218 protein-coding genes, 2 tRNA genes and 2 pseudogenes (1 of these 222 only partly in view) are annotated in these 228,633 nt (G+C 58.0%); 113 read left to right on the top strand and 109 right to left on the bottom strand.

Annotated elements, in window-relative coordinates; all coding sequences use genetic code 11:
* The 5 genes from BOA8489_RS06860 to BOA8489_RS06840 form a co-directional block, all read right to left on the bottom strand.
* Positions 1–193, bottom strand: the 5' end (the start) of a protein-coding gene (locus BOA8489_RS06860) for a F0F1 ATP synthase subunit B' (protein ID WP_093973262.1). 332 nt of this gene lie to the left of the window's left edge; 193 of the gene's 525 nt are visible here — the first part of the coding sequence; it begins with the start codon at positions 191–193; its stop codon lies beyond the left edge, outside the window.
* Between the two features lie 78 nt (positions 194–271).
* Positions 272–508, bottom strand: a complete 237-nt coding sequence (locus BOA8489_RS06855; RefSeq protein ID WP_093973261.1) for a F0F1 ATP synthase subunit C — start codon at positions 506–508, stop codon at positions 272–274.
* 45 nt (positions 509–553) lie between these two features.
* A complete protein-coding gene (locus BOA8489_RS06850; protein ID WP_093973260.1) occupies positions 554–1,342 on the bottom strand; it encodes a F0F1 ATP synthase subunit A in 789 nt (262 codons plus the stop codon).
* Entirely contained in the window at positions 1,311–1,652 is a 342-nt protein-coding gene (locus tag BOA8489_RS06845; protein WP_245813693.1) for an AtpZ/AtpI family protein, read from the bottom strand. The genes BOA8489_RS06850 and BOA8489_RS06845 overlap by 32 nt, the downstream gene beginning before the upstream one ends.
* 139 nt (positions 1,653–1,791) lie before the next feature.
* The gene (locus tag BOA8489_RS06840; protein ID WP_093973355.1) at positions 1,792–2,688 is read right to left on the bottom strand and encodes a DMT family transporter; all 897 of its coding nucleotides are present in this window, start codon (positions 2,686–2,688) and stop codon (positions 1,792–1,794) included.
* A 120-nt stretch (positions 2,689–2,808) separates the two neighbouring features.
* On the opposite strand from BOA8489_RS06840, the gene BOA8489_RS06835 reads away from it, so the two are divergent.
* Entirely contained in the window at positions 2,809–3,141 is a 333-nt protein-coding gene (locus BOA8489_RS06835) for an ArsR/SmtB family transcription factor (protein WP_093973258.1), read from the top strand.
* Here the strand turns inward: BOA8489_RS06835 and BOA8489_RS06830 are convergent.
* On the bottom strand, positions 3,138–4,046 hold the full coding sequence (locus BOA8489_RS06830) for a DMT family transporter (RefSeq protein WP_281256178.1): 909 nt from the start codon (positions 4,044–4,046) through the stop codon (positions 3,138–3,140). The genes BOA8489_RS06835 and BOA8489_RS06830 overlap by 4 nt on opposite strands.
* A complete protein-coding gene (locus tag BOA8489_RS06825) occupies positions 4,040–4,912 on the bottom strand; it encodes a LysR family transcriptional regulator (protein ID WP_093973353.1) in 873 nt (290 codons plus the stop codon). The genes BOA8489_RS06830 and BOA8489_RS06825 overlap by 7 nt, the downstream gene beginning before the upstream one ends.
* A gap of 174 nt (positions 4,913–5,086) precedes the next feature.
* Between BOA8489_RS06825 and BOA8489_RS06820 the strand changes: the two genes are divergently transcribed.
* Positions 5,087–5,683, top strand: coding sequence for an FMN-dependent NADH-azoreductase (locus BOA8489_RS06820; RefSeq protein WP_093973257.1), 597 nt, complete (start codon positions 5,087–5,089; stop codon positions 5,681–5,683).
* Positions 5,684–5,792: 109 nt separating this feature from the next.
* Here the strand turns inward: BOA8489_RS06820 and mnhG are convergent, their stop codons facing one another.
* From mnhG to BOA8489_RS06780, 8 genes are all read right to left on the bottom strand, one after another.
* Complete coding sequence (gene mnhG, locus BOA8489_RS06815) at positions 5,793–6,089, bottom strand: monovalent cation/H(+) antiporter subunit G (RefSeq protein WP_093973256.1); 297 nt, start codon at positions 6,087–6,089, stop codon at positions 5,793–5,795.
* Positions 6,086–6,391, bottom strand: coding sequence for an MrpF/PhaF family protein (locus BOA8489_RS06810; RefSeq protein WP_093973255.1), 306 nt, complete (start codon positions 6,389–6,391; stop codon positions 6,086–6,088). The genes mnhG and BOA8489_RS06810 overlap by 4 nt, the downstream gene beginning before the upstream one ends.
* Positions 6,388–6,867, bottom strand: coding sequence for a Na+/H+ antiporter subunit E (locus tag BOA8489_RS06805; RefSeq protein ID WP_093973254.1), 480 nt, complete (start codon positions 6,865–6,867; stop codon positions 6,388–6,390). The genes BOA8489_RS06810 and BOA8489_RS06805 overlap by 4 nt, the downstream gene beginning before the upstream one ends.
* Positions 6,864–8,363, bottom strand: coding sequence for a Na+/H+ antiporter subunit D (locus tag BOA8489_RS06800; RefSeq protein WP_093973253.1), 1,500 nt, complete (start codon positions 8,361–8,363; stop codon positions 6,864–6,866). Before BOA8489_RS06800 ends, BOA8489_RS06805 begins: the two co-directional genes overlap by 4 nt.
* The gene (locus BOA8489_RS06795) at positions 8,360–8,719 is read right to left on the bottom strand and encodes a Na+/H+ antiporter subunit C (protein WP_093973252.1); all 360 of its coding nucleotides are present in this window, start codon (positions 8,717–8,719) and stop codon (positions 8,360–8,362) included. The genes BOA8489_RS06800 and BOA8489_RS06795 overlap by 4 nt, the downstream gene beginning before the upstream one ends.
* A gap of 1 nt (position 8,720) precedes the next feature.
* Positions 8,721–9,140 (bottom strand): MnhB domain-containing protein, encoded by a 420-nt coding sequence (locus tag BOA8489_RS06790; protein WP_093973251.1) that lies wholly within the window; start codon positions 9,138–9,140, stop codon positions 8,721–8,723.
* Positions 9,137–11,410 carry a putative monovalent cation/H+ antiporter subunit A gene (locus BOA8489_RS06785; RefSeq protein WP_093973250.1) on the bottom strand — a complete coding sequence of 758 codons (2,274 nt, stop codon included), beginning with the start codon at positions 11,408–11,410 and terminating at the stop codon, positions 9,137–9,139. The genes BOA8489_RS06790 and BOA8489_RS06785 overlap by 4 nt, the downstream gene beginning before the upstream one ends.
* Before the next feature lie 222 nt (positions 11,411–11,632).
* Positions 11,633–12,322, bottom strand: coding sequence for a response regulator transcription factor (locus BOA8489_RS06780; protein WP_093973249.1), 690 nt, complete (start codon positions 12,320–12,322; stop codon positions 11,633–11,635).
* Positions 12,323–12,481: 159 nt separating this feature from the next.
* Between BOA8489_RS06780 and ribA the strand changes: the two genes are divergently transcribed.
* Together ribA and BOA8489_RS06770 are read left to right on the top strand one after the other, a co-directional pair.
* Positions 12,482–13,558, top strand: coding sequence for a GTP cyclohydrolase II (ribA, locus tag BOA8489_RS06775; protein WP_093973248.1), 1,077 nt, complete (start codon positions 12,482–12,484; stop codon positions 13,556–13,558).
* A gap of 78 nt (positions 13,559–13,636) precedes the next feature.
* Positions 13,637–14,143 (top strand): L,D-transpeptidase family protein, encoded by a 507-nt coding sequence (locus BOA8489_RS06770; protein WP_093973247.1) that lies wholly within the window; start codon positions 13,637–13,639, stop codon positions 14,141–14,143.
* Here BOA8489_RS06770 and BOA8489_RS06765 read toward each other — a convergent pair.
* Positions 14,134–14,787, bottom strand: coding sequence for a YggS family pyridoxal phosphate-dependent enzyme (locus BOA8489_RS06765; RefSeq protein WP_093973246.1), 654 nt, complete (start codon positions 14,785–14,787; stop codon positions 14,134–14,136). The two genes, BOA8489_RS06770 and BOA8489_RS06765, sit on opposite strands and share 10 nt — an antisense overlap.
* A 94-nt stretch (positions 14,788–14,881) precedes the next feature.
* Positions 14,882–15,751, bottom strand: coding sequence for a porin (locus BOA8489_RS06760; RefSeq protein ID WP_093973245.1), 870 nt, complete (start codon positions 15,749–15,751; stop codon positions 14,882–14,884).
* Between the two features lie 245 nt (positions 15,752–15,996).
* Here BOA8489_RS06760 and BOA8489_RS06755 point away from each other — a divergent pair, with 245 nt between their 5' ends.
* The 7 genes from BOA8489_RS06755 to BOA8489_RS06725 all read left to right on the top strand — a co-directional run bounded on the left by BOA8489_RS06755 (position 15,997) and on the right by BOA8489_RS06725 (position 22,578).
* Entirely contained in the window at positions 15,997–16,482 is a 486-nt protein-coding gene (locus BOA8489_RS06755; protein WP_093973244.1) for a DUF3576 domain-containing protein, read from the top strand.
* A 78-nt stretch (positions 16,483–16,560) separates the two neighbouring features.
* Positions 16,561–19,116, top strand: a complete 2,556-nt coding sequence (leuS, locus tag BOA8489_RS06750; RefSeq protein WP_093973243.1) for a leucine--tRNA ligase — start codon at positions 16,561–16,563, stop codon at positions 19,114–19,116.
* Entirely contained in the window at positions 19,103–19,579 is a 477-nt protein-coding gene (gene lptE, locus BOA8489_RS06745; RefSeq protein WP_093973242.1) for an LPS assembly lipoprotein LptE, read from the top strand. The genes leuS and lptE overlap by 14 nt, the downstream gene beginning before the upstream one ends.
* The gene (gene holA, locus BOA8489_RS06740) at positions 19,576–20,598 is read left to right on the top strand and encodes a DNA polymerase III subunit delta (RefSeq protein ID WP_093973241.1); all 1,023 of its coding nucleotides are present in this window, start codon (positions 19,576–19,578) and stop codon (positions 20,596–20,598) included. Before lptE ends, holA begins: the two co-directional genes overlap by 4 nt.
* On the top strand, positions 20,595–21,182 hold the full coding sequence (locus BOA8489_RS06735; RefSeq protein ID WP_176440222.1) for a glutathione S-transferase family protein: 588 nt from the start codon (positions 20,595–20,597) through the stop codon (positions 21,180–21,182). The genes holA and BOA8489_RS06735 overlap by 4 nt, the downstream gene beginning before the upstream one ends.
* 1 nt (position 21,183) lies before the next feature.
* On the top strand, positions 21,184–21,585 hold the full coding sequence (locus tag BOA8489_RS06730; protein WP_093973239.1) for a DUF6841 family protein: 402 nt from the start codon (positions 21,184–21,186) through the stop codon (positions 21,583–21,585).
* A 75-nt stretch (positions 21,586–21,660) separates the two neighbouring features.
* Positions 21,661–22,578 (top strand): glutathione S-transferase family protein, encoded by a 918-nt coding sequence (locus BOA8489_RS06725; RefSeq protein WP_093973238.1) that lies wholly within the window; start codon positions 21,661–21,663, stop codon positions 22,576–22,578.
* Here BOA8489_RS06725 and BOA8489_RS06720 read toward each other — a convergent pair.
* Positions 22,575–23,837 (bottom strand): TIGR03862 family flavoprotein, encoded by a 1,263-nt coding sequence (locus tag BOA8489_RS06720; protein WP_093973237.1) that lies wholly within the window; start codon positions 23,835–23,837, stop codon positions 22,575–22,577. The genes BOA8489_RS06725 and BOA8489_RS06720 overlap by 4 nt on opposite strands.
* Between BOA8489_RS06720 and BOA8489_RS06715 the strand changes: the two genes are divergently transcribed.
* A complete protein-coding gene (locus tag BOA8489_RS06715) occupies positions 23,836–24,132 on the top strand; it encodes an HNH endonuclease family protein (protein ID WP_093973236.1) in 297 nt (98 codons plus the stop codon). The genes BOA8489_RS06720 and BOA8489_RS06715 overlap by 2 nt on opposite strands.
* On the opposite strand, the gene BOA8489_RS06710 is transcribed toward BOA8489_RS06715, so the two are convergent.
* Both BOA8489_RS06710 and BOA8489_RS06705 read right to left on the bottom strand, forming a co-directional pair.
* The gene (locus BOA8489_RS06710; RefSeq protein WP_093973235.1) at positions 24,129–24,740 is read right to left on the bottom strand and encodes an enoyl-CoA hydratase/isomerase family protein; all 612 of its coding nucleotides are present in this window, start codon (positions 24,738–24,740) and stop codon (positions 24,129–24,131) included. The two genes, BOA8489_RS06715 and BOA8489_RS06710, sit on opposite strands and share 4 nt — an antisense overlap.
* On the bottom strand, positions 24,737–25,489 hold the full coding sequence (locus BOA8489_RS06705; protein ID WP_093973234.1) for an SDR family oxidoreductase: 753 nt from the start codon (positions 25,487–25,489) through the stop codon (positions 24,737–24,739). The genes BOA8489_RS06710 and BOA8489_RS06705 overlap by 4 nt, the downstream gene beginning before the upstream one ends.
* Before the next feature lie 144 nt (positions 25,490–25,633).
* Between BOA8489_RS06705 and BOA8489_RS06700 the strand changes: the two genes are divergently transcribed.
* From BOA8489_RS06700 to lpxK, 7 genes are all read left to right on the top strand, one after another.
* A complete protein-coding gene (locus BOA8489_RS06700; protein WP_093973233.1) occupies positions 25,634–27,133 on the top strand; it encodes a DUF2125 domain-containing protein in 1,500 nt (499 codons plus the stop codon).
* 128 nt (positions 27,134–27,261) lie between these two features.
* Positions 27,262–28,605, top strand: a complete 1,344-nt coding sequence (locus BOA8489_RS06695; protein ID WP_093973232.1) for a TldD/PmbA family protein — start codon at positions 27,262–27,264, stop codon at positions 28,603–28,605.
* A complete protein-coding gene (locus tag BOA8489_RS06690; protein ID WP_093973231.1) occupies positions 28,592–29,362 on the top strand; it encodes a 3'(2'),5'-bisphosphate nucleotidase CysQ in 771 nt (256 codons plus the stop codon). The genes BOA8489_RS06695 and BOA8489_RS06690 overlap by 14 nt, the downstream gene beginning before the upstream one ends.
* A 120-nt stretch (positions 29,363–29,482) precedes the next feature.
* Complete coding sequence (locus tag BOA8489_RS06685; RefSeq protein WP_093973230.1) at positions 29,483–31,300, top strand: DCC1-like thiol-disulfide oxidoreductase family protein; 1,818 nt, start codon at positions 29,483–29,485, stop codon at positions 31,298–31,300.
* 250 nt (positions 31,301–31,550) lie between these two features.
* Positions 31,551–31,796, top strand: a complete 246-nt coding sequence (locus BOA8489_RS06680) for a DUF4170 domain-containing protein (RefSeq protein ID WP_093973229.1) — start codon at positions 31,551–31,553, stop codon at positions 31,794–31,796.
* Positions 31,797–31,825: 29 nt separating this feature from the next.
* Positions 31,826–33,061: a 3-deoxy-D-manno-octulosonic acid transferase gene (locus BOA8489_RS06675; RefSeq protein ID WP_093973228.1), complete on the top strand. Its 1,236-nt coding sequence runs from the start codon at positions 31,826–31,828 to the stop codon at positions 33,059–33,061.
* A complete protein-coding gene (lpxK, locus tag BOA8489_RS06670; RefSeq protein WP_093973227.1) occupies positions 33,061–34,050 on the top strand; it encodes a tetraacyldisaccharide 4'-kinase in 990 nt (329 codons plus the stop codon). Before BOA8489_RS06675 ends, lpxK begins: the two co-directional genes overlap by 1 nt.
* On the opposite strand, the gene BOA8489_RS06665 is transcribed toward lpxK, so the two are convergent.
* Genes BOA8489_RS06665 through BOA8489_RS06655 form a run of 3 tightly spaced genes read right to left on the bottom strand, consistent with a single transcriptional unit; the run spans position 34,028 to position 36,316 of the window.
* Positions 34,028–35,164, bottom strand: a complete 1,137-nt coding sequence (locus tag BOA8489_RS06665; RefSeq protein ID WP_093973226.1) for a CaiB/BaiF CoA transferase family protein — start codon at positions 35,162–35,164, stop codon at positions 34,028–34,030. The genes lpxK and BOA8489_RS06665 overlap by 23 nt on opposite strands.
* Positions 35,164–35,805: a DsbA family protein gene (locus BOA8489_RS06660; protein ID WP_093973225.1), complete on the bottom strand. Its 642-nt coding sequence runs from the start codon at positions 35,803–35,805 to the stop codon at positions 35,164–35,166. Before BOA8489_RS06660 ends, BOA8489_RS06665 begins: the two co-directional genes overlap by 1 nt.
* Before the next feature lie 13 nt (positions 35,806–35,818).
* Positions 35,819–36,316, bottom strand: a complete 498-nt coding sequence (locus BOA8489_RS06655; RefSeq protein ID WP_093973352.1) for a DUF721 domain-containing protein — start codon at positions 36,314–36,316, stop codon at positions 35,819–35,821.
* An 86-nt stretch (positions 36,317–36,402) separates the two neighbouring features.
* On the opposite strand from BOA8489_RS06655, the gene mutY reads away from it, so the two are divergent.
* Both mutY and BOA8489_RS06645 read left to right on the top strand, forming a co-directional pair.
* Positions 36,403–37,464, top strand: coding sequence for an A/G-specific adenine glycosylase (gene mutY / locus BOA8489_RS06650; protein ID WP_093973224.1), 1,062 nt, complete (start codon positions 36,403–36,405; stop codon positions 37,462–37,464).
* Positions 37,465–37,513: 49 nt separating this feature from the next.
* Complete coding sequence (locus BOA8489_RS06645) at positions 37,514–38,647, top strand: alkane 1-monooxygenase (protein WP_093973223.1); 1,134 nt, start codon at positions 37,514–37,516, stop codon at positions 38,645–38,647.
* A gap of 89 nt (positions 38,648–38,736) precedes the next feature.
* Here BOA8489_RS06645 and BOA8489_RS06640 read toward each other — a convergent pair whose 3' ends face one another.
* Complete coding sequence (locus tag BOA8489_RS06640) at positions 38,737–41,235, bottom strand: GcvT family protein (protein ID WP_093973222.1); 2,499 nt, start codon at positions 41,233–41,235, stop codon at positions 38,737–38,739.
* A gap of 254 nt (positions 41,236–41,489) precedes the next feature.
* Here BOA8489_RS06640 and BOA8489_RS06635 point away from each other — a divergent pair, with 254 nt between their 5' ends.
* From BOA8489_RS06635 to rlmH, 6 genes are all read left to right on the top strand, one after another.
* Positions 41,490–41,966 (top strand): DM13 domain-containing protein, encoded by a 477-nt coding sequence (locus tag BOA8489_RS06635; RefSeq protein ID WP_093973221.1) that lies wholly within the window; start codon positions 41,490–41,492, stop codon positions 41,964–41,966.
* Positions 41,967–42,012: 46 nt separating this feature from the next.
* On the top strand, positions 42,013–43,332 hold the full coding sequence (locus tag BOA8489_RS06630) for a mechanosensitive ion channel family protein (RefSeq protein ID WP_370807161.1): 1,320 nt from the start codon (positions 42,013–42,015) through the stop codon (positions 43,330–43,332).
* A gap of 60 nt (positions 43,333–43,392) precedes the next feature.
* Complete coding sequence (locus tag BOA8489_RS06625; RefSeq protein ID WP_176440221.1) at positions 43,393–45,186, top strand: autotransporter assembly complex protein TamA; 1,794 nt, start codon at positions 43,393–43,395, stop codon at positions 45,184–45,186.
* Positions 45,186–49,487 (top strand): translocation/assembly module TamB domain-containing protein, encoded by a 4,302-nt coding sequence (locus BOA8489_RS06620; protein WP_093973219.1) that lies wholly within the window; start codon positions 45,186–45,188, stop codon positions 49,485–49,487. The genes BOA8489_RS06625 and BOA8489_RS06620 overlap by 1 nt, the downstream gene beginning before the upstream one ends.
* Positions 49,488–49,645: 158 nt before the next feature.
* Positions 49,646–50,017, top strand: a complete 372-nt coding sequence (gene rsfS, locus BOA8489_RS06615; RefSeq protein ID WP_093973218.1) for a ribosome silencing factor — start codon at positions 49,646–49,648, stop codon at positions 50,015–50,017.
* 11 nt (positions 50,018–50,028) lie between these two features.
* A complete protein-coding gene (gene rlmH / locus BOA8489_RS06610) occupies positions 50,029–50,496 on the top strand; it encodes a 23S rRNA (pseudouridine(1915)-N(3))-methyltransferase RlmH (RefSeq protein ID WP_093973217.1) in 468 nt (155 codons plus the stop codon).
* 177 nt (positions 50,497–50,673) lie between these two features.
* On the opposite strand, the gene BOA8489_RS06605 is transcribed toward rlmH, so the two are convergent.
* From BOA8489_RS06605 to glpD, 8 genes are all read right to left on the bottom strand, one after another.
* Positions 50,674–52,305, bottom strand: a complete 1,632-nt coding sequence (locus BOA8489_RS06605) for an alpha-D-glucose phosphate-specific phosphoglucomutase (protein ID WP_093973216.1) — start codon at positions 52,303–52,305, stop codon at positions 50,674–50,676.
* A gap of 16 nt (positions 52,306–52,321) precedes the next feature.
* Positions 52,322–54,400: a glycogen debranching protein GlgX gene (gene glgX / locus BOA8489_RS06600; protein ID WP_093973215.1), complete on the bottom strand. Its 2,079-nt coding sequence runs from the start codon at positions 54,398–54,400 to the stop codon at positions 52,322–52,324.
* Positions 54,397–55,824 carry a glycogen synthase GlgA gene (gene glgA / locus BOA8489_RS06595; RefSeq protein WP_093973214.1) on the bottom strand — a complete coding sequence of 476 codons (1,428 nt, stop codon included), beginning with the start codon at positions 55,822–55,824 and terminating at the stop codon, positions 54,397–54,399. The genes glgX and glgA overlap by 4 nt, the downstream gene beginning before the upstream one ends.
* On the bottom strand, positions 55,821–57,089 hold the full coding sequence (gene glgC, locus BOA8489_RS06590; protein ID WP_093973213.1) for a glucose-1-phosphate adenylyltransferase: 1,269 nt from the start codon (positions 57,087–57,089) through the stop codon (positions 55,821–55,823). Before glgC ends, glgA begins: the two co-directional genes overlap by 4 nt.
* A gap of 38 nt (positions 57,090–57,127) precedes the next feature.
* The gene (gene glgB, locus BOA8489_RS06585; RefSeq protein ID WP_093973212.1) at positions 57,128–59,338 is read right to left on the bottom strand and encodes a 1,4-alpha-glucan branching protein GlgB; all 2,211 of its coding nucleotides are present in this window, start codon (positions 59,336–59,338) and stop codon (positions 57,128–57,130) included.
* Between the two features lie 37 nt (positions 59,339–59,375).
* Complete coding sequence (locus BOA8489_RS06580; RefSeq protein ID WP_093973211.1) at positions 59,376–61,766, bottom strand: glycogen/starch/alpha-glucan phosphorylase; 2,391 nt, start codon at positions 61,764–61,766, stop codon at positions 59,376–59,378.
* A gap of 103 nt (positions 61,767–61,869) precedes the next feature.
* A complete protein-coding gene (gene glpK / locus BOA8489_RS06575) occupies positions 61,870–63,354 on the bottom strand; it encodes a glycerol kinase GlpK (protein ID WP_093973210.1) in 1,485 nt (494 codons plus the stop codon).
* Positions 63,355–63,384: 30 nt separating this feature from the next.
* Positions 63,385–64,965, bottom strand: coding sequence for a glycerol-3-phosphate dehydrogenase (gene glpD, locus BOA8489_RS06570; protein WP_093973209.1), 1,581 nt, complete (start codon positions 64,963–64,965; stop codon positions 63,385–63,387).
* Between the two features lie 316 nt (positions 64,966–65,281).
* On the opposite strand from glpD, the gene BOA8489_RS06565 reads away from it, so the two are divergent.
* The 4 genes from BOA8489_RS06565 (at position 65,282) to BOA8489_RS06550 (ending at position 68,349) form a co-directional block, all read left to right on the top strand.
* On the top strand, positions 65,282–65,479 hold the full coding sequence (locus tag BOA8489_RS06565) for a hypothetical protein (RefSeq protein WP_093973208.1): 198 nt from the start codon (positions 65,282–65,284) through the stop codon (positions 65,477–65,479).
* Entirely contained in the window at positions 65,466–65,954 is a 489-nt protein-coding gene (locus tag BOA8489_RS06560) for a VPLPA-CTERM sorting domain-containing protein (protein WP_093973207.1), read from the top strand. The genes BOA8489_RS06565 and BOA8489_RS06560 overlap by 14 nt, the downstream gene beginning before the upstream one ends.
* A 120-nt stretch (positions 65,955–66,074) precedes the next feature.
* Positions 66,075–66,908, top strand: a complete 834-nt coding sequence (locus tag BOA8489_RS06555; RefSeq protein WP_093973206.1) for an MBL fold metallo-hydrolase — start codon at positions 66,075–66,077, stop codon at positions 66,906–66,908.
* A gap of 31 nt (positions 66,909–66,939) precedes the next feature.
* Positions 66,940–68,349: an FAD-binding oxidoreductase gene (locus BOA8489_RS06550; protein ID WP_093973205.1), complete on the top strand. Its 1,410-nt coding sequence runs from the start codon at positions 66,940–66,942 to the stop codon at positions 68,347–68,349.
* 135 nt (positions 68,350–68,484) lie between these two features.
* Here the strand turns inward: BOA8489_RS06550 and BOA8489_RS06545 are convergent, their stop codons facing one another.
* Complete coding sequence (locus BOA8489_RS06545) at positions 68,485–69,027, bottom strand: adenine phosphoribosyltransferase (RefSeq protein ID WP_093973204.1); 543 nt, start codon at positions 69,025–69,027, stop codon at positions 68,485–68,487.
* A gap of 65 nt (positions 69,028–69,092) precedes the next feature.
* Here BOA8489_RS06545 and BOA8489_RS06540 point away from each other — a divergent pair, with 65 nt between their 5' ends.
* Positions 69,093–69,857, top strand: a complete 765-nt coding sequence (locus BOA8489_RS06540) for a DsbA family protein (protein ID WP_093973203.1) — start codon at positions 69,093–69,095, stop codon at positions 69,855–69,857.
* Here the strand turns inward: BOA8489_RS06540 and BOA8489_RS06535 are convergent.
* Positions 69,854–70,732, bottom strand: a complete 879-nt coding sequence (locus BOA8489_RS06535; RefSeq protein ID WP_093973202.1) for an S-methyl-5'-thioadenosine phosphorylase — start codon at positions 70,730–70,732, stop codon at positions 69,854–69,856. The two genes, BOA8489_RS06540 and BOA8489_RS06535, sit on opposite strands and share 4 nt — an antisense overlap.
* Before the next feature lie 354 nt (positions 70,733–71,086).
* Here BOA8489_RS06535 and BOA8489_RS06530 point away from each other — a divergent pair, with 354 nt between their 5' ends.
* Positions 71,087–71,434 (top strand): DUF2794 domain-containing protein, encoded by a 348-nt coding sequence (locus BOA8489_RS06530; protein ID WP_093973201.1) that lies wholly within the window; start codon positions 71,087–71,089, stop codon positions 71,432–71,434.
* Here the strand turns inward: BOA8489_RS06530 and BOA8489_RS06525 are convergent.
* The 3 genes from BOA8489_RS06525 to BOA8489_RS06515 all read right to left on the bottom strand — a co-directional run bounded on the left by BOA8489_RS06525 (position 71,431) and on the right by BOA8489_RS06515 (position 74,074).
* Positions 71,431–72,240: an NlpC/P60 family protein gene (locus tag BOA8489_RS06525; RefSeq protein ID WP_093973200.1), complete on the bottom strand. Its 810-nt coding sequence runs from the start codon at positions 72,238–72,240 to the stop codon at positions 71,431–71,433. The two genes, BOA8489_RS06530 and BOA8489_RS06525, sit on opposite strands and share 4 nt — an antisense overlap.
* Positions 72,237–73,613 carry a leucyl aminopeptidase family protein gene (locus BOA8489_RS06520; RefSeq protein WP_093973350.1) on the bottom strand — a complete coding sequence of 459 codons (1,377 nt, stop codon included), beginning with the start codon at positions 73,611–73,613 and terminating at the stop codon, positions 72,237–72,239. Before BOA8489_RS06520 ends, BOA8489_RS06525 begins: the two co-directional genes overlap by 4 nt.
* An 80-nt stretch (positions 73,614–73,693) precedes the next feature.
* Positions 73,694–74,074 carry a hypothetical protein gene (locus BOA8489_RS06515; RefSeq protein WP_093973199.1) on the bottom strand — a complete coding sequence of 127 codons (381 nt, stop codon included), beginning with the start codon at positions 74,072–74,074 and terminating at the stop codon, positions 73,694–73,696.
* A 136-nt stretch (positions 74,075–74,210) separates the two neighbouring features.
* Between BOA8489_RS06515 and BOA8489_RS06510 the strand changes: the two genes are divergently transcribed.
* Positions 74,211–74,861 carry a carbonic anhydrase gene (locus BOA8489_RS06510; RefSeq protein WP_093973198.1) on the top strand — a complete coding sequence of 217 codons (651 nt, stop codon included), beginning with the start codon at positions 74,211–74,213 and terminating at the stop codon, positions 74,859–74,861.
* A 4-nt stretch (positions 74,862–74,865) separates the two neighbouring features.
* Here BOA8489_RS06510 and BOA8489_RS06505 read toward each other — a convergent pair whose 3' ends face one another.
* From BOA8489_RS06505 to BOA8489_RS06495, 3 genes are all read right to left on the bottom strand, one after another.
* Complete coding sequence (locus BOA8489_RS06505) at positions 74,866–75,051, bottom strand: hypothetical protein (RefSeq protein WP_093973197.1); 186 nt, start codon at positions 75,049–75,051, stop codon at positions 74,866–74,868.
* A 59-nt stretch (positions 75,052–75,110) separates the two neighbouring features.
* A complete protein-coding gene (locus BOA8489_RS06500) occupies positions 75,111–75,392 on the bottom strand; it encodes a hypothetical protein (RefSeq protein ID WP_093973196.1) in 282 nt (93 codons plus the stop codon).
* A gap of 338 nt (positions 75,393–75,730) precedes the next feature.
* Positions 75,731–76,753 (bottom strand): aspartate-semialdehyde dehydrogenase, encoded by a 1,023-nt coding sequence (locus BOA8489_RS06495; protein WP_093973349.1) that lies wholly within the window; start codon positions 76,751–76,753, stop codon positions 75,731–75,733.
* A 278-nt stretch (positions 76,754–77,031) separates the two neighbouring features.
* On the opposite strand from BOA8489_RS06495, the gene BOA8489_RS06490 reads away from it, so the two are divergent.
* The 4 genes from BOA8489_RS06490 to BOA8489_RS06475 all read left to right on the top strand — a co-directional run bounded on the left by BOA8489_RS06490 (position 77,032) and on the right by BOA8489_RS06475 (position 82,810).
* On the top strand, positions 77,032–78,213 hold the full coding sequence (locus tag BOA8489_RS06490) for an acetate/propionate family kinase (RefSeq protein ID WP_093973195.1): 1,182 nt from the start codon (positions 77,032–77,034) through the stop codon (positions 78,211–78,213).
* Positions 78,214–78,291: 78 nt separating this feature from the next.
* Complete coding sequence (locus BOA8489_RS06485) at positions 78,292–78,771, top strand: RNA pyrophosphohydrolase (protein ID WP_093973194.1); 480 nt, start codon at positions 78,292–78,294, stop codon at positions 78,769–78,771.
* Complete coding sequence (locus BOA8489_RS06480) at positions 78,768–79,241, top strand: hypothetical protein (RefSeq protein WP_093973193.1); 474 nt, start codon at positions 78,768–78,770, stop codon at positions 79,239–79,241. The genes BOA8489_RS06485 and BOA8489_RS06480 overlap by 4 nt, the downstream gene beginning before the upstream one ends.
* 359 nt (positions 79,242–79,600) lie before the next feature.
* Positions 79,601–82,810: an error-prone DNA polymerase gene (locus tag BOA8489_RS06475; RefSeq protein WP_141138250.1), complete on the top strand. Its 3,210-nt coding sequence runs from the start codon at positions 79,601–79,603 to the stop codon at positions 82,808–82,810.
* Positions 82,811–82,816: 6 nt separating this feature from the next.
* On the opposite strand, the gene BOA8489_RS06470 is transcribed toward BOA8489_RS06475, so the two are convergent.
* Positions 82,817–83,215, bottom strand: coding sequence for an MAPEG family protein (locus tag BOA8489_RS06470; RefSeq protein ID WP_093973192.1), 399 nt, complete (start codon positions 83,213–83,215; stop codon positions 82,817–82,819).
* Positions 83,216–83,388: 173 nt separating this feature from the next.
* Entirely contained in the window at positions 83,389–84,720 is a 1,332-nt protein-coding gene (locus BOA8489_RS06465; RefSeq protein WP_093973347.1) for a GH1 family beta-glucosidase, read from the bottom strand.
* A gap of 138 nt (positions 84,721–84,858) precedes the next feature.
* Between BOA8489_RS06465 and BOA8489_RS06460 the strand changes: the two genes are divergently transcribed.
* Entirely contained in the window at positions 84,859–85,173 is a 315-nt protein-coding gene (locus tag BOA8489_RS06460) for a DUF3775 domain-containing protein (protein WP_093973191.1), read from the top strand.
* 81 nt (positions 85,174–85,254) lie between these two features.
* Entirely contained in the window at positions 85,255–85,980 is a 726-nt protein-coding gene (locus BOA8489_RS06455) for a DNA-3-methyladenine glycosylase I (protein WP_245813691.1), read from the top strand.
* Here the strand turns inward: BOA8489_RS06455 and BOA8489_RS06450 are convergent.
* The 5 genes from BOA8489_RS06450 to ileS form a co-directional block, all read right to left on the bottom strand.
* Complete coding sequence (locus BOA8489_RS06450) at positions 85,977–87,233, bottom strand: lytic murein transglycosylase (RefSeq protein WP_093973190.1); 1,257 nt, start codon at positions 87,231–87,233, stop codon at positions 85,977–85,979. The two genes, BOA8489_RS06455 and BOA8489_RS06450, sit on opposite strands and share 4 nt — an antisense overlap.
* A 100-nt stretch (positions 87,234–87,333) precedes the next feature.
* Positions 87,334–89,919 (bottom strand): TIGR02302 family protein, encoded by a 2,586-nt coding sequence (locus BOA8489_RS06445; protein ID WP_093973189.1) that lies wholly within the window; start codon positions 89,917–89,919, stop codon positions 87,334–87,336.
* Between the two features lie 28 nt (positions 89,920–89,947).
* Positions 89,948–91,225 carry a diaminopimelate decarboxylase gene (gene lysA, locus BOA8489_RS06440; protein ID WP_093973345.1) on the bottom strand — a complete coding sequence of 426 codons (1,278 nt, stop codon included), beginning with the start codon at positions 91,223–91,225 and terminating at the stop codon, positions 89,948–89,950.
* Between the two features lie 40 nt (positions 91,226–91,265).
* Positions 91,266–91,718, bottom strand: a complete 453-nt coding sequence (locus tag BOA8489_RS06435; protein WP_093973188.1) for a methylated-DNA--[protein]-cysteine S-methyltransferase — start codon at positions 91,716–91,718, stop codon at positions 91,266–91,268.
* Between the two features lie 125 nt (positions 91,719–91,843).
* The gene (gene ileS, locus BOA8489_RS06430; RefSeq protein ID WP_093973187.1) at positions 91,844–94,735 is read right to left on the bottom strand and encodes an isoleucine--tRNA ligase; all 2,892 of its coding nucleotides are present in this window, start codon (positions 94,733–94,735) and stop codon (positions 91,844–91,846) included.
* Between the two features lie 187 nt (positions 94,736–94,922).
* On the opposite strand from ileS, the gene BOA8489_RS06425 reads away from it, so the two are divergent.
* Complete coding sequence (locus BOA8489_RS06425) at positions 94,923–95,555, top strand: MSMEG_1061 family FMN-dependent PPOX-type flavoprotein (protein WP_093973186.1); 633 nt, start codon at positions 94,923–94,925, stop codon at positions 95,553–95,555.
* A 6-nt stretch (positions 95,556–95,561) separates the two neighbouring features.
* On the opposite strand, the gene BOA8489_RS06420 is transcribed toward BOA8489_RS06425, so the two are convergent.
* From BOA8489_RS06420 to BOA8489_RS06410, 3 genes are read right to left on the bottom strand one after another with little or no spacing between them, the layout of a single operon-like run.
* Positions 95,562–97,190: an FAD-dependent oxidoreductase gene (locus BOA8489_RS06420; protein WP_093973185.1), complete on the bottom strand. Its 1,629-nt coding sequence runs from the start codon at positions 97,188–97,190 to the stop codon at positions 95,562–95,564.
* An 8-nt stretch (positions 97,191–97,198) separates the two neighbouring features.
* Positions 97,199–98,200, bottom strand: a complete 1,002-nt coding sequence (locus BOA8489_RS06415) for a YcjF family protein (RefSeq protein ID WP_093973184.1) — start codon at positions 98,198–98,200, stop codon at positions 97,199–97,201.
* Positions 98,197–99,609 carry a YcjX family GTP-binding protein gene (locus tag BOA8489_RS06410; protein ID WP_093973183.1) on the bottom strand — a complete coding sequence of 471 codons (1,413 nt, stop codon included), beginning with the start codon at positions 99,607–99,609 and terminating at the stop codon, positions 98,197–98,199. Before BOA8489_RS06410 ends, BOA8489_RS06415 begins: the two co-directional genes overlap by 4 nt.
* A gap of 104 nt (positions 99,610–99,713) precedes the next feature.
* Here BOA8489_RS06410 and truA point away from each other — a divergent pair, with 104 nt between their 5' ends.
* Complete coding sequence (truA, locus tag BOA8489_RS06405; protein ID WP_093973182.1) at positions 99,714–100,481, top strand: tRNA pseudouridine(38-40) synthase TruA; 768 nt, start codon at positions 99,714–99,716, stop codon at positions 100,479–100,481.
* 253 nt (positions 100,482–100,734) lie between these two features.
* Here the strand turns inward: truA and BOA8489_RS06400 are convergent, their stop codons facing one another.
* Positions 100,735–101,547: a DUF4198 domain-containing protein gene (locus tag BOA8489_RS06400; protein WP_093973181.1), complete on the bottom strand. Its 813-nt coding sequence runs from the start codon at positions 101,545–101,547 to the stop codon at positions 100,735–100,737.
* Between BOA8489_RS06400 and BOA8489_RS06395 the strand changes: the two genes are divergently transcribed.
* From BOA8489_RS06395 to BOA8489_RS06385, 3 genes are all read left to right on the top strand, one after another.
* Positions 101,546–102,991 (top strand): HupE/UreJ family protein, encoded by a 1,446-nt coding sequence (locus BOA8489_RS06395; protein ID WP_245813689.1) that lies wholly within the window; start codon positions 101,546–101,548, stop codon positions 102,989–102,991. The two genes, BOA8489_RS06400 and BOA8489_RS06395, sit on opposite strands and share 2 nt — an antisense overlap.
* Positions 102,988–103,740 (top strand): SDR family NAD(P)-dependent oxidoreductase, encoded by a 753-nt coding sequence (locus BOA8489_RS06390; protein WP_093973180.1) that lies wholly within the window; start codon positions 102,988–102,990, stop codon positions 103,738–103,740. The genes BOA8489_RS06395 and BOA8489_RS06390 overlap by 4 nt, the downstream gene beginning before the upstream one ends.
* A gap of 105 nt (positions 103,741–103,845) precedes the next feature.
* Positions 103,846–105,057, top strand: a complete 1,212-nt coding sequence (locus BOA8489_RS06385; RefSeq protein WP_141138249.1) for a hypothetical protein — start codon at positions 103,846–103,848, stop codon at positions 105,055–105,057.
* Between the two features lie 13 nt (positions 105,058–105,070).
* On the opposite strand, the gene hemF is transcribed toward BOA8489_RS06385, so the two are convergent.
* The 4 genes from hemF to clpS form a co-directional block, all read right to left on the bottom strand.
* On the bottom strand, positions 105,071–105,964 hold the full coding sequence (hemF, locus tag BOA8489_RS06380) for an oxygen-dependent coproporphyrinogen oxidase (RefSeq protein ID WP_093973178.1): 894 nt from the start codon (positions 105,962–105,964) through the stop codon (positions 105,071–105,073).
* Positions 105,965–106,034: 70 nt separating this feature from the next.
* A complete protein-coding gene (locus tag BOA8489_RS06375) occupies positions 106,035–106,844 on the bottom strand; it encodes an SDR family NAD(P)-dependent oxidoreductase (protein ID WP_093973177.1) in 810 nt (269 codons plus the stop codon).
* A gap of 6 nt (positions 106,845–106,850) precedes the next feature.
* On the bottom strand, positions 106,851–107,861 hold the full coding sequence (locus BOA8489_RS06370; RefSeq protein WP_093973176.1) for a class I SAM-dependent methyltransferase: 1,011 nt from the start codon (positions 107,859–107,861) through the stop codon (positions 106,851–106,853).
* A 23-nt stretch (positions 107,862–107,884) separates the two neighbouring features.
* Positions 107,885–108,208, bottom strand: coding sequence for an ATP-dependent Clp protease adapter ClpS (gene clpS / locus BOA8489_RS06365; RefSeq protein WP_093973343.1), 324 nt, complete (start codon positions 108,206–108,208; stop codon positions 107,885–107,887).
* A 110-nt stretch (positions 108,209–108,318) separates the two neighbouring features.
* On the opposite strand from clpS, the gene BOA8489_RS06360 reads away from it, so the two are divergent.
* On the top strand, positions 108,319–109,020 hold the full coding sequence (locus tag BOA8489_RS06360) for an HAD family hydrolase (RefSeq protein ID WP_093973175.1): 702 nt from the start codon (positions 108,319–108,321) through the stop codon (positions 109,018–109,020).
* Positions 109,021–109,251: 231 nt separating this feature from the next.
* Positions 109,252–110,643, top strand: a complete 1,392-nt coding sequence (locus BOA8489_RS06355; RefSeq protein WP_093973174.1) for a D-alanyl-D-alanine carboxypeptidase family protein — start codon at positions 109,252–109,254, stop codon at positions 110,641–110,643.
* Between the two features lie 3 nt (positions 110,644–110,646).
* On the opposite strand, the gene BOA8489_RS06350 is transcribed toward BOA8489_RS06355, so the two are convergent.
* Positions 110,647–111,228, bottom strand: a complete 582-nt coding sequence (locus tag BOA8489_RS06350) for a YqgE/AlgH family protein (RefSeq protein ID WP_093973173.1) — start codon at positions 111,226–111,228, stop codon at positions 110,647–110,649.
* Positions 111,229–111,341: 113 nt separating this feature from the next.
* Between BOA8489_RS06350 and BOA8489_RS06345 the strand changes: the two genes are divergently transcribed.
* Positions 111,342–112,145, top strand: coding sequence for a protein-disulfide reductase DsbD domain-containing protein (locus BOA8489_RS06345; RefSeq protein WP_093973172.1), 804 nt, complete (start codon positions 111,342–111,344; stop codon positions 112,143–112,145).
* On the opposite strand, the gene BOA8489_RS06340 is transcribed toward BOA8489_RS06345, so the two are convergent.
* From BOA8489_RS06340 to BOA8489_RS06325, 4 genes are all read right to left on the bottom strand, one after another.
* Complete coding sequence (locus tag BOA8489_RS06340; RefSeq protein WP_093973171.1) at positions 112,142–115,525, bottom strand: efflux RND transporter permease subunit; 3,384 nt, start codon at positions 115,523–115,525, stop codon at positions 112,142–112,144. The two genes, BOA8489_RS06345 and BOA8489_RS06340, sit on opposite strands and share 4 nt — an antisense overlap.
* Positions 115,526–115,548: 23 nt before the next feature.
* On the bottom strand, positions 115,549–117,006 hold the full coding sequence (locus tag BOA8489_RS06335; RefSeq protein ID WP_093973170.1) for an efflux RND transporter periplasmic adaptor subunit: 1,458 nt from the start codon (positions 117,004–117,006) through the stop codon (positions 115,549–115,551).
* Between the two features lie 90 nt (positions 117,007–117,096).
* On the bottom strand, positions 117,097–117,639 hold the full coding sequence (moaB, locus tag BOA8489_RS06330; RefSeq protein WP_093973169.1) for a molybdenum cofactor biosynthesis protein B: 543 nt from the start codon (positions 117,637–117,639) through the stop codon (positions 117,097–117,099).
* The gene (locus tag BOA8489_RS06325; RefSeq protein ID WP_093973168.1) at positions 117,636–118,397 is read right to left on the bottom strand and encodes a uracil-DNA glycosylase; all 762 of its coding nucleotides are present in this window, start codon (positions 118,395–118,397) and stop codon (positions 117,636–117,638) included. The genes moaB and BOA8489_RS06325 overlap by 4 nt, the downstream gene beginning before the upstream one ends.
* 104 nt (positions 118,398–118,501) lie before the next feature.
* Here BOA8489_RS06325 and BOA8489_RS06320 point away from each other — a divergent pair, with 104 nt between their 5' ends.
* From BOA8489_RS06320 to BOA8489_RS20140, 9 genes are all read left to right on the top strand, one after another.
* Positions 118,502–119,461, top strand: coding sequence for an aspartate carbamoyltransferase catalytic subunit (locus tag BOA8489_RS06320; protein ID WP_093973167.1), 960 nt, complete (start codon positions 118,502–118,504; stop codon positions 119,459–119,461).
* 1 nt (position 119,462) lies between these two features.
* The gene (locus tag BOA8489_RS06315) at positions 119,463–119,999 is read left to right on the top strand and encodes a hypothetical protein (RefSeq protein ID WP_093973166.1); all 537 of its coding nucleotides are present in this window, start codon (positions 119,463–119,465) and stop codon (positions 119,997–119,999) included.
* Positions 120,000–120,014: 15 nt separating this feature from the next.
* Positions 120,015–121,280 carry a dihydroorotase gene (pyrC, locus tag BOA8489_RS06310; RefSeq protein ID WP_093973165.1) on the top strand — a complete coding sequence of 422 codons (1,266 nt, stop codon included), beginning with the start codon at positions 120,015–120,017 and terminating at the stop codon, positions 121,278–121,280.
* A 72-nt stretch (positions 121,281–121,352) separates the two neighbouring features.
* Complete coding sequence (gene plsY / locus BOA8489_RS06305; RefSeq protein ID WP_093973164.1) at positions 121,353–121,979, top strand: glycerol-3-phosphate 1-O-acyltransferase PlsY; 627 nt, start codon at positions 121,353–121,355, stop codon at positions 121,977–121,979.
* A complete protein-coding gene (locus BOA8489_RS06300) occupies positions 121,976–122,416 on the top strand; it encodes a DUF805 domain-containing protein (RefSeq protein WP_093973163.1) in 441 nt (146 codons plus the stop codon). The genes plsY and BOA8489_RS06300 overlap by 4 nt, the downstream gene beginning before the upstream one ends.
* Complete coding sequence (locus BOA8489_RS06295) at positions 122,413–122,673, top strand: hypothetical protein (protein WP_093973162.1); 261 nt, start codon at positions 122,413–122,415, stop codon at positions 122,671–122,673. Before BOA8489_RS06300 ends, BOA8489_RS06295 begins: the two co-directional genes overlap by 4 nt.
* 79 nt (positions 122,674–122,752) lie before the next feature.
* The gene (locus BOA8489_RS20145; protein WP_281256179.1) at positions 122,753–123,040 is read left to right on the top strand and encodes a GbsR/MarR family transcriptional regulator; all 288 of its coding nucleotides are present in this window, start codon (positions 122,753–122,755) and stop codon (positions 123,038–123,040) included.
* A complete protein-coding gene (locus tag BOA8489_RS20380; protein ID WP_093973161.1) occupies positions 122,941–123,216 on the top strand; it encodes a hypothetical protein in 276 nt (91 codons plus the stop codon). Before BOA8489_RS20145 ends, BOA8489_RS20380 begins: the two co-directional genes overlap by 100 nt.
* A gap of 155 nt (positions 123,217–123,371) precedes the next feature.
* Positions 123,372–123,596 carry a hypothetical protein gene (locus tag BOA8489_RS20140; protein WP_141138248.1) on the top strand — a complete coding sequence of 75 codons (225 nt, stop codon included), beginning with the start codon at positions 123,372–123,374 and terminating at the stop codon, positions 123,594–123,596.
* A 96-nt stretch (positions 123,597–123,692) separates the two neighbouring features.
* On the opposite strand, the gene BOA8489_RS06280 is transcribed toward BOA8489_RS20140, so the two are convergent.
* Genes BOA8489_RS06280 through BOA8489_RS06265 form a run of 4 tightly spaced genes read right to left on the bottom strand, consistent with a single transcriptional unit; the run spans position 123,693 to position 127,054 of the window.
* Positions 123,693–125,063, bottom strand: coding sequence for a glutamate--cysteine ligase (locus tag BOA8489_RS06280; protein ID WP_093973159.1), 1,371 nt, complete (start codon positions 125,061–125,063; stop codon positions 123,693–123,695).
* Positions 125,064–125,121: 58 nt separating this feature from the next.
* Positions 125,122–125,625 carry a hypothetical protein gene (locus BOA8489_RS06275; protein WP_093973158.1) on the bottom strand — a complete coding sequence of 168 codons (504 nt, stop codon included), beginning with the start codon at positions 125,623–125,625 and terminating at the stop codon, positions 125,122–125,124.
* Positions 125,622–126,335, bottom strand: coding sequence for a hypothetical protein (locus BOA8489_RS06270; protein WP_093973157.1), 714 nt, complete (start codon positions 126,333–126,335; stop codon positions 125,622–125,624). Before BOA8489_RS06270 ends, BOA8489_RS06275 begins: the two co-directional genes overlap by 4 nt.
* Positions 126,332–127,054, bottom strand: a complete 723-nt coding sequence (locus BOA8489_RS06265; RefSeq protein ID WP_093973156.1) for a 16S rRNA (uracil(1498)-N(3))-methyltransferase — start codon at positions 127,052–127,054, stop codon at positions 126,332–126,334. The genes BOA8489_RS06270 and BOA8489_RS06265 overlap by 4 nt, the downstream gene beginning before the upstream one ends.
* Before the next feature lie 13 nt (positions 127,055–127,067).
* On the opposite strand from BOA8489_RS06265, the gene ubiA reads away from it, so the two are divergent.
* The 3 genes from ubiA to BOA8489_RS06250 are packed head-to-tail and all read left to right on the top strand — an operon-like array spanning position 127,068 to position 130,290.
* Positions 127,068–128,042 (top strand): 4-hydroxybenzoate octaprenyltransferase, encoded by a 975-nt coding sequence (gene ubiA, locus BOA8489_RS06260; RefSeq protein WP_093973342.1) that lies wholly within the window; start codon positions 127,068–127,070, stop codon positions 128,040–128,042.
* Positions 128,043–128,077: 35 nt separating this feature from the next.
* Positions 128,078–129,964 carry an OmpA family protein gene (locus BOA8489_RS06255; protein WP_093973155.1) on the top strand — a complete coding sequence of 629 codons (1,887 nt, stop codon included), beginning with the start codon at positions 128,078–128,080 and terminating at the stop codon, positions 129,962–129,964.
* Positions 129,961–130,290, top strand: coding sequence for a hypothetical protein (locus BOA8489_RS06250; protein WP_093973154.1), 330 nt, complete (start codon positions 129,961–129,963; stop codon positions 130,288–130,290). Before BOA8489_RS06255 ends, BOA8489_RS06250 begins: the two co-directional genes overlap by 4 nt.
* Positions 130,291–130,293: 3 nt before the next feature.
* On the opposite strand, the gene BOA8489_RS06245 is transcribed toward BOA8489_RS06250, so the two are convergent.
* Positions 130,294–130,545 (bottom strand): Lrp/AsnC ligand binding domain-containing protein, encoded by a 252-nt coding sequence (locus tag BOA8489_RS06245; RefSeq protein WP_093973153.1) that lies wholly within the window; start codon positions 130,543–130,545, stop codon positions 130,294–130,296.
* A 183-nt stretch (positions 130,546–130,728) separates the two neighbouring features.
* On the opposite strand from BOA8489_RS06245, the gene BOA8489_RS06240 reads away from it, so the two are divergent.
* The 6 genes from BOA8489_RS06240 to gcvA all read left to right on the top strand — a co-directional run bounded on the left by BOA8489_RS06240 (position 130,729) and on the right by gcvA (position 138,534).
* Positions 130,729–133,536 (top strand): molybdopterin oxidoreductase family protein, encoded by a 2,808-nt coding sequence (locus BOA8489_RS06240; protein WP_093973152.1) that lies wholly within the window; start codon positions 130,729–130,731, stop codon positions 133,534–133,536.
* Positions 133,533–134,285, top strand: a complete 753-nt coding sequence (locus tag BOA8489_RS06235; protein WP_093973151.1) for a 4Fe-4S dicluster domain-containing protein — start codon at positions 133,533–133,535, stop codon at positions 134,283–134,285. The genes BOA8489_RS06240 and BOA8489_RS06235 overlap by 4 nt, the downstream gene beginning before the upstream one ends.
* Positions 134,285–135,154 carry a dimethyl sulfoxide reductase anchor subunit family protein gene (locus BOA8489_RS06230; protein WP_093973150.1) on the top strand — a complete coding sequence of 290 codons (870 nt, stop codon included), beginning with the start codon at positions 134,285–134,287 and terminating at the stop codon, positions 135,152–135,154. The genes BOA8489_RS06235 and BOA8489_RS06230 overlap by 1 nt, the downstream gene beginning before the upstream one ends.
* A 129-nt stretch (positions 135,155–135,283) precedes the next feature.
* Entirely contained in the window at positions 135,284–136,459 is a 1,176-nt protein-coding gene (locus BOA8489_RS06225) for an acetyl-CoA C-acetyltransferase (protein WP_093973149.1), read from the top strand.
* 92 nt (positions 136,460–136,551) lie between these two features.
* Positions 136,552–137,277: an acetoacetyl-CoA reductase gene (phbB, locus tag BOA8489_RS06220; protein WP_093973148.1), complete on the top strand. Its 726-nt coding sequence runs from the start codon at positions 136,552–136,554 to the stop codon at positions 137,275–137,277.
* 297 nt (positions 137,278–137,574) lie between these two features.
* Positions 137,575–138,534, top strand: a complete 960-nt coding sequence (gene gcvA, locus BOA8489_RS06215) for a transcriptional regulator GcvA (RefSeq protein ID WP_093973147.1) — start codon at positions 137,575–137,577, stop codon at positions 138,532–138,534.
* On the opposite strand, the gene BOA8489_RS06210 is transcribed toward gcvA, so the two are convergent.
* The 3 genes from BOA8489_RS06210 to BOA8489_RS06200 all read right to left on the bottom strand — a co-directional run bounded on the left by BOA8489_RS06210 (position 138,520) and on the right by BOA8489_RS06200 (position 139,775).
* Entirely contained in the window at positions 138,520–138,696 is a 177-nt protein-coding gene (locus BOA8489_RS06210; RefSeq protein ID WP_093973146.1) for a YdcH family protein, read from the bottom strand. The genes gcvA and BOA8489_RS06210 overlap by 15 nt on opposite strands.
* A gap of 103 nt (positions 138,697–138,799) precedes the next feature.
* Positions 138,800–139,564: a tRNA1(Val) (adenine(37)-N6)-methyltransferase gene (locus tag BOA8489_RS06205; RefSeq protein WP_093973145.1), complete on the bottom strand. Its 765-nt coding sequence runs from the start codon at positions 139,562–139,564 to the stop codon at positions 138,800–138,802.
* Entirely contained in the window at positions 139,557–139,775 is a 219-nt protein-coding gene (locus tag BOA8489_RS06200; RefSeq protein ID WP_093973144.1) for a putative signal transducing protein, read from the bottom strand. The genes BOA8489_RS06205 and BOA8489_RS06200 overlap by 8 nt, the downstream gene beginning before the upstream one ends.
* Positions 139,776–139,830: 55 nt before the next feature.
* On the opposite strand from BOA8489_RS06200, the gene BOA8489_RS06195 reads away from it, so the two are divergent.
* Positions 139,831–140,835, top strand: coding sequence for a polyprenyl synthetase family protein (locus BOA8489_RS06195; protein WP_093973143.1), 1,005 nt, complete (start codon positions 139,831–139,833; stop codon positions 140,833–140,835).
* A 42-nt stretch (positions 140,836–140,877) separates the two neighbouring features.
* Here the strand turns inward: BOA8489_RS06195 and BOA8489_RS06190 are convergent, their stop codons facing one another.
* From BOA8489_RS06190 to BOA8489_RS06175, 4 genes are all read right to left on the bottom strand, one after another.
* Positions 140,878–141,354, bottom strand: a complete 477-nt coding sequence (locus tag BOA8489_RS06190) for a VOC family protein (protein WP_141138247.1) — start codon at positions 141,352–141,354, stop codon at positions 140,878–140,880.
* A gap of 80 nt (positions 141,355–141,434) precedes the next feature.
* Entirely contained in the window at positions 141,435–142,532 is a 1,098-nt protein-coding gene (locus BOA8489_RS06185) for a site-specific DNA-methyltransferase (protein WP_093973141.1), read from the bottom strand.
* 115 nt (positions 142,533–142,647) lie between these two features.
* Positions 142,648–143,253 (bottom strand): ribonuclease HII, encoded by a 606-nt coding sequence (rnhB, locus tag BOA8489_RS06180; protein WP_093973341.1) that lies wholly within the window; start codon positions 143,251–143,253, stop codon positions 142,648–142,650.
* A gap of 202 nt (positions 143,254–143,455) precedes the next feature.
* Entirely contained in the window at positions 143,456–143,953 is a 498-nt protein-coding gene (locus BOA8489_RS06175; protein WP_093973140.1) for a hypothetical protein, read from the bottom strand.
* Positions 143,954–144,116: 163 nt separating this feature from the next.
* On the opposite strand from BOA8489_RS06175, the gene BOA8489_RS06170 reads away from it, so the two are divergent.
* Together BOA8489_RS06170 and BOA8489_RS06165 are read left to right on the top strand one after the other, a co-directional pair.
* Positions 144,117–144,413 (top strand): hypothetical protein, encoded by a 297-nt coding sequence (locus BOA8489_RS06170; protein ID WP_093973139.1) that lies wholly within the window; start codon positions 144,117–144,119, stop codon positions 144,411–144,413.
* Complete coding sequence (locus BOA8489_RS06165) at positions 144,385–145,089, top strand: winged helix-turn-helix domain-containing protein (RefSeq protein WP_093973138.1); 705 nt, start codon at positions 144,385–144,387, stop codon at positions 145,087–145,089. The genes BOA8489_RS06170 and BOA8489_RS06165 overlap by 29 nt, the downstream gene beginning before the upstream one ends.
* A 269-nt stretch (positions 145,090–145,358) precedes the next feature.
* Here the strand turns inward: BOA8489_RS06165 and BOA8489_RS06160 are convergent, their stop codons facing one another.
* Both BOA8489_RS06160 and BOA8489_RS06155 read right to left on the bottom strand, forming a co-directional pair.
* Complete coding sequence (locus tag BOA8489_RS06160; RefSeq protein WP_093973137.1) at positions 145,359–145,994, bottom strand: glutathione S-transferase; 636 nt, start codon at positions 145,992–145,994, stop codon at positions 145,359–145,361.
* Between the two features lie 66 nt (positions 145,995–146,060).
* A tRNA-Arg gene (locus BOA8489_RS06155) sits at positions 146,061–146,137 on the bottom strand.
* A 148-nt stretch (positions 146,138–146,285) separates the two neighbouring features.
* Between BOA8489_RS06155 and BOA8489_RS06150 the strand changes: the two genes are divergently transcribed.
* Both BOA8489_RS06150 and BOA8489_RS06140 read left to right on the top strand, forming a co-directional pair.
* Positions 146,286–147,350 (top strand): LacI family DNA-binding transcriptional regulator, encoded by a 1,065-nt coding sequence (locus BOA8489_RS06150; protein WP_281256172.1) that lies wholly within the window; start codon positions 146,286–146,288, stop codon positions 147,348–147,350.
* Between the two features lie 490 nt (positions 147,351–147,840).
* Positions 147,841–149,268 carry a M10 family metallopeptidase C-terminal domain-containing protein gene (locus tag BOA8489_RS06140; RefSeq protein WP_093973135.1) on the top strand — a complete coding sequence of 476 codons (1,428 nt, stop codon included), beginning with the start codon at positions 147,841–147,843 and terminating at the stop codon, positions 149,266–149,268.
* 20 nt (positions 149,269–149,288) lie between these two features.
* Here BOA8489_RS06140 and BOA8489_RS20715 read toward each other — a convergent pair.
* From BOA8489_RS20715 to BOA8489_RS06115, 6 genes and pseudogenes are all read right to left on the bottom strand, one after another.
* Positions 149,289–149,963 (bottom strand): annotated as a pseudogene (locus tag BOA8489_RS20715) (calcium-binding protein); the annotation flags it as partial.
* Positions 149,964–151,116: 1,153 nt separating this feature from the next.
* Positions 151,117–152,820, bottom strand: a complete 1,704-nt coding sequence (gene ade, locus BOA8489_RS06135; protein ID WP_093973134.1) for an adenine deaminase — start codon at positions 152,818–152,820, stop codon at positions 151,117–151,119.
* A 294-nt stretch (positions 152,821–153,114) separates the two neighbouring features.
* Positions 153,115–155,175 (bottom strand): ATP-binding protein, encoded by a 2,061-nt coding sequence (locus BOA8489_RS06130; RefSeq protein WP_093973133.1) that lies wholly within the window; start codon positions 155,173–155,175, stop codon positions 153,115–153,117.
* A 147-nt stretch (positions 155,176–155,322) separates the two neighbouring features.
* Positions 155,323–156,156: a cobalamin B12-binding domain-containing protein gene (locus BOA8489_RS06125; protein ID WP_141138245.1), complete on the bottom strand. Its 834-nt coding sequence runs from the start codon at positions 156,154–156,156 to the stop codon at positions 155,323–155,325.
* A 197-nt stretch (positions 156,157–156,353) separates the two neighbouring features.
* Positions 156,354–157,157, bottom strand: coding sequence for a crotonase/enoyl-CoA hydratase family protein (locus BOA8489_RS06120; protein WP_093973131.1), 804 nt, complete (start codon positions 157,155–157,157; stop codon positions 156,354–156,356).
* A 30-nt stretch (positions 157,158–157,187) separates the two neighbouring features.
* Complete coding sequence (locus tag BOA8489_RS06115) at positions 157,188–157,961, bottom strand: FadR/GntR family transcriptional regulator (protein ID WP_093973130.1); 774 nt, start codon at positions 157,959–157,961, stop codon at positions 157,188–157,190.
* A gap of 31 nt (positions 157,962–157,992) precedes the next feature.
* On the opposite strand from BOA8489_RS06115, the gene BOA8489_RS06110 reads away from it, so the two are divergent.
* The 4 genes from BOA8489_RS06110 to BOA8489_RS06095 are packed head-to-tail and all read left to right on the top strand — an operon-like array spanning position 157,993 to position 162,190.
* Complete coding sequence (locus BOA8489_RS06110) at positions 157,993–158,781, top strand: DUF2182 domain-containing protein (protein WP_245813686.1); 789 nt, start codon at positions 157,993–157,995, stop codon at positions 158,779–158,781.
* Positions 158,782–158,794: 13 nt separating this feature from the next.
* Positions 158,795–159,430, top strand: coding sequence for a DUF1326 domain-containing protein (locus BOA8489_RS06105; protein ID WP_093973129.1), 636 nt, complete (start codon positions 158,795–158,797; stop codon positions 159,428–159,430).
* A 27-nt stretch (positions 159,431–159,457) separates the two neighbouring features.
* Positions 159,458–161,083, top strand: coding sequence for an AMP-binding protein (locus tag BOA8489_RS06100; protein WP_093973128.1), 1,626 nt, complete (start codon positions 159,458–159,460; stop codon positions 161,081–161,083).
* Positions 161,084–162,190: a dimethylsulfoniopropionate demethylase gene (locus tag BOA8489_RS06095; protein WP_093973127.1), complete on the top strand. Its 1,107-nt coding sequence runs from the start codon at positions 161,084–161,086 to the stop codon at positions 162,188–162,190.
* 56 nt (positions 162,191–162,246) lie between these two features.
* Here BOA8489_RS06095 and BOA8489_RS06090 read toward each other — a convergent pair whose 3' ends face one another.
* The 4 genes from BOA8489_RS06090 to BOA8489_RS06075 form a co-directional block, all read right to left on the bottom strand.
* Positions 162,247–162,966, bottom strand: coding sequence for an alpha/beta fold hydrolase (locus BOA8489_RS06090; protein WP_093973126.1), 720 nt, complete (start codon positions 162,964–162,966; stop codon positions 162,247–162,249).
* The gene (locus BOA8489_RS06085; protein ID WP_093973125.1) at positions 162,963–164,504 is read right to left on the bottom strand and encodes an ABC transporter permease; all 1,542 of its coding nucleotides are present in this window, start codon (positions 164,502–164,504) and stop codon (positions 162,963–162,965) included. Before BOA8489_RS06085 ends, BOA8489_RS06090 begins: the two co-directional genes overlap by 4 nt.
* A complete protein-coding gene (locus BOA8489_RS06080) occupies positions 164,501–165,556 on the bottom strand; it encodes a quaternary amine ABC transporter ATP-binding protein (RefSeq protein WP_093973124.1) in 1,056 nt (351 codons plus the stop codon). The genes BOA8489_RS06085 and BOA8489_RS06080 overlap by 4 nt, the downstream gene beginning before the upstream one ends.
* Before the next feature lie 86 nt (positions 165,557–165,642).
* Positions 165,643–166,608: an ABC transporter substrate-binding protein gene (locus BOA8489_RS06075; protein ID WP_093973123.1), complete on the bottom strand. Its 966-nt coding sequence runs from the start codon at positions 166,606–166,608 to the stop codon at positions 165,643–165,645.
* 259 nt (positions 166,609–166,867) lie between these two features.
* On the opposite strand from BOA8489_RS06075, the gene BOA8489_RS06070 reads away from it, so the two are divergent.
* On the top strand, positions 166,868–167,752 hold the full coding sequence (locus tag BOA8489_RS06070; protein WP_093973338.1) for a LysR family transcriptional regulator: 885 nt from the start codon (positions 166,868–166,870) through the stop codon (positions 167,750–167,752).
* 21 nt (positions 167,753–167,773) lie between these two features.
* On the opposite strand, the gene cuyB is transcribed toward BOA8489_RS06070, so the two are convergent.
* On the bottom strand, positions 167,774–168,484 hold the full coding sequence (gene cuyB / locus BOA8489_RS06065; RefSeq protein ID WP_093973122.1) for a cysteate racemase: 711 nt from the start codon (positions 168,482–168,484) through the stop codon (positions 167,774–167,776).
* A 250-nt stretch (positions 168,485–168,734) separates the two neighbouring features.
* On the opposite strand from cuyB, the gene BOA8489_RS06060 reads away from it, so the two are divergent.
* Positions 168,735–169,295 carry an MOSC domain-containing protein gene (locus tag BOA8489_RS06060; protein ID WP_093973121.1) on the top strand — a complete coding sequence of 187 codons (561 nt, stop codon included), beginning with the start codon at positions 168,735–168,737 and terminating at the stop codon, positions 169,293–169,295.
* A gap of 163 nt (positions 169,296–169,458) precedes the next feature.
* Here BOA8489_RS06060 and BOA8489_RS06055 read toward each other — a convergent pair.
* Positions 169,459–169,534 (bottom strand) — tRNA-Lys (locus BOA8489_RS06055).
* Positions 169,535–169,679: 145 nt separating this feature from the next.
* On the opposite strand from BOA8489_RS06055, the gene BOA8489_RS06050 reads away from it, so the two are divergent.
* The 11 genes from BOA8489_RS06050 (at position 169,680) to BOA8489_RS06000 (ending at position 180,066) form a co-directional block, all read left to right on the top strand.
* A complete protein-coding gene (locus BOA8489_RS06050; protein ID WP_093973120.1) occupies positions 169,680–170,249 on the top strand; it encodes a COG3904 family protein in 570 nt (189 codons plus the stop codon).
* A gap of 45 nt (positions 170,250–170,294) precedes the next feature.
* Positions 170,295–171,131 carry a diaminopimelate epimerase gene (gene dapF, locus BOA8489_RS06045; RefSeq protein WP_093973119.1) on the top strand — a complete coding sequence of 279 codons (837 nt, stop codon included), beginning with the start codon at positions 170,295–170,297 and terminating at the stop codon, positions 171,129–171,131.
* A 1-nt stretch (position 171,132) separates the two neighbouring features.
* Positions 171,133–172,416 carry a tRNA (N(6)-L-threonylcarbamoyladenosine(37)-C(2))-methylthiotransferase MtaB gene (mtaB, locus tag BOA8489_RS06040; protein ID WP_093973118.1) on the top strand — a complete coding sequence of 428 codons (1,284 nt, stop codon included), beginning with the start codon at positions 171,133–171,135 and terminating at the stop codon, positions 172,414–172,416.
* Positions 172,417–172,465: 49 nt separating this feature from the next.
* Positions 172,466–172,873 carry a c-type cytochrome gene (locus BOA8489_RS06035; RefSeq protein ID WP_245813684.1) on the top strand — a complete coding sequence of 136 codons (408 nt, stop codon included), beginning with the start codon at positions 172,466–172,468 and terminating at the stop codon, positions 172,871–172,873.
* A 120-nt stretch (positions 172,874–172,993) separates the two neighbouring features.
* Complete coding sequence (locus tag BOA8489_RS06030) at positions 172,994–173,596, top strand: glutathione S-transferase (RefSeq protein ID WP_093973337.1); 603 nt, start codon at positions 172,994–172,996, stop codon at positions 173,594–173,596.
* A gap of 257 nt (positions 173,597–173,853) precedes the next feature.
* Positions 173,854–174,411, top strand: coding sequence for a ubiquinol-cytochrome c reductase iron-sulfur subunit (petA, locus tag BOA8489_RS06025; RefSeq protein WP_093973336.1), 558 nt, complete (start codon positions 173,854–173,856; stop codon positions 174,409–174,411).
* A gap of 11 nt (positions 174,412–174,422) precedes the next feature.
* Positions 174,423–175,769 carry a cytochrome b gene (petB, locus tag BOA8489_RS06020; protein ID WP_093973116.1) on the top strand — a complete coding sequence of 449 codons (1,347 nt, stop codon included), beginning with the start codon at positions 174,423–174,425 and terminating at the stop codon, positions 175,767–175,769.
* Positions 175,770–175,783: 14 nt separating this feature from the next.
* The gene (locus tag BOA8489_RS06015; RefSeq protein ID WP_093973335.1) at positions 175,784–176,584 is read left to right on the top strand and encodes a cytochrome c1; all 801 of its coding nucleotides are present in this window, start codon (positions 175,784–175,786) and stop codon (positions 176,582–176,584) included.
* A gap of 146 nt (positions 176,585–176,730) precedes the next feature.
* Positions 176,731–177,417 carry a type 1 glutamine amidotransferase gene (locus BOA8489_RS06010; RefSeq protein WP_093973115.1) on the top strand — a complete coding sequence of 229 codons (687 nt, stop codon included), beginning with the start codon at positions 176,731–176,733 and terminating at the stop codon, positions 177,415–177,417.
* Positions 177,410–178,768, top strand: a complete 1,359-nt coding sequence (locus tag BOA8489_RS06005) for a glutamine synthetase family protein (RefSeq protein WP_093973114.1) — start codon at positions 177,410–177,412, stop codon at positions 178,766–178,768. The genes BOA8489_RS06010 and BOA8489_RS06005 overlap by 8 nt, the downstream gene beginning before the upstream one ends.
* Positions 178,769–178,773: 5 nt before the next feature.
* Positions 178,774–180,066 (top strand): NAD(P)/FAD-dependent oxidoreductase, encoded by a 1,293-nt coding sequence (locus tag BOA8489_RS06000; RefSeq protein WP_093973113.1) that lies wholly within the window; start codon positions 178,774–178,776, stop codon positions 180,064–180,066.
* On the opposite strand, the gene BOA8489_RS05995 is transcribed toward BOA8489_RS06000, so the two are convergent.
* From BOA8489_RS05995 to BOA8489_RS05975, 5 genes are read right to left on the bottom strand one after another with little or no spacing between them, the layout of a single operon-like run.
* Positions 180,063–180,794, bottom strand: a complete 732-nt coding sequence (locus BOA8489_RS05995; protein WP_093973112.1) for an SDR family NAD(P)-dependent oxidoreductase — start codon at positions 180,792–180,794, stop codon at positions 180,063–180,065. The two genes, BOA8489_RS06000 and BOA8489_RS05995, sit on opposite strands and share 4 nt — an antisense overlap.
* Entirely contained in the window at positions 180,791–181,381 is a 591-nt protein-coding gene (locus tag BOA8489_RS05990) for a DUF3833 family protein (protein ID WP_093973111.1), read from the bottom strand. The genes BOA8489_RS05995 and BOA8489_RS05990 overlap by 4 nt, the downstream gene beginning before the upstream one ends.
* A gap of 3 nt (positions 181,382–181,384) precedes the next feature.
* Positions 181,385–182,650, bottom strand: a complete 1,266-nt coding sequence (locus BOA8489_RS05985) for an MFS transporter (protein WP_093973110.1) — start codon at positions 182,648–182,650, stop codon at positions 181,385–181,387.
* Complete coding sequence (locus BOA8489_RS05980) at positions 182,647–183,408, bottom strand: DUF1365 domain-containing protein (protein ID WP_093973109.1); 762 nt, start codon at positions 183,406–183,408, stop codon at positions 182,647–182,649. Before BOA8489_RS05980 ends, BOA8489_RS05985 begins: the two co-directional genes overlap by 4 nt.
* Positions 183,405–184,700: an NAD(P)/FAD-dependent oxidoreductase gene (locus BOA8489_RS05975; RefSeq protein ID WP_093973108.1), complete on the bottom strand. Its 1,296-nt coding sequence runs from the start codon at positions 184,698–184,700 to the stop codon at positions 183,405–183,407. Before BOA8489_RS05975 ends, BOA8489_RS05980 begins: the two co-directional genes overlap by 4 nt.
* Before the next feature lie 225 nt (positions 184,701–184,925).
* On the opposite strand from BOA8489_RS05975, the gene BOA8489_RS05970 reads away from it, so the two are divergent.
* A complete protein-coding gene (locus BOA8489_RS05970; RefSeq protein ID WP_176440226.1) occupies positions 184,926–185,468 on the top strand; it encodes a sigma-70 family RNA polymerase sigma factor in 543 nt (180 codons plus the stop codon).
* 8 nt (positions 185,469–185,476) lie between these two features.
* Positions 185,477–186,124, top strand: a complete 648-nt coding sequence (locus tag BOA8489_RS05965) for a ChrR family anti-sigma-E factor (protein WP_093973106.1) — start codon at positions 185,477–185,479, stop codon at positions 186,122–186,124.
* A gap of 39 nt (positions 186,125–186,163) precedes the next feature.
* Here the strand turns inward: BOA8489_RS05965 and BOA8489_RS05960 are convergent, their stop codons facing one another.
* On the bottom strand, positions 186,164–187,051 hold the full coding sequence (locus BOA8489_RS05960; protein WP_093973105.1) for a LysR substrate-binding domain-containing protein: 888 nt from the start codon (positions 187,049–187,051) through the stop codon (positions 186,164–186,166).
* A 114-nt stretch (positions 187,052–187,165) separates the two neighbouring features.
* Between BOA8489_RS05960 and BOA8489_RS05955 the strand changes: the two genes are divergently transcribed.
* The 4 genes from BOA8489_RS05955 to BOA8489_RS05940 all read left to right on the top strand — a co-directional run bounded on the left by BOA8489_RS05955 (position 187,166) and on the right by BOA8489_RS05940 (position 192,378).
* The gene (locus BOA8489_RS05955; RefSeq protein ID WP_093973104.1) at positions 187,166–187,429 is read left to right on the top strand and encodes a YjiS-like domain-containing protein; all 264 of its coding nucleotides are present in this window, start codon (positions 187,166–187,168) and stop codon (positions 187,427–187,429) included.
* A gap of 105 nt (positions 187,430–187,534) precedes the next feature.
* Positions 187,535–189,127: an ATP-dependent DNA ligase gene (locus tag BOA8489_RS05950; RefSeq protein ID WP_093973103.1), complete on the top strand. Its 1,593-nt coding sequence runs from the start codon at positions 187,535–187,537 to the stop codon at positions 189,125–189,127.
* Positions 189,128–189,289: 162 nt separating this feature from the next.
* Positions 189,290–191,107: a M3 family oligoendopeptidase gene (locus BOA8489_RS05945; protein WP_093973102.1), complete on the top strand. Its 1,818-nt coding sequence runs from the start codon at positions 189,290–189,292 to the stop codon at positions 191,105–191,107.
* A 434-nt stretch (positions 191,108–191,541) separates the two neighbouring features.
* Positions 191,542–192,378, top strand: a complete 837-nt coding sequence (locus tag BOA8489_RS05940; RefSeq protein WP_093973101.1) for a DUF481 domain-containing protein — start codon at positions 191,542–191,544, stop codon at positions 192,376–192,378.
* 148 nt (positions 192,379–192,526) lie between these two features.
* Here BOA8489_RS05940 and BOA8489_RS21055 read toward each other — a convergent pair.
* Positions 192,527–192,631 (bottom strand): annotated as a pseudogene (locus tag BOA8489_RS21055) (hypothetical protein); the annotation flags it as partial.
* Positions 192,632–192,905: 274 nt separating this feature from the next.
* Here BOA8489_RS21055 and BOA8489_RS05935 point away from each other — a divergent pair.
* Positions 192,906–194,495 carry a SulP family inorganic anion transporter gene (locus BOA8489_RS05935; RefSeq protein WP_245813708.1) on the top strand — a complete coding sequence of 530 codons (1,590 nt, stop codon included), beginning with the start codon at positions 192,906–192,908 and terminating at the stop codon, positions 194,493–194,495.
* Here the strand turns inward: BOA8489_RS05935 and pncA are convergent, their stop codons facing one another.
* Positions 194,496–195,101 (bottom strand): bifunctional nicotinamidase/pyrazinamidase, encoded by a 606-nt coding sequence (gene pncA / locus BOA8489_RS05930; protein ID WP_093973099.1) that lies wholly within the window; start codon positions 195,099–195,101, stop codon positions 194,496–194,498.
* A 99-nt stretch (positions 195,102–195,200) separates the two neighbouring features.
* Between pncA and trhO the strand changes: the two genes are divergently transcribed.
* Positions 195,201–196,109 carry an oxygen-dependent tRNA uridine(34) hydroxylase TrhO gene (trhO, locus tag BOA8489_RS05925; protein WP_093973098.1) on the top strand — a complete coding sequence of 303 codons (909 nt, stop codon included), beginning with the start codon at positions 195,201–195,203 and terminating at the stop codon, positions 196,107–196,109.
* Positions 196,110–196,237: 128 nt separating this feature from the next.
* Here the strand turns inward: trhO and gyrB are convergent, their stop codons facing one another.
* From gyrB to mutM, 9 genes are all read right to left on the bottom strand, one after another.
* The gene (gyrB, locus tag BOA8489_RS05920) at positions 196,238–198,655 is read right to left on the bottom strand and encodes a DNA topoisomerase (ATP-hydrolyzing) subunit B (RefSeq protein ID WP_093973097.1); all 2,418 of its coding nucleotides are present in this window, start codon (positions 198,653–198,655) and stop codon (positions 196,238–196,240) included.
* A 123-nt stretch (positions 198,656–198,778) separates the two neighbouring features.
* Positions 198,779–199,399 carry a LysE family translocator gene (locus BOA8489_RS05915; protein WP_093973096.1) on the bottom strand — a complete coding sequence of 207 codons (621 nt, stop codon included), beginning with the start codon at positions 199,397–199,399 and terminating at the stop codon, positions 198,779–198,781.
* Positions 199,396–200,496, bottom strand: a complete 1,101-nt coding sequence (gene recF, locus BOA8489_RS05910; protein ID WP_093973095.1) for a DNA replication/repair protein RecF — start codon at positions 200,494–200,496, stop codon at positions 199,396–199,398. The genes BOA8489_RS05915 and recF overlap by 4 nt, the downstream gene beginning before the upstream one ends.
* Before the next feature lie 63 nt (positions 200,497–200,559).
* Complete coding sequence (gene dnaN / locus BOA8489_RS05905; protein WP_093973094.1) at positions 200,560–201,678, bottom strand: DNA polymerase III subunit beta; 1,119 nt, start codon at positions 201,676–201,678, stop codon at positions 200,560–200,562.
* A gap of 180 nt (positions 201,679–201,858) precedes the next feature.
* Positions 201,859–203,208 carry a chromosomal replication initiator protein DnaA gene (gene dnaA / locus BOA8489_RS05900; protein WP_093973093.1) on the bottom strand — a complete coding sequence of 450 codons (1,350 nt, stop codon included), beginning with the start codon at positions 203,206–203,208 and terminating at the stop codon, positions 201,859–201,861.
* Between the two features lie 30 nt (positions 203,209–203,238).
* Positions 203,239–203,688, bottom strand: coding sequence for a rhodanese-like domain-containing protein (locus tag BOA8489_RS05895; RefSeq protein WP_093973092.1), 450 nt, complete (start codon positions 203,686–203,688; stop codon positions 203,239–203,241).
* Positions 203,689–203,899: 211 nt separating this feature from the next.
* Positions 203,900–204,163 carry a 30S ribosomal protein S20 gene (gene rpsT, locus BOA8489_RS05890; RefSeq protein ID WP_093973091.1) on the bottom strand — a complete coding sequence of 88 codons (264 nt, stop codon included), beginning with the start codon at positions 204,161–204,163 and terminating at the stop codon, positions 203,900–203,902.
* Between the two features lie 164 nt (positions 204,164–204,327).
* Positions 204,328–205,104 carry an enoyl-CoA hydratase gene (locus BOA8489_RS05885; RefSeq protein ID WP_093973090.1) on the bottom strand — a complete coding sequence of 259 codons (777 nt, stop codon included), beginning with the start codon at positions 205,102–205,104 and terminating at the stop codon, positions 204,328–204,330.
* A gap of 63 nt (positions 205,105–205,167) precedes the next feature.
* The gene (mutM, locus tag BOA8489_RS05880) at positions 205,168–206,019 is read right to left on the bottom strand and encodes a bifunctional DNA-formamidopyrimidine glycosylase/DNA-(apurinic or apyrimidinic site) lyase (protein ID WP_093973089.1); all 852 of its coding nucleotides are present in this window, start codon (positions 206,017–206,019) and stop codon (positions 205,168–205,170) included.
* A 208-nt stretch (positions 206,020–206,227) separates the two neighbouring features.
* Here mutM and ubiE point away from each other — a divergent pair, with 208 nt between their 5' ends.
* The gene (gene ubiE, locus BOA8489_RS05875) at positions 206,228–206,983 is read left to right on the top strand and encodes a bifunctional demethylmenaquinone methyltransferase/2-methoxy-6-polyprenyl-1,4-benzoquinol methylase UbiE (RefSeq protein WP_093973334.1); all 756 of its coding nucleotides are present in this window, start codon (positions 206,228–206,230) and stop codon (positions 206,981–206,983) included.
* A complete protein-coding gene (ubiB, locus tag BOA8489_RS05870; protein WP_093973088.1) occupies positions 206,984–208,513 on the top strand; it encodes a 2-polyprenylphenol 6-hydroxylase in 1,530 nt (509 codons plus the stop codon).
* Here the strand turns inward: ubiB and BOA8489_RS05865 are convergent.
* Positions 208,510–209,196 (bottom strand): flagellar hook capping FlgD N-terminal domain-containing protein, encoded by a 687-nt coding sequence (locus BOA8489_RS05865; RefSeq protein ID WP_093973087.1) that lies wholly within the window; start codon positions 209,194–209,196, stop codon positions 208,510–208,512. The genes ubiB and BOA8489_RS05865 overlap by 4 nt on opposite strands.
* Positions 209,197–209,211: 15 nt before the next feature.
* Positions 209,212–210,930 (bottom strand): flagellar hook-length control protein FliK, encoded by a 1,719-nt coding sequence (fliK, locus tag BOA8489_RS20710; protein ID WP_245813682.1) that lies wholly within the window; start codon positions 210,928–210,930, stop codon positions 209,212–209,214.
* A 10-nt stretch (positions 210,931–210,940) separates the two neighbouring features.
* Between fliK and BOA8489_RS20705 the strand changes: the two genes are divergently transcribed.
* The 3 genes from BOA8489_RS20705 (at position 210,941) to BOA8489_RS21050 (ending at position 212,111) form a co-directional block, all read left to right on the top strand.
* Positions 210,941–211,423: a rod-binding protein gene (locus tag BOA8489_RS20705; protein WP_245813680.1), complete on the top strand. Its 483-nt coding sequence runs from the start codon at positions 210,941–210,943 to the stop codon at positions 211,421–211,423.
* 1 nt (position 211,424) lies between these two features.
* Positions 211,425–211,760 (top strand): hypothetical protein, encoded by a 336-nt coding sequence (locus BOA8489_RS05850; protein WP_093973086.1) that lies wholly within the window; start codon positions 211,425–211,427, stop codon positions 211,758–211,760.
* A gap of 210 nt (positions 211,761–211,970) precedes the next feature.
* Positions 211,971–212,111 carry a flagellin N-terminal helical domain-containing protein gene (locus tag BOA8489_RS21050; protein ID WP_370807160.1) on the top strand — a complete coding sequence of 47 codons (141 nt, stop codon included), beginning with the start codon at positions 211,971–211,973 and terminating at the stop codon, positions 212,109–212,111.
* Here BOA8489_RS21050 and BOA8489_RS05845 read toward each other — a convergent pair.
* Together BOA8489_RS05845 and BOA8489_RS05840 are read right to left on the bottom strand one after the other, a co-directional pair.
* Complete coding sequence (locus BOA8489_RS05845) at positions 212,051–213,367, bottom strand: flagellar hook protein FlgE (RefSeq protein ID WP_093973085.1); 1,317 nt, start codon at positions 213,365–213,367, stop codon at positions 212,051–212,053. The two genes, BOA8489_RS21050 and BOA8489_RS05845, sit on opposite strands and share 61 nt — an antisense overlap.
* 98 nt (positions 213,368–213,465) lie before the next feature.
* Positions 213,466–214,305, bottom strand: a complete 840-nt coding sequence (locus BOA8489_RS05840; RefSeq protein ID WP_093973084.1) for a flagellar motor protein MotB — start codon at positions 214,303–214,305, stop codon at positions 213,466–213,468.
* A 213-nt stretch (positions 214,306–214,518) separates the two neighbouring features.
* On the opposite strand from BOA8489_RS05840, the gene BOA8489_RS05835 reads away from it, so the two are divergent.
* Entirely contained in the window at positions 214,519–216,246 is a 1,728-nt protein-coding gene (locus tag BOA8489_RS05835) for an IlvD/Edd family dehydratase (protein WP_370807162.1), read from the top strand.
* 30 nt (positions 216,247–216,276) lie between these two features.
* Here the strand turns inward: BOA8489_RS05835 and BOA8489_RS05830 are convergent, their stop codons facing one another.
* Positions 216,277–217,230: a dihydrodipicolinate synthase family protein gene (locus tag BOA8489_RS05830; RefSeq protein WP_093973082.1), complete on the bottom strand. Its 954-nt coding sequence runs from the start codon at positions 217,228–217,230 to the stop codon at positions 216,277–216,279.
* 90 nt (positions 217,231–217,320) lie between these two features.
* Here BOA8489_RS05830 and BOA8489_RS05825 point away from each other — a divergent pair, with 90 nt between their 5' ends.
* On the top strand, positions 217,321–218,094 hold the full coding sequence (locus tag BOA8489_RS05825; RefSeq protein WP_093973081.1) for an aspartate dehydrogenase: 774 nt from the start codon (positions 217,321–217,323) through the stop codon (positions 218,092–218,094).
* Positions 218,095–218,105: 11 nt separating this feature from the next.
* Here the strand turns inward: BOA8489_RS05825 and BOA8489_RS05820 are convergent, their stop codons facing one another.
* Positions 218,106–219,539: an NAD-dependent succinate-semialdehyde dehydrogenase gene (locus BOA8489_RS05820; RefSeq protein ID WP_093973080.1), complete on the bottom strand. Its 1,434-nt coding sequence runs from the start codon at positions 219,537–219,539 to the stop codon at positions 218,106–218,108.
* 135 nt (positions 219,540–219,674) lie between these two features.
* Here BOA8489_RS05820 and BOA8489_RS05815 point away from each other — a divergent pair, with 135 nt between their 5' ends.
* From BOA8489_RS05815 to BOA8489_RS05770, 10 genes are all read left to right on the top strand, one after another.
* Positions 219,675–220,217 (top strand): 3-hydroxyanthranilate 3,4-dioxygenase, encoded by a 543-nt coding sequence (locus tag BOA8489_RS05815; RefSeq protein ID WP_093973079.1) that lies wholly within the window; start codon positions 219,675–219,677, stop codon positions 220,215–220,217.
* Between the two features lie 103 nt (positions 220,218–220,320).
* Complete coding sequence (locus BOA8489_RS05810) at positions 220,321–221,487, top strand: ABC transporter substrate-binding protein (protein WP_093973078.1); 1,167 nt, start codon at positions 220,321–220,323, stop codon at positions 221,485–221,487.
* Between the two features lie 78 nt (positions 221,488–221,565).
* Positions 221,566–222,489, top strand: coding sequence for a branched-chain amino acid ABC transporter permease (locus tag BOA8489_RS05805; protein WP_093973077.1), 924 nt, complete (start codon positions 221,566–221,568; stop codon positions 222,487–222,489).
* Positions 222,489–223,490, top strand: coding sequence for a branched-chain amino acid ABC transporter permease (locus BOA8489_RS05800; RefSeq protein WP_093973076.1), 1,002 nt, complete (start codon positions 222,489–222,491; stop codon positions 223,488–223,490). Before BOA8489_RS05805 ends, BOA8489_RS05800 begins: the two co-directional genes overlap by 1 nt.
* Before the next feature lie 3 nt (positions 223,491–223,493).
* Positions 223,494–224,252 carry an ABC transporter ATP-binding protein gene (locus BOA8489_RS05795; protein ID WP_093973075.1) on the top strand — a complete coding sequence of 253 codons (759 nt, stop codon included), beginning with the start codon at positions 223,494–223,496 and terminating at the stop codon, positions 224,250–224,252.
* The gene (locus BOA8489_RS05790) at positions 224,252–224,953 is read left to right on the top strand and encodes an ABC transporter ATP-binding protein (RefSeq protein WP_093973074.1); all 702 of its coding nucleotides are present in this window, start codon (positions 224,252–224,254) and stop codon (positions 224,951–224,953) included. Before BOA8489_RS05795 ends, BOA8489_RS05790 begins: the two co-directional genes overlap by 1 nt.
* A gap of 3 nt (positions 224,954–224,956) precedes the next feature.
* Positions 224,957–225,787: an alpha/beta hydrolase gene (locus tag BOA8489_RS05785; RefSeq protein ID WP_093973073.1), complete on the top strand. Its 831-nt coding sequence runs from the start codon at positions 224,957–224,959 to the stop codon at positions 225,785–225,787.
* A gap of 163 nt (positions 225,788–225,950) precedes the next feature.
* Positions 225,951–227,141 (top strand): tyrosine-type recombinase/integrase, encoded by a 1,191-nt coding sequence (locus tag BOA8489_RS05780; RefSeq protein WP_093973072.1) that lies wholly within the window; start codon positions 225,951–225,953, stop codon positions 227,139–227,141.
* Positions 227,138–228,133, top strand: coding sequence for a hypothetical protein (locus tag BOA8489_RS05775; protein ID WP_093973071.1), 996 nt, complete (start codon positions 227,138–227,140; stop codon positions 228,131–228,133). Before BOA8489_RS05780 ends, BOA8489_RS05775 begins: the two co-directional genes overlap by 4 nt.
* 61 nt (positions 228,134–228,194) lie before the next feature.
* Positions 228,195–228,365: a helix-turn-helix transcriptional regulator gene (locus BOA8489_RS05770; RefSeq protein ID WP_093973070.1), complete on the top strand. Its 171-nt coding sequence runs from the start codon at positions 228,195–228,197 to the stop codon at positions 228,363–228,365.
* Positions 228,366–228,633: the final 268 nt, after the last annotated feature.

Below are 228,633 nucleotides of genomic sequence, written 5' to 3'. Positions count from 1 at the left end.
CGATGTCATTCGTGATCGTCCCCTGCCGTTCGGCAAGAACCGATGCGATCCGTGGCAACGCCACGCGCGAAAGCACCATGTAGATGACCACCAACGTGATAACGAGCCAGAAAATCTGGTTCGGAAACGTCGTGAAATCAAGTTGCGGCATACCTGGCGCTGCGCCAGCGGCCTCTGTTGTTTCTGTCGCCATAGCGACCTCCTCAAACCCGTGTCAGACAACCGGGGCCCGCGTCAGCGGACAACCGGCGTGTAAGGATCGCGAGGTGTCTTAGACAGCAAACATCAGCAGAAGCGCGACGAGGAACGAGAAGATCCCCAGAGCTTCCGCAAACGCGATGCCGATGAAGAGCGTTGCGGTCTGACCCGCAGCGGCCGATGGGTTACGCAGAGCGCCGGCGAGGAAGTTGCCAGCAACGTGGCCCACACCGATAGCAGCTGCACCGGAACCGATAGCGGCAAGGCCGGCACCGATGAATTGACCCATTTGAGCGATATTGCCTTCCATTAGACTGTCTCCTTACGATGGAATTGGCTGAATTGGAACCTGACCTTAGTGATGCGGATGCAACGCGTCTTTCAGATAGACACAGGTCAGAATGGTAAAGACGTAGGCCTGGATAGCGGACACCAGAACCTCAAGACCGTAGATTGCGACGACACCGAAGATGGCGATCGGCGCAACAGCGGCAACCTGAGCAAAACCGGCGAACACCTTCAGAACCGCGTGACCGGCCATCATGTTGCCGGCAAGTCGGATCGAATGGCTCACAGGCCGCACGAAGTAAGAGATAAGCTCGATCAGAGCCAGGATCGGACGCAGCGCCAAAGGCGCCGAGCTGACCCAGAACAGGCTGAGGAACGACGCACCGTTCTTCACAAAGCCCAGAATTGTCACGGCCAGGAATACCGCCATGGCCAGAATGGCCGTTACTGCGATGTGGCTGGTTGTGGTAAAGCTCATCGGGATCAACCCGAGGAAGTTCGAGAAAAGAATGAACAGAAACAGCGTCATGATGTAGGGGAAGTACTTCAGGCCATCCTTGCCAGCCACATCCTCAACCATCTTGTAAACAAAGCCGTACGCCAGTTCCGCAACCGACTGACTGCGTGTCGGCACAACCGCGCGACCGCGTGTGCCAAGGATCATAAGCGCGGCAATCGCCAGAATGGCCGCGGCCATCCAGAACGTCGCATTTGTGATTGTGAACATGCCCACAGTATCGCCTGCATCACCAAACAAAGGCTTGATGATGAACTGGTCCATCGGGTGAAACTCAAGCCCGCCGCCTTTAGCTTCTTCTGCCACGTCAGTCCCTCTTCGCTTCGTCCTCGGCCTCATCAGGCCTCGGACCACCGTTCAATTCCTTGGCCGTGCGCATCATCGTCTGGATGCCAGCCGCAAATCCCAGAAGCGTGAATATCACCATCAGGAACGGCTGTGTTCCAAAGGCAGCATCCAGCCCGTATCCCATGCCAAAGCCGATCCCCAGCCCTGCAACCAGTTCGATCACCATCCGCCAGGCTTGCTGCGCCTGAGAATAATGTTCGTCCATGTGGGGCTTTGGAGCGTATTCGGCACGCTTATCGGCCAGCTTACGCTCCAAGGCGTCAAGCCGGGCCTTCGGATCATCTTGATCGGTCTCGGCCACGGGCCATGCCCCCATGAGAAGTTACGCAGGGATTTACGTTAGCGGACCCCACGAGTCAATGACACCAGGAATACACTTAACTAACTGTTATTTATCAACTTTAATCAATCGAACCGAAGTGTCGCACCAGCACCCACGTTCAACCAGATGGTTGAGCTTTGCGCCTTACTCGCAGAATTCGCCCATCAATGCACAAAAGACCGACAAAAATAACAATCATCCCGATCCCTTGCACAAACAACACCTCTTCGTTCAGGAAAACGACACCAAGCCAGATCGACGAAATCGGCGCAATCAGTGTGATCGTGGAAGCCGAGGTTCCGCCCACGCGCGGGATCAGCCAAAAGATCAAAATAAACGCAACCGATGTCAGAACAAATCCAATAACCATCAGACTTGCCCAGGTCTCGGGGCGTACAATGATCGGCATCCCTTCCAGGCCAAGCGCCAGCGGTGCCAGAAGCAATGCGCCAAACAGCAAAGACCAGGCTGTCATCACGGTGCGTTTAACGTCTTCAAGATAGCGTATCATATTCACAGCGATACCGTAGCATAGCGGCGCGCTGATCGTGGCCAGCATAGCGCAGGGGTTAGACTCGCCCAAACCGCCAAATTCCGGCCAGATCACGATGACCATCCCAAGAAATCCCAGCGCAACACCAAGAGACTTTGTCCAAACGGCTTTTTCACCGCCTGGCCAAGCATGGCTAACCAACACAACCATAATCGGCGTCATTGCATTGACGATCCCCGCCGCGCTCGACGTGATAAACTGCTGAGCGTAGGGATAAATCGTCAAAGGCAGTGTGTACTGGAACAACCCGAACACCGCCAAAATCCCGGCAATCCGCAACGGCACCCTTGCCCGTTCGCGACGAAGCAAGACCCAAAGCCAACAACCCAGAGCGCCAAACGCAATCCGCCCAAGTGACGCGGTAAACGGCCCCAACTCGCGCAGAAGGATCTCGTTGAAAAAGAACGACGACCCCCAGCCAAATCCAAGTAGAAATATGATCGCCCAATAGCGGTATTGCATGAAGTTCCCCTCGTGGCGCCACCCTATCGCCAATCCTGCGCCCTGTGTCATTCCGATTCTTGATCAACTCCATCACCATCCGACTTGACCAACCGCCCATGCGCCCGCTACGGCCAAAGGGTGACTGACAGCAACCGCCTCGACACCGCATTCTCCGCACTCGCCGACCCTACACGTCGGCGCATCCTCGAGATGTTGCTGGAAGACGACATGGCCGTCACCGACGTGGCCGAACCCTTCGAGATGTCGCTTGCCGCGATCTCGAAACACCTCACAATCCTGACCCGCGCCGGGATCATCGCTCAGGAAAAGCGCGGTCGCGTGAAATGGTGCAAACTTAACCCCGACGCCCTGCGCGAGACATCCGTCTGGATGCAAAGCTTCGGCCAATTCGAAGCCGTAGACCTCGACGCTTTTGAGACCTTCCTCGAACACGAGCTAAAAGACGACTAGACGGCCCGCTCGCGCAGCAACATCACCAGCGCCAAAATCGTCAGCCCTACCCCCGGCAATATGACGACCGGCGGCACATCCCGCACCAAGACCAACTCCCAAAGGATCACCCAGCTTGGGATCAAATACGTGTAGGCCATCACCTTCGCCGCCTTCAGACGCATTGATGCGAACTGGATCAGGCTGATCGACGCTACCGAAGCAAAGACCACCAGATAGGCCAACACCGCCCAGACCAGCACGGGTAACGCCGCCCAATCCGTCGCAACAATCCGCGGCGCGCCCAAAGCAACCACCAAAACCGCACCCCCGACCATCGTGCCCAAAGCGAAGGCAAAAACCCCCTCGCCCCGGTTCAGCCGTGGCACCAGCGGGATATACAGCGCATGCGCCACGCAGCCGACGAAAAAGATCATTTCACCGATCCCCACGTCAAACGCCAAAAACGCCGCCAGATCGCCCCGGAAAATCACCCACAAAGCCCCAACCGCTCCAAACAAAAGCGCCAAGGCCATCCGCCGGTTCGTGACCTGCCCCATGATCAACCACCCGAACCCCGCCGCCATCACTGGCGTCAGCGTGAACACCGCCGCCGTCGAAACCGGATGCGCCGTCTTTAGCCCTTCGAACATCAAAACAAAGTAGGATCCGAACAAACCGCCCAGTAGAAAATAGCGCCACGACGCCCGCAAAGCCTCCCGCGTCAACTGCCCTGCAGATCCCGCGATCACACTCACGACCAAGGCCGCCAGTAAAAACCGCACCGCCGTCAAAGCCATCGGGTCGATCTCGTTGGCAATCCGTCCCCCAAAGGAAAACGACCCCGCCACAAGAGCCGAAAACGCCACCATCCCAAGGTGGCCCTTCAACTCCTCCGAACGCGCAACAACGCGCGGCGTCACCACGTCTTCGCTTCTGCCTTGAGAAACTTCAGGAACGTCTGAACCTTCGTCGTGCGGTGCAAATCCACATGAGTCACCAGCCACAATGGCGCCGCCCAGTCGTCCAGCGGTTCGAACAACCGCACAAGACCCGGATATCGCTCCGCGTCCCACGTCGAAACAAATCCGATCCCGACACCGGCAATCACCGCATCCCGCAACACACGGTTGTCCGTGCCACGGAAAACAAACCGATCCGACGGCACCTTCTCGCGCAGCCAGCGCGCAAAGGGCGCTCGACTTTCGGAACTGTCCAGCGTCACGAAATCATGCTCCCCAAGATCATCAATTCTCTCAGGCCGCCCCTTTCGTGCGATATATTCCTCGGATGCGTAAAGCGCTATCTCCTGAGGCACGAAAGGCTGCACAACATTATCCGGGTTGTCCGGCGCACGCCCGGCCCGCACCGCCACATGCGCCTCGCCATACTCGAGCCGCAAGACCGTATCCCCGGTGATATATCGCACGATCAAATCGGGATAGAGTGCCTGAAACCGCGCCAGGACCGGAGTCAGCCGGGGTGATACAGACGTCAAGGACGTGACCACCAACTCGCCAGACACCTCATCGCCCCGCCCGCGAATACGCCCGACCAACTGCGTAAACTGATCGTCCGTCGCCTGTGCGACCTGCAACAAATCCAAGCCCGCCTCGGTCGCTGTATACCCCCGCGCATGCCTCTGAAACAGCTTCACGCCCAGCCGCGCTTCCAGCGCATCAATGTGGCGAATGACAGTCGCATGATGGACACCCAAGGCGTCGGCAGCACCACTGACCGTCCCCATCCTCGCCACATGATAAGCCGTGCGAATTTCATCCCAAGTGCTGATCGACATACCAAAAACTCTCGTTGTTCGACAAAACCTTATCGTGCGAAAAATTAGACATCCATACCATTTTACGGAAATCCCGACAAAAATGCACAACACGCGTTCACATTCTCGGAATACTCCAAACGTCCCCAGCCTCCTACATCTCCCTCAACGACAAACAAGGAGGCTCCCATGCCCACAAACGTTCTGCGTATCGACGCATCCGCCCGCACAACCGGCTCGATTTCCCGCGATCTGAATGACCGCATCATCGAGCGCTTCGAAACCAACGGCGACACTCACGTCACCTCTCGCGATCTCGCCAATCCTCTGCCGCTGCTCACCGAGGACTGGATCGGTGCAAACTTCACACCCGTCGCCGACCGCACGCCCGAACAAGCAGAAACCCTTGCGCTCTCCGACACTCTGATAGACGAGATCAAAGCCGCAGACGTGCTTGTCATCGGCCTGCCAATCTACAACTTCGGCGTTCCCGCAGCGTTCAAAGCCTGGGTCGATCTTGTCGCCCGCGCTGGCGTCACATTCCGCTACAGCGAGACAGGCCCCAAAGGCCTTCTGACCGGCAAACGCGCCATCGTCGCAGTCGCTTCCGGCGGCACGGAGATGGGGTCGGACATCGACTTCGCGACAGGCTTCATCCGCCACGTCCTGGGCTTTATCGGCATTTCCGATGTGGTATTCGTCGCCGCTGACCGGCTGATGATCGACGCCGACGCAACGCTTGCCTCAGCACGCGCAGCCGTAGACACCCTTGAAATCGCGGCCTGATCGCTACTGCTGTCCGATGGAATACGCATCATCCGGCGTCAAAAACCTACTCACGTCGGCTTTCGTCGCCTGAATGCACAAGGGTGATCTGTCCACAAACGCGAAGTAACTACTTTTGCAGTCTCGGCCGGTGCTTTTCGTCAAGAGAAGCCCGGCCAATCATATGCGCCGCAATCGGTGCCGTCAGCAGCAAGAAAAAGATCGCCGCAATCACGCGTGCCCATGTGCCGCCATCCCCGAACAGGATACCGCCTGCAATCAGGATCAGCGACGAACCCAGCACGCCCGCCTTCGTCGACGCATGCATCCGCGTGAAAATATCCGGCAAGCGTACCAGTCCCAACGCCGCAATAAACGTGAAGGCCGCCCCCAACAGGATCAGAATGCCCGCGATCACTTCAATCATTCCGCGCGCCCCTCATCGTCGTCACCATGCTCGCGCCGCTCTGCAAACCGCGCCAAAGCCAGTGTCGTCAAGAATCCGATCAACGCCAGAACCACCGCCGGATCCAGAAACGACTGATCCTCGGCAAATATCGCGTAAAGACCGCAAAACGCCATGATCGACATGGTCATCATATCCAGAGCAACAACGCGGTCACCAAACGTTGGCCCCTTCGCAATCCTGTAAAAGCCCATCGCGATCGACGCCATGATAATGACGAAAGACAAATCAATGGCCAGGCTCAGAAACTCTGCTCCGCTCATTGCTCAAAGACCTCCATCACCTTGCGCTCCATACCATCTTTCAACTCGGCAATCAGCGCGTCCGGATCGTCTGCGAACATCGCATGCACAATAAGTGTCGAGCGATCAGGAGACACATCAAGGCTCAGAGTCCCGGGCGTAAGCGAAATCAAGTTCGTCACCAAAAGGATCTCAATATCACTCTTAACATCCAGTGGCATCTCGATGATCGCCGGATTCGACAACTGGGTTGGTGTCAGTACGTCCCACGCCACACGCACCGATGAGACCACCAGTTCGTAGAGGAAGAACGCGAACAGTTTCAGAACCCGCCAGACACGGCGGAAGTATAGAACTCTGCCGCCAAACAACGGCTGCGCCACCCAAAGTGCTGCGTATCCAATCACAAATCCCGTCGCCAGAGACATCAAAGTGAAATCCGCCCAAAGCGACGACCAGACGATGGCGAGAAGCGTGTTTATTGTGAAGAGGTTCATTCCGACACCCCCAAAACCGCCTCAATATATGCACTGGAATCAAGCAACTGCGCCGCCGAACCTTCGGCAAACTGCACAAAAGGCTCGGGGAAAAGACCGATGATACACGTCAGAACCGCAAGTCCTGCAATCGGCATCAACAACGCCCGCCGCTCTCCCTTTGACAGTGTGCTCAACTTTGGCTCCTGATTGTCAGGGTGCGGGCTCCAGAACGCCTCTGCCCAGATCTTTGTCATCGAGAAAATCGTTAGGGCCCCAACCGCCAGAGCAATGAACGCAACAAACCCACGTCCGTCTTCCAAAGTGGCTTTCACCAGAATGAACTTCGCCCAAAACCCGGACAGCGGCGGAAAGCCAGCCAGCGAAAACGCCGGAACCAGAAACAGCACCGCCAACAGCGGCGCCGTCGCATAAAGCCCGCCAATCCGCTTCAATTCGGTCGATCCCGCGATCTTCGAAGCCACACCGGCAACCAGAAACAAGTTCGCCTTCACGATGATGTGGTGCACCAGATAAAACACCGCGCCGACAATCGCCAAAGGCGTCATCAGCGCCAGCCCAAGGATCATATATCCGATCTGGCTCACGATATGGAAAGACAGGATCTTGCGGAAATCATTCTGCGCCGCCGCGCCCAAAACACCCGTCACCATGGTGAAACAGGCGACCCACAACAGCACCTCATGGGTAAAGCTAATGTCGCCGACAAAAACCAAAGTGAACATGCGGATAAGCGCATAAACCCCGACTTTCGTCAGCAGTCCCGCAAACACAGCCGAGGTCGAAAACGACGGAGTGTGGTAGGCCGCGGGCAACCAGAAAAACAATGGAAACACCGCCGCTTTCACGCCAAAGGCCACCATGAACATCATCGCAACGACTGTGACCAGCCCCTGATTTTCCAGCGTTGGCACAATCAGCGCCAGATCCGCCATGTTCAGTGTGCCGGTCATCCCATACATCAATCCGATGCCCGTCAAGAACAGGATCGTCGAGACCAGATTAAGCGCCACATACTTCACACCGCCGTCGATCTGCTCTTTTGACCCTCCCATGACCAACAGTCCAAAGGACGCGATCAGCATCACCTCAAACCAGACGTAAAGGTTGAACAAATCGCCCGTCAGAAAAGCGCCCGCAACACCCGCGATCAGGATCTGGAACAGCGCGTGATATCCCAGCCGTGCAATCCGCGCCTCGACATCCGCCATCGCGTAAATCGACACCGCCAAAGCCGTGATCGCCGTGATCACCACCATCACCGCCGACAGGTAATCAGCGACCAGCGAAATCCCGAATGGCGCCGGCCAACCGCCCATCTGCCCCGCCACCACACCTTCGCGCAGAACCGTCGTCATCAAGGCACCTGACGCAACCAGCATCGCCGCCGATCCCAAGACCGACGCCCACCGCCCACCGGGTCCGTCTTTCAATAGGAAAGATACGACCCCCGCAACAAACGGGATGAACAAAGGAAGAGACAAAAGCCAACTCATGACGGGTCTTTCGGTTCGGCAACACGCATTTCGTCCGTATCAAGCGTTCCAAGCGACCGATACGCGCGCAACGTCAGAACCAGCGCAAACGCAAAAAGGCCGAACCCGATCACAATCGCCGTCAGAACCAAGGCTTGCGGCAAAGCATTCGCCACTTCGCCGACGGGGAAATCCTGCCCCTTTTCGATCAACGGAGGTGCCCCCGAAATCAGGCGTCCACTGACGAAAATCGACAGGTTCGCGGCGTTGGAAATCAGGATCAGACCGAACAAAAACCGCAGCAAATCCCGCGACAGCATCAGATAAATCGCCGCCGCCACCAACGCACCAACCACCAACGAAAGGAGGACCTCCATCTCAGACCTCCTCTTCCAGCGCAAAAACCAGCGTCAGGATCGCGCCCATCACGACCAGATACACCCCGATATCAAAGACCAGCACCGACGACAGCGGCAGACCCTTGTCCGTCTCGGTCGCGCCAATGAACAGCCACTGCCCCGTGAACGGATCGTCCGCCATCACAAAGGCCATGAACCCCGAAAACAGCGCAATACCGAGTCCCGCCATGGCGATCTTTTCCGGCGCCAGACGCAACGCCTCGCGCGCTTCTGATGTGCCACAGGCAATTGCGTAAACCACAAAACCGACAGCGCCGATCAACCCACCAATGAAACCGCCGCCCGGCACATTATGCCCGCGAAGCAACATGAAAACCGAGAACACCAGCAAAAGCGCCACCAGCAATCGCGCGCCCGCGGTCAGGATGATCGACTTCATTTCGCATCCTCCTTTGGACCTTTAAGGATCGCCCAGGCGGCTATACCGGCAACCGCCACCACGGCAATTTCGCCGAAGGTATCCAAAGCACGGAAGTCCACTAGAATGACGTTCACGATGTTGCGCCCATAGGCGTCGATCCAGCTCGATTGCTCGAAATATTCCGTCAGACGCCGGTTGATCGGCCCCGTCGTCACCGTGATCATGATCGCCGCAACGACCGCACCAATGGCGGTCGCGAACAACGCATCCAACTTGCGGTTCGGAAATCCGTCCTCTGGCTTCAGCATCGGCAATCGCAAAGCCGCGACCGCAAACAAGACCACGATCAAGGTCTCGACCAAGAGCTGTGTGATGGCGACGTCCGGAGCACTGTAAATGATAAAGATAAGCGCCACACCAATCCCGACCGCCCCCAGCCCCGCAATCCCTGCGATCCGGCTGTTTGTGATCGTCGTCAGGGCCGTCCCCGCCAGGATCAGGAACACCACCACCCAATGCTTGACCTGCACGCCCTGAATATCCGGGATACCGGTGAATGCGCCCGTCCAGATCAACGTGCCGCCAACCGCAACCAGCAGGGTCGCGAAGATCACATAAAGATAATACCGCATCACGCCCGACTGCAAAATGCGTGTCTGCCAGGCGGCCGTCGCTTTCATCCCGTCCAGAAACTTATCCCAGCCGCGATCAAAGCTCGGCAAACGCGCTTCCATCGCCAGCAAGAACGCACGCATCCGGCGATGCACAATCAACAACACGATGCCCAGCGTGATGGTGATACCCGACAGGATCAGCGGCAGATTGATCCCCGCCCAAAGCTTCAGCTCCACCGGTTCCAATTCTCCGCTGGAAATTGCAGCAACCCCCGGTTTGATCAACGTATTGGCAATCAGATCGGAATTAATGCCGAACAACGCGCCCAGAACCGCCAAAATCACCGGCCCCGCCAAAAGCTGCCAAGGCGCTTCATGCGGCGTCATCGGCGTAGAATGCGTGCCGCGCCAGAACGGACGAAAGGCGACCAGACCAGCAGCCACCAGCATCAGCGCGTTGGCCAGCAACACAGCACCCGCCACCAGCAAAGGCTCGGATTGCACCGCCAGCGCGCCATAGTATTTCAGCTCCTTGCCGATGAACCCCAAGAACGGCGGAAAGCCCGCCATCGACAAGGCCGCCAAAGCCGCCGCCGCTGTCGTGATCGGCATGGCGCGCGCCAGACCGCCCAACCGGTCGATCTCCCGCGTACCCGTGCTGTGATCCACCGCGCCCGCAATCATGAAAAGCGCCGCTTTATAAAGCGAATGCACAATCAGAAAGGTCATCGCGGCCGTAATCGCATAACCCGTGTCCGCCGCCAAAAACAGCGTCAAGGTCCCCAGCGCCATCAGCGTCGTATAAGCGAGGATTTGTTTCAGATCGGTTTGCTTGACCGCCATAAAACTTGCAAAAACCGCCGTCGCCGATCCCGCGATCGTCAACGTCCAAAGCCAGACATCCGTCTCCGCCAACGTCGGGTGCATCCGCGCCAGCAGGTAAATCCCCGCCTTCACCATCGTCGCCGAGTGCAGATACGCGCTGACGGGCGTCGGTGCGGCCATCGCATTCGGCAACCAGAAGTGAAACGGAATTTGCGCCGACTTCGTAAAGGCACCCAAAAGGAACAGTACGAAAATCGTCAGATAGAGCCCATGTTCGCGGATCAGGTCACCCTGCGCACGGATTTCCGACAACTCATAAGTGCCCGCTACCCAGCCGATCAGAATAATGCCCGCAAGCAACGCCAAACCACCGCCACCGGTCACCAGCAACGCTTGCAAAGCCGACCGTCGGCTGTCGGCACTTGTGTGACTGAACCCAATCAACAGATAGGACGTGATCGAAGTCAGCTCCCAGAAAACAAACAATGACAATAGGTTATCCGACAGAACAAGCCCTAGCATCGCCATCATGAACAGCGTCAGATACAGGAAGAACCGCGCAAAATGTTTATGCCCGGCCAGGTATTTGGTCGAATACAACATCACCAAAGCACCGATGCCCGAGATCAACAGCGCAAAGGAAAGGCTCAACCCGTCGATCAGAAAGCTGAGCGAAATCCCAAGCGACGGCACCCACTCCCATGACCAGCGCAAGACTTCGCCGTTTCCGACCGGCCCCAAAGCCTGCCAGAAGCCCACGAAAAACGCGACGGAAATCAAAACGGACACCCATCCAGCCAGCGCTTGTCCCGGAGAAGTCGGGAGAGAGTTGTCTTGCGCGGCGGCCATTTTAGGAACGACTTCTTTCTTTGGACGGTAATTTCTTCACGGGAACATAGACCTCCACGCCGACTTGCCAAGGGGCTCAAAGGCTCTCAAACGCCTATTTCGGATAATTTTTGTCAAGTATTTAATTAAGGCCGTTCCTGACAAAAAAGACCGGGCACAAGGCCCGGCCAGTCTTACAGGGAGGAACCGTGCCATAACCCGGACACGGAAACGGGATTCGAATCAGGCCACCAGCCTGTATCCACCACTTTCTGTAACAAGAAGGCGTGCATTTGACGGATCTGGTTCAATTTTCTGACGAAGCCGGTAAATATGAGTCTCCAGCGTGTGCGTCGTCACACCCGCATTGTATCCCCAGACCTCGTGCAACAGCACATCCCGCGCCACAACGCCTTCCGAGGCACGGTAAAGAAACTTGAGGATATTTGTCTCTTTTTCCGTCAGACGGATCTTCTTTTCGTCCTCGGTCAACAGCATCTTCTGCGCTGGCTGGAACGAGTAAGGCCCAAGCTGGAAAATCGCGTCTTCGGACTGCTCATGTTGACGCAATTGCGCACGAATACGCGCCAGAAGCACCGGAAACTTGAAGGGTTTCGTCACGTAGTCATTCGCGCCCGCATCAAGCCCAAGGATCGTGTCCGCGTCGCTATCATGCCCGGTCAGCATCAAGATCGGGCATTTCACCCCATGCTTGCGCAAAACACGGCACAACTCGCGCCCGTCCGTATCCGGCAGACCCACGTCCAGAATAACCAGATCGTAAATTGCTTCCTTGGCGCGCTCCAAAGCGGCCGCACCGCTGTCGGCCTCGAAGACATCGAAGTCTTCGGTCATCACCAACTGCTCCCCAAGCGCTTCGCGCAGATCGTCGTCATCGTCGACCAGCAAAATCTTCTTCAAGTTCTGTGACATGGGCCTCGCCCTCCTTGGACTGATGAGCAACAGATGCGCTTCAATCCTGCATCCGACAAGATTTGCTGCATTTTCTCACGCGCTCGTGTGACAACGGACCAAAATGTTTCAATTTCTGTCTAGGGGCGCGGCTCGGAATATGATTAATCACAAGGCAACATGACGCTTGTTCCTTCTCTGATCGACCGTATTGCACGGGCGCGCACCGACCTTCGGCTCGGATTGCCCGTCGTTTTGCGAAGTAAGGATGCTGCGGCTCTCGTGCTCGCCGCCGAAGGTCTTAGCAACGATCGCCTCTCTGCCGCCCGTACCCTCGGGCCCGCGACGCTTGCTATCACCACAAGGCGAGCCGAAACACTTCGCGCCCGCGCTTATGACGGCGATATCGCACGGGTCAAGGTACCCGAAACCGCCGATGCAGCATGGGTGCGCCATGTCGCTGACCCAAAAGACGACCTGTCCTCCCCGATGAAAGGCCCCTTCACCTCGATTCGCGACGGCGACGCCGACCTTCACCGCCTTGCGGTGCGACTGGTGAAATCCGCGTGGCTGCTGCCCGCAGCCATTGTCGTGCCGCTATCCGAGGACGCCCCGCCAGACCTTACACTTCTTCCCACCGAGGACACGGCAGCCGCCCTGTCCGCCCCGATTGCACATAAGGAAGTCGTTACAGGCCGCGTACCCATAGCCGTTTCCGAGCAGGGACGCGTGCATGTCTTTCGACCGACCGACGGCAGTGAAGAACACATCGCTTGCGAAATCGGCCGCCCGGCACGCGACAAACCCGTGCTTGCCCGGCTGCACTCGGCCTGTTTCACCGGGGACGTCCTTGGGTCCCTGAAATGCGATTGCGGCGCGCAGTTGCAGGCCGCCTTGAGGCAGATGGGCGAAGAAGGTGCCGGGGTTCTTCTATATCTCAATCAGGAAGGGCGCGGCATCGGGCTGGCCAACAAGATGCGCGCCTATGCGCTTCAGGATCAGGGGTTCGACACGGTGGAAGCGAACCACCGGCTGGGCTTCGAAGACGACGAACGCGATTTCCGCACCGGCGCGGATATCCTGAAGCGGCTGGGGTTTGGCGCAGTGCGCCTGCTGACCAACAACCCCGCCAAAGTCGCGATGATGCAGGCGCAAGGCATCGATGTGGTCGAGCGTGTGCCTTTGAGCGTCGGGCTCAATCCACTGAACAAGAAATATCTCGACGTGAAGGCCAAGAAGTCGGGGCATATTCTATGATGTGGTTTCCCGGCGCTTCGCGCCGCGACCCACAGGGGGGCTCTGCCCCCTTGGACCCCCCGTGGTATTTTTGAAAGGATGAAGACGCCGAACGATATGGTCTTAAGTCCGCGCGGCCTGCGCTTTCGGGGTCGCGATTTCCCCTGTACGATCGGGCGCGGCGGTGTGAGCGCGAACAAGACAGAAGGCGACGGCGCGACGCCGGTCGGGGTTCACGGCATTGTCGGGTTGCTTTATCGCCCCGATCGCATGGCGCGTCCGGCCGACTGGGCGGTCCCGATCCGGCCCGGTGATCTCTGGTGTGATGATCCGCGCCATGAAGATTACAACCTGATGGTTCGCGCGCCGTTTCCAGCCAGTCACGAGCGGCTTTTTCGCGCGGATCCCCTTTACGATCTGGTGATCATCACCGACTGGAACTGGCCCCGCGCCCGGTATCGCGCAGGCTCGGCGATCTTCCTGCATCGCTGGAGACGCGCGCAGGCGCCGACCGAGGGCTGCGTGGCCATGCGCGCCGACCATTTGCTCTGGATTGCCCAACGTATTCGCTTCGGCGCCCGCTTGATCGTGCCGCCTCAGCCGTAGTCGCGCGCGCCGAAAATGGCCGAACCGACCCGCACATGGGTCGCGCCTTGGGCAATCGCGTCCTCGAAATCGCCACTCATGCCCATGCTGAGGCCCTTGAGGTCATTGCGCGCGGCGATCTTGGCCAGCAAAGCGAAATGAAGCGCCGCGGCCTCGCCGACGGGCGGAATGCACATCAGCCCCTTCAGCGGCAGCCCCAGGTCGCGGCACTCGGCAACCAGCGCATCCGCGTCGTCCACCGAAACGCCTGCCTTTTGCGACTCGTCGCCCGTGTTCACCTGCACGAAAATATCGGGACAGGTGCCCATCTCATCCGCCAAACGTGCCAGTGTGCGCGCCAGTTTTGAACGATCCACCGTATGGATCACGTCAAACAACTCCACCGCCGCACGCGCCTTGTTGGTCTGTAGCGGACCGATCAGATGAAGCTCGACCCCCTCGAAGCGCGCCTTGAAATCGGGCCACTTGCCTTGTGCCTCTTGCACACGATTCTCGCCAAAGACCCTGTGCCCCGCCTCCAGCACGGCTTGGACACGCTCGTTCGGCTGGACTTTGCTGACAGCGATCAGGGTGCAGGCGTCGCGCGCACGGCCTGCGGCAAGGCAGGCGTTCTCGATACGGGTTTGAATCTCTTGCAGGCTCATGTCGACGCTCCGTTATTCGGTGCATCCCTGATGCCAAAAAGAAAAGAGCGGGCCAAGGCCCGCTCTTTCCAAATCGTATCTAATCCAGGTTGGATTAGAAGGACATGCCGATGCCGAGGTCCCAAACAGTGTCGACGTCGTTGTCTACAACACCGCCAGACAGGGAGGCGCCGCCACCGAGGTCGGTTTCGAATCCAACACCGACTGCCGAGCCACCTGGCAGATCAACAGTTGCAAGAGTACCTGCCGACGCGTCTGTGTCGGAAACGCCAAGCTTGATCGTTGCGACACCAGCGTCATAGGACAGGATGGCGCCGTAGTTGGTGCTGAGGTCGTGATCGATCCAAAGGATGTCAAAGCCAACCGCACCAAACGAACCCGAAAGGTCTACAGCTGTTACGCCGTCAATAGCGTCTGAACCGAGCGTTGTGAAGCCGGTTGTGTCTTCGTAGCCGATGCCGATCGTTACAGGACCAGCGTCAAACGAAACACCGATCGCCATGTCGTCCAGACCAGTGTCCTGGTTCATCGACAGATAGATGGATGCTGCGCCAATTGTGTTCGAGTACAGAACACCATTCGAGTCACCGATGCCGCGACCAAGCTCAGCAACGTTGTCTACGCCGAGACCGTCGAAGCCGATGTCGCCGATGCCAGCGACTTTCTGAAGTGCGTCGTCTACGTCACCAACAGTCAGCTTACCCCAGGAACCCGAGATGTAAACTTCGTTGTTGTCTTCGGAGCCGTCAACGAAAGCGTAGTCAAAGCCGAAGCCCAGACCGCCGTCTGTTTCGCCGGAACCGGAGAATGTGAGCTCAACGTCGTTGTTGAACTGGATGTCGCTGCCCAGGTCGTTGACCCAGATTTCAGCCGAACCGCCAACAGAAACACCAGCGTGGGCGTCTGCGAATGCGACACCAGCTGTAAGAACCAGAGCTGTAGTGCCCAAGATTACCTTTTTCATCGTTTTTCCCTCGTGTGTAAAAGGTTCATCTCAATTCGGTCAGGCCGAACTGATTGGAAACGTGTTTCCCTCTCCGGGCTCAAGATTGCAAGTCACCTGCCCCGCACCGAATGAGACTCAAAAGGGATGGTGCAGCTTTGCCACAGTGATTGCGAAGCGGACACAGGGTCATTTGCCGCGAAACCCCTTGAGACACAGGGAACGCTCGGCTACTCATGCCTTGAATAGAAGGAAGGATAAGGCACATGCGGGCATTCGCACGAATTGTCGCAGGCAAAGCTCTGGCGCCACTCGCGTTGGCGGTTTTTCTGTCCGGATGCGGCGCATTCAGCAACGTGTTTGATCAGGATCCCGCCGAAAACGAATCGTTCGCCAACGAAGAGCGGCGCGGAACGATCTGGGATTTGTTCTCGAACCGGGACGATCCGAACGTCACGATCGAGGTGAACAAGTATATCTGGAACGCCACTTTCGACGTACTCGACTTCCTGCCGATCCAGACTGCTGACCCTTTCACAGGACTGATCGTGACCGGCTTTGGCACACCCCCCGGCGGCGGAACCGCCTATCGCGCGACGGTCTTCGTGCGCGACCCAGCGCTTGAGGCACGATCGCTGAACCTTGCCCTTGCCACACGCGCAGGCCCCGTACCGACTGCAACCGTGCGCGCCGTGGAAGACGCGATCCTGACCCGCGCGCGGCAGCTTCGCATTCAGGACCTCGACCTATAGACCTTATCCGCTCGCCCGACTAACACGCTGGCCGGGCCCCGACGCCCGGCCTTTTCACTTTCTCGAAAGACTTGCCCCATGTCCGCTTACGACACCAAGACCATCGAACCGAAATGGCAAAAGGCCTGGGACGAGGCCGGCACCTTTGTCGCGACCAAAGAGGGCGGCAAACCGAAATACTATGTGCTTGAGATGTTTCCCTATCCGTCGGGCCGTATCCACATCGGACATGTGCGCAACTATACAATGGGCGACGTGATCGCGCGCTACAAGCTCTCCACGGGTCACAACGTCCTGCACCCGATGGGCTTTGACGCCTTTGGAATGCCCGCTGAAAACGCCGCCATGGCCATCGGCGGCCACCCGAAGACCTGGACCTACGAAAACATCGACACGATGGTCGCGCAGATGAAACCGCTTGGCTTCGGCCTCGACTGGTCGCGCATGTTCGCCACCTGCGACCCCGAATACTACGGCCAGCAACAGTCCATGTTCATCGACTTCCTCGAAAAGGGGCTGGTCTATCGCAAGAACGCTACCGTGAACTGGGATCCGGTCGACATGACCGTTCTGGCCAACGAACAGGTTATCGACGGCAAAGGTTGGCGCTCGGGCGCTGAGGTCGTGCGGCGTGAACTCACACAATGGTTCTTCAAAATTAGCGACTTCTCCGAAGAACTGCTCGACGCCATCGACGGACTGGACAACTGGCCCGCCAAAGTGAAGCTGATGCAGTCCAACTGGATCGGCAAATCACGCGGCCTGCAATTCTCATTCGAAGGCACCGACGGTTGTCAGGCGATCGAGGTCTACACAACCCGCCCCGACACGCTGATGGGCGCGTCCTTCGTCGGCATCTCCCCCGACCATCCCATCGCCAAGGAACTGGCCGAAACCAACCCGGACGTCGCCGCCTTCCGCGCCGAAGTCGCCAAGGGCGGCACCACCGCCGAGGCGCTCGACAAAGCCGAAAAGCTGGGCCTCGACACCGGCCTCAAAGTCAAACACCCCCTGAACCCCGATTGGGTTCTGCCGGTCTGGATCGCCAACTTCATCCTGATGGACTACGGCACCGGCGCGATTTTCGGCTGCCCGGCGCATGACCAGCGTGACCTCGACTTCTGCCGCAAATACGCTCTCCCGGTGATCGACACGTTCCTCGCGCCAGAAAATCCCATGCCAGTCCGCGACGAAGCCTTCGTGCCGCCCAAGACAGAAAAGGTCCGCTGGCTAAACCACTTCGCGGGCCTCGACCTTGCCACCGGCGACGAAGCCATCGACGCCACCATCGACTTCGCCGAAAAAGCGGGCTGGGGCAAAGGTGTCACCAACTACCGCTTGCGCGACTGGGGCCTCAGCCGCCAACGCTACTGGGGCTGCCCGATCCCTGTCATCCACTGCGATGATTGCGGCGTCGTGCCCGAAAAGAAAGAAAACCTGCCCGTCGAACTCCCCGAAGACGTCACATTCGACGTCCCCGGCAACCCACTCGACCGTCACCCCACTTGGCGCGATTGCGCCTGCCCATCCTGCGGCAAGCCAGCGAAACGCGAAACCGACACGATGGACACCTTCGTCGATTCCTCGTGGTATTTCGCACGCTTCACCGCACCCCGCGCGACGACTCCAACCAGCATGGAAGACGCCGAATACTGGATGAACGTCGACCAATACATCGGCGGCATCGAACACGCGATCCTGCACCTCCTCTATTCCCGCTTTTTCGCCCGCGCCATGCACATCTGCGGCCACCTGCCCGCCTCTGCGATCGAGCCCTTCGACGCCCTCTTCACCCAAGGCATGGTGACCCACGCGATCTACGTCACCCGCGACGAAAACGACCGCCCGGTCTATCACTTCCCTGAAGACGTAGAAGTCCACGAAAGTGGCGCGCGCCTTGGCGCGACAGGTCAGGAGGTTGAAATCATCCCCTCCGCCAAAATGTCCAAGTCGAAAAAGAACGTCGTCGATCCCGTGGCGATCATCGACCAATACGGCGCAGACACCGCCCGCTGGTTCGTCCTCTCCGACAGCCCGCCAGAGCGCGACGTCGAATGGACCGCCTCCGGGGCCGAAGCCTCGGCAAAACACCTCGCCCGCGTCCACCGCATCGCTTCCGAAATCGCGAATGCGTCCGACAACGAAGGCAACGCCGCCGAAGATCAGGACCTGATGCGCGCCACCCACAAGGCCATCCACGACGTCACGATGGGCGTCGACACATTCGGCTTTAACGCCGCAATTGCAAAGCTTTACGCTTTCACGAACGCCCTTCAGAAATCCAAGGCCAGCACGCCCACCAAACGCGACGCTGCAAAGACTCTCGCTCAACTCATGGCCCCCTTCACCCCGCACCTGTCGGAAGAAGTCTGGTCCATGCTCGGCGGCGAAGGCCTCATCGCCAACGCCCAGTGGCCTGTCGCCGACGAAAGCCTCCTCGTCGAAGACACGGTCACCCTGCCGATACAGATTAATGGCAAACGCCGCGCGGAAATCAGCGTGCCCAAGGACATGGACAAGGCAGAGGTTGAAAAGCTGGCACTTGCCAACGATGCTGTCGTCAAAGCGCTGGCAGGCGGCCAGCCGAAAAAGCTTATCGTCGTGCCGGGGCGCATCGTGAATGTCGTTATCTAGACGCACCTTTCTTCTGATCGCCGCCGCAGGCCTCGCCGCCTGCGGGTTCAAACCTGTCTACGGACCCGGCGGCATGGCCCAAAACCTTTCGGGCCGCATCGACGTCCTGCCTCCGGTCGACGAAGAAGGCCGCGCCCTGACCCGCCGCCTTAAAGAGCGTCTCGGTCTGCCCGAAGCTCCGGATATGATCCTCGACGCCGACATCTTCCTTGCCGAAGAAGAAATCGGCGTCCTGCCCGACGGCTCGATCAACCGCTACAACGTGATCGGCAAAGTCGACTGGATCCTGACCCGTGACGGCGAAACGGTGCTTTCCGGCAGCGAACAAAGCTTCACCGCCTACTCCGCCACTTCGACCACGGTCGCCACAATCATCGCGCAACGCGACGCCCGCGAGCGCCTGATGATCCTTCTCGCCGACCGCATAACCGCCGACATACTCGCCCGCGCCGACGCGATATGAAACTCTCCCCCCGCGACGCGCCCGCCTATTTCGCCAAGCCCGACCCGGCCAAAACCGGCCTTTTGATCTACGGCTCGGACGCCATGCGCGTGGCCTTGCGCCGCCAGGAAGTCATCAAAGCCCTGATAGGCCCCCAAGGCGAAGAGGAAATGCGCCTCACCCGCATTCCTGCCGCCGAGTTGCGCAAAGACCCGGCCCTCCTCAATGACGCCCTGAAATCTCAGGGCTTTTTCCCCGGCCCCCGTGTCGCCTTCGTCGAAGACGCCACCGACGGCCTCACAGAGACGATCAAAGCCGCCCTCGCGGACTGGCAACCGGGCGACGCCCAGATCGTTGCAACCGCCGGACAACTCACTGCTAAGTCCAAACTCCGCAAAGCCTTCGAGGATCATTCAACGGCCTACGCCACCGGCATCTACGACGACCCGCCCAGCCGCGCCGAAATCGAAGCCGCGCTCAACCAGTCCGGCCTCACCAATATCTCCACCGACGCCATGGCCGCCCTCACCAACCTTTCGCGCGTCATCGACCCCGGCGACTTCCGCCAGACGCTCGAAAAAATCGCCCTCTATAAACGGGGCGACGACACCCCCCTGACACCCGACGAGGTCGACCTCTCCGCCCCTCAATCCATTGAAGCGGGCATCGACGACGTCCTAAACATCACAGCTGATGGCGAAGCGCACCGCATCGGCCCTGTCCTGAAACGCCTGCAAGCGCAAGGCATCGGCGCGGTCGGCATCTGCATCGGCGCAACGCGTCATTTCAAGACGCTGCACACTGTTGCCTCCGATCCCGGCGGCCCTGGCAGCGGCATCGGCAAGCTGAGACCCCCCGTCTTCGGCCCCCGCCGCGACCGCATACAACGCCAGGCCACCCAATGGGGCATGCACAAAACAGAACGCGCGCTGGCGCTGCTCCTCGATACCGACCTCACTCTGCGCTCCACAAACCGCGCCCCCGACATGGCACTCATGGAACGCACCCTCCTCAAAATCGCATGGATGAACCGAAGATGACCCTGACCGTCATTGGCCCAACCGCCACCAGAACTTCCCGCGTCCTGTGGTGCCTCGAAGAACTGGGCCTGCCTTACGATCACCATATCGCCCGCCCGCATTCGCCCGAGATCAACGCGCTGAACCCGCTAAAGCAGGTCCCCGTCCTGAAAGATGGCGACACCATACTCACTGACAGCACCGCGATCCTCTATCACCTGTCCGACCGCGAAAGCCGCCTGACATACGCACCCGGCACCCACGCCCGCGCCCATATGGATGCCCGCATCGCCTTCCTGCTAACCGAGTTTGAAGTCCCTCTCTGGATGCGCTCCCGCCACAGCTACGTGCTGCCCGAAAAGCTGCGCCACCCCGAGATCTTCCCCCTCCTCGACACCGATTTCCGGCAAGCCAACACCAAATTCGACACGCTACTCGGCGATGCAGACTTCATCGGCGGCGACTCCTTCACCATCGCCGACATCATCGCCACGCACTGCATCTTCTGGGCCACCGATTTCCACGAGATCTCCGAAAAGGCGCAGTCTTACCTCGACCGCCAAAAAGCCCGCCCGGCATGGGCGGCATCACAAAAGAACCGCTGATATGGAGGGAACAACGTTAAAGGATTTCCCAAAACTCTACCGCGACACTTGGCAGGGCGTGATAGATGGCTCATTTGGCTGCGAAGAACTCAACCGGTTTTTCCACATTCCCTGCCATATGATCCTGACCGATGGCCAGCCTGTGGACATCACGACGGCCACCGACCTTCTCGCCTTCAATGAACAGCGCCGTGCGGCCTTCTTGGCAGGTGGTGTAGCCACCGCGCGTCTCTGCGGGTCGGACCTCACAACGCAGGGCTCGCACACCGCGCTAATCACTGCAAATTGGGAACTCTTGCGTGCTGACGGCTCTCTTGAGCGCAGTTGGCGCCACTTCTACACAATGATCCGCCCGGCGAGATCTTGGGTCATCGTCGTGTCAGCATTCCGGTCTGGGAGTTAGTGCACACACCCTGCGCGTCGCCAAACCAACATCCGCGTACTAGGTTCCCAATCAAAGAGTTCTGGGAGCCGACCAATGGGCGTGATGATCAATGGCACATACCACGTGAACGAACCTCCCGCTGACACCTCATCAGGCGGAGAATTCAAACGTGCGGAAGCCAAAATCCGCGACTGGATCACGCCCGACGGCCCCTTCACGCCCGACGCGGGCCGCTATCACCTCTATGTCGCCTGGAATTGCCCGTGGGCCCACCGCGCCCTCATCGCGCGAGAGTTTTTCAAACTTCATTCCACGATATCAGTGTCTTACGCACGTCCCCGCCGAACCGACCAGGGCTGGGTCTTCGACGAAACCGGAGAATTCAGCGACCCGGAACTCGGCGTCTCCGCCATTCATCAGGTCTACGCGTATCAATCCCCCGGCTACACGGGGCGTTGCACAATGCCCGTCCTTTGGGACCGCGAAACAGGGCAGATCGTGTCCAACGAAAGCGCCGATATCATCCGCATGTTTGGCCTCTTCGGCCAAGGCCCCGATCTCTATCCTGAAGACTCAAGACCCCAGATCGACGCCTGGAACGAGCGCATCTACCCGAACCTCAACAACGGCGTCTACCGCGCCGGTTTCGCCCGCACCCAAGACGCATATGACACCGCCGTCACGCAGGTCTTCGCCACCCTAGACGCCATCGAAACCCAACTTCAGAAAACCGAATTCCTCGTAGGCGACACCTTGACCGAAGCCGATATTCGCCTCTTCCCCACACTTGCCCGCTTTGACGTCGCCTATCACTACGCCTTCAAATGCAACATTCGACGCATCACCGACTACCCGGCGCTCTGGACCTATGCTCGCAAATTCTATGCCCGCCCCGGCATCGCCGAAACCGTGCGCTTTGACGTCTACAAGAACGGCTACCACTCGCAATCCGAACTGCGAAACCCGCTTGGCATCATCCCCGCCGGTCCCGAAATCGACTGGTCACTTTAAGAAGGGGCGCTGCCCCGTCGCTGCGCGACTCCTTGGGATACTTTTGGGCCACTAATAACGCGATGCGCCAAAGCCTGTTGCGCCGCTGCCCGTCCCGTTGCCAGACACCCGGTAATCAAATACCCGCCCGTCGGTGCATCCCAGTCCAGCATCTCACCCGCGACGAACACGCCGGGTCGCGCCCGCAGCATGAACCCGTCCAGCGCCTCCCAGGCTACGCCACCAGCCGTCGAAATCGCCTCATCCAGCGGGAACAACCCCGCCACGGGCACTGGTACGGCCTTCATCAAAGCAGCCAAGGCAGCCCCCTCCGGCAGCGGTCGCGCCCATTCCATCAACAACGCCCGCTGCACTGTCGAAAGCCCTAAGCTTTTCCGCAAATAATTGGAAACACTCATCTTTCCACGCGGCCGCGACAACTTCTGCACCACGTCCTCAACCGGCCACTCCGGCACCAAATCCAACGTCAGCGCCGCGCCCTCGCGCACCGCACGCGTCACCTCATAGACCCCGCCGCCCTCAATCCCGCGCTTGGAAATCACCCACTCGCCCCGCGACATGACCTCGTCGGCCCGAAATGCTGTCCCTTTTACCGGCGTGCCCAAAAACCCCACCATATGGTCAGACCACTTAACACGAAGCCCCGCATTCGACGCCTCAAACCCCCGGCGCGCAATCCCGTCCGCCTCAAACACCTCAGCCCAGACCCCGTCCGATCCAAGTCGCGCCCAGCTTCCGCCTCCCAGCGCCATCACCGCCACATCCGCCGAAACACGCACCTCGCCGTCAGAGGTCGAAAACAAGAAACCCGCGCCGTCCCAGCCCGTCCACCGCCAGCGTGTGCGCACCGCAACGCCTTGCTCCGCCAAGCGCCCCATCCATCGGCGCAACAGCGGCGACGCCTTCATCGCCCGTGGAAAAACGCGGCCCGTGGTGCCTGTAAACACCTCCTCACCCAAGCCACGCGCCCAGTCCTGCACCGCCTCCGGCCCAAACGTTTCAATCGCGCCGACAAAAGCCCCAGAGCCATCCCCAAACCGCGCCCGAAACGCCGAACCAACTTCGTCCTTCGTCAGGTTCAACCCCGACTTCCCCGCCATCAGAAACTTGCGCCCCACCGAGGGCATCGCATCTGCCACGACCACCGACAATCCACCCGCCGACAGCACCTCCGCCGCCGCCAAACCGGCCGGCCCGGCCCCTACAACCAAAGCCTCGACCTTGTCATCGCGCGACTTTCCGCCAGTTTCTTCAGACATGAGCCATCCCATCTGCCCCCTCTGCGACCGTCCGATCCCGCCGGACGCCAAGCAAAGCCAGCACCACCTCACGCCCAAACTGCGCGGAGGCAAACACGGTCCCACCGTGCTTCTTCACCAAATCTGCCACAATGAAATCCACGCCACCCTCACCGAAACCGAACTTGCCCGCGGCTTTGACACGCCCGAAAAACTTCGCGAACACCCGCGGCTCAGAACCTTCTTCGCATGGGTCGCCAAACGCCCACCGACCTTCCACTCGAAAACCCCCGGAGCGCGCCGCAAGAAACGCTAACCCGAAGGGATCAAACCCTTGATCGCCGCCACATGCGCCTGCCCCGCCGCGCAGGCATCCGCCACCATGCCTCGGGCCGCAGCCATTACGTCCGTTTCAATCGCATCGAGCAACCCCAAAACCTTCGCCTCATGCGCACCGATCTTTTCACCGGCCAGAAACACCCGCCGCGCTGCAGATCCGCCCGCAATCTCTACCATCCGCGCCGGATCCGATGGCTGCGGCAGAAACCCCAGCTTCATCACCGGATAAAACATCGACGCCCCCGGCACAGCCACACGCAAATCAGACGCCAGAACCATGCCCAAAGCTCCGCCCGCCGCCGTCCCGTTAAGGGCCGCCACTGTCAAGGCCGGACAGGCAGCAATGGCGCCCGACAATCGTTCCCACACCGGATCAACCGCCAGCCCGGCCCGTGCCGCCTCCAAATCCGCACCAGCACTGAACACGCGGCCCGCGCCCGTCAGAACAACCGCGCAAACGTCCGGACCGATCCCCTCAACCGCGTCCGCCAACGCCGCCAACATCTCGCCTGTCAACGCATTCGCCTTGTCCGGTCGGTTCAGCGTCAAGGTCAGAACCTCGCCGTCAAACGAACGCTCGATCATGCGATCAACCCGACCGCGCGCCGGATACCTTCGTCACGCAACGAAATGTCCTGCCCCAGATACCCGTCCGCATCCGCACCACACATCCACACCAACGCCTTGGCCGGCCAGTCTGGCGGAATATGCACCGACCAGTCCAACTGGCTCACCGGATTGACCCCACTGGCCTTGATTTCGCGCTGCATATCGGTAGCGACCGTCCCCGGCGACAACCCGATCACCCTAACACCTGCGTCACGGTTTTCCTTGTCGCCCATCCGAGTCAGCATCAAGACACCCGCCTTCGAGGCGCAATAATGCGACCAGCCCTCAATCGCATTGGTTGCCGCCCCCGACGAGATGTTCAAGATCGAGCCACCCCCCCGCGCAATCATCCCCGGCAGAGCCGCGCGCATCCCGTAGAAAACGCCCTTCAGATTGACGTCGATCACCCGATCCCAATCGGCCGGATCAATCGCGGCCAGATGCGCGACGGGTTCGATCATGCCAGCGTTGTTCACCAGAATATCGACCGATCCAAAAGCGTCCTCAGCCGCCTGAACCGCGCGTTCGACTTCCCAGAACTTGCTGACATCGCAAGGGATTGCCAACGCCTGCGCTCCGATTTCACCGGCGATCCCGGCAATCGCGTCCTGACCGCGCGCCACCAGAACCACATTCGCACCAGCACGCGCGAATTCCCGCGCTGCGGCTTCGCCGATCCCGCGGCTAGCGCCTGTGATCATCACTGTTTTGCCTTGAACCGACATCTCCGACCTCATTTGTGCCATACTGCGTGTTACAACAGCCACGCTTACCCCAGTCCGGAACCGGGCAACACCCTTGCCTTGACGGACCCCGACAGACGCACGAGTGTACCGCCCAAACCCCCAATTTAAACCGGAAACCATATTATGCCGCTCATTCGCACCCTCACACTGACCTCCGTCCTTGCCCTTTCTGCGGGACCAGCCCTTGCAGATTTGACCGCCGCAGAAGTCTGGGAAGAATGGCAATCGACCATCGAAAGCTATGGAATGGATGCTACGTTCGATCGCACAAGCAATACAGGATCGGGCATAGACATCATCGGCCTTTCCATGGGCTCTAGCTTGCCTGAAGGAGATGTTTCTTTTGACGTCGGAACAATAAACTTCATCGAAAATGGCGACGGTTCCGTCACGATCTCAATGGCCGATGAAGTGCCCCTCGTGGCAAACTTCAAAGGAGATGACGGTGAAGAAGGTACCGTCACGGTGACCCTTAATCAGCCGGGTGCTTCCATCACAGCTTCAGGGTCGGCAGACGAACTTCGCTACGTTTTTGACTATCCCCTAATTGAAATCAGCGACTTTGACATTGAGGCAGAGGACGTCCCGCAGGACTTGCCTGTCGACCTCGCTTTCGTGATGCGCGCGCTGAAGGGCTCGATGGACGTCACCAAGGGTGACATTGTATCTTACACAACCGAGAGCGCTATCGACGCAATAGGAATTGCTTTCTCCTTTTTCGACCCGAGTGGCGAAGAGGGGAATTTTGCATTCGACCTCAGCATGAACGACTTAAGGCAATCTAGCAGCGGAACCATTGGCCAGGTTGAGATGGACATGTCGCTCGGCCAAATGGTTCAGGGCGGCACGACACAGCAAGGCAGCGGCACACATGGCTCAGTTGCCTACAACATTAACGTCGACTCACCTGATGGTAGTTTCCAGTTCGCTGCCACGGCCGCCTCCGGAGAAATCTGGGGGGGCTATAGCGAAACGGGGCTGGCGTATGGCACTCTGACCAACGACGCCGCAATGACAATCGGAGGCTCTACCATTCCGTTTCCTCCGCTCACATTCACTATGGCGCAGACGTCAGCTGAACTTTCGATGCCAATCATCCCGAGCGAAGACCCACAGGATTTTGCTCTAGGATTCTCAATCCTTGGAATGGAAATCGACGACATGATATGGGCCATGATTGATGCGGGTGGTGCGTTGCCTCGCGATCCGATCAACTTTGTCTTCAAAGGCTCTGGTTCCGGTGTCATGTCAGAAGACTTCATGGCGCCCAACTATCTTGAAAACCCGTCCCCCGAGGTTCCAGGCACACTGGAATCCGTAAATGTGGACGAGCTCAAACTGACCATTGCAGGCGCAGAACTCACCGGCGACGGATCATTTACATTTGACAATTCGACAGAAATGCCAGTGCCGGCAGGTATCGCAAATCTGATGCTCACCGGAGGCAACGGCCTCCTCGACAAACTTGTCGGTATGGGCCTCGTCCCTGAAGAGCAAGCCATGGGCGCGCGAATGATGCTCGGTCTATTTGCCCGTCCGGGTGCTGGCGAAGACACGCTGGAATCGACTATCGAGTTGAAAGAGGACGGCTCGGTTCTTGCCAACGGACAGCGCATCCGCTGACCGGCTTCAATTTCCCACCACCAAAGCGGCGTCCCACGGGGCGCCGCTTTCGCATTTAAGCCCTACCGGACCTTGCGATGCAGTAGCTTGCGGACTACCTCGTCACTAACCCTCCCAAAGGAAGCCGCATGACCGATCTCGCCAATCTGACCGACGCCCTTCTGTCCGCCGCCAAAAAAGCCGGCGCAGAAAGCGCTGACGCCATCGCAACGCACGGCACCTCGGTCACCATCAACGTCTTGAACGGCGCCCTCGAACAAGCCGAACGCGCAGAAGGCACCGACATCGGTCTGCGCGTTCTCATCGGCAAACGTCAGGCCTGTGTCTCCGCCTCCGACACCTCGCCCGACACCATCGCCACCATGGCCGAACGCGCCGTCGCCATGGCCCGCCTCGCGCCCGAAGACCCAAACATCGGCCTCGCCGACCCCTCCGAAATCACCCACACCTGGGACATCACCGCACTTGACCTCGCCGAAGACGCCCCGGAACCCGACGCCGCCCACTTCCAGAACGCCGCACTGGAAGCCGAAGCCGCCGCACTTTCGCACAAAGGCATCACCCAAGCGGACTCCGTGACCGCAGGCTACAGCAACACCGCCATCCACCTCGCTGCCACCAACGGCTTCTCGGGCGGCTACGGGCGCACCTCGCACGGCCTCTCCTGCGTCGCGATCACCGGCACAGGCACCGACATGGAGCGCGACTACTTCGGCGACAGCCGCTCCCACGCCGCTGACATGATGAGCCCGGCAGAAATCGGCCACATCGCCGCCCAGCGCACCCTCGAACGCGCCGGCGCCAGAAAGCCACCCACCGGCACCTACCCCGTCCTTTACGACGAGCGCATCTCGTCGGGTCTGATCGGCCACCTCCTGCAAGCCGCCAATGGGTCTTCCATCGCCCGCGGCTCGTCCTGGCTGCGCGACCGCCTCGGCGAACAGGTCCTGCCCGACGGCATCACCCTCACCGAAGACCCCCACCGCCCCCGCATCCGCGGCTCGAAACCCTTCGACGCCGAAGGCCTCGCCACGTACGCCCGCAACATTGTCGAAAACGGCACCCTGATGGGCTGGACCCTTGACCTCGCCACCGCTCGCAAACTGGGTATGAAAAGCACCGCCTCTGCCGCCCGCGGCACAGGCGGCCCGCCCAACCCTTCCATCGGCAACGTCACGATGACCCAAGGCCCCCAATCCCGCGACGACCTGATCCGCGACATGGGCACCGGCCTTCTTGTGACATCCCTCATCGGCTCCACGATCAACCCGACCACAGGTGACTACTCGCGCGGCGCCAGCGGCTTCTGGATCGAGAATGGCGAGATCACCTACCCGGTCACCGAATGCACAATCGCCGGTAATCTCCACGACATGCTCGCAACCCTGATACCTGCCAACGACGCCCGCACACATCTTTCGCGAGTTGTCCCCTCCCTCCTCGTTGAAAGCCTCACGATTGCTGGAGCGTGATCTCGACCTCCTGAAATCCGCCGCGCTTGAGGCTGGAGAAATCGCCCGCCACTATTGGCGCGACGACCCGCAGGTCTGGGACAAAGGCGGCGACGACCCGGTGTCCGAGGCCGACTTCGCCGTCGATACCTACCTCAAAACCGCGCTCCTCGCCGCGCGCGCCGACTACGGCTGGGTCAGCGAAGAAACCGAAGACGACCCCGCCCGCTTTGAAAAACACCGAACCTTCGTCGTCGACCCCATCGACGGCACCCGCGCCTTCGTCGCAGGCGAAAAGACCTGGGCCCATTCGCTGGCCGTGGTCGAAAACGGCAAACCCATCGTCGCCGCCATCTACCTGCCCGTGCGCGACAAACTCTACCTCGCCACGAAAGGCGGCGGCGCCACTCTGAACGACGACCCCATCAAAGCCACAAGATACGCCTTCTCGCGCGAAACAACGCTCCTCACCCCCAAAGTGACCCTGAAACCCCACTTCTGGAAATCCAGCCCACCCGACTTCCAACGCCACTTCCGCCCCTCGCTCGCCTACCGCCTCGGCCTCGTCGCCGAAGGGCGGTTTGACGGCATGCTGACACTTCGACCAAGCTGGGAATGGGACATTGCGGCAGGTGCACTTCTCGTCACCGAAGCCGGCGGTCACGCCACTGACCGACGCGGCAAACCGCTCACTTTCAATACCCCAAGCCGCCAATCCGCAGGAGTTGTGGCGGCGGGCACCCGCGTGCATCCGGCCCTCATCGACAAACTCGCCTGAAAAAGGCGGTGAGGCCCCCACCGCACAACACCCCATTAGTTTGAAGCCCGTCTCAAAAACGGCTTCCGACAAGACCGATCCGTCGGTAATCAAGCAGCGGGTGCAACGACGGACCAAACGATGGGAACACAACGCGTGACCACGCCCCACGCCCGACTACGTATCGCCACAGTGACCGATATTTTCGGCGTCGACCTGCGCACACTGGCCCTATTCCGCGTCCTGCTCGGCGGCTATCTGCTGGTCGACCTCGCCTCGCGTGCCCGCGACTTCACCGCCCACTACACCGATTTCGGCGTCATGCCGCGCGACAACGCCGCCACCTATTTGTCACCCAGCGCCGCCTCGCTTCACCTTCTCACCAGCAGCCCCGCCTTCACGGCGTTTCTGTTTGCCATCGCAGCCCTGTTTGCTCTGCTCCTGATCCTCGGCTGGCACGCGCGCACGGTCACGATCATCAGCTGGGCCCTGCTCCTGTCGCTTCAAAACCGCAACACGATGATCCTGTCTGGCGAAGACAACCTTGCACTTCTGCTCCTGTTCTGGGCAATGTTTCTGCCCCTCGGCGCGCGCTTCTCAATCGACGCCGCCCTGAACTCCACCACCGACAAAATCCCCAACACCTACCTGTCCGTCGCCACCTTCGCGCTCCTCATTCAGGGGATGTCGATGTATTTCTTCAGCGCCCTGCTTAAATCCGATCCGATGTGGATGCCCAATGGCACAGCCGTCTACTACGCTCTGCACCTCAACTACTTCGCCACACCATTCGCCATCTGGTTCCGCCAGTTTGAAGACCTGCTGCAAGGACTGACCTACTACGTCTGGACGCTCGAACTGGTCGGCCCGCTTCTCATATTTTCGCCGATCTTCCACCGCACGCTGCGCGCCATGCTCATGGCCTGCTTTATCACGATGCACATCGGCTTCTGGCTCTGCCTCGAGATCGGTCTCTTTCCCCTCATCTCGATCATCATGAATCTGACCTTCATGCCGGGCTGGATGTGGGACGCACTCGCGCGAAAGCTGACACCAAAAGATAGCGCCAAACTCCAGATATGGTATGACCGAGACTGTACCTTCTGCCTCAAGATCAGCCGCATCATCGCAACTTTCCTGTTGCTCGACGGCACCCGCATCAAACCGGCCCAGAGCAATCGACGTATCGGCGCGCTTCTTGAAGCATCCAATAGTTGGGTCATCACCGATGGCGCCGACGACTACCTGAAATGGAGCGCCTTCCAGCGGCTTGCCAAAAGCTCTCCCCTGTTCCGCCCTATCGCACCCCTGATGGGATGGAAACCAATGACCAAAGTCGGAGACGCCACGTATGACTGGGTCGCGCGAAACCGACCCCGCATCGCTCAATTGACGGAATGGCTGCTGCCGATGCGTCCAGTTTGCCCAAGGGCGGGGTACACCACCAACGCACTTGCCGCCGCCGCAATCGCATTCGTCACACTGCAAAACATCACCACCCTGCCCGGTCCGGTCCTGCGGATGCCCGACACCTTCTTCGCTGTCCGCCAAAGCCTCGGCCTTTACCAGTTCTGGACGATGTTCGCTCCCCACCCCGAAATCACCAGCCCGATCCCGGTCATGCGCGGCACACTTGCCGACGGCACCGTGGTCGATCCCTATAACCGTCGCCTCGCCCCACCCAGCACAGCCAGACCCCCGGTCATCTCGGCCACCTACAAGTCCTCACGCTGGCGCAAGTATCTCTCGATCATGGAAGACGAAAGCTATGACCCCGTGCCACAAAGACTGGCCGTCCTCTATGCGGAATACCTCTGCCGTGACTGGCACATGCACCACCCTCCCGAACAAGCACTGTCCTCGGTCGACATCGCCTTCCTCGTCGAATGGACCAATCCGCCCGGCATCGCCAAACGCATCGAGTATAACCCCATCCTGACCATTGCCTGCCGGCCCTGACCTCTCTTCTTTGGGTCTGGAAAATCCTCGCTGGAGGCTCCCGTCCGCTAGACAGCACCACACTTCGCCCGTTTCTTACCGAAGCTTTGACCCGGCGCGCGGTTGCACCGACGCAATACCGACGTGGCACCGACGTCATACCGACGTGGCACCGACGTCATACCGACGTGGCAAAACCGGGCATTTCGCAGTCTCCCTTGACCCCAGTTCGCCAACGTTTAGCCTGTGCCCGACCGAACAGGAGACCCCAATGACCCAACGCCTTCACCTCGTCTTCGGCGGCGAACTCACCGACCCTTCGACCAATGTCTTCCGGGACGTGGACGACATCCATGTCGTTGGAATTTTCCCTGACTACGCAACAGCTTACAACGCTTGGAAGTCCGAGGCACAACGCACTGTGGACAACGCGCACATGCGCTATTTCATCGCCCATCTGCACCGCTTGCGCGACGAAGAAGCCCAGGCCTCCTCTACCGAGGAGCTTGGCAACTGACAACGCCCAGACCCCGCCTCATCTCGCGGATGCTCCTCGGCGCCACCCGCCTTGCCGACCGCACACTCCGCCGCAACAACCCAACCCCCCCCGAACGCGATTCCGAGCGTTTGGGACACACCGCAGTTGAGCGACCAAAGGGCTGTCTTTTATGGCTCCACGTCAACGACCCCTCCGAAGCCGGCTGTATTTCCGCTCTTACCGCCGAGCTTTCATCACTGCGTGATGAGCCGGTGTTTGGCCTGGTCACTTCGCTGGCAAACACACTTCCATTCAGTGCGAACGACAAGACTTCAATTCACCAATTGGTACCGGGAGACACCAGAGGTTCGGTAAAACGCTTTCTTGACCACTGGCAACCCGATGTCGGTGTCATCGCCGGCCCTGCAGATCGTCCGACGCTACTAAGCGAAGCCCATGCTGCTGGAATTCCGATGTTTCTCGCCGCAAATACGCGCGCCTCCGCAATTTCCGGCAACACCCTCGGCGCCCAGTCCTTCACAATACCCGAGATCTTCAGCGGCGTTCTGGTGGCAAACAGCACCGACCAGAAAGCCCTGACCCGACTTGGTCTCCCAGCCGAGCGTTCTGCAATTTCAGGTCCGCTCTGCGATACCGCCCTGCCGCCCCCATGCAAGTCGCAGGATTTCCTAAGACTGTCCAAAATCCTCGGGGGCCGCCCGGTCTGGCTCGCCGCCGAAGTGACCGCCGCCGAAATCCCCATTCTTGAAGCAGCGCAGCGCCGCACCATACGCGCGGCCCACCGCTTGCTTCTGATCATAGTCCCCCGCGATCCTGCGGAAGGACTGGCCATCGCCGGATCACTTGAAACCCACGGCTGGAGGACCGCACTGCGCTCGGCCGGTGGGCAACCAGACGAGAACGTTCAGGTCTACATCGTCGACACCGATGAAGGGATGGGGCTTTGGTATCGCGCATCGCCAATCACATATCTTGGCGGATCATTTGATCCCGGCATAGAAATTTCTGACCCCTACGGCCCCGCAGCGATGGGATCCTCGATCATACACGGTCCGGAAATCAACGGTGCAGTCGCGCGGATGCGCCGCCTGCGCGCAGCAAATGCCAGCAAGCCGATCACCTCCCCGGACGATCTCGGCGATGCCGTATTTCAGCTGTTGTCCCCCGATCAGGCCGCACTCCTCGCCCATGCGGCATGGGCCACGACATCTGAAGGCGCGCCTGCGATCGAAGCTCTCGTGACGATGATAAGCCGTGTCCTCGACGGCGAGGAGACACGCTGATGCGTGCACCAGGCTTCTGGCAGAACCCACCTGATGCGCCGGGATGGCAAGCCCACCTTCTCGCGCCCCTAAGCGCGCTCTATGGCGCCGCCACGGCACGCCGCATACGCCGGACACCCGACATCGCGCCCAGTTGCCCGGTCGTCTGTGTCGGCAATATCAATGCGGGCGGTACAGGCAAAACACCCACCGTCATTGCGCTCATCGAACGCCTGCGTCCCCTGAACGTCCACGTCGTTTCGCGTGGACACGGCGGAAACGAAACAGGCCCCACGCGTGTGAACGAGCGAAGACACAAAGCCGCCGACGTCGGCGACGAACCCCTGCTGATTGCAGCTTTCGCTCCGACCTGGATCGCGCGAAACCGGGCCGAGGGCGTGAGTGCGGCCCAGCAGGATGGCGCCGATATCATCCTTCTGGACGATGGCTTCCAAAATCCATCCGTTGCGAAATCTCTCAGCATCGTCGTCGTCGATGCAGCACTTGGATTTGGAAACGGTCGCGTACTTCCCGCAGGCCCACTGCGTGAAACCGTGGAACAGGGACTCAAACGCGCCGACCTGCTGCTCAGCATTGGTGACGCACGCGCACAAGCGCACTTTATCAAGACCTGGGGCGAACAGGTGAGCGTCCTGCACATTACGGCACACCTCAAGACCTTGGAAACCGGGATCAACTGGAAGGGCCAGCGCGTGATGGCCTTTGCAGGCATCGGGTATCCGGAAAAATTCTTCGCGACCCTTCGCGGTCTCGGTGCCGAGCTTCTGCGTGCAGAAGCCCTGACAGACCACCAACCCCTGACCGAACCACTGATGAAGCGTCTGGAAATCGAAGCACGCGCGCTTTCCGCACAACTGGTCACCACGGAAAAAGACGCTGTAAGGCTGCCGCCCAGCTTTCGCCAAAGGGTCCTGACATTACCTGTGCGGCTGGAATTTGATGACGATACGCAGCTTAACGACGCACTTAATCATCTTCCCCGGAGGTGAACTCTGCAACACCACCGTTCAACTTCGGTGCAGCGCGGACCGGTGCAAGCTCAGCGTCCGAAAAGACAATGGGCGTCCGCACGCCCGGCACGCCTTCGTGACTGACCTTCATACCTCGTGCAATCACCTGAGGGTCCTGAAAGACCTCGGCCATATCATTGATCGGCCCCGCCGGAACGTTCGCTTGCTCGCAGGCGACGAGCAAATCGGCCTTGGTCCAGCCCTTTGTCATTGATGTCAGGATTCCGGTCAAAGCCTCGCGGTTCGCGACGCGATTGGCGTTGGTGCAATACTCCGGCGCATCCGCAAGGCCTTCGGCCTTCAAAACGCTGCAAAATCTATGGAACTGCCCGTCGTTCCCCACGGCCACGATGATCCACCCGTCAGAACAGTCAAAAACCTGATACGGCATTAAATTCGGATGGGTATTGCCAAGCCGCTTGGGAGCCACGCCGGTCGTGAGGTAATTCATCGCCTGGTTCGAGGTGATTGCCACGGCTGAATCCAACAGGGCAAGATCGACGTGCTGACCCTTGCCTGTCTTCTCACGTTGCACCAAAGCCGCCTGAACACCGATCACCGCATAAAGGCCGGTGAAAAGATCGGTGATGGCGACTCCCGCTTTCATCGGCTGACCTTCCGGTGCGCCGGTAAACGACATCAGTCCTGACATGCCCTGAATGATATAATCATAGCCTGCACGATGTGCATAAGGCCCGTCCTGCCCAAAACCGGTGATCGAGCAGTAGACCAGCCGCGGGTTCACTGCCTTCAGGCTCTCGTAATCCAAACCATATTTCTCAAGACCGCCGACTTTGAAGTTCTCGATCAGGACATCCGCATCCCTGACAAGCTTCAGGACAAGCGAGCGACCTTCCTCGGTTCTGAAATCAGCCGTTACCGATGACTTCCCGCGATTGCAGGAGTGAAAATAGGCTGCAGACTTCTCGCCATCGTGGTCGACAAAAGGCGGGCCCCACGCGCGCGTATCATCACCCTCGGGACTCTCGACCTTTATGACTTCAGCACCAAGGTCCGCCAGCGTCTGACCAGCCCAGGGGCCAGCCAGAACGCGGGCAAGTTCAACAACCTTGAGGCCGGAAAGCGGCGCCACTACTCACCGAGTGCTGCGTTGATCAGGTCGGCCATGTCAGCGTAGGCCATGTTGGAATGACGGTTACCGTCGATTATAAACGTCGGCGTAGATGTCACTCCATCTTCTTCGGCCTGCTGCAAATAGCGCGCATAAAGCTTCTGTGCGCCCTCTGCGTCCGTTAAGCACTGATCAAGCTGTGCATCAGTCAGTCCGGCGGTTTTTCCAAAGCGACGCAGGCTGTCCACGATAGCCGCCGGATCTTCCTGCCGCGCCCAAACGCGCTGATTCTCATAGATCATATCGGCGATGCCGAAATACCGGTTCTCGGCGCCTTCACCACAGCGGGCAACGATTGCCGCCCAGAGCCCCTGCCGGTCGAAGAACACCTCGCGGTAGACGAACTTGATCTTTCCGGTGTCAATGAATTCCTTCTTCAAATCCTTGAACGCCCCGGCATGAAACGACGCACAGTGTGGACAGGTGAACGATGCGTATTCAATCACTGTGACTTCTGCATCCGGGTTGCCAAGGGTCATTTCCGGGACATCCGAGGTATCGACCGCAGAGGCGTCTTGCGCCGAAACCGACTGAGCGGAAAGGAAGAGTGCCGCGAGCATCGCAAGGGCGGTGGCCGTAAAGGCCGACGTGAAACGGTTCATAACATGAATACCTTTATTTCTGTTCTGAGTGAGATATGACATTTGCCCCGAGGCGTTCAAGGGCATCGCGCAGCGACGTATCGCCCACGATTTCAACTGTTTGGGCGGCCCGCTCGCGCGCATCAGCAGAGACCTCTGGCTTCTGGGGGGCGCTGCTGAAAGCTGTTTGCTCTTCGGCAAAGCCACGCGGAGCGGTTTGCGTAAGCCGGACCTTCTGGATCGCCGCATAACCATAGCACGCATTTACCCGCTCTCGAATCGCTTCCTTTTGCATCTCAACCATTGGCGCCTCTGCGCCTTTGACAAGCAATGTCAAAGTCGCTCCAAAGCTTTTTCCGTAGGCGATATCGATCGGTCGCGCCATGCCGCAAAGGTCCGCGCCGACAATGTCGTCCCAATGGGTCAAAAGCCGCGAAACTGCAAAGCCGCGGGTTTCGCTGGCAGTGCGGATACGGCCTGCGACAAGACTGGATGCACGCTCGAAGCCGCGCTTGCGGCGAAAGTCTTTCATTGCCTTGCCTTCCATGGCGATGCACGCATCTTAAAGCAGCAAGCCCGCCCTGTGCCACTCCAAAGCCGATGACGAGGACATAAACATTGTGTGAAACCCCGAAAAGCGGCGATCTGCTTGACTGGTATGACCAAAACGCGCGCGCGATGCCGTGGCGGACCGCACCAGCCGACCGTAAAGCGGGACATCTCCCTGATCCCTACCGTGTCTGGCTATCCGAGGTTATGCTTCAGCAAACAACAGTGGCTGCCGTCCGGGGCTATTTCCTGCGATTCATCGAGCTTTGGCCCACCGTCGTCGATCTTGCCAAGGCTGACGACGCGGCCGTCATGGGGGAATGGGCCGGGCTCGGATACTACGCCCGAGCCCGTAATCTGCTGAAATGCGCCCGCGCCGTAGCCAACGAACATGACGGTGCTTTCCCCACAACTCACGCGGAACTTCTCAAACTTCCGGGGATCGGCCCCTACACGGCCTCGGCCATTGCTTCGATTGCCTTTGACCGGCCTGAAACTGTCGTGGACGGTAACGTCGAGCGGGTCATGAGCCGCCTCTTTGCAGTCCAGACGCCGCTTCCCGCCGCAAAGCCGGTTCTGACCGACCTTGCTGCGAAGCTGACACCCTCCGAACGGCCCGGGGACTACGCGCAAGCGGTCATGGATCTCGGCGCAACGATCTGCACACCCCGCAACCCAGCATGCGGCATTTGCCCCTGGATTAATGCGTGTCAGGCAAGGTCCAGCGGTATCGCGGCCAGCCTTCCGCGCAAGACACCGAAAAAAGCCAAGCCGACCCGCTTTGGCATTGTGTATCTGGGGCGACGGGAAGACGGCGCATGGCTTCTGGAAACCCGCCCGTCCAAAGGGCTTCTGGGCGGTATGCTTGGATGGCCCGGCACCGAATGGACTGTCGAAGCGCAGGCCGAAACACCCCCGTGCCCTGCAGACTGGCAAGATCCAGGCGGCGAAGTGCGCCACACCTTTACGCATTTCCACCTGATCCTAGAAATTCGCGTCGCGGTCCTGCCAAGGGAAAACCCGCAGGATCGCGGACATTTCGTGATGCCGTCTGATTTTCGACCCTCTGATTTGCCAACGGTAATGCGCAAGGCCTTTGATCTGGCATCCAGCGCAATGGCTATGGATTGAGCCTGACAGCTTCGTACATATACTGAACGCGCAGATTTCGAACGGACCCATGACCCAGTCACATGCACCTCATAACGTCCCCGCGGCATTGCCGTTCTGGGTGTCGCTGACGCTGGTCCCAATCGCGTGGACCGGTGCGGTGGCAGGCGGATGGACGCTTGCGCTCTTGCCGCTTTACGCTTGGGTTGCGTTTTCGGTGCTGGATCAACTGCTTGGTCTTGATCTGCGAAATCCCAATGTCGCCACCCCGAAAGACGCCCTGTTCTGGCATCGTCTCATCACCTTGATCTGGCCGTTTGTGCAGGTCTTCACAACATTTTCGCTGCTGGCCTATGCGACGTTTTCAGACCACCTTTCATCACTTGAAAAGGTCTGCCTCTTTCTGGGCGTAGGTCTGATGAACGGCACAATTGGATTGGTCTATGCGCACGAATTGATCCACAAACCATCGCGTTTCGAGCGGTTTCTCGGAGATCTGCTTTTGGGAATGGTACTCTACGGCCATTACCGTTCAGAACATCTGCTGGTCCACCACAAATACGTCGGAACGCCTCGCGACCCCGTCACCGCACGGTTTCGCGAACATTTCTGGCGCTTTTACCCGCGGGTTCTGTATCAGAGCCTTGTCTCGTCCTTTCTTGCGGAGCGGGCGTTACTGGCGCGCAAAGGCCGTCCGTACTGGCACCTATCGAACCCCTTCTGGCGTTATGTAGGTCTGGCGCTGTCCTGTCTGAGCCTTGCATTCGCGATTGGCGGGATCGCCGGACTGGCCTTGTTCATGACATCCGCAGGTTTTGCCATCTTCCAGCTCGAACTTGTGAACTATATCGAGCACTACGGACTAACCCGGCGGTATCTGGGCGACGGACGGTACGAACCACAAAAACTCCACCACAGCTGGAATTCCGCACATGCAACGACGTCGGCTTTGCTCATCAATGTGACACGGCATTCGGATCACCACGCAAGCCCAACGCGACCCTATCCCTTGCTGCAAACGCCAAACGAAAATGCCGCGCCCCATTTGCCCTATGGATATGCCATCATGACCACAATGGCGCTTGTCCCCCCGCTCTGGATGCGGCGCATGAACCCCCTCGTCAAGGCGTGGCGGCAAAGGTTTTACCCCGACATCACGGACTGGACCGCCTATGATAAAGGAAAAAAACCGTCCCCGCGGTAGTTGCACCGTGCTATGCACGTCGCCCCGGTGGGGGCTCTGCCCCCCTCACTGCGTTCGTCCCCCGTGGTATTTAATAAAGGGTGAATGCCCTAGCCGTCTTTGCGGATAGTTTCGTTCTTTGGATCATAGGGGCTGTCTTCGGTGACAATCGCAGGCCAAAGCTTGTCCTGCATCTTGACCATGAGCTTTGTGCCCGCCGTCGCGTGATCGGGCGAGACGTATCCCATACCGATCGACTTGCCGAAGGCAACAGAATAGCCACCAGAAGTCAGACGACCAACGCGATTATCGCCATGGTACAGCGCTTCGCGACCCCAAGGATCGGCGTCGCTCGGGCCATCGATCAACAGAGTGACACAGGAGGATCGGATGCCAGACTCAACCATTGCATCCTTGCCATGGAAATTCTTGTCCAGATCGACGAAGCGATTCAATCCGGCTTCAAGCGGTGTGGCGTCCCGCCCAAGTTCGGTGCCAAAAGCGCGGTAAGATTTTTCCTGTCGCAGCCAGTTCTGAGCACGCGCGCCAACAAGTTTGAGCCTCTGTGGTTCGCCAGCTTTCATCAGCTGATCGAACAGGTAGTTCTGCATCTCCATAGGATGATGCAGCTCCCACCCCAACTCACCTGTATAGGCCACGCGGATCGCATTTGTCGGGCACATCCCAAGCTCGATGCGCTTTGCGCTGAGCCACGGAAAGCGCTTGTTGGACAGTGCTGTTTCGGGATCGGCGTCGCGGACTAGCGTTTTCAGAACATCGCGGGATTTCGGGCCTGCGAGCGCGAACACCCCGTATTGCCCGGTGCAGTCATCCAGCCACATCGGACCAAAACGATCGACAGTGTCGTTGATAGCTTGAGCAAGGTAGTCACTGTCATAGGCCTGCCATGCCCCCGCGCTGACAAGGTAGTAGGTGTCTTCGGCCAACCGCACGATCGTGTATTCCGTGCGCGTCGTTCCGTGACTGGTCAGCGCATAGGTCAGATTGATGCGCCCGACCCTCGGCAGCTTGTTACAGGTGAACCAGTCGAGAAAAGCAGTCGCTCCGGGGCCCCGCAGCTTGTGTTTGGTGAATGCTGTTGCGTCGATCATGCCGACGCCTTCCCGCACGGCTGTCGCTTCGTCTTTGGCGAATTGCCACCAGCCGCCCCGGCGGAACGACCGTGCGTCGTGATCAAACGAAGCGGGCGCATCAAGCGGACCGAAGTAGTTCGGGCGCTCCCAACCGTTCACTTGCCCAAACTGCGCGCCCCGCGCTTTCATGCGGTCATAGGAAGGCGCAGTCTTCAGCGGACGGCAGGCTTCGCGTTCTTCGTCCGGGTGATGAATGACATAAACGTGCGAGTAGCATTCCTCATTCTTGCGCGCCGCATAGTCAGTCGTCATCCATGCGGCATAGCGCTTGGGATCAAGACTGGCCATGTCAATCTCGGCTTCCCCCTCGACCATCATCTGCGCAAGGTAGTGGCCGGTTCCGCCCGCAGCGGTGATGCCAAAACTAAAGCCCTCGGCCAGCCACATGTTGCGCCGCCCCGGCGCGGGCCCGACAAGCGGATTGCCATCAGGGGTGTAACAAATCGGCCCGTTGAAATCATCTTTCAAACCGCAATCTTCACAGCTTGGGATACGGTGGATCATCGCGGCGTATTGTTCTTCAATCCGCTCCAGATCAAGCTGGAACAGATCTGCCCGGAAGCTGTCGGGCACACCATGCTCAAATCGCGCAGGCGCGCCCTTCTCATAGACACCCAGAATCCAGCCACCACGCTCTTCACGCACATAAGACTGTGCATCGGCATCCCGGATCACGGGGTGCTCGGGATTGGTCTTGCGCCATTCCACAAGCGCCGGATCCTGATCCATGACGATGAACTGATGCTCAACCGGGATCGCCGGGATCTTGACGCCCAACAGGCTCGCGGTGCGTTGTGCGTGGTTGCCCGTTGCGGTGACGACATGCTCGGCATGTATGACGATCTGCTCGTCCGTCGGGACCAGATTGCCCCCCTTCTCGGCCATCTTCGTACAGGTCACATCCCAGTGGTCGCCCGTCCAACTGTAGCCGTCTACCTGCCACTTACGCTCAATCGAAACGCCACGCTGACGCGCGCCCTTTGCCATCGCCATCGTGACATCGGCCGGATTGATATAGCCATCCGTCGGATGGTAAATCGCGCCTTCCAGATCCTCGGTCCGGATCAGCGGCCAGCGCGCTTTGATCTCACTCGGAGTCATCCATTCATAAGGCACGTCACAGGTTTCAGCCGTGGACGCGTACAGCATATACTCATCCATGCGATCTTTGGTCTGCGCCATGCGCAAGTTGCCGACGACGGAGAAGCCGGCGTTCAGCCCGGTCTCCGCCTCAAGCTGCTTATAGAAATCGACTGAATACTTATGGATATGCGTCGTTGCATACGACATGTTGAAAAGTGGTAAGAGCCCCGCAGCATGCCAGGTCGAGCCGGACGTCAACTCGTCCCGCTCCAGAAGCATAACATCATCCCAGCCGGCCTTGGCCAGATGGTACGCGATCGACGTTCCAACAGCACCGCCGCCAACAACGAGAGCTTTTACCTGGGTCTTCATGGGGCGAATCCTCCCTGCGTTTGCACGGAGTTAAGCCTATTCGCAGAAGCAACGTCAGGTCCATCCGACATGGCATCGCATAAAACCGACAAGAGCAGAAACCCAAACCCCTCCTGCTTCACCCTTTCTAAAATACCACGGGGTGAGGCGCGCAGCGCCGAGGGGCAGCGCCCCTTTCATCGCGCTGACGAAAGTTAGGGCTCGACAGCAGCGCGGCAGGCATAGCACACTCTCTCCCAATCAGGAGCGACACCATGAAGAAAACACTCGCGACATTCATTTTCGGCGCCCTTGTCGGTGTGCCAGCCGGTGCCTTTCTGTGGTATGCGTTTTCGCCGCTTTTGTTTGACGAGGTCGTCGTCGAGTCCCTTACCGAAGCTGAGGTCGTCGCATCCGGCACTTTCCGGGATGCAGACCGCGCGCATCAGGGTCAGGGCATCGCGACTTTGGTTGCTCTGCCGGGCGGCGGGCACGAAATCCAACTGTCCGAGTTTCAGGTCACGAACGGCCCTGATCTGGAAGTCTGGCTCTCGGCACACCCTGACCCTGCATCGTCTTCGGATGTGGCCGACAACCCGTGGGTTGGCCTTGGGCAATTGAAAGGCAATATCGGCGATCAGGCCTATTCGGTCCCCGCCGACGTCAACATTGCCGATTTCCAATCCGTCGTCATCTGGTGCGAGCAGTTTGGCGTTCTGTTCTCTCCCGCGGCACTGAGCCCCCCTTCCTGAAAGATGCAGCCTTGTAGCGCACCACCACAGCGTGCATCCTGACGGAATGGAGCAACTCGACAGCCTTACCGATCAGTTCAATGACCTTTGGCAGCAGGCAATGGCGCAAGGCTCCCTGCTGCTGTTGCCGTCAAGACTATGGCAGATCGGTATCCTCGTCCTGTGCGCGCTGCTGGCTTGGGGTCTGACCCGCTGGATCAAGCCAATATTCCACGAATGGATCCGCACCCTGACCGGTCGCCCCAAATGGCAACTGCGCGTGCTTGTCGTGCTCCACCGGCGGCTCGGACTGATCATTTTCGCCATGCTGATATGGATAGCTGCCGCAATCATGGCAGAGATCACACCTTTCCTGTCGCGAAGGTTCCTGCTTGAACTGGTCGGGACAATCAGCGTCGCGATATTGCTCGTCGGGTTCGCTGCCAGACTTGTCCGAAATTCCTTTTTGCGACAAGTCGTTACCTGGTTTTTGTGGATCTACGTGACGCTCTATTACCTTGGGATCGTCGATGAAATCTCGAACTTCCTCGACAGCCTTGCGTTCTCTTTCGGCGACATGCGGCTGTCACTCCTGACAGTTCTGCAAGCCCTGATCGCCATCGGAATACTGTTCACGTTCGCCCGCGTTGCAACCTCAACCGCGTCCGAGCGCATCCACGCCAACAGCGAAATTTCGCCGTCCATGAAGGTTCTGGCGGTGAAGTTCCTGCAGGTTCTACTGTTCGGTGCGGCGTTCTTCATCGGATTGAAAGTTGTTGGTGTTGACCTCACGGGCCTCGCAGTGCTGTCCGGCGCCATCGGTGTGGGCCTTGGTTTCGGTCTGCAAAAAGTCGTCTCGAACCTCGTTTCGGGCGTCATTATCCTGCTCGACAAGTCGATCAAGCCGGGGGACGTCATCTCGATCGGCGACACCTTCGGCTGGATCAACGCGCTCGGTGCGCGGTATGTCTCCATCACAACACGCGATGGCCGAGAATACCTGATCCCGAACGAGGATCTCATCACCGGTCAGGTGGTCAACTGGTCGCATTCAAACGATTTCGTGCGCCTCGATATCCACTTTGGGACTTCTTACAAAGATGACCCTCACAAGGTGCGCAAACTCGCTATCGAAGCGGCTGCCGGCGTCGAGCGCGTGCTCTCGGTAAAGCCGCCGGTTTGCCATATCACCGGATTCGGAGACAATTCCGTCGACTATATCCTGCGTTTCTGGATCACCGATCCGACAGGCGGTTTGACGAATATCCGCGGCAACGTCTATCTCGCCCTTTGGGATACATTCCATTCCAACGACATCTCCATCCCCTTCCCACAGCGCGAAGTTCGCATGCTGAACGACCATCAAGTTCCCGCGAGTTCCGACTGAAGCCTGTTCTTTGATTTGCGAAAGCTATATTTAATACTTTGAGGCGTTTTGGGGGTCAGGTTGTATTTTTTACGTCGAGTAAAGACGATTGCGTTTGCGGGGCTTCTGGCGACGACAGGTTTGGCCTGCGCAGAAACAAACATCAGCGCGGTGTTCTCACCCTCAAGCGAAGCCGTGCGGAACAGCCTGATCTCGTCCTCGCTGATCCTTCAGGCGGAACGCGACGGCACCACCGACACACAGGAGTTACTCGCCGCAGCCCGCGCGGATTACGAACGTCTCCTCGCGGTCCTCTATGACGCCGGTTATTACGGCAGCGTTATTTCGATAACAGTCGATGGCCGCGAAGCTGCGCTTATTCCGCCGCTCGAATCCCCCGAGCGAATCGATGAAATATCTCTCCGGATCGACCTAGGTCCGATCTATCGGTTTTCCGAAGCCAACATTGGCCCTCTCGCCGCGCAGACGGAACTGCCCGAAGAATTTCGTCGCGGCGCGATCGCCAGTACAGGCGCCATCCGAGATGCAGCCGGCGCAGCGGTTGACGGTTGGCGCAGCAATGGCAACGCGCTGGCCGAGATCGGCGGACAGCAGATCATCGCGCGCCATGACGAAAACCGCGTCTCTGCCAAGGTCGCAGTCTCGCCCGGTCCGGTTCTGGCGTTCGGTGAAGTCTCGATCAAAGGGAATTCCGAAGTCAGATCACGTCGCATCGACACTATCGCAGGTCTGACACCCGGGCAGCGCTTCGATCCCGACGAAATCGATCGCGCGGAACGCCGCCTGCGCAGAACAGGAAGTTTCCGGTCTGTCGTGATCAACGAAAGTGACGTGGCAACTCCGGACGGCAGGCTGCCGCTGACAATCGAAGTGGCGGAACAAACTCCGCGCCGCTTCGGGTTCGGTGCAGAATACAGCACAATCGACGGCGTTCGCCTGACAGGATTCTGGCTTCACCGGAACTTCCTCGGCGGCGCGGAACGTTTTCGCGTCGACACCGAGGTCGCTGGGATCGGGGGTGAAACGGGCGGCATCGACTATGGAGTTGACGTTCGCTACGAAAGACCGGCCACACCGCGCGCGGACGTCGATCTTTTTGCCGAGATCGGCTTTGAGCGCCTGGAAGAGCCCGATTTCAAATCCAGAACCGGCGAGTTTACTCTGGGATTTACGCGCTATGCGGCGGATGATCTGATCGTCACCTTTGGTCTGGGATATCTCTACTCCGAAGTTGATGACGATTTTGGAAACGAAACCTACTCGCTCCTGACATTGCCCCTCAGTGCAACGCGAGACCGCCGTGACGATCTGCTTGATCCGACCAAAGGCGTCTTCTTCAAGGCCGAAGCCACACCGTTTTATGGTTTCGGTGACACCGAAAGCGGAGCACAGCTCAAGTTTGATGCGCGTGGCTATCGCACCTTTGGCGAAAACATCCCGGTGACAGCAGCCCTGCGCTTGCAACTTGGATCACTCGTCGGACCGGCCCTTACGGAAAGCCCGCCTTTTTACCGGTTCTACTCCGGTGGCGGCGGAACAGTCCGCGGCCAAGACTATCAATCGCTTGCCGTCGACATCAATGGCGACCGAACCGGCGGGCGCAGCTTTGCAGGCATTTCGGGCGAAGCGCGCGTGCGGGTTACGGATAACATTACCATGGTCGGATTTTATGACTGGGGGTTTGTAGCCGCCGAGAGCTTTACAGATGGCGGCGATACGCATGCCGGTGCGGGTCTGGGGCTACGCTACAATACGGGCATCGGCCCCATCCGGCTTGATCTGGCGACCCCTGTCAGCGGATCGGCGGATGCATCAAATATCTACATCTACGTCGGTATCGGGCAGGCATTCTGATGAGGAAAATCCTCGCTCCCCTCATTGCCCTGTCCCTTTTTTCCACCCCGATCTTCGCTCAGGAAAGCCGTAGCTTGTTCGACCGCATTTTCGTTGGTTCCGAAAGCGAAAGTGTAACCGAAGACCCCGGCGGGTTTCTGGAACGACTGATCGAAGACAACCTGTCGGGCGAAGGCCGCGATGTCGAGATCACCGGATTCGAAGGGGCGCTTGGCGGTAGGGCGACGCTCGATACCTTCACGGTCTCCGACACGGATGGCGTCTGGCTATCGTTGTCGAATGTCGTGCTGGACTGGAACAGGGGCGCGCTTTTGCGGGGCCGCGTCGAAGTCGCCGAGCTTTCGGCCGAAAGTATTTCATTGTCGCGCCTGCCAATCCCCGCGGCAGACACGGGTCCGGCACCCGAAGCCTCCGGCTTCAGTCTGCCCGAACTGCCAGTTTCAATCGCGATCAAAGCTCTAAGCGCAAACCGCGTTGAAATCGGCGCCCCGGTCTTCGGTACCGAGACAATCGCCTCGCTCGCGGGTGGTTTCCGCCTCGCCGACGGCGAGGGCTCTGCCCAGCTTGGCATCACCCGGCTGAACGGTGACGGTCAGTTGGCGCTGGATGCAAGCTATAGCAACGCGACAGAAGTCCTGGCGCTTGATTTGACACTTTCCGAAGCAGCGGACGGGATCGTTGCCAACCTCATGAGCCTGCCCGGACGACCTCCGATAGGTTTTTCAATCCAGGGCAATGCCCCGCTTTCGGATTTCGCTGCCGATATCCAACTGGCGACTGACGGCGAAGATCGCCTGACAGGGCGCATCAGCACTACATCCCCCCAAGACAGCGGCGACATCACGCGGATCACTCGCGTCGACCTGCGCGGTGATATCGCCCCGCTTTTCAACACCGAGTATCAGCCCTTCTTCGGCCCAAACACCGCGTTGACCGCGAATGTGACAACCTTCGCGGACGGTCGCACCGACATCAGTGACCTCTCGATATCCGCAGACAGCCTTTCATTGGACGGACGTGTATCGCTTGCGCCGGGCGGTTTGCCACTGAAGATCGCTGTCGCAGGCCAAATTTCCAACTCTCAGGGCGGGGCAGTGCTCTTGCCGATTTCCGGCCCGGAAACAAGGGTCGACCGCGTTGATCTCGATGTCTCGTTTGATGCGGCCGAAGACGATTTGTGGACCGGAGCATTTGAGATCAGCGGCCTCAACCGCCCGGGCTTTTCGGCCAAATCGCTGTCTTTGAACGGAGCTGGCCAAATCACCCGCGATGCCCCTCAAGGCGTAAGCGCCAATCTCCGCTTTGCCGCGACTGCTCTTGATCTTGGCAATCCGGATGCGGAACAAGCACTGGGCGAAGAGGTCACCGGGCAACTCGACATCGACTGGACAAGTGGCGAGGCACTTCAACTCAGCAATCTTGCTGTGAGCGGTGAAAGCTACGGACTGACAGGAAATGCAGATATTGATTTCACGGACAGCGGCCCGGAAATCACCGGTGAAGCAAGCGTCCGCGCCACGCAACTGGCAGCCTTTTCAGGCATCGCCCAACGCACGCTGGGCGGCGCTGCCGAGTTGACAACAAAATTCCGGGTTGAGCCTCTGGCAGGCTTTTTCGAAATCGACGCTGAAGGCGCAACGCGCGATTTGGTCGTCAGCGAACCGCAAGCTGACCGCATTCTGGCAGGCGAGGTCAGCCTCGCCCTCAGCGCGCGTCGCAGCACAAATGGCACCTTCCTGAACGTCGAACGCCTGTCGTCACCCAACGCCGTAATCACTGGCCGCGCCCTGTTGCGCACAGCGGCCTCCGAGATTGAACTGGATGCAAGACTTGCAGACGCCGCGTTGATTTTACCACAAGTCAGCGGTCCGGTCCGCCTGACTGCAAATGCCGCCGAGGTCGACGGTCGCTGGGAATGGGCGCTGGACAGCGGATTTCAACGGACGACTCTGACCGCCACGGGCACGGCAGTCGACGTCTTCAAGACGCCCGTCATCGCGGCAAACGGACGCCTCGTCGCCGATGACCTTGCCGATTTCGCGGACTTGGCCCAACGCCCTTTGTCGGGCTCCATAGATACCCGATTCAGCACCGAAGTCGCGGCCGACCTAAGCCGGATCACGCTGAACCTCGACGGCGCAGCAACCGATCTAAAAATCGGTCAGGATCAGGCAGACGCACTTTTGACCGGCGAAGTTGCGATCATTGCCGATGTCGCGGTCGCCAATCAGGTCGTGACCGTCCGCCAAAGCTCAATCAACGGCCCCGCTGCAAATGTTTTTGCGGATGGCACACTGTCAGCAACCGCAGGTACATTCGATGTCTCCGGACGCATCACCGATCTTGCAACCATCCTGACCGGCGCACCATCGGGCCCATTCGAATTCGAAGCGCAGACCACGCGCGATGGCGACAATTGGGGCTTTGAAGTAAAGACAAACAGCCAGGCAATCGCGCTTGCGTCAAATGGCACAATAAGTGACCCCACAGGCCCGACACCCGAAATTCAAGCCGCCGTCGATGGTGCACTTTCTGATCTCTCGGTCTTTTCGGAAATCGCAAACCGACGCCTTTCAGGATCACTCAAATTCGAGGCAAGCGGACGGGCAACCGCGGACCTCGCACGCTTCGATATCGACGCGACCCTGAGCGGGGCGAACGTGACCACCGGCATAAGCGAACTTGATGCGGCTCTGGCTGGCGCGCTCTCGGCGGAAATCAAGGCAGCGCGCGACGGTGCTGCAATCCGGATCGATACTGCGCGCATCGCAAGCGACCTTGTTTCCGTCACTGCCGAAGGCGAACTTGGGCCGGTTGGCAGCGCCATCGCACTCGATGCGAGTCTGGCCAATGTCGCTCCTTTCGTACCCGGGTTTTCCGGTGCCGCGACTATCGATGGCACCATCACGCAAGCGGAAGACGCCAGACTGGCCGTAGACCTCGACGCCACAGGCCCCGGTGGCGCGCGAGCAGCAATCGCGGGCGATACGGCTATTGATGCGTCGCAGATGTCTCTCGGGATCACCGGTTCAGCACCGCTTGGATTGCTCAATCGCTTTCTTGCACCACGGTCCCTTGCCGGGGACATTGGATTTGATCTGCGCCTTGAGGGAGCGCCAGCGTTGGAGAGCCTGTCGGGTCGACTCTCAAGTGCGGATGCACGCCTCGTTGCACCAGCCCTTGGGATCACGCTGGACAATACCAACCTGAATGTGACGCTGGCCAATGCAAACGCCAGCGTGTCGGCGGTGGCAAATGTCTCAACGGGCGGACGCCTCGGTGTTGAAGGCCAGCTTGCGCTGAACGGGGAACGCAACGCAGACCTCGATATCCGGCTGATTGATGTCGTTCTGAGCGATCCACAACTCTACGAAACCGAGATCAGCGGCACGGTGTCCATCAATGGTGCGCTTTCCGGTGGAGCGCGCATCGCGGGCAACCTCGAACTTGGGGAAACCAACATCCGCATTCCATCATCCGGTTTCGGGGGTGCAGGCGCCATCCCGGAGATCATCCACATAAATGAACCCCCACCGGTGCGCGGAACCAGAGGCCGGGCCGGTCTTTTGCAAAGCACCGACGATACACGTGCCGAGTCTGGTCCAGCATTTCCGCTGGACATCGCCATCTCATCGCCGAACCGCATTTTCATCCGGGGCCGTGGTCTCGACAGTGAATTCGGTGGGGCACTGCGCATCACCGGCACCACTGCAGATGTCGTGCCACAAGGCGCATTTAATCTCATTCGGGGACGTCTCGATATTCTGGGACAGCGACTGGCTCTGGAAGAAGCAACAGTAACCATCCAGGGCTCGTTCATTCCGGTGCTTCGTATTCGGGCCACGACGGACGCGGATGATGTCAGTGTGGCGGTCATCGTGGCCGGTCCAGCGAACAACCCGGAGATCACCTTCACGTCAGACCCCGAACTGCCGCAGGAAGAAGTCCTTGCCCGGCTTCTGTTTGGCCGCGAACTCCAAAACCTTTCACCGATTCAGGCGGGCCGTCTGGCACTTGCGGTGCGAACCCTGGCAGGGCAAGGCGGCGAAGGGATCATTTCCAATGTCCGCCAAGGCGTCGGTCTTGCCGATTTCGATGTCACCAGCGACGAAGACGGCAACGCAGCAGTCCGCGCAGGCGCCTACATTGGCGAGAATATCTACACCGACGTGACCGTAACCGCGACTGGCGATACGGAACTAAATTTGAACCTGGATCTGAACGAGTCGATTACCCTGAAAGGCTCCGCCGCGACCGATGGAGACTCGAGTATCGGCGTTTTCTTCGAACGGGATTACTGAGCCTTTGCCACGCCAATCTTGGAAATGGCTTTCCGTGGTGTTATGTTTGCTATACGGGCACAGCTTGCGCCCATGTTCTGGCGTCATTCAAGGAGGACAATGTCCTGTCAAACGTCCACGACGCGGTCCGTGAACCGACCGCAAGCGGAACCGGCCGCATGAAAGCCGCCAAATCCGCTTCACTGTCGAGCGAAGCTTTGCTCGCCGAAATTCTCATATCGCTGGAAGACGACAAGGCGGAGGAAATCGTCACGATCGACCTTCGCGGAAAATCCGCTATTGCGGACTATATGGTCGTTGCTTCGGGGCGATCCACCCGCCAAGTTGCCGCTATCGCAGATCATCTGGTTGATACCCTGAAGCAAGATCACGGTCGCCTCTCAAAGATCGAGGGCAAGGACACTGGCGATTGGGTCTTGATCGATACCGGGGATATCATTGTCCACGTCTTTCGACCGGAAGTGCGCGAGTTCTATCAACTGGAAAAAATGTGGCTGACACCCGGTGGCCCGTCGTCATCACCGGCATGACCTAGCGGGCAATGAAACTGCGCATCGCAGCAGTCGGGCGGCTGCGGCCCGGCCCCGAGCAACTGCTCATTCAGGATTATCTGGATCGATTTGACAAAACCGGCCGGAATCTGGGCCTGGGTCCGATTTCGATTCACGAAGTAGAGGCTAAAAAAAGCGGAATGTCGGCCGAGGCCAAGCAGCTTGAAAAAGCAATCGGACCCTGTTCTCCAATCTGCACGCTCGACGAACGCGGAAAAGTGATCTCCTCCCCGGATCTCGCACAGATAATCGCCCAATGGCGGGATGAGGGCGAGAGCGAACCGGTATTTGTCATTGGCGGCGCAGATGGAATTGACCCCGGTCTTCGTAGACGGGCGGACACAAGCCTCAGCTTTGGCAAAATGGTCTGGCCGCATATGCTAGTGCGCGTCATGCTGGCCGAACAACTTTACCGCGCTTCGTCTATTCTCGCCGGCAACCCCTACCACCGCTCTTGAAAACGAAAACCGATTGAAATCCTCCCACTGACGAGGGGCTCCGCCCCTCGAGCTCCCCGGGATACTGCTGCCAAAAAGAAGGAAAAATTTGATTCAAACTTTCCTTTCTTTTTGGGGAAAGTATCCCGGGGGTGAGCGAAGCGAGGGGGCTGGCCCCCTATTCTGCAACACCGCATATCACGTCTTCACATCCGGTTGCATTCTGCCAGTTGCTGCACGAATCCCTGCGATTTCTTCGGCGGCTGATATGATACCGGACAGCGCCGCATCCGCACTTTCGTGGATTCTTTCCGGATTGCTTTCATAGGTCTCAAGATAAACCCGCAACGTAGCTCCCACAGTACCCGTTCCCGAAAGGCGGAACACAATCCTGCTGCCGCCTTCGAAGATGATCCGGATTCCTTGATGTTCGGAGCGCGACTTGTCGATGGGATCATCATATGCAAATTCATCCGCACTTTCCACAACCCCCACGCCAAACTTCGCGCCGGGTAAATCGGCGAGTTTGCCAAGCAATGCATTCATCATCGCCTCCGCCCTCGATGCATCGACAGCTTCATAATCATGCCGTGAGTAGTAATTGCGGCCGTATGTCTCCCAGTGGCGACTCATGAGCTCCTTAACCGAAACTCGCGTTTCCGCGAGGATATTAAGCCAAAGCAGCACAGCCCAAAGACCATCTTTTTCCCGTACATGATCGCTCCCCGTGCCTGCGCTTTCTTCGCCACAAAGGGTAGCGCGACCAGCGTCGAGAAGGTTCCCGAAGAACTTCCAGCCAGTCGGCGTCTCGAAACACTCAAGTCCTTTCGCTTGTGCCACTAAATCCACAGCGCGCGACGTCGGCATCGAGCGTGCGACTCCCGCCAGCCCGCCAGCGTATCCCGGCGCAAGCTGCGCATTTGCGGCAAGCACCGCCAGACTGTCGGACGGCGTGACATAAATCCCGCGTCCGAGGATCATGTTGCGATCGCCGTCACCGTCCGAGGCGGCTGCAAAGTCCGGAGCGTCCGGACCCATGACCAGATCAACCAATGGCTTTGCCCAAATCGGATTTGGATCAGGATGGCCGCCCCCGAAGTCAGGTTTCGGTATTCCATTCAGCACCGTTCCCGACGCGGCCCCCAAGCGACGTTCGAGGATTTCGTGGGCATAGGGTCCGGTTACCGCATGCATGGCGTCGAATTTCATCGTGAAACCGCCCGCGAACAAATCCCGAATCTTCTGGAAATCGAACAGCTCTTCCATCAATTCGGCATAGTACTCGACTGGATCAACGACCTCGACTTCCATACCGCCCAGATCACGCGTGCCAAGGGTCGACAAATCCACGTCCTGCGTTTCCAAGATTTCGTAGGATGTCACCGTTTTTGTCGCCTCGAACATGCGATTCGTGACTTCTTCGGGCGCCGGGCCACCATTCGCGATATTGAATTTTACGCCAAAGTCCTCGTCGATGCCGCCGGGGTTATGACTGGCCGACATGATGATCCCGCCATCGGTCTTGCGTTTGCGAATGAGATGCGATGCCGCGGGCGTAGAAAGCAGCGCGTTTTGACCGACGATGATCTTCTTGGCACCACTCGCTGCCGCCATTCGCAAGATGACCTGCGCAGCCTGTTCGTTGAAATAACGTCCGTCCCCACCCAGCACGAAACTCTTGCCCGCGGCACCGCCAATACCGGCCCAAATGGACTGAACAAAATTCTCGAGGTAATGCGGCCCCATGAAGACCTTGGTCTTTTTTCGCAGTCCGGACGTTCCGGGCTTTTGCCCTCCAATTGGTTGCGTCGCAACTGTTCTCTTTTCCATCCTAGATCTCCCCCAATCAGACTTCAGCGCTGACAAGCACAAGAGCCGACACGCTTTGCTCTGCAATTTCAATAGTTTCAACCGTCACCACCCGACGATCATGGTCCGGATTGGCGCTGTCGACATCATGACGCCAATGCTGTCCGTCAGCCACTGACGGCAGTTGGAAAGACACCTCAGGACCCGCATTGAAGATCGTCAGTACCGCGTATTCCGAAGCGGCATAGGCAGGCGTTCCGGCAGCGGTCCGCTTTTCTACGGCCAGCACTCTGCGCGCCGGATCATGCCAGTCCTTCGTTTCCATCGGCGCACCGTCTTCGCGCCACCAGAACAGATCCTCGACACCATCAATCATCCGTTCCCGCGAATGCAGAAACAGCTTCTGTCGCAAGACCGGATGCGCCCGGCGAAACGCGATCAACCGCCGGGTGAAATCCAGAAAGCCCTGATCGGGTTTCAACCAGTCGATCCAGGCAGTCTCGTTGTCCTGCGCATAAGCGTTGTTGTTGCCACCTTGCGTGTTCCCAAGCTCGTCGCCAGCCAACAGCATCGGCGTGCCTTGTGACATCAGAAGGGTCGCCATCATGGCGCGCTTGCGGCGCGCACGGGCAGCCAGAATAGACACATCTTCGGTCGGACCTTCGACACCAAGGTTGGCCGAATAATCCTCTGAGTGGCCATCCTTTCCGCCTTCCCCGTTCGCCTCGTTGTGCTTTGTGGAATAGCTCACCAGATCTTCCAGCGGCATACCATCATGAGCGGTCAGGAAATTCACCGAAGCCGTAGCGTTGCGCCGCGAATGATCGAATTGCTTGGAAGATCCTGTCAATCGCTCGCCAAGATCCGCGACCCGACCTGGATCACCGCGCCAAAAGCGGCGGACGCCATCGCGATACTTGTCGTTCCACTCCAGGAACGGCGGCGGATAGGCGCCAAGCTGATATCCGCCAGGGCCAATGTCCCAAGGCTCGGCGATCAGCTTGATGCCGGCCATCGACGGGTCCTGACGAATGACATCAAAAAAACCCGACCCGCGGTCAAACCCTTCCGGGGTTCGACCCAAAACGCTGGCAAGGTCAAAACGAAACCCGTCCACGCCCATCACGTTCACCCAATAGCGAAGACTGTCCATGACCATCCTCAAGACCATCGGATGATCGACATTCACGGTGTTTCCCGTTCCCGCATAATTCAGATATTGGCGACGGTCGTCGGCCAGCAGGTAATAGCTCGCGTTGTCCAAACCACGAAACGAGATCGTCGGCCCCATTTCGTCCCCTTCCGGCGTATGGTTGTACACCACGTCCAGAAAGACCTCGATCCCGGCCTCGTGGAACCGGTCCACCATGGCGCGAAATCCGGCAACGCCACCTGACCCGAGATACTTGGGATCAGGCGCGAAGAACCCGAAAGACTGATAGCCCCAGTAGTTCGTCAGTCCCTGTTTGACGAGGAAATGCTCGCTCAGAAACGCATGGACGGGCAGCAACTCAATCGCGGTCACGCCAAGGTTTGTAAGGTGTTCCAGCATTGCTGGCTCGGCCAGTCCGTCGAACGTTCCTTTTTGCTGAATGTCGGGATGCAGCTGCGTCAGACCCCGGACGTGACCTTCGTAGATGACCGTATCGGATATGGGCGTGCCGGGACGTTTCACCGGCGGGAAATCGAAGTCCTCCATTACAATGCAGCGCGGCATGCTCGACGCGCTGTCGCGTGGATCGAAACTCAGATCCAGCGCCGCCGCCTCGCGGTCATAACCGAAAATCCGATCATCCCATTTTGGTCTGCCGGTCAACTGCCGCGCATAGGGATCAATGAGAAGTTTGTTCACATTGAACCGGTGGCCCTCGTCCGGACGATACGGACCCCGCGCGCGTAGCCCGTATAGCTGGCCCGCCTTCAATCCTCTGATTTCACCGTGGAAAATACCGCCCTCTCGCTCCGGCAAGGCGATCTTTGTTTCCCGGCCGTCGGCGTCGAAAAGGCACACGAAAATCTGCGTCGCATGATCCGAAAACACCGCAAAATTGACCCCGTTCTCCGTCAGGGTCGCGCCAAGTCGAGCGCTTGAGCCGGGGCCGATGCTGAAACTCATTTATTGGCAGCCGTCAATCGATCATAGAGGCTTGCGTACTCCGCAGCCGAAGCTTCCCAACCGACACTTTGGCGCATCGCATTGGACTGCAACATCGCCCAGGCATCCACGTCGTGATAGAGGTCAACCAGATGCCCCAGCGTCGTCGCCAGCGCATGCGATGTCAAAGGAGACACCTGCAAACCCGTTGCCACACCCGACCGCATCGCCATTGGACTTGCTGGGATTACCGTATCAACCAGCCCCCCGGTCGCCGCCACCACAGGCACAGTGCCATAGCGAAGCCCATAAAGCTGCGTCAGACCGCAAGGTTCAAACCGCGACGGCACCAGAATCGCGTCTGCGCCCGCCATCATGCGATGGCTCAATGCCTCGTCATAGCCAATCCGAACGGCCACGTTTGCCTGTTCAGCCGCCTTCACGAACGCGCCTTCAAGCGCCTTGTCACCCGACCCCAGCAAAGCCAATTGTCCGCCACGGTCGATGAACGCAGGCAAGGCCTCAAGCAACAGATCCAGACCCTTCTGATGACTGAGCCGCGACACCACGATCACCAAGGGCCCGTCAGAATCCGGCAACCCGAATTCCTTGCGCAGCCGCGCCTTGGCGCGCCCCTTGCCGCGTGGCGTCTTGTAATTCACGATCTCGGGGTCGGTTCTCGGATCCCAGATCTCCAGATCGATCCCGTTCAGAATACCGGTCAGGTCCCCGGACCGCGCTCGCAGAACACCGTCCAACCCCATGCCGAACTCGGGTGTGGTCAACTCGCGCGCATATGTCGGACTGACCGTCGTCAACGCCGTGGCAAATTGCAGCCCCGCCTTCAACGCACCGATCTGCCCCCAGTACTCAAAGCCCTCAGCCACGAAATCCGCCGGATCAAGTCGTAGTCCCGCCAGTCGGTCCGCCGGCGCCAGCCCGTGAAACGCAATGTTGTGGATTGTCAGAACAGACGGCACATCCACGCCGTTCTTCTTCATGTAATAGGGCGCGAACCCGCCCTGCCAATCGTGCGCATGGACCACATCCGGCGCCCAGCCTTTCGCCCCGTCGCGAGCGATCCGCATCGCGATCCAGGACAAGGCTGCGAACCGTTCCGGGTTGTCGGGAAAATCACTGCCCTGCGCGTCCAGATAGGGCGAACCGTCACGGTCAAAAAGATGCGCCGCCTCCAAGACATAGAGTGACAAGCCCGCAACCTTCGCCTCCAGAACCCGAACCGGACCTCCGAAAAGGTCGTCTTCATCCAGAACCGTCCGCGTCTTTTTCAACGCTTTCATAACCGAACGGTATCCCGGCAGAAGCGTTCGCATGTCATAGCCCAGGGGTTTCAAGGCCCCCGGTAACGCGCCCGCCACATCAGCAAGCCCACCGGTTTTCACCAGCGGAACACATTCCGACGTGACGGACAGGATGCGCGTCATAGTTTGGCGGCCCTCGCGTCAATCATCGACTGGGTGATCAATGTGACACCGCCTTCGGTGACACGAAACCACTTGGCGTCCTCGACCGGGTCCTCGCCCACGACCAATCCTTGCGGGATATGAACCCCACGGTCGATGACGCAATTCCTAAGTCGCGCTGAGCGCGCAACATTCACGTAAGGCAGCGCCACAACTTGATCGAGCGAGGCATAACTGTTGGTATGCACCTGCGTGAACAGCAGCGATTTCTTGATCTCGGTGCCCGAAACAATGCAACCGCCTGACACCAGCGACGACACAGCCGAGCCGCGTCGATCCTCTTGGTCGTGAATGAACTTCGCTGGCGGCACGCTTTCCGAATAGGTCCAGATCGGCCAGTTGGTGTCCCAAAGATCAAGATCCGGGGTGAAGTCCGTCAGGTCGATATTCGCGCGCCAAAACGCATCCACAGTCCCCACATCGCGCCAATAGGCTGGAGCTTTCGGGTCGTGGCGCACACAGGAATCGTTGAAGCGATGCGCCTGAGCTTTTCCGTTCTTTACGATCTCGGGGATCAGGTCGCCGCCGAAATCATGGGTTGAATCTGGGTTTGCAGCATCTACCAACAACAACTCGCGCAGAAAGGACCACTTGAAAACATAGATGCCCATCGACGCCAAGGCGTGCTTCGGATCGCCCGGAATGGAAGGGGGATCGGCAGGTTTCTCAAGGAACTGTGTGATCCTGTAGTTCTCGTCCACGTGCATCACACCAAAAGCCGTCGCCTCTTCGCGCGGGACCGTCAGACAGCCGACGGTCACATCTGCATTGGTATCGACATGCTGGCGCAGCATGATCTCGTAATCCATCTTATAGATGTGATCTCCAGCCAAAATCAGAATGTATTCAATGCCATAGCTATCAACGATATCAATGTTTTGCGTCACGGCGTCGGCCGTGCCGACATACCATTTGTTTTCTTCAACACGCTGTGAAGCCGGCAGGATATCCAGGTATTCGTTCCGCTCGGCGCGAAAGAAGTTCCAGCCGCGCTGGCAATGCCGGATCAGACTGTGCGCCTTGTACTGAGTGGCCACCGACATCTTTCGGATACCCGAGTTCAACGCGTTGGACAGCGCAAAGTCGATAATCCGTGCCTTGCCCCCGAAAAAGACCGCCGGCTTCACGCGGTTGTCGGTCAACTCCTTAAGCCGCGATCCACGCCCCCCGGCCAATACAAAGGCCATCGAACGCGCCGACAGGCGTCCATTTATTTTCGGTGTCATGTGGTCCTCCCCATTCTTTTTCTTAGTCTTAGTCTTATTTAGCTTCCCTCAAAGGTCAAAATGATGGTGCTCAGTGGTGGCACCGTCACGCGCGCCGATGCAGGCTGGCCATGCCATCCCTCACCGCTCGCGATGACCTCTCCCATGTTCCCGCGGTCTCCGCCGCCATAGACGCTGGCGTCTGTGTTCAAAGCCTCGCGCCAACGGCCTTCGTGCGGCAGGCCGCACTGCCATGCGCTGCGCTCAACCGGCGTAAAATTCGAGATGATCGCGACGGGACGATCCCCTTCGCCGCCCCGCCGGAGCCAGGCGTAAGTGCTCGCATCCGCATCATTGGATTCGATCCATTGGAACCCGTCGGGTTCACAATCCTTTACGTGCAGCGCAGGCTCGGCCCGATAAAGCGCGTTCAGATCCCGCACCAACCGCTGCATACCTGCGTGCATCCCGTCCGCCAGACAGGCCCAGTCCAGCGACTGGTTGTGGTTCCACTCGGCTCGCTGCGCAAATTCCTGCCCCATGAACAAAAGTTTCTTGCCGGGATGCCCCCACATGAACCCGTAATAGGCCCGCAGGTTTGCGAACTTCTCCCAGTCGTCACCCGGCATCTTCGTCAGCATCGACCCTTTGCCGTGCACTACCTCGTCATGACTGATCGGCAGAATGAAATTCTCGGAAAACGCGTAATGCAACCCGAACGTCATTTGGTGGTGATGATGTTTGCGATAGATCGGGTCTTTCTTCACGTATTCCAACGTGTCGTTCATCCAACCCATGTTCCACTTGTAGCCAAACCCAAGGCCACCCGCGTCCACAGGGCGCGAAACCCCCGGAAAACTGGTCGATTCTTCCGCGACGGTCATAATCCCATCGACCTTGCCGTAGGTAGTGACGTTCATCCGCTGCAACATCTCGATGGTCTCGTAATTCTCCCGACCACCGTCCTTGTTCGGCACCCACTCGCCATCCTTGCGCGAATAATCGCGGTAAAGCATCGAGGCTACAGCATCCACGCGCAAGCCATCAATGTGGTATTCTTCCAACCAATACAGGGCGTTAGAGATCAGGTAATTCGCAACCTCGCGCCGTCCGTAGTTATATATGTAGGTGTTCCAATCCTGATGGAACCCTTCGCGCGGATCGGCGTGCTCATACAGGGCCGTGCCGTCAAACCGCCCAAGTCCATGCGCATCCGTCGGGAAATGCCCCGGCACCCAGTCGAGTAGGATACCCAAGCCCTTCAGGTGCGCGGCCTCAACGAAATCGCGGAACTCATGCGGCGGTCCGAACCGAATGGTCGGCGCAAACATCCCAACGGGCTGATACCCCCACGAACCATCAAAAGGAAACTCACTGATCGGCAAGAGCTCGATATGGGTGAAACCCATATCCGCCACGTAGTCGACCAGTTCGGTCACCATTTCCTTGTAGCTGAGCATTCGATGGTCTTCCTCGACTTTCCGCCGCCACGACCCCAGATGTACCTCATAGACACTGATTGGAGCGGTCCGCGCATTGCGGTCACCGCGCTCGGCCATCCACTGGTCGTCGTCCCAGCCGTATCCCGTTATATCGCGCACGACACTGGCATTCTCGGGCGGATGCTGGCTGCCAAAGCCAACCGGGTCCGCTTTCAAAGGCATTGTCGTGCCATCAATCCCTAGAATTTCGTATTTATAAACCGTCCCGTCACCGACACCCGGAACGAAGGTCTCCCAAACGCCGGTCGCCCCGCGTCGCCGCATCGGATGCCGCCGCCCATCCCAGGCATTGAAGTCACCTACAACCGAAACGCGCCGCGCGTTCGGTGCCCAAACCGCGAAATGCGTACCCTGCGCACCCTCATGCTGGATCACATGCGCGCCGAGAACCTGCCAGATGCGCTCGTGCGTGCCTTCGGCCAGAAGATACTCGTCCATCTCGCCCATAACCGGGCCAAAGCGGAAAGCGTCGTCCATTTCCCAGAACCCGCCAGCATCATCCTCGCCGTAAAGACGATAAGCCGTCTTTCCGGGTACCTTGCCGGTAAACACACCAGGCGCATCCGGCACCGCAGAAAGCTCATACTTTTTCTTGCCGACAATCGCGAACATCCGATCCGCACCCGGATCAAAAGCATTCACGAAACGCGCACGTCCTACCTTGTGAGGTCCCAGAACGGCGAAGGGATCATTGTGTTGCCCGACGACAATGCGTCGCGCATCCTCAAGCGAAATCGCGGTATAGGCATCAGTCGCTTTCGACGGCATAACGTCCCCCCGTTCCTTTTTTCGCTCTGTCCGGCCCTTAGGCCGCCGCAATGCTCCTCAGCGGCTTGGGCGGCAAAGCGTCCCATATTTCAGAAGCATAACCACGAATCGTCCGGTCTGACGAGAACCATCCCGAACGCGCCGTATTCAGTGCCGTCATCCGCGCCCAGCGGGCCGGGTCACGGAACGCCGCATCGGCCTCGCGCGACGCGCGCCAGTAGTCGCTGAAATCCGACGCGACAAGGAAGTAGTCGGGCCCCGACACGTTGTCGGCAATGCCACGGAACCGGTCATGATCGCCGTCCGCGAACGTACCGTTGCGCAAGCTGTCCAACGCGCGCGCCAGCTTCGGATCGGCGGCAATCGCCTGTCCTGCGTGGTCCTCGACCTCGCGGCGCGCCCAAACCTCCTGAGCCGTCATCCCAAACAGGAAGAAATTCTCGGCCCCGACATGCTCGCGAATTTCAACGTTCGCACCATCCAAGGTGCCAACCGTCATCGCTCCGTTCAGAGCGAATTTCATGTTGCCAGTGCCGGACGCCTCTTTTCCAGCCGTCGAGATCTGCTCGGACAAATCCGTCGCCGGGATCAATCGCTCGGCCAAAGTAACGTTATAATTCGGAGGATAGACGATCTTCAGCAATTTCGACGTAATCGGATCAGCATTTACGACCCGCGCCACCGAGTTGATCAGATAGATAATATCCTTGGCAAAGTGATAGCCCGGCGCCGCCTTGCCACCAAAGACAACCACCCGCGGCGTCCAGTCGCCATTCGGATTGTCCCGCATCTCCTGCCAGAGCGCGATCGTCTCCAGAATGTTCAGATGTTGGCGTTTGTATTCATGGATACGCTTTATCTGCACGTCAAACATCGCGCTGGGATCAACCTTGACGCCAAGTTCAGTGCCGAACCAGTTCGACAGCGTTTCCTTGTTGGCCCGCTTCGCCGCCGTGAACCGCTCCAGAAACCCGCTATCTGCGATATGCGGCTCTAACTCGACGAGCTTTTCGGCATCGCCAACCCAACCATCACCAATCGCCTGCGTAACTACACCTGCAAGACCCGGATTACACGTCTTCAACCACCGGCGCGGCGTCACACCATTGGTCTGGTTGACGATCCGCTCAGGATGCAAACCGTTCAAGTCCTTGAAAACAGTCTCTTTCATTAGCTCCGTGTGAAGCGCCGAAACGCCATTCACCTTGGACGCCATGACAAAGCTCAACTCGCCCATCTTGACCTGATCGTGTTCGATAATGGTCACGCCGGGATACTGCTGCGAATGGCTTTCGTTTATCATTTCGATCAGACGCATGTGACGCGGCAACAAATGCCCCATCAGACCTTCCGACCACCGCTCAAGCGCTTCCGGCAACAGCGTGTGGTTTGTGTAATTCAGACAGCCGCGCGCCACCATCATCGCATCTGCAAATGGCAGTCCTCGCTCGTCGTGCAACAGGCGCACCAGCTCAGGCCCCGCAATCGCCGGGTGCGTGTCATTCATCTGGATTGCGACCTTCTTCGGCAAGTCGCGCAGATCCGAATGCTCGCTTTCAAACCGCCGCAGGATGTCGCGCAGAGACGCTGCTGTGAAGAAATACTCCTGCTTCAGGCGCAGAGCCTTACCCTCATCTGTCGTGTCGTCCGGATATAGAACCCGGCTGATCGTCCGCGCCAAAGCCTCCGGCTCGGCAGCGCCCGCATAATCACCACGATTGAACAGCCCGAGATCCAGAACCTTCGTCGGCAGCGCTCCCCAAAGCCGAAGTGTGTTCGCCCATTCGCCCTTCCAGCCAATGACCGGAGTATCAAACGCCTGTGCCATCACGGACTCATTCGGCCGCCAAACCGTGCGACCGCCGTTTTCAAACGTCTCACCGGCAAAACCGATCTCAAACGCCGCTTCAGGGCGCTCGAATTCCCAGACGTGCTCCTGCGTCAACCAGTCCTCAGGCTCCTCAACCTGACGACCATGATCGAACCTTTGACGGAAAAGCCCATGCTCATAGCGAATCCCATACCCATAAGCCGGGATTCCAAGCGTCGAGAGGCTCTCGAGAAAACACGCCGCCAACCGGCCCAGACCGCCGTTGCCAAGAGCTGCATCAGGTTCGTCGTGGATGATCTTGTCGAACGGCAAGCCCATGCCGTCAAAAGCCGCTTTTGCTTCATCCAGAATACCGGTGTTGACCATCGCATCTTCCAGAAGACGCCCAATCAGAAACTCCATTGAAAGGTAATAAACCCGTTTCGCACCAGCACGATAAGTTGCACGCGTGGACTGAAACCAAGGGTCCACAATCCGATCCCGCGTCGCAAGCGACAGGGCCACGCGCCAGTCATAAATCGTGGCATGGTCGGCATCTTTTCCAAGACTGTATTTCAGGTGCGAAAGGATCGCGTCCTTCAAAGTCTGATCACCCATAACACTGCTCCTAAACCCAGCACGCACGTGCTTCGTTAGCGTTAACAAAGACGCTTATTCCCATGTTTTATCGACCATGCAACCGACATTTCGCGAATCTTGGCTAAACCGCCATGGTGGCCTGAACAGCCTTGTGCCAGCGCGCATATTTTTGCGCCCGCTCATCTTTCGCCATTTTAGGCTCAAACCGCGCCTCCAAAGCCCAGTTATTCGCAAATGCGTCTTGATCCGGATAAATCCCGGCCTTCATCCCCGCCAGCCAGGCCGCACCCAGCGCCGTCGTTTCCTTCACCTCGGGACGGTCAACCGGCGCTCCGATGATGTCAGACAGGAACTGCATGGTCCAATCGCTCGCAGACATCCCGCCATCGACGCGCAAAACGCCCTTCAGCTCGCCCGGAGCATCGGCCCGCATAGCCTCCAGCAGATCGCGCGTCTGATACCCGACACTCTCCAAAGCCGCCCGCGCAAACTCCGCCGGACCCGAATTTCGCGTCAGCCCGAAAACCGCACCCCGGCAATCCGGCTTCCAATAAGGCGCGCCCAGTCCCGTGAACGCCGGCACCATCACAACCGATTGCATCGGGTCGGCTTTTTCTGCCAAGGGCTGGGTCTCCGGTGCCTCGCGAATGATCTTCAAGCAATCGCGCAACCACTGCACCACCGCTCCCGCAATAAAGATCGAGCCTTCAAGTGCATAGGTCCGCTTGCCGTCCAACTGATAAGCTACCGTCGTCAAAAGGCGGTTGTTCGACCGGATCGGCGTGTCCCCGGTGTTCAAAAGCGCAAAACAACCCGTGCCGTAAGTCGACTTCATCATGCCAGGCTTGAAACATGCCTGCCCAACTGTCGCCGCCTGCTGATCACCTGCGACACCAAGAATGGGGATCTCGCGCCCGAATAAGTCACGCCGCGTCACCCCGAAATCATCCGCCGAGTTCTTAACCTCGGGCAGCACTTCCATCGGAATGTCGAACAGCGCACATATCGTCGTCGACCAGGTCCCTTTTTCGATATCATAAAGCATCGTCCGACACGCATTTGTCGCATCGGTTGCGTGAACGGCACCGCCTGTCAGACGCCAGATGATGTAGGTATCCACCGTCCCAAACAGCAATTCACCCTTCGCCGCCCGCTCGCGCGATCCCGGTACCTTGTCCAGAATCCACTTCAGCTTGGTCGAAGAAAAATATGGATCAAAAAGCAGTCCCGTCTTGCGTGTGATCGTGTCTTCATGACCTGCCGCAACCATTTCCGCGCAATAGTCAGCCGTCCGGCGGTCTTGCCAGACGATCGCATTGTGCAACGGCTCACCTGTCGCTTTGTCCCACACCAAAGTCGTCTCACGCTGATTCGTGATACCAATCGCCGCAATATCCGTCGCGTTTATCCCGGCCTTCTCGATCGCTGCACGACAGGTCGCCGCCACGGTCGACCACAGGTCCGACGGGTCATGCTCGACCCAACCACTTGCCGGATAATGCTGCGGGAATTCCTCTTGCGCGATCGTCTTGATCGTCATCTTTTCATCAAACAAGATCGCCCGGCTTGAAGTCGTGCCCTGATCAATTGCCATTACATATCGCATTTGGTCATCCTCTCCGAATTCGCCTTGTTTTCAGTTCTTGCTGGCTGACACAACCAGAGGCTGCGGCATCGTTTCGTCCAACCGCGCAATCTGCGCGGGCGTCAGACGCAAGCCAAGCTTTGAACGCCGCCAAACGATATCTTCGGCAGATCGCGCATATTCCTTCGACACCAGCCACTTTACTTCGGCATCCGTTAACGTTGCCCCAAAATCCTCGCCCAAATCGTCCGCCGATGCTGCCGAGCCCAATACCATCCAGGCGTCAGTGCCATAGGCACGCACCAGTCGACGCGCCCAGAACGGCGTCAGAAATGGAAAATCCGTCAAAACCCGCGCGACCAGTGCGTCGAAATCCGCGACGGCGAAATCCCCACCAGGCAACGCAACACCCGCCGTCCAGTCCCCCTTCGAATAGGTGAAAAACGGCTCAAGCTTCGCCATCGCCTGTTCGGCCAGCTTGCGGTACGTGGTGATCTTACCGCCGAATACGCTTAAAATGGGCGGGCCATTCTCGTCCAGCGACAGCACGTAGTCGCGCGTCGCCGCAGTAGCGGATTTTGCCCCGTCATCATAAAGCGGACGCACACCGGAGTAGGTCCAGATGATATCCTTGCGGCTGATATCGTTCTTAAAATACCTGTTCACGAAATTAATCAGATAATCGGCCTCGGCGGCGCTGCAGGTCGCCTTGGACGGATCGCCTTCGTATTCCTGGTCTGTTGTCCCGATCAGCGTGAAATCGGTCTCATAGGGGATCGCAAAGATGATCCGCCCGTCCTCGCCTTGAAAGAAATAGCTCTTGTCGTGATCGAACAACCGCTTGGTCACAATGTGCGAGCCCTTAACCAGCCTGACTCCCTCGCTTGTGTTCAGGCGCGCAACGCCGCGGACGATGTCCTCAACCCAAGGCCCACCGGCGTTCACGATAGCCCTCGCCAGATGCGTATGTCGCCCGCCCGTCATCAGATCCAGCGTTTCGATCCGCCAAAGATCGCCTTCGCGTTCCGCCGTCAAAACCCGCGTGCGCACCAAAATCGTTGCTCCGCGTTCCGCGGCATCGCGGGCGTTCAGCGCCACCAATCGGGCATCTTCGACCCAACAGTCTGAATACTCATAGGCCTTTTCGAACTTATCATCCAAAGCCGCACCCGCCGGATCGCGCTTGAGGTTGACCGTCTTCGTACCCGGCAAAATCTCGCGGCCACCAAGGTTGTCATAGGCGTACAATCCCAGCCGGATCATCCAGCCGGGACGCCGCCCGCGCATCCAGGGCATGAAGATGTTCAACAGCTTCGACGCGGGCGTCGAATTCTCGAACCGCATGTCCTTGTGATAGGGCAACACAAAGCGCATCGGCCACGAAATATGCGGCATCGCCTTTAACAGCGTTTCGCGCTCGACCAGGGCCTTCTTGACCAACTCGATTTCGAAGTACTCGAGATATCGCAAACCACCGTGGAAAAGCTTCGTCGAAGCCGAGGAAGTCGCCGAAGCGAGGTCATTCATCTCAGCAAGCTTCACCTGCAGCCCGCGCCCTTGCGCGTCCCGCGCAATGCCAGTGCCGTTGATGCCGCCTCCGATGATGAACAAATCCACAGCGCGATCGGCCATGCTACATTTTCCTTATCGACTTTTTCAGTTTGCGGGTCACTTTTGCCGGCTGCACTCTTTCAGAAACCGTGTGAGGCTACAACGGCGGTTTGTCAGTCCTTCAAGGCGCTTTGCAAATCAAAATTCAAGCAGCAGGATTTCGCCAGAATCGGCGTGCAGACCCAAGCCAGACACCATTCACATCCGATGACGGACCAATACTGGAAAACCTGTCTTTTTGTTGAGAATTTTGCAACAAATTCAGAAACCTAGCCAATTGCCCGAGTTAATTCGTCATGATACGCAATCACCGTTTGTAACAAGTGTGGGGAAAATCATGCTAAAATCTATTTTTGCGGCGTCCATCGTCGCGGCTGCAATGGCGACTAGCGCCAGCGCGGCAACTTTGAACGGTTTCTTTGAAGTCACGGCTGTGAATGCCGTAGAATTGGACCGTGATGCTTCCAAAGCAACAATCGAGAACGCCGAAGCGGCCTATAACGCGATGATCGCCTTCGTATGTGAATCCGCGTGACGATTTCACATACGAAGGCGATCTGCACTTCGGAACGTTCGACGGATCCGACGGCACAACCATCGCCGACTGGCTGGCAACCGGCGGCGGAACCGTCACCGGCCTCGACACCGACTTCGGAGCGCTGCAACTCAGCAAGCCAAGCATCGGTGACGGCACGGCCACAACCACCTTCTTCCTGTTCACAACGATACTGAACATGGTTGGCGACTTCGTGATCGAACACGACGACGGCGTCGCAGTCGGTGACGATGGCGTCCGTATTGGTGGGCGCGAAGGTCCGAACACCGTCAAGACAACCGAAGTCTTCGGCTTCGACGGCGGTGAATTCAGCCTTCTGTATGTCGCAACAAACGGCGATCCATCGGTGCTGAAAGTCAACGGCGACCTGACACCGATCCCGCTTCCGGCAACTCTACCTCTGCTGCTGGTTGGCATGGGCGGTATCGCCATGATGCGCCGCAAGCGCAGCTAAGCGACACTTCTCACAGTGTGAGACTAAGGGCCGTCCCGATTGGGGCGGCCCTTTCTGCTTTTGCCCTCGGCCAACGCTGATCTATCTTTGAAGCAGAAAACAGCTCCAAGGACCTTGCCCATGCGCCGTCTAGCCCTTGCCTGCCTCTTTGCTTTGCTTGCGACTACCACGACAGCCCAGGATCGCCGCATCAGCCATTGCATCGCAATCGCCAACGCAGATCCCGGTCTCGAGTTCATCCAACAGGCCAGTTGGCAAGCCCCCCTGCCCGACGAATTCACCGTCCGCCTGACCTACATCGACCATTCGATGTTCCTCCTTCGGACGGCTGGCGGCCTAAGCGCAATCACCGATTACAATGGCTTCATCGGTCCTGTGACCAAGACCCCCGATATCGTTACGATGAACAACGCGCACGGCACGCACTGGACCGCGTTTCCCAACCCCGACATCCCCCATATACTTGAAGGCTGGCGGCAAGAGGGTCGTCCCGCCGACTATAACCTCGACCTTGGCGAGATGCTGGTGCGCAATGTCACCACCGATATCCGCGACCGTTTCGATGCCGTGACGCGAGTGAAGGACGGCAACTCGATCTTCATCTTCGAAGTCGGGGGGTTGTGTATCGGCCACCTCGGCCACCTCCACCACGAACCAAGCGAACAGCAATACGCCGCCCTTGGCCGCCTCGATGTCGTCATGGCCGCCGTAGACGGAGGCCTCACCGTCGACACTCCTACAATGACGCGCATCATCACGCGTCTCAAATCATCCATCGTCCTGCCAATGCACTGGTTTTCCCGCCAATCGCTTGAACGCTTTCTGACCAGCATCTCGGATGACTTCGACATCGACCGTAGCGGCGAAACATCGCTGGAAGTGTCCCTTCGCACGCTGCCAAGCCGTCCGACAGTGGTTGTGTTAGAACCCCGTTTCCTGACTATGGAAGATTGACACCCCGCCTCGCGAAAGACCAACGTCTCAAATGCTGAACGCCTTCACTCTTGATACCGCCAGCGCCCTTGGCGCCGCGCTCCCCGAACTGCGCCTGAAACCCGCCGAGCAACGCTACCTCGAAGAACCGCGCGGCAAATGGACCGGCCTGCCAACCTATGTCGCAGCCCCCCGCACCACCGAAGACGTCGCAGCCATCATCCGCTTCGCCAATACCCACAAATTCGGCATTCAACCCTACGGTGGCGGCACCGGCCTTGTCGGCGGTCAACTGACCACCAAAGGCCCCGAGCCCCTGATCCTGTCGCTGGAAAACATGAACGCCATCCGCGCCATTCACTCGCAGGAAAACGCCCTGATTGCCGAAGCGGGCGTGACGCTTGAGACCATCCACAACGCAGCAGCCGACATCAACCGGCTGTTCCCGCTGACCTATGGCAGCAAAGGCACCGCACAGATCGGCGCGGGCCTCGCTGTAAATTCCGGCGGTCTCAACGTGCTGCGCTACGGTATGGCACGTGACCTCTGCCTCGGCATTGAAGCAGTCTTGCCAAACGGCGATATTCTCCACGGCCTGAAGCGCTTGCGCAAAGACAACACCGGCTACGACCTGCGCCACTTGCTCATTGGCTCAGAGGGCACACTTGGCATCATTACCGCCGCCGCGCTGAAACTTTCGCCGCGCCCTGCGCACACCGCAACGGCGTTTCTTGCGGTCAACAACCCGACTGCCGCGCTTGATCTTCTCGCGCGCACATGGGACACGGCGGGCGAAGTCATCTCGGCCTTCGAAATTCTGAACAGCACGGGGTTTCATTTTCTCAAAGAGAAATTCCCCGACACACGCCAGCCCTTCGAGACACCCCCCGACTGGTCTGTCCTCGTCGAAATCGCGACCCCAGCGGGAACCGACCCGCAAACGATCCTCGAAACGGTCTTCGCAGAAGCCTATGAGGCCGATCTCGTCACCGACGGCCTAATCGCCTCCAGCGGCCAACAGGCCGACGACTTCTGGACCGTGCGTGAAACAATCCCACTCGCCAATCGCGCCATCGGCGCCATTGCCAGCCACGATATCTCGCTGCCGCTGTCGCACTTGGCCGAATTCATCGACACGACCGGCAAAAACCTCGCGAAAATCGCCCCTGTGCGCATCAATTGCTTCGGCCACCTCGGAGACGGCAACCTCCATTACAACGTCTACCCACCCGCCGGAAAAGACCGAAAAGACTTCGCGGGCGTCGCCGCCAAGATTTCAGACCGCGTGCACGATAACGTCGTCGAACGGGGCGGAAGCTTCAGCGCCGAACATGGGATCGGGCGCCTGAAGACCGCAGACCTCGCGCGCTATGGTGATCCTGCGAAACTGACGGCGATGCGGACCCTCAAGAACGCCCTCGACCCGAACGGCATCCTCAACCCCGGCGTCGTCATCACCTGAATAGTCAAACACGCAAACAAGAACCCCGCCGAACGTTTCGGCGGGGTCATTACTCGTCTGGTACCTGCATGCCTGCTCGAATTACTCCGCAAGGCTTAAATTAACCTTAATGAACGCGTCTCAACGGTGCAGAACTCATAGCCCCTCGAACTCGCACAGCACTTCGACGTCCATGCCCAGCGCTTCAAGCCGCTTGCGGCCCCCAAGGTCGGGCAAATCAATGATGAACGCGCAGCCAATAATATCTGCGCCCATCTGCTCCAACAGCTTTATCCCGGCCTCCGCCGTTCCCCCCGTGGCCAGCAGATCATCAACGACCAGCACCTTTTCACCGGGCTGAACCGCATCGTCATGGACCTCCATGATCGCCTCGCCATACTCAAGCTTGTATGCCTGCGCCAATGTCTTTCCGGGTAGTTTGCCCTTCTTGCGAATAGGCACGAAACCAACCGACAACTGATGCGCAATCGCCCCCCCGATGATGAAGCCCCGCGCCTCAAGACCTACGACCTTATCGATACGCTCGCCTGCATAAGGGTGTAGCAACTGATCAATACACATCCGAAATCCGCGCGGATCAGCAAAAAGTGTTGTGACATCCCGAAACAAAATGCCTTCATGCGGGAAATCCACAATCGTGCGAATATAATCTTTGACGGTCTTTTTGGTGGTGTTCATGTCCGGCCCTGTCTGGTCGCTTGCTTGGACATCACATCCCGCACACCAAGGTTTGGCAAGTGACAATGAGCGAAAAACCAAAGACATCCCGCCGCGATCTCTTCCTTGGCCTCGGAGCCATCGCCCTCGTCGGCGGAGGATGGCAGGCCTGGGTCCACCGTCCGCGGAAGATGACCTTTGAACCCATTGACGGCCTTCCGGGCTGGCGAAAGACTGTCTTCGAAGGAGTCTCGGCACCGCGCGGCGGACTTTCGACGACCGCCGCCTTCGCAGGACTCGGCAACGAAACTACGAACCCGACCACCCTGTCACCCGAACAACTCTGCCGAACTTTGTTTCAGGATGCTGAAGATGGAAGGGCCCCGGTTGCCGCCTTTTCCGACTTTTTCTGCCCCTACTGCCGCACTCTGACCGAGCGCCTCGCCGCCCGCGCGTCCGATGCAGCCTCACAACCAGCCATCACATGGCACGAACTGCCGCTGCTCGGGCCATCATCCGTCATTGCGGCCCGTGCCGCCGTCGCCGCCGACCTGCAAGGGCGATACCCGGAATTTCAGGCGGCTCTGAACAGCTCGCAATTTCGCCCAACCACCCGCCACATCGCAGACACCGCCGATGCGGCTGGCGTGCGTCCCGGAAAGCTCCTGATTGATATGGACGGCCAGATCGTGGCAAGCCGCCTTGCCCGCAGCCGGGCCGCCGCTCAAACTCTCGGCATCTACGGCACCCCAGCCCTCGTCATCGGCCGCACCCTCGTCATCGGTGAAATCAGCGACCGCAACCTTGACGAATTGCTTGCCGCCGAAGCCAACACACCCGCGTCCTGCTAGCCCAGCATCCGCCCGGCCACCGCATCCAACTTTGCAACCAACGCCGGATCACGCTTCTCCGGCGCGGTCAAAATCGCATATTCCAATGCGCGGTCACAGCCATGCGGACAGGTCTCACGATCAGCACCCAAAAGCGCCGGCAAACCCGCAACCATGGTGCGCGCTTTTTCGGCATTGCCCATCAACGTCGCGATGATCTGCGTGACATCCACCTCACCGTGATCCGGATGCCACGAGTCATAATCCGTTATCATCGCCACCGACGCATAGCAAAGCTCCGCCTCTCGTGCCAGTTTCGCCTCCGGCATATTCGTCATGCCAATCACGTCACAGCCCCAAACCTCACGGTACATCCTCGACTCCGCCAAGGTCGAAAACTGCGGCCCCTCCATTGCCAGATACGTCCCACCCCTATGGACCGTCACCCCGGCGTCCCGCGCCGCCGTCTCACAGGCATCGCTCAACCGGGGACAGGTCGGATGCGCCACACTCACATGCGCCACACAACCCATTCCAAAAAATGACTTCTCGCGCGCAATCGTGCGATCCACGAACTGATCCACGACGACAAAATCCCCCGGCGCCATCGCGTCACGAAATGACCCGCAAGCCGACACCGAAATCACATCGGTAACCCCAAGCCGCTTCAAAGCATCAATATTCGCACGATACGGCACCGTCGTCGGACTGTGCACATGCCCGCGCCCATGGCGCGGCAGAAACGCCATTGCTACACCACCCAACGAACCGGTCAAAATCTGATCTGACGGCGCGCCCCAGGGGCTTTCGACGTCCACCCAATTCGCATCTTCCAGCCCTGCGATCTCATACAAACCGCTGCCACCGATCACTCCGATCATCGTCTGACCGCTCATCTCACGCCTCCAATTCCGTTCTGCCAGAACACTAGACGCGCTCCCCCCAGATGCAACCGGACCATGATCACAATTCACCCTTTCAAAAATACCAAAACACAGCCTCTGAATGCGAAAAAACGCCCGCCATTCCTGGCGAGCGTGTTTTCATCCCGGTAGCTTGGGTCCCCGATGCCGCGGGCTGGGTGGGGGCTGTTAATCCACGGCACCGGGGATAGCGTTAGTTCGCTACATAATCTCAATGAATGCCAAACACGGCGACATAAGGGGCCGATAACGCCGCCCCAAGGGTAATTTTGTGGCGAAGTTGAGGCGAGGCTTGATTTGCTGCTCCACCACAGGCAGGCTCATGCTATGAACATCCAAAACACCACCCCCTTTCCTAACACCGGCAAGCCGACCGATCAGGTCGCCTTTCATCGAACGGAACTTTCTTTGATTCTAGGTGTTTACGGGCAAATGGTCGCGGCTGGAGAGTGGCGCGATTACGGTATGTCCTTCCTCAGGGACGTGGCTATCTTCTCCGTGTTTCGCCGGACAGCCGAGCACCCGATCTATCGGATCGAAAAACGTCCCAAGCTGCGCGGCAAACAGGGGATGTATTCGGTGATCGCTATGGACGGACAGATTCTCAAACGCGGCCACGACTTGAAAACCGTCCTGCGTGTCCTTGAGCGCAAACTCATCCGCGCCATAGACTAACCGCGAAGTACCACCCAATCCGGTCGCAATCGCAGCGTCACCGGCCCCGTATCGCTCGCCGCAATCCGAGCGACAGCCGCCTCGACCGTTTCCTCTACCACCGCCATGTGATGCGCATTCGCATGAACGAGCGTGCGCTCGCCGCTCGCAATGGCAACATGCCCCTTCCAGAACACCAAATCCCCGGCCTGCAACGCCTCTTCAGCCCCCAGCGCGCGCCCGTCCATCGCCGCCTGAACATCGCTGTCCGGCGGACAAGCAAAACCACCGCTGCGAAAGGCGACCTGAACCAACCCAGAACAATCGATCCCGCTTGGCTCGTTTCCGGCCCAGACATATGGCGTTCCCAGAAACGCCCGCGCTGTTGCGACGACGCTGTCCGCCCAGTCTCCAAGTTCACGCAGATGCGCAACCGGAACAAACCCCGTCCCGCCCGGCACCTCTATCTCGCACCACCCTCCGGCTTGCCTCAAGACACGCAAACGCGCCGTCATCGGCAAGAACGACACCGGCTCGCTCTTGATCGAAGGAGACGGCCAGAGGCGCGTCAAAAGCGCCGAAACCCAATGGGTCGGCGCGACAGGGGCCCCTAGCGTCGCAAGTGGCAAATACCCCAGGTATCCGTCCTTGACCGAGACCCCGAACGCAAACCCTTCGATGACCTCCAGCACGTCGAACCGGTCCCCGATCAAAAGCTGGCGATCGCACGCACCATCCGGTGCGGCTCGCAAGAATGCGCACTCCACAAGACCCCTCGCCTCTCCGGCCGCCGCATGCCCTGGCGCAAGGAACCGCCGGTCCGTCACTTTTCAAGCATCCCCGGAAGTGCTTGGTAAAGCGCCCGTATCGCCTGGCCCGCACCGCCTTTCGGGCGACCCGGCTCAGCCGATGGAGACCAGCCGAACACGTCAAAATGCATATAGCGCGGCGTCTCGGTCACAAAGCGGCGCAAGAACAATGCCGCAGTAATGGATCCCGCGAACCCACCCGAGGGCGAGTTGTCCAAATCGGCGATACCGGGCTCGATCATCGTCTCGTAAGGCAGCCAGAACGGCATCCGCCACACCGGATCGCGCACCATTGCCGCCGCCGCTTCAAGCGCCGCCGCATCGCTTGCATCGGTCGCATAATAAGGCGCAATATCCGGGCCGACCGCAACCCGCGCCGCGCCTGTCAAAGTGGCCATCGAAATGATCAGATCGCTCGCTCCTTCGTCCGCCAGCGACAGGGCATCCGCCAGAACCAGACGACCCTCTGCATCGGTATTGTTGATCTCAACAGTCAATCCCTTGCGCGACGTCAGGATATCACCGGGCCGGAACGCGTCACCGGCGACCGCATTTTCCACCGCGGGAATCAGAACTCGCAACCGAACCGGGGCGGCCCCGTCCATGATCATATGCGCAAGCCCCAGCACATTCGCAGCGCCGCCCATGTCCTTCTTCATCAAACCCATTGATGCACCGGGCTTCAGATTGAGACCACCGGTATCGAAACAGACACCCTTGCCGACCAGCGTCACGCGCGGTCCTTCGCTGCCCCAAGTCATCTCGATCAGACGCGGCGCGCGCGGCGATGCCCGTCCGACTGTGTGGATCAAGGGATAGCCTTCTTCCAGCGCTTTGCCCGCCGTGACCGAGACCTCGGCGCCATGCGCCGTAGCCAGATCACGCGCCGCGGCTTCAAGCTCGTCCGGCCCCATATCGTTGGCGGGCGTATTGATCAGATTACGGGTCAAAGCCTCCCCTGCCGCGACCCGCTCCAGTAGCGCCGCATCCACCCCTTTGGGCGCAACCAGCATCGCCTTGGGAGGCGGCGCAGCGGCATACTTTTCAAACCGGTAACCCGCCAAGAGCCAGCCCAGCGCCGCTTCAGCCAAATCGTCACCCTCAAGCGACGTTTGGAATTCCCAGGCACCTTCGGGCAGGTTCGCGCGCAAACCGGCCACGACAAACCGCTTGCGGGCCCGCGTCTTGGCGTCTCCAACCCCCCCCGCCGCCGCAACGACCTCACCTGTTTCACCGGGGATCAGAACAACCTGACCCGCTCCCGCGGAAAAGGCGGATGCCTGAACAAAAGCCTGCGCACGCGCGTCGAGGCCAAGGCGCCAGTCCTCAAGACCCTCCTTGGACACCAAATGCAGTGGTCGGGTCGGCGCGTCGGAAGACGCGAAAGTCATGGACGTCATCTAAGTCAGGCCTTCTTTCAGTTCGAAAACAGCCTATCCGCTTTGACCCCCACCACAAGTCCCGACGCCCATCATCTTTGCAAAAGCGCCAAATCCCCAAACGCGGCAAGCGAGCCCTCACCCACACGCACAAGCCGTGCCACCAGGGCCGCAAGAGCCGCCTGATCCGAAGTCCCCGCCACCGCCGCGACCCGCGCCGCCACAAGTGCGACGGTCTGCATACCCAGTTGTTCGGACATGCCGACGACGGATCGCGCAACCTTGGCCAACCGCTGGAATTCCCCCGCGCGCCATGCCGCCTCAACAGCCGTGAGACGCTCGACGATTTCCTCCAGCGCTGCAAAAGCAATGAATTCCGCCCGCGGAACCCCCTTGTCCCGCGCAAGGTCGACCAAATGCCCTGCATCAACGAAAATCATTTCAACCGGACGCGCATACACGATATTGTCCATCTTTACCGCTCCACACCATCTTCCCCACTCGCGGGTCGGGTGTAATTGCGCTCGGCAAAGAATTGATTGATACAGAGAAGAAAATATCGCGCCTTTAGCTTGAATTATTCAAAACACGGCCTCGGGGACCAGGAACATGAAGCAAGCTCGCCCGCTTCCGGGATATCTTGTCAGTCGCTACAAAGGCTGGAAAGCAACCACCTATGACGAAAATCAGGCTTGGTATCGTCATCTTGCAGCTGACGGCCAGCATCCCCGTGCGATGTTGATTTCCTGCTGCGACAGCCGCGTCCACGTTACGTCCATCTTCGGCGCGGACTCGGGCGAATTCTTCATTCACCGCAATATCGCAAGCCTCGTGCCGCCCTGCGAACCCGGCGGCAACCATCACGGCACTTCGGCCGCCATCGAATACGCCGTGACCGGCCTCAAGGTCGCGCATGTGATCGTCATGGGCCATTCTTATTGTGGGGGCGTCGCGGGCTGCCATGCCATGTGTTCCGGCAAGGCACCCGAACTTGAAGAAAGCACCAGCTTTGTCGGTCGCTGGATGGATATCCTGCGCCCCGGCTATGATCGCCTGTTACCGATCAAGGACGAAGACACGTTCCTTCGTGACCTCGAAAAGGAAGCCGTGCTGATCTCGCTTGAAAACCTGATGACCTTCCCGTTCGTATCCGAACGTGTCGAACGCGGCGACCTTACTCTGCACGGCCTGTGGAAAGACATAACCAACGGCAGTCTGCTGAACTACGATCCGCGCGCAGACGGATTCGTTCCGGTCTGACCGCCTATTTTTCCGACCAGTCCAGAATGACCTCGGTGTCGTTGTGACGACTGCGGCTCGACTGGAAAACCGGATGCGGCGCATGAGACGCACGAAACCGCCGCAGGACATTCAAGGCATCCCGCGCCTTTTCGGACATGCTTTCCGCGCTGGAATGCTGTTGTGGAGTTTCTTCAAAATTCAGGGTCATTTTGATGTCCTTCACTGATCAAGGCAGCGCATAGTGTCATTGGAAAGGAACGGCCCGCCTCACGATGTTGGTTCCGGCAGTCGCGCGCGAAGACGTCCTTGAAGAGGTGCGCCCTGCGCACGCGCCGCGCGTCCCGTCGCCAGCGAAATTACATCCGCCGGACGCAACCGCCGCATTGGGCTCGTACAAGCTGCGCCGGTAAAGGCGACGATGCGGTCCTTGGCCGGACAGGTCTGGCTTGCCAAATCATCCGAGGCCACCGCGAGACGTTCCATCGCCTTCTGTTCGCGCACTCTGAGGCGCTTGTTCAAAAACAAAACCCGATCCTCTGGATTTGGCATATTGGCGCACAACCTCGCTGCGTGACTTCTTCAAGTGCCCAAAACTTCAGCCGGATTATGGCGGGATTTGTGCCGAATAACGGCAGGATTGCGGCAGACGCCGCATATGTACTCGCAGGAAGGTCTTTTGGATGATCAAAGCGACGCCATAAGCCTTGAACACAAGCCTCTGCGTGCGCGAAGACAATACCTTGAAAGCTCGGTTACTATTTCTGCGGCCGCCCCTCTGGAACAACAACAGTGGACGCCCAACCTGATCACTGACAAGGAAGCGTGAACAATGCAAAAAGGGCGCTCCACCGGAGCGCCCCTGAAAACCTCTTTTCGATTCTGTCGGGTCAGCCCTTTTTCAGAATCCGATTACCCAAGAGTTCAGCGATCTGCACCGCGTTCAACGCCGCGCCCTTGCGCAGATTGTCGCTGACACACCAGAGGTTCAGACCATTGTCGATCGTGCTGTCCTGACGGATGCGGCTGATAAAAGTGGCAAAGTCACCTACACATTCAATAGGCGTCACATAGCCACCATCTTCGCGCTTATCGACCACCATGATACCGGGGCTGACCCGCAGGATATCGCGGGCTTCGTCCTCATCAAGGTGCTCTTCCGTCTCGATGTTGATGGCTTCGGAATGACCGACGAAAACGGGCACGCGCACACAGGTGGCCGTAACCTTGATCTTCGGATCGACGATCTTCTTGGTCTCGGCGACCATCTTCCACTCTTCCTTGGTCGAGCCGTCCTCCATGAAGACGTCGATGTGAGGGATGACGTTGAACGCAATCTGCTTGGTGAATTTCTTGGCAGGCTTGTTGTCAGTCGGATTATAAATCGACTTGGTCTGATCCCAAAGTTCGTCGATACCTTCCTTGCCCGCACCGGAAACGGATTGATACGTGCTGACCACCACGCGCTTGATCTTGGCGCGATCATGCAAGGGCTTCAGCGCCACAACCATCTGCGCCGTCGAACAATTCGGGTTCGCGATGATGTTCTTCTTGGAATAGCCCTCAATTGCATCCGGGTTCACTTCCGGTACGATCAGCGGAACGTCCGGGTCATAGCGATAGAGCGACGAGTTATCGATCACCACGCAACCGGCTTTGGCGGCCTTCGGCGCATAAATCTTGGTCGCATCCGACCCAATCGCGAACAAGGCAATGTCGAACCCGGTAAAATCAAACGTGTCGAGATCTTTCGTCTTGAGCGTCTCATCTCCAAAGCTGACCTGTGTGCCAAGCGATTTGCGGCTGGCAAGAGCCACAACTTCATCGGCAGGGAACTGGCGCTCGGCCAGGATGTTCAGCATTTCGCGGCCCACGTTCCCCGTGGCGCCGGCGACGACGATGCGATAACCCACTTTGATCTCCATATGGTTTGGTTTGTCACAGAACGCGCGGGCTATACCGCGCTGGTCACGCAGGGGAAAGCATCAAAGGCGCGCAAGGGTTGGATTTGTGCTTATCGGGCACGAAGTGGCCATAGCTGAGCGGCATGAAACCGAGGCGAACCGCGGGTTTGAGGCAGAAGTGTTTGTTTGCCTCTGCAAGTCTCTGCGAGGAAATAGACTAATGCACCTTGCGCATACTCTTTGTTATCGTGAACGCAGCATGAAGTGTCAGGGATTTTGTGGTGACGATGGAAGATGCAATACTCGTCATGAACGCCGGCTCGTCGAGTCTGAAGTTCCAGGTTTATCTCATCGAATCGGGCGGCGTTCGCAGTATCAGACGTGGGGCTATCGATGGTATTGGCGTAAGTCCCCGTATGAGAATTCTCGATGCGGACAAGAAGCTCATTCACGAAAGAAAGATGGCGCCGACCGAAGTACCCGATCTGCCTTCAGCAATTGCGGAAATGACAGGCTGGCTGCAGACCGTTGAGGGTATTCAATTGCGCGCAATCGGGCATCGCATTGTGCACGGTGGCCCAAATCATGCCGATCCGGTGCAGATCACGCCCGAAATCATCGAAGAGCTTACCGCCTTTCAGGAGCTTGCTCCACTCCACCAGCCGAACAATCTTGCACCTATCCGACTGGCGATGCAGGTCGCCCCGCATGTGCCGCAAATCGCCTGTTTTGATACAGCTTTCCATCGCGGACATCCTGAACATACCGATTGTTATGCCTTGCCAAAGAGCTTTTACGACAATGGTATGCGCCGGTACGGTTTTCACGGGCTGTCGTATAAGTACATCTCTCAAAAGCTGCGCGAGATAGCCCCTGACCTGGCCGTCGGGCGGGTGATCGTCGCGCATCTTGGCAGCGGTGCATCCATGTGCGCCCTGCAGAACGGTGTGAGCATCGAAAGCACCATGGGTTTTACGGCTCTGGATGGCATTCCAATGGGCACGCGTCCGGGGCAACTGGATTCCGGCGTTGTTCTGTACATGATGAGCCACATGGGCAAGACCGCGCAGGAAATTACCGATTTGCTCTATCATGAGGCCGGATTGAAAGGTTTGTCCGGTATTTCCGCGGATATGCGTATCCTGCTCAAGACTGATGACCCCCGAGCACGGCTGGCGATAGATCATTTCGTGCACAGGTGCGGGCTTTACGCGGGAATGCTTGCCGCAGCCATGGGCGGCGTGGATGGATTTGTTTTTACTGCCGGCATAGGTGAGAATTCACCCGAAATCAGAGCCCGGATCATCGAAAAACTTGAATGGCTCGGAGCTGACATCGATCCGGACGCCAATGCCTCCGGCGCAACGCTCATTTCCGCTCCCGCCAGCAAACTTTCCGTCTACAGAATTCCCACAAACGAAGAGCTGGTGATTGCAGGGGAGACGTCTGGTTTCCTGCGCAAGTCCTGAAGGGAGAGTTCAAGCCCGCTTCGTCCGCACGCCCGACCCCCCTTCCCCCCACCGCACAGCCTCGCCATACTGCGCCGCATGACCAAAGACCTACCCTACCGCCCCTGTGCGGGCGTCGTGCTCGTCAACCAGAACGGCCTCATCTTCACAGGTGAGCGCGTCGATACGCCCGGCGCGTGGCAAATGCCCCAAGGCGGCATCGACAAAGGCGAAACAATCGAAAACGCCGCCCTGCGCGAACTGGAAGAAGAAACTGGTCTGCCCGCCAGTTCGGTGACGATCGAAGCCATCCTGCCGGACTGGATCACATATGATTTACCGGACTACCTTTTGGGGAAGATGTGGAAAGGTCGGTATCGTGGTCAAAAGCAGAAATGGGCTCTTCTAAGGTTCCACGGCGCTGACAGCGACATCGACCTCACGGCGCATGACGTCGAATTTGCCCGATGGCGCTGGGCCACACCCGACGATGTCCTGCGCGATATCGTGCCCTTCAAACGCCAGGTATATGCGCAGGTGATCAACGCCTTTCGTGACAAACTGGAGCGTACCGAATGAAAACCCTTCTTATCGCCGCTCTCACTTTGGCGCTTTCATCCCCTGCTTTCGCTTTGTCATGCATGCGCCCTGATGCGGTTCAAATTTATGAAGCGGCCCGCGACAGCGACGACAATTTCGTCGTGGTGCGCGGCCGTATCGATCTCAGCGAACCTGCAAAGGCCCCTGAACCGGAGACCGAAATTCCTGCGATTACGCAGGCCGTCATGAGCGGCTATGCCCTGACTCAGCACGGTTTCGGCGCACTTTTCCACCGCAAGATAGAAATCCGTGCCACCTGTCTTGGCCCTTGGTGCGGCAGCGCGGGTGGATTTGACGGCGAACAGATCGCAATGCTGAGAGTGGACGGGAACAATGTCTATACGCTGGTCGCTGGACCATGCGGCGGTCGTGCAATGGAATGGACCAAAGACGGCGAGCGCCGTCTGCTGGAATGCCATCGTACCGGAAATTGCGTAGTGGCCGAGTAGGTCTAGGCGGTTTCGCTGATATGAAATCGCCGGCTCTGACTTTGATCGGCAGAGAGGCAGCGCCGGCGAAAACCTTACTCGCAACACACTCAGGGAGAACTCTGGTCTAGATAAGTGTGGCAAAGCTCTTTGCCTCGCTCAAGACGCGCGACCATTGTGTTGCGACAAAACGATCGGACGGCGTTAATTTGCGGGCGAACGCTTAAAATTGTGGCACCAAAGAGATCTGGATATGAGAACAAAACATGAATATCTTGGAATCTGGAGCGAGTCGTTCCGGCTTCGCCGCGCTTCGCGCGTCGACCCACCGGGGCTCTGCCCCGGACCCCGTGGTATTTTTGAAAGGATGAAGCAGAGACGTGGCCTTTGCCGAGCTGAATATCACATCGAACTTCACCTTCCTGACGGGGGCGTCGCACCCCGAGGAATACGTGGACCGCGCCGCACTTCTGGGTCTGACAGCGCTTGCGATCGCTGATGAGAACTCGGTCGCCGGGATTGTGCGCGCCCATACGCGGGTCCGCGAGATTGCCCGACAGGTGAAGGAGCGCGAAGAAGGCAACCTGATCGGCCCACCCGCGCCCGTCGATCTCTGGACCAGAAAACCGCAAGTTTTTGAAAGCTACCCCGGCGGTTCCGAGCGGCGCAAGAACGGCGCGCTTGCCCCAGAGGAGGTTGAAGACTTCCTCGACGGCCCCAAGGCCGCGTTTGAAACCCGCGTCACGCCACCACCTCTGGACGCTTCTGCCGCCATCCTGAACGTCCCCCGCCTGATCCCCGCCGCACGGCTCGTTCTGGACAGCGGTTTCACCGTGACCGCCTTGCCGAAAAACCGTCAGGGCTGGGCCAACCTGTGTCGCATGATCTCGCGCGGGCGCCTTCGCGCTGAAAAGGGCAGTTGCCAGTTGCGCATGGACGATCTGGTAGAGTTCGGCGCGAACCTCGCGCTATTGGTCCACCCACCAAACGCGCAGACCGCAAAGCGTGGTGTGGAGGGGTGGCGACAGGAGGCACGCTGGCTGACGCGCCGCTTTGGCACCGATTGCTATCTGCTTCTGGCGCCGAAGTATGACGGTCAGGATCTGGACCGCTTTGATCATCTCACTGGCATCGCCAAAGAGATGCACCTTGAAACCATCGCCAGCGCCTCACCGATCATGCACCACGGCAACCGCCGCAAACTCGCCGATGTCCTGACCGCCGTGCGCACAGGGTCACGCGTCGATGACCTTGGCCGCGCCGCACTTGCCAATGGCGAACAACGCCTGCGCTCGGAGGCCGACCTCTGCCGTTTTCTCGCCCCCCACACCGAAGCCGTCACCCGCGCCGCGGCGCTTGCCGACAGCCTCACCTTCTCGCTCGATGAGTTGCGATACGAATACCCCTCCGAAATCGCCCAGGGCGAAACCGCCTCCGAGCGTCTGTCCCGCCTCGCCCACGAAGGTCTGAAGTGGCGCTATCCCTCCGGCGTCCCAGACAAAGTCAAAACCCTACTCGCCCACGAGTTGACCCTCATCGCGAAACTCAAATACGAACCCTACTTCCTCACGGTTCGCGATATCGTCGCCTTCGCCCGCTCACGAAATATCCTTTGTCAGGGCCGCGGATCCGCTGCCAACTCGGTCGTCTGCTACTGCCTCGGCGTTACCTCGGTTTCCCCCGAAATCGGCACCATGGTCTTCGAGCGCTTCGTCTCGGAAGCCCGGGACGAGCCACCCGACATCGATGTCGATTTCGAACACGAACGCCGCGAGGAAGTGATCCAGCATATCTACGAGCGCTACGGCCGCCACCGCGCGGGCCTTTGCGCCACGGTCGTCCACTATCGCGGCAAACGCGCGATCCGCGAGGTGGGCCGCGCCATGGGCCTCACCGAAGACACGATCAGCGCTATCTCTTCCCAGCTTTGGGGCTTCTTCGATACCTCCGGCATGGCCGACCAGCAACTTCGTGAAATCGGCCTCGACCCGACCGACCGCCGCCTCGCGCAAACACTGAAACTGATCTTCGAAATTCAGGGCTTCCCGCGTCACCTCTCCCAACACGTTGGCGGCTTCATTGTCACCGAAGGCCGCCTCGACGAACTGGTGCCGGTGGAAAACGCTACCATGGAGGACCGCACCGTCATCTGCTGGGACAAGGACGACATCGACAGCCTCGGTATCCTCAAGGTCGACATCCTCGCCCTTGGCATGCTGTCGTGCATCCGCAAAGCCTTCGACCTGATCAACCGCCACCACCACATCGACTACACGCTGGCGACCCTGCCCCCCGAGGACCCGGCCACCTACGACATGCTCTGCCGCGCCGATAGCCTGGGCGTCTTCCAGGTCGAAAGCCGCGCGCAAATGAACTTTCTGCCCCGCATGAAACCCCGCACCTTCTATGACCTCGTCATCGAGACTGCGATCATCCGTCCCGGTCCCATCCAGGGCGACATGGTCCACCCCTACCTGCGGCGACGCAACGGCGAAGAGAAAGTCGAATTCCCCTCCGACGAACTGGGCAAAGTCCTCGGCAAAACCCTTGGCGTGCCGCTGTTCCAGGAACAGGCGATGCAAATCGCCATCGTCGGCGCAGGCTTTACCCCCGAACAAGCCGACCGCCTCCGCCGCTCCCTTGCGACCTTCAAAAAGCACGGCAACGTCTCGGAATTCCGCACCCTCTTCATGCGCGGAATGCACAAAAACGGCTACGACACCGAATTCGCGGAACGCTGCTTTTCCCAAATCGAAGGCTTCGGATCTTACGGCTTTCCCGAAAGCCACGCCGCCTCCTTCGCCCTCCTCGTCTACGCCTCAAGCTGGCTTAAATGCCACCACCCGGGTATCTTTGCCTGCGCGCTCCTCAACTCCCAACCCATGGGCTTTTACGCACCTGCCCAGATCGTGCGCGACGCAAGCGAACACGGCGTCGAAATCCGCCCCGTCGATATCAACACCTCGACTTGGGACAACATCATGGAAAGCAACGGCAAAGGCGGCCTCGCGCTCCGCCTCGGCTTCCGTCAGATCAAATCCATGCGCGAAGAAGAGGCCACATGGATCGCCGCCGCTCGCGGCAATGGCTACCTCTCGGTCGAAGACGTCTGGCGCCGCGCCGGCCTGCAACCAAGGCAACTCAGAACCCTCGCCGAAGCCGATACCTTCGCCTCACTGGGCATCAATCGCCGTGACGCCCTCTGGGCCGCTGCCGCAATCGCCTCGGAAAAACCCCTGCCGCTGTTCGGGGGAGACATGGACGGCGAAGGCATCCTCGAGCCACTCGCCAACCTGCCAAAAATGTCCCTCGGCGAAGAAGTGGTCGAAGACTACGTCTCCATGCGCCTCACCTTGCGTGCCCACCCCATGGCCTTCCTGCGCCACAAACTCACGCCCGGCACAAAACCCATAGAATTTGATTCAAATTGCGCTTCTTCTGTTGAAAAATATCCCGGGGGAGACGGCCAGAGGCTGTCGGGGGCAGAGCCCCCGCCCCGTCGCTTCACCGACGCCAAAGGCACCATGCGGACCGATGTCTGGGGAGAGACCGATGGCCCCACCCGGAACCGGCGAACCTCACGCCAATAGCAAGCCTCAGATTACACCCAAAGCCCGCAATGCCAGCGCCACGGTCGAAAGCGACGCCAGAGCAAAACTCAGGGTGCGCAATACCACAATGCCCAGAACATAGATCCAATAGTGCGCGAATATGCCAATGAAGAACGTCATCGCCAAGATGCCCGGATAACTATCCTCTGGCATCCGCATCATTGCAAAAACCGCAACCGGCCCAAAGGCGACAAAAGCCTCGACCGCAACTTTGTGCGCAGCCATCGCCCGAACGGCCCAAGCCGATTGCGGAATGGCATCCGGACTGGGGTTCGCCAGAGCGCCCATAAGTCCTCGCACCATGATCCGGTCGAGAATATACGGAAGCCAAGCCACCGCGATCCAAAGCGCCGAAAGTAAAGTAAAAAACTCCAACTGAGACATGGTTCGCTCTCCTTTCCCAATTCATCGCCAACCAACACGGCGAATTGCGAAACTCGTCAGACTACCCTCAGCTTATCAGGTTTCTTCGCGCAGTGCGTGTCGAGAGTAAAGAAATATACAAATTGCTGCATCTATGACGGCCAAACCGAACCGATATCAAAAATCTGCCGAAGTCAGTCGCGCACCAACGCCCGTTGAAACGCCAGATACGATCCTTTCGGCGTACGCTCTTGAGTCTCGTAATTCACATGTACGATCCCGAACCGCTTGTCATATCCAAACGCCCACTCGTAATTGTCCAACAAAGACCACGCGAAATACCCCTTCACCGGGGCCCCATCTGCAATCGCCTGTTTCACCGCTCCCACATGCGCGTCAAAATATGCAATCCGCGCCGGGTCATCGACCAGACCGGCATCCCCGGGATCCGCACCGGCCATCCCGTTCTCAGTCACATAAATTGGCAATTCGCCCGTGAACTCCCGCTGCAGCCGCATCAAGAACCCATAAAGCCCTTCGGGATAAATCTCCCACTGCTGCGCAGTTTTTGGCAAGTCTCCCGGCACAGCCCGCTCCGCCGGCCAAACTGCCCCAGGAACGGCTTCATGGATCGAGCGCGTGTAGTAATTGATCCCCAGCCAATCAATCGGCGCCGAAATCGCCGCCATATCGTCCTGCCACCCTTGCGGCATATGCGGCTCCAACACCTCCAGAATGTCCGCCGGATAGGCCCCACCCGTGATCGCACCCGCAAACCACCGATTGTAAATCCCGTCATAGGTTTTGGCCGCCAACACATCCGACTCGTCCTCACTCGCCGGCGTGGAATGCTCAAAATTCAATACGATCCCAAGGTTCTCCTGCCCCGCCGACCGCATCACCTCCAAAGACCGCGCATGGGCCACCAACACATGATGCATCGCCCGCGCTGCCGCCCGAATATCGCGAATCCCCGGTGCATGCCCGCCGAGAAAATGCGCCAGCCACGCCACGCACCACGGCTCGTTGATCGTCGCAACCGCGTCCATCCGGTCGCCAATCCGCCCGATCACCGCTTCCGTGTAATCGGCAAACCACTTGCCCACATCCGGGTGCGTCCAGCCCCCTAAATCCGCCAAAGCCGATGGCATGTCCCAGTGATACAGCGTCAGGTTCGGAGACAATCCCCGCTCGACCATTCCATCCACCAAACGGTCGTAAAAATCCAACCCCTCCGCACTGACCGTCCGCCCATCCGGCATCACACGCGGCCACATGGTTGAAAACCGATACACATCGAAATTCCCGTCGCGCACCAGATCCAGATCCTCGCCCCAGCGATGATAGTGATCGCAAGCAACCCGCCCGTCCTCGCCGTTCACCACATTGCCCGGTCCGGCCGCGAACGTGTCCCAATGAGTCGACCCGACGCGCCCGAAAGACGTCCCCTCGATCTGATAGGCCGCCGTCGCCGCGCCAAACCTGAAATCGGCCGGGAAATCGCCGCGTGAAAAAGTGAATGCCATCTCAAAACCCTCGCTCCAAGCGTTGACCCAAGCCCTAAGCGAAGCCGCTTGCCGCAACAAGGCCATCCCCCGCTTGATCTGACGCAAAGCCTCGCCCTACCATCACGCCTAGTGTGACCGAAATCAGGAGGATCACCCATGCTCGACATCTCAACCGGAAAAATCGTTCGCGTGATCTTTCTGTGCCGCGAATACGGCCCTGACAGCAAACATATGTCCGACTATATTTCAGGTCTGAACGAAGACGAACAAGTCAGCCTCGTCGCGCTCATGTGGATCGGTCGCGAAACCTACAGCGCCGATGAGGTCGAAGAGGCCTTGGAAACCGCGCGGATCGAGGCCACGGCACCAACTGAGAAATACCTCTCCGGCATTCCGGGACTGGCAGAATACCTCGAAAGCGGCCTCGACGCACTTGGCATTGATGTGTCCGACGCCGAAGACCACATGTAGAGCGCGCGGCGCCCTCATCACGTCTTAAACCGGGTTATCGCGGCCAGCATATCTGGTGGTCCTGCCGGCCAGCATAGCAACGTGCACCGACGTCATACCGACGTCGCGTTTTCTCTTATTCTCTTTGTTTCACAGGCGTTAACCATTGTCCCGGTTGCGGGACGCTCCGACCACCGCGCGTTGCGTCCGTTACCCCACGTGACGCCGCCCCCCGAGAACGCTATCGTTTATCGCATGGCAGACCCAATCGACGATAAGCCCCGCTGTTTCGGCTCGCATTCCGAACTCTACGCCCACTACCACGACACCGAATGGGGCGTACCCGTCCGCGATGACCAAATGCTGTTCGAGATGCTCATCCTGGAAGGAGCGCACGCCGGATTGTCCTGGGAAACCATCCTCAGGAAACGCGACGGCTACCGCGAAGTTTACCACAACTTCGACGTCCAGCGCGTCGCCGATATGACCGACTTCGAACTGCACAAAGCTCTCAGCAACCCCGGCATCGTCCGACACCGCCAAAAGGTTCCCGCAGCCCGCAAGAACGCTCGCATCTTTCTGGATATGCAAAAGGAATTCGGCAGCTTTTCAAACTGGCTCTGGGCACATGTCGACGACGCACCTATCAAGGGAAACTGGTCCGGCCCCGCTGAAATGCCGGCCACGACACCTCTGTCGGACGTCATCTCCAAGGACCTCAAAAAGCGCGGCATGTCCTTTGTCGGACCCACGATCATCTACGCCTATTTGCAAGCCGTCGGCGTGGTCAACGACCATCATCAGGGCTGCTGGTGCTACCGCCCCTAACGCAGGCGGCGCAGCACCTCATAACTGGCGTAGCCATCCGGGATCATCCCAACCGAGGCCTGAAACTTGCGGATCGCCGCGATCGTGTTCGGCCCTATGATCCCGTCCACACCCTGCGTGCTAAAGCCCTTGCGCGTCAAAAGCCTCTGCATTTCCTGCTTCTCGCGGCTTGCAAGGTTGCGATCATCGCGCGGCCATGACGCCTTCAAAGGCCCGCCCCCCGCAATCTGGCCGCTCAACAGCCCGACCCCGATCACATAAGCATCCGCAGCGTTGTATCTTTCGATCACATGGAAGTTGTCAAAGATCATGAACGCCGCCCCATGCGCCCCCGCGGGCAACAGGATCGACGCGCGCCCGTAATCCGGCACGCGAGCACCGTTAACGTCACGGACACCCAAACTAGCCCATTGTGTCGGGGACTTCTTGGTCCGTTCGCCCGTCTGACGATAATCAAATCCGCGCGGAAGGCGCACTTCAACGCCCCAAGGCTGCCCCTTGGTCCAGCCAAACGCCTTCAGATATCCTGCCGTCGATGCCAGGGCATCGGTTGGATCGTCCGACCAGATATCCCGCCTGCCATCGCCGCGAAAATCTTGGGCATAAGAAAGATACGAGGTCGGAATAAACTGTGTGTGCCCCATCGCCCCGGCCCATGACCCCCGCATATCGCGCGGCCTCACATCGCCGGACTGGATAATTTTCAAGGCCGCTATCAACTGCTGTTCAAAAAACCGCCCGCGCCGCCCGTCAAACGCCAAAGTCGCCAAGGCCTCGATAATCGGAGTATCGCCCCTAAACGCGCCATAGGCGCTTTCCAGCCCCCAAACAGCCGTTACGACCTCGGCCTCGACACCATAGCGCGCCTCAATCTCGGCCAGCGTACGCCGGTTGTCACGAAGCGCAGCGCGCCCATTTCGCACCCGCGTATCCGACACCGCACTGTCAAGATAATCCCAGATCTGCTTGGTAAATTCGGACTGGTTCCTGTCCTTCTGAATAACGCTGGTATTATATCTAATACCCTGAAAAGACGCATTAAAAACGCTGTCCCGGATACCAGCCGCCCGCGCACGACCGCGAAACTGGTCGATCCAGCGCGCGAAAGCGGCATTCGATGTCTGGGCTTGCGTCAGCACCATGGCTCCTGTGGCAGGTCGTGGTTTTGGATACACCGAATACTCCGGCGCAGGGCTGGCAACGACGTTTGATACGGAAAAAAGTACGGCAACTGCCGCTAAAAATCCACGCATGGGCCACCTGTTATTTTTATCTGCTCGGCTTCAGCCTACGCCCCGACTTCGCAACGCGAAAGATCAAGATTTGGGCGTTGGCAAGGTGCCGCCGGTTCGATCAAAACCGCTCAAGAAGCCGCTTCAGATACTCCAGCTCTTCCGTCGGTCGGTTCTGTTCACCCGAGCGCTTGCGGATCTCGTCCAGCAGCTCGCGCGCGCGCCTGTAAACGTCATCGCCCTGCAAAAGCTGTTCATCCGTGCCGATCCGGCCGTTCTCCCCGGCCTCGCGACCCAGCGGATCACGACTGCCGTTCGGGTCGTTCTGCCCCAACTGCTGACCCTGCTGACCGCCCTGCTGTTGCTGTTGCTCGGCCATTTGCTCGGCCAACTCCCGCATTCCTTCGCGCAAGGCTTCCATCGCCTGCGACTGGCTGTCCAGCGCCTCGGCAAAGTCTTCCTGCCGCAGCGCCTCCTCGGCGTCATCCATCGCTTCGCCCGCCCGTCCAAGCGATTCGCGCGCGGCATCACCCTCAGGCGTTCCGGCTCCCGGCAGGTTTTGCTGCTGACGGTTCAATTCATTGCGCAAAGCCTGCTGGCGATCTGCCAGACTGCCTTCTCCGCCACCCGGCTGCTCGGACCCCGGCTCGCCTCGGCGTCCTTGCTGTCCGCCTTCGCCCTGACTGCCCGGCTGGTCATGCTCGGCACCACGACCTTCGCCGTCGCCGCCCTCGCCTTCGTTTTCACTCGATTGCCCGGCCTGAGCGTTCGGATTGTACTGCTCCTGAAGATCTCGGAACGCCTCGTCCGACAGACCCTGCTGCTCGCGCAAGGTTTCGGCCAGACCTTCCATCGCCTGCTCACCGGGGCTTTGCTGCCCGCCCTGCTGACCTTGAGCGACCTGCATGTTCTCCATCATCTGACGCAACTGATCCAAAAGCTGCTGAGCTTCGGCCATCCGCCCCTGCTCCATCAACTCCTGCAGGCGATCCAGCATGTCCTGAAGCTGATCGCCGGTCATCTCCTGCATTTCCTGGCCTTCGGCCATTTCCTGCTGTTCGCCCTGTCCTTGCTGCGCAAGCTGGTTCATATAGTCCTGCATCGCCTCACGCAGTTCCTGCATCAGCTCGGCGATTTCCTCATCCGTCGCACCGTTCTCGATCGCTTCAGCCAAACGGTCCTGCGCCCGGCGCAAACGCTCCAATGCGTCGCCTAGATCGCCCTCTTCAATCTCCAGAGCCAGCCCCCACAGCGCCGCTGCCGTCTCGTCAACGACTTCATCCGTCAATCGCCCAAGCGATACTCGCGTCTCCAACCGCCGTACGGCGAAACGCAATTTCAGATAAACAGTCTCGGACCGAAATATCCCCTCAGGCTGGAACGAAACCGCCCGCAAGACCTGCGCAACCCGAGGCGCATTCGCCCGGTTCCACAGCAGATCCCGCCGCTGCTCAATAATTGCCTTCGCCAAGGGATCAAAGAACCGCCGCCCCGGCAGCGTTGCAAACTGAGGCGCGGACATGCCCTCATGCTCCGCCGCGTCCTGCACCGACAACGACGCAGACACCGGTAGGTTTGCCCAAGGGTGCTCGCTGAAATCATCGACAACCGTTTCCGCAAACTGCGTGCGGTCCCCGGTTATCGTGATCGGAATATCAAGCTCGATCGGATCACGCGGCTCCGGATCGATTACCAATCCATACCGCCGCTCAACCTCGCCCAGATCCAACGTCACTGTCATCGTGCCAGCGGCAACACCATAATCATCTGAAGCCACAAACGGCGCTTCCATCCAGCCGCCTTCGCCCTGCGTGATCGGTCCATCAAATTCTACGGACGGGTTCTCATCTTCAATGGCGGTCAAATTCCAGCTTTGCCCACCCGGACCGGCGATCTCGATCGTTCCGCTTTGCAACACATCAAAGGCCTGCACGGGGTCGGTCGCAGGCGGAATATCCTCGGTGCGCGCCGAAACTGTCTCGTTCAGCGAAAGCTCACCAATCTCGCCATAAAAGCGGATGGTCACACGGCTGCCTTCCGGCACTTCAAACCCACTGCGAGAAATGTCGTTCAGATAGAGGCTCGGCAAGCCAGTATAAAGCGGCGGCTCGACCCATCCTTCCCATGACGGCCCGGAGGCCACGACCTGATTGCCGGGGGCCATCTCGGACACCGACGCCACGCGCAGGAACGATCCGAACAGCAAAGCTACGGTAAGACCCAACAAAGCCACGTATCGCAATGCGTAAGGATCTCGTGTTGCCAGCTTAAGGTCAGGCCTGGCGGCTTTCGCCTCCCGCGCCCGCTCTGCCATGCGTGCAACATGCGCCCGCCAGACCGCCTCAGAGGCCGGGTCGCCCGCCCCGATCGCCTGCGCATCGCTAATCGCTGCAATAGGCCGGCCCGGCAACGTCCGGTCCAACCGCTCAAGGGCTTGCCCTTGCGTCGGCCAGCGAAAGGCCTGAATGCCCCGCACAGCCGTCCACAACGCCGCCAGCACGGACAAGACGCCAACGCCCCAAACGACTTCCAGCATCAGTATATCCTGCAAGCCCAGCATCAACGCGGCCAATACCGCGATCAGCACGGACCAAAGCGGCCAAAACGCCCGCACACCCCGTTCCGCCACAAGGCCGACGAGTGTCAGACGCAACGGCCACGCCAATCGCGCAGCCGCCTCCGGGGGAAGTTGAGCAGGTTCTGTCATACATCCAACATGTAGGACCGGGTCCGGGTTATGCCGAGCCCTCAAGCCATTCAGGAATGGTATCTCGATTTATGATTTCGTCAAAGGTCGGACGCCCCCGAATGACGGCAAATTGATGCTCATGCACCAGCACTTCTGGAACCAGAGGCCGCGTATTGTATTCCGAAGCCATGACTGCGCCATACGCCCCCGCCGAGCGAAACACCACAAGCGCTCCCGGAGCGACAGGTGGCATAAGGCGATTCTTCGTGAAGGTATCACCGGATTCGCACACAGGCCCCACGATATCAAAGGGTTGCATGTCCGCCCCCGCATCCGCCTCAATCACCGGCAGAATATCGTGATACGCGCCATACATCGCGGGTCGAATCAGATCGTTCATCGCCGCATCGAGGATCAGAAAGTCGCGCCCCTCGCCCGACTTCACATAAATGACCTCGCTGACAAGAATACCGGCGTTCCCCGCAATCAGCCGCCCCGGCTCGATCTCGATTTCGCAATCCAGATGTCCCAAAGTCCGCTTCACCAGCGCCCCATACTCAATCGGCAATGGCGGCGCCGTGTTTGAACGCTCATAAGGAATACCAAGTCCGCCTCCAAGATCGAGCCGCTTGATCTGATGGCCGTCCGCACGCAGCGCCTCGGTCAATTCGGCAACCTTCAGATAGGCCTGCTCGTACGGCTCTAGCGAGGTCAACTGACTGCCGATGTGCACATCGATTCCGACGACCTCAAGCGCAGGCAAACTTGCAGCCAAAGCATAAACCTCGCGCGCCCGCGCAATCGGAATGCCGAACTTGTTCTCCGACTTGCCAGTCGCGATCTTCTCATGCGTCTTTGCATCCACATCCGGGTTCACCCGCACTGTAATCGGCGCAACCACCCCAAGACTCTCGGCAGCTCGCGACAACAAGACCATCTCTGGCTCGCTTTCGACATTGAACTGCCGAATGCCGCCTTCCAGCGCCAGACACATCTCATCGCGGGTCTTGCCGACACCCGAGAACACGATCTTATCGCCCGAGAACCCTGCCGCTTTCGCCCGGCGATACTCACCACCCGAAACCACATCAACACCAGCCCCAAGCGACGCCATCAGCTTCAATACGGCCTGATTGGAATTGGCCTTCATCGCATAGCAAACCAGATGGTCCAATCCATCCAGTGCCTCATCGAACAACCGATAATGCCGGGTCAAAGTCGCCGTTGAATACACGTAAAAAGGCGTGCCAACGACATCCGCAATCTCGGGGATCGCCACGTCTTCGGCGTGCAACACGCCGTCTTTGTATAGAAAATGGTCCATAAAGCGCGACATAGCAGAGTTGGACCCCCGCGCAAGGCTCTCAGATCAACAAGCCCGCCGCCCCCTCATGGCGCAACAACGCAACTTTTGTCTCCACACCGCCCTTCGCCGAAAACCCGCCCAGATGTCCAGTGCCGGTCACCCGATGACATGGAATGATGATTGCAATCGGATTGGCCCCACAAGCCTGCCCCGCTCCTTGCGCCGACATCTCCGTCACTTTCGCAATCTCGCCATAGGTCATGGTTTCTCCAAACGGAATCGCAATCAAAGCATCCAGAAACGCCCGCTGCCGCTCAGAGACCTTCGGCCTCAACGGCAAATCGAACACCCTCAAATCACGCGCAAAATATGCGGCCAACTGCCGATGCGCCTCAACCAGAACAGGCGTTTCATCCGCACCCCAACCGCCCCAGTCCAAAGCAACAATCGCCCCGCCCACTTCAACAAGCGTAATCGGTCCTAAAGGGCTATCTGCGGTCAAACGCGGCATGCCTCATTCTCACCAACAGCACAGCCATCAGCAACCCGAACCTTGCGTTTCTTTTTGGCCAAATATCCTAGGGGGTCTGGGGGACAACGTCCCCCAGCCGGTCGACACGCGCCAGCGTGGCGACATCATCCAAGTGCTGCGTTACACCGCCCACAGGTTCCCGCATGGGAATGCGTTCCCACATCCGGCAAGATCTTCCAGCAGCGCTGACATTTCTCACCATCCGCCATCTCGAACACCACACCGATACCTTCCACTTCCGGCAAGCGGAAAGCTTCCGAAGGTGCGGGATCGCTGGTCAGCGAAATCGCAGAGGTGATGCAGATATCGTCAAACGTCACGGTCTTCAAAGCCGCCAGAACATCCGCATCTTCAACATGTACAACCGGAGCCGCCTCCAAAGATGCCCCGATCACCTTGTCGCGTCGCTGAACTTCCAAAGCAGCCGTCACAACACGCCGCGCCCGTCGGATCGCAGCCCACTTTGCCGCCAACTCCGCATCCAGCCAGTCGGACGGCGTTTGAGGAATATCCTGCAAATGTACCGAACCCTCGCCGCCCTTGCGCTCAAGCCAGACCTCTTCCATCGTGAAAGTCAGGATCGGCGCCAGCCACGTGTTCAAACGCGCAAGAACCAACTCAAGCACCGCCAAAGCAGCTCTTCGTTCCGGCGTGTCGCCATCACAATAAAGCACATCTTTGCGGATATCGAAGTAGAACGCCGAAAGATCCGTCGTGGCGAAATCGAACACAGCCCGGAACACGCCCTGAAAATCATAGGCCGCATAGCCCGACCGCACCCGCGCATCCAACTCCGCCAAACGATGCAAGACCCACCGCTCTAGCTCCGGCATATCCGCCGGTGCAACCTCAACAGCCGCTTCACAAAGGTTGCCCAGCAAGAACCGGAACGTATTGCGCAAACGACGATAACTGTCCGCCACACCCTTCAGGATCTCCGGCCCGATCCGCTGGTCGGCCGTGTAGTCCGTCTGAGACACCCAAAGCCGCAGAATATCCGCGCCATACTGCTTGACCACCTCGTCCGGGACGATGGTATTGCCCAGAGACTTGGACATCTTGATGCCCTTCTCATCCAGCGTGAAACCGTGGGTTAAAACACCCCGATAGGGCGCGCGTCCGTTCGTTCCACAGGACTGCAACAAAGACGAATGGAACCACCCGCGATGCTGGTCGGTGCCCTCAAGATAAAGATCGGCAATCCCGTCTTCCGAACCGTCTTCGCGGTCCCGCAGAACAAACGCATGGGTCGAACCGGAATCAAACCAGACATCCAGAATATCGAACACCTGTTCGTACTCACCCGCAGCTACGTCATTGCCGAGGAACCGTTCTTTCGCGCCCGGTTTGTACCAGGCATCCGCGCCTTCAGCTTCGAACGCCTCCAAAATGCGCGCGTTCACCGCCTTATTGCGCAACAGAAAATCCTCATCCGTCGGCATCGCACCTTTTTTAACGAAGCACGTCAAAGGCACACCCCAGGCACGCTGGCGCGACAACACCCAGTCGGGCCGGGCATCCATCATCGAATAAAGCCTGTTCCGCCCGGTCTGAGGCGTCCACTTCACATTGTCGATCTCGGTCAGTGCGCGTTCGCGGATCGTCTTTCCGAACTGATCCTGCCCATCGCCCACAGGTTTGTCGATCGCAGCGAACCACTGCGGCGTGTTGCGATAGATCACCGGCGCCTTCGAGCGCCACGAATGTGGATAGCTGTGCTTGATCTTGCCACGCGTCAGCAACCCGCCAACCTCGGCCAGCTTGTCGATGATCGTCTTGTTGGCATCGCCCTCACCACCCTTACGCGACAGGATATACTTGCCCCCAAAGAACGGCAGATCTGTCCGGAACGAGCCATCGTCCAGAACGTTATACGTGATCACCTGAGCCAGCATCCCAAGATCCCGGTAAAGCTCGTATTCCTCCATGCCGTGCGACGGCGCGCAGTGCACGAAACCGGTGCCTTCCTCATCCGTCACAAAGTCAGCCGCGCGGAAATCACGGATATCATCCCACTCGCCATTTGCACCATCAACGCCGTGCAACGGGTGCTTCAAGCCATTGATCGCAGACGGATCAACATCTCCCAACCGGCGATACATCGTCTCGTCCAGACGCGCGCGCGACAGCACATCACCGGCCAGCTTGTCGGCCAGGATGTAACGATCACCGACCTGCGCCCAGCACTCTTCTGGCGTGCCGGTGACCTCATAAAGCCCATAGTCAAAATCCGCTCCATAAACGACCGCCTTGTTCGACGGGATCGTCCAGGGCGTCGTGGTCCAGATCACCACATAGGCGTCGTCCAACCGTTCGTCCTTGGTCTCGTTCACCCGGAACTTCACCCAGATCGTGAAGCTTTCCTTGTCGTGATACTCGACCTCCGCCTCGGCCAAGGCCGTCTGCTCAATCGGCGACCACATCACAGGCTTGGAGCCCTGATAAAGTGTGCCATTCATCAGGAATTTCTGGAATTCCTCCGCAATCACCCGCTCGGCGTGGAAATCCATCGTCAGGTAAGGCTCGTCCCAATTGCCGGTGACGCCCAGACGCTTGAACTCCTCACGCTGGATATCGATCCAACCTTCCGCAAACTCGCGACACTCCTTCCGGAACTCGACAACGTCCACCGCGTCCTTGTCGCGCCCCTTCTTGCGGTATTTCTCCTCGATCTTCCATTCGATCGGCAAGCCATGACAGTCCCATCCGGGGATATACCGCGCGTCCTTACCCATCATCTGCTGCGAGCGGACAACCATATCCTTCAGGATCTTGTTCAAAGCATGCCCGATGTGCAGATGCCCGTTCGCATAAGGAGGGCCATCATGCAGCGTAAACGGCTCTCGTCCCGTTTTCTCGCGAAGGCGATCATAAATCCCCATCTCGGCCCACCGTTCCAGCCATGCAGGTTCGCGGTTCGGCAATCCGGCCCGCATCGGGAAATCGGTCTCGGGGAGGTTCAGTGTCTCTTTGTAGTCAGGCGTGTCGGCACACATGGGTTCCGTGTCCTTTGGAATATCGAAGCTGTCAGGGTGGGGCGGCGGAGTAACTCAACGCCAAAGTCCCGGTCACTCATGGTTCAGAGCGCCGGGCCTGTAATTCGAATAATAATCGCAAGCTGCAACATCATGGGACTGTGCTATAGTGTTGCCACTCTCTAAGGTAAAGACAGGAACGCCCGCCATGTACCCTGCTAGGGATGTGCTCACCACGGAAGACGACTTCCGCAGCCTCCATCGCGACCCCCATATCTCGCAAACGCACAAGATCATCGACCACATCGACGTCCATTGTCGCACGTGGATTGAACGCTCTCCGTTCCTCGTGATGGCAACCTATGACGCGAACGGCAAAGTCGATGTCTCTCCGCGCGGAGACCCCGCCGGTTTCGTCAAAATCCTCGACCAGAAGACACTCGCCATCCCCGACCGCCCCGGCAACTATCGCTACGACAGCTTCACGAACATCCTAGAAACCGGACGCATCGGACTGGTCTTTTTCGTCTCGAACCGAAAAGAAGTCGTCCGCGTCAACGGCACAGCCCGTATCGTGCGCGACGAAGACATCCGCAATGCCATGGCCATCAAGGATCGAGTGCCCCATCTGGCCGTTCTCGTCGACGTCGAAGAGGCCTTTTATCATTGTGGCAAAGCCATCATCCGATCAGGCCTCTGGCAGCCCGAACAGGCCGTTTCCGTCGAAGGAATGGCAACCTATGCTGAAGCGGTGACCGATCAGGCGCACCTGTCGGGTCCTGTCGAAGAACTGGAAGATCGCTTCGCCAAAAACGAGGAAAACCGGCTCTACGACCATTGAGGCCGGCTAGGTGCCGCCGTTCTGATCCAGATTCTCCCAAACCCGGCTCATCACGACCGAGCCTTCCCCGACCGCACTGGCCACGCGTTTCACTGACCCGGCCCGCACGTCGCCTACGGCAAAGATACCCGGATGCGAAGTGGCATAAACCGAACCCGACTGCGCATCCCCGCCGGTCTTCACAAACCCCTTGTCATCCAGATCGACAAGATCACTCAGCCATGCCGTATTCGGAGCAGCTCCGACCATCACAAACACCGCCCGCGTCGCGATTTGCCAGTCCTCACCGTTCTTCTTGTCGCGGATCGTCGCGCTCTCAAGCCCATCTCCTCCGTCAAGACAGGTCATTTCCGTGTTGTAATGGATCGTCACCCGAGGATCGTTCTCAAGCCGCGACAAAAGATAATCCGACATCGACGCGGCCAAAGACGCACCGCGCACCAAGACATGCACATGCCGTGCCGTTCGGCTAAGGAACATCGCCGCCTGCCCGGCGGAGTTCCCTCCCCCAATCACAACCGCATCCGTATTCCGGCAATACCGCGCCTCAACGTCCGTCGCGGCATAATAAATCCCGCCGCCCTCAAACTCGCTCAGACGCTCGATCGGCAACTGACGATACTGCACCCCGGTCGCGACGATGATCGAGCGCGCGCAGACCTCCATGCCATCATCCAGCGTGACACAGAACGTCCCGTTCTCAAGTTTGTCCACCGACACGGCCCGCCGCGGCACCGCAAAACGCGTGCCGAACTTCATCGCCTGAATTTCGCCGCGCCAGCACAGATCCGCGCCCGAAATACCCGTCGGAAACCCCATGTAATTTTCAATCCGACTGGACGTGCCCGCCTGACCACCGATCGCCATGTCCTCAACGACCAAAGCCGAAAGCCCCTCGGCGCCCGCGTAAACTCCGGCCGCCACTCCCGCAGGCCCACCGCCGACAATCAACACGTCGAAAACATCGTCCTCGCCCAACTCCAGCCCCAGCCCCAAAGCACGTGCGACATTCGCAGCCGTTGGGTTCTCGATCACCCGGTCGCGCCCGAAGATCACCGCCGGACCATGTTCGGCCATATTGCAGGCCTCGACCAAGGCCTCGGCTTCCCCGGATCCCAAATTAATGGACTGAAATGGAATGCGGTTGCGCGCGGCGAAACTCGCGATCTCGCGGATATTGCGGTCAACATCCGCCCCAATCAGTTTCAGCGAACTGTCCTGTTCTTCGATCTGGCGACGCCGACGGGCAGCAAATACAGTTATAATGTAATCGCTCAACTCGTGGATCCGCGACATCAGTGTCAGCATCTCAGGACGCGGCGCCGACAGAACACGGGTCACCTTGGCAGCCCGCATCGGCAGCGAATATGATCCGCCATTCAGAAACGCGATCTCGCCCATGAACTGCGTTGGACCCAAAACCGCCTGCAAATATCGCTCGCCCGTCCACGGATCGACGACTTCAATCTCGCCCTCCAGTACGTAGACAAACCGGTCCATCGGGTCGCCAACCTCGGCGATCATCTCGCCTGACGCAAACTCTATCTCCTCCGCAATGCGCCGGATCGCCCGCACATGGTCATCGGCAAGAGGTCGACGCACCATCGTGCGAATGTCTTCGGCCAGTGTTTCCATGAAAACACTTACCTGTTTGAATCTTTATCAAACAATCCAGTCAGCGCACGCTGCACCAGTTGCGTCACACGCGGCCGGGGCGCAGCGCGAAATGGCAGCGGGCGACAAACCTCCATCGCCGCCACGCCAACCCGTGCCGTCAAAGCGCCATTCACCAACCCTTCGCCAAAGCGGCGCGACAGTTTTCCAACCAGATGCCCGCCCCCGATCGACCCCAAAAGATCATCGCCAGCCGCGACAGCCCCGGTCGCGACTAGATGCGTAATAACTGCCCGCGTCAGCCGCCATGCCCCCATAGTCCCGGACCGTCCGCCATAAATCTCGGCAATCCGACGGATCATCCGCACGTTTGCAGTTAAAGCTGCAATCACATCAGCAAACGCCAAAGGCACCAAAGCCGTCACAGTCGCCACCTGCCGTGCAGCCGCCTCGACCTCGCGCCGCGCGCGATCATCCAAAGTCTTCAAAAGCGTGTCTTCCGCCAAGCCAAGCAAGGTATCCGCATCAAACGCATCGGCCTCACCCTCCGCCAGCCTTTGCCGCCCCCAGCGCATATCCTCACGCCCCGCATAAAGCGCCGACAGCTTCTTCGTCACCGCCCGCGCCCCGCCAAGATCGTTCGCGTCAATTACCCTTTCAGCCTCGCCATGCAGCAAATCGATCCGCTTCAGACGTGACAGAGCCGCCAATTCGCGCACCAGAATTGCCAGGCAGACCGCAAGAAACAGGCCCAGCAACCCAAGCGCGGCCCAACCAAGATAGACGTTCCGCTCGACCAGCCCCGTCACAGCATCCCAGGCCGCGAGAGATCCAAAGAACAGCACCACAGCCAACAACAACTGCCAGAACCACCGCGCCAGTCGCGACGGTCCGCGCGCCGTCAAGGCCGCCATTGTCTGCATCGCCTGTCCTGTCGGCGCCCCCTCTGGCTCGGACACAGGCGGTGCATCCGCCGGGCTTGGCCCGCTGTCGTCCAACTCGATGAGGACAGGTCCGTCGCGTTTGGTCATAGCCGATCCCCGATCAAGAACTCCGCTGCCCGGTCGAGCCGAATATGCGGAGGCCCATCACCTGGGCGTAACTCCAATGGCTGCGGCGCAAATCGCATCACTTCATAATCTGCATCCAGCCACGCTTCGGCCCCCTGCCGCGCTGGGTTCAGCAACCGCGACGGATCATCCGGCAATCGCCCCGGATAAAATGCAGCGCGTTTGCCTGACGATTCCAACGTCCCGCGCACGACATCCAGCGCGCGCCCGTCCTTCTCAATCCGATCCTCGGTTGTCGCCCTCAGCGCCGCCATCGACATCGCAGCGGTCTCGGCCCCAGCAAAATCCGCACGCGACCGCGCATCGCGCAAAAGAGCGTTAGTGATTGCGGTCAGTTGCGCGTGCTGGCTGTGGTGCAAATGATCCGCCTTCGTTGCCGCGAACAGGATCTTCTCGACCCGCTGACCCAGGAAGACCTGACTGAGAAACGCATTCTTCCCCGGTCGAAAAGCGCCCAGAATATCCGACATCGCCTGCCGTAAATCCTCAACCGCGCGCGGTCCGGAATGAATAGCGCCCAACACATCGACCAGGACAACCTGCCGCCCGATGCGCGCGAAATGATCCCTGAAGAACGGCTTCACGACCTCGCGCTTATACGCCTCGAAGCGCCGTGAAAACTCACGCCCCATCGTTCCGCGCGCGAAATTCTGCTCTGGCAAAGGCGCGAACGTCAAAACCGGAGAGCCCTTAAGATCACCCGGCAACAGGAACCGCCCCGGCGTGCAATCCGAAAACCCCGATTCCCGCGCCGCCACCAAATACGCCGTGAACGCCCCCGCCAGAGACTTCGCCTCTACCTCGTCCAACTTCGCACCGGGATTCGCTGTCTCTAGCGCCTCGCGATAAACGCGTGCTTCGTCGCGGTTCTCAATCCGCGCCAAAGTCTCGCGCGACCACGTCGCGTAATCCTTATCCAGCAATCCAAGATCCAAAAGCCACTCGCCCGGATAATCCACGATATCCAGATGGATCGTCTTCGGCCCGGTCATCCCACCCCAAAGCCCCCTCGGCTGAACCCGAAGCGACAAACGCAACTCGCTGATCCCGGAGGTGCCTTCAGGCCAAAACGGCGTGGCCCCCGTCATGGCGGCCAGATGAGCCTCATAATCAAACCTCGGGACCGTATCATCTGGCTGAGGCTGCAACCACGCCGTCTTGATCCGCCCATCCGCCGCCGCCCGCAAAGCCGGCATCCGACCGCGCGCAATGAGGTTCGCCACCAACGACGTGATAAACACCGTCTTGCCTGCACGACTAAGTCCCGTGACCCCCAAACGGATCACTGGCTCGAAAAACGCCTCACTTACGGTGTTTACCGTGGTCTCGACGCCACGCGTCAGCCCGTCCGCAATATCGCCGATAATCAAAGAATTTCCTTCCCGCTTCGTGCTAAAGATAGGAACCCGCGCAGAGATAGACCAGATGTGGCTTAAGAATTGCGCTTCAGCGCGCCAAACGCTAACCCCCAGCCATGCCACGCTACGCATTCACCATTGAATACAACGGTCAGCCCTTTTCCGGCTGGCAACGACAGCCTGATCAGCCGTCGATCCAGGGCGCTATCGAAACTGCGCTCTCCAAGATCGACAAGACCGCCCCCCTGCTCTCAGCCGCTGGCCGCACCGACGCAGGCGTCCACGCATATGGGCAGGTCGCCCATGTCGACATGGCCACCGACTGGGATCCCTTCCGCCTGTCCGAAGCGCTGAACTTCCACCTCAAACCCGATCCCATCGCAATCACGGCCTGCGCGCGGGTTGCCGACGACTGGCACGCTCGTTTCTCGGCCGTCGAGCGCAATTACATCTACCGCCTCATCAACCGCCGCGCGCCCTTGGTGCACGACGCGGGACTGGCTTGGCGCGTCCAGAAACCACTGGATACCGCCGCCATGCGCGCCGGAGCTGTCCATCTCATCGGCACCCATGACTTCACGACCTTCCGCTCGACCATGTGTCAGTCGAAAAGCCCGCTCAAAACGCTGGACGAAATCACAATCACCGAAAACCCGACACCAACCGGCCCCGAAATCGCAATCGCCGTGCGCGCCCGTAGCTTCCTGCACAATCAGGTCCGCTCAATCGTCGGCACGCTGGAACGTGTCGGCAGCGGCGGCTGGCAACCCGAAGACGTCAAAGCCGCGCTGGACGCGAAAGATCGCGCGGCCTGCGGACCTGTTGCCCCGCCCGACGGTCTCTACTTGTCGCGTGTCGTGTACAATCCAGACGTTTTCGCCTGACTACCCCCATTCCCGCGACAGCGCCCAATTTGAGGCTCATTCTCAGCCCAAGTCGCCCGCGAAATGACCCCTATCGAGTCCTGAATCCGCCCCGAATCTAAAGGATAAGTTAATCAAAGACATACCGGAGACGAATTATGAGTGACCTGCTTACCTTCTCGAACGAAGCCATCGCCCTCAGCGGCCTGACCATCCTTGTTCTGCGCGAAATCATCCTCGCAACCATCCCAAGCAACGGCCCGGCACCTAGCTATTAATTGGCGGGCACGCCAAACGTCAGGTTCGCCCAGAGGCTTTCCCAAGCCACGTTGCGCTGATTTGCCAAGGCAGCCGACGGTTCGCGCAAGACCACCGCGTCCAGCATATACCGCGCACCCGCTTTTACCGGCACCGTCGCAACACCATCGCCATCAGTGCGCACGGTAAACACCGACACATCGCCCCCAGCAGTTCTCTCGTAAACCTCGACCTGCTCGTCGCGCCGCGGTGCGCCCTGATACAACAGGCGCACATCGATACCGTCACTCATATTATCGGTATAGGGGTTCTCCAGCGCGACAATCTCGGTCTCCAGACCTGCTTCAAAGTCCGACCCCGCCGCCGATCCGATCCCGATCAGGGACTTGGCGTACCGCGTGTAAACCTCCCGAACGTTCTCTTCCGAAAGCCCGCGTGCCTTGTGGGCCTCCAACGTCCATAACGCATCCTTGTGTTCGACAAAGGCCTCGAACCGCGCAAATTCGTCCCACGTCAGCAACAGCCCCGCGGTTTCGTGGGTGATCACCATCAATCCCTCGCCGGGCGCATCCATCTTCAAAGCTGGCCGATCCCCAAGCCGCCCCTCAACCGGCGCGATCTTACCGCCGATAGAATAATCAAACCGAGTGAAGCTCCGTGGCAAATAGGCCTGAGAGTTCCCCTCAAAGTCCTGCCCGACGATCAAGGCGGCCGCGACCTGATCCGAGGGCGAAACCTGATGTTTGTCCGGAGATATCCAGAATTCATGGGCCTTGGCGGCAAACGACATACATGTCAAAGAAGCGGCGAGAACGAGGATACGAAACATGATGCTTTTCCAGACTAAGATTGAAGCTCTCAGGGTGATCTTGCTTGCGCTGGTGTCAACCCTGCTTGTGGTCACAACTGCGCGCGCGCACGAGGTTCAGCCAACAATCGCTGACCTGACAATAAATCCATCCGAGATCGAAGTCGTGCTGGACTGGGTGCTTGAGGCCCCCATTGCCGGTCTGGACCTCGAAGGCGTCGAAGACACCAACGCCGCCGAAGGCGCAGAAGACTACGACGTGCTGCGCTCTCTGGACTCGGCAGCACTGGAAACAGCCTTCCGCGAAGCATGGCCCTCAATATCGCAAGGCCTTTCTCTCAGGGCCGGAGAGGTCGATCTTCCCTTTGAAATAACGGGTCTTACGATCCCCGAAGCTGGCAATGTCGAACTTGCGCGCAACTCGCAGGTGGTTTTGTCGGCCCCCCTCCCCGAGGGTGACAGCGCCATCGTCATGTCCTGGGCCGCCGAATACGGGCCACTTGTGGTGCGTCAGCAAGGCATCGAAAACGGCTACACCGCTTTCCTGACAAGCGGCGGCGACACCGATCCGATCCCACGCACAGGCAGTGATACTCAAACCGGCGGACAAGCCTTTGTCGAATACATCGGCGTCGGCTTCGACCACATCATCCCGCTGGGCCTCGACCATATTCTGTTCGTGCTCGGCCTGTTTTTCCTCGCGCTTCGGATGGGTCCGCTGCTTTGGCAAATCTCGGCGTTCACGCTGGCCCATACCGTCACGCTTGCGCTCGGCTCGCTCGGGATCATCAAGATATCCCCAGAGATCGTCGAACCCCTGATCGCGGCTTCCATCGTCTATGTGGGCGTCGAAAACGTGCTGTCGCGCGGGCTAACGCCATGGCGTCCGTTTGTCGTCTTCGGCTTCGGCCTACTGCACGGCCTCGGCTTTGCCAGCGTTCTCAGTGACTTCGGCCTTGGTGGTGCGCATTTCGTGCCAAAACTCATCGGCTTCAATGTCGGCGTTGAAATCGGCCAGATTGCCGTCATCGCTGCCGCTTTTGTGACACTGGGTATCCTGTTTGGTCGCAACACATGGTGGCGCCAGCGGATCGCAAGCCCGGTTTCCATCGGTATCGCCGTGATTGCGACGTTCTGGGTGTTCGAGCGCACAGGAATCATCGACCCCGAAGGCGCCTTCGCACCCTTCGCGATGCTGACCGAAGGAGGCTTTGCACCCCTCTGGACGGTCATCGTCGTCTCGGCACTCGCTGCAGCCCTGACCGCACTGGTCCTTGTGGCCTCCGGCCTAGACGCGCTCAGAGATGCCGCCGGGATCATCACATCCTTCACCGCCTTCCTCGGCGTTATCGCGACATTCACTTCGGGTGCATGGGTGCTGACAGCCGCCCTGATGGCCGTGTGGATCCTCGCGTTGCGCCTTCAATCGCTGGGAGGCCCTGACGCTGATAAGGTGCCTGCGTGACACGTCCGGTCGCATTCATAACAGGCGCGGCCCGCGGTATCGGTCTTGCAACGACCAAGCTGTTCCTCGACGAGGGCTGGCAAGTCGCAATGAACGACATCGATACCGACGAACTCAAGACGGCCAGCGCGCCCTTGGAAAACGTGCTGGCAGTCCCCGGCGATGTGTCCGATCCGGACGAAGCCGCGCGCATGACCGACATGGTCACTGCGACCCTCGGCGGCATCAACGCGCTGGTGAACAACGCCGGGGTGGCGGATTTCGGTCCGATGGAGGAAACGACCTTCGCGCGCTGGAAGCGGGTGATGGCCAATAACCTCGACGGCCCGTTCCTCATGACCCAAGCCGCCACGCCCGCGCTCAAAGCCTCCAAAGGCGCGATCGTGAACATCGCCTCCATCTCTGGCCTGCGCGCTTCAACCCTGCGGATCGCCTACGGAACCTCAAAGGCGGCAGTGATCCAACTCACGCTGCAACAGGCCGTCGAGCTTGGTGAATTCGGTGTGCGGGCCAATTGCGTCGCTCCGGGCCCGGTGCGCACGAAACTCGCTATGGCCGTCCACAGCCCCGAGATCATCGCCGCCTATCACGATGCTCTCCCGCTCAATCGCTATGGCTCCGAAAGCGAGATCGCCGAAGCCATTGTCTTTCTCTGCTCAAACCGCGCCAGTTTCATCACCGGACAGGTTCTGGCCGCAGACGGAGGCTTCGAGGCGACGGGCATCGGCCTGCCCGCCCTGCGCAAATAGCCGCGTAAACGGCGAAAAACTGCGCTACGACCTTTTTAACAGGGGCCGAATCGGGGCATGATAGCGCGTTCGCGGCCAAAGCAGCGAACGCTGTGGGATAGTGACATGAGTAAGCGTGCAGACCCGAATTCGGGCACAAGACAAGGCGGTGATGGCCCGAAACGGGTGCGTCCGATGACTGTCTACGACCGAATGGAGGACGCGCGACGGCGTCGCCACGAGCTTCTCGCCAAGGGCAACGGGCCGGTGCCTCGGACCGTTCCAAAACTCAAGGCATCCAACGAACCCACACCACCGCCCGAACGCCAAACGCCCCCCGTTACGACGCCAGAACCCCGTCTGGAACCCGTGGCCGAAACTGTCGCTGCGCCCAAACCCATCAAACCGCCCGCACCGCTCCCCCAGCCTCAAGACCGCACACAGCAAAAGCGCGCCGCGGGCGGGTATTGGACGGGCCTTTTGCAGGCGATGGCGGCAATCGCGGTAATTGCGGTCTTCATCGCAGTTTTTGGAACGCGCGGCACGCCTCCCGAGGACTCCGCCAATGCCGCAGCCACTCCGACCCCAACTCCCGTTGCAGCGCAACCAGTGACTGCAGAAACGCCGGTCGTGGCAGAGGCGGCAGAAATCGCAGAGGCGGTCCTGTTCGCTGATCTCACAGCGCAAAACGCCGACCCTGTCATACCAATTGTTCCTGACAGTGAGACCCTCGGTCTGACGATCGCGCCTCTTGTAAGCCCGGTTTTTGAAACAAGACTCGCAAGGCTCCCGGTCCAAGTACCCGACAGCCCGCCGGTGATCAGCGACCCGGACGCCGCAACATCCCCGCCACAGCCCGTCCCTCCGCTCGTGTTGACCAGCACGCCACCGGTCCGTCAGGCAATCGCCGCCATCGAAACCCAAATCCCACCAGTCGTGAATCCCGGCCTTGCCGATGCGACAAACGTCGTTCTCCTCGTCCCGGCTTTCGTGCCTCAGACCGAAGCCGAAGACGCCATCGCAACCGCCGCCGCACTCGGCATCCCGGTGGATCAGACCCGCCGTGCCAGCGTGTCGATCAGCCAGACAAATATCCGTTATTTCCACGCAGAAGACGCCGAGGCCGCTACTATTCTTGCTTCGGGCCTTGGCGGCATTGCCCGTGACTTCACCAACTTCCGGCCACCGCCCAATCCCGGTGTGATCGAGATTTGGATTGAAGGACAAGGCGGCAGAACAAACAATCAAGGCTCGTCCACTGTGCGTGGCATCGAAGCCGACCTCGAAGCCCTGAGAAACAGCATCCAGCGTGCGCTGAATATCGCGACAGGCAACTAGCCCCGGACGGGCATTATACCCACTTCGCCAATGGCGGCAGGCTCATCAATACGGCATTCGCGTCATGCCCGGTTTCCAGACCGAACTTGGTGCCGCGATCATAGACCAGATTGTATTCCGCATAGAGCCCGCGATGCACAAGCTGCGTGTGCTTGTCCGCCTCGCTCCAGGGCGTATTCCGACGCCGCTCCACCAATGGCAGATAAGCCCGCAAGAACGCGCGGCCCACATCCTGTGTGAAAGCGAAATCTTTCTCCCAATCACCCGTGTTTCGGTCATCATAGAAAATTCCGCCAACGCCCCGCGCGCGCCCGCGATGCGGAATATAGAAATACTCATCCGCCCATTCCTTCAGGCGCGGATAAATGTCCTCGCCATGCGGATCGCAATGCGCCTTCTGAACGGCGTGGAAATCCGCAGTGTCCTCGTCATACTCAATGCAAGGGTTCAGGTCAGACCCACCCCCGAACCACCAAGCATGTGGCGTCCAGAACATGCGGGTGTTCATGTGAATGGATGGCACATGAGGGTTCTGCATATGCGCCACAAGACTGATCCCACTGGCCCAGAACCGCGGATCATCTGCCATGCCCGGAATGCCCTTGCGCGCCGCCATTGCCGCCTGCGCGCGCTCTCCAAGCTTGCCGTAAACGCTTGAGACATTAACGCCGATCTTCTCGAACACACGACCGCCTCGCATCACGCTCATCAGACCGCCACCCGCATCCGACCCATCGTCCGATGCGCGCTTCGTCTTGGTGACCTCAAAACGCCCGGCAGGAAGACCCGAAAAAGGCCCCTCTGTCTGGGTGTCTTCCAGCGCTTCAAACGCCTCGACAATGCCGTCGCGCACTTCGCGAAACCACGCAGAAGCCCGTGATTTCTGGTCTTCGAATTGATCTGTCATTTAACTTCCCGGACGAGTTTCGCCAAAGACTGGCACAGGCCATCCGAAAGGCAAAGGGGTGCCGCGCAAATTAGTGCGCAGGCGCATCCACCGCATCAACCAGCGTGCGCCCACCGTCGACCGTCAGTATCTGCCCAGTCATGAAACCCGACCCGTTCGATGCCAGAAACTGCGCGACTTCCGCCAGCTCCGACGGTGCCGCGATCCGGTTCAAGGGCGTTGAATCGAGGATCTCGTCGCGGAACTCTTCGTGCTCGGCCAAAGCGCCTTTCAATGACGCGCTCATGACCGAGCCAAGCGCAATCGCATTCACCCGAATGCGATGCGGCGCAAGCGCGACCGCCATGGACCGCGTCAGTTGATCAACTGCCGCCGAACTCACGGAATAGGCCAGCAAGTGCGGCTGCGTGCGCCGCGCCGCAATGGAAGACAGATTGATGATCGAGCCCACTGGCGCGTTCCCTTCGGTAGCTTCCGCCTGTTTGATCATCCGTTTGGAAAAGATCTGGCACAGACGCAGTGACGTCATCAGGTTCTGGTTCAACAACGTCGTCACCGCGTCATCATCCGCATTAAGCGGATCCGCCGCCAACATCTGACGCGACCCGTTCACCAGAATATCTACGCGATCAAACCGGTCCAGCGTCGCCGACAACAGGTTCGCCACATTAAGCTTTTCGCGCAAATCCCCTGCGAAATAACCCGTCGTGCCTTCATCATCGTCCTCGACCGCCCCGATCTCTTCGATCAGCCGTTCTTCGTCCATATCGGCGAACATCACGTTCGCACCGCGTGCCACGAAATGACGGGCAATGGCCAACCCGACCCCGTTCGCTGCTCCGGTCACAACGGCGGTCTTACCGGCAATGGAAAATGACATGAGTGGCTATCCTTTCGAACGGCGTTTCGGAGACGTGGCGTGAAAAAGCTTGAACGACGACGTGTGTGCCAATGGCTGAACCGAGCGGAACGCCTCCGCCAGCACGGCTTCGTAAGGCAAATGACGGTTTGCGACAAGCCAGAGGTTCCCTTTGGGTTCCAACATCCGCGCAGCCGCTCGAATGAACTCCTGCCCCAACCCCGGATCCGCTGCCCTGCCCTGATGGAACGGCGGGTTCATTACCACGTGATCCACTGCGCTCGCGGGCTTCCACGTCAGGGCGTCGTCCCAATGGAATACTGCCGCATCATTCTGAATGTTCTTCTGCGCACAATTCACCGCCAACCAGTCTGCCTCCACAAGGTGAAGTTCCCGCGGTTCGCTCTTCTCAAGTATACGGTGGCTCAAATACCCCCATCCCGACCCAAGGTCGACGACCCGACCCTCCAAAACGGGAAGGTGCGAAGCCAGAAAGGCCGAGGCTTCGTCCGGGCCATCGGCGGAAAACACACCCGGCGCTGTATAAAAGCCGGAAGACGTCTGTACAGGCGACAATTCCGGCAAATCCAGAACCTTCATGACGTCTTCTTCCAGGCCGGCCTTTGGAAACCAGAACAGCTTGCCATGCGCCTTCGAGACAACCTCTCGAACATCGAAACGCTTGCGGCAAAGCTTCAGTAAACTCTCGATACCGTCGGTCTTTTGACCATCGACAATGATCGGTGCCCCGTCCGGAACACGCGAAACTGCATCCTTCAGGTATCCAAGCGCCAAAGCTTTCTGGCGTGGAACCCGCAAAATAACGGCGTCATAGGAATAGTTGACGATCTTCGCCACTTTGTACCCCCGCCCGGCCAGCACCTTGTGCGGCTCCGCCATCGGCTGCACCGCGCGCACGCGATCCATTTCGACACCCGGCAATTCCAGGTCCGGCGAGGCATTGAAAACACCGATGCGTCCCACGTCCGGCAGGACCGACGTGCTCTCAAGCCAAGAGTTAAGTCGCTGATCTGTCATGAATGAAGGACGCGAACCGCGTCCTATTCCTTTTCCATGGTGCACTGAAGCGGGTGCTGATGGCGGCGGGCGAAATCCATCACTTGCGCAACCTTGGTTTCCGCCACCTCGAATGAGAAAACGCCCACGACGGCCAACCCCTTCTTGTGCACGGTCAACATGATCTCAAAAGACTGCGCGTGGCTCAGACCAAAGAACCGCTCCAGCACATGAACGACGAACTCCATAGGCGTATAGTCGTCATTCAACAGCATCACCTTGTAAAGCGGCGGCTTGTCTGTCTTTGGCTTAGTCTCGGTCAGAACGCCGGTGTCGCTATCACCCGGCTTGTCCGTATCTGCCATCATATGCAAAGTGCGAAGAATCACGCGGCCTCGTTTCGATCGTCTCGCTAGGCATTACAATATATGCGAAAGCGACGCGGTGAAAAGGGCAACTCTGGGGGAAAACGCTTAACATGTTGCTGACGTTGTGTTTCGACGCCGATGACACGCTTTGGCACAACGAGCGTTTCTTTCAGATGACTCAGGCGCACTTCGCCACGCTGCTTGCGGACTACGTCGAGAGCGACCACCTCGCCGAGCAATTGCTGGCCGCCGAAAGGCGCAATCTCGGCCGCTATGGCTTCGGGATAAAAGGATTTGTGCTCTCGATGATCGAGACTGCTTTGGATGTGACCGACAACACCGTGCCCGGTCACGTCATTGCCGAAATCATCGCGGCCGGTCAGGACATGCTGACCCATCCGATCGAGCTTCTGCCCGGCGTCGAAGACACGATTACCGGACTGGCCCCAAGATACCGGCTGATCCTGATTACGAAGGGCGATCTTCTCGATCAGGAGCGCAAGATCGCGCAGTCTGGTCTGGGCGAGCTATTTGACGGCGTCGAGATCGTTTCGGACAAGACCCCCGACGCCTATTCCGAGATATTCACGCGGCATCAGACGCCGCCGGATGCCACGCTTATGGTGGGCAATTCGATGAAATCAGACGTCCTTCCGGCGATTGAGGCGGGGGCCTGGGGGGTGTGGGTTCCGCACGGTGTGACGTGGGAAATCGAAGCCGCAGACCCGCCCCGGGACCGCTCGAAGTTCCACGAAGCCGTTGACTTCATGCAACTGCCCGAAATCATAGCGTCCATCGAACACAGCATGTAGTTGTGCCTATCACCCATTACCACACCATGTTGATAAACCCTTCGTTCATCAAAAATGTACCGAAAATTCATTATTTTCGGATTGGATCGTCCGTGCTAGTGTTCTGAAAAATCAGGGATCTGGCGCTTAAAGACTGGACCCAGAGGCAGTACAAAGGGCACTATCGTGGCGTATCCGCTTATCGTCGGAGCCGTGTTTCGAACATTTCTATGTGCATGTCTGCTTGCAGCCATGCCAATTTTCGCCAATGCCGCGCCTTACGCGGCCATGGTGATTGATGCTCGCTCCGGCCAGGTTCTTCATTCACGAAATGCAGATACGCGTCTGCATCCGGCGTCTCTCACCAAGATGATGACGCTCTACGTGGTGTTCGACGCCATCGAAAAAGGCGAAATAAGCCTCGATACTCAGGTCCTGATTTCTCGCAAGGCGGCCGCTGAGCAACCCTCGAAACTTGGTTTGAAGGCCGGTTCGCGCATCCAGTTGCGCTTTTTGATCCGCGCTGCCGCAGTCAAATCCGCCAATGACGCGGCCACCGCCCTGGGCGAGGCCATCTCTGGCAGCGAAGCCGCCTTTGCGCGGCGCATGACGCGCATGGCAAAAGCCATGGGGATGAGCAATACAACCTTCAAGAACGCTCATGGCCTGACCGAGTCGGGCCATCTTTCAACCGCGCGTGACATGACCACCCTGGGTCGGCACCTGTTTTACGATTTCCCCGATTACTACAATCTGTTCTCACGCAGTTCGACCAGCGCGGGCATCAAGACCGTCAACAACACCAACCGACGCCTGCTGGCCGCGTATCGCGGAGCCGACGGCATTAAGACGGGCTATACCCGCGCCGCTGGCTACAATCTCGTTGCTTCGGCCGAACGCGGCAGCGAACGCATCATTGCGACCGTTTTCGGTGGCCGCTCGACCGCATGGCGCAATGCGCGGGTGGCCGAACTTCTCGACATGGGCTTTGAACGCGCGCCCAGCCGTGTCTCCGTCCGCAAACCCGCACGCCCCGTTCTTCTGGCCGAGGGCGCATCCGAGACGCCGGGCCGCGTCGTCAGCGCCTCCGGCCTTGTCGCCACGACCCCGCGCCCCAGACTGCGCCCCGTGGAAGCACCGCCCGAAGAAATGCTCATCGCCTTGCAAGACGGCATAGCGGATGCCCTTGCTGACGTGGTTGCGGCCGATGCCTCGACGGCAAGGCCCGCGCCCGAGATCATCCCCGAAGCCGCTCCCGCGCCCGTCATGACAGCCAGTCTCGCCAGTCCGCTTGTGGCCGTCCCCCGACCGCGCGTCCGCACGCTCGTAAAATCCGCGTCCATCGCCTCGACCATGGCATCCGACGTTGACGATCAGGTCGTCGTTACGCGCATGTCCACTTCTGGCGGGCGTCAATGGGCGATCAACGTCGGCCGCTTCGCCACCCGGCACGAAGCTGAAAAGATGCTGCTGCAGACCGCGCTTGTCGAATTGGGCACGCTAGACGAAGCCTTGCGAAAAGTAGTGCGCAGCCAGCAGGGGTTCGAGGCAAACTTCGTCGGTCTCACGGCGCAAACTGCGGAACTCGCCTGTCGAAGGTTGCTGGCCCAGAATGTCAGCTGCCAGCCGATGGGACCAAGCTGACCCCTACGCCCGCCCGGCGTCCGCCGACAGCATAAGCGCATCGACACCCAGCGTCGCAAGGGCTGCGGTCCATTTCGTCTCGTTGCCTTCCTCGAAAACCAAAGCGCGCGTCGCGTCACAGGTCAGCCAGCCGTTCTGAAGGATTTCCGCCTCAAGCTGCCCTGGTCCCCACCCCGCATAGCCCAGCGCCAACAAGGCATCGCGCGGCGCACCGTCTGCGGCCAAAGCCTCCATCACGTCCAGCGTCGCCGTCATACCGAAATCCTTGGACACCTGAAGCGTCGAGGCATCCGACACAAAATCCCCGGAATGCAGCACGAATCCACGCCCGCCTTCCACCGGCCCACCAAAATGCACCTGCACATCCCGCGAAACCAGCGGCACATCAATTTCCAGTTGTTTCAACAGGTTGGCGAAACTCAACTCGGGCATGGGCTTGTTCACGATCAGCCCCAAAGCACCATCCGCCGAATGCGCACACATAAAAATCACGCTTCTGTCAAAGCGCGGATCGCCCATGCCGGGCATCGCAATCAACAGCTTGCCTTCAATCTGGGACGGGTCGGAGGGGTCAGGTCGGGTCATCCCCTAAGGATGGTGTATCGACGGCACCGCATCAAGGGCACGCAAACCACAGTCACAAACGATTACCGGAATGTGATTTCCAAAGCGGCTGCGCGACGCTTACATCCCCGGGTATGAAAGCGCTCACCCTCCCTCTGGCCGCAATGGCTCTTGCCATTCAGGCACCCCTCGCGGCGGCCGAAATTCCCGATGTCCTGGCCCAGGTCGAGGTTCTTCCGGGCTGGCGCGGCGATGACGGCCTTCACCACGCGGCCTTTTCCATCAAGCTGGCTCCCGGTTGGAAGACCTACTGGCGCGCGCCCGGCGATGCAGGCATCCCGCCGATTTTCGACTGGTCGAAGTCCGGCAACCTGTCAGGCGCCGGCGTGTCATTCCCTGTGCCTCGTGTCTTTTACGAAAACGGCATGCGCTCGATCGGATATGACGATGGCATGATCCTTCCGATAACCCTGCGCGCCACCGAAGCGGCGGACGACATCGAACTCTCGGGCCGTATGACGATTGGCGTGTGCTATGACATATGCGTCCCGGTCGAGCTTTACTTCGACGCCCTGCTGCCCAGCACCGGCACAACGCCCTCGCCAACCGTGGTCCGCGCGATGAAGGACCGCCCCATGACAGCCGCCGAAGCGGGTGTCGGGTCCGTAAGTTGCGACATCGAACCGATCCGCGACGGAATGCGCATCACCGCGATCATGGACGTCCCCCGCATGAGCGATCAGGACGTTGCCGTAATCGAACTCGATAACCGCGAGGTCTGGGTTTCAGAACCCACCATGACCCGCAAAGGCGGTACACTCGTCGCCAGCGCCGACTTGGTCCCACCCGACGCGCAACCCTTTGTTTTGGCGCGACAGGATGTGCGGATCACTGTCTTTGGCGGCGGTCAGGCCGTCGACATCCGCGGCTGCGACTAGACGCGCAGCCGCCGCGCGAACCGCAAAGCGGCCAGCCCCCATCCCGAAAAGACAATTGCGGCAGCCCCACCGACAAAGGCGAAGAACGCCAATGCCATCGACCCTGAACCGCCAAGTGCGGCGGGCATTGCCCCGGTGACAATGACCGACCCCATCGTCGCGCCAAACCACGCCACGATGCCTGCGCCGACGCCGCCAAGAACCACCTGCATCCCCGGAGCGCGCCCCGACAAAGCACGACGCGCCGCGCGGAACGTCCGCCCGAAGTCGTGCCCGATCGCCAACAGCGCAGGCACGACCAGCAGCACCAGCACCATCCCGAACCCTAATCCATAGACCAGCGTAATCACCGTCGGCTTCAGGAACTGCGCTTGATTTGATGTTTCGTAAAGAAGCGGCGCAAGGCCCAGCACAGTCGTCAATGTCGTCAGGATCACGGCCCTCAATCGATCCGCCGCGCCGTCGATGATCGCCGGAAACAGCCCCCGGTCCTCTCCGTATTCGTCAATCGTCGTGACCAGCACGATGGAATCGTTGATCACGATCCCCACCATTCCGATCATCCCGACGACCGAGAACATCGACAGTGGTACGTCCCAGATGTAATGCCCCCAGATCGTCCCGACCAATCCGAACGGAATGATCGCCATCACCACCACCGGCCGCGACCACGAACTGAAAACCCACGCCAGCGTCAGATAAATCCCCGCCAGACACAGGATCAATCCGGTCATGGCGTCCGACAGGAAATTCCGCTCGTCTTCGGCCAGCCCGGCCATCCGCGTCGAAATCCCGAAATCCTCCTGCAGCTTCGGCAAGATCACTTCGCTGATCTCGGTCGAGATCTCCTCAGCGCGGGCGGGATCGTCTTCCGACAAATCGCCCGTGACCGAGACAACGCGTATGCCGTTTTCCCGCCGGATCGTCGAAAAGCCCGTGCGACTTTCGACCGTGACAATATCCGCCAACGGCACGTAAACACCGTCGCCGGGTGCGGCACTCCCCGTCCGCACCAAAAGCCGGTCCAGGAAGTCCGCCGTCAATTCACCCTCGGGAAGTTCGACCCGGATCGTCGCCGAGCGCGGCCCATCGGGAAAACTCGCCGCTTCGATGCCGTTCAAGCGTGCGCGCAGGACCTGACCCAGATCATCGATTGTCAGACCCAAGGCCTGCCCCTGAGGCGTCAATTCCAGAACGATCTCTTCCTTGTCGTAGGTCAGATTGTCCTCAAGCGCCGAGACTTCCCCATACTGCGCCAGTTGCGTCTTCAACGCCTCCGCCGCGCTTTTCAACTGCTCCGAGGATGCGCCGGAAAGCTCGATGTCAATCGCATCGCCGCCCGGTCCTCCGCGCCAGCCGCGAAAGCTGATCGTCTCCAGCATCGGATGCTGCGGCATCGCCTCTTGCAAAGCGGAAACGAAGGTGAAACTCGAATAGGGCCGCGAATCGGCGTCAATCAATTCGACCGCAATTGATCCAAGCTGGAACGTCTCCTTGGTTTCCTCACCGGCAAGCCCTCGTCCCGACGTGCCCCCGACCTCGGCAATCGCATAGGCGACTGGATTCACCCCATGCTCTTCCTCGAACTCTGCGCCGATCTCATCCACCGTCGCCTGCAACCTGCGCATCACCTCGAACGTGTCCGCCCGTGTCGCGCCCGGCACCATCGCGAAATTTGCCGTCACCGACCCCTGCTCAGGCGAGTTGAAAAAACGCCACTGCACGTCCCCGCGAATGAACAGCACCGCCTGACTTGCCAGCAACAGTATCGCCCCGGCGATCACCGGATAGCGCGCCCAGATCACACCCGCCATCATCGGCCGGAAAATGCGCTCGCGGAATACCCGGAACCCCCTGTTCACCTGCCGCGAGGGCCAGTCATACCAATGGTCCTTCGCCGCATGCGCCACCGCATGCCGCATGTGGTTCGGCAGGATCAGAAAGCACTCAATCAACGACGCGATCAGCACCACGATCACTGTGAACGGAATATCCGAGATCAAATCTCCGAACCGTCCACCAACCGCGACCAAAGCAAAGAACGCGATGATCGTCGTGATCGTTGCCGAAAAGACCGGCGTGAACATCCGGTTCGCCGCCCGCTCCGCCGCCGTGGTCGGATCCTCGCCCAACCGCCGCGCCCGGAAATCCGCGTGCTCGCCCACCACGATCGCATCATCCACCACGATCCCAAGCGTGATGATCAGCGCGAACAACGAGATCATGTTCAGCGTCAAACCCGCGAAGTACATGATCGAAATCGCTGCGATAATCGCCACCGGAATACCCGCTGCCACCCAAAACGCCGTCCGCGCATTCAGGAACAGGAACAACAACAGAACCACCAGCCCAAGGCCCATCAACCCGTTGTCCAACAGGATATTCAGACGCGCTGTGATCGTCTCGGACAGCGTGCGGATTAGGTCGATCCTCACACCTTCCGGCAGCGAAAGCTCCATCTCCGCGGCCACATCCTCGACCTGAGCCTGCATCCGGATAGCATCCCCCTGCGCCGAACGGTCGACCCGGATCGAAATCGCCGGGTTCTCGCCAACGAAATAGGCGCGGTTCCGGTCCACCCCTTCGACCCGCACCGTCGCCACGTCGCCCACCGTCACCTGCGTGCCATCATCGCCCGTGCGTATCACAATCCCTGCGATCTGATCCGCCGAGCGTTTCGCCACACCCGTCCGCACCCGCGCGGCACCGCTCACGTCGCCCGCAGGATCTGTCTCAACCTCGCCGGAAATCGCCGCCGAGATCTCGCGCATCGACACATCGAACCGGATCAAATCCAGCGACGTGACTTCGACAATCGTCTGAGGCGCAGCCAACCCCCGAATGGTCGTGCGTGTCACCCCCTCCGCAAAAAGCCGCGTGACGAACTCGTCCGCGAAATTGGCAAGCTGGTCGACTCCAACCGGGCCGGTAATCACCACATCCGTCACCCGGTCCGACCACCGAGACCGCCGGATCGACGGGTCTTCTGCGTCATCCGGCAGGTTCGTCACACCATCCAGCGCCGTGTTCACATCGTCTTCGGCCCGGTCCATATCCCAGTCGGGCTCGAACTCCATCGTGATCCGCGCCGATCCCTCGGACGACCGCGACGAGGTCTCGATCACCCCATCGACCGCCTGCAATGCCGGTTCAAGAACCTGCACAATACCCGTGTCCACGTCCTCGGCACCAGCACCGTCCCACGCAACCTGAATGGTGATATTGTCCGTGATGATGTCCGGAAAGAACTGCGCCCGCATTTTCGGGATCGAATACAAACCCGCCATCAACAGCAGAACCAAGAGCAGGTTCGCCGCCGTCTTGTGACGCGTGAAATACGACAGGATGCCGCCCGCTGCCTTGCCAAGGTCTCTCGCCATATCGACCGTTCCCTTCGCTTCGCCTAGCCGCCCATGCGCGATTCGATGCGTTCAACCACCCGTGCCGGAACCGCGTCCTCGCGAAGTTGGCTCAGCACCCGTGCCTTGGCTTCATCAGGCATTGAGGCGTTGCCTTCGACAAAGGCCACCAAGCGCGCCCGCCGCTCGGGATCCAGCGTGACCAAATCCGGCGCATCGGGTACCTCGGCACCATCGGGGCGGATGGGACGAATGCGAATACCCGCACCCAGCAATGGTGTGCGCTCGGAAACAATCTCGCGCCCCGCCAGCCCATCGGCCCGGACAATCACGTCGTCCCGTTCACGGCGCAGAACCTCGACCGATGCGACCTCAAGCCGGTCCTCATCGCCCAGAACCAACACTTCTCCACCCGCATCAACAGCTGAAGCCGGAAGCCGGACAACATTGTCCAACGCAGGCTCATCAATCCGAACCGACACGAAATCCCCCGGCCAAAATCCCGGCGCATCCTCAAGCCGCGCAAACAACAATCGTCCCGTTTGTCCGTCACCAACCGCACCACTTTCGCGGCTGATAACGCCCCTGGCTTCCAGATCGACGCCCAGAATATCAATCGACGCCGTCACATCGGCCCCAACCAGACGTCCGTTGTCGTTCAAAAGCCGCGCATACTGTGGGGTCGAAACGCGAAACGAAACTTCCAAAGCGGCGGGGTCGATCAACTCGCCTATTCGCTCATTCGACGAGACCAATCCACCAACCACAGCTGTCACGCCGTTCATCACTCCGGGGAATTGCGCATAAATCTCTGTCTCCGCCAATTCCCGCTCGGCGCGCGCCAGTGCAATCCGGCGACGCTCCAGACCGGTCACTGCCTGATCAAACCGGCTTTCCGCGCTGGCCTTGGCCTGACGCCGCGACAAGACCGACTGATCCGCCGACGAAACTGCCAGTTCCGCCGTTTCCACAGCCGCAACCGACCCAACACCCCGCTCCAACAGGTCGCGCTGGCGGTCCAAAGCCTGCACCCGCAAACGCGCCTGAACCTCAGCCGCGGCAATGTCCTCGGCTGCCAGCGCTACAGCCCGCTCCGCGTCGCGCAAATCCGCTTCGGCTTCCGACAAATCGGCGCGCGCCGTGTCCAGCGCGGATTGCGCCTCGGCCGGATCAATCCGCGCCAGCAATTCGCCAGCGGTCACCTGTCCGCCATTTTCAAACGTTTCGGCCAGCCAGATGACCTCGCCGCTTGTCGCCGCGCGCAATTCCAGCGTCCGCCGCGCCTGCACCTCTCCGAACGTCGACAGAACCGGCCGGATTGTCTCGGGCGAAATCTCAATGACGTTGGCAGCAAAGACGCGTTCACGCGCGGGCCGTTCGCCCGGTTCCTCTGACCAACGCGCCTGCAAAGCTCCGTAAACCGAGCTTCCCGCCCACGCGATCAGCCCGGCCGTCACAGCCATCAGGAATACGCCCACCAAGGAACGACGAAGAAATTTCATTCGGATGTTCTCAATTCAGGTCAGTAAAGTCTCAATATGAGGCCATCGCCAAAAATTGGCAAAGACCAAACACTTAAACGTTATACGCAGCTATTTCCGTCGCAGATGTTCATCAAGACGCGGCATGATCTCGACGAAGTTGCAGGGCTGGTGTCTGGAATCGAGCTGATAGGCCAGAATTTCGTCCCAGCCATCTTTGCACGCGCCCGGAGACCCCGGCAGCGCAAACATATAAGTGCCCTCGGCAACTCCGCCACAAGCCCTTGATTGTATTGCACTTGTTCCGATCTTCGCCATCGAGACATGCGTGAAGACCGTGCCGAATGCGTCGATCTCTTTCTCGTAGACATCCCGGTGCGCCTCGACGGTCACATCGCGCCCTGTCAGCCCGGTTCCACCGGTCGTCACAATTACGTCAATGGTCTCGTCACCGCACCACATCCGCAGCTTGGCCGCGATCAGTTCGCGGTCGTCCGCCACAATATCGCGCGCCGCCAGAATATGTCCGGCCCCCTCAATACGCACGACAAGCACATCGCCCGAGCGATCATCCTCAAGGGTACGCGTATCACTTACCGTCAAAACCGCGATGCGCACCGGCAGAAAGGTGCGACTCTCGTCAATTCCGCTCATGGATCGCCCCTCAGTCTCGCTTTCAAACTCAACAAATCCGCCCATGCCTCGCGTTTGGCCGCCGGATTGCGTAGCAAATACGCCGGATGAAACATCGGCAAGACCGGCTTGCCCAGCGCCTCGCTCCAATTCCCGCGTAGCTTCGTGATCCCCTTCTTGCCAAGCAAGGCATCACAAGCGTGATTGCCCATCGCCACAATAATCTCCGGGTCCACCAATTCGACATGCCGCCGCAAGAACGGCATCATCATCGCCATTTCGGCAGCCTCAGGATCACGGTTCTGAGGTGGCCGCCACGGCAAGACATTGGTGATATACAACCCCGCTTCCGCATCCGGCGTCTCGCGCGACAGACCAATCTGTTGGAACATCAAATCCAACAACTGCCCTGCACGCCCGACAAACGGCTTGCCCTGCAAATCCTCATCCCGACCCGGCGCCTCACCCACGATCATCACGCGCGCACGCGGCTGACCATCCGCAAAGACCAACTGCCGCGCACCCGCCTTCAGGTCGCAATGCTCAAACGCCGCCATCGCAGCCTCAAGCCCGGCCAGATCGCTGGCCGCCTCTGCCGCCGCTCGCGCAACCGCAACGCCGTCGACCTCTTCTACCTGATGAATAACCACAGCCGCCGCCTTCGCCTTGGGCGCAGGCGTCTCCACGGCGTAGCGATCAATCGCTTCCTCAGCGATCGCCTCGTCGGCGCCCATGGCAATCTGCCATTCCAGCGCGGCTTTCATCTCCCAGAATCCCATGGCGCAAAGCTATGCCCCCCACCCCGAAAGGTAAACTGCATCAAACCGGCTTTTCTCAAACCAAAAGACGTCCTATACACCGCAAAATCGAAAGGTTGCCGCCCATGTCGTTCCGCGCCCGCCACCTTCTGGGGATCGAACATATCGCCCCCGACGAAATCACCACATTGCTCGACCTCGCCGAGACTTATGTCGATCTCAATCGCAGCACCGACAAACACGACAACGCGCTGCAAGGCCTCACCCAGATCAATATGTTCTTCGAGAACTCGACCCGTACCCAAGCCAGTTTCGAACTCGCCGGGAAACGCCTCGGTGCGGACGTGATGAACATGCACATGCAGGCATCGTCGGTAAAAAAAGGCGAAACCTTGATCGACACTGCCCTTACGCTGAACGCGATGCACCCCGACCTCCTCGTGGTCAGGCATCCCGACTCAGGCGCAGTCAATCTTCTGGCCCAAAAGGTCAACTGCGCCGTCCTGAATGCAGGCGATGGCCGCCACGAACACCCGACCCAGGCCCTGCTCGACGCCCTCACGATCCGCCGCGCCAAAGGCCGCCTCCACCGCCTGACCGTCGCCATCTGCGGCGACATCGCCCACAGCCGCGTGGCCCGCTCGAATATCTGGCTCCTGGGCAAAATGGAAAACCGCGTCCGTCTCGTCGGCCCGCCAACCCTCATGCCATCCGGGGCCGCCGACTGGGGCGTCGAAGTCTACGATGACATGAAAGAAGGCCTGAAAGACGCTGACGTGGTCATGATGCTGCGCCTCCAGAAAGAACGCATGGACGGCGCCTTCATCCCGTCCGAACGCGAATACTTCCACCGCTATGGTCTGGATGCGGCCAAACTCGACAACGCCAAAGAGGACGCCATCGTCATGCATCCCGGCCCGATGAACCGCGGCGTGGAAATCGACGGCACCATCGCCGACGACATCAACCGCTCGGTCATTCAGGATCAGGTCGAAATGGGCGTCGCCGTGCGCATGGCCGCAATGAAACTCCTGGCAGACAACCTCAAAGCCGCCCGTAGCGCGCCAAAAGAGGTCGCAGTTTGATATGACCAGCTTCGACCCTACCCACGTCGCCGCTACCGAATTCGGCAAAGTCCGCCTCTTTTCGACCGAGCTCGACCCCGAAGACGCCTCCAACATATCGGCAAAGAACGTCCAGAAGCTTCTCGGTAATGGCGTCGACCTCGACGCCTCCAAAGTCGAAGTCATCACCTCGAAAGCCATCGAAGCGATCGGGTTGCGTCAGTATCTCACCTCGGGCTACGGCATCGCAGATGATGATCTGAAGGGGAAAGCCGCGGCGCTTGATGCGCTGAAAGGTCTGATCATTCTGATCCCAAGTTCCGCCTTCAAAGGCAAAGAACAAACGCTCGACCCTAACCCGGCCCTGCGTTTCATCGGCACTTTCACCGAGGAAGCCGCCGCACCTCCCGGCCTCATGACACCGCGCAAAAGCGCCGAAGGCGATCTGCACCCGGGACCCGGCCACGCCCGTCCCATCCCGAACGCGGGGCGCTCATGGATCGGCGCGATCGGCGCGCTTATCATCGCCGCCGCCATAGTTCTTTATTTCGTTCTCTGACCTGAAAGCCCCCGGATGTCCGCACTTCTCTTCAAGAACGCCCGCCTGATCGACCCCGAGACAGGCACAGACTCCGTCGGCACCCTCGCGGTCCGCGACGGAAAGATCGCGGGGCCAACCGGCATGGACGATGCCACGGTGATCGACTGCGACGGCAAGTGCCTCGCGCCGGGCATTGTGGATATCGGCGTGAAAGTCTCTGAACCGGGCGAACGCCACAAGGAAAGCTTCCGCTCCGCAGGTCTCGCGGCTGCCGCCGGGGGCGTCACCACGATGGTCACCCGCCCCGACACGACCCCAGCCATCGACACCCCCGAAGTGCTCGAATTCGTCCGCCGCCGTGCCAACGAAGCCTCTCCGGTCCGCGTTCTGCCTATGGCTGCCCTCACCCGAGGACGGCAGGGGCGCGAAATGGCTGAAATCGGGTTCCTCATGGACGCAGGCGCGGTCGCCTTCACTGACTGCGACAGCGTTATCACTGACACCAAGGTGTTCACGCGCTGCATGACTTACGCCACATCACTTGGTGCCCTCGTTATCGCCCATCCGCAGGAACCCATCCTCTCCGCGGGGGCCGCCGCCACCAGCGGCAAATTCGCCTCGCTCAAGGGCCTCCCCGCCGTATCGCCCATGGCCGAGCGCATGGGCCTCGACCGTGATATCGCCGTCGTCGAAATGACCGGTGCGCGCTATCACGCCGACCAGATCACCACCGCCCGCGCGCTGCGCCGCCTTGAACGTGCCCGCAGCGTTGGCCTCGACATCACCGCAGGCGTCTCTATCCATCACCTGACGCTGAACGAACTCGACGTCGGCGATTTCCGCACCTTTTTCAAAGTGAAACCGCCGCTGCGAAGCGAAGATGACCGCCTCGCCGCGGTCGAAGCCGTCGCCAGCGGGCTGATCGACGTAATCTCGTCCATGCACACACCCCAGGACGAGGAAAGCAAACGTCTGCCCTTCGCCGAAGCCGCCTCCGGCGCAGTCGGCCTCGAAACCCTCCTGCCAGCCGCAATGCGCCTCGTCCACAACGGCCATATCGACCTGCCCACCCTCTGGCGCGCCCTGTCGCTGGCTCCATCCAAACGCCTCGGCCTTGACACCGGACGCCTCAAAGCCGGCGCCCCCGCCGATCTCGTTCTGTTCGACCCCGACGCACCCTTCGTCATGGACCGCGCCAAACTGCGATCGAAATCAAAGAACACCCCTTTCGACGAAGCCCGCATGGAAGGCCGCGTCCTTGGCACTTGGGTCGGCGGCGCGCCCGTTTTCCCCGACTAACGCGGCAAAACCGACGTTGCACCCAGCGTCGCGACGGATATGGTCAAGGAAAGCGCACAATAGAGACGCCCCATGCCCGTATTCGAAACCCCCGTGCTGATCCTCGCCCTCGTCGCGGCGCTTGCCTACCTCCTCGGAGCCGTCCCCTTCGGCATCGTCATATCCCGCGCCTTCGGCCTCGCCGACCCGCGCACCGTCGGCTCCGGCAACATCGGCGCCACCAACGTCCTGCGATCCGGCTCCAAACCCGCCGCCGCTCTCACCGTCCTCCTCGACGGCGCGAAAGGCGGCATCGCCGTCCTCATCGCCGGCGCCATCGTCGGTGAAGACGCTGCCCAGATCGCTGCACTCTCGGCCTTCCTCGGCCACCTCTACCCGGTCTGGCTCGGCTTCAAAGGGGGCAAAGGCGTCGCGACCTTCCTTGGCACCGTCCTCGCCCTGTCGCTCCCGATCGGGATCGCCGCCTGCGCCCTGTGGCTCGCCACCTTCGCAATCTTCCGCATCTCATCCCTCGCAGGCATCATCGCGTCCGCCCTCACCCCCGTCGCTGCCCTGCTCCTCGGCCACGGCGACAAAACCGTTATCCTCGCCGCGATGGCCCTCTTCGTCTGGTGGCGCCACCGCACAAACATCACCCGCATCCTGAACGGCACCGAGCCCAAGGTCGGCCGGAAAAAACCACCCCAGGACACAGCATGACGTTCAAACAAGCCGTCATCACCTGCTTTCAGAAGTACCTGACAATCGAAGGCCGCGCCCCACGTTCGGAATACTGGTACTTCTTTCTCTTCTACATCCTGGTCAATTTCGCACTTGGCCCCATCGACACGACCCTCTTCGGCGGAGGTTACGCCGCCCCGCTCGCCACCATCTTCATGGTGATCATCTTTTTGCCGTTCACCATGGTCGCGATTCGCCGCCTCCACGACCGGGACATGTCCGGCTGGTGGCTGCTCCTGATGCTCGTGCCGGTGGTCGGCTCGCTCGCGCTCGCCGTGCTCTACGTCCTGCCCGGAACACCCGGCCCCAACCGCTTTGGCCCCGACCCGCTTGGCAAAGACACCGACTGGCCGGGTGACAAAGACGATGACGCAACCTACAGCCAGTCCTCAATCCCCCGCGTGAACCGCGAATGACCCCCGGCTTCGTCGAAACCTTCGATTCCCTGCCGACGGGCGGCTATGGCGGGACCTATCAAGGCCGTCGCTATCGCATCACGAAAACCCAGATGGCCGCCGGACGCAGCCAGAAACTCGAAGCCGAAGAGTTGGGTGGCGCCGACTACATCAGCTTCAACCTCTACCGCCTCGCCAGCGGTCAGGCGCTGCTGAAGCCCTGCGAAATGCCCGAAGCGAAAGTCGTCGACTTCGTACTTGGCGTCATTGTCGACTGACCCCCCCATAAGCCGTGCTTGACTCTTCAACTGAGGAGAGATGGGCGCAAAGTAGGGCACCAACCGGTCCTTCGCACAAATCCACGCGCTTCTGCACCTTTCTCCGAAACCCCTGCCTGCCGACAAAATCGCCGAAACTCTGAATATCGCGCGCTCGAATGTCTCGACCGGTCTGAAAGAACTGCAAGGCTGGAAACTGGTCAGCGTCGAGCGCCAGCTTGGCGATCACCGCAAGGGTGAATACGCCCCAACCCGCCCTGCGTTCCCTTGTTCCGCCGCACTCCAAAGACCGAGCGCCCGCACCTCATCGATCCGGTCGCCTTCTTCGCTGCGCCGATCTTTGGGCCAATCGTCTTCACACTGCTGACCTTCTACCTGTTCATCCCCGTCCTCGCGCTGGCCTTCGGCGCGCCTACTTACCTCACATTCGGAGCGCTCTTCTTCTGGCTTGCCCTCAGAAATGGTTGGGACAGCTGGCCGCAAATTGCGGGCTTGGGCTTCCTCTCCAACCTCTCCTCCGCGCCCGCGGTCGCGTGGTTCTGAACAACCTTCAGTCTTGGGACGCCACAGGTGCGACTTCAACGATCATCGCCATGGGCTGCATCTTCGCACCGCTCTGGAGCCTGTTTTTCGCCGTCCTCTACCGCTGGCTTCGCCTCGAAATTTACCAATCTCAATTCGTCAAAAGGAGTAACCTCATGGCCTTCATCGTATCCGCCTATTTCATCGGAGCTCTCTCGGTTCTCGTCGCCCTTGACGCAATGATCCTGAAAGTTGGCACCATCCTCGGCCGACAAAGGTCAGGCCGTTCGCGCCCCCCCGACCCGCGGGAATCGCCCCCGATTTCGTCAAATCCTTACAATACTTTAGCGCGCGCCGCGTTAACACCTCGCACATTCGCCCGCGCGGTCGCACTGACGTAATACCGACGTCTTACCGACGTGGATTCGCCCCCACCCCGAGGCGGGCGTTAACCCCTCCGAACGCTGATTGAAGGTCGCCATTCAAGGCGTTGACTCTCAGTAGGAATAATCTTCAAAGACCCGCGTCACATCACCGTTCCAATCGGTGTTGTACCGCCGGATCAGTTCGTCCGCGGGAACCTCACCACTTTCCAGACTGTCCTTCAAAGCATTAAGGAAATGCGTCTCATCTGGCAGCAATCCCCCTGCTCCCGGCATCGCCCGCGCTCGCAAACCTTCTTCCGCAATATCAACCACTTGCCGTGCCAGATCGTGCATCTTCAACCCGTTCACTTCCGCCTCAAGCCCTGACACAGACGCCTGAACCCGCCAGTCCTCCCGCGCCTCCGCATCCCAGTCCTTCACAAGGTCCCATGCCGCATCCAACGCATTGGAATCATAACAAATTCCCACCCAAAGCGCTGGCAAAGCACACAACCGCCGCCAAGGCCCTCCATCCGCCCCACGCATCTCAATGAACTGCTTCAACCGAGCCTCGGGGAAGATCGTCGTCAAATGATCCGCCCAGTCCGAAAGCGTCGGCAATTCCCCCGGCAACGCAGGCAATTCGCCCTTAAGGAAGTCGCGAAACGACATGCCCAGCGCATCCACATAAGCGCCGTCGCGGTAGACAAAATACATTGGCACATCAAGCGCGTACTGGACATAGCGCTCGAACCCGAAGCCATCCTCGAAAACAAACGGCAACGTCCCCGTCCGGTCCGCATCAAGGTCGCGCCAAATCCGACTGCGCCATGATTTATGCCCGTTCAACTTGCCTTCGAAAAAGGGCGAATTCGCAAATAATGCCGTCGCCACTGGCTGCAACGCCAATGCCACCCGCAGCTTTTGTACCATGTCGGCCTCGGACCCGAAATCGAGGTTTACCTGAACCGTACAAGTCCGGCGCATCATCGCCGTCCCCATAGTGCCGACTTGTTGCATATAGCTGTCCATCAGCTTGTAACGGCCCTTTGGCATAAGGGGCATCTCATCATGCAACCAATGCGGCGCAGCCCCCAAACCAATAAACCGAACGCCAATCTCACGCGCCACGGTGCGCACTTCGTCCAAATGCGTGTTCACCTCGTCACATGTCTGATGAATGGTTTCCAAAGGTGCGCCAGACAACTCCAATGCGCCTCCCGGTTCCAGCGAAACATTCGCTCCGTCCTTCACCAGCCCGATGATCAGGCCACCCTCAAGAACCGGGGTCCATCCATAGCGATCACGCAGTCCCTCAAGCATCGCGCGGATCGACCGCGCCCCCTCGTAGGGAAGCGGTTTCAACGTGTCGCGACAGTAACCGAATTTCTCGTGCTCGGTCCCGATCCGCCAGTCCTGCTTGGGTTTGCAACCCGCAGCCAGATACTCGGCAAGTTGTTCGTGCCGCTCGATGGGTCCGCCGCCGGACTGGGGAATAGACATGTGGGATCGCCTTGATGGTCAAGTCAGACGCTTTGAGTTGCGCGAATACGGCGCGAAGTCAACTCAAGCGCCTGTGTGGTTTTTCCCAGACCGTTGTGCGCGAAACCGGTCGAACGCGTGTTGCATCCGCCAATCGCGAGGCACTAATGCCCGGTAATGCCGAAAACGCATCAAAAAGTGCTTCGCCACCTTCTGCGTCTACCGGGATTTCCAGCGATCGCCCTTGACCATCTGAGAGCTCCCAAACATGCGGTGGAACCACTGCTATCCGAGCCAAATCTTCCAGGGCAACAGAACCACCCGCGGTCGGTCCGAAATAGGATATCTGACGTTCGTCCACGTCAACGACACCTGCGCCGCCACCGTTTGCGCGGAACCGGGCGCGCTGCAACCCGACAAACATCATAGCCGAACCCAAGACCATCATCAGGACCCCGAAGATCAGGTTTGCCCGCGTTGGGCCAAAGACTGTCACTAGGCCAGCAATATCAAGGCCCATCCCAATCAGGAATTCGCGCCATCGCACCAAAGTGGCCTGCGCATCGGGTCGAATGAAACTCATGCCCCGCCCTCGCCATCCAGCGGGTGCCACGGCTTGGGAGCGTCGTCCGCACCCCGCGCATCACGCGCATCATAAGGCGCGCGGACAGGTTCAAAGGTCATGTCCGTAAAGTCACGGATCAGCTCGAGTTCTTCGCCCGACCTGCGAAACAGCTTTCCACCCAAAGTGTCATATCGATCCAGCACCAGGTTCATCGAAGGCGATATCGGTGACAACGCACGCGCCTTTTCTCGCTCGGTTAACTTGGCAGGGACGCCCTTGACCGTCCAAAGCCCCGAGGGATTATCCGCCGTCGGGGACTTTCGCTGCAAGCGTGACAGCCCCTTTGCAAGGCCACGGATATCCTTGCTGCCCGTCGCAAAGTACCGCGTTTTGTCGATGAACCGACCACCGCCGCCCCAAGTAGACCCTTCAGGAAACAACGAAAGAGCCGTGAAGTATGGCGGCTGGGAAATGACCGAATAAGCGCCTTTGCTTTCGTCTGACCAATGGCCGTTCAGCGTGAAATAGATAAAATGCTCACCATCTGGTGAAAGATCACACCAATCCAGATAAATGCGCTGCTTGATCCACTGGCCATCCTCGAATGTATCGCTGTCTCGGTGCCAAAGGATCATCCGATAGTGCTTGGACGGGCCCTGGCGCAAGATGACGGCCTTGTCGTTGTCTGTCGCGAAAAACAGGTGCAACCGCACATAAGGCGCACTCATCGCCAATCCCCAAGCGCTTGTTGCCAAACAGTCAGCGCTGCAACTACCGCCGTTTCCGCCCGCAACACACGCGGACCCAATGCCACTGGATGCGCATTTCCCATGCCGGAAAGACGTGAACGTTCCGCCTCGGAAAACCCACCCTCGGGACCGATCAGGATGGCCCATGGTCCCGGCAAGTCCGGCAAGCCTGCCACTTCCCCGGCACGGGCTTCGTCGCAGAACATCAAGTGACGCTCGGGCGGCCAGTCCGAAAGCAACCGATCCAGTTTTTGCAACTCAATGACGTCAGGCACAAACGTCGCACGGCATTGTTCGGCAGCCTCGACCGCATGGGCCTGAAGTCGGTCCTGTCGGATACGGTCCGAGTTGGTAAATGCCGTTTGCACCGGCATGATCCGCCTTGCCCCCATCTCGACTGCTTTTTCGACGATGAAATCCGTACGCGCCTTCTTGATCGGGGCGAAAAGCAGCCAAAGATCCGGCGGGTCATACTGCGTTAACGATTGCGTGGTACAAATCAATTCACCGCCGCGTTTTCCGGTCTCGGAAATTTCGGCCTGCCATTCTCCGTCGCGCCCATTAAAAAGCGCGACCATATCGCCCAAGCCAAGGCGCATTACCCCGAAAAGGTAATGGGCCTGTTCGCGTATCAAAACGACCGATTGCCCCTGTCCCAAAGGCTGATCTACAAAGAGCCGGACTTTCGCAGTTTTCATGGGGCCAGAGCATATGACCGGTACGGGCGAGACGCCAGACACCAAAGGCACCGGACAGGTCGCTGACGCCGTCAAAGGCAATTGGGTCGATACGATCGCTCCGGCGGCCAGCCGGCCGTATCTGCGCCTCAGCCGCGCAGACCGGCCTATTGGCACATGGCTGCTTCTGATCCCGTGCTATTGGAGCATAGCAACCGCATCTTTGATGCAGGGCACGTTCACAATCATGCATCTTTGGATCGCTATCGGATGCAGCGCGGGGGCATGGCTCATGCGTGGTGCGGGGTGCACATGGAACGACATTACCGACCGGGATTTCGACAAAGCGGTCGCCCGCACAAGGTCGCGCCCCATCCCATCTGGTCAGGTCACGGTCAGGGGCGCCGCGGTATGGATGATCCTGCAGTCCCTGATCGCATTCGCCATTCTCCTCACCTTCACCTGGACCGCAATCGCGCTTGGCATTTGCTCGCTCCTGCTCGTCTGCATCTATCCGTTCGCAAAACGCTTTACGTGGTGGCCTCAGCTTTTTCTCGGCCTCGCGTTCAACTGGGGGGCCCTGCTTGCCTGGGCGGCAGTCACCGGAACGCTCCACTGGGCGCCGGTCTTGATCTATATTGCGGGCATCTTCTGGACGCTCTTTTACGACACGATCTATGCCCATCAAGACACGGATGACGACGCCCTGATCGGCGTAAAATCAACCGCCCGCCTGTTCGGCGAAAACACTTCCAAATGGCTGAAATGGTTCATGGCAGCCAGCGTCTCGTTCTTTGGGGCTGGTGTTGTCCTCGCTCTGGCGCCAGCGACCAATGTCCTGCAACTGGTTGTCTCCCTTGGAGGAATCTGGGCTTTCGGCTGGCATTTGATGTGGCAGCTCAGCCGCCTCAATATCGAGGATCCAGAAAAGTGCCTTGTGATTTTTCGGTCAAATCGCAACGCAGGGCTCATTCCTGTGCTGTTTCTTGCCGTCGCACATTTCGTATGATTGCAGAGATGGCGTGAGCCGATTAACAAAGCACGATGAGCGCGATCGCACCCCTGAAACTCAGATCCTATCTGCCCCATGCCTTTGCAATTCTGATTGCGGGGACGGCCTGTCTCGGCGTCGCGTTCTGGGCCAAAGAGCTTATCGAAGAAAAGACCGCGACGGATATCGGACTGGTCCTTGCGCAGAACGGCCATGACTGGGCAGAAGTCACAACCGATGGCCTTCAGGTGGCGCTGATCGGGACTGCACCGAATGAGGCCACACGTTTTGCAGCCCTTTCGGCCGCAGGGCGGATCGTGGATGCTTCGCGAATTCTAGATCTCATGGAGGTCAAAGCGACAGCCGCCTTAAAGGCACCAGATTTTTCGATCGAGATTCTGAAAAACAATGATGGAATTTCGCTCATCGGTCTTGTTCCGACCGAATCCGACCCTGCGACAATCCTCGAACGCGCGCGCCGAATCGCAGGCAATGCGCAAATCGCCGACCTGCTTGAAAGTGCGGACTATGCGCCGCCACCCGGCTGGGAGCGCGCGCTCACGTTTGGCCTCAACACGCTCGAGGCTTTTCCGCGATCAAAAGTCTCGATCTCGCCAAATCGTGTTGCAATCACCGCCGCTGCGGCCGACTTGAATGAAAAACGGCGGATTGAACGACAGCTGAACCGCGATGCGCCGACAGGTGTTGCCCTGGATCTCAATATCACCGCACCGCGCGAAGTCATTGCACCCTTCACTCTGAGGTTCCTGAAAATCGGCGAAACAGCCCAGTTTGACGCGTGTTCAGCGGATACGGAACAGGCCCGCGACGCCATACTGGCAGCAGCGATCGCGGCGGGCTTGAGCGGACCGACCACATGTCCGTTGGGGCTTGGAACGCCTTCGACCCAATGGGGCGAAGCAGCGGTCGCGAGCATTCAGGCATTGAATGCGATTGGCGAAGGCACCGTCACGTTGTCCAACGTCGATATTACGCTTGTTGCTGCAGAAAACACATCGCTCGCGGAATTTGATCGCGCCGTGGGCGAGCTGAACGGGCGACTGCCGGAAGTCTTCTCGCTGAACGCTGCTCGGCTGGAACGCGAAGATCAGGTTGCGAGCGATGGCGCGAAGCCTGAATTCCTGGCCACCCGTTCACCCGAAGGTCTTGTGCAGCTACGCGGTCGCCTCGGCGATGACCTCACTCAAATGGCCGTTCGCAGCTTTGCGGCCGCGCACTTCGGCTCGGGCAACGTTTACCCTGCCACAAGACTCGATGCGTCCCTCCCAGCCGGTTGGCCCACACGCGTTTTGACGGCTCTGGAATCGCTTGCCATCTTGAACAACGGCGCCGCCATCGTGACTGCGGACAGCGTCGAGGTTTCGGGCGTCTCAGGCCGCCCGGATGCGCGCGGTGAGATTACACGCATCCTGTCGTCCAAGCTCCCTGAGGGGACGACCTTCGCCCTGGACATCAGCTACTCGGAAGCACTCGACCCCCTCGCTGCGTTGCCGACCCCTGAGGAATGCGTCGAAAAGATAAACGAAGCAGTTGCGCAAAAGAAGATTACCTTCGCACCTTCATCCACTGAGATCGAAGACGACGCGATGACAACGATCGATTCGATCTCCGAATTGCTCCGGGATTGCCAGACAGTGAAGATCGAAATTGGCGGCCATACCGACAGTCAGGGTCGCGAAGTGATGAACGAGCAGCTTTCTCAGGCACGTGCGGACGCTGTCCTTAACGCAATCATGGCAAGGCGTGTCCTAACGTCGAACCTCACCGCAAAGGGCTACGGCGAAACGCAGCCAATCGCCGACAATGATACAGAAGCTGGACGCGAAGCGAACCGACGGATTGAATTCCGCCTTGTGGTGCCCGAAACGGTCGCACAGGATGGACCTGTCGACGCCGATTCAAAGGAAACCAGCCAATGAATGGCACAGAGTTCATATTCGCGACAGCGGCTATCTTGTTCGTTGCCTTCATGGCCGGGTGGTTTGCCCATTGGTTAATCAGCCGCATCACACGCGTCACGCGCTCGGATATGGACGATCTGGATCGTATGGCGCAGGAGTTACACCACGCCGAAGAAGCTCGCGATCAGGCGGTCACCTATATGCAGCAGCGCGAAGCGGAGCTGTCAAACCGCATGACTCAGACCGAAGCCGAGTTGAACGCAGCAATGGAAGGCTTGCGGAATGCCCGCAACGAAGCGGAAGAACTTCGCAGCTACATCGAGCGGAACAACAAGGCGTCTTAGTGCTCAGGCACCTTCCGAATGGATCGCCTTGAACGTCAAAGTCGTCAGTGATCGATCAATGTTGGGAATGTCCAGCAAGCCATCATTAATGTAGACGCCGATGTCTTCTTCATCGGGCACATAGATCTTCGCCATGAGATCATAGTCGCCGCTTGTGGAATACAATTCAGAGACAATCTCGCGCAGGTAAATCTCACGTGCGACGTCATAGGTCTTGCCCGGACGGCACCTGATTTGAACAAAGACGCATTTCATCTGCGGGGCTCCCTTGCCGAAACCCTAGCCTTGGCGGGACAAATGGGCAAGACGGTTCGTCTGGACTTAACTTAGCATTTGCGTTGGACCTAATCGTTCGGCTGTCTGCCTTTTAAATCAGAATGATAAATGGGAGTCGCGTCAGGCGCTCAAGCCCGCTAAGACTTACCAAAGGGAAAAATCATGCCGCAACCAAAGCTCGACACATCGCCCAAGGTCTCAGACGAAATCCGCAAGACGACCTGTTACATGTGTGCCTGCCGATGCGGCATCAATGTCCATCTGAAAGAAGGCAAGGTTGCCTACATCGAGGGCAACAAGGACCATCCGGTAAATCGGGGTGTACTGTGCGCCAAGGGTTCCGCTGGCATCATGCAGCATCTTTCTCCGGCCCGCCTACGCGCACCTATGAAACGCGTCGGGCCGCGTGGCTCGGGCGAGTTCGAGGAAATCTCCTGGGAGGAGGCATTGGAAACGGCGGCGTCCATCCTTAAGCCAATCCGTGACACCGACCCAACCAAACTGGCTTTCTTCACTGGTCGTGATCAGTCGCAGAGTTTCACCTCGTTTTGGGCACAGGGCTTCGGAACACCTAATTACGCAGCACACGGTGGCTTTTGCTCGGTAAATATGGCGGCAGCCGGGATCTATACTATGGGCGGCGCCTTCTGGGAATTCGGTCAGCCGGACTGGGACCGCACAAAGCTGTTCATGCTATTCGGTGTTGCGGAAGACCATGACAGCAATCCGATCAAGATGGGGCTCGGCAAACTGAAGAAACGCGGCGCTCGGGTCATAGGCGTGAACCCGATCCGAACCGGCTATAACGCGGTTGCCGACGACTGGGTGGGGATTACACCGGGGACGGATGGTCTCTTTATCCTGAGTCTTGTTCACTGCCTGATGAAGGCTGGCAAGATTGACCTCGATTATCTTGCGCGCCTTACAGATGCGCCGTGTCTGGTGAATGCCGATGAAGCCTCCGACGAGTTCGGGCTGATTCTCCGGAATGAGGCCGGCAAGGCCTTGGTAATCGATCGCCGAACAGGCAAGCCAGCAGCCTTTGATGGCGCAGGCGTGGAGCCGGATTTGTCGGCTTCGTGGCGCCATGCCGGCTTCACGCATCGCCCTGTTCTGCACCATATGGCGGAGCGATACCTGACCGCCGAATATGCCCCCGAAACGGTCGCCGAAAGAGTTGGCATTGATGCGAAACGCATTCGCGCCATTGCCGCCGATATTGCCCGCGTGGCGTTTGATGAAGCGATCGAGCTTGATCGCGAATGGACCGATTTTCGCGGTGTCACGCACAAGAAGATGGTCGGACGTCCAGTTGCGTTCCATGCGATGCGCGGAATATCGGCGCACTCGAATGGCTTCCAGACTTGCCGTGCGCTGCACCTTCTTCAGATCATACTTGGATCAGTTGAAGTTCCCGGAGGCTTTCGCTTCAAACCGCCGTATCCAAAACCAGCGACCGCGCATCCGAAGCCGCACGGCAACGCCCAGCCGGGTAAACCGCTGGATGGACCACACCTTGGGTTTGTTCACGGCCCCGACGATCTGCTGATCAATGAAGACAACACAGCCAAGCGGATCGACAAGGCCTTTTCATGGGACAATCCCATGTCGGCACACGGCATGATGCACATGGTCATCTCAAACGCGCATGCGGGCGATCCTTACAAAATCGACACGCTGATGATGTACATGGCGAACATGGCGTGGAATTCCTCGATGAACACGTCTGGCGTCATGCAGATGCTGACAGATACCGATGAAAACGGCGACTATGTGATCCCGAATATCATCTATTCAGACGCGTATTCCTCGGAAATGGTCGCCTTTGCTGACCTGATCCTGCCCGACACCACTTACCTTGAACGGCACGACTGTATTTCCTTGCTGGATCGTCCGATCTGCGAGGCAGAGGCCGCAGCCGACGCGATCCGCTGGCCCGTTGTCGAGCCCGACCGCGACGTGCGTGGTTTCCAGTCCGTTCTTTGTGAGCTGGGCGGTATGCTTGGTTTGCCGGGCTTCACCAACGAAGATGGTAGCCAGAAATACGCGGATTATGCCGATTATATCCAGAACCACGAACGCAAGCCCGGTATCGGACCTCTTGCCGGTTGGCGGGGTGAAGGTGATGAACACGGACGAGGTGCACCGAACCCAAATCAAATCGAAAAGTATAAAGAAAACGGTAGCTTCTGGATCAGCCACATCCCGGAGGATGCCGAATTCTACAAACCCTGGAATATGGCCTACCAAGACTGGGCCGTGAAAACAGGAATCTTCGATGCGCCGACGCCTTACATTTTTACATTGTGGTGCGAGCCACTTCGGAAGTTCCAGCTCGCGGCTGAAGGCAAGCACCGCCGCTCGCCTCCCGAGCATCTGAAGAAACGCTACGCTGAAACAATGGAGCCGCTTCCGGTATGGTACCCTCCCTTCTCGGACGCCGACGAACGTTTTAACGTGCACGCACTCACACAAAGACCAATGGCGATGTACCATTCCTGGGGGTCGCAAAACGCGTGGCTCCGCCAGATCCACGGCCGCAATCCGCTCTATGTTCCGACAAAACTCTGGGACGCCAACGGCTTTGCCGAGGGCGATTGGGCGCGGGTTACCTCACCGCATGGCGAGATCACCGTCCCAGTCATGCACATGGCCGCGCTCAATGAGAATACGATCTGGACCTGGAACGCGATCGGGAAACGCAAAGGTGCCTGGGCGCTTGACGAAGACTCGCCCGAGGTAACGAAGGGTTTCTTGTTGAACCACATCATTCACGAGTTGCTGCCGTCAAAGGGCGATGGTCTGCGCTGGTCAAATTCGGATCCGATTACAGGGCAAGCCGCATGGTTTGATCTTCGCGTGAAGATCGAGAAGGTGGCTGCTCCGAAGGAATCGATGCCATCGCACCCTGCGCAGAAAAGCCCGGTGCCCAAAGCGCCAGAGACTGTTAAACAGAAGGTGGGGTCATGACCTTACTACCTACACACACTGAAAAAACACTGGGGCTGGTCATCGACCTTGACACCTGTGTTGGCTGTCACGCTTGCGTCACCGCCTGCAAAGGTTGGAACACGGAAAACTACGGCGCGCCGTTGGCAGACGTAGATGCCTATGGCGCCGAGCCGGTCGGAAGTTTTCTGAACAGGATCCATTCCTACGAAGTTCAGCCCGAGACCGGCGGGCCTGCGCAGCTTTTTCATTTTCCCAAGAGCTGCCTGCACTGCGCCGACGCACCCTGCGTGACGGTTTGCCCGACCGGCGCAAGCTACAAACGCGTCGAAGACGGCATTGTTCTGGTTAATGAAAGCGATTGTATCGGTTGCGGATTGTGCGCCTGGGCCTGTCCCTATGGCGCGCGCGAATTGGACCCTTCCGAAAAGGTTATGAAGAAATGCACGCTCTGTGTAGACCGCATCTATAACGAGAACCTGCCCGAGGAAGACCGCCAGCCAGCATGTGTCCGCACCTGTCCTGCCGGCGCGCGTCATTTCGGTGATTTGTCGGACCCAGAGAGCGACGTGTCGAAGCTGGTCGCTGAACGCGGTGGGTTCGACTTGATGCCCGAACAGGGCACGGCCCCCGTCAATAAATACCTGCCTCCACGTCCAAAAGACGAAGTGCCGGAGTTTGACATTCTCGCACCCTACCTCGAACCCGTCGCAGAGGAACCGCAAGGCTTCCTGGGCTGGCTCGACAAGACTCTCGAAAGGATCGGCTAATGCATCCGGCACCGTCGATCATCATGTTCTCGGCCCTTTCGGGTCTCGGCTTCGGGCTTTTGACCATGCTGGGACTTGGATTTCCTGAAGTCAGCGGCTGGGTCGCCTTCATCTTTTTCGCGATAGGCTTTGCTTTGGCAGGTGGCGGACTGATCTCCGCCACGTTCCACCTCGGCCACCCCGAGCGAGCGCTGAAGTCCTTCACGCAATGGCGCTCAAGCTGGTTGTCCCGCGAGGCATGGGCAGCGGCGGGCGCAATGGCCGTGATGGGTATCTACGCCGCGCTCATCATCTTCACCGGCACACGCGTGGCAATTCTGGGTTGGATTGGAGCGGCACTGTCTCTTCTGACAGTGTTCACAACGTCGATGATCTACACCCAACTGAAAACCGTTCCGCGATGGAATCACTGGTCTCCACCAGTCCTTTTCATGTCTTACGCAATCGTTGGAGGCCTGCTTATGGCAGGTCAGGTCAGCGTCGCAGTACCGTTTCTGGTGGCCTTGGGTGTTCTGCAGGTTTTCGCATGGGTCGATCAGGACCGCAAAGAAGCAGCCTCGGATACGACTTTGGCAACGGCTACCGGGCTTGGTCATATCGGCACCGTGAAAGCGTTTGAATCACCGCATACCGGCGGGAATTACCTGACCCATGAAATGGCTTTCCGCATCGCGCGCAAACATGCTCAAACACTTAAAATCATTTCAGTAATTCTCGCTGTTGTTATACCCGTCGCGCTGCTGCTCTTGCCCTTTCACCACCTGCTCGCCTTGCTTGCCGTGGTTTCGCATTTCGCCGGTGTCGCGGCACAGCGCTGGCTGTTCTTCGCTGAAGCAAAACACGTGGTAAGCCTCTACTACGGGCGCTAACTGCATACCTGCTATTCAGGGGGGTGACGTTGTGTCTGTTGCTGTTTTTTTTGCAACTGCATAGTGTCCGCCGAGAATAGCCATGGCGGTATGCTGTGGTCGACCATGCACACGAGAGGAGACACACTCATGACCAATGTCGTTATCGCTAGCGCCGGGCGGACCGCCGTCGGGAGCTTCAGTGGCAGCTTTGCCAATACACCAGCACACGATCTGGGAGCTGCTGTCATCGAAGCTCTGGTCGAGCGCGCAGGTATCGACAAGTCAGAGGTGTCCGAAACCATTCTGGGGCAGGTCCTGACTGCGGCACAGGGTCAGAACCCTGCGCGTCAGGCACACATCAATGCGGGCCTTCCGAAAGAAGCCTCTGCTTGGTCCATCAACCAGGTTTGCGGCTCTGGTCTGCGCACTGTTGCTCTTGGTGCCCAGCACATCATGCTTGGGGATGCAGATATCGTCGTTGCTGGCGGGCAAGAGAACATGTCCATGAGCCCCCATGCCCAGGCCATCCGTGCCGGTCAGAAAATGGGCGACCTGAAGTTCATCGATACGATGATCAAGGACGGCCTCTGGGATGCGTTCAACGGCTACCACATGGGTCAGACCGCCGAGAACGTTGCAGCGCAATGGCAAATCACCCGCGAAATGCAGGATGAATTTGCAGTTGGCAGCCAGAACAAGGCCGAAGCCGCTCAGAAGGCCGGCAAGTTCGATGACGAAGTGATCCCGTTCACGATCAAGACGCGCAAGGGCGATATCGTGGTCGATAAGGACGAGTATATTCGCCACGGCGCGACGCTTGAGAGCATGCAAAAGCTCCGCCCAGCCTTTACTCAGGATGGCTCTGTCACGGCAGCAAACGCTTCCGGTATCAACGATGGCGCGGCTGGAGTTCTGCTGATGAGCGCGGACAACGCCGAAAAGCGCGGCATCAAGCCACTCGCGCGGATCGCTTCCTATGCGACGGCGGGGCTTGACCCGACAATCATGGGCGTAGGTCCGATCTACGCCTCGCGCAAAGCTCTCGAAAAAGCCGGTTGGAGCGTTGCTGACCTTGATTTGGTCGAAGCCAACGAGGCGTTCGCCGCTCAGGCCTGTGCCGTGAACAAGGACATGGGCTGGGATCCGGAGATTGTTAACGTTAACGGCGGCGCGATTGCCATTGGTCACCCGATCGGTGCATCTGGTGCGCGCGTTCTGAATACGCTTCTTTTCGAAATGCAGCGTCGCGATGCCAAGAAAGGCCTCGCCACTCTTTGCATCGGCGGCGGTATGGGCGTGGCTCTCTGCGTCGAGCGCGACTGATTCACATCAAGGCGGCGTCACCCGGCGCCGCCTAACTCACACACAGAATGTCGGACCAATGATGCGTCCGGACAACTTACTGGAGGAACGTCATGGGACGTGTAGCACTTGTAACCGGCGGTACCCGCGGTATCGGCGAAGCCATTTCCAAAGCATTGGCCGCCGAGGGGTACTCGGTCGCCGCAACCTACGCTGGTAACGACGAGAAGGCAGCCGCTTTCACCGAAGCCACGGGCATCAAGACATATAAATGGGACGTAGCAGACTATGATGCGTCTGCCGCTGGCATTGCGAAGGTTGAAGAAGATCTAGGCCCGGTTGATGTGGTTGTCGCAAACGCCGGCATCACCTGGGATGGCTTTTTCCACAAGATGACACCTGAGCAATGGAACAAGGTCATCGCCACGAACCTTACCGGCGTCTTCAACACTGTGCGTCCGGTTTGGCCCGGTATGCGTGAGCGCAAGTTCGGCCGCGTGATCGTGATCTCGTCGATCAATGGTCAGAAAGGCCAGGCGGGTCAGGTGAACTATGCTGCCACCAAGGCGGGCGATCTGGGAATTGTGAAGTCGCTTGCCCAAGAGGGTGCACGTGCAGGCATCACCGCGAACGCGGTTTGCCCCGGCTACATCGGAACTGAGATGGTTCGCGCAATTCCCGAGGACGTGCTGAATTCCAAAATCATTCCGCAAATTCCGGCTGGTCGTTTGGGCGAACCTGAAGAGATCGCACGTTGCGTTACATTCCTTGCGTCCGACGACGCGGGCTTCATCAACGGCTCAACGATTTCTGCGAACGGCGCTCAATTCTTCGTCTGACGCCTGACTCTCTTGAAGACAAAAAAGGGCCGCTCTTTTCGAGCGGCCCTTTTTTCATCCGGGAAGGCTTGCAACGATCAGCGGATGGTAAAAATGCGGCCAACGATATTTGCGAAGGCAAGGGCCCGTTCCTGGTGTGCTTTACGGATTGCATGACGAACGCGGGAGTCTCTGGTTGTCTCGATCATTTCTCAATTCCTTATTTCAACTTTCCTTGTCTGAAACCTATATGACGATCGCAAACATATCTTACAAACGAGACTTGTTCGACTTTCGGTTAAGTATTACTTATGTGAAATGAATGACCGCCTTCCACCCCTCACTGCTTTGCGCGCGTTTGACGCTGCCGCTCGGCACATGTCATTCGCGAAAGCCGCCGACGAATTGAACGTGACCCCAGCCGCGCTCTCTTTTCAGATCAAATCTCTTGAGGACCATCTCGGCGCGCCTGTGTTTCGCCGCCTGAACCGGGCGATCGAACTTACCGAGGCGGGACGTGCGCTGGTGCCCGGAACGCGCGACGGTTTTGCATCGCTGACGGCAGCTTGGCGCGGTGCGCGGCGCGTTACAGACAGCTCAACGATTACGGTAACGGCCGGCCCCGCGTTCACAGCGAAGTGGCTGGCCCCACGTATGTTCGCCTTTGCGCAAGACCACCCAGAGATCGAGCTGCGCTTCACCGCAACCTTGCGCCTTCTGGATTTCGCGCGCGACGACGTGGATGTCGCAATTCGCTTTGGAATGCCTCATGATGAAGACGCCTTTGCGCGCAGCATCATCCGAGAATGGGTTACGCCCATGATGTCGCCCGATTTGGCTGCAAAAATCCGCAAGCCCGAAGACCTGGCAAGTGCCACACTCTTGCATCAGGACGATGTCACCTTCTTGAAGCCAAGTATCCAATGGGCCGCATGGTTCGCCGCCGCTGGACTAGGGCCACCACCAGCAGGCGGATTGCGCTTCAGCCAGGCCGACCACGCGCTTGATTCCGCGCTTACGGGTACGGGCGTCGTCCTTGGGCGCGTTTCGCTGGCAGCGCGTGATCTTGCAGAGGGCCGGTTGGTGATGCCGTTCGATCTGTCGCTGACAACCGATGCGCATTACCGTCTGATATGCGCGAACGGCGCGGAAAAGCGCCCGCACATCAAGGCGTTTCTAGATTGGGTCGAGGGGCAGACAACCGAGATTCTGAGCCTCGACGAAGGCCGCCGCTTCGTATCTGCGGCGGCTGTCGAAGATACGTTAAGCGTTCGCTGACTCGCTGATCCGCTCGATTTCTTCTTTGATTTTTAGCTTTTGACGTTTGAGCGCGGTGATCTGAATATCGTCAAAAGCTGGGCTGCGCTGTGCCTCTTCGACTTTCCGGGAGAGTGTTTCATGCTTATTTCGGAGTTCCTTCAGGTGTGAACTCAAGCTCATAGTCGTCCTCCTCTTTGTTCTGGTAATCGAAGTGCATCACGTTTCTTGATTCGTGTCACGCGTTGCACACTCGAAATGTGAGACTTTCGATAGTCCCAGAGTCTTACCTATGTACTAATCTCACATCGGAAAGGCTTTGACCGTCGCGTAGGATCTTTTTTGCCTGTCGGGAATAGCTGTCTCTGTCGCCGTCGTGACGCGCGCCGTCATGCAAAACCAATGGGGCTTCAAGCACCAGTGAAGCCCGTCCGCCCTTCTTCGCAGCAACAATTGCGTTCTGAGAAGGACGCCCCTCCCGAGACGACAAAGGCGTTATGCGAATACTGCCAAGCCTTTCGTCAAACAATGACAGGATACTCTGTAGCCGCTCCGTTCGCTGGATAAGCGTCAATGTGCCACCCGGTGCAAGGCGCCTGACGGCCACGTCAATCCAGGTCGCCAGCGGAGTGTCTTCGCCACGCCCACCTTCACGCGAGGTCTCGGCCGCACTGGTTCCGCGTGTTCTGTCGAAAAACGGTGGGTTTGCGATGACCTGATCGAAAGACCGCGCCTTCAGATTGACGGGGAGCTCGGATAGATCCGCGGTGATGATCTCTGCGGCGAAGTTACCAGCTTTTGCATTGAGGCGGGCCAGATCAGCCAGCTCGGGGTTCCTTTCGACACCCACCACCTCCAGATCGGGAACGCGGTGCATCAGACAAAAGAGCGCAACCCCTACACCGCACCCAAGTTCCAAAACCCGCTGGTCAGGTTTTGCGTCCGTCGCCGCCGCAAGAAACACAGGGTCCGCACCCGCGCGATAACCCTTTGCAGGCTGAAGTAACTTCAGCGCACCGTCGAGAAACCTGTCCTCGGTCGTTTCAGTCATATCCCGACGGGATTTCGTTATCACGCAAGACAGCGCTGGCGCGGAAGTGATCCTTGCTGCGCACCATCAGGCGACGAGGCAATATGCCGATGCTACCTTCAAGAACGCTCGTGTGGACGTCGAACTCGAAGCAGTCTATATCCTCGCCCTTGAGCAGAGCTTGTGCAAAGGCGATCAAAGTCGGGTCGTTGGTGCGCAATAACTCTTTCATGCATTGGACATAAGGGCAGACCACAGGGTTTGTCGAGTAACCTGACGAGCCTGTGATGAGCCTGGACACCGACCCTTCAGTGAAGCCACACGAGCGCCTCGCCGCTTTCTTGGAAGGCGACATGATCGGCGTGAACACCTTGATCCGCGAACGCATGGCATCGAAACACGCACCGCGCATCCCAGAAGTTACGGCACACCTGGTCGAAGCAGGGGGCAAGCGGCTTCGACCAATGCTGACCCTGGCTGCTGCTCGGATGCTTGGTTATGAAGGAGACAACCACCTGAGGCTGGCTGCGACGGTGGAGTTCATTCACACAGCGACCTTGCTTCATGATGATGTTGTAGACGAAAGCGCCCAACGGCGTGGCCGTCCAACCGCAAACCTCTTGTGGGACAACAAATCATCGGTGCTGGTGGGTGATTATCTCTTCGCCCGCTCGTTCCAGTTGATGACAGACACCGGATCGCTTGATGTACTTCGGATCCTGTCGAACGCCGCTGCAACGATTGCCGAGGGCGAAGTTCTGCAACTGACGGCCGCAGCCAACCTTGCGACAACAGAAGACATCTACATTCAGGTTGTCCGGGGCAAGACTGCGGCATTGTTCGCTGCCGCCTGTGAAGTTGGAGGCGTCATCTCGGACGCGCCTGTCGAACAGGTTACAGCCCTGAACACCTACGGCGACGCTTTGGGAATTGCGTTCCAGATTGCCGATGATCTCCTCGATTATGGCGGAGATTCCGGCACGACGGGTAAGAACATCGGCGACGACTTTCGCGAACGGAAACTGACGCTGCCTGTCATCAAGGCGATTGCCAAAGCAGACGACAAAGAACACGCATTCTGGACCCGCACCATTGAGAAGGGCGACCAACAGGATGGTGACCTAGAACAGGCTTTGGCTCTGATTGCGAAACACGACACAATGGCCGCCACGCGCCAGGATGCTCTGTTCTGGACGGCGAAGGCCAAAGACGCCATCGCTGCACTGCCAGAGCACCCCGTTCGCGAGATGCTCAGCGACCTCGCCGAATATGTAGTCGCGCGGATCAGGTAAAGGGGCTCCGGGCTTGGCTCCTCGAATTGGTGATGGCTCCCTTCAGGCCTGCTCGGACATCGGAAAATCAACGTGAATTCGGTTGCCGTCCGGATCGCGGATGAACACCAACACGATCTTCAGCGCTTCGAATGGAAAAAGCTTATAAGGAACACCATTCGCTTCCAGCCTGGCAATAAACTCGGCCATGCCCTCGGCACGAAAGGCGATGTGCTCCATGCGCAGGCTTTCATCTTCCGAAAACGCCATTGGCTCCGGATCGGCGTCGATCAAATGCAAAAGGCAAACGTCGCCAAGATAGAGCCACGCGCCGGGAATTGCGAATTCCGGGCGAGGCCCTGAGCGAAGATCCAGGTGGCGTTCATACCAAGCCACCATTTCGTCGAGATGAATTGTTCGGATGTTCACGTGATCGAAGGCCAGTAGCGGCATTTTGAAGGCTCCCAAAATGATCGTCGGCACCATTGCAGCATAGAAAATCACAGTATCCGACCAATCGTCCAATACAAACTCAACCAAAAAAAGACCCCGCTCAACAAAGAACGGGGCCAAGGTCGATGCTGTGGGCGGCCACAGGCACCGGCGGTATTGATTGGCAATCAATTCATTTCGGATCGGATCTGCTGGCGCAGAACATCAATCGAAATCATTTTGCCTTCCTTCCGGAAATTCCAGTAAGTCCAACCGTTGCAACTTGGCGCACCTTCCAGTGCGGCGCCAACCTGATGGATCGATCCCTTGATATCGTCTGCAATCAGCGTCCCGTCGGCCCGCACCTTGGCGGCTTGTCCACGCGGGGAGGTCAATACTTCGCCAGGCCGCAGCATCCCGCGCTCGACAAGCTGGCCAAATGGCACGCGCGGTTCTGCTCGCTTGGATGCGGTGACTTCCAATGCGTTTTTGTCGAACTTTCGCACCCGAGCGATGCGCTTTTCGGCAACTTCGCGGTAGGCCGCTTCGCGCTCGATTCCGATGAATTCGCGGCCAAGCATTTTCGCCACAGCACCCGTGGTTCCCGTTCCGAAGAACGGGTCCAGAACCACATCGCCGGGATTGGTTGTGCCGAGCAGGACACGATGCAACAGGCTTTCTGGTTTTTGAGTTGGGTGGGCCTTGTCGCCATTGGCGTCCTTCAGCCGTTCGTGGCCGGTACAAATGGGCAAGACCCAGTCGGACCGCATCTGAACGCCTTCATTGAGCGCCTTCAGCGCCTCATAGTTGAAGGTGTATTTCGCGCCCTCGCCCTTGGACGCCCAGATCAGCGTCTCATGCGCATTCGTCAGTCGCTTTCCACGGAAATTCGGCATCGGGTTGGATTTCCGCCAGACGACGTCATTCAGAATCCAGAATCCCTGATTTTGAAGCTCGGCACCAAGTCGGAAAACGTTGTGGTACGAGCCGATCACCCAAATCGCACCGTCTGGCTTGAGGATACGACGGGCAGCGGCAAGCCAGTCCCGCGTAAAGCGGTCATAATGTGCGAAGCTGCCGAATTGATCCCAGGCGTCATCGACAGCGTCGACCTTGGAATTGTCGGGGCGGTGCAACTCGCCCTTCAGCTGTAGATTGTACGGAGGATCGGCAAAAATCAGGTCGACCGAATTCTCCGGCAGACTGAGCATCATCTCGATGCAATTGCCATCCAGAATTGTGTTCAACGGCAATGTAGCCGCAGCTTTTTGCGTCTTGGTCGTCATCTCTGCCTCTGTCCTGCGCCCTGTCCCCGAGCGCCTTTTCTTTGGACCAAAGATGAGTCAAAGGTGATTCGCCGTCAATTTCTTTTTTGAATCAATAGGTTAAGAAATTCTCTTGTCACAACATATTGTGGACGGTCTTGAAGGAACGTCTATGGTGTGGGGTGACACCAAGATTTTCCAGGGCCTCGCGATGCACTTTTGTCGGATAACCTGCGTTCTTTTCCCATCCATAACCGGGGTGCTGTTGCGCCAAATCCACCATGATGCGATCGCGCACCACCTTTGCGACGATGGAAGCGGCCGCAATCGAGACCGATCTGCCATCGCCCTTGATCAAGGCTGTTGATGGAACAGCAAGGTCACTTGGGACCATGTTGCCATCTATCAAAGCGTGGTGAACGTCTACCCCAAGCCCTGCGACCGCGCGGCACATCGCCAGATGCGATGCCCTCAAGATGTTGAGACGATCAATTTCCTCGACACTTGCATGCGCGACCGATACCAGCGCGGCTTTCTGGATTTCGACGGCTAGATACGCTCGCCGTTTCGCACTGAGTTTCTTCGAATCCGCCAGACCTTGCGGAATATTGTCGGGTTGCAGAACCACGGCCGCTGCGGTCACTGGCCCCGCAAGGGGTCCGCGCCCAACCTCGTCGACGCCCGCGACCACCAGACATCCTGCGCTTAACAATCTCAATTCTTCTGAAAAATCCGGTCCCATGTAGCCAATGACCACAGCTTGCACAGACGATACAAGAGAAGGGCGGCCCTTTGTTTCCAAAGGACCGCCTGAACTCGTACCCACCCACTCGTGAGAAGCACCATCTCACTCGTTAATACTATGGGTCGGGGGGGATGAAGCCCCGACCCGCCGGCACGGACGGAGATGTGCGGGTGTCCGTGCCGGTGTTCGGAAGATGCGCCTAGCGGCGCGCGACGATCCAGCCATCGCGCTCCAGACACCGCGCTCCATAGACAGTGCGAACGCCGCGCGGTGTGCGAACTGCTGTTACGCATTGGTCCGGAAGCTTCGAAGCGAATCGGAAGTTCCGGTCAAGGCACCGTGCCCCATAGGCCAGCCTGTCGCGACGACCTGTATCCACGATCCGGAGGCACGACTGCGGCAACGGAGACTTTTTGTAACCGCGACCGGCTTTCGGCCCAAAACCGTCGTAGGGGCGAACAGTTCCATACAACTGGCGCCCATCATTGTGCCGGTCGACGGTTCCAAGTCGGCTTGCGCCAACCGTTGCACTAGCCTTACGACGCCGATCGTTTCGATCGTCAATCGACTTCGCGATAATTGCGACTGCTGCAATCCCGAGGATCGCTTTGGCCAAGTCATTGCCCTCGGCTTTCACGGGTGCGGCATTGGTCGTAGCCAGCGTCAAACCCAATATTGCTGTAGCAAGAAGCTTCATAAGATATTCCCCCATTTTCGGCTCAAAGTGCCGTCGTTGGCCTGAAACGAATGTGGGGGATCGCGCTGCCGACAAGCAATGACACCGGCCTGCTATGGGATAACAGCACTAAGCATCGCGGCTGTTATTGATTTTCGCATCGCAAAGCCTCAGGGTCCGCAGCATGAGACATTTTGTGATCAGTCTGGTATCCATAAGCTTGCTTGCGATTTCCGCAAGCTCCGCATCGGCCGCGTGCTATGCGGACTATAAGGCCAAGAAAGAAAACCCGCTGCGGCTCCACTACGGTGTTGTTGAAGTTAACGCGCAGCCCTGTCAGATGTCAGGAGCAGTAAGCCGGGCGGTGGCCCAGCGAGTCGCGGCCGGGGGCTGGGAGCTTTTGCAGGTACAATCGGTTTTTGACGAAACAGGACTAGAGGCAAAAAAACGGGATGCAGGTGAATTCTACCTCCGTTTCTGACACGCGCGCGGCAGGAACGCGCGTCGTCGCCTTTGGTATAGTTGCAGTGGTTCTCATTCTTGGAGGTGCTGCTGCTTTCCTGTTGTGGAGCCTTCCTGACGCGAATGCATTTAATGCGCGCGTAGAACAGCTTTTCATTGAGAACGCCGATCTGACCTCCGAGGCCGAGATCAAACTTCTGGAAATTCTCGCACAGTCCGGAACGGCTTTCTCCGAAACACTTGGCAGCTATCGCGTCGTGATTTTCGTACTCATGCTCTTTGCAACCGGATTGCTGATTGCGTCCCTTGTCTTCGTCGTCACGATAGTCCTGCTGAATCGCCGAATTGGAACCATCGAACGTCAAGGCATTCAGGTCTCTTCGCTTGTCATCAATCGTGACGAAAACATCGTTGCCCTGAACGATATGGAATTCAAACTGACAGGCGCTGCTATCGAAACTCTTGCTGTTCTGGCCGAGGCACGGATGGACGGTGATGTGCTTTCGGGTGCCGAAATCGAGGCGGTCATTTCGGGCCGCAACGCCGCCGATTGCGAAGAAGCCGCAGGTGCGACTCGCATAAAAAGGCTGCGCGATGCGCTTGGAAATCAAATGGTCGCCGAGCTTTTGATCCGCACTGTTGCACGTCAGGGGTACGTCCTGTCGATAGACCAAAAAGCAATTCAGATGACCTGAGCGGCACTTCCCTCGCGAGATCGAATTTCACATTGCAGTTACGGGATGTCGATATTCGCTTCTTTTGGCTCATTTCAAAAGCGAAACCGCACTTCAGAGATTGTCTTGCTGGGAGCACCAGCGATCCCCTCTGCGCAGAACGAGGCTCCGTGTTCACCCTAAGAGTCACAAAGCCTTGCAAAGCCTGATGACATCGCTGTTCACGGCCCCGGTCGGATTTTCCAGCTTGCCTATGATCGATTCGAAACGTCAAAAAGAGAAAGAGCGGCCTATCGGCTGACATCGTCAGCTGGAAAGAGCACGGGCGGATCGCCAGCGTGCCATTGGGGATACTTCTGCATGATTGCGGCGAACTCGGGCGAGTCCAGAAACCGCGCGAGCCAAGCTGACAAATTAGGCCACGGCTGGTTGTCGAACCACGGCTTGTCAATAAAGGCGAACTGTCGAACGAACGGCAATATGGCGAAGTCAGCAATTGTTGGCCGTTCGAACATCCATGAGTCGATTTGCGCGTCCAACTCACTCAGGAAATCCGACGCGCGGCCCCTCTGCTCCATGACGTCCACACCTTCATAGCGATTTGCGTACTTGGTCCGGTCGAGCGCAGACTTGAACGGCCCGTCCGCGCGATCAATCCAATCGAAACCGGCCTTGGGCATTTCAAGCCAATTCAGTGGGTCGCTCTTCGACAAGGCCCAGATCATGATATCAAGACTTTCGTCGATCACTACCTGGTCGGTCACCAGACACGGCACTGTCGCGCTTTCTGAAGCATCCAGAAACGCCTGTGGTTTGTCTCTCAAGACAACCTCGCGCAGCTCAACGATGAAGCCGCTAGCAGCCAGCGCCAAACGTGCACGCATGGCGTAGGGGCATCGTCGAAAAGAGTAGAGGATCGGCGTCATCTCACATGCAATATCTGCAAGCTCACTAACTTCCAACGCCCTTAAGTCAAGAATTTCAGTTGTTTCTGGCGACCCCGGCAGGATTCGAACCTGCAACCTGCCCCTTAGGAGGGGGCTGCTCTGTCCAGTTGAGCCACGGGGTCACGCCTCCCTTTGTCGGAAATCCTGCGCGTAGCTGCAAGTCTTCCATCTTTCAAAATGCTTGCGTGACAAATTGATGAAGATCGGAGAGGTTAGCGATAACAGACAAAGTCGGCCATAGACAGCGGATGTAGGCATACGAGTTGAACCATGACAGACAAAAAGATCATTCCCATGACAGACGATATCGAGATCCCTCCCCGCAGACCTCTTACGCTTCGCGATGTTTCCGAAGCATCGGGCGTAAGCGAGATGACGGTCAGTCGGGTCTTGCGAAACAGGGGTGATGTCTCGCTGGCGACGCGTGAGAAAGTGCTTAAAGCGGCGAAAACCCTAGGCTACGTACCGAACAAGATCGCGGGCGCACTTGCCTCAAGCCGCGTTAATCTTGTTGCGGTGATCATTCCTAGCATGTCCAATATGGTGTTCCCGGAAGTCATGACCGGCATATCCGAAGTGCTGGACGATACGCCGTTGCAGCCCGTCGTAGGCGTCACGAATTACCTGCCTGAAAAAGAGGAAGAAGTCCTTTTCGAGATGCTGTCCTGGCGGCCCTCGGGCGTCATTATTGCGGGGCTGGAACACTCGGATGCGTCTCGTGCGATGCTGAAGGCTGCCGGCGTTCCGGTTGTCGAAATCATGGATGTCGACGGAGAGCCGGTGGATGCCGTAGTGGGCATCAGCCATCGCCGGGCAGGACGCGAGATGGCGCGGGCTATCGTGAAATCTGGCTATCGCAATATCGGGTTTCTTGGGACGAAAATGCCCCTCGACCACCGCGCCCGCAAGCGTTTTGAGGGCTTCACCGAAGCTCTTGCAAAGGAAGGCATAGAAGTCATGGATCAGGAGTTCTACTCCGGCGGCTCAGCGCTCGCCAAAGGTCGCGAAATGACTGAAACCATGCTGCAACGATCGGAAGATATCGATTTTCTATACTACTCTAACGACATGATCGGTGCCGGTGGCCTGCTATATTGCCTCGATCAGGGCATCAAGGTGCCGTCTGATCTTGGCTTGGCCGGATTCAACGGTGTCGAGCTACTCGACGGTCTGCCCCGCAAACTTGCGACGATGGATTCCGGTCGAAAGGCGATTGGTCGCGAAGCGGCACGTATCATCGCTGGCCGGATCGACGGATCCATCACCGAAGGCGGTCAGCGAATTGAACTCACGCCCAAGCTTGAACCTGGCGAGACGCTGAGGCGCTACCGCTAGGTCGATGAAAGTGTCCTCAAGTTTTTTTAGGCTCAAGGCGCACATTAAGTAATTTGCAAGGGAATTGAACTCATTCTACCCGTGATGCGCTGCAAGGGGGGCCATGCAGACATCAAGAACGGCTTGACCGAACTGGGGTGAGAAATGACTTTTCTTATTATGGCGCCTTTGCGCCTGACGTCCGCGTACCACGCTAAGGATTTGCGCCTGGGGCACGACAAGAGCCACAGAAATTCCGCACCACGTAGGACCATCTGATGGCGGTTTTTCGAACTGACTACAGAGAATGGTCCGAGACTTGGACCGTCAGCGGCGATAATCATGATTTTGAGTCAGGCAATCTTTCTGACGACGTCCCGATATTCACGAATGACCAGATTGCAACGCAACTCACCACCGATTTCTGGGGGGAAACACCTATTCCTTCAATGCGGCTACCGGCGACATATTGACAGTAGACTTGTCAGCTCTCGAGGATAACGGCCAGTTGATGGCACGTCTTGCTCTCGAAGCCTGGAGCGACGTGACTGGCCTTGAATTTGTCGAACGAACGGCTGATCAGATTGCCCCTACCGCCACGCGGATTGAAGGTCTTGATGCAAGCTCGGGCACTTTGACCGCCTATAGCATGAATGTGGGTGAGGACTTCATCGGCACGATTGGGGCCTCTGATCGCGACGCAATCGCCATTAATCTTGTTGCAGGACAAAGCATTACCATTGCGCTGGACGAGAACGGAAATGCCGGCAACCCACTTGCTGACCCTTATCTGCGACTGCGTGACAGCAACGGAAACGTCATTTTGCAGAACGACGATGCAAACGGCATTGGCAGCATGATCTCGTTCGAAGCGCCCACAACGGGCACCTACTATCTTCAAGCCAGTTCTTATCTCGACAGCTTCGCAGGTGACTATACGCTTTCTGTGCGAGAAACACCGACATCCCCAGATATCGCATTCCAAGATGACGCGGCGGGGGCCTATGCGCAGTTTTGGGCCTCGGGGTCCACAATCACTCGCGCCGTTATCAACATTGACGACACCTGGGCGGGTGGATCGGCGCGCGTTGATGGCTATTTCTACCAGACCTACCTGCATGAGATCGGTCACGCACTTGGGCTGGGCCATGCGGGCAACTACAATGGAAGCGCGACATACGGAACCGACAACTCTTACCTGAACGATAGCTGGCAAGCGTCCGTCATGTCATATTTCCACCAGGTCGAAAACGCGTTCGTTGATGCAAGCTTCGCGTATGTGATCACGCCACAAGTGGCCGACCTGATCGCAATCCATGACCTCTATGGAATCCCCGATTCCAACACCGGCGAAGATGTGTACGGCGCAAATGGCAATACAGGTATCTACCTCGACATCGCACTCAGTCTGTCAAACCCGGGAACCTTCACCGTTTTTGATACAGCCGGAACAGACGTTTTCGACTTCTCCGAATTCAATACAGATCAAAACATGGATCTGCGCGAAGAGGCCTTCTCGGACCTCGCGGGACTGATTGGCAACATCGGCATCTCACGCGGCACCGTCATCGAGTACGGTCTGACCGGAGACGGAGACGATTCCGTCCATGGGAATTCAAGCAACAACGGGCTGTCGACTGGCGCGGGCACCGATGCGGCTTATGGCGCTGACGGGAACGACGCCCTCAGGGGTCAAGGCGGAAACGATAGGCTTGACGGAGGCGAAGGCCGTGACGTGCTGGAAGGGGGCGAGGGAAGCGATGAGCTCGACTGCGGAAACGGAAATGACCTGCTTTTCGGTGATGACATCACACTTGCCGGGCTTGTGGACATGTTCCCATCCTGGACACCGAACGCAGACGCCCAAACCCTTTTGGATGACGGGGACCTTCTGGCAGTCTGGGGAGACATCCTACTTGACAATTTCGCGATCGCATAAGCGATGTCGTCTCCATATAACGTGTCCCCACCGTCGCCACCGCTTACAAAGTCGTCATCAGCCCCTCCAAAGACCAGATCGCGCCCGTCGCCGCCGCGCAAAATGTCATGACCAACTCCGCCATCAAGTGTGTCATCCCCATCACTGCCGTCCAGAAGATCCGCTCCGGCGCCACCCGACAGAATGTCATTTCCACCAAATCCGGAAATCGTATCGTCACCTGAATTCCCGTTCAGAACGTCATCACCAGCGCCCCCATCCAGCGCCTGGCTTACGTTAAGAAGGGGCGGCCTATCGATGTTGAGGATATCTGGGTTTTCAAAATCGAGCACCGAAAGAGATTGCCCGTCATCACTGATTATCCGCAGAACTTCATCGGCGAAGGTAATCTCCGCACCATCGCTTGTCGGCACAATCGAAAGCTGGCTCACGTCATAAAGGAAATCAAAACTCGACAGATCAAGACGATCAACGCCGCGTTCAAAATCGAGAATTAGGTCTTCTACTCCGTCCAGAGAAAACACGAAAAGGTCTTGGCCAGATCCGCCAGTAAGCGTGTCTGATCCATGCCCGTCAAAGAGAATGTCTTCTCCGGCACCGGCGTCCAGAACGTCGGCGGTGTCAGAACCCATGAGTTGGTCGTTCAAGTCTGTCCCCACAGTGAATTCGGGTGCGAGCAGTACCGAACCCTGCATGGTCAAATCGTAGCTCAAACGCGTCAACCCGGCTTCCCATGCGGAACCACCAAGAATTTGCAGCGAACCATTCATGTAACTTATCGAAATCGCCGAAACGCGGTACAGCGTTGTGCTTGCAGTATCTACAGTTGTCGACAAATGGACCAACCGACCCCCGGCAAGAATCGTGAACAGTGAAATCCCCCCATCCGCGCCTCCTGCCGCGACGTAGGCAAAATTGCCAACGGTTATGGCATCGACACATGACACCGATTGGAACCGCGTTGAGCTGGAATCGAGGACGTGGTCAGTGAGCCAAAGCTCTCCATTTGCTTCCACGCGCATCGTTGATAGCGACGAGGTACCTGAAGCGGCGACGACAAGCAGACTTTCGTTCACGCGCTGAAGCCCTTCAACCCCGATTGGCTGGCTAATGGGAAGGCCTTCGAGTGTACCCAAACTATCTACAGCGGACAGTGTGCCAGACGCGCCGATTTCCACCAATGTCACACCATTTTCAGATCGGGAAACGGCGGCAAGGTAGTTAGCACCTGAAGTTGTTATTGCGGCCGTGTCCCAGACACCACCCAGAAAGGTATCGTCTTCGTCCACAACACTCGCCACCCAAGCAAGACCGGAATCTGTGCCTTCATAGACGACCAGACCGTTGCCGGATTCGTCGGCAGAAACAAGAAAACCGCCAATCGACAAGGGTGCGACCAGTTCGCCGACACCCGGCTCCGAGTATTGCGACCCAAGTGCGCCATCGGTCGACAAGGATACGAACTGGCCGCTGGAATTTGATAGTCCCGCCAGGGAAAGCATGCCATCGTACAGCTCCAGTTCTGGCGAGCTGCCGACTTCGAAAGACCCCTGCAATTCCAGATCCTGAACGACGTTGACAGTGCCATCAGGTGCTATTTCAAGCTCGACCAAGGTCTGATCCGAACGAGACAAAACATAGACGATCCGGCGTCCGCTTATCTCGGCGAAGAGAAGATCGCTGATCCCCCAGTCAAGGCCAAGCTCGCCAGCCGAGATTGTCTGATTGACAATGAGTTGCGGCACGCTGTCGTCCCCAGAAACAGTGGCTTCACAAAAGTCGATGAAAACCCTGATGCAGAACATGCAGAATCTTGGTTAAGAAATCGTTTGTTAGGGACGTCCGATACTAAGAAATTATCTCGAAACGAGTGACGTCTATCATTCCCCTGTCGGTGATTTTCAGAGCAGGAATGACCGGCAAAGCCAAGAACGCCAGTTGCAGAAACGGCTCTTCCAGGATCACACCCAAGCCTTCCGCGGCAGATCGCAGCTCAAGGAGTTGCTCGCGAACCTGCTCGAATGGCTCCATGCTCATCAAGCCTGCAATTGGGAGCGCCAGCTCTGCCAAAATGATACCATCGCGGACCACCACAAACCCGCCTTCCAGTTCCGCCAGGCGATTGGAGGCCACGGCCATGTCTGCATAGTCCATACCAACGCAAACGATGTTGTGGTGATCATGGCAAACCGTCGAGGCTATGGCACCGGAAATCATCCCAAATCCGCGCACAAATCCTGAAGCAATGTTTCCGTTTTTTCCGTGTCTCTCAATGACTGTTATCCGCGCCAGATCGCGCTTTGGATCAGGACGCTTGTCCCCATCTTCGATCAGGATCGTCTCGCGCAAGTGCTCGGTAAGAATCTTGCCTTCTACAATACCGATTACATCTGTCTCTTCTCGATTTGCCGTTGTTCGGAAGTCGGCTGACTCGACAACAGGTGCCTTCACCGATTTCCGTCCGACATTCGGAATGCTTCCCCGCTCTGCAAATGCTGCATCGTCAGCCAGTCTGCCGCCACAGAACACCATACTTGCCCGGCAACTTTCCAGACTGTCCAATACGACGATGTCTGCGCGCAGGCCTGGCGCAATCAATCCACGGTCCTTTAATCCAAATGCCTCAGCGGCGGAAAGACTGGCGGCACGATATGCAGCAAGCGGCGGTGTCCCCAAAGCAATCAGCGTTCGGATCATGTAGTCAAGGTGGCCGTACTCGTCGATATCAAGCGGATTGCGATCATCGGTACACAAGCACATGTAAGGTGCAGTCAGGGGCGTCAAGAGCGGCTGGAGCGCATGCAGGTCTTTGGATACCGAACCTTCCCGGATCAGAACGCGCATTCCCTTTTGTAGTTTCTCCCTCGCTTCCGCTTCAGATGTCGCTTCATGTTCGGTGCTGATGCCCGCGGCGATGTAGGCATTCAGTTCCAAGCCGGAAAGAAGCGGACAATGACCGTCGATATGGCCTCCTTCATACAGTAGCAACTTCTCCATGACCTGCGGATCACGATGGATCACTCCGGGATAATTCATGAACTCAGCCAGCCCAATCTCGGAAGGATGCCCTCGCAAAGCTGCGATATCGATTGCCGCCAGATGCGCGCCGGCTGTCTCCATATCTGTGGATGGAACGCATGATGAAAGCTGCACGAAAATGCTCATGAGAGTCTGCTCGGATGCAGCCTGAAAATACCTGATGCCTTCAGACCCAATTACATTTGCAATCTCATGAGGGTCACAAATCACTGTCGTGACACCGCGTGGCGTCACGCAACGGTCGAACTCATGCGGCGTAATCAGAGAGCTCTCGATATGCAGATGCGTGTCGATAAATCCGGGTACCAGAATTGCACCCCGGACATCGACTTCGTGAACGCCCTGGTAGGACGTCCCGGTTCCGACGATCAAATCTCCAGCGATCGCAACGTCACCTTCAAGGAAGTCACCGGTGATCAAATCGAAAACCCGACCGCCTTTCAGAACCAGATCTGCCGGCCGCTCGCCTCGACCCATGGCAATACGCGCTTCCAAGTCTCTGCGGAACGTCATCAATACACCTCAGTATTCAGGCAGGAAAACCAGCACTCAGTCAGTCGCCGATTGGCGACAAGCGTTTCGAATACCGGTCTTGACCCGCTACAGCCGAAGTTAGATCACTATTCCACATCTGTGCCAACCTGACCTCGGAACTCCCGGGATTTTGGGCGTCTCGGGTTCTCTGTCTGCACTCAGGGGAATCTTGATCCAGTTGTGCCGCGGCAAAACGATTCGAGCCTTGATGCCCAGTCTTTTTCAGGAATGTCCTTTGCGATTTGGGCGCCGTTTTTTTGCTCGACGCCACCTCTAAACTGCACGCAATCGAATGATATTCTTTGCAACGCTTTTATTCTGAGCAACCGGCACCGTGAAGCTGAAAGTCGTCACTCGATTTGCCGGGTCGCTCGACACGTTCACTTGCCCGCCCCATTTTCCAACTGTGCGCTCGACGAAGGCAAGGCCCAGACCTGTTCCACCCCCGCGGTCACGCGATTTGAGCGTCTTGAAGGGCTGAAAGATCGTCGAAATATGGGCGTTTTCGATTCCCGGCCCGTCATCCATGATGTGAATTTTCACATCATCGCCATCCAAGCTATAAGTTATGTCAATCTTGCCAAATTCGCGGTCGTGATGTTTTGCGGAATTGGAGATGAGGTTGCGAATTACGATGTCGTAACCGACCGGATCAGCGAAAAGATGCGGCATGGAGGACGGGGTCGTTACTTTGAAACCCTTTGGGATGTCGCAAAGGTCAAGCACTGAGGCCCAACGGGTCGTCGGATCGAAGGCGCGGGACGAAGCCTCTTGGCCGGAAGCTGAATATGCCAGAAGGTCATCAATCAACGCTCCCTGACACTCAATCAGCCAATCGATATGCTCGAAATTCTCAAGCACTTCGCCCTCCAGTTCGACCCCGGTATCGGCAATATCCTCGATGATCCAACGGTGCAGGCTTCGAATATTCCTGAGCGGACCTGCAAGATCATGCGCCGCCACGTGACTGAACTCGCTCAGGTTCCGGTTTGCCTGTTGAAGCCGTTCTGTGTTTGATTTCAGTTTCGCATTCGCAATTGACAGCGCAGTCACGTCAGTGGCCAGGATGCCATATTGACCGGATGAAAGCCGGACACCCTGACTCTTGAATACCTTGCCACCTTCAACAAGATCGACGGACTGCGCCTCGCGTCCGGCGAGCAGGTCGAGGATCTGGTCATCTGGGCTTCTATTGAGGCTTTCCGGGGCGCAAAAAGCATCGTTCGTGTTTGCTTGCTGAATCGACGCGAGGATTTCTTTCAGGTTCGAGCCGCGCTCCAACAAAGGAACCTGATGGGGGAAATTGTCTGAAAATGCGTCGTTCCACCAAATGGGGCGCATTTGCGAATCCATGATCATCAGTGTCTCGCCTGTTGCATTCAGCACTTCCTGAAGCGAATTGGCGCGTTCCGTCGCAAGATGTGCACGCATGCGCACGCCATAGTGAAGCCAGCCCCAATAAAGCAGAGCCAGAAACACAACCCCACCGGATAGTACGACCACGGATCTTTCTCGATGGGTTAGCGGGTCAGACCCCGACTCAAAACATCGGCTATAAAGGTCTTCAATGTGTCCGCGATTTAGCGCGAGTCCTATCGCTGCATTCAAATCCTGAAGCAGTCGGGCCTGCGAGCGATCCACAAGAAATCCTGCTTGCGATTCCTTAAGACTGAATTGCATTTGTTGGACACGACCGCTCAGCCCGGCGCGACCGATGTTGTAATTCAGGGATGAGGCAGGCGCTGCCACTGCGTCTACGTCGCCCGACAAGAGCGGCAACAGCAGTTCGTCGCCACTATCAAGGGGGACTGCTATTGCCCCCTCGATGCTGTTCAGCAACCGGTCGGCCTGCGACCCTTGCGAGACTCCCACTCGCAGGCCAGCAAGCTCATGCGCTTTGGTGATTGAAGAGTCACTGCGGGCGACGAATACTCCAAAAGAAAAAGTGTAAACCGAGTCCGTGAACGCACCATAGGCTTCCCTTTCAGGGTTGAAGCTTAAGGGTGTCGTCACATCAATCCGGCCAGCTTCCAGACTCTCCAACAACTGTGACGGATTCTGATGGGGGATGAACCGAATCGTGTAATCCATCGGCTCAAGCAGGAGGCGGGCCAGGTCAATCATATATCCCTCGGCGACACCGGTGTTTGACGTGCCTGAATAAGGCGCGAACTGGGTATATCCGATCCTTACCGTCTTTCCGCCTTCAGCGTCCGCTTTACTACACGTTGCGCCTTCACAGCTCACTTGTGGTATCGCTGCAACCGGAATGGTGAGCGCAAATAAAAACAACAGACAAAAGGCATAAGCGCGTCGGCGTAGTGTGCGAAACATTCCAGTCCCTCCTTTCAGGATTGGACACACATTTTCACAAACGCACTAATTCCATGCTAAGCTACTCTACCGCATTTTACTCAATTCAGAGTTCATTGGCGGCGCAAAGTTCACTACCGCAAGAAGCGAAAACGGCATGAAAACCCGTTAGGCCGTAGATCTCTTGTCAGAGACGTCGGTCCAGAGTTTCGCCATCACTTCGCGAGCGGTCTTGATGTCCGCTGCTGTGCCATCCAGTCCCATAAGGGCGATCTGTTCGGATGCCTTGACCACGACATTTCCACTGACGAATAACTTGGTGTTTGGATTGCTGATACGAAGTGCGACCACAAGCTGCGAAAGCGCACGGATCGAGTGCTCCCCTGCGGCAGAGACTCCAACCAGGACTGCATCCGAGCCCTCGACGTGCTTGAGTAACTCTTCATGAGTCAAACCCAGCTTCAAATTGATATCCCAGCCATCCTGGCGAAACAGATCAGCCGCCATTCGGACACCCAGTGTATGGGTCTCTCCGGGCACCGAGGCAAAAAGCGCAGACCGTTTCAGTGGCGCCCTTGGGACTGCAAAGCGATGCTGCATCCCGCGCATGATTGCATACATCCGGCTTGTTCCGAGCGTCACGCTCATGAAGGAAATCTTGTCTTCTTCCCACCAGACTCCAAGCAACTGCGCCGCGCGCGCAAGATACTGGAGATAAACGACCTCAACAGTCGCTCCGTCAGTTTCGATCTCTTGAATATACTGCGCACCAGCGGTGTCATCGTCCGAAAGCAATGCATGGCAAAGCTGCGCAATCGCATCCTCCGACGGCGTATTGACCGAGCTTTGAATTTCCCGCGATGCCAATCGTCGGATGACTTCGCGTGCAAGGCTGGCGACCGTGTCCTCGGGAAGTTGGGATTTCAGGCTCCGTAATTCCGCTTGGGAACGCACGTAGACGTCAATATCCAATGGCTTCCCGGACGGGCCGTCACTTCGCACTTCTTCGCTCCCTGGTCTTTTTTTGGGTTTTGTTTTTGCGCTCGCGCTCTTTTCGGCTCGAACGATTAATCGGTAAATGTGTCAATCAGGATTGACAGTGCATTGATCTCGCGATTCGGTCAACACAACGCGGGAAATCAACCTATTGGCGATCACTTTCTGTAGGATTTAACGGTTTGATTGCTCGATTACCCGCATCATTCAGGTCGAATTCGCGCTCCGGTTTTGTCAGCGAAGGCTGCAAGGCGCGCCCGCGCTTCCGGCTGGGTGTTCACGACACCCGCCAAGACAGCCTCGGCATAGGCCGCGTCCAGAGCGGACATATTCTGCATATGGCTTACGCCCGAGCAGATGGCGAAGTTGGACAGTGGTAGATTTTCCGCCGTCTTCTGTGCGATCTCATGTGCAAGTTCCAGGCTGGACCCTTCGACGAGGTATTGCGCAAAACCAAGATCGACCGCTTCTTGGCCACGGTAAACCCGACCAGTTAGCATCATATCAACGGTCCGCGCCTTACCGATCAAATCGGTCACCCGGATCGTCGCGCCACCACCGGTGAACAGCCCGCGCTGGCCTTCCGGCAAGGCAACATACGCGGTCTCGTCCATCACCCGAATGTGGGCTGCGCTGGCGAGTTCAAGTCCTCCACCAACGACCGCGCCGTGAAGCGCGGCAATGACCGGAACACCACCGTATTCCATTTTGTTAAAGGCCTCGTGCCATCTCATACAGACATGCATGAAGGCCGCTGGGCTGCGATCGGCATCATGGTGCTCGATCAAATCCAGACCGGCGCAGAAATGATCCCCCGCGCCTGCAAGAACGACCGCACGAACACCCGCACGAGGGGCCACCGTGAAGAACTGAACCAGCTCCTCCACGGTCGCCAAATCCAAAGCGTTCCGCTTGTCGGGACGGTTCAAGGTTACGCGCCAGACACCATCATCTGTCTGCGCAACGGCAAGGCTCTCGTAGTCCGAGGGGTTAATCTGAAGACTCATGAATTCGTACCTTCTTGCCTGGCCCCGGCGCTAGTCAGTCGATACCCGTGCAGCGTCAGTCAGGGCCTTTTTTGAATGCGCGACTGCCTTTGCGTCTATGACGCTGTAGGCAAGGCGCTTTGTAACATCTTCAAGCTGTTGGAGAATTTTGGTCGCAAGTTCCGCGTCACGCGCTTCGATGGAGTCGAGAATTCCGGTATGGATCTCGACGATTTCAGCGCGCGACCGCGCCGTGAACGTAATCATGTTCATCAACGGTTGCATGGCCTCGATCGAACCGGACAACTGATAAGACAAGACCGGGTTCTGAGCTCCGTCAACAAGCGCGCGGTGGAACTTGACGTCTGAAGCGCAAAACGCCTCGTCGGTCAAACCAGGCTCGATCTGACGTTCTATCTCAGCTCTCATGATCGCCAATTGCTCTGGCCCTCGGCGCTGGGCAGCCATCGGCGCACAAGCGCGCTCCAATGCAAAACGTGCCTCGCAGGCCGTGTCGAAACTTATGCCGTTCATGCTGAGTAGAAGTGTGGATGTCGTCACAAGTTGCTCTCGGGCGTCTTCGTACGAAAGATGGCGCACAAAAGCGCCTCCGAAGGCACCGCGCTGCGTGCGGATCAGCGATTGCGCGGCAAGCCGCTTGAGCGCTTCGCGAATTGTCGGGCGCGACACATCAAAATGTTCCGCAAGCTCAGCCTCGGACGGCAGGCGCTCGTCGACGATAAGCGCGCCTGAAATAATCGCATCGCGAATGGACTTCGCGATCTGTGCCGAAAGACCGGCATTGCTGTCTGGATCGATTTTCATTTGTCAGACATTTAAAAGTCTGACATTTAAAATGCAACCACTGACTCGGGAGGTCATCTTGTTCGCGGATCGCATACGCTCCATGCTTGGACTGCATTGGCTCGTACTTTTCGGTGCGATCATTGCGTCCTGGGTGGCCCTTTATGCGATGGCAATCCCGCAAGAGCTTCGCGAAGCTTCCCGGCTGTTCGGATCCGAGTTCTGGGTGTCGTTGTGCGCCATAACGCCGGACCTCGCTGGCTTCACCCGTGTCACGTTGATGTGGCTCTTGATGTCGACAGCGATGATGCTGCCAACCGCCCTTCCCGCTTTCGCCGCATATGATGACCTTACACAGTCCGGAGCCGAAACGGATTTTCATATGCTGGCCGTAGGCTTCATTGCCGTCTGGGCCGGTTTTGCGCTGGTCGCATCCGGCCTCCAAATGGCGCTCTTTCACTATGAATTGGTAAGCAGCTTTGGCGATAGCCGCTCCTTGTGGTTATCGGCATTGCTTCTGGCAATCGCAGGCCTCTACCAGTTCACGGATATGAAAGAGGCCTGCCTGAGCAAATGCCGTGCGCCTCTGACGTTCTTCATGCAATATTGGGGCGAAACACCAGTGCGGCTTGGCGTCAGACTCGGCGCGACCTGCTTGGGTTGCTGCTGGGCCCTGATGCTCTTGGCCTTTGTTGGCGGCGTCATGAGCCTCGCCTTCATGGGGCTGGCAACCTTGATTATGATACTCGAAAAACTGCCCGAAATCGGGCGCTGGATAAGTCGTCCCCTTGGATTCACCCTCATTGGTGCATCCGGATTCGTGGCGCTTACAGGACTTTAAAGGGAGAAACGAAATGGCACTTGATGGAGACATCGGAACCGTCGACTGGACGATGAAAGGTGAACTGATCCTCAACTGCAACTGCACGGTTTTCTGCCCCTGCGTTGTGTCCCTGGGTCAACACCTTCCAACCGAAGGCCATTGCCAGACCTGGGGCGGCATACGCATAGACAGCGGCCACTATGGCGACGTTGATCTTTCCGGTCTGAACGTGGGTCTCATGATCGAAATCCCCGAACGTATGGCGCGCGGGAACTGGAAGGTAGCCCTGTTCATTGACGACCGCGCCAGCGATGATGCCTATGACGCCATCGTCACCATTATGTCCGGCAAAGCGCGCGGCACAACGGGTCTCTTCAGTGTGCTCGTTTCCGAACTTCTCGGCCACGAGCGCCAACCGATCACCTACGAAAATGAAGGCAAGACCCGTCGTATCTCGGTCGGCAAACGCATCAAGGGTGAAATCATCCCCGTCGCAGGCAAGGACCCGGAGAACGATCTGGTCATCACGAACAGCCAATATTGGATGGGCGCCGACATTACGGTGGCGACCGCCAATCAGGGCCGGCTGCGGGCCTTTGGTCGCGTCTGGGATTTCGAAGGGCGTTCGGCCGAGATTTGCCAGATTGACTGGCACGGACCGAAGTAAGCGTCTGTTCGGGGAGGAGTGGACGCCATGCAATCACATTACGACAAACCCTCTGCGAACATGGCAAACTACGTGCCTCTTTCGCCGATCTCGCACCTCAATCGCGCAGCCGCGGTCCACGGCAAAAGACCCGCGGTCGTTTACGGTGACGTGCGGTATGACTGGCGAATGTTCGCAGATCGTGTGCGCGCCGTCGCTGGCGGACTGCAAGCGCACGGGATTGGAAAGGGCGACACGGTTTCCGTCATTTGCCCGAATATCCCTGAACTGTTTGAGTTGAGTTTCGCGATCCCGATGATCGGCGCTGTGCTGAACACGATCAACACGCGGCTTGAAGCGGAAACCATCGGCTACATTATTGGACACGCCGACACCAAACTGGTGATTGCCGACAGCACGCTTGGAACGCTCGTCCACGCGGCCTTCGACTTTCTCGGCAAGACATTGCCCCTTGTTACAATCCGGGACGCACAGGGCCCGGACGCCGGAACCGTCGGAGATTCCGACTACGACCAACTCCTCGGCGGCCCCTCATTTGACGGCGACGGTCTGCCCAACGATGAATGGCAAGCCATTGCGCTGAATTATACCTCCGGGACATCGGGGCGCCCCAAAGGCGTCATTTACCACCACCGCGGCGCCGCGCTCATGGCCATGGGCACGATCAATGCATGGCAGGTGCCTCACTACGCGTCCTACCTGTCGATCGTGCCGATGTTCCACTGCAACGGTTGGTGCCACCCCTGGATGTTGCCTCTGGTTGGAGGCAAGATGGTGTTCACCCGCGATCCGGTCCCGCAACGCATCTTCGAGGCCATCGCGGCAGAACAGATCACCCATTTCGGAGCGGCACCGATCGTTCTTCAGATGCTTGCTGAAAGCCCGCATAGCCCCTCAACACCCTATGATCCGCGCATCCGCGTCATGACAGCAGGGGCACCGCCGCCGCCTGCAATTCTCGAAAAAACGGGCGCGATGGGTCTGGATGTGATGCAGGTTTATGGTCTCACTGAAACCTATGGCCACATCTCGCAATGCCTTTGGCAAGAAGACTGGGACGACCTGACGCCTGCCGAACAGGCCGAATTGCAGGCCCATCAGGGCGTTGCATTTCCAATGGTTGAAGACGTCCGCGTGATCGACCGTGAAACAGGCAATCCCATCCCGATGGACGGCGAAACGCAAGGCGAGATCGCCATCCGCGCAAATACCGTCATGAAGGGGTACTACAAAGATGACGCCGCCAGCGCTGAAGCCTTCTCTGGCGGCTGGTTCTGGTCCGGCGACGCCGCAGTTGTCCACGCGAATGGTTACATGCAAGTGCGGGACCGCCTGAAGGATGTCATCATCTCGGGTGGCGAAAACATCTCATCTGTCGAAGTCGAGGCCGTTCTCTACCGTCACCCGGATGTTCAGGCGGCCGCCGTGGTCGCCAAACCCGACCAGAAATGGGGCGAAGTTCCGTGTGCCTATGTCGAACTGCGCGAGGGGAAAACCCCAAGCGACCAAGACATCATTACATTCTGCCGGGGCCACCTTGCTGGCTTCAAGACACCCAAATCCGTGGTCTTCGGGGAGCTCCCGAAAACCGCCACGGGCAAAATCAAGAAATTTGAGCTGCGCCAGTTGGCGCGTGCAGAAGGACAATCCTGAATGGCTCTCATTGCTCCATCGCGGCGTCTGCGCCGCACGCCTTTCTCTGACGGCGTCGAGGCCGCTGGCGTCGGTGGATACACCGTTTATAACCACATGCTCTTGCCGGTGTTCTTCGAAAGCATCGAAGCCGACTACCACCACCTGAAAAAGCACGTTCAGGTCTGGGACGTCGCCTGTGAACGACAAGTTGAACTGCGCGGCCCCGACGCAACCCGGCTCATGCAAACACTGACGCCGCGCGACCTGCGTGGAATGCTTCCGGGCCAGTGCCTCTACGTTCCCATCGTGGATGAAACCGGCGGAATGCTGAACGACCCCGTGGCCGTTAAACTCAGCGAGGACCGCTACTGGATCTCGATCGCGGACTCGGACCTTTTGCTTTGGGTCAAGGGCATTGCGAACGCCTATCGGTTCGAGGTGCTTGTCGACGAACCCGATATCAGTCCACTCGCTATTCAGGGCCCAAAGTCAGACGAACTGGCCGCCCGCGTTTTTGGCGAAGATATCCGCAACCTGCGCTTCTTCCGCTTCGGCATCTTCAGTTTCGAGGGGCAGGACGTCGTCATAGCGCGCTCGGGCTACTCCAAGCAGGGCGGCTTCGAGATCTACGTCGAAGGCTCCGAATGGGGAATGCCGATCTGGAATGCGCTCTTTGAAGCTGGAAAAGACCTTAACGTGCGCGCAGGTTGTCCAAACGCAGCCGAGCGCATTGAGAGCGGTTTGCTCAGCTATGGCAACGACATGACCCGCGAGAACACGCCGCATGAATGTGGGCTGGGCAAATTCTGCAACACACAAACGGCCATCGGCTGCATTGGGCGAGACGCTTTGCTGCGTGTCGCAAAGGACGGGCCCATCCGGCAGATCCGCCCCATCGAAATCAAAGGCCGTGTGCCAGCCTGCGATCGGGCCTGGCCGATCATGTCAAAAAATCAGAAAATCGGGCAAGTCACTTCGAGTTCGTGGTCGCCTGACTTCGACTGCTCGGTCGCCATTGGCATGGTGCGCATGACCCATTGGGATCCGGGCACCACGCTGTCCATCGAGACGCCCGAAGGCGTCGTAGAAGGCGTCGTCAAGGACCGGTTCTGGCACGAAAACTAGAAATCCGCGGCATGGCTACTGCTGCGTCGCACCGTCCTTTTGCTGGCTGCCTCAGCTCAGGCGGAAATGAAGTCTTTTATCAGGCCATTGAAGTAATACGGCTTTTCCAGATGCGCAGCGTGCGCGCAATCCGGAAGCACCGCCAGACTTGATCCAGCGATCGACTGCCAGAGATATTCGGTTTGCTTCCACGGATAGGTGCGGTCGCGGTCGCCCCAGACAATAAGCGTCTTGCTACGGATCTCTTGAAGACGATTGGTGCCGTTCCAGCTTTCCATTGCCTCAAGACCAGCCAGAATAGCGCCCATACCGCTTTGCTCTGCGATATGCGCGCAATCCTCATAGGCATCGGCCTTGCATGTCTCAAGAAACCAGGTGGCGGCAATCCGTCTTGCCGTCGCCTGTGCGCCATCTGATTGAGCGCGTTGTCTTGACGTCTCAATCGTCTCGAACCGACCCGGCAGAACCCCGGTGGCCCCAGTCCCATAGAGCACCAATCGTTCAATACATTCGGGGGCCTGCGCCATCATTTCCTGCGCGATCATTCCGCCCATTGAATGACCTATCAGATTAAACCGCGCGATCCCGCGCGATCTCAACGCTTCCAACACCCAAGTGGCAAATGCGGAAATGCTTTCGAGGGGCGAAAGATGCGCGTTCTCCCCGTAGCCAGGCAGATCAACGGCGATCACGTCAATTCCCGAAAGCGCCTCGACCTGAGCCCGCCACTGCCGACTGCCACCAAGAAAACCGTGTACAAAAACAACCGGTGTCACTTGCGCCCACCCTGAACGATACGATCGAGGATCATTGCGCAGAACAAGATCGAGAACCCGGCAAGAATACCCTGTCCGACATTCGCGTATTGCAGCGCCTCCAGCACGTCCTCGCCAAGTCCCTTCGCTCCGATCAGCGACGCCACGACGACCATGGCAAGCGACAGCATGATGGTCTGGTTGATCCCCGCCCGGATCGAAGGTCCCGCAAGGGGCAGGTCGACCTTGGTCAACAGATACCATTTGTTCGCACCAAAACTGATCGCCGCCTCGCGCACGCTTTCAGGAACGCCTCGCAAACCCAAGACTGTCAAACGCACAACAGGCGTGCCGCCGAAAATCATGGTCGTCACAACCGCGGCGGGCTTGCCCGTTCCGAAGAAAGCGATGACCGGGATCATGAACACGAATGCCGGCATGGTCTGCATGAAGTCCATGATGGGTTGAATCGCGGAATAAAACCTCGGTCTGCGTGCTGCGAACATTCCCAGAGGAATGCCGATCAGGATCGACAGACAGGCCGCCGTACCAAGCAATGCCAGCGTCGTCATGGCCTTCTCCCAAAAGCCCAACAGCCCCATGTAAGACAAGAAGGCGGCTGAATAGATCGCCATGCGAACACCGGCAGTCAGCCAGGTCAGAAGAATGATAAGCGAGGCAATCACGATCCAAGGAGTACTGACAAAGACAATCTCCAGCGCATCCAGAACAAGGCGAATGCAGTAGGTGATCGCATCAAACAGCGCATCGCCGTTCAGCACCGCCCAATTGAAGAACGCCTCAACCCCGTCAATACTGACAAGTCGGATATCCGGGTCCGTTGGGAAATCCGAGAGCAGCGAAAACCGCCCTGGAAAGCTGTAGTGCATCATCGCTGCAAAGACGATCAGCACCATGAAAATCGCGCTGAAAATAATCTCTGTGATCGGCAGACCCGAACGGACCGTCCGATCGCTGAGCCAATCCGAGAACCGCCCTTCAAGCGCTGTGTTGGCAACAAGCGCCTGCGCAATCTTGGCCAAGACCAAAATAGCCAGACCTGTCAGCGCAATTGTCGGACCTTCAGCAGCCATGGCTTCGGCCTCGGCGCGGATACCACCAATATTCGCCTCAAGAGAGTCGACTGTACGCTGAAAAGCGTCTACCCGGTCCGAACCGTTTTCTATTGCAGCGGCAAGTTGCTGGCGGCGCAACTCAAGCGTTCCTTCGATAGACGCGATGCGCTCCATAGCTTCAGCGCCCAGGTCCCCGAACAGTCCACGCGCCATTTGAACCATCGCCAGGGCTTCGACGATCAGAAACGGCAGCGCCCAGTTCCACAATCCGCGCGCGCCGAACCAGACCGGGCCAAAAAGTCCCGCCAAGATATTCAGCGTCGGCGTAAAACGCGACGAGGCCCCGATCTTGTCGAACATACGAATGTAGTATTCAGGGTTGGTGCGCACGAAGGTACGGATGTTTTCGCGCCGTTCTTCGGCATAGGCCTGCGCGGCAGCGGACTCTGTATCTTCCAGAGGATTAATGCCGAGATCCGTCATGATACTTCTGTCCCTTCGATCACTGTGCGCAACAGGTCAGAGCGTGTGATGACACCGGCGTCTTTGCCGTCGGTTTGCACGACGATTGGGCGATCATCGCCTATCGCAAGATTAATGAGCGTGCTAAGAGTTTCGGCCCCATCGACCTTCGGCGCATCCGGGGTCAGTGCGCCGTTCGCAGAAACAAACGCCTCAATCGGTTGCATCACGGCGTGCGCATGCACCACTTTCAGACGCGAAATTCCAGCCACGAAATCAGCAACATAATCGTCCGCCGGGTCCATCACGATGTCTTCGGCTGTCCCCATCTGCACCATCTTGCCGTCGCGCATGATCGCAATGCGGTCCCCGATCCGAACCGCTTCATCCAGATCATGAGTAATGAAGATCGTCGTCTTTTTCAGAATCTTGCTGAGACGAATGAACTCGTCCTGCAGCTGACGGCGGATCAGCGGATCAAGCGCCGAAAACGGTTCGTCCATCAGCAAGACATCCGGGTTCGCGGCAAGCGCCCGTGCCAGTCCCACGCGCTGCTGCATCCCGCCGGACAACTCATGCGCAAATTTCGCACCCCAGGCACCCAGCTCAACGATGTCAAGGATCGCAGCCGCCTGTCGCATACGCTCGTTCTTGGGGACTTTCCTGATCTCAAGCGGCATTGCCACGTTGTCTAGAACAGAGCGGTGCGGCATCAGAGCGAAGTTCTGAAAGACCATGCCGATCTTCTGATTTCGGAATTGCTGAAGCTCACGTGAGCCCAGCGCCATCACGTCAATGCCTTCGATTTCGATCTTGCCGGCAGTCGGCTCCAAAAGCCTGTTGAAATGGCGCACCAAAGTAGATTTGCCGCTTCCTGACAAACCCATGATGCAGAAGATCTCGCCCCGGTTTACCGACAGGCTGACATCGGCAACTCCAACAACGGCGTTATACTCGGCAAGAACCTCGGACTTCCCGAGACCCCTCTCGCGGATCGCGGCAAGAGCGGCCTGCGCGTTCGCTCCGAAAATCTTCCAGACGTTGGAAATCTCTATGACGGTTTGATCGGTCATGTGGCGCCTGTCCTGCTCGGAAGGGGGTGGGTCGATGGCGCGACCCAATTAGGGGTGCGCCATCGATATGCTTTGGCTTTCAGGTCTTAGAGACCGAGCCAGGCGTCCACGCGATCAGAGTTCGCGTTGACCCACTCTTCTGCAACATCCGCAGGTTCACGACCATTGGCGCTGATCTCATAAGCCAACTGGCTGACATCATCCGCAGTCAACGCAAAGTTCGCAAAGAACTCGGCAATTGCGGGCGAGCGATCAACCAGCGAATTGGACCACGCGATCTGAACGTCTTTCAGTGCATCCTTGGTCGCAACCATCGACTTCTCATACCAGTCGGCGTCGTCGGACGGCTGAACCATCACATATTTCGCCGGATCAAACGTCGGCTCGGTAAGCATCTTGACGTCGAACATGAACCATACGGCATGGGGCTTGTAGCAATAGAACGCATAGCCCTCGCCCTTGGCGATGCTGTCCTTGATGCGTGCTGTTTTCACGCTTTCTTCCGCACGAATAGGCTCGATGAAGTCGAGCAGACCATAGTCGCGAGTCTTGACCTCGTTGACGTTGGCAGACGCCCACCCCGGAGCGCCAATCCACATCTCGCCCAGTCCGTTTCCGTCGCTGTCCATCAACGCCGCTACATCCGGACGACCCAGATCGGCGATGTCCGTGATGTTATTTGCACTCCCGAAGTCCTCGGTGACGCAAAAGCCCTGATTTCCCTGATATGGGTTGGATGACAGCGTGACCGTCCCGGCTTCGTCGACGTATTTCTTTGTGAAGCTTTCCTGATTTGGCAGCCAGACATCCGGATGGACGTCAATGTCGCCATTGCCCTGATCCATCGCCTGGAAAATCGTCGCGTTGTTGCCGGGGATATAATCCACCGTGCCGCCAATGCGCGATTCCACGACTTCACCCAGGACATAGGCAATCGCCTGTGCACCGGTCCATGATGGCACGCCAATGTTGACTTTCTCAGCCGCCGCCGCGGGCAGCGCAAGCAAACTCGTTGCCGTCGCAAGCCCAAGCATTTTCAGACTTCTCTTCATAGTTCTCTCCTCTGTTGAAGCGCGCCGTTTTCGACGTCATTTCTGATTGTTTCTTGTGTCTCCGGTGCGCTCAGGCTGCCTGCCCAAAAGCGAAACCTCGCACCAATGCAATGACCCACACACACCGAACGACCCTGCCTCAAAGTCTAGGTGAATACTTTTTCCGGTGGCTAATTCGAACATTTCATACAACTATGCATTTTTCGCATATATTGATGCGAAGACCGGTGAAACAGGACGCAACGGGCAGAAAAGCGGGATGGATCTGAATTGGCTCGTTGATTTTGAATGCCTTGCGCGAACGCTCAATTTCACGCGCGCATCAGCCGAGCGCAACATAACACAGTCAGCATTTAGTCGTAGAATCAAAGCTTTAGAGAGCTGGGTCGGACTTCCGCTGGTAAATCGCGACACTTATCCAGTGCAACTGACCGAAGCGGGCATTCAATTCCTGCCGGTTGCGGTTGAAGTCGTGGGCCATCTGTCTGAAAGCCGACAAACGATCCGCGATGCCGACCGGGGCGATCGACAATTCATCCGATTCTCTGCGCTTCATACGATTTCGGTTAATTATTTGGCGGCTCGCATCGAAATAATGCAGAGATCGACTCCCGGCCTTCGTACGAGGGTCATCTCCGATTCCCTCAGCACCTGTTGCGACCTCTTGGCAGCCGGTGCCGTCGATATCTTGCTGTGCTACTACCACCATTCCGTATCACCGACGATCGACGAACGAACCTTTGCACGCAAAGACCTCGAGATTGACCCTTTGATACCCGTCGCGGCCGCCGGTCCCGCAAAAGCGCAGGGATGGGAACTTGAAAGGCCTGGCACTGAGCCGATCCCGTATCTCGCCTATGAACCCTCGTCCTTCCTCGGGATGGTGGTCGAAAACACCGTCGGGAAACGAAATCTCAATGTCGAGACGATCTACGTGGACAGCCTGGTCGAAACGATCAAACGCCGGGTAATGCGCGGCGGCGGATTTGCCTGGTTGCCCGAAACCTCGGTTTCCGACGAACTCCTCAATCGCACGCTGGTCCCGATCGGAGGTGCCGACTGGAGTACTTCGTTGACGATATCGGCTTTCGCCGACCCCGGAGCGATTGAACAATCCGCTCGCGATATCTGGGATCAGCTATAAGTACAGCCGGTCATCCAGACCTCAGGTCGTTTTCTCTAGTGCACCATGGAAATCCACGATGGCAGACGTGAGAAGATCAACCGTATCTACTGCGTGAATTCCCTCGCCTACGCTGTCCGAAATCAGCGAGAACTCTGAGCAGGCAACGAACTGAAGCGCAGCGCCCGCAAGGTGCAACTCCTCTGATGCCGCCAGCATCGCGTGTCGCGCGGGATCACACGGCCCCATAACCTTGATCGCACGTATGGCCTCAAGAATGGGCGCATCGTCCTTGGGCCAGACAACCCGCAGCCCGCGCCCTTCAAGCGCGTTCTCGAAAAGGCGCGTACGCCGCACCGCGGGGGACGCAAGCATCCCCACAACACCGCCCGGTCCGATCAACGCCAGGGCCCTGTCTGCCGCAAGCTCGACCATATTCAGAAGCGGTATGGTCACAGCCTCGACAATCGCCGGTGCATAGTAGTGTGCAGTATTGCAAGGCATGACCAAGGCTACAGCCCCGGCCACCTCAAGACGCTGCGCCATCGCAGCAAGTGTAGGACCGGGATCTTCCCCCGTTCCCTCGATCAAATGCGCAATACGCGAAGGCACTTTCGAGTTCATGTCGATCAACAGCGGAATATGATCGCTGTCATCACGCGCAGGAACCGAGTCAATCAGCTTGCGCTGCAATAAGACCGTTGCCTCCGGCCCCATACCGCCAAGAACACCAATGGGATTTCCGGTCAGCATTTGCAGGCCCTGTCCATTTCAATGTGATGGGCCATCGAACTCAGCCGCCCGACGTCCAGTGTCACACACAGTTCTAGCGTTCTCAAAAGTCCATCCACAACCACGGAATCAAGCGATTGCTGCATTGGCCCTTCTTCTTCTCGCAATTACTCGGCCCTGAATGGCGAGCGCACACGCCCCAACCGAAACTACAACTTGACCCAGACGCATCTTTCGATCCCTCTTGTTTCGGGATCATGAGGATTTCGCGATGCTTGAAACAAATCGCCACCGAACAAGGACAGACCTTCAGGCCGCGTTACCCTTCATTGGCGAGTCCCCGAAAGACACGGCATCCGTCGCTTTGATCGTTGTGCGCCCCGATCATGGGCTCAGGGAAATGCCAGAACTCGTTCGGATCTCCGCTGACAAAGGCGTACAGGGCGACCACTGGTCGCGCGGGTGTTGGCTGAAAACCGAATCCGGCGCGCCGCATCCGGATGTTCAAATCAACCTCATGAGCACCCGTGCTGCCGAAGCGATCGCAGGCGACCCCGCGAATTGGCCCGCCGCTGGAAACAACTTTTTCGTGGATATCGATATGACGCCCCAAAATCTCCCGCCCGGCACTCGCCTCGCACTCGGGACCGGCGTCATCGAAATCACAACGCAACCCAACAAGGGTTGCGACCTGTTCATTGAACGCTTTGGCCGCGACGCCTGCGTTTTCGTCAATTTCGGACCCGGACTGGCGATGAGAATGCGCGGACTTTATGCGCGCGTCATTAAAGATGGAGACGTCCGTCTTGGTGACACACTGAGCAAGCTCTGAACAAGAGCCCTACACAAGACCGATTCATTTCCATAATTTCGAATGCGGTTTCCAGAATGAGCGAATGCCCGCGACCCGACGGGCAGTCGTCTTGATCAGCCGCTCATCCATGCAAAAACGGACCTATCGCGCCTGCCAAGGCATTCATTACAAAGGGAAACAGTGGTGAGCCGTGCAGGATTCGAACCTGCGACCCACTGATTAAAAGTCAGTTGCTCTACCAACTGAGCTAACGGCCCACTCGGGCGCCGGACGTAAACGGCACACGACGGTGCGTCAAGGGCAAATAGACCACGATCGAAGACTAAGCGACAGCAAGTCGCCTTGACTTAAGCCCCTCCCTGCGGCCACGGTCGCAGCCAATCCCCTCCCGTTAGGAATATCATGCGGAAATTTTACCTTGCCTCGGCAATGCTTTTTGGTCTCGTGGCCTGCGGAACCTCGCCGAACGGGCTTCTTGTCAGCCCTGGCGCCGAAGCCGTCGGTGGCAATTTGTTTGTCGAAACACTTGAAGACGGTGGCCAGGTTCTTGTCCTGGATGGCGAGATCACGCCAGATACATCCTATGTTTTCCAATCGCTGGCCGAATATACCGACATTGACGGTCTGGTGATTGCGCAAAGTCCCGGAGGCGATTTGCTTGCGTCGCATCAGATCGGCCGCACGATCGCCGCGAACAAGATCAATACCGCCGTCCTGTTCAGTTGCATCTCGGCCTGCGTCGATATTTTCATCGCAGGACGCGAACGCTCCATTGCCGAAGACGCCGAACTGGGCCTCCACGCGGCCGAGGACCGGGAATTCGGCCTGTCTGTGGATCGCCCCTACTGGCGAAGCTTGGGCTTTGGGGCGGTGAACGAAGCAGCATACAAAGTGCCTTTCGATGATATCTGGATACTGACGGCCCAAAGGGCGATGGAACTCCGGCTTGCGACAGAAATTCTGCGTAGATAGTTACGCCACCTTTGCAGATCGCCGCAGCGAAGGTATACGCGCGCCATGACCGCCGAGACTCACCCTGCTGGCCTGCCGTTCATGAAAATGCACGGTCTTGGTAACGACTTCGTCGTGATCGACCGCCGTTCCGGCGGACCCGTCGTCACTCCCGATCTGGCGCGTGCCATCGGAAACCGAAATACCGGCGTCGGCTTTGATCAACTTGCAGTCATTGAGAACTGCGCCGAAGCGACGGCGGCTCTGACCTTTTTCAACGCAGACGGTTCGCAGTCGTCCGCTTGTGGCAATGCCACACGCTGTATCGCCCGCCTCATCATGTCCGAGAGTAACGCGACCTCCATCATCGTCAGAACCGAACGCGGCTTGCTGCCTTGTGAAGACGCGGGCGACGGTATGACACGCGTCAACATGGGTCAGCCTTTCACGGATTGGCAATCGATCCCACTGGCTCACGAGGTCGATACGCTCCACCTCCCCATCGATGGTGATCCGGTGGCCACCGGCATGGGAAACCCTCACTGCTCGTTCTTCGTCGAGGATGCTGAAGCCGTTGAGCTTGAAGCCCTCGGAGCTGTCATCGAGTATCACCCACTTTACCCCGAACGCACCAATGTCCAGTTCGCCAGCCTCGTCGCGCCAAACCATTTGCGTATGCGCGTCTGGGAGCGCGGCGTCGGCGTGACACTGGCGTCAGGATCCTCGTCCTGCGCCGTAGCCGTTGCCGCCGTCCGACGCGGTCTCACCGATCGTCACATCAAGATCGACCTCGACGGTGGACAGATCGAAATCGACTGGCGCGAAGATGGTGTCTGGATGACTGGCCCCACGGCGCACGTGTTCTCGGGACACCTCACCCAAGACTTTCTCGAGCATGTCTGAAATGGACCCCAAGACTCCGACCTTTGCCACTCTCGGCTGCCGCCTCAATGCGTACGAATCCGAGGCCATGCGCGAAATGGCCCGTGATGCAGGCTTGTCGGACGCAGTGATCGTGAACACCTGTGCCGTCACGGCTGAAGCGGTGCGCAAAAGTCAAAAGGAAATCCGCCGTCTCAGACGTGATAACCCAAACGCGAAAATGATTGTGACCGGTTGCGCGGCCCAAACAGAACCCGAACGCTTCGCCAACATGCCCGAGGTCGACCTGATCCTCGGCAATACCGAGAAAATGGCACCCGAAACGTGGAAACAGACCGCCAACTTCATCGGCGAAACCGAGCGTGTACAGGTTGATGACATCATGTCCGTCACGGAAACCGCCGGTCACCTGATCGACGGCTTTGGACGCCACCGCGCCTATGTTCAGGTGCAAAACGGCTGTGATCACCGCTGCACCTTTTGCATCATCCCATTCGGTCGCGGAAATTCCCGCTCGGTCCCGGCCGGCGTAGTGGTCGACCAGATCAAGCGCCTGGTGGATCGGGGTTTCAATGAGGTCGTTCTGACTGGCGTTGACCTGACAAGCTGGGGCGCCGATCTGCCAGCCGCCCCCAAACTCGGAGACCTCGTCCGTCGCATCCTCAAACTGGTCCCCGATCTGCCTCGCTTGCGCATATCATCCATCGATTCCATCGAAGTAGACCCTGCCTTGATGGAGGCCATCGCCACCGAACCGCACCTGATGCCACATCTGCACCTCTCGCTTCAGGCCGGCGACGATATGATCCTCAAGCGCATGAAGCGCCGCCACTTGCGCGATGACGCCATCGCGTTTTGCTCAGAGGCCAAAAGCCTGCGTCCGGACATGACGTTCGGCGCTGATATCATCGCCGGCTTTCCAACTGAGACCGATGCGATGTTCGAAAACTCCCTGAAGCTGGTCGACGATTGTGACCTGACGTGGCTTCATGTCTTTCCGTATTCCCGGCGACCAGGCACTCCGGCGGCCCGCATGCCGCAAGTGAATGGTCGCGCGATCAAGGATCGCGCGCGACGCCTACGTGCCAAGGGCGAAGCGGCGGCCCAGAAGCATCTCCAAGCGCAAATCGGCACACGCCAGATGGTCCTGACGGAAAGCCCCGGCATGGGACGGACCGAGCATTTTGCCGAAGTCCACTTTGATCAGCCACAAGCCGAAGGTGTTCTACTGTCTGCGGCCATCCTCGGTGTTGACGGGCAATCACTTGCTGCCACCGCCGAGCATCTTGATAAAAATCAACTGTAACAGATAGCAAGAACCATATGATTCCTCTGTAATGCCAAGGAGGATGACCATGCAATTCACCAAGCTATTCGCCGCAGCTGCTTCGCTTTTGCTGCCGCTTTCGGTATCCGCGCAGGATGTAGACTACGGACAAGCCCTATACGAACAGTATTGCGCGACCTGCCACGGCCTAAATGGAAAAGGCGCTGGCCCCCTGACCGAGCTTATGCTGGAAAAGCCAGAGGATCTCACGCTGCTCTCCGCCAATAACGAAACCGAACCCGGGGCCTTCCCGATGCTTCGCATTATTCACGTTATTGATGGGCGAACCGGTGTCAGGGCACATGGCGGGTCGATGCCCACCTACGGTGAGATTTTCATGAGCGAAGCAGTGGATCGTGGCCAAACCGGCTCTGTGCTGGAAACGCGTGGACGGATTTTGTCACTGGCGATGTATCTGGAATCCATTCAGCAATAATCGGCGCCGGGCCGAACTAAATGTCACCGGGTCCGCCTCGGCGGGTCCGGTCCCTTGGCGCGTTGACCTTCGCGACGGACCAAACGAAGGTGCATGGAAACGTCATTCGGAGTCGATTTCATGAAACTTATGCACAGCTCAACGTCGCCTTATGTGCGCAAAGTCGAGGTCCTTCTGCGCGAAAGCGGTCTGATCGATCAAGTGCCCTTCGTGCCAGGCAGCGGCACGCCACTGGCTCCCAATGACGAAACCATCCACGTGAATCCGCTGGGAAAGGTGCCTGCACTCTTGCGTGACGACGGTCCGGCCATTTACGACAGCCGCGTGATCTGCCGCTATCTCGATGACATCTCAGGGGGTCACTTCTATCCGAAAACCCGCCTCTACGAAGTTCTGACGCTGGAAGCCTTGGGCGAGGGTATCATCGATGCTGCGCTTCTGATGGCCTATGAATGGCGTTTGCGCCCCGAGGAGAAACGGTTCGATGAATGGGTCGAGGGTCAATGGTCCAAAATCGCGCGAGCGCTTGATGTTCTGGACGATCGCTGGATGAGCCATCTGCAGGGCAACGTGACCATGGGACAGATTTCCGTCGCTTGCTCGCTTGGCTACCTTGATCTGCGAAACGCGGACCGAAACTGGCGCGACGGCCATACGTCGCTTGCCACGTGGTACGAAACTTTTGCCAAACGGGATTCCATGCTGGCGACCGTCCCCGCATGAGTCGCGGAAACATGGCTGTGCGGGCACATTTCTTATCGGCGACAGTGGTGAGTCATCTTGAAATCTGCGACAAACTGACGTGGTTTGGGGTCAATGAGGTCAAATCTTTGTCTTGATTTGCTTTTCTTTAGCGGACTGCGCCCGATTGTCCGCTGGACGACTAAAGATCAGGACGGTAGATAACCCCATCAAACGGGCGGATTCTTTCCGCCCGGTCGAGGTGGGCATCAAGGGCCCCGATAAGAATGGAGAGACTCGTGTCGCACGCAGATGATCACGAAGGCACACGCCGGGACTTCCTGTATTACGCTACAGGTGGCGCAGGTGTCGTCGCAACAGGCGCCGCCGTATGGCCGCTTGTGAACCAGATGAACCCGTCCGCGGACGTTCAGGCACTTTCATCTATTCGCGTAGATGTTGGCGACCTTGACCCCGGATCGCAACTGACCGTGCTCTGGCTCGGCAAACCAGTATTTATCCGCCGCCGCACCGAAGAAGAGATCGCCGCGGCGCGCGACGTTGATCTGGCTGACCTGCCGGATCCGATTGCCCGCAACAACAACCTTGGTGACGTGCCTGCCACCGACGAGAACCGCGCGCTTGACGAAAGCGGCGAATGGCTCGTTCAGGTCGGCGTATGTACGCACCTTGGCTGCGTCCCGCTTGGCGACGCCGGCGACTTCGGTGGCTGGTTCTGCCCATGCCATGGATCGCACTACGATACGTCCGGACGCATTCGTCGCGGCCCCGCCCCCGAGAACCTGTTGGTCCCTCAGGCAGTATTTGCTGACGAAACAACAATCGTCCTCGGATAAAGGAGAGAAAGATGGCCGGAATTCCTCACGACCACTACGAACCGAAAACCGGTGGCGAAAAGTGGCTGCACCGCCGCCTGCCTGTTGTCGGATTGCTCTATGACACACTGATGATCCCCACACCCAAGAACCTGAACTGGATGTGGATCTGGGGTATCGTCTTGACCTTCTGCCTCGCACTGCAAATCATCACCGGTATCGTGCTTGCAATGCACTATACCCCCCACGTTGATATGGCCTTTGCAAGCGTTGAGCACATCATGCGCAACGTAAACGGTGGCTACATGCTGCGGTACTTGCACATGAACGGTGCATCTCTGTTCTTCATCGCGGTTTACGCTCACATCTTCCGTGGCCTCTACTATGGCTCGTATAAAGAACCACGCGAAGTTACATGGATCATCGGCATCCTGATCTTCGTTCTTATGATGGGCACAGCCTTTATGGGCTACGTTCTGCCGTGGGGTCAGATGTCCTTCTGGGGCGCCACCGTGATCACTGGTCTTTTTGGCGCGATCCCATTCGTGGGCGATGCGCTCCTGACATGGCTACAAGGTGGGCCGGCAGTGGACAACGCCACACTGAACCGCTTCTTCTCGCTGCACTACCTCCTGCCGTTCCTGATTGTCGGCCTCGTTGTCGTGCACATCTGGGCCTTCCACACCACGGGCAACAACAACCCGACCGGTGTCGAAGTGCGTCGCACGTCGAAAGAAGACGCTGCGAAGGATACGGTCCCGTTCTGGCCTTACTACGTCATCAAGGACCTTTTCGCGCTTGCAGTTATCCTTGCAGTGTTCTTTGCAATTGTCGGGTTCATGCCGAACTACCTCGGCCACCCCGATAACTACATCGAAGCGAACCCGCTCGCGACGCCAGCGCACATCGTTCCCGAATGGTACTTCCTGCCATTCTACGCGATCCTGCGCGCCTTCACCGGCGACGTATGGGTCGTAATCGCTGCGAACTTCCTCACCGGAGGCATCATCGACGCCAAGTTCTTCGGCGTGATCGCGATGTTCGGCGCAATCGTTGTTATGGCACTGGCCCCATGGCTCGACACGTCCTCCGTGCGCTCGGGCAAATATCGCCCGATGTTCAAATGGTGGTTCTGGCTGTTGGTAGTAGACTTCTTCTTCCTGATGTGGCTTGGCGCCATGCCGGCAGAAGAACCCTACGCGACGCTGTCGCTGATCGCCTCGGCATACTGGTTCGCCTATTTCCTGGTGATCCTGCCACTGCTCGGCGTCATCGAAAAACCACTGCCACAGCCGGAAACCATCGAAGCCGACTTCGAGGCCCACAAAGCCGCGAAAAATGGTGGTGCCGGTGCTGCCGAAGCCACTCCGGCGGAATGAAAGGAACAATGACAATGATCCGCAAGATCACACTTTCCGCTCTGACCGCACTCGGCCTTGTCGCCGGTGGCGCTGCCTACGCAGCCGGTGCCGCTGGTCACGTCGATGACTATGACTTCTCGTTTGAAGGTCCGTTTGGCACTTTTGACCAAATGCAGCTTCAGCGCGGGCTTCAGGTCTACACTGAAATCTGTTCAGCCTGTCACGGCCTTCAGTACGTGCCGTTCCGCACGCTCGGTGACTCGGGAGGTCCAGATCTCCCCGACGATCAGGTACGCGCCTATGCCGAATTCTACGAAGTGTTCGACCCGGTAATCGACGATTTCCGTCCTGCCACACCGACTGACCACTTCCCAAAGTCCGGCCTTGAAAACGCGCCCGACCTTTCCCTGATGGCAAAAGCACGCGCGGGCTTCCATGGACCATATGGCCTTGGTATCAACCAGCTGTTCAAAGGCATGGGTGGTGCTGAATATATTGCTTCGCTTCTGTCGAGCTACAACGGTTCTGAGCGCGAAGAAGCCGGCGTCGTTCTCTATGGAAACGACACCTACGCTGGCGGTTACCTTGCAATGGGTCCGCCACTTTGGGGCGACGACGTCGAGTATGAAGACGGCACCCAAGCCACCGTTGAGCAACAGGCACAGGACGTTGCCGCCTTCCTGATGTGGACGGCAGAGCCAAAGCAAAACGCCCGCAAAGAAGCTGGCTTTATCGCGGTTCTGTTCCTGACAATCTTCAGCGTGCTCTTGTATCTTACAAACAAGCGCATCTGGGCACCGCTCAAAGGTAAAGGCACAACGCCGGCCGAGTAACCTCGGTCGACTATTTGAAGCGCGCCTCCGTCCCGCGGGGGCGCGTTTTTCATTTTGATCACTGCTTCAATTAATTTGATCAAATTATGCTTGCGGGCGCATGCGCTCAAAGCTAGGTTCTCTCCAATCCAATTTTCCGGTGTTTCATGCTGATCGGCATTCTTCAAAGCGGCCACTTCGCACAGCGCGACGGCGCGCCTCTGCGCGACTACAGTATGCTCTATGCCGAAATGCTTGCCGGACACGGATTCACCTTCAAAACCTGGAGCGTCGTCGACATGGAGTTCCCGGACTCGGTCAACGATGCCGATGGATGGCTCATTTCCGGCTCCCGACATGGCACCTATAATGAACTGCCATTCATCCCACGCCTTGAAGAGTTTATCCGCAAGATCTACGCGGCCAATGTCCCGATAGTTGGGATCTGCTTTGGGCATCAGATCATGGCCGAAGCCCTCGGCGGACATTCCGAGAAATTCGAACACGGCTGGTCGGTCGGAAATGTGGACTATCGGTTCGAGGATGGCACGACATTGGCCATGAATGCTTGGCACCAGGACCAGGTCACGACACCGCCGCCCGATGCACGGACCATCGCAACAAGTGACTTCTGCAAACACGCAGCCTTCGCCTACAAAGGCCGCGCGATGTCGGTTCAGCCACACCCTGAATTCCAGACGCGTGACATTGAAATGCTTCTGGAGATACGCGCGCCCGGTGTGGTGCCGGACGACAGAATCGCCGAAAGCCGCGCGAAACTAAGCAAACCCACCGATAATTCACAAATGGCCGAGCGCATCGCCAATTTTTTCAAGGGAAACGACAATGGCTGACTGGATGGACAAACTCCCCGACTCCGCGGTCAAGTACCTGAAGGGCAATCGGCCTGACGAAGTCGAGTGCATCATATCCGACCTCTCCGGCATTGCGCGCGGCAAAGCCATGCCAGCGTCGAAATACGCGACCCAAAAGCAATTCTATCTGCCGAACTCGATCTTCTTTCAGACCATCACCGGCGGTTGGGGTGAAGCCGCGGGCGAAGAGGGTTTCACCGAGCCCGACATGGTTCTCTCCCCTGATATGACGACGGCAACAGCAGCACCCTGGACCGCCGACTGGACGCTTCAAGTCATCCATGACGCCTTTACCAAATCAGGTGAAGCTGTCTCGTTTGCACCGCGCAATGTCCTGAAGCGAGTTGTTGATCTCTATCTTGCCCGTGGATGGAAGCCCATCGTCGCGCCCGAAATGGAATTCTACCTCGTCGCCCGCAACACCGATCCCGGTCAGGAAATCCGCGCTATGGTAGGACGCTCCGGGCGGCCCGCCGCCGCGCGTCAGGCCTATTCAATCTCAGCCGTGGACGAGTTCGGCCCAGTCATCGACGACATCTACGATTTCGCGGAAGCGCAGGGATTTGAAATCGACGGGATCACTCAGGAAGGCGGCGCTGGACAGCTTGAAATCAACCTGCGCCACGGAAGTCCGGTAAGACTCGCCGACGAGGTGTTCTACTTCAAGCGTCTCATTCGTGAAGCCGCGTTGCGCCATGAATGCTTCGCTACCTTCATGGCCAAGCCAATCCAGACCGAGCCCGGTTCGGCGATGCACATACACCATTCCGTCATTTCAACCGAAACTGGCGAGAACATCTTCTCCGACAAGGACGGCAACGAAACTCCCGAGTTCATGCACTTCATCGGTGGCCTTCAGCGCTATATCCCCGCCGCGACGCCCTTGTTCGCTCCATACGTCAACTCGTTCCGCCGCTATGTCAAAGATAACGCTGCCCCGATCAACCTCGAATGGGCACGCGACAATCGCACGACGGCCATCCGCGTTCCCGTCTCGGGCGCCCAGGCCCGCCGGGTTGAAAACCGACTTCCGGGTATGGACTGCAACCCATACCTCGGGATTGCCGCCTCGCTTGCATGTGGCTACCTCGGGATGGTCGAAGGGATCGAGCCTAAGGAAGAATACAAAGGCGACGCCTACGACGCGGAAGAAGAAATTCCGCGCGGCATATTCGACGCATTCGACAAGTTTTCCGAGGCCAAGCCATTTCGAGAGGTTCTCGGCGAAGAATTCTGCCGCGTCTACGAAATCGTCAAACTCACCGAATACGAAGAGTTCCTGCAAGTCATCAGCCCCTGGGAGCGCGAACACCTCCTCTTGAACGTCTGACCGGCATGAACCCGCTCTACCGCAACGACAAGCCCGGCGCGTATCCGGCAAGCTGGTATGCAGCGACGGCTGACCTTAGCCAAAAGCGCCCTCCGCTTGATGGCGACATTCGTGCCGATGTCGCGATTGTTGGCGCAGGATACACTGGCCTGTCGACAGCGCTTCATGCCGCACAAAGGGGCCTGGATGTCGTTGTCATTGACGCTCACCGGGTCGGCTTTGGTGCGTCTGGCCGCAACGGCGGGCAAGTCGGCACAGGGTGGAACCAATGGCAGGACTGGCTGCAAAAGCGCGTCTCACCGCAAGTAGCCCGCACACTTTGGGACCTCACCGTTGAGGCCAAGGCCCTCACGCGGGACCTCGCCGCAATCCATGCGCCGGATGCAATGTATAAACCCGGTGTGCTTCATGGCGTATGGTCCGACAGCGAGGCACACGACTGGCGCGACTATGCCGACTGGCTCCGGACAAACTACGACTATGACACCGAATACCTCGACGCCGAGGCCTTCCAGGCAATCTGCCCAAGCAAGGGCTATCGTGGTGGTGTGCTTGACTGGGATGCGGGTCACATCCACCCCCTGCGCTATGCGTTGGGCCTCGCAAGAGGCGCCGAAGCCGCAGGAGCGCGTATCTTTGAACTGACAGAAGCGACCAGCGTGGAAACCGGACGCCTGATCACTAATCTGGGGATCGTGACCGCTGATCACATCGTTCTTGCGGGCAACGGCTACATGCCTGACCTCATGCCCGATGTGTCCTCACGGGTTATGCCCATCAACTCGTTCATCGCCGCCACCGAACCGCTGGGGGATCGGGCCAACGAAGTTCTGACCAAGGATATCGCTGTTGCGGACGACCGTTTCGTCGTGAATTACTTCCGTCTTTCCGAAGATAGGCGGCTGCTGTTCGGAGGCCGCGAAAGTTATACACTCGGCTTCCCCACTGACATTATGACTGCCTTGCGCGCCCGAATGGAAAAGCTTTTCCCGACCCTGAAAGGCGTGCAAATCGACTACCATTGGGGCGGAACACTCGGCATCACGATGACACGCCTGCCCTTTATTTCGACGGTCAAACCGGGTGTAATTGCCGCTGCGGGTTTTTCGGGTCACGGCGTCGCGATCACGGGACTTGCAGGCAAAGTTATCGCCGAAGCCATCGCAGGCGAAGCCGCCCGTTTCGAACTTCTGTCAAAGCTCCCGACAGGCAAGTTCCCCGGTGGAAAACATGCGCGCCTTCCGCTGCTCACTCTTGGGATGACCTGGTATTCGCTACGCGACCGACTTGGGATCTAGCCAAACAGGCGGTAATAAATCCAGTCCGGCAGGAATTGCGTGAACCGAAGGGCTGAACTGAAAAGCGTCGGATAATTCTTAGCAAATCGGTCGGTGCCCATATGCTCAACAAACTGACGCGCGGCGTATTCCGGCTCCATCAGGAATGGCATCTTGTAGTCGTTCTTGTCGGTCAGGCGGGTTTTCACGAAGCCAGGGTTGATCAACTGCACCTGCACACCTGTCTTGCGTAAATCTGCATACATCGTTTCGGCGAGGGACATCAAACCAGCCTTCGACGCACCGTATCCCACGGCTTTCGGCAAGCCACGGAATCCAGACAGCGAACCAGTGAACACAATATGCCCCGAGTCGCGCTCGACCATTTTCGGGACAACATGCCCGAGGACGCGAAACGCACCTGTCAGGTTGATATCGATCATCTTCACAGCGTGCTCAGGCTCCCACGCCGCCGAACCGAAGGACCAATAGACTCCGGCCAGAAAGACCAGGCCATCGACCTCGCCCGCAGCCAACGCTGCCTCTGCGACGCTCTCGTCGTTTGCTATATCCATCGGGACAACTGTGGATTTACCCGGCAATTCGGCCGCCAAAGCGTTCAGATCAACTTCATTGCGTGCACTCAGGATCACCTCGGCGCCCATCTGGCTGATCTGGCGCGCAACCTCGCGCCCCAGTCCGGCAGATGCACCAACGATCCAATACCGCTTACCGTTCCAATTCTTCATGCTGCGTCTTTCTGTCCATCAATCTGAGCGCTCTCGATCGGCCGCATGGTGGCGACCAGCTCCGCAACCTTGATACCGAACTTTCGGAACTGGCTGCGGTTGATGATCGTGCCATTCTCAACAAGATACATCCAATCAACCACATCCAGTGAATGCCCGCCCGCGCTTTCGGGCAGTTTGATCGTATAGTTCAGACACACGCCCGACCCCATCTGCTGACCGCTGCCGACCCCGACAAGGTCAGCCGCATCCGCACGAATACGCCCTGTCTCAGACAAGGACAGCCGCCACTCGCGGTCCTGCTCAACGCCACTGTCATAGCGGAAATGCTCTGACATTCGGCCCTCGTTTCCATCCCACTCGGCAAAGAATTCGGCCACAAAACGCGACGAGACCCGCCCCGTTGGCCCATAGATAACGCCCTCGCAGGCAATGCGCCCGTTCAGATGTTCGCGAATGTCGAAATCCGGTGTGTTTCCGGTGTAATCTTCAGGCGTCTGCGCCGTAAAATCCAGAAACCGCGACTTCGCGACAATTGCCGCAAGCACGATAGCAAATCCAATAAGAACGCCCAGAAAGATGTCCATCCGTCAGGTCTCCAGCAAGGCCGGTTCTGCATAGCTGCGGTCAATCGGTGTCAGCGCCAAAAGCGCCATCGCCACCAACTTCAAAACACAGGGCAAAACGGCATACATCAATGTCAAAGTGAATAGCGCGTCCTCGGAAGCGCCTTGTGTCATTCCCGGCTCAAACCCGGATGCCTCAAGCAACGGCAAGAGAAACACAGCCGCAAACGCAAGGGTAAATTTCGAAACGAACGACCAAAGGCCAAAGCCCTCTGCCGCTTCCGGAGCTATGTCCGACATGCGCCGCGCAAAGATCGCGGGCAACAAGGTCATATCCGCCCCAAGAGCAGCCCCTGACGCTATGCAGATCAACGCAAATGCAAGCGTATCCCCGGTCCCCAGGAAGGCCGCGCATCCAAACGAGGCAATCGCCAGCGCCATTCCCACAAGCAGCGCGCGCTTTGCACCGATCTGACCGGCGACCTTTCCCCAAACAGGGGCAGACGCTGCAGCCGCAAGGAAAAACAACAACAAAAGCGGTCCTTCCCAGCCGACCGCACCTAAACGGCTTTCCACGAAAAACAGGAAAAGTGTCGACGTTACAGCAACCGGCGTGGCGTTAAGTAACGCGATCAGCAAAAGCTTCCGCGCCAAGGGATCGCTCAGAATTGGCCGAAAGCCAATGCCGTCGACCGTTCCACCGGCACGCCACTCTGCACGCATTGCATAGACGGCCACCGCCGCTGCGCCAGCAAACAAGACCGCAAACAGCGCAAATGGCGCACCAGTCACCGTGACCAGCGCCACTGGCAGAACCGCCGCCAAAGATATGCCGATCAACGCCCCCGACTCTCGCCAAGTCGCCAGCCGCACATGACCGTCCTCGCCGCCCATTTCTCCGGCCTTTTGGACCCCTTGGGCATAGAAGGTGATCGTCAGGAAACTGAATGCCGAAAACAAAAGCGCCAGCGTCAGCGCAAACCACGCCACAGGCGCAATCGGTGGCGCGACTGCGAACAATCCCACCATCGCCAGTGCCATAACCAATCCGGCGAACGCGACCGAACCTTTGCGCCAAGCGCCAAAACGACGACTCAACCACCCAAGCGCCGGGTCCTGCACCACATCGAACAAGCGCAACCCAAACAACACAGCGCCCAGCGCCGCCAGACTCACTCCGTATTCATCCACGAAGTATTTCGGCGCATGGATATAAATCGGCAATCCTGCCGCCGCCAGCACGCCGGCAAAAATCGCATAAGAAGGAAGCCGTTCGACGCGAGTACTCATCGCGAAACCTCCTTGACGGGCGGTTCGGGACGCGAGCGGAACGCCGCCCCCTTCCACCAAAGCTTGAGCGCCTGCCAATGGATCAGCCCAAGCACCCGTCGCGACCCCAATGGCCGCCGCACAAGAGCGCGCACCAGAGCCTTTGACGTCAAAGGCGCCCGAGGCCCCGTCAAAGTCGCAAGTAGACCGCCATTCCCGGCGGTATAGTCAATCCAGACGCCGATCTTGTCCGGGCGGATATCAAAGCGAAACGTGTAGCCACCTTCGACCGGCTGAAACGGCGAAACATGCAGGCATTTCTCAGAAGTCAGCGTGTCTTCGCGATCGATCTCACGCCAGTCGTCATGATGGCAAAGATACGAATGACGGTCGCCATAGGTGTTGGTCACCTCGGGTATCACCGTTCTGAGCGCGTTCCCCTCGTCGTAGATCAACCAGAAGCTCACCGGATTGAACACATGCCCCAAAACCCGCGGCTGGGCCAAAAGCTCAATCCTTCCGATGGCAAATGGAGCCTCTGCCTGCGTCAAAACTTCGCGCACCCACGTCGCCCCACGCCCCGCCTTTGGTGCCCCACCATGGTCATCGTCATGCAACGAAACCAGTCCACGCCTGTTGCGCGCGAACAAAAGCGGCGTTTTCACAACGGCTTCAGCGTCCAGTAGGACATAGTCCACACTGTACCGAAACGCATTTTCCAATGCGCCCTTGCGACCATGAAAGGTCTGTCCGTTGATATGTTCGACGCGCGATGTCACTCGGCTGCAACTGCTGCTTGTCCGGGCACCGCCATGGCTTCCACCACATCAACCGCGCTTGCAAGACCGTCTTCGTGAAAGCCGTTCTTCATCCACGCTCCACAGAACCAAGTTCTGTTCTGCCCATTCATATTGCGAATGGTCGCCTGCGCCTCAAAGGCCGCGATATCGTAAACCGGGTGCCGGAACGTCGCCTCGTCATAAATCAGTTCGTCGCGGATAGGTGCCGAACGATTGAGGGTGACGAACATCGGATCGTCATGTGGAATCGGCTGCAAGGAATTCATCCAATAGCTCAGATCAATCGGATCATCCGGGGATTTGCCCGTGTCCACGTAAGACCACGACGACCACACCTTTTTGCGCGCCGGCATGACGCCCGGATCGCAATGCAAGACTGCCGTGTTCGACTGATAGCGGATGGCGCTCAATACCGATGTCTCGGAAGGCGTTGCATCTTGCAGCAATGACAGCGTGTCATCAGAGTGCGTTGCAAAGACAACTTCGTCGAACGCCTCCCATTCACCGCCCTCGACACGCACTTCAACACCATAAACCGTGCGCCGCACAGCCTTTACGGATGCCGCAAGCCGCACGTCCACGCCGCGCTGGTCGAGCGCGCGCTCAAGACGTTTAACATATTCAATTGATCCACCTTTAACGGTGTACCACTGCGGATCGCCGTAATAGCCCAGCAACCCGTGGTTCTTGAAGAACTCGATCATGGCGCGGGCTGGAAAGTCCAGAATATGCGCCGTTGGCGTGGACCAGATCGCACCGGAAAACGGCGTCAAGTAATAGTCCTTGAACCACGACCCCAGTCCGAGCGTCGCAATCAACTCGCCAATCGTCATATCCGGGGTCGCAACGGCATCTGCCTTCCCATTGAAGCGCAGGATATCCCGGATCATGCGCAAGAACTGAGGACGAGCCGCATTCGAACGCTGCGCGAAGATCGTATCGACATCCGCCAGTCCGTACTCCAATGCGCCACCACGCGCGGAAACGCCAAAACTCATGGCGCTTGGAACGGTCGGAACATCCAGGTCGGCGAATAGCTTCGTCAGATGCGGATAGTTGCGATGATTGAAGACGATGAACCCGGTATCGACCGGCTGATTACCATTCTTTCCGGCGATCACGGTCCGCGCGTGCCCACCAAGGCGCGGCGCGTCTTCCATCAGCACTACATGGTTGGACTCGGCCAGATGATACGCCGCCCCCATGCCAGAAATACCGCCACCAATCACAGCAATTCTCTTCGCAGCCGAGCTGCGTTCTTCAAATGGCATTTCTGTCTCCCGCCTTCTATTCGTTCTCTTTACGCAGCCAACCGCTCCGCAGATTAAACTTTCCCGGAATTCATTTATTTTTGATCTGCACGTCTGACCCCTCCGTAAACAATTCAAATGCCGAAAGATAACGCTTACATAGTTGATGATTCAGATGCAGCGCCCTTGGCTCACGCTCGCGCAGCTATTAAACCGTCTTCTCATGGACAGCGACAGATGACCTCTATGGTTAAGGCAGATGAAATTGACTGGCCCGAGCTTGTCCGGCGGATCCACTTGGATCAGGACAAAAAAGCTTTCGCCAAAGTGTTTGCGCACTTCGCTCCTCGGGTGAAGTCGTTTTTGATGAAGGGCGGCTCTGGGGAAACCCTTGCCGAGGAATGTACGCAGGAGGTTATGGCCACGCTTTGGCAAAAAGCGCACTTATTCGATCCGACGCGCGCAAGCGTATCTACGTGGATATTCACGATTGCACGAAACAAGAAGATCGACGCGCTCAGAAAGCAAAGACGCCCCGAACCCGAGGACCTTACCTGGGGTCCAGAGGCAGAACCTGATCAGGCGGATGTGATCGTCCTGCAACAGGAAACCGAAAGACTTGCAAAAGCAGTCGCCGAATTGCCCGAAAAACAGAGACTTTTGATCAAGCAGGCCTACTTTGGCGATTTGAGCCACAATGAGATTGCCGAAGAAACCGGCCTCCCGCTTGGAACGATTAAATCGAGAATACGTTTGGCGCTGGAACGACTGCGTCACACGATGAAATGAGAAACGCCATGGAACAAATTAAACATCATCTGAACGACAGCCTGTTGATGGGCTATGCATCGGGCAACCTGCCCGAAGGCTTTAGCCTGGTCGTCGCAACGCATATTTCACTGTGCGACGAATGCCGGGCCCGTCTCGAAAGCTTCGACGCGGTCGGCGGCGTGCTGATGGACAATGACGATGAAGTCGCAATGCACGAGGATTCATTGGCATCGACCTTCAACCTCATTGCCAACACACCCGAGGCTCCAAAGACCTCCGTTCCAACCAAGGGTGCGGTCTTGCCGACCCCTTTGCAAAGTTACGTCGGCGGCGACCTGGACAAGGTGCGCTGGAGCAATCTCGGCGGCGGCGTCAAGCAATGCCTTCTAAAGACCTCGAACAAGGCAACCGTTCGGCTCTTGAACATTCCGGCGGGCGCTGCGATGCCAGACCATGGCCACCGCGGAACCGAACTTACTCTGGTCCTCAAAGGCGCGTTTCGCGATGAAGATGGCAGATTTGGTCGCGGTGATATCGAACTCGCAAACGAAGACCTGCATCACACACCTGTGGCTGAAGCTGGCGAGGATTGCATCTGCCTCGCCGCGACGGACGCGCCTCTGCGCTTTCGCAGCTTGATCCCCCGGATGGCACAGCCATTCCTCGGCATCTGATAGAAACGACGCGCAGTCGGCTCAAACCGCTGCGCGTTCTTAATTCTCCAGACTGAAACTCGCGCGAAGATGATCTGCCGCGGCAACCACGGCGGGGTTGTCGTTGCGCCCGTGCAGTAGCCCAAGCGCATAGCCCGGCAATTTCGGCAACCCATGCTTGGCCGGTGCCTCGACGATATCTCCACCCAAACCGTATTTCGCGATTGGAGCCACAGCCAAATCCGCAAGGATCGCCGCGCGCTGTCCCGAGATATTCCCGCTTTGGAACGCCACGCGCCAATCGCGGCCTGCCGCGTCCAGAGCTTTCGTCGCCGCATTGCGCCACACACAGGTTTCGTCCCAAACGCTTACCGGCAATGGCTCCTGCTGCGCAGCAATACCCCCGCGACGCATGGCCCAGACAAGGTTTTCACGCAGTAGCACTTCCACCTCCTGCGAGCCTGAAAGGCCTGCCTCACAGGTAATGATTGCCAAATCCAGTTCGCCCGAGCGATAGGCCTCGACCATCCTGTCGGTCGTGTCCACAATGACATTCACCGTCACACAGCAATGCGTATCCGCGAAACGGCGCAACATGCTCAGCAAGAAACGTTCTGCAACATCGTCAGGCGCTCCAAGACGGACGACACCCTGAACATCCGGCTGAATGAATCGCGCCACAGCCTCGCGATTCAGCGCCAGCATCCGGCGCGCATGTTCGAGGAGAAATGCGCAATCAGGAGCGAACGCCACGGAACGGCTGTCGCGCACAAATATCGGACGCCCCAGCATGTCTTCCATTTTCTTGACCTGCATCGAAATCGCAGATGGCGTTCGGTGCACAACCGCAGCCGCACTTGAAAAACTGCCCGAGTCAGCAATCGCGACCAGAGTCTGCAGCATGTCCAGATCCAACAGTGGGATGCGCGGCTTCATCTGCACGTTCATAAATTTACCTATCAGAAAAAATGAATGTTCTAATCAATTCTATTCGTTTGATTGATATCTGTCCAGTCTGCATTCTCACTTCAAGACGAAGCACACCGACTTAGGAGCCCGAAAATGACTGACTTCACCTGCGACCACATCCAACCCTCACAGATCGGTCACCCGCTTTTTGACCTTTCAAACAAGCTGGCTGCCCGCATTCGCGCCAGGCAACAACGACGCAAGCTGGCCGAGTTGATGGCACTGGATCGGAAAACCCTCCGGGACATCGGCCTTACCCGCAAAGATGTCGCTCAGACGTTGGCGCAACCTTTGTCTGTAGATGCGCAAACCGAATTGTACCGGATTGCCTATCTGAATGGCCGCAACCTGATGTGACCAAACGGGCGGAAGCGCTATAGTCCCTGATATGCTCAAAGCGCCCGTTCACATACCCTCCCCCAACCTTTGTCCCAAAGGTGGGGGAGTATTGGGCAAACGGACATGAGGGACTTCGCCGCCTTGTTCTCTGCCCTCGACAGAACGACGCGCACAAACGAAAAAGTCGCGGCGCTGGCCGCGTATTTTGACACAGCACCCGATAGCGACCGCCTGTGGACAATTGCTCTAATGTCAGGCCGACGGCCCAAGCGCACCGTGACGACCACGCGATTGCGGGAATGGGCGGCCGAGCAGGCAGGAATTCCCCTCTGGCTGTTCGAAGAGAGCTATCCAATCGTTGGGGATCTGGCAGAAACAATTGCGCTTGTCCTGCCCGGTCCGACTGGTCGCTCAGACCGAACCCTCACCGAGTGGATCGCCGAAATCCGAAACCTTGCAACCCTTGACGAGAACGCTCGAAAAGCACGCATCCTCCAAGCTTGGGCCACGCTCGACACGCCCGAGCGGTTTGCCTTCAACAAACTCATCACCGGCGGGTTTCGCATGGGTGTCAGCCAAAAACTGATGACCCGCGCCCTGTCCAGGGCAACCGGCATAGCAGAACCCGAACTCGCCCATCGTCTGATGGGTAAATGGAACCCCGACGGCACAACCTTCAACGGCCTCATCCTCTCCCCGAACCCCGAAGCGGACCTTTCCAAACCCTATCCTTTCTACCTCGCCTATCCGCTCGATACTGCGCCAGACGACCTTGGACGGCCCTCCGACTGGTCGGCGGAATACAAATGGGACGGGATTAGGGGGCAATTGGTTCTGCGCGGCGGAGATCACCATCTCTGGTCACGCGGCGAAGAATTGATGACCGACCGTTTCCCCGAGTTCTCTGTTCTCGCCGATTTCGTTCCGCCAGGCACGGTGATCGACGGCGAAGTCCTCGCCTGGAAGGACGAAACGCCGATGTCTTTCGCGGCCCTTCAAAAACGCATCGGGCGGAAGACAGTTCCAGCCAAACTACTGAAGGACGCTCCTGTTATCCTGCGCGCATACGACCTGCTTGAACATAACGGAGAAGATATACGCACCCTTCCCTTCGCCCAGCGCCGCGCGCGCCTTGAGACCCTTGTGACCGACGTTCCGACCGACGCCCCCCTGCGCCTGTCACCGCAGCTCGAATTTGCCTCGTGGGAAAACCTTGCCGCCGAGCGCGCCCGGTCGCGCGAGATTTTCGCAGAAGGTGTGATGCTGAAACGTTTGGACAGCCCGTACCGCGACGGCCGCCGCAAAGGCGACTGGTGGAAGTGGAAGGTTGACCCGCTCGTGATCGACGCCGTGATGATCTACGCTCAGGCAGGACACGGCCGCCGCGCCAATCTTTTTACCGATTTCACCTTCGCGGTCTGGGACGGAGACACTTTGGTGCCGTTCACCAAGGCGTATTCGGGTCTGACGGACGCCGAATTCCGCGAGATCACGGCATGGGTGCGCAAGAACACGGTCGAGCGGTTCGGACCGGTGCGATCCGTCACCGCCGCGCACGTCTTTGAAATTGCCTTTGAGGGGATCGCAGAGAGTCCGCGACACAAGTCCGGTGTCGCGTTGAGGTTTCCCCGAATGTCTCGCTGGCGCAAAGACAAGCCGGTGTCCGAGGCAAATACGCTTAGCGATCTGAAAGCCATGCTGGACGCGTATTCCTGATTGCTCCCCCTTCGGGGTCGCGGTGTGCGAGGGGCCAGCCCCTCGCGCTCCCCGGGATATTTTCGCCAAGAAGAAGGACAAAGCACATGTTTGGCAAGTTTCACCTTCCGATCCGGCGTTTCAGCGCCTATCTGAAGGGAAACCAATTGAACGGAGTTATCCATGCAGTTCGTGCCCCGCCCCGCTTTCGACATCAATGCCAGTGGTGCAGGTGATCATGGGGATCTTCCCGAGTGGAACCTCACAGATCTTTATGAAAGCCCGGATGCACCGGAACTGAAGCGCGACATGGACTGGCTTGAAGAGGCATGTGCTTCGTTTGCCGCCGATTACGATGGCAAGCTCGCAGGCCTTGATGCCGCTGGCATGCTCGACTGCGTCCTGCGTTATGAGAAGATCGATATGATCGCAGGTCGCATCATGTCCTTCATCGGCTTGCGCTATTATCAGATCACCACCGATTCTGAACGTGCCAAGGCGTTGTCCGACGCGCAGGACAAGATCACCGCCTATACGACACCGCTGGTGTTCTTCTCGCTTGAGATCAACCGTATCAACGATGCCGCCCTCGATGCGCTCTTTGCCGAGAACGCTGACCTGGCCCGCTACAAGCCCATCTTCGACCGGATGCGCACCATGCGCCCCTATCAATTGTCAGACGAGCTTGAAAAGTTCCTCCACGATCAGTCCACCGTCGGATCCGCGGCCTGGAACCGCCTGTTCGACGAGACCATTGCAGGCCTTGAATTTCACATCGGTGACGAGACCCGCGGCCTTGAGGCGACTCTCAACGACCTCACCGACCAGAACCGCGACACCCGCGAAACTGCCGCGCGCGAAGTTGCACGTGTCTTCGGCGAAAACGTCAAACTCTTCGCTCGCGTCCACAACACGCTCGCCAAGGAGAAGGAAATCGAGGATCGCTGGCGCGGCATGCCCACCCCGCAAACCGGTCGCCACCTGTCAAACCACGTCGAACCTGAAGTCGTGCAAGCCCTCCGCGATGCCGTCGTCAACGCCTACCCACAACTCTCGCATCGCTACTACGAGTTGAAACGCAAATGGCTTGGCCTTGAACGCATGGAAGTCTGGGACCGCAACGCGCCGCTTCCAATGGAAAGCGAACGCCTTGTCGGTTGGGACGAAGCACGCGAAACGGTGCTCTCTGCCTATGGCGAATTCGATCCGGAAATGGCGAAACTGGCCGAACCGTTCTTCGATAAGGGTTGGATCGACGCCGCCGTGAAACCCGGCAAAGCGCCCGGGGCCTTCGCCCATCCAACTGTCGCCGACGTCCACCCCTATGTCATGCTTAATTACCTCGGCAAGCCGCGCGATGTGATGACGCTGGCCCACGAATTGGGTCACGGCGTCCACCAACGCCTGGCAGCGGGCCAGGGCGAACTTCTGTCGTCCACGCCCCTGACACTCGCCGAAACCGCCTCGGTCTTCGGCGAAATGCTGACATTCCGGCGCTTGCTGAAAAACGCCCCGACAAAAGCCGAACGTAAAGTCATGCTCGCCGGCAAGGTCGAGGACATGATCAACACTGTCGTCCGCCAAATTGCCTTTTACGATTTCGAGTGCAAACTCCACGAAGCACGTCGTAGCGGAGAATTGACGCCCGACGACATCAACGCCCTGTGGATGTCCGTTCAGGGTGAAAGCCTCGGACCAGCGTTCGACTTCATGGACGGCTATGAAACCTTCTGGGCCTATATTCCCCATTTTGTACACTCGCCGTTCTACGTCTACGCCTACGCCTTTGGCGACGGACTCGTGAATGCGCTGTATGCGGTCTATGAAGAGGGCGGCGACGATTTTCAGGCCAAGTACTTCGAAATGCTGAAGGCGGGGGGATCGAAACACCACAAGGAACTTCTTGAACCCTTTGGTCTCGACGCATCAGACCCGTCGTTCTGGAACAAGGGCCTGTCTATGATCTCCGGATTCATCGACGAATTGGAAGCAATGGAATAAAAGAAAAGCAAATACAATTGCATAGCCAGATTACCCACCGGATCAGCTCACTCGGTCCGGTGGGGTCAATACATTCAGACAGATGATGATCTGAATAAGCTGTTTAAAAACAGATATTTAATCTAGGATTGCACGAATCATCTCGCTGTACTCTCGTGCTGAAATGTTCCGAAACATGGCTGCGTTTTCCATGTAAGTCTGGCCGCGATTCAAGTGGTCAGAAAAAAAATTATTGAACGCTCGAACTGCAGGCAATCCCGTTTCGAATTTGCGAACATTATCAATTGGGCAGTTTTCGCCACTGTGTGCAAACTGCACAAAGCGGTCATGGTTAAAGTACCAACATACGATCTATCAAGTACCGTGGTCGCAGGAGGCGTATATCGAGCGCTGTGCTGAATAACGGCACGCTGGATTCATAAGGAATACGTTCCATGAAAAACTCCCTCTCCCTCTCCTTCGGTATCGCAGCCGTTCTTTCCGCTTTCATCGCCTCAAACGCAGCCGCACAGAACGTATTTACCGGTACCGATATCGCCGAAGAACTGAACGAAGACTTGCTTGACGACATCGAAGACGATGCCGAGCGTGATCTCGATCGGTTTGGCAACGAAGGTCGCCCACAAGGCTTCTCCGGGTCGCTCGCTCTGCGCGGAATTGCAAGCTCGGGCAACACGGACAGCTCGGACGTAGGTATCGGCTCGGACCTGAACTATGTTTGGGGTCCGAACGGCATCGAACTTCAGCTTAGCTACGCCTACGGCGACGACGCTGGCACAAAAACCGAAGAGTCCCTCTTTTACGGTCTCGAGTATACACGTGACTTCAACCCATCCTTGTTCGGCTTTGCCAAACTTCAGGGCTCCGTTGATGATTTCTCGTCGTTTGAGACAGACACTTTCGCAAGCGTAGGCGCAGGTTACCGCGTCTATAACACGGAAACACTTCAGTGGTCCGTTCAGGCTGGCCCCGGCTACCGTTTCGCCGAGTTGAGCGACATCGCATCGGCAGACGTTAGCGAAGGCGCTTTCGGCGTATCTTCAGACTATGCGCACAAGATCACCGACACTCTGTTCCTCACAAACGATACAGACGTTATCACCTCGAGCTCGGACACAGTGCTCTTCAACGACCTTGCTCTGAACGTTGCAGTTTCCGGCTCAATGGCACTGCGGACAAGCATTCTGACTGAATATCACACCGATCCTGAGCCTGGTTTCACCAGCACAGACAATACTTTCGGTGTTTCGCTGGTTTACTCGTTTAACTAAGATATTTTTCCCTCGTAAAGACGGACCAGCCAACTCAAGGCGGCAGAGAAATCTGCCGCCTTTTTAGTTTGGGCCCGGCGCAGCGATCAGCCGGTCCTGTTGCACCGGCCTCCACAAACCGCGCACCGTGCGTAGATCTCATGCATCCTTAACCTTGGTTAATCCAAGCACCATATCTTGTGGTGGCGATGTCGAGCATAGCAACGTGCACCGACGTAACACCGACGCGATACCGACGTACCGAAAAATCGCATTTGACCCTGAAAACATGCGGTTAACACTTGCGCTGTTGCACGGACCATCAACAGGTGGAGCGTTGCGCGTTCGCACCATTGCACTTGAGCCATCCCACCTTCAAATCGGGCCGCCGGCAGCCAAGCAGCGCTCCATTTGCCACACCGCAACTCCGGTATGCCGAGATAGGCCGTGCAAAATGGAACCAGTATGTTAGACGGCCCGCAACGCAGACGAAAACCCCAGGACACGTTTTGACCAATCCCACAAAGGCCGCTCCGGCCCGCCGCTCAATTTTTTCCGACCTGAAAGGCCGCGTCCGAGACGCTGACACAGGTCACTTGCCAACCGAACTCTTGGCCGGTTTGACAGTAGCCCTCGCCCTCGTCCCCGAAGCGGTGGCGTTTGCTTTCGTGGCAGGCGTCCACCCCCTTGTCGGCCTCTATGCCGCTTTCATCGTCGGCCTGATCACAGCGGTCTTCGGCGGGCGTCCCGGTATGATATCGGGCGCAACTGGCGCGCTTGCCGTCGTCATGGTCTCACTCGTTGCAACCCACGGTGTTGAATACCTTTTTGCCACCGTCGTCCTCATGGGCCTCATCCAGATCGCTGTCGGTGTGCTGAAGTGGGGCAAGTTCATCCGCCTCGTTCCTCACCCGGTCATGCTCGGGTTCGTCAATGGCCTTGCCATTGTGATTTTCCTTGCCCAGCTCACGCAGTTTCAGGTCCCCGGAACCGCCGAAGTCGGCGCCCACGGCATGAGCGGCGGCGAATGGATGTCAGGCTGGCCGCTCACATTGATGCTGATCCTTGTTGTCGCCACGATGGGTATCATCTGGGTCATGCCCAAGATCACCACGAAATTCCCTGCCCCTCTTGCAGGCATCGCAATCGTCGCTCTTATCGTGATCGTTTTCGGCCTGGACGTGCCTCGCGTCGGCGATCTCGCCTCGATCGAGGGTGGCCTCCCGATGTTCCATCTCCCAATGGTCCCTCTTACTTTCGAGACCTTCGAAATAATCCTCCCATACGCTCTGATCCTCTCAGCTATTGGCCTTATCGAAAGCCTTCTGACGCTGAACCTCGTCGGTGAAATCACCGGCAAACGCGGAGGAGCCAGCCGCGAATGCATCGCTCAGGGCGCCGCCAATACCGTCACTGGTTTCTTCGGCGGCATGGGCGGCTGCGCGATGATCGGCCAGTCGATGATCAACGTGAAATCGGGTGGTCGCACGCGCATTTCCGGAATCTCTGCCGCGCTGTTTCTGTTGCTCTTTATCGTTGTCGCGGCACCACTCATCGAACAGATACCGCTCGCGGCACTGGTCGGCGTGATGTTCATGGTCGTCATCGGCACATTTGCGTGGAACTCGTTCAACATCATGCGCCGCGTTCCCCTGTCGGACTCCGCCGTCATCGTCCTCGTGACGGTCGTCACCGTGATGTATGACCTCGCCACTGCCGTCGTCGTCGGCGTCATCGTCTCCGCGCTCACCTACGCCTGGAACAACGCCACACGTATCCACGCCAAGCGCTACGACACCCCAGAAGGTGCGCGCGTCTACCAAATCCAAGGCCCGCTCTTCTTCGGCTCTTCCGAAGGCTTTACGGAACTGTTCGAGCCCGCAAACGATCCTTCCTCCGTTATAGTCGACTTCGCCGACAGCCGCGTGGTCGACCAATCCGCTCTCACGGCAATCGAAGCCGTCGCCGAGAAATACGAAGCCGCTGGCAAAACGCTTCAACTGCGCCACCTCAGCCACGACTGCCACCAACTTTTGTCCAAGGCCGGTCAACTTATCGTCGATAGCGACGACGACCCCGAATACGAGATTGCCACAGACTATTCAGTCCGCACCGGCATCCTCGCCGGCGGCCACTAGTCAGGCTAACGTCACGCCTTCCGCGGCCATTCCATTCCTGGCCGCGGCAAGCGACCCATCAAGATCAATCGCGCGACACAGACTCTCGACCACAGTGACGCGAAACCCAAGTTTCGCCGCATCTACAGCCGAGAAATTTACACAAAAATCAGTTGCCAAGCCAACCAGCGTGACGGCGTCAACCCCACGACTTCTCAGATAACCTTCCAGCCCGGTCGGTGTGGTGTGATCGTTCTCGAAGAACGCGGAGTAACTGTCGATCTCGCGGCGAAAGCCCTTTCGAATAATCATATCCGCGCCGCGCGTATCCAGATCGGAATGAAACGCGGCACCTTGCGATCCGATAATGCAGTGATCCGGCCACAAAACTTGCGGACCATAAGGCATATCGATCATCGAATACGGTTCCGCACCTGCATGCTGCGACGCAAAACTCGAATGATCACCGGGATGCCAATCCTGTGTGAACACGCGCACCGCGAATTCCGGTATCAGGGCATTGATCGGCGCCACGATCTCATCACCACCCTCGACCGCAAGAGCGCCGCCCGGGCAGAAGTCGTTTTGAACATCAATGACCAGGATGGCTTGATTTGCTGGGCGCATGTTTGATCTCCTCGATTTGCAACCTGCCTAGAAACCATTGCAGAACACGTCAACCATCACCCTTGAGCCCGACGACCATTTGTCATACCGGATATTGCCATGTTCATTGTTGCCGCACTCTACAAATTTACGCCCTTCCCTGACCCCATGGCCCTTAAGGGGCCACTGGCCAGAACTTGCTGCGCCCATGGCGTCAGAGGAACGCTCCTGCTCGCCCGCGAAGGCATAAATGGCACCGTCGCCGGGTCACGCGAAGGTATCGATGCGGTGATTGCCCACATCCGATCCCTTCCCGGTTGTGCTGACATCGAATGGAAAGAAAGTACCGCCGAATCCATGCCCTTCCCACGGATGAAAGTGCGCTTGAAACAAGAGATCGTCACGATGGGCCAACCCGATGTCGATCCTACCGCCAGTGTTGGAACCTATGTCGAGGCGCAGGACTGGAATGATCTGATCTCGGGCGAAGACGTTGTCGTCATCGATACGCGGAACGATTACGAAGTAGCTATAGGTACATTTGAGAACGCCGAAGATCCGCTCACCAAAACCTTCGGTGAGTTTCCCGATTGGTGGGCCAGAAATGCAGGCCGCTTCGACAACAAGAAGGTCGCAATGTTCTGCACGGGTGGCATCCGTTGCGAGAAGGCATCCAATTATCTCCTGGGCCAAGGCGTGACCGAGGTCTTTCACCTGAAAGGTGGCATTCTGAAGTATCTCGAGAACGTGCCGAAGGAAAAAAGCCTTTGGCATGGCGAATGCTTTGTCTTTGACGGCCGCGTCTCGGTCAGCCACGGGCTGGAAGAAGGCAGTTACGACCTTTGCCATGCCTGCCGTATGCCGATCAGCGAAGCGGACAAATCACATCCCGATTTCGAGCAGGGGGTTTCTTGTCACCAGTGTATTACCTCAACCTCGGAAGACGACAAAGCGCGCTTTCGCGAGCGCCAGAAACAGATTGAACTGGCACGCGCCCGCGGCGAAACGCATTTCCGCGACGAAGGCTAAACGCCCACCGCTCGCCTCCCTGACATGGCATTAACCATTTCTGACTAGAGTCGAGCAATCGCCTTCACTCTTTTTCAAATACCATGTGGGGCGAGCAAGGCGAGTGGAGCAACGCCCCACTCGAAAGGTCAAAAATCGAGGTTCTCTACGTTAAGCGCGTTTTGCTGAATGAACTCCCGTCGCGGCTCTACGACGTCGCCCATCAGTTTAGTGAACAAATCGTCCGCCTCCGCCAGATCATCCACTTTCACCTGCAACAAGGTCCGCGCTTCTGGATCCAGCGTTGTCTCCCAAAGCTGCCCGGGATTCATTTCGCCCAAACCCTTGTAGCGTTGAAGGCTGAGGCCCTTTTCACCTTCCGCCAGGATCGTGTCCAGCAAACCCAGCGGACCATGGATCAGGCTGTCTTTGTCGCGGCGCACCAGCCTAGCCGGCTTTGCGTACACCTCTTTCAAGCTGTTCGTAAATGACCCCAAACGCCTGGCTTCACCCGAACGCAAGATCGGACCATCCAAGGTCCGAATTTCTTCAACACCACGCAAAATCCGAGCCAGTCGAATTCCGTGGTCCTGGGTAATCCGACCCTGCCAACCTCGCTCATATTCGACTGCAACCTGATCAAGCCGTTCGGCAACTGCGTCCGCTACGCCTTGCAAATCCGAATCCACCTGGCCAGGCACAAAAGCTCCGGCGATTGCGGCCTGTTCAAGAATGCTTTGAGGATAGTGTGTCGGAAAGGACTGCAGGACCCGGCGGACCTGCCGAGCTTCATCAACCACACGCGCCAGATCAGGCCCGACGATCTCTTCGCCCGTCCCAAGACGCAACATCGCACCATCGACGCCCATTTCAATCAGGTAATCGTCCAGTGCCGGCTGGTCCTTCAGGTAAACCTCGGACTTGCCACGGGCAACCTTGTAGAGCGGCGGTTGCGCAATATAAAGATACCCGCCTTCGATGATCTCGGGCATCTGTCTGAAAAAGAAGGTCAGAAGCAGCGTACGGATGTGCGCACCATCCACGTCCGCATCCGTCATAATGATGATCTTGTGATATCGCAATTTCGAGATGTCGAACTCGTCGCGTCCGATACCGGTCCCAAGCGCCGTAATCAGCGTCCCTATCTCCTGACTGCCAAGCATCCGATCAAAGCGCGCGCGCTCGACGTTCAGAATCTTGCCTCGAAGCGGCAAGACCGCCTGATTGGCCCGAGCACGTCCCTGCTTTGCGGATCCTCCGGCGCTGTCTCCCTCAACAAGGAACAATTCACGGAACTCAGGCCGCTTTTCCTGACAATCCGCCAGTTTCCCTGGAAGCGAAGCCACATCGAGCGCTGACTTTTTGCGGGTCATTTCGCGCGCCCTGCGCGCTGCTTCCCGGGCCAATGCCGCATCCACAACCTTGCCAATAATCATTTTTGCCGGGCCGGGGTTTTCCTCGAACCACTCGGCAAGCTTTTCGTTCATCAGACCCTCAACTGCGGGGCGCACCTCGGACGAAACCAATTTATCCTTTGTCTGCGATGAGAACTTCGGATCAGGGACTTTTACTGACAGGACACACGTCAATCCTTCGCGCGCGTCGTCACCGGTAAAGCTCACTTTTTCCTTTCGGGCGACACCGCTCGAACCGGCATATAGGTTCATCGTCCTGGTCAAAGCCCCGCGAAAGCCCGCCAAATGGGTTCCGCCATCGCGTTGAGGAATATTGTTCGTAAACGGCAAAACTGTCTCGTGGTAGCTATCGTTCCACCACATCGCAACTTCGACAGTAATTCCGTCTTTCTCGCCGCTGATGAAAATCGGCTCGTCAATCATCGCGCTCTTGTTGCGATCAAGATACCGAACGAACTCCCGCACGCCGCCGTCGTAATAAAACTCAGTCACCAGATGCTCGGCCGGCCGCTCATCGCGCAAGATGATCCGGACCCCCGAATTCAGAAACGCAAGTTCGCGCAACCGATTTTCCAGCGTCTTGAATTGATACTCCAAGTTGGAAAACGTCTTTGTAGACGCAAGAAACCGCACTTCAGTTCCCTTGCGCCCATTCGCGTCGCCAACGACGCGAAGATGCTCAACGGTATCGCCACCCTCAAACCGCGCGAAGTGCTCTTTGCCGTTCCGCCAAATGCGAAGCTCCAGCCACTCAGACAATGCATTCACGACGGAAACACCAACGCCGTGAAGACCGCCGGAAACCTTATAGGAGTTCTGGTCAAATTTGCCGCCAGCATGAAGCTGGGTCATGATGACTTCCGCTGCCGACACGCCCTCTTCGGCATGCAAATCAACCGGTATGCCGCGTCCATTATCGCTTACGGAAACGCTGTCGTCGTCGTGTATCACGACGGTGACCGCATCGGCATGACCGGCCAAAACCTCGTCAATTCCGTTGTCGACGACTTCATACACCATATGGTGCAGACCCGAACCATCGTCAGTATCCCCGATGTACATTCCGGGACGCTTTCGAACTGCTTCTAAGCCCTTGAGAACCTTGATCGAATCTGCGCCGTACTCTACCTGCGCCTCGGGGGTCTCCGCCATGCGGTTTTTCCTTGTTGTTTTCCCACATTTTATAGGCGTTTTGTGCCCAAGTGTCACGCCCGGACCACAATATTTAGTAGCCACAGGCCGCAAACGAACACCGCAGGCCCAAAGCCGAAAGCCTTATGTGAAAGGGATCACCAAACCGACCAAGACCAACAGCGCGCCGGATACAAGATTCAGCCGTTTGAGGGCCTTGGGCGAGGTCAACACCCGTCGCGCACGATCGATAAATCCTGCCAAGATCAGGTTACCGATCAAGGGCACCGCAAACGACAGGCCGCATATCACCGCAATGTCCGTACCTGTGAGCCGGGTCAAATCGAAGAACCCGGGCAGAACACCCATGTAGAACAAGACGGCCTTCGGGTTCCCGAGGATCACAGCCACACCCGCAAGAAAGCCGGCCCACATTCCCGGACGCGTCAGACGGCTGTCCTTTGCGATGGCGCTCCCTGCGCTACGGATCAACAGGTATCCCATCGTCAGAAAAGTCAGGCAAGCGACCCACTTCAGCACCAACATGAAGCCTTCGAAGATGGAAACGATCCAGGCCACGCCTAATATCGCGACTAAGGGCCAAATGACGTCCCCGACGACCACTCCCACGGCAAGCGGCCAAGCAGCCCTAAAGCCTCCGGACATTGCGCGGGCCAATAAGGCCACCCAAACCGGACCCGGTGTAAGAAACAGTATGAGCAACGCACCTGCATAAAGGGCCGCGTCAGAGAGCGAAATCGTCACTGGCGCACCTCAGAGCCTGCCTGCCCTTCCACGACTTTAAAAACCTGGGCGCGGTCGCCCAGATCAGTGAACAATTCGGCCCCCGTGCCCGTCATCCATGCCTGCGCTCCAAGTCCGCAAATTTCATCATAAAGCGCCCGCCTCCTTATGGAATCCAGATGTGCGGCAACTTCATCAAGCAGGATCAACGGAGCCGCTCCTGTGTCCTCTGCCAGGGACCTGGCGTTGGCAAGGACCAGCGAAATCAGCAACGCTTTCTGCTCGCCTGTAGAACACTGCTCCGCCGGCACGCCTTTCTGAGTGAACACTCCGCGCATGTCCACGCGATGCGGTCCAATGAGAGTACGTCCCGCTCTCAGGTCCGCCTGACGTCCTGACTCCAGGAGATCAGTCAGATGACCAGCACTCGTAAGCAATACCCCGTTTGGATGCTCAATCGAGAGGTCCGCAGCTGGGAACGCAGTCTCAGCACCCGTTTGTGCCTTCGCCAAACGTTCCAATGTCGCGTTGCGGTTTGACATGATTGCCGCGCCAGAGTCGCCCATTTGACGTTCAAGGACCTGATACCAATGAGCGTCACGCACCATATCTTTCAACAATCGATTACGCTCGCGCATCGCTTTGTCATAGGCCAAGACCGCCTCTGCGTGCTCAGGCATGAAGCTCATCGTCATTCGATCCAGAAATCGACGGCGCCCTTCGGCTCCCTCCAGCCAGATCCGATCCATGGCCGGAACAAGCCATACAATCCGAACAATGCGTCCGAGCGCTATTTGCGGGCGAGACTTGCCATCAACACGCACAGTTCTTGCCTGCCCTGGCTCGGCCGTGGTCTCCAGTTCATGGGCGCGCCCGCTTACATCAATGTCGGCTTTGATTTTCCAGCCGAGGCTCTCGGGCCGACGGCCAAATTCCTCGACACCCGCTCGCCTCAAACCACGCCCCGGCGAAAGCAGCGAAACAGCCTCCAGAATATTGGTTTTCCCAGCTCCATTCGCGCCGTGGAATACGACAGGACGGCTATCAAGCTTGAGCCGGGTCAACCTGTGCGAGCGAAAATGCGACAGCGACAGCGATTTCACAAAGCAAGCGCACATTACTTCGCTCTCTTGCTCAGCAGAGAATGTCCTGCTTGGGGCATTCGCCGAATTGGTGCGTGTCTAGACACGCATCGGCATCACGACGTAAACAGCGGTTTCATCGTTACCTTCCCGCATCAGCGTTGGATCACCCGACGAATTGAAAAGAAAAACCGCATTCTCGCGATCAACCTGGCTTGCAATTTCAAGCAGGTATTTCGCGTTGAAACCGATCTCAAGCGCATCGTCACCGTAAGCAACCGCCAGCTCTTCCTCGGCTGCCCCGCTGTCGGGCGCGTTAACCGACAATACCAGTCGATCCTCGTCAAGTGACAGCTTCACGGCACGCGACCGCTCAGACGACACCGTCGCTACGCGGTCGACTGCTTTGGCGAACTCGGCAGCATCCACTTCCAGACGCCTCGTGTTTCCGGATGGAATAACGCGTGTGTAATCGGGGAATGTTCCGTCGATCACCTTTGAAGTCAAAGTGATTCCCGGCGCCGCAAAACGTATCTTCGTCTCACTCACAGAAACCGCGATTTCCGCGTCATCATCGTCCAGCAACTTGCGCAATTCGCCAACGGTCTTCCGCGGCACAATCACCCCCGGCAGCCCTTCGGCGCCCGCCGGCATATCGGCATCTATTCGTGCAAGCCTGTGGCCATCCGTTGCCACGCAGCGCAAAACCTGTCCGCCGTTGGCGTCGGCGATGTGCATGTAGACACCGTTGAGATAGTACCGCGTTTCCTCCGTCGAAATCGCAAACTTCGACTTGTCGAACAAGCGCCGCAGAACCGGCGCCGAGCAGACGAAATTTGCCTCGTATTCTGACGTTGCCATGACCGGGAAATCCTCCCGAGGAAGCGTAGCCAGTGAGAAGTTCGAGCGACCTGCCTCAACCGTCATCCGACCAGACGCACCATCGTCGGTCAGCGTCACCAGCGAACCATCCGGCAATTTGCGCACGATCTCATGAAGCGTCACCGCGTTAACAGTGGTCGCGCCAGCGCGCTCAACCTTTGCCGGGGCTTCATCGACTACCTCGATATCAAGGTCGGTCGCGCGAAAACTGGCCTGATCGCCCTCTGCTTCGATAAGCACATTCGCCAGGATCGGGATTGTATTGCGCCGCTCGACGACCGATTGGGCCTGACCGACAGCTTTCAGCAAAGCGCTGCGCTCGATCGAAAGTTTCATGTCCACGCTCCCCAAAGATGCCGGACGGTTAACCTATCGGTTTTTCCGGCCTACGCAATGGAATTTACGAGACTTTCTTGCCTTGTCGCGCAAGGGTCAAGGCAAACATCTACTTCTTTTTCGAAGAAATATCTTAGGGGAGCTGCCCCGCGGGCGGCGGGAACAGCGTGCCCTTCGCGATCAGGCTTCAAGCGATCTGCGCAAAAGCTCCAAGTCATCCGCTATTTGGCTATCCTGTTGCTTCAGCTCTTCAATCTTGCGAACGCCATGCATGATCGTGGTGTGATCGCGTCCACCAAACCTACGACCGATTTCTGGCAAGGACCTGCTCGTCATCGTCTTTGCAAGATACATGGCCACCTGACGGGGGCGTGCAAAGGTGCGCACCCGCTTTGGTCCTATCAAATCACTCAGGCGGATGTTGTAATGATCGCTTACTTTGCGCTGAATCTCTTCAACCGTGATCTTCCGATCCGAGTGCCGCAAGATGTCGGAGAGGCAATCCTGCGCCAACTCCAGAGTCACCTCACGCCCGACCAACGACCCAAAGGCGAAGAGGCGCATCATCGCGCCTTCAAGCACGCGGACATTTGTTGAAATGCGGTGAGCCAGGAATTCGAGCACGCCGTCAGCAATTTCAAGATTTGGGAACTGTTCGGAATACTTTTCGACTTTTTGCTGAAGTATCCCAAGGCGCAATTCGTAGTTTGTCGGATGCAAATCGACGACCAGACCAGACTGTAGGCGGCTGACGATACGATCCTCGATTCCTGTGATCTCCGTGGGCGCACGATCCGAGGACACGATAATCTGCTTTCCCTGATCTACCAGAGCGTTGAAAGTATGAAAGAATTCTTCCTGCGTCGCATCCTTCCCGGCAATGAACTGGACGTCATCAATCATCAAGACGTCCACAGATCGGAAGAGCTGCTTGAACGCGATCATGTCCTTATCGCGAAGCGCTTGCACGAAGCGATACATAAACTGTTCGGCAGACAGATATACGATACGCAACCCTTTTTCACGTCGCTGAAGCTCCCACGCAATCGAGTGCATCAGGTGAGTCTTGCCCAGACCCACCCCGCCATAAAGAAACAATGGATTGAAAGTAACAGGGCCACCTTCCGCAACACGGCGCGCGGCTGCATGGGCAAGTTCATTCGGCTTGCCCACGACAAAGCTGTCAAAGGTAAAACGTGCATCCAGAGGCGCGCCGGGCAGATCGCGACTGTCGTTTACTTCGGGCAAAGCAGGCTTGGTCACAGCTTTCGGCTTCGTCGCAAGCGGGCGCTGGGGAACCGAAAAAGCCACCCGTGAAACGCTCTCGCCAGCGTTCGACAGTTCTCGAAGAATTTGCTCGCCGAAATTGCGGGAAACCCAGTTCCCCATGAATTGGGTCGGAACCAAAAACGTCGCAACACCATCTTCAAGTTCGAAGAATTCGAGAGGTTCAATCCAGTTGCTATAGTTATTCTTGCCGACGGACTTCAGCAGTTCGTTGCGGATGTTACCCCAAGTTTCTTCTGTCATTTTTTACGACCCGTGGTGCTCGCGTTTCTTTTAAGACTGGCGCCAAGCCAGCCCCCGGGCCTTCCATCCATTGTGGCCGCCCCGGTGTCCCTGTGGATCCAGATCGCCCTCAAAGCCTTCAGCTACGTTCAGACATTGCGCCTGCACTTCAACTCGCTTGAAATGCTCGGCGATTGTCGTGGCAGCCCGAAAGGAACGCGCACCGGACCGACAAATGAACAGAAGCATGTTCGGAGTATTATCCCCGATTGCTTCCATCACCTCAGCCACGAACTGCGGGTTAGCAGACATGTTCGGAAAGCTGGCCCATTCGACGAATACCGCCGATTGACCGACTTCCGAAAGATCAGGAACGCCGACAAATCCCCATTCGGCGCGAGTTCTGACGTCAATCAGCATAGCAGAGGAATTCTCCTCCAAAATCCGCCATGCCTCGCCAGGAGATACCTCTCCGACGGGTGGACCAGATGCCCCGCTCATTGACCATGTCCCCCCAAGGACGATGTGAATCGCATGAGCAAATTAGGCTGCTGTTGAGGGCTCCCGCAATAGACCTTTGCGCTTGACTCATTTATTGCCAAAGCGAATCTCGGGCCGGTGACAAAAATGTCCAGGAGAGATTCTTATCAGGTCAATCAGTTAACAGAAAACGCGCCCAAAATGGACGCGTTAAAAAAATTTTTGCAGGGGTTCAGCTAAGGGCTTTGACCCGTGAAGAAAGTCGCGACATTTTCCGTGCTGCTGTATTTTTGTGGTAAACGCCTTTAGTGACGCCACGCATCAACTCGGGCTGTGCAACACGAAGAGCGGCGGTCGCCGCATCCTTGTCGCCGGACGCAATTGCTTCTTCAACTTTGCGGAGGTGTGTGCGGATGCGCGAACGACGCGCTTTATTCACAGCAAAACGGCGCTCATTCTGACGTGCGCGTTTTTTGGACTGGGGCGAATTCGCCATGGTGATTTCCCTTTCGTCGGGCCTGAAACAAAATATCTGCGCAAGAGCCCAACTCCGGGTTTTCACCAACCGGATTCTTCTGGCCGAAGCGGGCCTCACGCGCATGTGGAACGGCATTTAGGGGATTCGTACCGCAAAGGGAAGTCCCCTCGCTCGAAAAAGCGCTACTTATCGCGGAACTGCGCTTCACGCTTTTCTTTGAACGCAGTCATGCCTTCGGTCTGATCCTCAGTCGCGAACAGGGAATGGAACGCGCGCCGTTCAAAAAGCAAACCTTCACGCAGTGTCGTCTCGTAACTTCTATTGACCGCTTCTTTCACGACCATGGTCGCAAGCGCCGATTTTTCGGCTATCTTTCGCGCTGCTGCCTGCGCTTCTTCCATAAGCTTCTTTACGGGGACGACGCGACTGACCAGTCCCGAACGCTCTGCTTCTTCTGCGTCCATGAAACGGCCCGTCAGGTGCATTTCCATGGCTTTTGATTTGCCAACAAAGCGCGTCAGACGCTGCGAGCCTCCCAAACCTGCGACAACCCCCAGATTGATCTCGGGCTGTCCGAATTTTGCAGTTTCCGAGGCAAGGATGAAGTCGCACATCATCGCCAACTCGCAGCCACCGCCCAAAGCATACCCTGAAACGGCTGCGATGATCGGCTTACGGCATCGCATGATCGCCTCGGCGTCCGCTGCAAGATAGTCAGTCGAGAAAACATCAACGAAGTTCAGGTCGGCCATTTCGGTAATGTCAGCGCCGGCGGCAAACGACTTCTCAGAACCGGTAAGAATTGTGCATCTGACCCTGGCATCCGCTTCAAGTTCAGCAACAGCCTGTGCAAGCTCGGAAAGAAGCTCAGCGTTCAACGCATTCAGCGCGTCCGGCCGGTTGAGGCGAACGGTTGCGATTTGATCTTCGACTTCAACGATTATCGTATTGTAAGCCATGGAACCCCGCTGTGGCCACTTCAGACGTTCAAAAGGCTTAACACTCAATTTCTTGGGATCAAGCTATCTTTGGCAATGCCCGCAGTAGTAGGTCGACCGCCCGGACTGCACGATTCGCAGAATTTTCCCGCCGCAGTCAGGCGTTCGACAGGGTTCGCCCTCCCGATCATATGCGCGGAAAGTGTGCTGAAAATAACCAAGCTCCCCATCGGTTTGCCTGTAGTCGCGAAGCGATGACCCGCCGGCAGAGATCGCCTCGTTCAAGACATCGCGAATGATCGGGACAAGACGGGCAATACCTGCGCGAGAAACATTTCCGGCCTTCCGACGAGGCGAAATCCCCGCCCGATTGAGCGCCTCGCAAACATATATGTTTCCAAGGCCCGCTACGATTTTCTGATCAAGAAGGGCAGTCTTCATCGGCATACTGCGTCCGCGCAGACGGTCCTGAAGATAGGACTCACTAAACGCGTTCCCAAGTGGCTCGGGGCCGATATCTTTCAGCAGCCAGTGGGATTCCAGATTTGAGGTTGCAATCAAATCCATCGCCCCAAAGCGCCGAGCGTCATTGAAAACGACCCGCGAACCGCTTTGCATTTCGAATATCACATGGTCATGCTTTTCCGGCGCAGGTTGGGCGTGATGAAAGGAACCCAAGGGTGCTTCGGAAATTAGAATGCGTCCTGACATCCCCAGATGAATAATCAGTGACTCCTCGCTGGATAGATCCAAGATGATGTATTTGGAGCGTCGGCGAAGCGCCGAAACCCGCTTGCCTGACAAGCGTTCAGACATCCTCTCGGGGAAAGGCCAGCGCAAATCCGGTCTGCGCACGTCCGCATGTCGGATCACCTGCCCTTCCATGACGGGCAGCAAACCATTTCTGACCGTTTCAACTTCAGGCAACTCCGGCATAAAGCCCGACCGTCTTTCTGTTCAGGATCGGCAACGAATAGGCCGATGGATTAAGGACTTTTCGCCAAAGACGAAGCAAAGGACAACCAGATACCGAGAGAACTTTTACATACAGAGCGGCCACACAGTGCTTCCGCGTCTATTCAACGCGTTTGTGTCTTTCGCCATCACGCTATATCGGAAGTGGGAAGCAAGCGGACAAACGATCATGACAGAAAACAGCACCGAAAAGAGAACCCACTTCGGCGCCCGCAATGTTCGGGAAGATGAAAAGGCCGGGTTGGTGCACGGTGTATTTACAAACGTGGCCTCAAGATACGACGTCATGAACGACGTGATGTCAGTCGGTATCCACCGTCTTTGGAAAGAAGCGTTGATGGACTGGCTGGCACCAAGGGCAGGCCAGCGACTGTTGGATGTGGCAGGAGGCACAGGCGATATCTCATTCCGCTTCCTCAAACGCGCAGAAAGGGCCGAAGCAGTGGTTTTGGACCTGACGGAATCAATGCTGAAAGAGGGTCGCAAACGGGCCGAAGCCGAAGAACTTTCTTCGCAGCTTGACTGGGTTACCGGGGACGCGATGGCGTTGCCGTTCGAAGATAATACTTTCGATATCTACACAATTTCATTTGGCATCCGAAATGTAACACGCATCGAAGACGCCCTCACCGAAGCTTATCGTGTGTTGCGCCCCGGCGGACGCCTCATGGTTCTGGAGTTCTCGCAGTTGCCTGTCGACGGCATGCAGAAACTTTACGATCTCTATTCATTCAATGTCATCCCACGGATGGGAGAACTGATCGCCAATGACCGCGATAGCTATCAATACCTCGTGGAATCGATCCGCAATTTCCCGGATCAAGATAAATTTGCGAACATGATTTCCACGGCAGGTTTCGAGCAGGTCAAATACCGCAATCTTTCGATGGGAATAGCCGCTCTCCATTCGGGTTGGAAAATCTAAATGCGCGGACCGCATAATATCCTGCGCCTGATCCGAACTGGGGCCACTCTGGAGCGCACCGGGGCAATGGGTGTCGTGCTTGAAGCGTTCAACGCTCCAACGTCATTGCGGGTTGCAGCGCGGATTCTGGGTTGGCCCTTCAAATGGCTTGGTTACAAGGGCGATCCCAATCAGCCACCAGCGACGCGCGCTCTGACGGCGCTTGGACCCGCATACATCAAATTTGGCCAGATCCTTTCAACAAGACCCGACGTGGTTGGCGACGAACTGGCGCTGCAACTCCGCGTCTTGCAGGACAAGTTGCCGCCCTTTCCGACCGAAATCGCCAAGGCGACCGTTGCGCGGGAATTGGACCATCCCGTTGACGAGCTGTTTAGCGACTTCTCTGAACCCGTAGCTGCCGCATCGATCGCACAGGTCCACAGGGCGCGGATCGCAAGCACTGGCGAAGAAGTTGCCGTCAAAGTCTTGCGACCCAAGATCGAGCGTGCTTTTCGCCGAGATATCGACGCTTTTTACTTCGCGGCACGTATGATCGAAGCACTGGCGCCCTCGACGCGCCGCCTGCGCCCGATGGATGTCATCTCGCACTTTGAAGGCGTGGTGATGGGTGAACTGGACCTTCGGCTTGAAACGGCTTCGGCAGCAGAGTTTGCGGCGAACACGGCAGACGATGAGGGTTTTTCTGTGCCCGAGGTGAAGTGGTTCCTGTCCTCAAGACGGGTGATGACGCTCGCTTGGGTGGGCGGATTTCCGTCAGGGGAGGTCGCTGCCATCAAGGCGGCAGGGCATGACACTAATGCTCTGGGCGAACGCATCTTGACGATGTTCCTGCGGCACGCCTTGCGGGATGGCTACTTCCACGCCGACATGCACCAAGGCAACCTCAAGGTTGCACACGACGGCACCCTAGTTGCCCTCGATTTCGGGATCATGGGGCGGATCGACGAATATACCCGCCGTGTTTACGCGGAAATTCTGTTTGGCTTCATCCAGAAGGACTACCGCCGCGTCGCCGAAGTTCATTTCGAGGCGGGCTATGTGCCTGCTGACCAGGACGTTGATGAATTCGCGCGGGCGCTTCGTGCGGTGGGCGAACCGATATTCGGCATGGATGCGAGCCGGATATCGATGGGGCGACTCTTAAGCTATCTATTTGAAGTCACAGAACGCTTCGGGATGGAAACGCGGACCGAGCTCATTCTGCTTCAGCGCACAATGGTTGTCGTCGAAGGCGTCTCCCGTTCGCTTAGTCCGAACATTAACATCTGGACGGTCTCCCGGCCGATCGTCGAGAGCTATATCGCTGAAAGCATCGGTCCAAAAGCGCTCATCCGCGACCTGGGCCGCACCCTCCGGGTGCTGAGCCGTTTTGGACCAAGATTGCCCGCCATTGTGGAGGCTGCATTGATCAAGCAGCAGACGCCACCGGAAGAGCCAAGCTCATTTTCCTGGACCAAGACAGGTGCGCTTGGTGTTGCTGGCGTCACTTTGATCGCGATTGGGGTGGTGGTCGGTATCGCACTTTAGAGTGGTGTGTCTGGCGACCTCAATGCACGGACCTCAGCTGACGGGACAATGGCACCGCCTGCCAAGACAATCTCGACTCCGCCTGCGCCAAGTCTGGCTTCCCGGATCAGTGCATAATGCTCCACTGGCTTTGTACTTGTCACCTGGCCGCTATTCACGCTCTCCAATTCAAAAGTGTAAGTGCCGCTCTCCAATGGTGTCCCGTTTTCGCCGACGCCACCCCACAATACAGTATCGGCGTTCAATGGCAGAGCTTCTCTGGATACCCTCGTTCCGTTGCCGTCGCGCACAATAAGAAAAGCCGAATCGGACGCAGGATCTGGCTCTGGTGCCAGTGTAAGTGGCGCACCTGCGAATGTCGCATGCCCGGTAACGCGAGCCTCCATTCCGACCCAGCCGGCCAATTGGCCCAGACCAGAAGCTCCGTTCCCCGCGATCATGTCTGCAAGCAGATCGTTGGTACGAACCTGCTGCTCCACCCCGGAAAAGGTCGCAAGTTGAACCGCAAAATCCGCTGACTCGATTGGATTAAGAGGATCCTGGTTTTCCATTTGGGTGGTCAGCATTTTGAGGAAAGTCTCAAAATCGGACGAAAGTGCCGAACCAGATGGAGTCTGAGGATCGGTGACTGTTCTCGATGCAGAATTCGATGCGTTTGATGCTGTCTGCGGCTGAATTTCCATATCAGGTGAACTCCTTCATATCCTTAGGTCTAGTCGTCCATTCAAGATCGGCTGAACCGTGGGCTGGCTCTTGGTGTACGACGCATGTTCATGGTCTTTTTTGTCATTCATTTCAGGACGATCCTCAGGTGTTGGCTGATTGCGCCCCTGACCGCCCTCTTGGCCGAACTGGAACGCCAAGCTTTGATGGCCTTGGTGTCGTAGTTCCTGCGCGAATGCCTCAATGTTCCGTCTAATCAGGTCCAATGTCTCGGGGCGCTCAGTAAGAATAGTCACGGACAACCCGGCTTCGCTCGGGGTAAGTGAAAGCTTCACGCGCCCGAGTTCGTCTGGAGCAAGTTTCACTTCAATAGTGCCGCCAGTAGTCGTCCGCGCAGCGTCGACAAGCTGATGTATAACCGGGCGAGGCGGCTCCGGCTGCATCGTCACAAGTCCGCTGCTTCGGCCAACCTTCGCGGCGCCCAAGTCGATGTCCGCGTCCTGTTTCGCGATCATTGATCCGAATTCGCCATGATCCTCTTTTTTGAAGATCACGAAAGTATGTCTGGGAACATCCATAGGCAGCGCGAGCAACTTCGTTGTCTGTGCTGCGTTTCTTTGCTTTGGGTGAGCTTCAACTTCCGAAGGCTTTTCGCCGCGCATTGCCGATCCAACATCGTTTTCTCCGATCTGCTGCGGCTCGCTGCGTATCTGGTTTGGAACGTCTGGCAACCGACGGGCAATGGCAGAAATCGAGGAATCGCCACCGTATTGACGGACCTGCGCCAGAGGTAAGGCGCTTTCATTTCCCTTGGGGAGAATATAGACCCCGACATCGTTTTTTGTCCCTTTGGGAAAGCTAATCTCAATTCCTGGTGCGGGTACCGAAACCCGTATGCCCGGGCCGCTTTCGGCGATCGTTTGGACGAGCCGGTTTTTTGGTTTCAATCCGGTCTCCGGCAAGCTGAATCCGCGCGCTCTCTCAGTGCCACTCTGCTCGGTGGTCGAAGATGACATCAGGGTGTCTCTGGCAGCCTTCTCGGCAGGTGGAGGCGTCGATTGGATTTTCTCTCCTGTGAACATAGCCTCTGGTGCAACGTCAGCCGGAGCGATTTGCGCCGGTCTATCTGCTGTCGCCACCAGTTCTGGAGTGATCGGCTTTGCCTTCTCGCTCTTGGGTTCGGCGGTTGTTTCAATCCTGCCCTGCACCTCTGGTTTCGCAGCAACTGCGAGAGCAGACCCTTCCTTGCGATTGGGTTCAATATTCCCTTTCTGCGGCGAGTCCTCAGATCGTGCGCCTTCAGGAACCGATTGTCGCTTAGAGTTATCCTCGGCGCGTATTGGACCTTCTACGGAGTCATTGGTCGCAGTACGTGGCTTGAGCCCGTCGACTTTCGTATTGGGGTTGATCTCAAGAGGCCTGGAATTCTCTCGATTGGAGAAGTTCTCTCCTGTTCGATTTGAGCCGACGCTTTGCAGTTCTGCACTGCGCGCTGGCACCTGCGATGGGTTTGGGGCCACCATTGCAGAAACTGGGCGCTGATCTTTCGAAATGCCGACGGGTGCAGCTTTTTGTCCAAAATCGATCTCACCTACTGCTGCAGCCCTGTCCCGGAAGTTGGCGAGTTGTAAGTCCTCTCCATTCAAATTTAGTCCACCGCCACGGCCAATTTCAACTGGCGGAACTTCCGTGTTTCCACTCAGCAAGCTCTCGCCCGCCATTTCCAAGACGGTATCGAATTCGACATCAAACAATGACGAAACCGTGTCTGGCACCACCGCGGATCTAGAGCCCGCCACATTGCCTTCAAGCAACGTGGCAACGTCACGTACCGTCATTGAAAATACCATGGCCGTGGACCTTCTGTCCGTTCACGACCCGATTTACCCTGACAAAGTTACCGCTTCTTTACCGACGCACCGGATAGTTGGATCAAATTCAACCGATTCCGAGGATTCAAAAATGCCGAACGATTTATCGACAGTCCCCACAAGCCAAGGCGACACTATTCTCAACCGAATAAACCCCGATTTGTGGCGGCTTTCCAAATCTCTGGAGTCAACCTTCTTGTCCGAAATGCTCAGCAAGGGCGGACTTGGCAAAACAAATGACTCCTTTGGAGGTGGAATCGGCGAGGAGCAATTCTCGAGCTTTCTGAACCAGCAACGCGCCATTGCGATGGTTGAAAAAGGCGGTATCGGCCTTGCTGAATCGATCTACAAATCCCTGATTGATCGCGAGGCTTGATATGACGGCTGCAGATGATCTCGAAGACCTTTTGGCCATGGAACGTCAAAAAATTCTTAAAGGGCAGATCGAGGAACTTGAAGCTTTAGGTGCACGGAAACTCGCTCTACTGAGCGCGGTCCGTGACGACGCAAATACGTCCACTGAGCAGTTGGAGGGCATTATGGCTACTGCCAAACGCAATGCCTTGCTACTTGCTGCATCAGGTCGAGGACTAAAAGCTGCAATCAGGCAAATCACGGACGCGAAAACGCAAGAGCAGCAAGCCTTTTACGGGCCAAACGGGCAACGCAAGCCAATGCTTCCGCGACGCGACAGACTTGAACAAAAACTCTAAAATTCTCTGTAAATTCTGTCTCAGACAGTCTGGCTTCGTTGCTCGAAATTTAAACCCTATTAATCAATAGAGACGAGTGTCGCATCACGTCCTGAATGGACCTGCATGTAAACCTCGGGGGCGGGGGTGCAACAGTCAGAATGGCTTCTCACGTCAAAACGACGTTCCCGAAAACAGGTGGAAAGCCACCTACTGACAGGAGACAGCCCGATGGCTAGTATTCTTACCAACACCAGCGCAATGGTAGCGCTTCAAAACCTCCGCACAATCAACAGCAATCTTGTCGAAGCTCAAAACCAGATCTCAACTGGTAAAAAGATCTCGTCTGCAACCGACAACTCCACGGTCTGAATAACCTTGGCGTTTGAAGAATAGGCGCGCTGGGTCTGAATGAGTTGGGTCAATTCACCCGCAACGTCAGTGGCGCTTTCTTCAAGCGCAAATCCAACGACATCGCCGGTCGGCCCATCTGCTGCATCCCAAAGGAAAAAGCTGCCGCTTTCATTTGATGTCCGATAGGCCTGATTGTCTTGGGCAATCAACCCGTTGGGATTTGGCAAGTCGATCAGAGGAATCTGATAGATCGTTCGCGTAATCCCGATATCGAAGTTTGCTCTGACAAAACAATTTGCATCTACCTCGACGGAAATCAGGTTGCCCACCGGGGAGCCGTCTTTGGAAATAGAGGTCGGTGCAAAGCTGTCTGAAAGCTGAGTCAAGCCGGTTCCAGTGCCAACAGCACCAATGTTGATATCAATCGGACCGCCCGCAACATTGACCGTGAAATCGCCCGTAGCCGGGTTATAGGCGCCGCCTGTTGTGGTGTTGACCGCGGTTATCGTGCCCCCCGATCCGCGCGAGGCATCAAAGACAACCTCGTACTCACCGATGACTCCACCCCCACTTGCAGAGTCTGTCAGGACCATCGTCCAAGTATTCGACGCGCCGGCGACTGTGGGGATTATTGGGGTGAACTCGATATTCACTGACTGTGAGGTGCCAAGGTTGTCGAAGTATTCAACCGACAGTTCCAAGGGATTCCCATCAGCTCCGAATTCGGTCTCCGTGGCTGGCAGGTTTACGCCCAGCGCAATACGCGTGGTCGGCTCGGACGTGAACTGATTGACGTTGATCTGAACCGGCACCAGTCCGGCGCCGGTATCACGTGGGAACGTTGGAATGGATCCATCCGGATCTGCTGGCCAACCCATCAAGGTAACGCCAGACGTTGTTCTGAGAAATCCGTCTTCATCCGTGCGAAATGAACCGGTTGTTGCAAGAAACAGCGGGAAGTCCCCGGTATCGCTCAATAGTGAGCTCTCGGTGGTAACCGGTAGAAATCCGCGGCCCCGCACGGCAAGGTCGGTTGCGTTATTCGTAGTCGCCAGTGCGCCGGGCTGGTCAATGACCCGTTGTGTCGTCACCCGGACTCCGCCCGCGGAATAGGTGCCCTGACCGCTTTCAATAACGAGCGATGAGAATTCCGCCTCGGCGCGCTTGTATCCATAAGTAGCTGAGTTTGCGATGTTATCCGCAATGGTGGCCAGCCGGCTGGCATTTGCGGCCAGACCCGCGACGCCGGCATTCAATGAGGAAGAGATGGTCATGCTTCTGCACCTTTCTACAAGAACGACTTTCTGTCGTGGTCTGTTCTACCGGCGGGGCTTAACGTCGTGCTAACAGCTAAAATTGCTCTGAAATTCTCTCATAACCGGCTGCGCAAGAGGATCATCTCGACACGGTTGTTGCGGATCGACAAAGGGTCTCGAGTGACGGGTCTTCTGTCGGCAAATCCTGTAACGCGCTGCATTCGGCGCGGATCAAGTCCTGCGCTTTCCAGCATCTGGCGAACTTGATCCGCGCGCTTGGACGACTGCTCCCACACATGGTTCTCAGCACTCACCAAAGGAACCGCCGCCGTGTGTGTTTGAGTCGCTATGTCATTGGATACCAGTCGGAAAACCTCAGCGACCGCCAAGACAATCGACCTAAGTTCCACTGTCGGTTCGGCTGTTTCGGTGAACAGCGGCGCATCCGGCAGGTCAAAAACCTCGACGATCATTCCCTCATCTGTAAGCCGCGTCACAATATGACGTCCCAGCAAGGCACTCACCATGCTTTCGCCGCTTCGCCCCGAAAGCGCGTCCGCCATTTCCGCCAGCATCGCGGCCTCTTGCGCAGCGCTTTGGGCAGAAGTGCCGCCATCGATCGCCGAACGATTTGCTGCACCCTCTTCAGTGGAATAAGTCGTTGCCGCCCCGGTGCCCTGGCTGGCAAGCGAGTTCTGCGAGAAAATGCTATCCCCTCCGAAAGCGCCGTCGCCGCCACCGGACGCCTTCATGATTGGAATCGTCGGGTTGAAGTAATCAGCGATTCCCTTGCGCTGTTTTTCATTTGTTGCACCAAGCAGCCACATCAGCAGAAAGAACGCCATCATGGCAGTCACAAAGTCGGCGTAAGCAACTTTCCAGGCACCACCGTGGTGACCTCCGGCAATGACCTTCTTGCGCTTGATAATAATCGGCGCGTTGGAAGCAGCGGACATACTTCACCCCAAACATCGCCCCCGCTGTTCGGCTATCGGAAAGCATTGAACAACCCGTTAACTTCCATAAACGCTTTACTCACCACCGCGATCCACTGGAACACCCTCGAGCTTTGGACTACTGAAGAAGCCAGCCACCATCAAAGGACACACGCCGTGACCAAACCCAAATTGCGCTCTCAAGAATGGTTTAATAACCCCAACAATCAGGAGATGACCGCGCTCTACCTCGAGCGGTACCTGAACTACGGTCTTACCCGGGAAGAACTGCAGTCTGGCAAACCAATCATCGGTATCGCTCAAACCGGCAGCGACCTAAGCCCGTGCAACCGCCACCACATCGAGCTTTCAAAACGCGTGCGAGACGGTGTGATTGCGGCAGGAGGTACCGTCATTGAAATCCCGGTACACCCAATTCAGGAAACCGGTAAACGTCCCACGGCATCGCTTGACCGCAACCTCGCATACCTTTCATTGGTCGAGACGCTCTACGGATACCCGATTGACGGTGTCGTCCTGAACATTGGATGCGACAAGACCACACCTGCGCTTTTGATGGCCGCGGCCACCGTCAACATCCCGGCAATTGCACTGTCAGTCGGGCCGATGCTGAACGGCTGGTTCCGCGGCAAACGCACCGGTTCAGGCACAATCGTCTGGAAAGCCCGCGAAATGCAGGCCGCCGGAGAAATCGACGACGATGGCTTCATGGACCTCGTTGCGTCCTCGACACCGTCGGTCGGCTATTGCAACACCATGGGCACGGCCAGCACGATGAACTCGCTCGCCGAGGCGCTGGGCATGCAGCTTCCCGGGTCCGCTGCGATTCCCGCCCCCTATCGCGAAAGGGGGCAGATCAGCTATCAGACCGGCAAGCGCATCATCGAAATGGTCAACACCGATATGCGCCCGTCCGACATTATGACGCGGAAGGCTTTTGAAAATGCAGTCGTAGTCAACTCGGCGATTGGCGGCTCCACGAACGCACCAATTCACTTGAATGCAATCGCCCGACACTTGGGTGTGCCGCTGGACAACGACGACTGGCAGGCGCTCGGCTACAAAGTCCCGCTTTTGGTCAACCTGCAACCCGCTGGCGAATACCTCGGCGAAGACTACCATCGCGCCGGTGGCGTCCCGGCGGTTATTGGCGAATTGCTTGAAGCAGGGCTATTGCCGCATCCAGACGCGATCACGGTGAATGGCAAGACAATGCAGGAAAACTGCAGCGGTGTCAGAAGTGACAATACAGATGTCATTAAACCTGCATCCAATCCCATGCTCAAAGACGCGGGCTTCATCAACCTCAAGGGCAATCTGTTTGACAGCGCTATCATGAAAACAAGCGTGATCTCGAAGGAGTTCCGCGAGCGTTACCTCTCCAACGCGGACCACCCGAACGCTTTCGAAGGCCGCGCCATCGTCTTTGATGGTCCCGAGGATTATCACAAACGCATCGACGACGAGTCTCTGGGCATCGACGAAAACTGTGTCCTGATCATGCGCGGCGCGGGGCCGATTGGCTATCCGGGTGCGGCGGAAGTCGTGAACATGCGTGCGCCCTCATATCTGCTGAAAAGAGGCATTACTGCCCTGCCATGCATCGGTGATGGCCGCCAGTCCGGCACCTCCGGGTCACCTTCCATACTGAACGCTTCGCCTGAAGCCGCTGCCGGAGGGGGTCTTGCGCTTGTTCAAACTGATGATCGCATCCGGATCGACCTTGAAGCCTGTACGGCGGACATGTTGGTGGATGAGGCAACACTTGAAGCGCGCCGCAGCGCGCTTCCTGAAAGACCGTTTACGCCGGATAGCCAGTCGCCCTGGCAAGAGATTTTCCGCGAACGTGTCGGCCCACTCAGCGAAGGAATGGTGCTGCGAGGCGCTCCCGAATACCAGGATATCGCTCGCTCGAAAGGCACACCACGCGACAACCACTAAGCAGCAGAAAGGGGCGGGCCTAGCCCGCCCTCAAAGCGTCAGACCACAGCCTTCGAACGCCTCGCGAGTCCGGCGTTTTTCGTCTTCGGTCAGCTCCAGCATCGGATGGCGGACAAAGCCGCCGACCTGACCCAAAAGCTCTTGCCAGTATTTTCCATGCGCCGTCGGCTTTCCGCCGGGCTTGGTCGAACGGATTGCCTGACGTACAGGCTCCAGACTGTCACGAACCACGCGCGCCTCCTCAAACCGACCTGCAAAAGCCAGTTCCGTGTATTCGTGCATCCGCTTATCGTTCCTGGTCTGCAACTGATAGGGCGGCGACGAACACAGATAAAGTCTCCACCCCAGCTCCTCGATATTGTCCAACCAATCGTCTTCCAAAGACGTGGAAACCTGAATCAAATCACCGACCATATGGCTCAACCGCACATACATCTCGCGCGGCACGGAATACTTGATCGCGACGATGTTCGGCAGTTCGGCAATTCGCGCGCACTGCTCCGGCTCCATCAGATACCCGCTGTCCGGGTGGCTCCACATTGCGACGCCGATGTCCAAGCGGTCACATAGGTACTTGTAATAGTTGTACAGAACCTCATCCCGGTCATGGCAAAAGCTCAGAACCGGCGCATGGACCACAACGTAATCCGCTCCACAGGCCTGCGCATGAAGCCCCAACTCAACCACATTCGAAACGTTCTGATCGGAAATCGACATGATCGTTCCCGCGCGCGCGCCACATTCCTCGACGGCGATCGTCATATTGCGCGCGCGCTCTTCCATCGACATCGAAAAGAATTCGCCCTGCTTTCCCGCAATGAACAAGCCGCGAATTTCCAGTTCATCAACCCAATGGCGAATATTCGAACGCAATCCTTCTTCATTGAACGACCCATCCGCATGAAATGGGTTCAAAGCCGCAGCCCAAATGCCATGCATATTGCTGCGCGCAAAATCTTTCGCTTCGCTCTTGGCATATTTCATAGCGGGCCTCGCAACTGATTTCCCGAAACGGATAGCACAGAGCCCACACTCCCCATAGACTCGCCAGCAAAAGACAACGTCAGGAATCCCATGTCCATCGCACTTATCGGGTCCGGAGCAATCGCTTCCTATGTCCGCGCACATCTTGCATCCGCAGGACTCCCAGTCGCTGCAATCATCGTCCGACCAGGGAAAGAATCCAACGATGAAACGCCCGCAGTCTCGTCTGTCGCTGACCTTCCGAAGGGCATTGATATGCTCATCGACTGCGCTGGCCACGAAGCTTTGCGCACACACGGCATTGAGGCGCTTCGAACAGGAATTGACGTCGTGACGGTCTCGATCGGCGCGCTCGCAGATGCCGCCCTCGAAACCGAAGTTGTCAACGCCGCCCAATACGGCGGGGCCGTTCTTCACCTCGCAAGCGGGGCAATTGGTGCGCTCGACGCTCTGCGGGCTGCGCGCATTGGTGAGCTCCACGAGGTGACGTATGTCGGTCGCAAACCTCCAATGGGCTGGGTCGGCTCGCCCGCCGAAGACAAAGTCGACCTTGCAAGCCTCCAAAAAGCGACAATCCATTTCTCGGGATCAGCGCGGAAAGCCTCCCTTGCCTATCCCAAGAACGCAAATGTCGCTGCTGCGGTTGCTCTGTCGTCTCTTGGATTTGACAATACTACTGTCGAATTGATTGCAGATCCGGATGCTTCAGCAAACATCCACGAAGTCCGGGCCGCCGGTTCTTTTGGCTCGCTCACCTTCACGATCTCTGGCAAGAGCCTGCCTGACAATCCGAAAAGCTCGGCGCTCGCGGCTATGAGCGTCGTCGCCAAAATCCTCGAAGATCGCAAACCGATCAGGTTTTGAAGTAACTGTCGTCACTCAATCGACATCTTGTGAGAGACGTTCTTCACGACCGTGTAATGGTGCAATCCTTCTTCACCGCCTTCGCGCCCATATCCACTCCACTTCACGCCACCAAAAGGTGTCTCTGGCAAGGATGCCTCAAGCGTATTGATCGACAAGTTCCCGGTTTCAACGCGCTCGGCCATTTCATGTGCGTTCGCCGCGGAATGCGTAAACCCATAGGCCGCAAGCCCGTAAGGCAGCCTGTTCGCTTGCATGATCCCATCATCCAGGGACTTGATCGGATTCAGAACGGCAATTGGGCCAAATGGTTCCTCCGTCATGACGCGCGCCGAGTCAGGCACATTCGCCAGTACAGTCGGCTCGAAGAAATAGCCGGCGTTCCCGATCCGCGCGCCGCCCGCCAGTAATTCGGCGCCTTGCGAAACAGCGTCCTCGACCAGGGTCGCCATCGCCGCCAATCGCCGATCATTCGCCACGGGTCCCATCTGAACTCCATCACTGAATCCGTCCCCTACGACAGTCGAACGGGCCTTTGAAACGAACCCATCCGTGAACCGATCGAACAAACCCTCATCAACGTAGAACCGCGTCGGCGACGTGCAGACCTGCCCCGCGTTTCGATATTTCCGCTCTGCGCAAATCGGCGCTACCACGGCCGGATCCACATCACCGCAAACAATGACCGGGGCATGACCCCCAAGCTCCATAAGAACCGGAGTCATGTATTCTGACGCCATTGTTGTCAAATGCCGTCCGACGACCGTCGAACCAGTAAACGCCACCAACCGAATGCGTTCATCTGGAATGAGGTGCCCGGAAATATCGGCAGGCACGCCGAACACCAAATTCAGAACTCCGTCCGGCAATCCCGCATCCTTAAACGCACGCGCGATATGGTATGCCCCGCCTGGAGTTTCCTCTGCCGCCTTGAGTATTACCGAACAGCCCGAAGCCAAAGCCCCGGCAATCTTTCGCGCCGGTTGGCTCATCGGGAAATTCCACGGAGAGAACGCCGCAACCTGCCCAATCGGCTGGCGCAAAACCGAGTGGCGAATGCCTTCGACACCTGGGATCACGCGCCCATAGAGGCGCTGCGCCTCGCCTGCATCCCATTCGAAAAACTCCGCGCCCCGGATGACCTCAAGTTGTCCCTGCCGAAAGGGTTTCCCATGCTCAAGTGTAATCGAATAGGCGATCTCATCAATCCGCTCGCGCATCAACCGTGCCGCCCGCAGCATCACATCGCTTCGCTCACGCGGCGAAACCTTGCTCCACACGCGAAACCCGGCCTCGGCAGCATTAAGCGCATCGTCAAGATCGGCGGTTGATGCAACCGGGACCCGACCGATCTCAACTTCATTTGAGGGGTTCACCACGGGCAAGGAATTCGCAGTCTTGCGCCACGCGCCACCTACAAAAAGTGAAAGATCGGGATATTCCATGTGACCGCCAGTTTTTGTGCATTCCGCCCGACGATATGACGGAAACCGACCAACGCAAACACCCACAGTTTGAATTGTTCATTGAAAAGAGGCGCATAACCTCGCACTCTTTTGAAAACACGACGGAGGACTGATATGGCGAGACTAAGCGCGTTCAACTTCAGCGGCTGGATCGAAGAGCACAAGCACCTGCTGAAACCCCCTGTCGGCAATCAGCAGATCTGGGAGGATGCCGACATGATGGTCACCATTGTCGGCGGCCCGAACAAGCGCACTGACTATCATGATGACCCTGTCGAGGAGTTCTTCTACCAGATCAAAGGCGACATGCTCCTGAAACTCTACGACGGAGAGGAATTCTACGACGTTCCCATCCGCGAGGGCGATATCTTTCTCCTGCCGCCACACATCCGCCATTCGCCCCAGCGCCCGCAGGAAGGCTCCATTGGTCTTGTCATCGAACCAAAACGCCAGAAAGGCGAGCTTGATGCAATCGAATGGTACTGTTTCGAATGCGGCACCTGCGTGCATCGCGCCGAAAAACAACTTCAATCCATCGTGCGGGATTTGCCGCCGATCTATCAGGCCTTCTACGCATCGCAAGAAGCCAGAACCTGCCCGAACTGCGGCACAATCCACCCCGGAAAAGACGCCCCGGAAGGATGGGTTCAGCTTTAAAAATCAGAAATTTAGCCGTTGACGGGCGCGATTCCCGCACGGCACTCTTCTCACAATAATCGCGCGACCCAAAACTGCGCGCATGTTCACCAGGGAGAACTCCATGAAACTGAAGACACTACTTGCAGCCACCGCGCTTTCCGCGCTCGCAAGCGTCAGCTTTGCGCAGGACGCCGTAAAGATCGGCATGATCACCACTCTGTCAGGGCCTGCGGGCTATCTTGGAACCGATGTTCGTGATGGCTTTCTTCTCGCCATCGAAGAGGAAGGCGGAACACTTGGGGGCGTTCCCGTAGAGGTCATTGTCGAAGACGACGGCCTCAAGCCCGAAAACGGCCGGGCCATTGCTGAACGTTTCCTTGAAAGGGACGAGGTCGAGATCATGACCGGCGTCATCTTCTCCAACATCGCTCCTGTTGTCGCACCCCTGACCCTGCGCGCAGGTCGCTTTTACATCTCGCCGAACTCCGGCCCATCTCAATTCGCAGGCAAAGCCTGCCACGAAAACTACTTCGTCGCCTCGTGGCAGAACGACACCCTCCACGAATCGGCGGGTATCGCGGCCTCGAATCTTGGCTACAAGAACGCCTATATCCTCGCGCCGAATTATCAGGCGGGCAAAGACGCCCTTGCCGGGTTCAAGCGCTTCTTCACTGGCGACATTGTCGAAGAAACCTACACACAACTTGGCCAAACCGATTATGCCGCCGAAATCGCCAAGATTCGCGCCGCTCAGCCTGAAATGGTGTTCCAGTTCCTCCCCGGCGGAATGGGCATCAACTTCATGAAGCAATACGATCAGGCTGGCTTGCGCGACGAGATCCCACTCGTGCTTGCGGCACCCTCGGCTGACATCAACATCCTGCGCGCGGTCGGCGCTTCCATGCTGGGTGTCCAGAACACCTCGCACTGGAACCACGACCTCGACAATCCGGCCAACATCGCCTTTGTCGCCAGCTTCGAGGAAACCTATGGCCGCTCGCCCACGGTTTACGCCAGCCAGGGCTACGACACAGCCCGACTCATCTCCAGCGCCCTGCGCGCAACCGGCGGAGCAGTCACAGCCGACATGGATGGCTTCCGCGCGGCCCTGAGAGCCGCCGACTTCGAAGCGGTGCGCGGCCCATTCGCCTTCAACACCAACAATCACCCGATCCAGAACTGGTACTCCCGTGAGGTGGTCGAGATTGACGGCGAATTCCGCAACCGGACAACTGGCATCATTGTCGAAAACCACGCTGACGCCTATGTCGGCGAGTGCAAAATGTAAGCCAAAACACCGGCAATAATAAAAGGGCTGGCCTTTCATCGGCCGGCCCTTTCAACGTCACCACCCCGGAACCCCTTAATGACCCAGCTATTCTTTGAGCAACTGCTGAACGGCCTGCAACTTGGCATGTTCCTGTTTCTCGTCTCGGCAGGTCTGACGCTGGTCTTCGGCTTCATGAACATCATCAACCTTGCGCACGGTTCACTCTTTATGATCGGAGCCTACGCTGTTGCGGTCCTGACCAACCTCACCGGCTCTTTCTTCGTCGGACTCATATTGTCATTCCCGGTCGTCGCCGCCTTCGCTCTGGTCATAGAACTCCTCATCATCCGTCCGCTCTATCACCGCGACCACCTCGACCAGGTCCTCGCCACCTTCGGCCTGATCCTGTTCTTCAACGAAGGCGTCTCTATCGTCTTTGGCCGGACGCCCCTATTCCTAAACGTCCCCGAAGCTCTTTCCGGCGCCATCCAGATCACCGAAACCTTCTCCTACCCGCTCTACCGCATCACAATCATTGCGGTCGGCTTGATGGTTGCCGCCATCCTGTGGTTCATCATCGTGAAAACCCGCACCGGGATGCGTATCCGTGCAGGCACCACAAACCCCGAAATGATCCGCGCGCTTGGCGTCAACATCCAAGCCCTCAACACGACGATCTTCGTCGTCGGAGCGCTCTTTGCAGGTCTCGCAGGCGGCCTTTCCGGCCCACTTACATCAGTCGAGGTCGGAATGGGCGAAAACCTCCTGATCCTCAGCTTCGTTTGCATCGTCATCGGCGGTATAGGCTCCATCCGGGGAGCCCTCCTCGGCGCACTCACCGTCGGCCTGGTCGACACATTGGGTCGCGCCTTTCTCCCCGATCTCCTCGGCCAGTTCCTCGACCCAGCCACCGCTAACGGCATCGGCGCCGCCCTGTCATCAATGTCGGTCTACCTCCTGATGATCATCGTGCTGATCTTCAAACCAACCGGCCTCTTCCCCGTCGCGAGAGCAGCCTGATGCTCAGCGACAAACACCTCCCGGCCTTCTATGGCCTCGGCGCGCTAATCCTCGTGGTTCTCCCATGGATCCTGACCGCCGCCGACTCGTCCTACCTCATCTCGACCGCCACACGCCTTGTCATCTTCGCTATCGGCGCCGTCAGCCTCGATCTCCTTATCGGCTACACCGGCCTCGTAAGCTTCGGCCACGCAGCCTTCTTCGGTGTTGGCGCCTATGTCGTCGGAATCCTCGCCTTTCACAACTTCGAGGAAACCACATTCCTCGGTTTCGACGGCACCCTCACAGGCCTCGTCGTCTTGCCACTCGCTATCCTGATCTCCGCCGTTTTCGCCCTCATCATAGGCGCCCTCGCTTTGCGTACAAAGAGCGTCTACTTCATCATGATCACTCTCTCATTCGGACAAATGCTATTCTTCCTTTTCGTCTCGCTCGAAGCCTACGGCGGTGACGACGGCATGATGATGTTCGAAGGACGCAACGTCCTGCCCATCCTCGACCTCAACGACCGCATCACCTTCTACTACTTCTGCCTCGCCATCTTCACGGCGTTCTTCGTCTTCTGCCACCGCCTCGTCCGCTCAAAATTCGGTCGCGTCCTTGCCGCCATCCGACAAAACGAAGACCGCATGACCTCCATCGGCATCCGCCCCTATACGGCAAAACTCCTGATTTTCGTCATCGCCGGAGCAGGCGCAGGCCTCGCAGGCGCGCTCATGGCGAACCACACCGAATTCGTCAGCCCCGGCCTCACCCACTGGACCAAGTCCGGAGACCTGATGATCGTCGTCATCCTCGGCGGCATCGGAACACTCATCGGCCCCGTCATGGGCGCTTTCGTCTTCCTCCTCCTCGAAGAATTCCTGCCCATCATCTTCCATGAACTCGGCATGGACCTTCTCAAAGAACACTGGCGCGTGGTCTTTGGTCCAATCCTGATCCTGATCGTCCTCTTCGCCAAGACCGGCCTCTACGGCCTTATCTTCAGGAGGGAGGGGTAGAGCATGCTCGACATCCAAAACCTCTCCAAATCCTTCGGAGCTCTCACGGCCACCGACAACGTATCCCTAACGGTCAAACAAGGCACGATCCACGCCCTGATCGGCCCAAACGGAGCCGGAAAAACCACCCTCATCAGCCAAATCTCGGGCTACCTCACCCCCGACAGCGGAACGATCACCTTCGATGGCCAGGATCTCCTCGCCCTTCCCGCCCACAAACGCCCCCATGCCGGGCTGGTCCGCAGCTTCCAAATCACTTCCGTCATCCCCGAATTCACCGTCCGCGACAACGTCGCTCTCGTTCTGCAATCCCTGAACAACCAAGTCTTCCGCATCTTTGCCAAAGCCTCTGCCGACCGCGAAGAGCGCGCCAAAGCCGAAGCCATCCTCGAACGCACGGGCCTCGCAACCGAAGCCGACACCCGCGCGCAAAACCTCGCCCACGGCCAGAAACGCCAGCTTGAAATCGCGATGGCGCTCGCCGCCGACCCCAAACTCCTCCTGCTGGACGAACCCATGGCAGGCATGGGCGTCGACGAAAGCCGCAGCCTCACCGATCTCCTCGACAGCCTCCGCGACACGACAACGATGCTGCTCGTCGAGCACGACATGGACGTCGTCTTCTCTCTCGCCGATGAGATTTCGGTCCTGGTCTACGGCAAGATCATCGCCACCGACGCGCCCGAAGCGATCCGCACAAATCGTGACGTTCAGGAAGCCTACCTCGGAACCCACGAACTTCATGACGAGGGAGCCGCATAATGCTGACCCTCGAAAACGTCGAAACCAGCTACGGAACGTCCCAAGTCCTCTTCGGCATCAACCTTACCCTAAACGAGGGCCACCTCGTCACGCTCATGGGCCGCAACGGCATGGGCAAAACCACCACCGTCCGTACGATCATGGGTCTGACCCCCGCCAAAGCAGGCACCATCCGCTTCAAGGGTGAAACCATCACCGCCAAGCGCCCCTACCAGATCGGCCGCGCTGGTATCGCCCTCGTCCCCGAAGGTCGCCAGATCTTCCCAACTCTCAGCGTGCGCGAGAACCTCATTGCCACGGCCGCCAACCGCGCAGAGCGCAAAGGCCCATGGGATCTCGACAAAGTCTACGCCCGCTTTCCCCGCCTCAAAGACCGAGCAAACCAGCTTGGAAACTCTCTTTCCGGTGGCGAACAACAAATGCTCGCAATTGGCCGCGCCCTCATGACCAATCCCACGCTTCTGATCCTCGACGAAGCCACAGAAGGCCTCGCCCCGATGATCCGCCAGGAAATCTGGTCCGTGCTTGCCGAACTCAAGGCGGAAGGCCAAACGACCCTGGTGATCGACAAGAACCTCGATGATATGGCCCGCCTTGCTGACGACAACTACGTCATCGTCAAAGGCCAAATCGCCTGGCATGGTGACGTCGCCGCCATGCGCGCCGAGGACAACTTCGCCGAGAAGTATCTAGGGGTATAAGCAATGCAACACCTCTATCGCGACATGACGGTCGCGCAGCTTGAAATCCAATACAACGCCCGCGCCACGGTCCCGGACTTCAACGCAGAAATGCACGCCTACCGCACCCTCAGCGACGAAGCCTACAGCGACCTCACTGTCCTCAAAGACATCGCCTACGGTCCGCACGAAGACGAACGGATCGACCTGTTCCCCTCACCGAGCGCCGCAAGCCCCGTCCTAATCTTCATCCACGGAGGCTACTGGCGCGCACTCAGCCGCCGCGAATCTGCTTTCATGGCAAATCAATTCGTTTCCCACGGGATTGCAGTCGCCGTAGTTGAATACACGCTGGCCCCAATCGCCACCTTGTCCCAGATCGTCGATCAAATGCGCCGTGCCGTCGAACACCTGATCGAGAACCCCGACAACCTGCCCTACGACCCAAACCGGATCTTTCTAGCGGGTTCCTCAGCCGGCGCGCACCTCGCCGCCATGTCGCTGCGATCCGAAATCAAGGGCGCACTCCTCGCCAGCGGCCTTTACGACCTGGAACCGCTCCGCTTCTGCGCCCCGAACGAATGGCTGGCACTCACCGAAGAAACCGCTCGTGAAAACAGCCCGATACACCACCCGATCCCCACCGACAGTCCGGTCATCATCACATGGGGCGAAACAGAAACCGACGAATTCAAGCGCCAAAGCCGCGACTATGCCGACAAGATCGTCAAAGCGGACGGAAGCGCAAAAGCCTTCGAGGTCCCAAACCGCAACCACTTCAACGTGATCACCGACCTTGCGGACAGCAGGTCTCGCGTTTTCCACGAAACTCTCAGCATGATCCGGAATGCTTGAAGTGGTGCCTCAAGAGGGCATCCAAGTTCTATATCTTGATGCCCCGTCGTGTTCCAGATTACTTTAAGTTCATAGCATTTTAGGCACATCTCCTGTTCCATACCGTTCCGTATTGCTCCATGGTATACCATATGCAGAGGTGGACAGAGAGTGGGATTTATTCTTGAGGGCCTTAAACAAACTCAGCGCTCAAACCCTCAAGGCTGTTCAGCCAGGCAAATACTCCGACGGCGGAGGCCTTTGGTTTTTCAAACGTCCTGATGGCGGTGCTCAATGGGTAATGCGCGTATCGATCCATGGGCGTCGCCGGGAGATGGGGCTGGGAGCCTTTCCAGAGGTGTCTCTCAAAGAGGCACGCGAGGTCGCAAACGAAGCACGCGCGTTGGTACGTCAGGGGCTGGACCCGATCAAGGAACGTGAGCGCAGAAAGCGTGAAGCCGCCAGCAATCTGCATCTTCTCAAAGATATCGCCCTCGACGCCTTCGAAAGCCGCAAGGCGGAACTCAAGGGTGATGGTAAAGCGGGACGGTGGTTCACACCGCTTGAACTCCACGTTCTTCCAAAACTCGGCAAGGTGCCGATTGGCGAGATTGACCAACGCGATATACGCGACACGCTTTCCCCGATCTGGCACACCAAGGCAGACACGGCCCGGAAGGCAATGAACCGCCTGGGCATCTGCCTGAAGCACGCGGCGGCGCTTGGGCTCGAGGTAGACATCCAGGCAACCGACAAGGCGCGTGCGCTCTTAGGCAAGCAGCGCCACACCCCAAAGAACATCCCTGCCCTTCCGTGGCAGGAAGTTCCGGAATTCTATCAAAGCCTGTCGGGTGGCTCGGTTACGGAGCTGGCACTCAGATTGCTTATATTGACCGCTGTTCGCTCTTATCCTCTTAGACATTTCCATGAAGACCAAATTGACGGAGATGTCTGGACCATCCCTGCCGAGGCCATGAAGGGGCGCGTGGGAGCGACAAGCGCCTTCCGCGTGCCGCTCTCGAGCGAAGCGCAAGCCGTCATCGACGAGGCCCGCAAGTTCGAGCGGGATGGCTTCCTCTTTCCAGGTTTCCGCAAGGGCGTGATCTCTGACATGACGATGAGTTCTTTCATGAAGCGACGCGGTTTTGAGGCACGACCTCACGGCTTCCGGTCGTCTTTCAGAGATTGGTGTGCGGAAGCGACGGAAGTACCGCGCGAGATTGCTGAAACAGCCCTTGGGCATGTCAGCGGAGGCAGCGTAGAGCGGGCGTATAGGAGGACTGATTATTTGGAGCAGCGCAGCAGGCTGATGCAAGCGTGGTCCCTTGGTTGTGCGGGAATGGTTGAGAAGTCTTGGGAAGCCGATGCACTATGAGCTGGCGTGAATATGCTCAGAGACGCCAATGGGAAAGCATCAGCATTTCGAAACTCTCTGTTCAAGAAATGTTCGAGTGCCTAGAAATCCTCGCATCAGTCCTGCCAAATGTGACTAGGGGAGACGGTGTAGAGACCTACATCGACAAGATTAACAGCAACGAAGCTCAAGGCATGGAAGAATATCATGCTTCCTCCTTGTTCCATCAACTACGCAGAAGATATGAGATTTTTACGAACCGAAAGGGCTTAGGTCAGCCGTTTCGTGACGAAGTGAGTCTAGCGATTCAAAGTCTAAGAGAAGTCGGCATCGAATACGAAGGCATGCACGAAACCTACCTCTACTTGGATTCAGACGGTGATTGGATTCAGCTTGAAGGCGACGTTGGAAAAGCCATCCTTGCAAGAGACGATAGCTGGGAGGAGGAGCTGTTTTTTCAAGAACGGGAAGGCTCAATTTCAATTCGAGACGGAACGCTTGAACTTCGGCGTCGACGGGATCTTTATCCGTGGCGATACAGCAAGATGCTGCATACTTGGTGGAAAATTGGTTTCTTTCCAGAGAACTCAAAGGTGGATCATGCCATTTGCCTACTAGATTCCTATCGTCAGTTTCAATCAAAGCTCCTTGGGATTTTAAGTGGAGAAGGCTTTCTGGAAGCTAGCTTCGGAAACCGCGGGCGTCGCGCTGCCGACGCAATTCATCTCAGCAGAGACGCCTACTGGATCGGCCGTGAGTATGAGGCGATCTTGAAGAAAGAATACGAACCCCACGCAGTTAGAGGCCTTAAAACTATCAAGGGCGCCCAAGAGAGCGCAAAGGCTATCAACGCAAAGCATGCCAAAATGCGAAATCTCCGGTTTCGTCGAATGGAGCACCTTGTTCCCGCTCTGGGTGTAGACCGCGCTGCGGCGCAGTGCGAAACTGAAGGTCTTGGGAAGTGGGAAAGCATAAAGCGGCAATGGAATAGGTACAAAAAAGGGACACCCTAGCCACTGTCCCGAAACTTCATGGTTACTGATTGTGCACGGAAACAACAAATCGAGCACCATCATGCGCTATCTCAACTTCAACGACCTTCAAGCGAAACTCGGCAATCGCAGCCGCAGTTCAATTTACCGCGACCTAGAACTCGGTCGTATCCCACGCCCAATCAAACTCGGCTCGCGTCTCTACTGGCCAGAAGCCGACATCGACGCGGCAATCGCTGCCCTACCCAAATGAACGCGACCCACTCTCCGGCGGCAGCCGATGGCATGGGGTCGCTGGTGTTCTTGAAGAGCATCCGCCCCACGCCTGTCCTTATCACTGGAAAGGCTCGAGCATGACCTCTCTACCGAAATCAACTGACTTTCAAACTTCTCCCCAAGAAACCTCCGACGCCTACTCTGGCGTCGTCACCTGCCTCTGTGCCCATCACCGGGTGATCGTCTGCAGGGATCGCATTCAATTTGTAGTGCAGCGTCGCAAAAAGGGTGGCGCCGAGCGGCCC

Origin of the sequence: Boseongicola aestuarii, from assembly GCF_900184815.1 — a bacterium.
GTDB lineage: Bacteria > Pseudomonadota > Alphaproteobacteria > Rhodobacterales > Rhodobacteraceae > Boseongicola > Boseongicola aestuarii.
Note: the sequence above shows the minus strand (reverse complement) of the source record. Positions and strands in the feature narration are given on the sequence as shown.

What these genes read in the sequence shown, in the direction of transcription:
- BOA8489_RS05820 (WP_093973080.1), bottom strand. Translation starts at nt 219,539, where the DNA reads ATGGAATATCCCGATCTTTCACTTTTTGTAGGTGGCGCGTGGCGCAAG.
- BOA8489_RS06785 (WP_093973250.1), bottom strand. Translation starts at nt 11,410, where the DNA reads ATGGCCGCCGCGCAAGACAACTCTCTCCCGACTTCTCCGGGACAAGCG.
- ade (WP_093973134.1), bottom strand. Translation starts at nt 152,820, where the DNA reads ATGACGTTCCGCAGAGACTTGGAAGCGCGTATTGCCATGGGTCGAGGC.
- glgX (WP_093973215.1), bottom strand. Translation starts at nt 54,400, where the DNA reads ATGAGTTTCAGCATCGGCCCCGGCTCAAGCGCTCGACTTGGCGCGACC.
- BOA8489_RS06075 (WP_093973123.1), bottom strand. Translation starts at nt 166,608, where the DNA reads ATGAAGAGAAGTCTGAAAATGCTTGGGCTTGCGACGGCAACGAGTTTG.
- glgA (WP_093973214.1), bottom strand. Translation starts at nt 55,824, where the DNA reads ATGACGCGCATCCTGTCCGTCACGTCGGAATGTGTTCCGCTGGTGAAA.
- glpK (WP_093973210.1), bottom strand. Translation starts at nt 63,354, where the DNA reads ATGCGATATGTAATGGCAATTGATCAGGGCACGACTTCAAGCCGGGCG.
- BOA8489_RS06110 (WP_245813686.1), top strand. Translation starts at nt 157,993, where the DNA reads ATGCAACCACTGACTCGGGAGGTCATCTTGTTCGCGGATCGCATACGC.
- BOA8489_RS05800 (WP_093973076.1), top strand. Translation starts at nt 222,489, where the DNA reads ATGCTCAGCGACAAACACCTCCCGGCCTTCTATGGCCTCGGCGCGCTA.
- BOA8489_RS05895 (WP_093973092.1), bottom strand. Translation starts at nt 203,688, where the DNA reads ATGAGCGGGGCATCTGGTCCACCCGTCGGAGAGGTATCTCCTGGCGAG.
- BOA8489_RS06395 (WP_245813689.1), top strand. Translation starts at nt 101,546, where the DNA reads ATGATGCTTTTCCAGACTAAGATTGAAGCTCTCAGGGTGATCTTGCTT.
- BOA8489_RS06510 (WP_093973198.1), top strand. Translation starts at nt 74,211, where the DNA reads ATGAAGCAAGCTCGCCCGCTTCCGGGATATCTTGTCAGTCGCTACAAA.
- BOA8489_RS05825 (WP_093973081.1), top strand. Translation starts at nt 217,321, where the DNA reads ATGTCCATCGCACTTATCGGGTCCGGAGCAATCGCTTCCTATGTCCGC.
- trhO (WP_093973098.1), top strand. Translation starts at nt 195,201, where the DNA reads ATGTTCATTGTTGCCGCACTCTACAAATTTACGCCCTTCCCTGACCCC.
- BOA8489_RS06170 (WP_093973139.1), top strand. Translation starts at nt 144,117, where the DNA reads ATGAGACATTTTGTGATCAGTCTGGTATCCATAAGCTTGCTTGCGATT.
- BOA8489_RS06255 (WP_093973155.1), top strand. Translation starts at nt 128,078, where the DNA reads ATGAGCGCGATCGCACCCCTGAAACTCAGATCCTATCTGCCCCATGCC.
- rnhB (WP_093973341.1), bottom strand. Translation starts at nt 143,253, where the DNA reads ATGGGACCGGATTTTTCAGAAGAATTGAGATTGTTAAGCGCAGGATGT.
- BOA8489_RS05830 (WP_093973082.1), bottom strand. Translation starts at nt 217,230, where the DNA reads ATGAAATATGCCAAGAGCGAAGCGAAAGATTTTGCGCGCAGCAATATG.
- BOA8489_RS06765 (WP_093973246.1), bottom strand. Translation starts at nt 14,787, where the DNA reads ATGAGCCTGCAAGAGATTCAAACCCGTATCGAGAACGCCTGCCTTGCC.
- BOA8489_RS06030 (WP_093973337.1), top strand. Translation starts at nt 172,994, where the DNA reads ATGAAACTTATGCACAGCTCAACGTCGCCTTATGTGCGCAAAGTCGAG.
- BOA8489_RS06540 (WP_093973203.1), top strand. Translation starts at nt 69,093, where the DNA reads ATGAGCGAAAAACCAAAGACATCCCGCCGCGATCTCTTCCTTGGCCTC.
- BOA8489_RS06685 (WP_093973230.1), top strand. Translation starts at nt 29,483, where the DNA reads ATGGGAACACAACGCGTGACCACGCCCCACGCCCGACTACGTATCGCC.
- BOA8489_RS06240 (WP_093973152.1), top strand. Translation starts at nt 130,729, where the DNA reads ATGCCGCAACCAAAGCTCGACACATCGCCCAAGGTCTCAGACGAAATC.
- BOA8489_RS06270 (WP_093973157.1), bottom strand. Translation starts at nt 126,335, where the DNA reads ATGAGTGCGCCTTATGTGCGGTTGCACCTGTTTTTCGCGACAGACAAC.
- BOA8489_RS06420 (WP_093973185.1), bottom strand. Translation starts at nt 97,190, where the DNA reads ATGGAAACACTGGCCGAAGACATTCGCACGATGGTGCGTCGACCTCTT.
- phbB (WP_093973148.1), top strand. Translation starts at nt 136,552, where the DNA reads ATGGGACGTGTAGCACTTGTAACCGGCGGTACCCGCGGTATCGGCGAA.
- BOA8489_RS06515 (WP_093973199.1), bottom strand. Translation starts at nt 74,074, where the DNA reads ATGGACAATATCGTGTATGCGCGTCCGGTTGAAATGATTTTCGTTGAT.
- BOA8489_RS06100 (WP_093973128.1), top strand. Translation starts at nt 159,458, where the DNA reads ATGCAATCACATTACGACAAACCCTCTGCGAACATGGCAAACTACGTG.
- BOA8489_RS05865 (WP_093973087.1), bottom strand. Translation starts at nt 209,196, where the DNA reads ATGGAAATTCAGCCGCAGACAGCATCAAACGCATCGAATTCTGCATCG.
- BOA8489_RS06000 (WP_093973113.1), top strand. Translation starts at nt 178,774, where the DNA reads ATGAACCCGCTCTACCGCAACGACAAGCCCGGCGCGTATCCGGCAAGC.
- BOA8489_RS05955 (WP_093973104.1), top strand. Translation starts at nt 187,166, where the DNA reads ATGACTGACTTCACCTGCGACCACATCCAACCCTCACAGATCGGTCAC.
- BOA8489_RS06300 (WP_093973163.1), top strand. Translation starts at nt 121,976, where the DNA reads ATGACGTTCAAACAAGCCGTCATCACCTGCTTTCAGAAGTACCTGACA.
- lysA (WP_093973345.1), bottom strand. Translation starts at nt 91,225, where the DNA reads ATGGACCATTTTCTATACAAAGACGGCGTGTTGCACGCCGAAGACGTG.
- BOA8489_RS06350 (WP_093973173.1), bottom strand. Translation starts at nt 111,228, where the DNA reads ATGACCCGACCTGACCCCTCCGACCCGTCCCAGATTGAAGGCAAGCTG.
- BOA8489_RS05790 (WP_093973074.1), top strand. Translation starts at nt 224,252, where the DNA reads ATGCTGACCCTCGAAAACGTCGAAACCAGCTACGGAACGTCCCAAGTC.
- BOA8489_RS06150 (WP_281256172.1), top strand. Translation starts at nt 146,286, where the DNA reads ATGACAGACAAAAAGATCATTCCCATGACAGACGATATCGAGATCCCT.
- BOA8489_RS06095 (WP_093973127.1), top strand. Translation starts at nt 161,084, where the DNA reads ATGGCTCTCATTGCTCCATCGCGGCGTCTGCGCCGCACGCCTTTCTCT.
- BOA8489_RS06080 (WP_093973124.1), bottom strand. Translation starts at nt 165,556, where the DNA reads ATGACCGATCAAACCGTCATAGAGATTTCCAACGTCTGGAAGATTTTC.
- dapF (WP_093973119.1), top strand. Translation starts at nt 170,295, where the DNA reads ATGACCGCCGAGACTCACCCTGCTGGCCTGCCGTTCATGAAAATGCAC.
- BOA8489_RS06250 (WP_093973154.1), top strand. Translation starts at nt 129,961, where the DNA reads ATGAATGGCACAGAGTTCATATTCGCGACAGCGGCTATCTTGTTCGTT.
- gyrB (WP_093973097.1), bottom strand. Translation starts at nt 198,655, where the DNA reads ATGGCGGAGACCCCCGAGGCGCAGGTAGAGTACGGCGCAGATTCGATC.
- leuS (WP_093973243.1), top strand. Translation starts at nt 16,561, where the DNA reads ATGTCCGCTTACGACACCAAGACCATCGAACCGAAATGGCAAAAGGCC.
- BOA8489_RS06165 (WP_093973138.1), top strand. Translation starts at nt 144,385, where the DNA reads ATGCAGGTGAATTCTACCTCCGTTTCTGACACGCGCGCGGCAGGAACG.
- BOA8489_RS06620 (WP_093973219.1), top strand. Translation starts at nt 45,186, where the DNA reads ATGAGGAAAATCCTCGCTCCCCTCATTGCCCTGTCCCTTTTTTCCACC.
- BOA8489_RS06720 (WP_093973237.1), bottom strand. Translation starts at nt 23,837, where the DNA reads ATGTCTGAAGAAACTGGCGGAAAGTCGCGCGATGACAAGGTCGAGGCT.
- BOA8489_RS06355 (WP_093973174.1), top strand. Translation starts at nt 109,252, where the DNA reads ATGCCAATTTTCGCCAATGCCGCGCCTTACGCGGCCATGGTGATTGAT.
- BOA8489_RS06005 (WP_093973114.1), top strand. Translation starts at nt 177,410, where the DNA reads ATGGCTGACTGGATGGACAAACTCCCCGACTCCGCGGTCAAGTACCTG.
- BOA8489_RS06385 (WP_141138249.1), top strand. Translation starts at nt 103,846, where the DNA reads ATGAGTAAGCGTGCAGACCCGAATTCGGGCACAAGACAAGGCGGTGAT.
- BOA8489_RS06555 (WP_093973206.1), top strand. Translation starts at nt 66,075, where the DNA reads ATGCGCCGTCTAGCCCTTGCCTGCCTCTTTGCTTTGCTTGCGACTACC.
- pncA (WP_093973099.1), bottom strand. Translation starts at nt 195,101, where the DNA reads ATGCGCCCAGCAAATCAAGCCATCCTGGTCATTGATGTTCAAAACGAC.
- BOA8489_RS06275 (WP_093973158.1), bottom strand. Translation starts at nt 125,625, where the DNA reads ATGAGTTTCATTCGACCCGATGCGCAGGCCACTTTGGTGCGATGGCGC.
- BOA8489_RS06755 (WP_093973244.1), top strand. Translation starts at nt 15,997, where the DNA reads ATGCGGGCATTCGCACGAATTGTCGCAGGCAAAGCTCTGGCGCCACTC.
- BOA8489_RS06580 (WP_093973211.1), bottom strand. Translation starts at nt 61,766, where the DNA reads ATGGGTGATCAGACTTTGAAGGACGCGATCCTTTCGCACCTGAAATAC.
- BOA8489_RS06140 (WP_093973135.1), top strand. Translation starts at nt 147,841, where the DNA reads ATGGCACGTCTTGCTCTCGAAGCCTGGAGCGACGTGACTGGCCTTGAA.
- BOA8489_RS06630 (WP_370807161.1), top strand. Translation starts at nt 42,013, where the DNA reads ATGGAGCAACTCGACAGCCTTACCGATCAGTTCAATGACCTTTGGCAG.
- BOA8489_RS06645 (WP_093973223.1), top strand. Translation starts at nt 37,514, where the DNA reads ATGACCCAGTCACATGCACCTCATAACGTCCCCGCGGCATTGCCGTTC.
- BOA8489_RS06500 (WP_093973196.1), bottom strand. Translation starts at nt 75,392, where the DNA reads ATGCCAAATCCAGAGGATCGGGTTTTGTTTTTGAACAAGCGCCTCAGA.
- glpD (WP_093973209.1), bottom strand. Translation starts at nt 64,965, where the DNA reads ATGGCCGATCGCGCTGTGGATTTGTTCATCATCGGAGGCGGCATCAAC.
- mtaB (WP_093973118.1), top strand. Translation starts at nt 171,133, where the DNA reads ATGGACCCCAAGACTCCGACCTTTGCCACTCTCGGCTGCCGCCTCAAT.
- BOA8489_RS06340 (WP_093973171.1), bottom strand. Translation starts at nt 115,525, where the DNA reads ATGGCGAGAGACCTTGGCAAGGCAGCGGGCGGCATCCTGTCGTATTTC.
- BOA8489_RS06695 (WP_093973232.1), top strand. Translation starts at nt 27,262, where the DNA reads ATGACCGATCTCGCCAATCTGACCGACGCCCTTCTGTCCGCCGCCAAA.
- recF (WP_093973095.1), bottom strand. Translation starts at nt 200,496, where the DNA reads ATGTGCGCTTGCTTTGTGAAATCGCTGTCGCTGTCGCATTTTCGCTCG.
- BOA8489_RS06705 (WP_093973234.1), bottom strand. Translation starts at nt 25,489, where the DNA reads ATGTCGGTTCAAGGCAAAACAGTGATGATCACAGGCGCTAGCCGCGGG.
- gcvA (WP_093973147.1), top strand. Translation starts at nt 137,575, where the DNA reads ATGAATGACCGCCTTCCACCCCTCACTGCTTTGCGCGCGTTTGACGCT.
- BOA8489_RS06060 (WP_093973121.1), top strand. Translation starts at nt 168,735, where the DNA reads ATGCTTGAAACAAATCGCCACCGAACAAGGACAGACCTTCAGGCCGCG.
- rsfS (WP_093973218.1), top strand. Translation starts at nt 49,646, where the DNA reads ATGAAAGCCGCCAAATCCGCTTCACTGTCGAGCGAAGCTTTGCTCGCC.
- BOA8489_RS05845 (WP_093973085.1), bottom strand. Translation starts at nt 213,367, where the DNA reads ATGACCATCTCTTCCTCATTGAATGCCGGCGTCGCGGGTCTGGCCGCA.
- BOA8489_RS05775 (WP_093973071.1), top strand. Translation starts at nt 227,138, where the DNA reads ATGAGCTGGCGTGAATATGCTCAGAGACGCCAATGGGAAAGCATCAGC.
- BOA8489_RS06655 (WP_093973352.1), bottom strand. Translation starts at nt 36,316, where the DNA reads ATGAAAGACTTTCGCCGCAAGCGCGGCTTCGAGCGTGCATCCAGTCTT.
- BOA8489_RS06485 (WP_093973194.1), top strand. Translation starts at nt 78,292, where the DNA reads ATGACCAAAGACCTACCCTACCGCCCCTGTGCGGGCGTCGTGCTCGTC.
- BOA8489_RS06010 (WP_093973115.1), top strand. Translation starts at nt 176,731, where the DNA reads ATGCTGATCGGCATTCTTCAAAGCGGCCACTTCGCACAGCGCGACGGC.
- BOA8489_RS06700 (WP_093973233.1), top strand. Translation starts at nt 25,634, where the DNA reads ATGCCGCTCATTCGCACCCTCACACTGACCTCCGTCCTTGCCCTTTCT.
- BOA8489_RS06635 (WP_093973221.1), top strand. Translation starts at nt 41,490, where the DNA reads ATGAAGAAAACACTCGCGACATTCATTTTCGGCGCCCTTGTCGGTGTG.
- BOA8489_RS06070 (WP_093973338.1), top strand. Translation starts at nt 166,868, where the DNA reads ATGGATCTGAATTGGCTCGTTGATTTTGAATGCCTTGCGCGAACGCTC.
- BOA8489_RS06715 (WP_093973236.1), top strand. Translation starts at nt 23,836, where the DNA reads ATGAGCCATCCCATCTGCCCCCTCTGCGACCGTCCGATCCCGCCGGAC.
- BOA8489_RS06360 (WP_093973175.1), top strand. Translation starts at nt 108,319, where the DNA reads ATGTTGCTGACGTTGTGTTTCGACGCCGATGACACGCTTTGGCACAAC.
- BOA8489_RS05965 (WP_093973106.1), top strand. Translation starts at nt 185,477, where the DNA reads ATGGAACAAATTAAACATCATCTGAACGACAGCCTGTTGATGGGCTAT.
- BOA8489_RS06050 (WP_093973120.1), top strand. Translation starts at nt 169,680, where the DNA reads ATGCGGAAATTTTACCTTGCCTCGGCAATGCTTTTTGGTCTCGTGGCC.
- BOA8489_RS05835 (WP_370807162.1), top strand. Translation starts at nt 214,519, where the DNA reads ATGACCGCGCTCTACCTCGAGCGGTACCTGAACTACGGTCTTACCCGG.
- BOA8489_RS05770 (WP_093973070.1), top strand. Translation starts at nt 228,195, where the DNA reads ATGCGCTATCTCAACTTCAACGACCTTCAAGCGAAACTCGGCAATCGC.
- ubiE (WP_093973334.1), top strand. Translation starts at nt 206,228, where the DNA reads ATGACAGAAAACAGCACCGAAAAGAGAACCCACTTCGGCGCCCGCAAT.
- mnhG (WP_093973256.1), bottom strand. Translation starts at nt 6,089, where the DNA reads ATGATTGAAGTGATCGCGGGCATTCTGATCCTGTTGGGGGCGGCCTTC.
- BOA8489_RS06175 (WP_093973140.1), bottom strand. Translation starts at nt 143,953, where the DNA reads ATGAAGCTTCTTGCTACAGCAATATTGGGTTTGACGCTGGCTACGACC.
- BOA8489_RS06680 (WP_093973229.1), top strand. Translation starts at nt 31,551, where the DNA reads ATGACCCAACGCCTTCACCTCGTCTTCGGCGGCGAACTCACCGACCCT.
- BOA8489_RS06195 (WP_093973143.1), top strand. Translation starts at nt 139,831, where the DNA reads ATGAGCCTGGACACCGACCCTTCAGTGAAGCCACACGAGCGCCTCGCC.
- plsY (WP_093973164.1), top strand. Translation starts at nt 121,353, where the DNA reads ATGCCCGTATTCGAAACCCCCGTGCTGATCCTCGCCCTCGTCGCGGCG.
- BOA8489_RS05815 (WP_093973079.1), top strand. Translation starts at nt 219,675, where the DNA reads ATGGCGAGACTAAGCGCGTTCAACTTCAGCGGCTGGATCGAAGAGCAC.
- ubiB (WP_093973088.1), top strand. Translation starts at nt 206,984, where the DNA reads ATGCGCGGACCGCATAATATCCTGCGCCTGATCCGAACTGGGGCCACT.
- BOA8489_RS20140 (WP_141138248.1), top strand. Translation starts at nt 123,372, where the DNA reads ATGGCCTTCATCGTATCCGCCTATTTCATCGGAGCTCTCTCGGTTCTC.
- BOA8489_RS06760 (WP_093973245.1), bottom strand. Translation starts at nt 15,751, where the DNA reads ATGAAAAAGGTAATCTTGGGCACTACAGCTCTGGTTCTTACAGCTGGT.
- BOA8489_RS06450 (WP_093973190.1), bottom strand. Translation starts at nt 87,233, where the DNA reads ATGCGTGGATTTTTAGCGGCAGTTGCCGTACTTTTTTCCGTATCAAAC.
- BOA8489_RS06425 (WP_093973186.1), top strand. Translation starts at nt 94,923, where the DNA reads ATGTACCCTGCTAGGGATGTGCTCACCACGGAAGACGACTTCCGCAGC.
- BOA8489_RS06545 (WP_093973204.1), bottom strand. Translation starts at nt 69,027, where the DNA reads ATGAACACCACCAAAAAGACCGTCAAAGATTATATTCGCACGATTGTG.
- BOA8489_RS06205 (WP_093973145.1), bottom strand. Translation starts at nt 139,564, where the DNA reads ATGACTGAAACGACCGAGGACAGGTTTCTCGACGGTGCGCTGAAGTTA.
- BOA8489_RS06800 (WP_093973253.1), bottom strand. Translation starts at nt 8,363, where the DNA reads ATGAGTTGGCTTTTGTCTCTTCCTTTGTTCATCCCGTTTGTTGCGGGG.
- clpS (WP_093973343.1), bottom strand. Translation starts at nt 108,208, where the DNA reads ATGATGGCAGATACGGACAAGCCGGGTGATAGCGACACCGGCGTTCTG.
- BOA8489_RS06370 (WP_093973176.1), bottom strand. Translation starts at nt 107,861, where the DNA reads ATGACAGATCAGCGACTTAACTCTTGGCTTGAGAGCACGTCGGTCCTG.
- BOA8489_RS05805 (WP_093973077.1), top strand. Translation starts at nt 221,566, where the DNA reads ATGACCCAGCTATTCTTTGAGCAACTGCTGAACGGCCTGCAACTTGGC.
- BOA8489_RS06375 (WP_093973177.1), bottom strand. Translation starts at nt 106,844, where the DNA reads ATGTCATTTTCCATTGCCGGTAAGACCGCCGTTGTGACCGGAGCAGCG.
- BOA8489_RS06810 (WP_093973255.1), bottom strand. Translation starts at nt 6,391, where the DNA reads ATGAGCGGAGCAGAGTTTCTGAGCCTGGCCATTGATTTGTCTTTCGTC.
- moaB (WP_093973169.1), bottom strand. Translation starts at nt 117,639, where the DNA reads ATGAGCGGAATTGACGAGAGTCGCACCTTTCTGCCGGTGCGCATCGCG.
- BOA8489_RS06315 (WP_093973166.1), top strand. Translation starts at nt 119,463, where the DNA reads ATGACCAGCTTCGACCCTACCCACGTCGCCGCTACCGAATTCGGCAAA.
- hemF (WP_093973178.1), bottom strand. Translation starts at nt 105,964, where the DNA reads ATGACAGATCAATTCGAAGACCAGAAATCACGGGCTTCTGCGTGGTTT.
- BOA8489_RS06115 (WP_093973130.1), bottom strand. Translation starts at nt 157,961, where the DNA reads ATGAAAATCGATCCAGACAGCAATGCCGGTCTTTCGGCACAGATCGCG.
- BOA8489_RS06550 (WP_093973205.1), top strand. Translation starts at nt 66,940, where the DNA reads ATGCTGAACGCCTTCACTCTTGATACCGCCAGCGCCCTTGGCGCCGCG.
- BOA8489_RS06085 (WP_093973125.1), bottom strand. Translation starts at nt 164,504, where the DNA reads ATGACGGATCTCGGCATTAATCCTCTGGAAGATACAGAGTCCGCTGCC.
- BOA8489_RS06235 (WP_093973151.1), top strand. Translation starts at nt 133,533, where the DNA reads ATGACCTTACTACCTACACACACTGAAAAAACACTGGGGCTGGTCATC.
- BOA8489_RS06470 (WP_093973192.1), bottom strand. Translation starts at nt 83,215, where the DNA reads ATGTCTCAGTTGGAGTTTTTTACTTTACTTTCGGCGCTTTGGATCGCG.
- BOA8489_RS06120 (WP_093973131.1), bottom strand. Translation starts at nt 157,157, where the DNA reads ATGAGTCTTCAGATTAACCCCTCGGACTACGAGAGCCTTGCCGTTGCG.
- BOA8489_RS06015 (WP_093973335.1), top strand. Translation starts at nt 175,784, where the DNA reads ATGATCCGCAAGATCACACTTTCCGCTCTGACCGCACTCGGCCTTGTC.
- BOA8489_RS06160 (WP_093973137.1), bottom strand. Translation starts at nt 145,994, where the DNA reads ATGACGCCGATCCTCTACTCTTTTCGACGATGCCCCTACGCCATGCGT.
- BOA8489_RS06505 (WP_093973197.1), bottom strand. Translation starts at nt 75,051, where the DNA reads ATGACCCTGAATTTTGAAGAAACTCCACAACAGCATTCCAGCGCGGAA.
- petB (WP_093973116.1), top strand. Translation starts at nt 174,423, where the DNA reads ATGGCCGGAATTCCTCACGACCACTACGAACCGAAAACCGGTGGCGAA.
- BOA8489_RS06265 (WP_093973156.1), bottom strand. Translation starts at nt 127,054, where the DNA reads ATGAAAACTGCGAAAGTCCGGCTCTTTGTAGATCAGCCTTTGGGACAG.
- BOA8489_RS06200 (WP_093973144.1), bottom strand. Translation starts at nt 139,775, where the DNA reads ATGAAAGAGTTATTGCGCACCAACGACCCGACTTTGATCGCCTTTGCA.
- truA (WP_093973182.1), top strand. Translation starts at nt 99,714, where the DNA reads ATGCCACGCTACGCATTCACCATTGAATACAACGGTCAGCCCTTTTCC.
- BOA8489_RS06490 (WP_093973195.1), top strand. Translation starts at nt 77,032, where the DNA reads ATGGAAGATGCAATACTCGTCATGAACGCCGGCTCGTCGAGTCTGAAG.
- BOA8489_RS05990 (WP_093973111.1), bottom strand. Translation starts at nt 181,381, where the DNA reads ATGGACATCTTTCTGGGCGTTCTTATTGGATTTGCTATCGTGCTTGCG.
- BOA8489_RS05960 (WP_093973105.1), bottom strand. Translation starts at nt 187,051, where the DNA reads ATGAACGTGCAGATGAAGCCGCGCATCCCACTGTTGGATCTGGACATG.
- BOA8489_RS06730 (WP_093973239.1), top strand. Translation starts at nt 21,184, where the DNA reads ATGGAGGGAACAACGTTAAAGGATTTCCCAAAACTCTACCGCGACACT.
- BOA8489_RS06530 (WP_093973201.1), top strand. Translation starts at nt 71,087, where the DNA reads ATGAACATCCAAAACACCACCCCCTTTCCTAACACCGGCAAGCCGACC.
- BOA8489_RS06280 (WP_093973159.1), bottom strand. Translation starts at nt 125,063, where the DNA reads ATGTCTATTCCCCAGTCCGGCGGCGGACCCATCGAGCGGCACGAACAA.
- lpxK (WP_093973227.1), top strand. Translation starts at nt 33,061, where the DNA reads ATGCGTGCACCAGGCTTCTGGCAGAACCCACCTGATGCGCCGGGATGG.
- BOA8489_RS06660 (WP_093973225.1), bottom strand. Translation starts at nt 35,805, where the DNA reads ATGAACCGTTTCACGTCGGCCTTTACGGCCACCGCCCTTGCGATGCTC.
- glgC (WP_093973213.1), bottom strand. Translation starts at nt 57,089, where the DNA reads ATGACACCGAAAATAAATGGACGCCTGTCGGCGCGTTCGATGGCCTTT.
- rpsT (WP_093973091.1), bottom strand. Translation starts at nt 204,163, where the DNA reads ATGGCGAATTCGCCCCAGTCCAAAAAACGCGCACGTCAGAATGAGCGC.
- BOA8489_RS06445 (WP_093973189.1), bottom strand. Translation starts at nt 89,919, where the DNA reads ATGACAGAACCTGCTCAACTTCCCCCGGAGGCGGCTGCGCGATTGGCG.
- BOA8489_RS06295 (WP_093973162.1), top strand. Translation starts at nt 122,413, where the DNA reads ATGACCCCCGGCTTCGTCGAAACCTTCGATTCCCTGCCGACGGGCGGC.
- dnaA (WP_093973093.1), bottom strand. Translation starts at nt 203,208, where the DNA reads ATGACAGAAGAAACTTGGGGTAACATCCGCAACGAACTGCTGAAGTCC.
- BOA8489_RS06130 (WP_093973133.1), bottom strand. Translation starts at nt 155,175, where the DNA reads ATGTTTCGCACACTACGCCGACGCGCTTATGCCTTTTGTCTGTTGTTT.
- mutM (WP_093973089.1), bottom strand. Translation starts at nt 206,019, where the DNA reads ATGCCGGAGTTGCCTGAAGTTGAAACGGTCAGAAATGGTTTGCTGCCC.
- BOA8489_RS06320 (WP_093973167.1), top strand. Translation starts at nt 118,502, where the DNA reads ATGTCGTTCCGCGCCCGCCACCTTCTGGGGATCGAACATATCGCCCCC.
- BOA8489_RS06415 (WP_093973184.1), bottom strand. Translation starts at nt 98,200, where the DNA reads ATGACCAAACGCGACGGACCTGTCCTCATCGAGTTGGACGACAGCGGG.
- BOA8489_RS06230 (WP_093973150.1), top strand. Translation starts at nt 134,285, where the DNA reads ATGCATCCGGCACCGTCGATCATCATGTTCTCGGCCCTTTCGGGTCTC.
- BOA8489_RS06225 (WP_093973149.1), top strand. Translation starts at nt 135,284, where the DNA reads ATGACCAATGTCGTTATCGCTAGCGCCGGGCGGACCGCCGTCGGGAGC.
- BOA8489_RS06565 (WP_093973208.1), top strand. Translation starts at nt 65,282, where the DNA reads ATGCTAAAATCTATTTTTGCGGCGTCCATCGTCGCGGCTGCAATGGCG.
- BOA8489_RS21050 (WP_370807160.1), top strand. Translation starts at nt 211,971, where the DNA reads ATGGCTAGTATTCTTACCAACACCAGCGCAATGGTAGCGCTTCAAAAC.
- ribA (WP_093973248.1), top strand. Translation starts at nt 12,482, where the DNA reads ATGACGCTTGTTCCTTCTCTGATCGACCGTATTGCACGGGCGCGCACC.
- BOA8489_RS06105 (WP_093973129.1), top strand. Translation starts at nt 158,795, where the DNA reads ATGGCACTTGATGGAGACATCGGAACCGTCGACTGGACGATGAAAGGT.
- BOA8489_RS06710 (WP_093973235.1), bottom strand. Translation starts at nt 24,740, where the DNA reads ATGATCGAGCGTTCGTTTGACGGCGAGGTTCTGACCTTGACGCTGAAC.
- BOA8489_RS05945 (WP_093973102.1), top strand. Translation starts at nt 189,290, where the DNA reads ATGCAGTTCGTGCCCCGCCCCGCTTTCGACATCAATGCCAGTGGTGCA.
- BOA8489_RS06400 (WP_093973181.1), bottom strand. Translation starts at nt 101,547, where the DNA reads ATGTTTCGTATCCTCGTTCTCGCCGCTTCTTTGACATGTATGTCGTTT.
- BOA8489_RS06605 (WP_093973216.1), bottom strand. Translation starts at nt 52,305, where the DNA reads ATGGAAAAGAGAACAGTTGCGACGCAACCAATTGGAGGGCAAAAGCCC.
- BOA8489_RS06840 (WP_093973355.1), bottom strand. Translation starts at nt 2,688, where the DNA reads ATGCAATACCGCTATTGGGCGATCATATTTCTACTTGGATTTGGCTGG.
- BOA8489_RS06465 (WP_093973347.1), bottom strand. Translation starts at nt 84,720, where the DNA reads ATGGCATTCACTTTTTCACGCGGCGATTTCCCGGCCGATTTCAGGTTT.
- BOA8489_RS06850 (WP_093973260.1), bottom strand. Translation starts at nt 1,342, where the DNA reads ATGAGGCCGAGGACGAAGCGAAGAGGGACTGACGTGGCAGAAGAAGCT.
- pyrC (WP_093973165.1), top strand. Translation starts at nt 120,015, where the DNA reads ATGTCCGCACTTCTCTTCAAGAACGCCCGCCTGATCGACCCCGAGACA.
- BOA8489_RS06435 (WP_093973188.1), bottom strand. Translation starts at nt 91,718, where the DNA reads ATGCCGCGTTTGACCGCAGATAGCCCTTTAGGACCGATTACGCTTGTT.
- BOA8489_RS06460 (WP_093973191.1), top strand. Translation starts at nt 84,859, where the DNA reads ATGCTCGACATCTCAACCGGAAAAATCGTTCGCGTGATCTTTCTGTGC.
- BOA8489_RS06820 (WP_093973257.1), top strand. Translation starts at nt 5,087, where the DNA reads ATGCCCACAAACGTTCTGCGTATCGACGCATCCGCCCGCACAACCGGC.
- BOA8489_RS06245 (WP_093973153.1), bottom strand. Translation starts at nt 130,545, where the DNA reads ATGAAATGCGTCTTTGTTCAAATCAGGTGCCGTCCGGGCAAGACCTAT.
- BOA8489_RS06520 (WP_093973350.1), bottom strand. Translation starts at nt 73,613, where the DNA reads ATGACTTTCGCGTCTTCCGACGCGCCGACCCGACCACTGCATTTGGTG.
- BOA8489_RS05785 (WP_093973073.1), top strand. Translation starts at nt 224,957, where the DNA reads ATGCAACACCTCTATCGCGACATGACGGTCGCGCAGCTTGAAATCCAA.
- dnaN (WP_093973094.1), bottom strand. Translation starts at nt 201,678, where the DNA reads ATGAAACTTTCGATCGAGCGCAGCGCTTTGCTGAAAGCTGTCGGTCAG.
- BOA8489_RS06725 (WP_093973238.1), top strand. Translation starts at nt 21,661, where the DNA reads ATGGGCGTGATGATCAATGGCACATACCACGTGAACGAACCTCCCGCT.
- BOA8489_RS06780 (WP_093973249.1), bottom strand. Translation starts at nt 12,322, where the DNA reads ATGTCACAGAACTTGAAGAAGATTTTGCTGGTCGACGATGACGACGAT.
- BOA8489_RS06770 (WP_093973247.1), top strand. Translation starts at nt 13,637, where the DNA reads ATGAAGACGCCGAACGATATGGTCTTAAGTCCGCGCGGCCTGCGCTTT.
- BOA8489_RS05950 (WP_093973103.1), top strand. Translation starts at nt 187,535, where the DNA reads ATGAGGGACTTCGCCGCCTTGTTCTCTGCCCTCGACAGAACGACGCGC.
- BOA8489_RS06335 (WP_093973170.1), bottom strand. Translation starts at nt 117,006, where the DNA reads ATGAAATTTCTTCGTCGTTCCTTGGTGGGCGTATTCCTGATGGCTGTG.
- BOA8489_RS05850 (WP_093973086.1), top strand. Translation starts at nt 211,425, where the DNA reads ATGACGGCTGCAGATGATCTCGAAGACCTTTTGGCCATGGAACGTCAA.
- BOA8489_RS06675 (WP_093973228.1), top strand. Translation starts at nt 31,826, where the DNA reads ATGCTCCTCGGCGCCACCCGCCTTGCCGACCGCACACTCCGCCGCAAC.
- BOA8489_RS05985 (WP_093973110.1), bottom strand. Translation starts at nt 182,650, where the DNA reads ATGAGTACTCGCGTCGAACGGCTTCCTTCTTATGCGATTTTTGCCGGC.
- BOA8489_RS06735 (WP_176440222.1), top strand. Translation starts at nt 20,595, where the DNA reads ATGACCCTGACCGTCATTGGCCCAACCGCCACCAGAACTTCCCGCGTC.
- BOA8489_RS05795 (WP_093973075.1), top strand. Translation starts at nt 223,494, where the DNA reads ATGCTCGACATCCAAAACCTCTCCAAATCCTTCGGAGCTCTCACGGCC.
- BOA8489_RS05810 (WP_093973078.1), top strand. Translation starts at nt 220,321, where the DNA reads ATGAAACTGAAGACACTACTTGCAGCCACCGCGCTTTCCGCGCTCGCA.
- BOA8489_RS06210 (WP_093973146.1), bottom strand. Translation starts at nt 138,696, where the DNA reads ATGAGCTTGAGTTCACACCTGAAGGAACTCCGAAATAAGCATGAAACA.
- BOA8489_RS05940 (WP_093973101.1), top strand. Translation starts at nt 191,542, where the DNA reads ATGAAAAACTCCCTCTCCCTCTCCTTCGGTATCGCAGCCGTTCTTTCC.
- BOA8489_RS06790 (WP_093973251.1), bottom strand. Translation starts at nt 9,140, where the DNA reads ATGAAGTCGATCATCCTGACCGCGGGCGCGCGATTGCTGGTGGCGCTT.
- BOA8489_RS06855 (WP_093973261.1), bottom strand. Translation starts at nt 508, where the DNA reads ATGGAAGGCAATATCGCTCAAATGGGTCAATTCATCGGTGCCGGCCTT.
- holA (WP_093973241.1), top strand. Translation starts at nt 19,576, where the DNA reads ATGAAACTCTCCCCCCGCGACGCGCCCGCCTATTTCGCCAAGCCCGAC.
- BOA8489_RS06535 (WP_093973202.1), bottom strand. Translation starts at nt 70,732, where the DNA reads ATGAGCGGTCAGACGATGATCGGAGTGATCGGTGGCAGCGGTTTGTAT.
- BOA8489_RS06795 (WP_093973252.1), bottom strand. Translation starts at nt 8,719, where the DNA reads ATGGAGGTCCTCCTTTCGTTGGTGGTTGGTGCGTTGGTGGCGGCGGCG.
- ubiA (WP_093973342.1), top strand. Translation starts at nt 127,068, where the DNA reads ATGACCGGTACGGGCGAGACGCCAGACACCAAAGGCACCGGACAGGTC.
- BOA8489_RS05995 (WP_093973112.1), bottom strand. Translation starts at nt 180,794, where the DNA reads ATGAAGAATTGGAACGGTAAGCGGTATTGGATCGTTGGTGCATCTGCC.
- BOA8489_RS05840 (WP_093973084.1), bottom strand. Translation starts at nt 214,305, where the DNA reads ATGTCCGCTGCTTCCAACGCGCCGATTATTATCAAGCGCAAGAAGGTC.
- lptE (WP_093973242.1), top strand. Translation starts at nt 19,103, where the DNA reads ATGTCGTTATCTAGACGCACCTTTCTTCTGATCGCCGCCGCAGGCCTC.
- ileS (WP_093973187.1), bottom strand. Translation starts at nt 94,735, where the DNA reads ATGTGTGCCGACACGCCTGACTACAAAGAGACACTGAACCTCCCCGAG.
- BOA8489_RS06345 (WP_093973172.1), top strand. Translation starts at nt 111,342, where the DNA reads ATGAAAGCGCTCACCCTCCCTCTGGCCGCAATGGCTCTTGCCATTCAG.
- BOA8489_RS05885 (WP_093973090.1), bottom strand. Translation starts at nt 205,104, where the DNA reads ATGGCTTACAATACGATAATCGTTGAAGTCGAAGATCAAATCGCAACC.
- glgB (WP_093973212.1), bottom strand. Translation starts at nt 59,338, where the DNA reads ATGCCGTCGAAAGCGACTGATGCCTATACCGCGATTTCGCTTGAGGAT.
- BOA8489_RS06185 (WP_093973141.1), bottom strand. Translation starts at nt 142,532, where the DNA reads ATGACGACCAAGACGCAAAAAGCTGCGGCTACATTGCCGTTGAACACA.
- BOA8489_RS06035 (WP_245813684.1), top strand. Translation starts at nt 172,466, where the DNA reads ATGCAATTCACCAAGCTATTCGCCGCAGCTGCTTCGCTTTTGCTGCCG.
- BOA8489_RS06325 (WP_093973168.1), bottom strand. Translation starts at nt 118,397, where the DNA reads ATGGGATTCTGGGAGATGAAAGCCGCGCTGGAATGGCAGATTGCCATG.
- BOA8489_RS06480 (WP_093973193.1), top strand. Translation starts at nt 78,768, where the DNA reads ATGAAAACCCTTCTTATCGCCGCTCTCACTTTGGCGCTTTCATCCCCT.
- BOA8489_RS06805 (WP_093973254.1), bottom strand. Translation starts at nt 6,867, where the DNA reads ATGAACCTCTTCACAATAAACACGCTTCTCGCCATCGTCTGGTCGTCG.
- BOA8489_RS05975 (WP_093973108.1), bottom strand. Translation starts at nt 184,700, where the DNA reads ATGCCATTTGAAGAACGCAGCTCGGCTGCGAAGAGAATTGCTGTGATT.
- BOA8489_RS05970 (WP_176440226.1), top strand. Translation starts at nt 184,926, where the DNA reads ATGGTTAAGGCAGATGAAATTGACTGGCCCGAGCTTGTCCGGCGGATC.
- rlmH (WP_093973217.1), top strand. Translation starts at nt 50,029, where the DNA reads ATGAAACTGCGCATCGCAGCAGTCGGGCGGCTGCGGCCCGGCCCCGAG.
- cuyB (WP_093973122.1), bottom strand. Translation starts at nt 168,484, where the DNA reads ATGCTGACCGGAAATCCCATTGGTGTTCTTGGCGGTATGGGGCCGGAG.
- BOA8489_RS06640 (WP_093973222.1), bottom strand. Translation starts at nt 41,235, where the DNA reads ATGAAGACCCAGGTAAAAGCTCTCGTTGTTGGCGGCGGTGCTGTTGGA.